This is a genomic window from Clostridium sp. LBM24168 (assembly GCF_052953915.1).
The window spans coordinates 115,343-346,028 of the sequence record NZ_CP196861.1 but is presented as its reverse complement, the minus strand read 5'-3'; the positions used below and the strand labels follow the sequence as shown (position 1 = coordinate 346,028).

The 230,686-nt window shown below is 35.7% G+C and carries 208 protein-coding genes, 1 tRNA gene, 3 rRNA genes, 4 pseudogenes, 3 riboswitches and 1 other annotated feature (2 of these 220 cut by a window edge); of the genes and pseudogenes, 58 read left to right on the top strand and 158 right to left on the bottom strand.

From position 1 onward, the window contains the following. The 6 genes from ACSVC9_RS01670 to ACSVC9_RS01645 form a co-directional block, all read right to left on the bottom strand. Positions 1-221, bottom strand: the 5' portion of a protein-coding gene (locus tag ACSVC9_RS01670) for a GntR family transcriptional regulator (protein ID WP_446898657.1). The gene continues 157 nt to the left of window position 1, outside the view; 221 of the gene's 378 nt are visible here — the first part of the coding sequence; the start codon lies at positions 219-221; the stop codon falls past the left edge of the window. Positions 222-280: 59 nt separating this feature from the next. Then, a complete protein-coding gene (locus tag ACSVC9_RS01665) occupies positions 281-715 on the bottom strand; it encodes a hypothetical protein (protein WP_446898656.1) in 435 nt (144 codons plus the stop codon). Positions 716-831: 116 nt separating this feature from the next. Beyond that, positions 832-2,103 (bottom strand): nickel-dependent lactate racemase, encoded by a 1,272-nt coding sequence (gene larA, locus ACSVC9_RS01660; protein WP_446898655.1) that lies wholly within the window; start codon positions 2,101-2,103, stop codon positions 832-834. An 11-nt stretch (positions 2,104-2,114) separates the two neighbouring features. After that, positions 2,115-2,939 carry a MetQ/NlpA family ABC transporter substrate-binding protein gene (locus tag ACSVC9_RS01655; RefSeq protein ID WP_446898654.1) on the bottom strand — a complete coding sequence of 275 codons (825 nt, stop codon included), beginning with the start codon at positions 2,937-2,939 and terminating at the stop codon, positions 2,115-2,117. 24 nt (positions 2,940-2,963) lie between these two features. Then, on the bottom strand, positions 2,964-4,136 hold the full coding sequence (locus ACSVC9_RS01650) for a pyridoxal phosphate-dependent aminotransferase (protein WP_446898653.1): 1,173 nt from the start codon (positions 4,134-4,136) through the stop codon (positions 2,964-2,966). 89 nt (positions 4,137-4,225) lie between these two features. After that, a riboswitch (SAM riboswitch) is annotated at positions 4,226-4,327 on the bottom strand. 49 nt (positions 4,328-4,376) lie between these two features. Then, positions 4,377-5,255 carry a LysR family transcriptional regulator gene (locus ACSVC9_RS01645; protein ID WP_446898652.1) on the bottom strand — a complete coding sequence of 293 codons (879 nt, stop codon included), beginning with the start codon at positions 5,253-5,255 and terminating at the stop codon, positions 4,377-4,379. A 170-nt stretch (positions 5,256-5,425) separates the two neighbouring features. Here ACSVC9_RS01645 and ACSVC9_RS01640 point away from each other — a divergent pair, with 170 nt between their 5' ends. Further along, positions 5,426-6,262 carry a sulfite exporter TauE/SafE family protein gene (locus ACSVC9_RS01640; protein WP_446898651.1) on the top strand — a complete coding sequence of 279 codons (837 nt, stop codon included), beginning with the start codon at positions 5,426-5,428 and terminating at the stop codon, positions 6,260-6,262. Then, positions 6,262-6,630 (top strand): DUF1634 domain-containing protein, encoded by a 369-nt coding sequence (locus ACSVC9_RS01635; RefSeq protein ID WP_446898650.1) that lies wholly within the window; start codon positions 6,262-6,264, stop codon positions 6,628-6,630. The genes ACSVC9_RS01640 and ACSVC9_RS01635 overlap by 1 nt, the downstream gene beginning before the upstream one ends. A gap of 42 nt (positions 6,631-6,672) precedes the next feature. Here the strand turns inward: ACSVC9_RS01635 and ACSVC9_RS01630 are convergent, their stop codons facing one another. From ACSVC9_RS01630 to ACSVC9_RS01615, 4 genes and pseudogenes are all read right to left on the bottom strand, one after another. Beyond that, a complete protein-coding gene (locus tag ACSVC9_RS01630) occupies positions 6,673-7,764 on the bottom strand; it encodes an ABC transporter substrate-binding protein (RefSeq protein WP_446898649.1) in 1,092 nt (363 codons plus the stop codon). A 33-nt stretch (positions 7,765-7,797) separates the two neighbouring features. After that, positions 7,798-8,578, bottom strand: a pseudogene (locus ACSVC9_RS01625) (ABC transporter ATP-binding protein). Further along, positions 8,575-9,639 carry a FecCD family ABC transporter permease gene (locus ACSVC9_RS01620; protein WP_446898648.1) on the bottom strand — a complete coding sequence of 355 codons (1,065 nt, stop codon included), beginning with the start codon at positions 9,637-9,639 and terminating at the stop codon, positions 8,575-8,577. The pseudogene ACSVC9_RS01625 and the gene ACSVC9_RS01620 overlap by 4 nt, the downstream one beginning before the upstream one ends. 315 nt (positions 9,640-9,954) lie before the next feature. Continuing rightward, entirely contained in the window at positions 9,955-10,227 is a 273-nt protein-coding gene (locus tag ACSVC9_RS01615; protein WP_446898647.1) for a SoxR reducing system RseC family protein, read from the bottom strand. Positions 10,228-10,353: 126 nt separating this feature from the next. On the opposite strand from ACSVC9_RS01615, the gene ACSVC9_RS01610 reads away from it, so the two are divergent. Continuing rightward, the gene (locus ACSVC9_RS01610) at positions 10,354-10,890 is read left to right on the top strand and encodes a macro domain-containing protein (protein ID WP_446898646.1); all 537 of its coding nucleotides are present in this window, start codon (positions 10,354-10,356) and stop codon (positions 10,888-10,890) included. A gap of 76 nt (positions 10,891-10,966) precedes the next feature. On the opposite strand, the gene ACSVC9_RS01605 is transcribed toward ACSVC9_RS01610, so the two are convergent. The 6 genes from ACSVC9_RS01605 to ACSVC9_RS01580 all read right to left on the bottom strand — a co-directional run bounded on the left by ACSVC9_RS01605 (position 10,967) and on the right by ACSVC9_RS01580 (position 16,171). Beyond that, a complete protein-coding gene (locus ACSVC9_RS01605; RefSeq protein ID WP_446898645.1) occupies positions 10,967-11,341 on the bottom strand; it encodes a YopX family protein in 375 nt (124 codons plus the stop codon). 90 nt (positions 11,342-11,431) lie between these two features. Beyond that, positions 11,432-12,385 (bottom strand): L-lactate dehydrogenase, encoded by a 954-nt coding sequence (locus ACSVC9_RS01600; RefSeq protein WP_446898644.1) that lies wholly within the window; start codon positions 12,383-12,385, stop codon positions 11,432-11,434. Positions 12,386-12,471: 86 nt separating this feature from the next. Beyond that, entirely contained in the window at positions 12,472-12,747 is a 276-nt protein-coding gene (locus tag ACSVC9_RS01595; protein WP_446898643.1) for a hypothetical protein, read from the bottom strand. 11 nt (positions 12,748-12,758) lie between these two features. After that, positions 12,759-13,037, bottom strand: coding sequence for a NifU family protein (locus tag ACSVC9_RS01590; protein WP_446898642.1), 279 nt, complete (start codon positions 13,035-13,037; stop codon positions 12,759-12,761). Between the two features lie 46 nt (positions 13,038-13,083). Then, positions 13,084-14,538, bottom strand: a complete 1,455-nt coding sequence (locus tag ACSVC9_RS01585) for a 4-hydroxyphenylacetate 3-hydroxylase family protein (RefSeq protein ID WP_446899783.1) — start codon at positions 14,536-14,538, stop codon at positions 13,084-13,086. Positions 14,539-14,725: 187 nt separating this feature from the next. Further along, positions 14,726-16,171 (bottom strand): sigma-54 interaction domain-containing protein, encoded by a 1,446-nt coding sequence (locus ACSVC9_RS01580; protein WP_446898641.1) that lies wholly within the window; start codon positions 16,169-16,171, stop codon positions 14,726-14,728. A gap of 267 nt (positions 16,172-16,438) precedes the next feature. Between ACSVC9_RS01580 and ACSVC9_RS01575 the strand changes: the two genes are divergently transcribed. Together ACSVC9_RS01575 and ACSVC9_RS01570 are read left to right on the top strand one after the other, a co-directional pair. Further along, positions 16,439-17,620: a M20 metallopeptidase family protein gene (locus ACSVC9_RS01575; protein ID WP_446898640.1), complete on the top strand. Its 1,182-nt coding sequence runs from the start codon at positions 16,439-16,441 to the stop codon at positions 17,618-17,620. Between the two features lie 76 nt (positions 17,621-17,696). Beyond that, entirely contained in the window at positions 17,697-17,984 is a 288-nt protein-coding gene (locus ACSVC9_RS01570; RefSeq protein WP_446898639.1) for a late competence development ComFB family protein, read from the top strand. Positions 17,985-18,006: 22 nt separating this feature from the next. Here ACSVC9_RS01570 and ACSVC9_RS01565 read toward each other — a convergent pair whose 3' ends face one another. The 4 genes from ACSVC9_RS01565 to ACSVC9_RS01550 are packed head-to-tail and all read right to left on the bottom strand — an operon-like array spanning position 18,007 to position 23,202. Beyond that, a complete protein-coding gene (locus ACSVC9_RS01565; RefSeq protein ID WP_446898638.1) occupies positions 18,007-19,266 on the bottom strand; it encodes a zinc-binding dehydrogenase in 1,260 nt (419 codons plus the stop codon). A gap of 24 nt (positions 19,267-19,290) precedes the next feature. Then, positions 19,291-19,728, bottom strand: a complete 438-nt coding sequence (locus tag ACSVC9_RS01560; RefSeq protein WP_446898637.1) for a PTS sugar transporter subunit IIA — start codon at positions 19,726-19,728, stop codon at positions 19,291-19,293. Continuing rightward, positions 19,728-21,785 (bottom strand): BglG family transcription antiterminator, encoded by a 2,058-nt coding sequence (locus ACSVC9_RS01555; protein ID WP_446898636.1) that lies wholly within the window; start codon positions 21,783-21,785, stop codon positions 19,728-19,730. The genes ACSVC9_RS01560 and ACSVC9_RS01555 overlap by 1 nt, the downstream gene beginning before the upstream one ends. A gap of 16 nt (positions 21,786-21,801) precedes the next feature. Then, entirely contained in the window at positions 21,802-23,202 is a 1,401-nt protein-coding gene (locus tag ACSVC9_RS01550) for a PTS mannitol transporter subunit IICB (protein ID WP_446898635.1), read from the bottom strand. A gap of 207 nt (positions 23,203-23,409) precedes the next feature. Here ACSVC9_RS01550 and map point away from each other — a divergent pair, with 207 nt between their 5' ends. Beyond that, positions 23,410-24,165, top strand: coding sequence for a type I methionyl aminopeptidase (gene map, locus ACSVC9_RS01545; RefSeq protein ID WP_446898634.1), 756 nt, complete (start codon positions 23,410-23,412; stop codon positions 24,163-24,165). A gap of 80 nt (positions 24,166-24,245) precedes the next feature. Here the strand turns inward: map and ACSVC9_RS01540 are convergent, their stop codons facing one another. Together ACSVC9_RS01540 and ACSVC9_RS01535 are read right to left on the bottom strand one after the other, a co-directional pair. After that, positions 24,246-25,523 (bottom strand): FAD-dependent oxidoreductase, encoded by a 1,278-nt coding sequence (locus tag ACSVC9_RS01540; RefSeq protein ID WP_446898633.1) that lies wholly within the window; start codon positions 25,521-25,523, stop codon positions 24,246-24,248. A 16-nt stretch (positions 25,524-25,539) separates the two neighbouring features. Then, positions 25,540-26,505, bottom strand: coding sequence for a sulfide/dihydroorotate dehydrogenase-like FAD/NAD-binding protein (locus ACSVC9_RS01535; protein ID WP_446898632.1), 966 nt, complete (start codon positions 26,503-26,505; stop codon positions 25,540-25,542). Positions 26,506-26,671: 166 nt separating this feature from the next. Here ACSVC9_RS01535 and dapD point away from each other — a divergent pair, with 166 nt between their 5' ends. Beyond that, positions 26,672-27,388 carry a 2,3,4,5-tetrahydropyridine-2,6-dicarboxylate N-acetyltransferase gene (gene dapD / locus ACSVC9_RS01530; RefSeq protein WP_446898631.1) on the top strand — a complete coding sequence of 239 codons (717 nt, stop codon included), beginning with the start codon at positions 26,672-26,674 and terminating at the stop codon, positions 27,386-27,388. 48 nt (positions 27,389-27,436) lie between these two features. Here dapD and ACSVC9_RS01525 read toward each other — a convergent pair whose 3' ends face one another. Continuing rightward, a complete protein-coding gene (locus ACSVC9_RS01525) occupies positions 27,437-28,270 on the bottom strand; it encodes a dimethylarginine dimethylaminohydrolase family protein (RefSeq protein WP_446899782.1) in 834 nt (277 codons plus the stop codon). A 118-nt stretch (positions 28,271-28,388) separates the two neighbouring features. Here ACSVC9_RS01525 and budA point away from each other — a divergent pair, with 118 nt between their 5' ends. Together budA and ACSVC9_RS01515 are read left to right on the top strand one after the other, a co-directional pair. Further along, positions 28,389-29,105: an acetolactate decarboxylase gene (gene budA / locus ACSVC9_RS01520; RefSeq protein ID WP_446898630.1), complete on the top strand. Its 717-nt coding sequence runs from the start codon at positions 28,389-28,391 to the stop codon at positions 29,103-29,105. 74 nt (positions 29,106-29,179) lie between these two features. After that, positions 29,180-29,569: a DUF1523 family protein gene (locus tag ACSVC9_RS01515; RefSeq protein WP_446898629.1), complete on the top strand. Its 390-nt coding sequence runs from the start codon at positions 29,180-29,182 to the stop codon at positions 29,567-29,569. Positions 29,570-29,590: 21 nt separating this feature from the next. On the opposite strand, the gene ACSVC9_RS01510 is transcribed toward ACSVC9_RS01515, so the two are convergent. The 12 genes from ACSVC9_RS01510 to ACSVC9_RS01455 all read right to left on the bottom strand — a co-directional run bounded on the left by ACSVC9_RS01510 (position 29,591) and on the right by ACSVC9_RS01455 (position 41,567). Further along, complete coding sequence (locus ACSVC9_RS01510; RefSeq protein WP_446899781.1) at positions 29,591-29,761, bottom strand: YvrJ family protein; 171 nt, start codon at positions 29,759-29,761, stop codon at positions 29,591-29,593. A gap of 69 nt (positions 29,762-29,830) precedes the next feature. Next, positions 29,831-31,831 (bottom strand): methyl-accepting chemotaxis protein, encoded by a 2,001-nt coding sequence (locus tag ACSVC9_RS01505; RefSeq protein WP_446898628.1) that lies wholly within the window; start codon positions 31,829-31,831, stop codon positions 29,831-29,833. Between the two features lie 100 nt (positions 31,832-31,931). Next, positions 31,932-32,678, bottom strand: coding sequence for a TIGR03915 family putative DNA repair protein (locus ACSVC9_RS01500; protein WP_446898627.1), 747 nt, complete (start codon positions 32,676-32,678; stop codon positions 31,932-31,934). 13 nt (positions 32,679-32,691) lie between these two features. Next, positions 32,692-33,978, bottom strand: a complete 1,287-nt coding sequence (locus tag ACSVC9_RS01495; RefSeq protein WP_446898626.1) for a putative DNA modification/repair radical SAM protein — start codon at positions 33,976-33,978, stop codon at positions 32,692-32,694. 395 nt (positions 33,979-34,373) lie between these two features. Next, a complete protein-coding gene (locus ACSVC9_RS01490) occupies positions 34,374-34,928 on the bottom strand; it encodes a hypothetical protein (protein ID WP_446898625.1) in 555 nt (184 codons plus the stop codon). Positions 34,929-34,948: 20 nt separating this feature from the next. Beyond that, entirely contained in the window at positions 34,949-35,197 is a 249-nt protein-coding gene (locus ACSVC9_RS01485) for a hypothetical protein (RefSeq protein ID WP_446898624.1), read from the bottom strand. A gap of 346 nt (positions 35,198-35,543) precedes the next feature. After that, complete coding sequence (locus ACSVC9_RS01480; RefSeq protein ID WP_446898623.1) at positions 35,544-36,230, bottom strand: DUF421 domain-containing protein; 687 nt, start codon at positions 36,228-36,230, stop codon at positions 35,544-35,546. 65 nt (positions 36,231-36,295) lie between these two features. Then, positions 36,296-38,041 carry an ABC transporter ATP-binding protein gene (locus ACSVC9_RS01475; RefSeq protein ID WP_446898622.1) on the bottom strand — a complete coding sequence of 582 codons (1,746 nt, stop codon included), beginning with the start codon at positions 38,039-38,041 and terminating at the stop codon, positions 36,296-36,298. A 155-nt stretch (positions 38,042-38,196) separates the two neighbouring features. Further along, a complete protein-coding gene (locus tag ACSVC9_RS01470) occupies positions 38,197-38,496 on the bottom strand; it encodes an MTH1187 family thiamine-binding protein (protein ID WP_446898621.1) in 300 nt (99 codons plus the stop codon). A gap of 58 nt (positions 38,497-38,554) precedes the next feature. Then, entirely contained in the window at positions 38,555-39,868 is a 1,314-nt protein-coding gene (locus ACSVC9_RS01465) for an AMP-binding protein (protein ID WP_446898620.1), read from the bottom strand. Between the two features lie 6 nt (positions 39,869-39,874). Continuing rightward, positions 39,875-41,023, bottom strand: coding sequence for a thiolase family protein (locus tag ACSVC9_RS01460; protein WP_446898619.1), 1,149 nt, complete (start codon positions 41,021-41,023; stop codon positions 39,875-39,877). Positions 41,024-41,027: 4 nt separating this feature from the next. Continuing rightward, the gene (locus ACSVC9_RS01455) at positions 41,028-41,567 is read right to left on the bottom strand and encodes a biotin transporter BioY (RefSeq protein WP_446898618.1); all 540 of its coding nucleotides are present in this window, start codon (positions 41,565-41,567) and stop codon (positions 41,028-41,030) included. Between the two features lie 222 nt (positions 41,568-41,789). Between ACSVC9_RS01455 and ACSVC9_RS01450 the strand changes: the two genes are divergently transcribed. Continuing rightward, positions 41,790-41,939: a hypothetical protein gene (locus ACSVC9_RS01450; RefSeq protein WP_446898617.1), complete on the top strand. Its 150-nt coding sequence runs from the start codon at positions 41,790-41,792 to the stop codon at positions 41,937-41,939. A gap of 95 nt (positions 41,940-42,034) precedes the next feature. Here ACSVC9_RS01450 and ACSVC9_RS01445 read toward each other — a convergent pair whose 3' ends face one another. The 8 genes from ACSVC9_RS01445 to ACSVC9_RS01410 all read right to left on the bottom strand — a co-directional run bounded on the left by ACSVC9_RS01445 (position 42,035) and on the right by ACSVC9_RS01410 (position 49,008). After that, entirely contained in the window at positions 42,035-43,108 is a 1,074-nt protein-coding gene (locus tag ACSVC9_RS01445; protein ID WP_446898616.1) for an iron-containing alcohol dehydrogenase family protein, read from the bottom strand. Positions 43,109-43,197: 89 nt separating this feature from the next. Continuing rightward, positions 43,198-44,061 carry a hypothetical protein gene (locus ACSVC9_RS01440; RefSeq protein ID WP_446898615.1) on the bottom strand — a complete coding sequence of 288 codons (864 nt, stop codon included), beginning with the start codon at positions 44,059-44,061 and terminating at the stop codon, positions 43,198-43,200. 137 nt (positions 44,062-44,198) lie between these two features. Beyond that, positions 44,199-45,482 (bottom strand): cell wall-binding repeat-containing protein, encoded by a 1,284-nt coding sequence (locus ACSVC9_RS01435; protein WP_446898614.1) that lies wholly within the window; start codon positions 45,480-45,482, stop codon positions 44,199-44,201. Positions 45,483-45,565: 83 nt separating this feature from the next. Then, the gene (locus ACSVC9_RS01430) at positions 45,566-47,365 is read right to left on the bottom strand and encodes a cell wall-binding repeat-containing protein (RefSeq protein WP_446898613.1); all 1,800 of its coding nucleotides are present in this window, start codon (positions 47,363-47,365) and stop codon (positions 45,566-45,568) included. Positions 47,366-47,507: 142 nt separating this feature from the next. Further along, on the bottom strand, positions 47,508-47,726 hold the full coding sequence (locus ACSVC9_RS01425) for a DUF2922 domain-containing protein (RefSeq protein WP_446898612.1): 219 nt from the start codon (positions 47,724-47,726) through the stop codon (positions 47,508-47,510). A gap of 17 nt (positions 47,727-47,743) precedes the next feature. Then, the gene (locus ACSVC9_RS01420; protein ID WP_446898611.1) at positions 47,744-47,965 is read right to left on the bottom strand and encodes a DUF1659 domain-containing protein; all 222 of its coding nucleotides are present in this window, start codon (positions 47,963-47,965) and stop codon (positions 47,744-47,746) included. Positions 47,966-48,073: 108 nt separating this feature from the next. Next, complete coding sequence (locus tag ACSVC9_RS01415; RefSeq protein WP_446898610.1) at positions 48,074-48,457, bottom strand: GerW family sporulation protein; 384 nt, start codon at positions 48,455-48,457, stop codon at positions 48,074-48,076. After that, on the bottom strand, positions 48,385-49,008 hold the full coding sequence (locus ACSVC9_RS01410; RefSeq protein ID WP_446898609.1) for a DUF2953 domain-containing protein: 624 nt from the start codon (positions 49,006-49,008) through the stop codon (positions 48,385-48,387). Before ACSVC9_RS01410 ends, ACSVC9_RS01415 begins: the two co-directional genes overlap by 73 nt. A gap of 114 nt (positions 49,009-49,122) precedes the next feature. Between ACSVC9_RS01410 and ACSVC9_RS01405 the strand changes: the two genes are divergently transcribed. Next, entirely contained in the window at positions 49,123-49,398 is a 276-nt protein-coding gene (locus ACSVC9_RS01405) for a DUF4491 family protein (protein WP_446898608.1), read from the top strand. Positions 49,399-49,418: 20 nt separating this feature from the next. Beyond that, positions 49,419-50,231 (top strand): lecithin retinol acyltransferase family protein, encoded by an 813-nt coding sequence (locus tag ACSVC9_RS01400; protein ID WP_446898607.1) that lies wholly within the window; start codon positions 49,419-49,421, stop codon positions 50,229-50,231. Between the two features lie 54 nt (positions 50,232-50,285). On the opposite strand, the gene ACSVC9_RS01395 is transcribed toward ACSVC9_RS01400, so the two are convergent. Then, the gene (locus tag ACSVC9_RS01395) at positions 50,286-50,771 is read right to left on the bottom strand and encodes a spore coat protein (RefSeq protein WP_446898606.1); all 486 of its coding nucleotides are present in this window, start codon (positions 50,769-50,771) and stop codon (positions 50,286-50,288) included. A 409-nt stretch (positions 50,772-51,180) separates the two neighbouring features. On the opposite strand from ACSVC9_RS01395, the gene ACSVC9_RS01390 reads away from it, so the two are divergent. The 3 genes from ACSVC9_RS01390 to ACSVC9_RS01380 are packed head-to-tail and all read left to right on the top strand — an operon-like array spanning position 51,181 to position 52,309. Beyond that, positions 51,181-51,384: a spore coat associated protein CotJA gene (locus ACSVC9_RS01390; protein WP_446898605.1), complete on the top strand. Its 204-nt coding sequence runs from the start codon at positions 51,181-51,183 to the stop codon at positions 51,382-51,384. Between the two features lie 14 nt (positions 51,385-51,398). Next, on the top strand, positions 51,399-51,695 hold the full coding sequence (locus ACSVC9_RS01385; RefSeq protein ID WP_446898604.1) for a spore coat protein CotJB: 297 nt from the start codon (positions 51,399-51,401) through the stop codon (positions 51,693-51,695). Between the two features lie 11 nt (positions 51,696-51,706). Continuing rightward, positions 51,707-52,309, top strand: a complete 603-nt coding sequence (locus tag ACSVC9_RS01380) for a manganese catalase family protein (RefSeq protein WP_446898603.1) — start codon at positions 51,707-51,709, stop codon at positions 52,307-52,309. A gap of 28 nt (positions 52,310-52,337) precedes the next feature. Here the strand turns inward: ACSVC9_RS01380 and surE are convergent, their stop codons facing one another. From surE to ACSVC9_RS01275, 21 genes and pseudogenes are all read right to left on the bottom strand, one after another. Next, on the bottom strand, positions 52,338-53,105 hold the full coding sequence (surE, locus tag ACSVC9_RS01375; RefSeq protein WP_446898602.1) for a 5'/3'-nucleotidase SurE: 768 nt from the start codon (positions 53,103-53,105) through the stop codon (positions 52,338-52,340). Positions 53,106-53,134: 29 nt separating this feature from the next. Beyond that, positions 53,135-53,797, bottom strand: a complete 663-nt coding sequence (locus tag ACSVC9_RS01370; RefSeq protein ID WP_446898601.1) for an MgtC/SapB family protein — start codon at positions 53,795-53,797, stop codon at positions 53,135-53,137. Between the two features lie 16 nt (positions 53,798-53,813). Continuing rightward, entirely contained in the window at positions 53,814-57,239 is a 3,426-nt protein-coding gene (gene addB, locus ACSVC9_RS01365) for a helicase-exonuclease AddAB subunit AddB (RefSeq protein WP_446898600.1), read from the bottom strand. A 79-nt stretch (positions 57,240-57,318) separates the two neighbouring features. Beyond that, entirely contained in the window at positions 57,319-58,272 is a 954-nt protein-coding gene (locus ACSVC9_RS01360) for a 2-hydroxyacid dehydrogenase (RefSeq protein WP_446898599.1), read from the bottom strand. Between the two features lie 109 nt (positions 58,273-58,381). Continuing rightward, complete coding sequence (locus ACSVC9_RS01355) at positions 58,382-59,227, bottom strand: polysaccharide deacetylase family protein (RefSeq protein ID WP_446898598.1); 846 nt, start codon at positions 59,225-59,227, stop codon at positions 58,382-58,384. A 128-nt stretch (positions 59,228-59,355) separates the two neighbouring features. Further along, positions 59,356-59,718: a P-II family nitrogen regulator gene (locus tag ACSVC9_RS01350; protein ID WP_446898597.1), complete on the bottom strand. Its 363-nt coding sequence runs from the start codon at positions 59,716-59,718 to the stop codon at positions 59,356-59,358. A 97-nt stretch (positions 59,719-59,815) separates the two neighbouring features. After that, positions 59,816-61,045 carry an ammonium transporter gene (locus ACSVC9_RS01345; RefSeq protein ID WP_446898596.1) on the bottom strand — a complete coding sequence of 410 codons (1,230 nt, stop codon included), beginning with the start codon at positions 61,043-61,045 and terminating at the stop codon, positions 59,816-59,818. A 138-nt stretch (positions 61,046-61,183) separates the two neighbouring features. Then, positions 61,184-62,611, bottom strand: coding sequence for a hypothetical protein (locus ACSVC9_RS01340; RefSeq protein ID WP_446898595.1), 1,428 nt, complete (start codon positions 62,609-62,611; stop codon positions 61,184-61,186). A gap of 31 nt (positions 62,612-62,642) precedes the next feature. Then, positions 62,643-64,037 (bottom strand): ATP-binding protein, encoded by a 1,395-nt coding sequence (locus tag ACSVC9_RS01335; protein WP_446898594.1) that lies wholly within the window; start codon positions 64,035-64,037, stop codon positions 62,643-62,645. Position 64,038: 1 nt separating this feature from the next. Next, positions 64,039-64,728 (bottom strand): response regulator transcription factor, encoded by a 690-nt coding sequence (locus ACSVC9_RS01330; protein ID WP_446898593.1) that lies wholly within the window; start codon positions 64,726-64,728, stop codon positions 64,039-64,041. 92 nt (positions 64,729-64,820) lie between these two features. Beyond that, positions 64,821-66,635: an ABC transporter ATP-binding protein gene (locus tag ACSVC9_RS01325; protein WP_446898592.1), complete on the bottom strand. Its 1,815-nt coding sequence runs from the start codon at positions 66,633-66,635 to the stop codon at positions 64,821-64,823. Continuing rightward, entirely contained in the window at positions 66,632-68,725 is a 2,094-nt protein-coding gene (locus ACSVC9_RS01320) for an ABC transporter ATP-binding protein (RefSeq protein ID WP_446898591.1), read from the bottom strand. The genes ACSVC9_RS01325 and ACSVC9_RS01320 overlap by 4 nt, the downstream gene beginning before the upstream one ends. 15 nt (positions 68,726-68,740) lie before the next feature. Further along, positions 68,741-69,184, bottom strand: a complete 444-nt coding sequence (locus ACSVC9_RS01315) for a MarR family winged helix-turn-helix transcriptional regulator (protein ID WP_446898590.1) — start codon at positions 69,182-69,184, stop codon at positions 68,741-68,743. Between the two features lie 161 nt (positions 69,185-69,345). Continuing rightward, positions 69,346-69,780 (bottom strand): DUF134 domain-containing protein, encoded by a 435-nt coding sequence (locus ACSVC9_RS01310; protein WP_446898589.1) that lies wholly within the window; start codon positions 69,778-69,780, stop codon positions 69,346-69,348. Next, positions 69,750-69,926: pseudogene (locus ACSVC9_RS01305) on the bottom strand (Fur family transcriptional regulator); the annotation flags it as partial. The gene ACSVC9_RS01310 and the pseudogene ACSVC9_RS01305, both read right to left, overlap by 31 nt. Before the next feature lie 37 nt (positions 69,927-69,963). Then, complete coding sequence (locus ACSVC9_RS01300) at positions 69,964-70,320, bottom strand: NifB/NifX family molybdenum-iron cluster-binding protein (protein ID WP_446898588.1); 357 nt, start codon at positions 70,318-70,320, stop codon at positions 69,964-69,966. Positions 70,321-70,367: 47 nt separating this feature from the next. Then, a complete protein-coding gene (locus ACSVC9_RS01295) occupies positions 70,368-70,727 on the bottom strand; it encodes a C-GCAxxG-C-C family (seleno)protein (protein ID WP_446898587.1) in 360 nt (119 codons plus the stop codon). Between the two features lie 3 nt (positions 70,728-70,730). After that, positions 70,731-71,564: an Mrp/NBP35 family ATP-binding protein gene (locus ACSVC9_RS01290; RefSeq protein WP_446899780.1), complete on the bottom strand. Its 834-nt coding sequence runs from the start codon at positions 71,562-71,564 to the stop codon at positions 70,731-70,733. A gap of 105 nt (positions 71,565-71,669) precedes the next feature. Continuing rightward, positions 71,670-72,518, bottom strand: a complete 849-nt coding sequence (locus tag ACSVC9_RS01285; protein WP_446898586.1) for a 4Fe-4S binding protein — start codon at positions 72,516-72,518, stop codon at positions 71,670-71,672. A 214-nt stretch (positions 72,519-72,732) separates the two neighbouring features. Beyond that, the gene (locus tag ACSVC9_RS01280) at positions 72,733-73,095 is read right to left on the bottom strand and encodes a sulfite exporter TauE/SafE family protein (RefSeq protein WP_446898585.1); all 363 of its coding nucleotides are present in this window, start codon (positions 73,093-73,095) and stop codon (positions 72,733-72,735) included. A 52-nt stretch (positions 73,096-73,147) separates the two neighbouring features. Beyond that, a complete protein-coding gene (locus tag ACSVC9_RS01275; RefSeq protein ID WP_446898584.1) occupies positions 73,148-74,284 on the bottom strand; it encodes an ROK family protein in 1,137 nt (378 codons plus the stop codon). Positions 74,285-74,449: 165 nt separating this feature from the next. Between ACSVC9_RS01275 and ACSVC9_RS01270 the strand changes: the two genes are divergently transcribed. Beyond that, entirely contained in the window at positions 74,450-74,725 is a 276-nt protein-coding gene (locus tag ACSVC9_RS01270; protein WP_446898583.1) for an ArsR/SmtB family transcription factor, read from the top strand. A 13-nt stretch (positions 74,726-74,738) separates the two neighbouring features. After that, positions 74,739-77,174: a CoA-disulfide reductase gene (locus ACSVC9_RS01265; RefSeq protein WP_446898582.1), complete on the top strand. Its 2,436-nt coding sequence runs from the start codon at positions 74,739-74,741 to the stop codon at positions 77,172-77,174. Positions 77,175-77,237: 63 nt separating this feature from the next. On the opposite strand, the gene ACSVC9_RS01260 is transcribed toward ACSVC9_RS01265, so the two are convergent. The 3 genes from ACSVC9_RS01260 to ACSVC9_RS01250 form a co-directional block, all read right to left on the bottom strand. Continuing rightward, a complete protein-coding gene (locus ACSVC9_RS01260) occupies positions 77,238-78,401 on the bottom strand; it encodes a cation:proton antiporter (RefSeq protein WP_446898581.1) in 1,164 nt (387 codons plus the stop codon). 50 nt (positions 78,402-78,451) lie between these two features. Then, positions 78,452-78,506 (bottom strand) — a sequence feature (sodium ion sensor (DUF1646 type); this cis-regulatory element may regulate processes involved in with the transportation of sodium ions). A 20-nt stretch (positions 78,507-78,526) separates the two neighbouring features. Continuing rightward, positions 78,527-79,456 (bottom strand): SPFH domain-containing protein, encoded by a 930-nt coding sequence (locus tag ACSVC9_RS01255; protein WP_446898580.1) that lies wholly within the window; start codon positions 79,454-79,456, stop codon positions 78,527-78,529. Continuing rightward, entirely contained in the window at positions 79,453-79,887 is a 435-nt protein-coding gene (locus tag ACSVC9_RS01250; RefSeq protein WP_446898579.1) for an NfeD family protein, read from the bottom strand. Before ACSVC9_RS01250 ends, ACSVC9_RS01255 begins: the two co-directional genes overlap by 4 nt. Positions 79,888-80,265: 378 nt before the next feature. On the opposite strand from ACSVC9_RS01250, the gene ACSVC9_RS01245 reads away from it, so the two are divergent. The 3 genes from ACSVC9_RS01245 to ACSVC9_RS01235 all read left to right on the top strand — a co-directional run bounded on the left by ACSVC9_RS01245 (position 80,266) and on the right by ACSVC9_RS01235 (position 82,764). Beyond that, positions 80,266-80,658 carry an energy-coupled thiamine transporter ThiT gene (locus ACSVC9_RS01245; protein ID WP_446898578.1) on the top strand — a complete coding sequence of 131 codons (393 nt, stop codon included), beginning with the start codon at positions 80,266-80,268 and terminating at the stop codon, positions 80,656-80,658. A gap of 63 nt (positions 80,659-80,721) precedes the next feature. After that, positions 80,722-81,381: a thiaminase II gene (gene tenA / locus ACSVC9_RS01240; RefSeq protein WP_446898577.1), complete on the top strand. Its 660-nt coding sequence runs from the start codon at positions 80,722-80,724 to the stop codon at positions 81,379-81,381. A 69-nt stretch (positions 81,382-81,450) separates the two neighbouring features. Then, a complete protein-coding gene (locus tag ACSVC9_RS01235; protein WP_446898576.1) occupies positions 81,451-82,764 on the top strand; it encodes a chloride channel protein in 1,314 nt (437 codons plus the stop codon). Positions 82,765-82,810: 46 nt separating this feature from the next. Here the strand turns inward: ACSVC9_RS01235 and ACSVC9_RS01230 are convergent, their stop codons facing one another. The 5 genes from ACSVC9_RS01230 to ACSVC9_RS01210 form a co-directional block, all read right to left on the bottom strand. Further along, on the bottom strand, positions 82,811-84,736 hold the full coding sequence (locus ACSVC9_RS01230) for an NAD(+) synthase (protein WP_446898575.1): 1,926 nt from the start codon (positions 84,734-84,736) through the stop codon (positions 82,811-82,813). Positions 84,737-84,824: 88 nt separating this feature from the next. Beyond that, a complete protein-coding gene (locus ACSVC9_RS01225; protein ID WP_446898574.1) occupies positions 84,825-84,992 on the bottom strand; it encodes a hypothetical protein in 168 nt (55 codons plus the stop codon). Next, complete coding sequence (locus tag ACSVC9_RS01220; RefSeq protein WP_446898573.1) at positions 84,989-86,263, bottom strand: Ger(x)C family spore germination protein; 1,275 nt, start codon at positions 86,261-86,263, stop codon at positions 84,989-84,991. Before ACSVC9_RS01220 ends, ACSVC9_RS01225 begins: the two co-directional genes overlap by 4 nt. Further along, positions 86,247-87,359: a GerAB/ArcD/ProY family transporter gene (locus tag ACSVC9_RS01215; RefSeq protein WP_446898572.1), complete on the bottom strand. Its 1,113-nt coding sequence runs from the start codon at positions 87,357-87,359 to the stop codon at positions 86,247-86,249. The genes ACSVC9_RS01220 and ACSVC9_RS01215 overlap by 17 nt, the downstream gene beginning before the upstream one ends. 17 nt (positions 87,360-87,376) lie before the next feature. Next, positions 87,377-89,125, bottom strand: a complete 1,749-nt coding sequence (locus tag ACSVC9_RS01210; protein ID WP_446898571.1) for a spore germination protein — start codon at positions 89,123-89,125, stop codon at positions 87,377-87,379. A gap of 110 nt (positions 89,126-89,235) precedes the next feature. Between ACSVC9_RS01210 and modD the strand changes: the two genes are divergently transcribed. After that, positions 89,236-90,084, top strand: coding sequence for a ModD protein (gene modD / locus ACSVC9_RS01205; protein WP_446898570.1), 849 nt, complete (start codon positions 89,236-89,238; stop codon positions 90,082-90,084). On the opposite strand, the gene ACSVC9_RS01200 is transcribed toward modD, so the two are convergent. Beyond that, entirely contained in the window at positions 90,074-91,159 is a 1,086-nt protein-coding gene (locus ACSVC9_RS01200) for an endospore germination permease (protein ID WP_446898569.1), read from the bottom strand. The two genes, modD and ACSVC9_RS01200, sit on opposite strands and share 11 nt — an antisense overlap. Positions 91,160-91,265: 106 nt before the next feature. Between ACSVC9_RS01200 and ACSVC9_RS01195 the strand changes: the two genes are divergently transcribed. The 5 genes from ACSVC9_RS01195 to ACSVC9_RS01175 all read left to right on the top strand — a co-directional run bounded on the left by ACSVC9_RS01195 (position 91,266) and on the right by ACSVC9_RS01175 (position 95,279). Next, positions 91,266-92,666 carry a spore germination protein gene (locus tag ACSVC9_RS01195; protein WP_446898568.1) on the top strand — a complete coding sequence of 467 codons (1,401 nt, stop codon included), beginning with the start codon at positions 91,266-91,268 and terminating at the stop codon, positions 92,664-92,666. Further along, on the top strand, positions 92,663-93,775 hold the full coding sequence (locus ACSVC9_RS01190) for a Ger(x)C family spore germination protein (protein ID WP_446898567.1): 1,113 nt from the start codon (positions 92,663-92,665) through the stop codon (positions 93,773-93,775). Before ACSVC9_RS01195 ends, ACSVC9_RS01190 begins: the two co-directional genes overlap by 4 nt. Positions 93,776-93,851: 76 nt before the next feature. Then, positions 93,852-94,703, top strand: a complete 852-nt coding sequence (locus ACSVC9_RS01185) for a CvfB family protein (RefSeq protein ID WP_446898566.1) — start codon at positions 93,852-93,854, stop codon at positions 94,701-94,703. Between the two features lie 66 nt (positions 94,704-94,769). Continuing rightward, on the top strand, positions 94,770-94,985 hold the full coding sequence (locus tag ACSVC9_RS01180) for a hypothetical protein (RefSeq protein WP_446898565.1): 216 nt from the start codon (positions 94,770-94,772) through the stop codon (positions 94,983-94,985). 141 nt (positions 94,986-95,126) lie between these two features. Next, positions 95,127-95,279, top strand: a complete 153-nt coding sequence (locus tag ACSVC9_RS01175; protein ID WP_446898564.1) for a hypothetical protein — start codon at positions 95,127-95,129, stop codon at positions 95,277-95,279. Between the two features lie 5 nt (positions 95,280-95,284). Here ACSVC9_RS01175 and ACSVC9_RS01170 read toward each other — a convergent pair whose 3' ends face one another. Then, on the bottom strand, positions 95,285-97,894 hold the full coding sequence (locus tag ACSVC9_RS01170; protein WP_446898563.1) for a calcium-translocating P-type ATPase, PMCA-type: 2,610 nt from the start codon (positions 97,892-97,894) through the stop codon (positions 95,285-95,287). 225 nt (positions 97,895-98,119) lie between these two features. Here ACSVC9_RS01170 and ACSVC9_RS01165 point away from each other — a divergent pair, with 225 nt between their 5' ends. Continuing rightward, complete coding sequence (locus ACSVC9_RS01165) at positions 98,120-98,542, top strand: YaaR family protein (RefSeq protein ID WP_446898562.1); 423 nt, start codon at positions 98,120-98,122, stop codon at positions 98,540-98,542. Between the two features lie 64 nt (positions 98,543-98,606). Here the strand turns inward: ACSVC9_RS01165 and ACSVC9_RS01160 are convergent, their stop codons facing one another. The 7 genes from ACSVC9_RS01160 to ACSVC9_RS01130 all read right to left on the bottom strand — a co-directional run bounded on the left by ACSVC9_RS01160 (position 98,607) and on the right by ACSVC9_RS01130 (position 106,814). Next, entirely contained in the window at positions 98,607-99,878 is a 1,272-nt protein-coding gene (locus ACSVC9_RS01160) for a M14 family zinc carboxypeptidase (RefSeq protein ID WP_446898561.1), read from the bottom strand. 70 nt (positions 99,879-99,948) lie between these two features. Next, a complete protein-coding gene (locus ACSVC9_RS01155) occupies positions 99,949-100,473 on the bottom strand; it encodes a gamma carbonic anhydrase family protein (RefSeq protein ID WP_446898560.1) in 525 nt (174 codons plus the stop codon). 102 nt (positions 100,474-100,575) lie between these two features. Then, positions 100,576-101,709 carry a 2-hydroxyacyl-CoA dehydratase subunit D gene (locus ACSVC9_RS01150; protein WP_446898559.1) on the bottom strand — a complete coding sequence of 378 codons (1,134 nt, stop codon included), beginning with the start codon at positions 101,707-101,709 and terminating at the stop codon, positions 100,576-100,578. Further along, the gene (locus ACSVC9_RS01145; RefSeq protein ID WP_446899779.1) at positions 101,702-102,925 is read right to left on the bottom strand and encodes a 2-hydroxyacyl-CoA dehydratase subunit D; all 1,224 of its coding nucleotides are present in this window, start codon (positions 102,923-102,925) and stop codon (positions 101,702-101,704) included. The genes ACSVC9_RS01150 and ACSVC9_RS01145 overlap by 8 nt, the downstream gene beginning before the upstream one ends. Before the next feature lie 22 nt (positions 102,926-102,947). Further along, positions 102,948-103,724: an acyl-CoA dehydratase activase gene (locus ACSVC9_RS01140; RefSeq protein WP_446898558.1), complete on the bottom strand. Its 777-nt coding sequence runs from the start codon at positions 103,722-103,724 to the stop codon at positions 102,948-102,950. Positions 103,725-103,756: 32 nt separating this feature from the next. After that, complete coding sequence (locus tag ACSVC9_RS01135; RefSeq protein ID WP_446898557.1) at positions 103,757-104,980, bottom strand: CaiB/BaiF CoA transferase family protein; 1,224 nt, start codon at positions 104,978-104,980, stop codon at positions 103,757-103,759. A gap of 202 nt (positions 104,981-105,182) precedes the next feature. Continuing rightward, a complete protein-coding gene (locus ACSVC9_RS01130; RefSeq protein WP_446898556.1) occupies positions 105,183-106,814 on the bottom strand; it encodes a sigma-54 interaction domain-containing protein in 1,632 nt (543 codons plus the stop codon). A 241-nt stretch (positions 106,815-107,055) separates the two neighbouring features. On the opposite strand from ACSVC9_RS01130, the gene ACSVC9_RS01125 reads away from it, so the two are divergent. Next, positions 107,056-110,073 carry a vitamin B12-dependent ribonucleotide reductase gene (locus ACSVC9_RS01125; RefSeq protein ID WP_446898555.1) on the top strand — a complete coding sequence of 1,006 codons (3,018 nt, stop codon included), beginning with the start codon at positions 107,056-107,058 and terminating at the stop codon, positions 110,071-110,073. A 240-nt stretch (positions 110,074-110,313) separates the two neighbouring features. Here ACSVC9_RS01125 and ACSVC9_RS01120 read toward each other — a convergent pair whose 3' ends face one another. Further along, positions 110,314-110,667 carry a hypothetical protein gene (locus tag ACSVC9_RS01120; protein WP_446898554.1) on the bottom strand — a complete coding sequence of 118 codons (354 nt, stop codon included), beginning with the start codon at positions 110,665-110,667 and terminating at the stop codon, positions 110,314-110,316. A gap of 185 nt (positions 110,668-110,852) precedes the next feature. On the opposite strand from ACSVC9_RS01120, the gene ACSVC9_RS01115 reads away from it, so the two are divergent. Further along, complete coding sequence (locus ACSVC9_RS01115) at positions 110,853-112,601, top strand: methyl-accepting chemotaxis protein (RefSeq protein ID WP_446898553.1); 1,749 nt, start codon at positions 110,853-110,855, stop codon at positions 112,599-112,601. Positions 112,602-112,641: 40 nt separating this feature from the next. Here ACSVC9_RS01115 and ACSVC9_RS01110 read toward each other — a convergent pair whose 3' ends face one another. Together ACSVC9_RS01110 and ACSVC9_RS01105 are read right to left on the bottom strand one after the other, a co-directional pair. Next, positions 112,642-113,550, bottom strand: a complete 909-nt coding sequence (locus tag ACSVC9_RS01110) for a DMT family transporter (RefSeq protein WP_446898552.1) — start codon at positions 113,548-113,550, stop codon at positions 112,642-112,644. A 70-nt stretch (positions 113,551-113,620) separates the two neighbouring features. Beyond that, positions 113,621-114,592, bottom strand: coding sequence for an asparagine synthetase A (locus ACSVC9_RS01105; RefSeq protein WP_446898551.1), 972 nt, complete (start codon positions 114,590-114,592; stop codon positions 113,621-113,623). A gap of 356 nt (positions 114,593-114,948) precedes the next feature. Here ACSVC9_RS01105 and ACSVC9_RS01100 point away from each other — a divergent pair, with 356 nt between their 5' ends. Then, positions 114,949-115,455, top strand: a complete 507-nt coding sequence (locus ACSVC9_RS01100) for an Lrp/AsnC ligand binding domain-containing protein (RefSeq protein WP_446898550.1) — start codon at positions 114,949-114,951, stop codon at positions 115,453-115,455. Positions 115,456-115,529: 74 nt separating this feature from the next. After that, positions 115,530-115,745, top strand: a complete 216-nt coding sequence (locus ACSVC9_RS01095; protein WP_446898549.1) for a DUF378 domain-containing protein — start codon at positions 115,530-115,532, stop codon at positions 115,743-115,745. Positions 115,746-115,788: 43 nt separating this feature from the next. Here the strand turns inward: ACSVC9_RS01095 and argH are convergent, their stop codons facing one another. The 5 genes from argH to metF form a co-directional block, all read right to left on the bottom strand. Continuing rightward, a complete protein-coding gene (argH, locus tag ACSVC9_RS01090; protein WP_446898548.1) occupies positions 115,789-117,105 on the bottom strand; it encodes an argininosuccinate lyase in 1,317 nt (438 codons plus the stop codon). Between the two features lie 14 nt (positions 117,106-117,119). Continuing rightward, the gene (locus tag ACSVC9_RS01085) at positions 117,120-118,325 is read right to left on the bottom strand and encodes an argininosuccinate synthase (RefSeq protein WP_446898547.1); all 1,206 of its coding nucleotides are present in this window, start codon (positions 118,323-118,325) and stop codon (positions 117,120-117,122) included. A gap of 198 nt (positions 118,326-118,523) precedes the next feature. Then, positions 118,524-119,207 carry a hydrolase gene (locus tag ACSVC9_RS01080; RefSeq protein ID WP_446898546.1) on the bottom strand — a complete coding sequence of 228 codons (684 nt, stop codon included), beginning with the start codon at positions 119,205-119,207 and terminating at the stop codon, positions 118,524-118,526. Positions 119,208-119,286: 79 nt separating this feature from the next. Further along, on the bottom strand, positions 119,287-121,743 hold the full coding sequence (locus ACSVC9_RS01075; protein WP_446899778.1) for a homocysteine S-methyltransferase family protein: 2,457 nt from the start codon (positions 121,741-121,743) through the stop codon (positions 119,287-119,289). Positions 121,744-121,767: 24 nt separating this feature from the next. After that, positions 121,768-122,619, bottom strand: a complete 852-nt coding sequence (gene metF / locus ACSVC9_RS01070; protein WP_446898545.1) for a methylenetetrahydrofolate reductase [NAD(P)H] — start codon at positions 122,617-122,619, stop codon at positions 121,768-121,770. Positions 122,620-122,712: 93 nt separating this feature from the next. Beyond that, a riboswitch (SAM riboswitch) is annotated at positions 122,713-122,822 on the bottom strand. Between the two features lie 135 nt (positions 122,823-122,957). After that, positions 122,958-123,067: riboswitch (SAM riboswitch) on the top strand. Between the two features lie 88 nt (positions 123,068-123,155). Between metF and metA the strand changes: the two genes are divergently transcribed. Further along, positions 123,156-124,070: a homoserine O-acetyltransferase MetA gene (metA, locus tag ACSVC9_RS01065; RefSeq protein WP_446898544.1), complete on the top strand. Its 915-nt coding sequence runs from the start codon at positions 123,156-123,158 to the stop codon at positions 124,068-124,070. Positions 124,071-124,130: 60 nt separating this feature from the next. On the opposite strand, the gene ACSVC9_RS01060 is transcribed toward metA, so the two are convergent. Both ACSVC9_RS01060 and ACSVC9_RS01055 read right to left on the bottom strand, forming a co-directional pair. Further along, on the bottom strand, positions 124,131-125,138 hold the full coding sequence (locus ACSVC9_RS01060; RefSeq protein ID WP_446898543.1) for an isocitrate dehydrogenase (NAD(+)): 1,008 nt from the start codon (positions 125,136-125,138) through the stop codon (positions 124,131-124,133). 28 nt (positions 125,139-125,166) lie between these two features. Then, a complete protein-coding gene (locus ACSVC9_RS01055; protein ID WP_446898542.1) occupies positions 125,167-126,516 on the bottom strand; it encodes a 2-isopropylmalate synthase in 1,350 nt (449 codons plus the stop codon). Positions 126,517-126,901: 385 nt separating this feature from the next. Here ACSVC9_RS01055 and ACSVC9_RS01050 point away from each other — a divergent pair, with 385 nt between their 5' ends. Both ACSVC9_RS01050 and ACSVC9_RS01045 read left to right on the top strand, forming a co-directional pair. Continuing rightward, positions 126,902-127,645 (top strand): lysophospholipid acyltransferase family protein, encoded by a 744-nt coding sequence (locus ACSVC9_RS01050; protein WP_446898541.1) that lies wholly within the window; start codon positions 126,902-126,904, stop codon positions 127,643-127,645. Between the two features lie 13 nt (positions 127,646-127,658). Further along, a complete protein-coding gene (locus ACSVC9_RS01045; RefSeq protein ID WP_446898540.1) occupies positions 127,659-128,510 on the top strand; it encodes a ComEC/Rec2 family competence protein in 852 nt (283 codons plus the stop codon). 41 nt (positions 128,511-128,551) lie between these two features. On the opposite strand, the gene ACSVC9_RS01040 is transcribed toward ACSVC9_RS01045, so the two are convergent. From ACSVC9_RS01040 to ACSVC9_RS01000, 9 genes are all read right to left on the bottom strand, one after another. Beyond that, complete coding sequence (locus ACSVC9_RS01040) at positions 128,552-128,851, bottom strand: AtuA-related protein (protein WP_446898539.1); 300 nt, start codon at positions 128,849-128,851, stop codon at positions 128,552-128,554. A gap of 2 nt (positions 128,852-128,853) precedes the next feature. Continuing rightward, entirely contained in the window at positions 128,854-130,206 is a 1,353-nt protein-coding gene (locus ACSVC9_RS01035) for an acyclic terpene utilization AtuA family protein (protein WP_446898538.1), read from the bottom strand. Between the two features lie 24 nt (positions 130,207-130,230). Next, the gene (locus ACSVC9_RS01030; RefSeq protein WP_446898537.1) at positions 130,231-131,598 is read right to left on the bottom strand and encodes a tripartite tricarboxylate transporter permease; all 1,368 of its coding nucleotides are present in this window, start codon (positions 131,596-131,598) and stop codon (positions 130,231-130,233) included. 20 nt (positions 131,599-131,618) lie between these two features. Then, complete coding sequence (locus ACSVC9_RS01025) at positions 131,619-132,032, bottom strand: hypothetical protein (RefSeq protein WP_446898536.1); 414 nt, start codon at positions 132,030-132,032, stop codon at positions 131,619-131,621. Between the two features lie 84 nt (positions 132,033-132,116). Further along, positions 132,117-133,385, bottom strand: coding sequence for a hydroxymethylglutaryl-CoA reductase, degradative (locus ACSVC9_RS01020; RefSeq protein ID WP_446898535.1), 1,269 nt, complete (start codon positions 133,383-133,385; stop codon positions 132,117-132,119). A 23-nt stretch (positions 133,386-133,408) separates the two neighbouring features. After that, complete coding sequence (locus ACSVC9_RS01015) at positions 133,409-133,726, bottom strand: AtuA-related protein (protein ID WP_446898534.1); 318 nt, start codon at positions 133,724-133,726, stop codon at positions 133,409-133,411. Position 133,727: 1 nt separating this feature from the next. Then, positions 133,728-135,086 carry an acyclic terpene utilization AtuA family protein gene (locus tag ACSVC9_RS01010; RefSeq protein ID WP_446898533.1) on the bottom strand — a complete coding sequence of 453 codons (1,359 nt, stop codon included), beginning with the start codon at positions 135,084-135,086 and terminating at the stop codon, positions 133,728-133,730. Positions 135,087-135,115: 29 nt separating this feature from the next. Continuing rightward, entirely contained in the window at positions 135,116-135,253 is a 138-nt protein-coding gene (locus tag ACSVC9_RS01005) for a hypothetical protein (RefSeq protein ID WP_446898532.1), read from the bottom strand. 1 nt (position 135,254) lies between these two features. Continuing rightward, positions 135,255-136,985, bottom strand: a complete 1,731-nt coding sequence (locus tag ACSVC9_RS01000; protein ID WP_446898531.1) for a sigma 54-interacting transcriptional regulator — start codon at positions 136,983-136,985, stop codon at positions 135,255-135,257. 208 nt (positions 136,986-137,193) lie between these two features. Between ACSVC9_RS01000 and ACSVC9_RS00995 the strand changes: the two genes are divergently transcribed. Continuing rightward, entirely contained in the window at positions 137,194-138,126 is a 933-nt protein-coding gene (locus tag ACSVC9_RS00995; RefSeq protein WP_446898530.1) for a DMT family transporter, read from the top strand. 39 nt (positions 138,127-138,165) lie between these two features. Here ACSVC9_RS00995 and ACSVC9_RS00990 read toward each other — a convergent pair. From ACSVC9_RS00990 to ACSVC9_RS00965, 6 genes are all read right to left on the bottom strand, one after another. After that, positions 138,166-138,240 (bottom strand) — tRNA-Asn (locus ACSVC9_RS00990). Between the two features lie 12 nt (positions 138,241-138,252). After that, positions 138,253-138,369: ribosomal RNA gene (gene rrf / locus ACSVC9_RS00985) — 5S ribosomal RNA — on the bottom strand. 215 nt (positions 138,370-138,584) lie between these two features. Beyond that, positions 138,585-141,473, bottom strand: a 23S ribosomal RNA gene (locus tag ACSVC9_RS00980). Positions 141,474-141,966: 493 nt separating this feature from the next. After that, a 16S ribosomal RNA gene (locus ACSVC9_RS00975) occupies positions 141,967-143,475 on the bottom strand. Together the 16S, 23S and 5S rRNA genes with 1 tRNA gene alongside form the textbook arrangement of a ribosomal RNA operon. 451 nt (positions 143,476-143,926) lie before the next feature. Then, on the bottom strand, positions 143,927-144,757 hold the full coding sequence (locus ACSVC9_RS00970; protein WP_446899777.1) for an undecaprenyl-diphosphate phosphatase: 831 nt from the start codon (positions 144,755-144,757) through the stop codon (positions 143,927-143,929). Positions 144,758-144,950: 193 nt separating this feature from the next. Then, positions 144,951-145,775 (bottom strand): DMT family transporter, encoded by an 825-nt coding sequence (locus ACSVC9_RS00965; protein ID WP_446898529.1) that lies wholly within the window; start codon positions 145,773-145,775, stop codon positions 144,951-144,953. A gap of 187 nt (positions 145,776-145,962) precedes the next feature. Between ACSVC9_RS00965 and ACSVC9_RS00960 the strand changes: the two genes are divergently transcribed. Beyond that, positions 145,963-147,312: a MurT ligase domain-containing protein gene (locus ACSVC9_RS00960; RefSeq protein ID WP_446899776.1), complete on the top strand. Its 1,350-nt coding sequence runs from the start codon at positions 145,963-145,965 to the stop codon at positions 147,310-147,312. A gap of 20 nt (positions 147,313-147,332) precedes the next feature. After that, complete coding sequence (locus tag ACSVC9_RS00955; RefSeq protein WP_446898528.1) at positions 147,333-148,064, top strand: type 1 glutamine amidotransferase; 732 nt, start codon at positions 147,333-147,335, stop codon at positions 148,062-148,064. Positions 148,065-148,119: 55 nt separating this feature from the next. Here the strand turns inward: ACSVC9_RS00955 and ACSVC9_RS00950 are convergent, their stop codons facing one another. The 5 genes from ACSVC9_RS00950 to ACSVC9_RS00930 form a co-directional block, all read right to left on the bottom strand. Further along, positions 148,120-149,421, bottom strand: coding sequence for an acetyl-CoA hydrolase/transferase family protein (locus tag ACSVC9_RS00950; protein WP_446898527.1), 1,302 nt, complete (start codon positions 149,419-149,421; stop codon positions 148,120-148,122). Between the two features lie 510 nt (positions 149,422-149,931). After that, positions 149,932-152,538, bottom strand: a complete 2,607-nt coding sequence (clpB, locus tag ACSVC9_RS00945; protein WP_446898526.1) for an ATP-dependent chaperone ClpB — start codon at positions 152,536-152,538, stop codon at positions 149,932-149,934. Between the two features lie 175 nt (positions 152,539-152,713). Next, positions 152,714-154,018: a helix-turn-helix domain-containing protein gene (locus ACSVC9_RS00940; RefSeq protein ID WP_446898525.1), complete on the bottom strand. Its 1,305-nt coding sequence runs from the start codon at positions 154,016-154,018 to the stop codon at positions 152,714-152,716. A 115-nt stretch (positions 154,019-154,133) separates the two neighbouring features. Beyond that, positions 154,134-154,283, bottom strand: a complete 150-nt coding sequence (locus ACSVC9_RS00935; RefSeq protein WP_446898524.1) for a YtxH domain-containing protein — start codon at positions 154,281-154,283, stop codon at positions 154,134-154,136. A 63-nt stretch (positions 154,284-154,346) separates the two neighbouring features. Next, the gene (locus ACSVC9_RS00930) at positions 154,347-155,303 is read right to left on the bottom strand and encodes a YkvA family protein (protein ID WP_446898523.1); all 957 of its coding nucleotides are present in this window, start codon (positions 155,301-155,303) and stop codon (positions 154,347-154,349) included. A 190-nt stretch (positions 155,304-155,493) separates the two neighbouring features. Here ACSVC9_RS00930 and ACSVC9_RS00925 point away from each other — a divergent pair, with 190 nt between their 5' ends. Next, positions 155,494-157,227: an ATP-dependent metallopeptidase FtsH/Yme1/Tma family protein gene (locus tag ACSVC9_RS00925; RefSeq protein ID WP_446898522.1), complete on the top strand. Its 1,734-nt coding sequence runs from the start codon at positions 155,494-155,496 to the stop codon at positions 157,225-157,227. A gap of 27 nt (positions 157,228-157,254) precedes the next feature. Here ACSVC9_RS00925 and ACSVC9_RS00920 read toward each other — a convergent pair whose 3' ends face one another. Both ACSVC9_RS00920 and ACSVC9_RS00915 read right to left on the bottom strand, forming a co-directional pair. Next, entirely contained in the window at positions 157,255-158,277 is a 1,023-nt protein-coding gene (locus tag ACSVC9_RS00920; protein ID WP_446898521.1) for a rhomboid family intramembrane serine protease, read from the bottom strand. A gap of 14 nt (positions 158,278-158,291) precedes the next feature. Next, a complete protein-coding gene (locus ACSVC9_RS00915) occupies positions 158,292-159,347 on the bottom strand; it encodes an HD-GYP domain-containing protein (protein ID WP_446898520.1) in 1,056 nt (351 codons plus the stop codon). Between the two features lie 167 nt (positions 159,348-159,514). On the opposite strand from ACSVC9_RS00915, the gene ACSVC9_RS00910 reads away from it, so the two are divergent. Further along, positions 159,515-159,841 carry a hypothetical protein gene (locus ACSVC9_RS00910; protein WP_446898519.1) on the top strand — a complete coding sequence of 109 codons (327 nt, stop codon included), beginning with the start codon at positions 159,515-159,517 and terminating at the stop codon, positions 159,839-159,841. 3 nt (positions 159,842-159,844) lie between these two features. Here ACSVC9_RS00910 and ACSVC9_RS00905 read toward each other — a convergent pair whose 3' ends face one another. Continuing rightward, entirely contained in the window at positions 159,845-160,279 is a 435-nt protein-coding gene (locus ACSVC9_RS00905) for a Fur family transcriptional regulator (protein WP_446898518.1), read from the bottom strand. Positions 160,280-160,333: 54 nt separating this feature from the next. After that, a complete protein-coding gene (locus tag ACSVC9_RS00900) occupies positions 160,334-160,855 on the bottom strand; it encodes a M48 family metallopeptidase (protein WP_446898517.1) in 522 nt (173 codons plus the stop codon). Between the two features lie 142 nt (positions 160,856-160,997). Here ACSVC9_RS00900 and ACSVC9_RS00895 point away from each other — a divergent pair, with 142 nt between their 5' ends. After that, on the top strand, positions 160,998-161,936 hold the full coding sequence (locus ACSVC9_RS00895) for a 3-hydroxyacyl-CoA dehydrogenase family protein (protein ID WP_446898516.1): 939 nt from the start codon (positions 160,998-161,000) through the stop codon (positions 161,934-161,936). Between the two features lie 6 nt (positions 161,937-161,942). Here ACSVC9_RS00895 and ACSVC9_RS00890 read toward each other — a convergent pair whose 3' ends face one another. From ACSVC9_RS00890 to ACSVC9_RS00880, 3 genes are read right to left on the bottom strand one after another with little or no spacing between them, the layout of a single operon-like run. Next, positions 161,943-163,838 (bottom strand): PTS fructose transporter subunit IIABC, encoded by a 1,896-nt coding sequence (locus ACSVC9_RS00890; RefSeq protein WP_446898515.1) that lies wholly within the window; start codon positions 163,836-163,838, stop codon positions 161,943-161,945. Then, a complete protein-coding gene (pfkB, locus tag ACSVC9_RS00885; protein ID WP_446898514.1) occupies positions 163,825-164,745 on the bottom strand; it encodes a 1-phosphofructokinase in 921 nt (306 codons plus the stop codon). The genes ACSVC9_RS00890 and pfkB overlap by 14 nt, the downstream gene beginning before the upstream one ends. Then, positions 164,742-165,503, bottom strand: a complete 762-nt coding sequence (locus tag ACSVC9_RS00880) for a DeoR/GlpR family DNA-binding transcription regulator (RefSeq protein WP_446898513.1) — start codon at positions 165,501-165,503, stop codon at positions 164,742-164,744. The genes pfkB and ACSVC9_RS00880 overlap by 4 nt, the downstream gene beginning before the upstream one ends. 163 nt (positions 165,504-165,666) lie before the next feature. On the opposite strand from ACSVC9_RS00880, the gene ACSVC9_RS00875 reads away from it, so the two are divergent. Further along, the gene (locus ACSVC9_RS00875; protein ID WP_446898512.1) at positions 165,667-166,041 is read left to right on the top strand and encodes a carbonic anhydrase; all 375 of its coding nucleotides are present in this window, start codon (positions 165,667-165,669) and stop codon (positions 166,039-166,041) included. Positions 166,042-166,076: 35 nt separating this feature from the next. On the opposite strand, the gene ACSVC9_RS00870 is transcribed toward ACSVC9_RS00875, so the two are convergent. Then, entirely contained in the window at positions 166,077-166,640 is a 564-nt protein-coding gene (locus tag ACSVC9_RS00870; RefSeq protein WP_446898511.1) for a DUF2140 family protein, read from the bottom strand. 159 nt (positions 166,641-166,799) lie between these two features. Continuing rightward, the gene (locus ACSVC9_RS00865; protein WP_446898510.1) at positions 166,800-167,714 is read right to left on the bottom strand and encodes a branched-chain amino acid transaminase; all 915 of its coding nucleotides are present in this window, start codon (positions 167,712-167,714) and stop codon (positions 166,800-166,802) included. Positions 167,715-167,940: 226 nt separating this feature from the next. Between ACSVC9_RS00865 and ACSVC9_RS00860 the strand changes: the two genes are divergently transcribed. Next, entirely contained in the window at positions 167,941-168,540 is a 600-nt protein-coding gene (locus tag ACSVC9_RS00860) for a hypothetical protein (protein ID WP_446898509.1), read from the top strand. A 34-nt stretch (positions 168,541-168,574) separates the two neighbouring features. On the opposite strand, the gene ACSVC9_RS00855 is transcribed toward ACSVC9_RS00860, so the two are convergent. Next, complete coding sequence (locus ACSVC9_RS00855; RefSeq protein WP_446898508.1) at positions 168,575-169,426, bottom strand: SLAP domain-containing protein; 852 nt, start codon at positions 169,424-169,426, stop codon at positions 168,575-168,577. Positions 169,427-169,613: 187 nt separating this feature from the next. Between ACSVC9_RS00855 and ACSVC9_RS00850 the strand changes: the two genes are divergently transcribed. After that, positions 169,614-171,323: a WG repeat-containing protein gene (locus tag ACSVC9_RS00850; RefSeq protein ID WP_446898507.1), complete on the top strand. Its 1,710-nt coding sequence runs from the start codon at positions 169,614-169,616 to the stop codon at positions 171,321-171,323. Positions 171,324-171,328: 5 nt separating this feature from the next. Here the strand turns inward: ACSVC9_RS00850 and ACSVC9_RS00845 are convergent, their stop codons facing one another. The 10 genes from ACSVC9_RS00845 to ACSVC9_RS00800 all read right to left on the bottom strand — a co-directional run bounded on the left by ACSVC9_RS00845 (position 171,329) and on the right by ACSVC9_RS00800 (position 183,951). Next, a complete protein-coding gene (locus ACSVC9_RS00845) occupies positions 171,329-171,727 on the bottom strand; it encodes a hypothetical protein (protein WP_446898506.1) in 399 nt (132 codons plus the stop codon). 109 nt (positions 171,728-171,836) lie between these two features. After that, a complete protein-coding gene (locus tag ACSVC9_RS00840; RefSeq protein WP_446898505.1) occupies positions 171,837-172,997 on the bottom strand; it encodes a TolC family protein in 1,161 nt (386 codons plus the stop codon). 19 nt (positions 172,998-173,016) lie between these two features. Beyond that, on the bottom strand, positions 173,017-174,150 hold the full coding sequence (locus tag ACSVC9_RS00835; protein ID WP_446898504.1) for a TolC family protein: 1,134 nt from the start codon (positions 174,148-174,150) through the stop codon (positions 173,017-173,019). A gap of 145 nt (positions 174,151-174,295) precedes the next feature. Continuing rightward, positions 174,296-177,607: a cell wall-binding repeat-containing protein gene (locus tag ACSVC9_RS00830; RefSeq protein WP_446898503.1), complete on the bottom strand. Its 3,312-nt coding sequence runs from the start codon at positions 177,605-177,607 to the stop codon at positions 174,296-174,298. Between the two features lie 53 nt (positions 177,608-177,660). After that, entirely contained in the window at positions 177,661-178,233 is a 573-nt protein-coding gene (locus tag ACSVC9_RS00825; RefSeq protein WP_446898502.1) for a sigma-70 family RNA polymerase sigma factor, read from the bottom strand. Between the two features lie 13 nt (positions 178,234-178,246). Next, positions 178,247-178,852, bottom strand: coding sequence for a sigma-70 family RNA polymerase sigma factor (locus ACSVC9_RS00820; protein ID WP_446898501.1), 606 nt, complete (start codon positions 178,850-178,852; stop codon positions 178,247-178,249). A gap of 209 nt (positions 178,853-179,061) precedes the next feature. After that, on the bottom strand, positions 179,062-179,877 hold the full coding sequence (locus tag ACSVC9_RS00815) for an SLAP domain-containing protein (RefSeq protein ID WP_446898500.1): 816 nt from the start codon (positions 179,875-179,877) through the stop codon (positions 179,062-179,064). Positions 179,878-180,087: 210 nt separating this feature from the next. Next, positions 180,088-180,519, bottom strand: a complete 432-nt coding sequence (locus tag ACSVC9_RS00810) for a hypothetical protein (protein WP_446898499.1) — start codon at positions 180,517-180,519, stop codon at positions 180,088-180,090. 31 nt (positions 180,520-180,550) lie between these two features. Then, positions 180,551-182,857 carry an Ig-like domain-containing protein gene (locus ACSVC9_RS00805; protein WP_446898498.1) on the bottom strand — a complete coding sequence of 769 codons (2,307 nt, stop codon included), beginning with the start codon at positions 182,855-182,857 and terminating at the stop codon, positions 180,551-180,553. Between the two features lie 314 nt (positions 182,858-183,171). Beyond that, positions 183,172-183,951 (bottom strand): Ig-like domain-containing protein, encoded by a 780-nt coding sequence (locus ACSVC9_RS00800; RefSeq protein ID WP_446898497.1) that lies wholly within the window; start codon positions 183,949-183,951, stop codon positions 183,172-183,174. A gap of 228 nt (positions 183,952-184,179) precedes the next feature. Here ACSVC9_RS00800 and ACSVC9_RS00795 point away from each other — a divergent pair, with 228 nt between their 5' ends. The 3 genes from ACSVC9_RS00795 to ACSVC9_RS00785 all read left to right on the top strand — a co-directional run bounded on the left by ACSVC9_RS00795 (position 184,180) and on the right by ACSVC9_RS00785 (position 188,254). After that, positions 184,180-184,470 (top strand): site-specific integrase, encoded by a 291-nt coding sequence (locus tag ACSVC9_RS00795; RefSeq protein ID WP_446898496.1) that lies wholly within the window; start codon positions 184,180-184,182, stop codon positions 184,468-184,470. 47 nt (positions 184,471-184,517) lie between these two features. Continuing rightward, positions 184,518-185,030, top strand: a complete 513-nt coding sequence (locus ACSVC9_RS00790) for a tyrosine-type recombinase/integrase (RefSeq protein ID WP_446898495.1) — start codon at positions 184,518-184,520, stop codon at positions 185,028-185,030. A gap of 299 nt (positions 185,031-185,329) precedes the next feature. Beyond that, positions 185,330-188,254, top strand: a complete 2,925-nt coding sequence (locus ACSVC9_RS00785) for a beta strand repeat-containing protein (protein WP_446898494.1) — start codon at positions 185,330-185,332, stop codon at positions 188,252-188,254. Between the two features lie 492 nt (positions 188,255-188,746). Here ACSVC9_RS00785 and ACSVC9_RS00780 read toward each other — a convergent pair. The 4 genes and pseudogenes from ACSVC9_RS00780 to tnpA form a co-directional block, all read right to left on the bottom strand. After that, positions 188,747-189,217: pseudogene (locus tag ACSVC9_RS00780) on the bottom strand (IS66 family transposase); the annotation flags it as partial. Then, complete coding sequence (locus tag ACSVC9_RS00775; RefSeq protein WP_446898493.1) at positions 189,172-189,300, bottom strand: hypothetical protein; 129 nt, start codon at positions 189,298-189,300, stop codon at positions 189,172-189,174. The gene ACSVC9_RS00775 and the pseudogene ACSVC9_RS00780, both read right to left, overlap by 46 nt. 88 nt (positions 189,301-189,388) lie before the next feature. Continuing rightward, positions 189,389-189,745 carry an IS66 family insertion sequence element accessory protein TnpB gene (gene tnpB, locus ACSVC9_RS00770; protein WP_446898492.1) on the bottom strand — a complete coding sequence of 119 codons (357 nt, stop codon included), beginning with the start codon at positions 189,743-189,745 and terminating at the stop codon, positions 189,389-189,391. Beyond that, a complete protein-coding gene (gene tnpA, locus ACSVC9_RS00765; protein WP_446898491.1) occupies positions 189,735-190,115 on the bottom strand; it encodes an IS66 family insertion sequence element accessory protein TnpA in 381 nt (126 codons plus the stop codon). Before tnpA ends, tnpB begins: the two co-directional genes overlap by 11 nt. 77 nt (positions 190,116-190,192) lie before the next feature. Here tnpA and ACSVC9_RS00760 point away from each other — a divergent pair, with 77 nt between their 5' ends. Next, complete coding sequence (locus ACSVC9_RS00760; RefSeq protein ID WP_446898490.1) at positions 190,193-191,947, top strand: hypothetical protein; 1,755 nt, start codon at positions 190,193-190,195, stop codon at positions 191,945-191,947. 309 nt (positions 191,948-192,256) lie between these two features. Further along, entirely contained in the window at positions 192,257-192,694 is a 438-nt protein-coding gene (locus ACSVC9_RS00755) for a hypothetical protein (protein ID WP_446898489.1), read from the top strand. Positions 192,695-192,801: 107 nt separating this feature from the next. On the opposite strand, the pseudogene ACSVC9_RS00750 reads toward ACSVC9_RS00755, so the two are convergent. From ACSVC9_RS00750 to ACSVC9_RS00720, 7 genes and pseudogenes are all read right to left on the bottom strand, one after another. Further along, positions 192,802-192,918: pseudogene (locus ACSVC9_RS00750) on the bottom strand (IS982 family transposase); the annotation flags it as partial. Positions 192,919-193,139: 221 nt separating this feature from the next. Further along, positions 193,140-193,736 carry an Ig-like domain-containing protein gene (locus ACSVC9_RS00745; protein WP_446898488.1) on the bottom strand — a complete coding sequence of 199 codons (597 nt, stop codon included), beginning with the start codon at positions 193,734-193,736 and terminating at the stop codon, positions 193,140-193,142. Between the two features lie 77 nt (positions 193,737-193,813). Further along, positions 193,814-194,179, bottom strand: a complete 366-nt coding sequence (locus ACSVC9_RS00740; protein WP_446898487.1) for a hypothetical protein — start codon at positions 194,177-194,179, stop codon at positions 193,814-193,816. A gap of 374 nt (positions 194,180-194,553) precedes the next feature. Next, entirely contained in the window at positions 194,554-198,777 is a 4,224-nt protein-coding gene (locus tag ACSVC9_RS00735) for a beta strand repeat-containing protein (protein WP_446898486.1), read from the bottom strand. 38 nt (positions 198,778-198,815) lie between these two features. Next, positions 198,816-199,268 (bottom strand): hypothetical protein, encoded by a 453-nt coding sequence (locus tag ACSVC9_RS00730; protein WP_446898485.1) that lies wholly within the window; start codon positions 199,266-199,268, stop codon positions 198,816-198,818. Between the two features lie 89 nt (positions 199,269-199,357). Continuing rightward, on the bottom strand, positions 199,358-203,038 hold the full coding sequence (locus ACSVC9_RS00725; RefSeq protein ID WP_446898484.1) for a cell wall-binding repeat-containing protein: 3,681 nt from the start codon (positions 203,036-203,038) through the stop codon (positions 199,358-199,360). Between the two features lie 464 nt (positions 203,039-203,502). Next, positions 203,503-204,543 (bottom strand): cell wall-binding repeat-containing protein, encoded by a 1,041-nt coding sequence (locus tag ACSVC9_RS00720; protein WP_446898483.1) that lies wholly within the window; start codon positions 204,541-204,543, stop codon positions 203,503-203,505. 207 nt (positions 204,544-204,750) lie between these two features. On the opposite strand from ACSVC9_RS00720, the gene ACSVC9_RS00715 reads away from it, so the two are divergent. Together ACSVC9_RS00715 and ACSVC9_RS00710 are read left to right on the top strand one after the other, a co-directional pair. Continuing rightward, positions 204,751-205,191, top strand: a complete 441-nt coding sequence (locus ACSVC9_RS00715; RefSeq protein ID WP_446898482.1) for a cell wall hydrolase — start codon at positions 204,751-204,753, stop codon at positions 205,189-205,191. Between the two features lie 38 nt (positions 205,192-205,229). Continuing rightward, on the top strand, positions 205,230-205,799 hold the full coding sequence (locus tag ACSVC9_RS00710; RefSeq protein WP_446898481.1) for a hypothetical protein: 570 nt from the start codon (positions 205,230-205,232) through the stop codon (positions 205,797-205,799). Positions 205,800-205,853: 54 nt separating this feature from the next. Here the strand turns inward: ACSVC9_RS00710 and ACSVC9_RS00705 are convergent, their stop codons facing one another. From ACSVC9_RS00705 to ACSVC9_RS00695, 3 genes are all read right to left on the bottom strand, one after another. Next, positions 205,854-206,120 carry a hypothetical protein gene (locus ACSVC9_RS00705; protein WP_446898480.1) on the bottom strand — a complete coding sequence of 89 codons (267 nt, stop codon included), beginning with the start codon at positions 206,118-206,120 and terminating at the stop codon, positions 205,854-205,856. A 14-nt stretch (positions 206,121-206,134) separates the two neighbouring features. Beyond that, positions 206,135-206,992, bottom strand: a complete 858-nt coding sequence (locus ACSVC9_RS00700) for a tRNA 2-thiocytidine biosynthesis TtcA family protein (RefSeq protein WP_446898479.1) — start codon at positions 206,990-206,992, stop codon at positions 206,135-206,137. 66 nt (positions 206,993-207,058) lie between these two features. Then, the gene (locus ACSVC9_RS00695) at positions 207,059-208,414 is read right to left on the bottom strand and encodes a sensor histidine kinase (protein WP_446898478.1); all 1,356 of its coding nucleotides are present in this window, start codon (positions 208,412-208,414) and stop codon (positions 207,059-207,061) included. Positions 208,415-208,632: 218 nt separating this feature from the next. Here ACSVC9_RS00695 and ACSVC9_RS00690 point away from each other — a divergent pair, with 218 nt between their 5' ends. Both ACSVC9_RS00690 and ACSVC9_RS00685 read left to right on the top strand, forming a co-directional pair. Continuing rightward, positions 208,633-210,243 (top strand): GxGYxYP domain-containing protein, encoded by a 1,611-nt coding sequence (locus ACSVC9_RS00690; protein ID WP_446898477.1) that lies wholly within the window; start codon positions 208,633-208,635, stop codon positions 210,241-210,243. A 68-nt stretch (positions 210,244-210,311) separates the two neighbouring features. Beyond that, positions 210,312-211,682, top strand: a complete 1,371-nt coding sequence (locus tag ACSVC9_RS00685) for an N-acyl-D-amino-acid deacylase family protein (protein WP_446898476.1) — start codon at positions 210,312-210,314, stop codon at positions 211,680-211,682. Between the two features lie 22 nt (positions 211,683-211,704). On the opposite strand, the gene ACSVC9_RS00680 is transcribed toward ACSVC9_RS00685, so the two are convergent. Next, positions 211,705-212,562 carry a fused DSP-PTPase phosphatase/NAD kinase-like protein gene (locus ACSVC9_RS00680; RefSeq protein WP_446898475.1) on the bottom strand — a complete coding sequence of 286 codons (858 nt, stop codon included), beginning with the start codon at positions 212,560-212,562 and terminating at the stop codon, positions 211,705-211,707. A 76-nt stretch (positions 212,563-212,638) separates the two neighbouring features. Next, positions 212,639-213,973, bottom strand: a complete 1,335-nt coding sequence (locus tag ACSVC9_RS00675) for an MATE family efflux transporter (RefSeq protein ID WP_446899775.1) — start codon at positions 213,971-213,973, stop codon at positions 212,639-212,641. Between the two features lie 236 nt (positions 213,974-214,209). On the opposite strand from ACSVC9_RS00675, the gene asnB reads away from it, so the two are divergent. After that, positions 214,210-216,051 carry an asparagine synthase (glutamine-hydrolyzing) gene (gene asnB, locus ACSVC9_RS00670; protein WP_446898474.1) on the top strand — a complete coding sequence of 614 codons (1,842 nt, stop codon included), beginning with the start codon at positions 214,210-214,212 and terminating at the stop codon, positions 216,049-216,051. A gap of 49 nt (positions 216,052-216,100) precedes the next feature. Here asnB and ACSVC9_RS00665 read toward each other — a convergent pair whose 3' ends face one another. Further along, a complete protein-coding gene (locus ACSVC9_RS00665; RefSeq protein ID WP_446898473.1) occupies positions 216,101-217,039 on the bottom strand; it encodes a carbohydrate-binding protein in 939 nt (312 codons plus the stop codon). 192 nt (positions 217,040-217,231) lie between these two features. On the opposite strand from ACSVC9_RS00665, the gene ACSVC9_RS00660 reads away from it, so the two are divergent. Then, on the top strand, positions 217,232-218,077 hold the full coding sequence (locus tag ACSVC9_RS00660) for a 4Fe-4S binding protein (RefSeq protein ID WP_446898472.1): 846 nt from the start codon (positions 217,232-217,234) through the stop codon (positions 218,075-218,077). Here ACSVC9_RS00660 and ACSVC9_RS00655 read toward each other — a convergent pair. From ACSVC9_RS00655 to ACSVC9_RS00640, 4 genes are all read right to left on the bottom strand, one after another. Further along, positions 218,069-218,983 (bottom strand): LysR family transcriptional regulator, encoded by a 915-nt coding sequence (locus ACSVC9_RS00655; RefSeq protein WP_446898471.1) that lies wholly within the window; start codon positions 218,981-218,983, stop codon positions 218,069-218,071. The genes ACSVC9_RS00660 and ACSVC9_RS00655 overlap by 9 nt on opposite strands. A gap of 33 nt (positions 218,984-219,016) precedes the next feature. Continuing rightward, on the bottom strand, positions 219,017-219,751 hold the full coding sequence (locus ACSVC9_RS00650; protein ID WP_446898470.1) for a sortase domain-containing protein: 735 nt from the start codon (positions 219,749-219,751) through the stop codon (positions 219,017-219,019). A gap of 9 nt (positions 219,752-219,760) precedes the next feature. Beyond that, complete coding sequence (locus ACSVC9_RS00645; protein ID WP_446898469.1) at positions 219,761-220,912, bottom strand: YibE/F family protein; 1,152 nt, start codon at positions 220,910-220,912, stop codon at positions 219,761-219,763. A gap of 63 nt (positions 220,913-220,975) precedes the next feature. Further along, positions 220,976-223,357, bottom strand: a complete 2,382-nt coding sequence (locus ACSVC9_RS00640; protein ID WP_446898468.1) for a metallophosphoesterase — start codon at positions 223,355-223,357, stop codon at positions 220,976-220,978. A 230-nt stretch (positions 223,358-223,587) separates the two neighbouring features. On the opposite strand from ACSVC9_RS00640, the gene ACSVC9_RS00635 reads away from it, so the two are divergent. Together ACSVC9_RS00635 and ACSVC9_RS00630 are read left to right on the top strand one after the other, a co-directional pair. Then, the gene (locus tag ACSVC9_RS00635; protein WP_446898467.1) at positions 223,588-224,577 is read left to right on the top strand and encodes a hypothetical protein; all 990 of its coding nucleotides are present in this window, start codon (positions 223,588-223,590) and stop codon (positions 224,575-224,577) included. Continuing rightward, the gene (locus ACSVC9_RS00630) at positions 224,574-225,218 is read left to right on the top strand and encodes a protein-glutamine gamma-glutamyltransferase (protein WP_446898466.1); all 645 of its coding nucleotides are present in this window, start codon (positions 224,574-224,576) and stop codon (positions 225,216-225,218) included. The genes ACSVC9_RS00635 and ACSVC9_RS00630 overlap by 4 nt, the downstream gene beginning before the upstream one ends. 15 nt (positions 225,219-225,233) lie before the next feature. Here the strand turns inward: ACSVC9_RS00630 and malQ are convergent, their stop codons facing one another. Both malQ and ACSVC9_RS00620 read right to left on the bottom strand, forming a co-directional pair. After that, positions 225,234-226,604 (bottom strand): 4-alpha-glucanotransferase, encoded by a 1,371-nt coding sequence (gene malQ / locus ACSVC9_RS00625; protein ID WP_446898465.1) that lies wholly within the window; start codon positions 226,602-226,604, stop codon positions 225,234-225,236. 26 nt (positions 226,605-226,630) lie between these two features. Further along, complete coding sequence (locus tag ACSVC9_RS00620; RefSeq protein WP_446898464.1) at positions 226,631-227,806, bottom strand: pyridoxal phosphate-dependent aminotransferase; 1,176 nt, start codon at positions 227,804-227,806, stop codon at positions 226,631-226,633. A 170-nt stretch (positions 227,807-227,976) separates the two neighbouring features. Here ACSVC9_RS00620 and ACSVC9_RS00615 point away from each other — a divergent pair, with 170 nt between their 5' ends. Both ACSVC9_RS00615 and ACSVC9_RS00610 read left to right on the top strand, forming a co-directional pair. Next, the gene (locus tag ACSVC9_RS00615) at positions 227,977-228,135 is read left to right on the top strand and encodes a hypothetical protein (protein ID WP_446898463.1); all 159 of its coding nucleotides are present in this window, start codon (positions 227,977-227,979) and stop codon (positions 228,133-228,135) included. 5 nt (positions 228,136-228,140) lie between these two features. Then, entirely contained in the window at positions 228,141-228,275 is a 135-nt protein-coding gene (locus tag ACSVC9_RS00610) for a hypothetical protein (protein WP_446898462.1), read from the top strand. A gap of 84 nt (positions 228,276-228,359) precedes the next feature. On the opposite strand, the gene ACSVC9_RS00605 is transcribed toward ACSVC9_RS00610, so the two are convergent. From ACSVC9_RS00605 to ACSVC9_RS00595, 3 genes are all read right to left on the bottom strand, one after another. Continuing rightward, entirely contained in the window at positions 228,360-229,322 is a 963-nt protein-coding gene (locus ACSVC9_RS00605) for a D-2-hydroxyacid dehydrogenase (protein WP_446898461.1), read from the bottom strand. Between the two features lie 26 nt (positions 229,323-229,348). Continuing rightward, complete coding sequence (locus ACSVC9_RS00600; RefSeq protein ID WP_446898460.1) at positions 229,349-230,488, bottom strand: glycerate kinase family protein; 1,140 nt, start codon at positions 230,486-230,488, stop codon at positions 229,349-229,351. 134 nt (positions 230,489-230,622) lie between these two features. Next, positions 230,623-230,686, bottom strand: partial view of a sugar diacid recognition domain-containing protein gene (locus ACSVC9_RS00595; RefSeq protein ID WP_446898459.1) — the 3' portion only. The gene runs 1,091 nt beyond the window's last position; only the last 64 of its 1,155 coding nucleotides appear in the window; its start codon lies beyond the right edge, outside the window — the gene reads right to left on this strand; its stop codon occupies positions 230,623-230,625.

Genomic DNA, 230,686 nt, shown 5'->3' with positions numbered 1-230,686 from the left:
GCCCCTTTTCTTCTATCTATATTTAAATATCCTTCTGATTTCAATTCATTATAGGCCTTATTTACAGTGTGAAGATTTATGCCTACATCCTCCGCCATCTGTCTTACGGAAGGAAGATTCTCCCCCTTTTTTAAACTTCCTGATGCTATTGCCTGTATTATTTGCCTCTTAATCTGTTCATAAATCGGTTTTTCCGACTCAAAATTAACTTCTATTAACATATATTCCTCCTTTATATGCTACTTGTTATATAAATAGTATAACATAGATACATATATTATCAAACAGACAAACCTGCTGACAATAAGAATATCATGATAATCGGAACACTATCACATAAAATCCACATTATTATGAGCAACACCAAACTCAAATTTTTATATGTATTGTAAATATATAAGATTACATTATATACAAAGAATAAATTCGTAACTATAAATAGCAATAGTATAGGGACAGGATTAGCCATTCCATCTACAGCTAATATATGCAATATAATAACTAAGACAAGAACCGTAATTAAAAATGAAATTATTCTTAAACCATCTCTATTCTTTATATACCTGAATATTTTGAATCCATCATATATACACATAATTGCAGGCACGATAGCAATATACTCCAGCCAGTTAATAAAAAAATAAGCTGCAATTATAAATGCCGTAAAGCACAATATTTCCAGGGCAAAGTTCAAATCCTTGTTTTTTAAATTCATTTGTATTGTCTCCTTAATAAAATATATTCATAGCTATATATTACCATATATCATTCAATTTCTCATAAAAATACTAGGATTTAGTATTGAAATATATTTCAATACTAAATCCTAGTTTATACAGGAAGTGTATTTGCACCATAGGGCATAAGTATAACATTGGGATTGTCACCACTTAACTTATATGCAGTTCTAACTGCCTCCTCAAGAGACTTTACCGGAGTAAATCCAAATTTTCGTACTTCATCATCTTCAAGAGAGGACAAAAGAAAAACCTCTCTATTCTTTGCAGCATACAAAGTCTTATATGCCGCGTAACCAGGAACTGTAAAATTTTTCTTTAATGCCATTTCCATATCCTCAAGAGTTGTATATTTAAACCATTCCATGAATTCATCTGCACCCAGCCCTTCTATACACTGTGCGGCCACAATCAGCACACTGTCCTGTGATCCTGCATACAAACTATTATCAATGGTTTTAACTGTCTGATACAAATTTATATCTTTTGGATATCCACCTGCAGACGTTATAGTAATATCTGCCTTGTTTTTAATTTTTATTCCATAAAGTTCTCTAGTAGTATTACATCCCTCAATCCATGCCCTTTCAAAATCTCCAGCTGCAAACCTTACAAAGTTGCCATCGGTATCAAGTACCGCATTTACCAAAAAATCAGGTGAAACTTTCCTGCATATTTCGGTAATATCCTCACGCATAGGATTACCCTTAATCTTGTTTGGTCCTGCATTCAGGTTCAAACCGGAATTTTCTCCATTGTTAAAAACAAGCCTATGATTGTGTTGAATTGTTTCAAAACCTGCAACACCCGGAACAACACTTTTAGCTCCTCCCCCAAAACCTGCAAATAAGTGAAATGTAATTCCGCCTGTAAGTATAAGTCTATCTGCCTCCATTACTCTCTTATTTATATATTCAGGAGTACCAAAACTTGATATGCCAATGAACTTCAGCTCTTCTCTATTTCTACCATCATGGTTATATACTTTTATTCTACCATAGAGTTCTTTTCCTACGATAGATATCTTTTCAGCTTCCGAAGCTTCTCTGTGAGTTCCTACCGCAACTACAGCCGAAATATCTTCATCCTTTATTCCAAAAGAATTCAGGTAATTAACTATATGAATAAGAAATTCACTTGTTCTTATCCACATACGTGTTATATCTGAAACTATAAATACAATTTTTTCCCCAGGCTTGACTATTTGTCCTAATGGCTTTGAATTTACAGGGTTTTCAAGTGATTTAATAATTTCTTCCTTTATATTTTCAACATGTCCCGTTTTATTTGGAAGTATACTTTCTATTTTCCCTTCCAGATTTATTTTAATGACATCATTTCCATATTTAAAATTATATATACTCAATCAAACCACCTCTAAAATGCTGCTATAACAGATCCCTTGAAATGCTCTTCTATATATTTCTTAACTTCATCTGACTGATAGACTTTAATTAGTTTCTTTACATTTTCAGCATCTTTGTTATCAGGTCTTGCAACTATGATATTAATCCATGGAGAATCCTTTGGTTCCTGGAATATAGCATCTTTATTTGGATCCAGTTTGGCCTGTATTGCATAGTTGGTATTTATTGCGGCAACTGCAACATCACTTAAAGAACGAGGAACCATTGGCGCTTCGACTTCCAAAAATTGAATGTGTTTAGGATTTTCAGCCACATCCTTTATAGTAGCCTTTAGACTAACTCCACTTTTCAATTTTATAACCTTACCTTTTTCAAGAAGCATAAGTGCTCTTGCTTCATTAGTTGGATCATTTGGCAGGGAGATTTTATCCCCATCTTTTAGGTCATTTAAAGACTTTATCTTGCTGGAATATATACCCATTGGAAAGGTTACAGCATTCCCAACTTTCACCAGATTCATTCCGTGATCTTTGTTGAACTGATTTAAGTATGGTTCATGTTGATATATATTTGCATCAAGTTGCTTTTCATTTAATTGTGTATTTGGCTGAACATAATCGTTAAAACTTGTATACTCAACATCCAATCCCTGTTTTTTCGCAACTTCTTTAACCTTTTGTATTATTTCTTCATGAGGTCCTGCTGTAACCCCAACTTTAATTGTATTTGCTTCAGAATCCGATTTTCCCTCCGAACTCTTTGATGTAGCTCCACAACCTGAAAATACAATTGTTATTAAGAATATTGATATTAAAATGCTTCCTATCTTTTTCATAATAAGCCCCTCTTCATATAAAATTTATTCACTATAAAATCTAGCTTTTTCCTTAAGTGTCTTCAATTTTTCAATGGCCTTCAAAAGAGTATCATCTTTCTTTGCATAGTGGAGTCTTATAAGGTGGTTTACATCTTCTTTAAAGAAGCTTGAACCAGGTACGGCTCCTATTTTAACTTCTTTAGCCAGCCATTCACAAAATTTCAAATCGTTTTTTACGTTGAATTCAGATACATCTATTATTACATAATAAGCTCCATTGGGTTTTACATATTTTAATCCTGCTTCATCCAACCCGTTTAAAAAAAGATCTCTTTTCTTTGTATAAATGTTTTTCAACCAGTCATAATATTCTCCAGGCATTTTTAAGCCTGCAATTGCTGCTTCCTGAAGTGGTGCGGCTGCTCCAACCGTCAAAAAATCATGAATTTTTCTAACATTCTCTATTATTCTTTCATCTCCTATAACATATCCAAGTCTCCAACCTGTTATTGAATATGTTTTTGAAAGGGAACTACAGCTCAAAGTCCTGTTAAACATCCCTGGAAGTGAAGCAAAATAAATATGTTTATAAGGATCCATAACAATATGCTCGTATACTTCATCTGTTATTACAAATGTATCATATTTTTCAGCTAAACTTGCAATATACTGGAGCTCCTCCAAGGTGAAAACCTTTCCTGTAGGATTCGATGGATTACATAAAATGAGAGCCTTTGGTTTCTGCTTAAATGCATCCTCAAGTTCTTTCTTGTTGAATGAAAATTCCGGTGGATAAAGGGATACATATATTGGATCTGCTCCACTCAATATTGCATCTGCAGCATAGTTTTCATAAAATGGAGAGAATACTATAACCCTGTCACCCGGATCACAGACTGTCATGACAGAAGCCATCATTGCCTCCGTACTACCACAGGTAACAGCAATTTGTTTCTCAGGGTCTATATCTATTCCCATAAACTTTCTTTGTTTTTCTGCGAGAGCTTCCCTAAAATTTCCTGCACCCCAGGTAATCGCATATTGATGTGGACCTTTCTCTGCTGCAGCTTTAAGTGCTTCTTTTATTTCTTGCGGAGGATCAAAATCAGGAAAACCCTGTGACAAATTAATAGCTCCATATTTATTGGATATCCTTGTCATTCTCCTTATAACAGAATCTGTAAAGTTAACCAACTTCCTACTTAGTTCAGGCAACAAAAACACGTCCTTTCAAAATTATATTAAACAATAAGATTTATTCTCTAAATTAAAAAAACCCCTTTTCGATAAAAGAGGTAGCTTCCCTCTTATCTTTCAGTTAAAACTGCAGGAATTAGCACCTGGCAATAATAATTGCTGGTTGCTGGGTTTCATAGGGCCTTTCCCTCCACCTCTCTAGATAAGAATAAATCTATTAAATTATAGATATGATTATATTATTTACATGAAATAAAGTCAAGCCTTTTCTATCTGTGAAACTACATTCAAAAAATTTTTGGAAGCAGCTGACATATACCTGTTTTTTACACATATTGCGGCTATACTAGTTTCTAAATTTGAGTCATCAATTACTCTATAGTTCAAGTCTGATGCCTTTACTATATCTAATGCAGTCCTAGGAACCAGTGCAATTCCAATACCTGATTCTGCCCACAACAGAGTAGTCCTTGCATCATCACCTTTACATATTATTTCAGGTATAAAATCCACATTATGGCATGCCTCGAATATAATTTTCTCAAATCTCCTATATATGATAAGTGGCTTGTTCATGAGATCTCTTAAAATTATCGATTTTTTATCTGGAAAATAGTTTAAATCATTCCTAAAAACTGATATCATGGGTTCTCTGGAAAGTATTCTTACATTCAATCCCTCCTGGTTAAAGGGTGTTCTAACTATTCCTATGTCTATTACTCCACTATTTAATATTTCAAGTATCCTATATGTGTTTCCTTCCCATACTTCAAAATTTACATTTGGATATATGCTATGAAAATTTTCTATTATATAAGGGAAAAGTGTAGCCCCTGAAGATGAAACGGTTCCAATAGATAACGTGCCCTTTGTTCCTTCATTGAAATCCTTCAATTCCTTTACGGTTGAATCCACCAATTTCAATATCTGTTCAGCTCTGTTCTTGAGTATTTTACCGGCATCTGTCAGATGAATCTTTCTATTTCCCCTATCCATAAGTCTAGTACCCAATTCCTCTTCTAAAAGCTTTAAATGATAACTGAGAGGTGGTTGTGCTATATTGAGTTTTTTAGCTGCCTCCGTTATCTTTCCTTCTTCTGCAATTGCAAGAAAATATCTAAGTTGCTTAATATCCATGAAGAATATCACCTCTATAACTAAATAATAATAGTAAAAATATATAATAGAGAATATTTATATAATTTTTGTATATAAACAATATATAATTAATATTTTCAATATACTTTTATCCCTGATATAATAATACTTGAAAAATAAATTTTATTCAATATTGAGGAGATGATATTTTGTCACTGACGGTGCTAGAAATCCTATTGATATCTATTGTGGCAGGCATAGCTGGATCTATTCTCGGTCTTGGCGGTGGAACGGTAATTACTCCAGCCTTAACCCTTATATTTGGAATTGACATAAGATATGCTATAGGTGCAAGTATAATTTCAGTAATAGCAACTTCAAGCGGTGCTGCCATAGCCTATGTGCGGGATGAAATGACAAACATAAGAGTTGCAATGTTTCTTGAAATAGCAACAACGGTTGGTGCAATCACAGGTGCCTTCTTAGGTGGAATTATAAATGCCAACTATCTTTATGTACTATTTGGATTACTACTTATATATTCAGCCTTTGCGATGTTCAAAAATGGTAAAAGCGAATTGCCTGATAACGTTATAGAACACCCTCTGGCAGAAAAACTTAAATTAAATGGAGAATATCATGATGAGGTCTTAAAACAATCCGTCAAATACAAAGTGGCAAATGTACCTAGTGGATTTGGTGTAATGTATGGTGCTGGAATTATATCGGGTCTCCTAGGGATAGGAAGCGGAAGTTTTAAAGTTATGGCCATGGATTTGTTTATGAAACTTCCAATGAAGATATCAAGTGCCACAAGTAATTTTATGATGGGAGTTACTGGTGCTGCCAGTGCAGGGGTATTTTTTTTGAGAGGGGACATAGACCCTAAAATTGCAGGTCCCGTGGCGCTAGGTGTACTTGCAGGGGCAACTATTGGAGCCCGTATTATGAAGCGAATGAAAAATAAAACTATAAGAAAAATATTTATACCTTTTCTTATATACATAGCACTTCAAATGATATATAAAGGAGTGATTGCACTATAATGGACAATAGTAGATTAAAAAAGAATATACGAGAAATAGAGAACGTAATAAGTAAATTTCTACTCATAGGAGTTTTAACAAGTTCCACTGTTATAATAATAGGTCTTGCAATGTTCCTAATTTCAGGAAGTAGTGGATATGTGAAAAATTTCTATCCTACCCATCCACTTGAAATATTCATGGGATGTATGGCTTTAAAACCTTATTCAATAATAATGCTTGGATTAATGTTGTTAATAGCCATTCCAATACTCAGAGTAGCTGTTTCCATATTGGTGTTTTTAAAGGAAAGGGATTTTTTATATGTAAAAATCACAACTGTTGTACTTATAATATTAATAATAAGCTTATTCATGGGTAAAAATTAAAGGCTGTGTTTTACACGGCCTTTATATATTGGATAAATCTCATTAATTTGGATCTTGGGCACTTAAAATTTTGTTAGCTTCATCAGCAGTAAGATCATAACCCAAAAACTCCTTATAAAAATCCTGCGTTTCTTTCACCATATCCAAATCCTTAAATTGCTCCGGATGAATAAGCTTTGCCAGCCATTGAAATTGCAGGGCTGATTCCATGCCATATCTATCCCACAGGAAAACTCCCATTGGATTTACATATACCTTTTTGTTTTTAATTGCATTTACCTGACTCCACTGAGGATTGCTGTACAATTGATCAAGTGTTTTTATCGGGCTGTTTTTATCATTCAGTACACTTTTTCCCATAATTATTATATCAGGATTCCACTTGAGCACCTGCTCCATGGAAGCAGGTTTCTTGTTTCCTGCTATCTCAGCAGCATCTTTACCACCACCTGCCTGTATCCAGTCATCTACTATGGTTTTTTGCCCATCAATTGTAAGAGGTTTAAAAGATTCTATATGTAATATTTTAGGTTTTTTTGAATCCGGTATTTTGGAAGTTACCTCTTTTACCGCTTTAAGCCTTTTATCAAGATATGAATTATACTTATCTGCTTTATCCTTGGCATCTCCACCTAAAACCTGGGCAGTTGTATTTACAACCTTTTTCAGATCATTATAATTCTGGAATATCAATTGTACTGTAGGGATTCCAAGTTCCTTTGTCTTTGCAAGTAATTTTGAATCTGTAGGTATGAATAATACATCCGGCTTTAATTGTGCAAGTGTCTCTGTATTAACAGTTGTATTTGTAAATATGGTCTTAGCCTTATCCATATCTGGAAATACCTTATAAAGCCACGGATATGCCTTCTTTGAATCAATAGTTGCAACTATTTTATCAGAACCACCGAGCATAGCTACTATCTCATTGTGTGCCGGCCATGCATCGGCTATCTTGTTCACATTGTCAGGAACAGTTACTTTTAAACCTGTCGAGTCTGTAATTACCCTACCCTTACTCTCCTGAGTATTGTTTTGAGAACTTGTACTGGTCTTACCACATCCGGCAAATAAAAACAATGCAGCAAAAATAATAATGATTAAACTTTTTACCTTGCTAATTCTTTTTCTCATAATTTCACATCCTTAATTTAAAATAATGATTTATTAAAGCAGTGGAACACAGGATTTAATTTTATTCCCACTGTCCAAAACTGTATTTATAATTTTTACATTCACCCCATAGGCATCTCTGAGGTTTTCTTCAGTAACAATATCATCTGCAGTTCCTACCATAAATTTATTATTTTTCTTCAAAAGAGCAACCTGGGTGGAACATAGAAAAGCATGATCGGGAAAATGAGATGTCATTATAATAGCCAGTCCTTCTTTAGAAAGTTTTAAAATCTGTCTCAGAACTCTTATTTGATTTCCAAAATCCAGATTGGACGTAGGTTCATCCATAATAAGTATATCCGGTTCCTGAGTAAGAGCCCTTGCAATAAGCACCATCTGTCTCTCTCCACCACTTATTTCCGTATATATCTTACCTTTCAAATAGCTTATTCCAATTATGTTCATATTGTTTTCTGCAATCTTCATATCTCTTCTTCCCGGTGAACTCATTGCACCAAGATGTGATGTTCTGCCCATAACAACTACATCTTCCACCGTAAACGGAAATGGAGTACTATGCGTTTGAGGTACATATCCTATAGTTTTTGCAAGTCTTTTTCTATCCCACCTGCTTATATCTTCGTTATTTATATGTATTTCCCCCTGACTTTAACTTCAGGAATCCGAGAATAGTTTTAAAAAAAGTTGTTTTCCCTGCTCCATTTGGTCCAAGAATACATAGTATTTCCCCTGATTTCACAGTTAAGGACATATTGCTTAATATAGTTTTGTCACCATATCCACAGGATATATTTTTTATATCCAGGATCACCTCCAACTCCTCCTTCCCTTTAAAAGCAAATATATAAAAAATGGAGCACCAATTAACGAAGTCAATATTCCAAGTGGTATTTCCACAGTAAATATACCTCTTGCTATATCATCTACCAGCAGCAGATATATGCTTCCAATAAGCATTGACGCCGGAAGTGCAATTTTATAATTGGGACCTACAATCATCCTCGCAAGATGAGGTATTATAAGCCCTACCCAGCCAATTATTCCTCCTATTGATACTGATGCCGCCGTAATCAAAGTTGAACAAATTATTACAATGGTCTTCATTTTGTAGGTATTCACTCCAAGAGCCCCTGCCTCCTCATCCCCAAAAGATAATACATTCAACTTCCATCTTAAGGCAAACAATGGAATTATCCCGATAAGCATTGGGACAATCATAATCATGACATCTCTCATAGTCACAGTGGAAAGTCCACCCATAAGCCAGAATGTTATTTCCGGAAGTTTATCCTCCGGATCACCTACATACTTGATTATAGATATAAAAGACTGCATAAGACTTGATATAACCATACCAGTAAGTATAAGACTCAATACAGATCCCTCGTTTCCACGATTTATGACTGAATTAATACCAAATGCCAGAAGTACCGCTGCAAGTCCAAATATAAATGACATAATTTGAACTTCCAGGGAACCAAAGGAAAGTAAAAGTCCTATAGCCGCTCCGAGACCAGCCCCACCTGATGCTCCAAGTATATCAGGTGCCACCATGGGATTCCTAAATAACCCCTGATAGGCAGAACCAGCTGCAGAAAGAGAACATCCTATAAGCAATGCTGCAAAAATTCTTGGCATTCTCACCTTAAATATTACATTTTCTACATTTGCACCATAATAGGAAGCCGTACCTGTTATCTTAGCGTGAAATACATTTATAATTTCAGAAAGTGATAAATGATAACTCCCTATAGTAAAAGAAAATAAAAAGGCGCATACAAGTATTCCTAAAAACATCCAGTTAGCGTGAACCCTTTTACTTTTATCCAATTTGTATATATGATCTGATGGAATATCATAATCTACTTTCACCCGTATTGTCACCACCTTTTTTGTATATAATAAAGTATAACGTACTATAAAGCCATATTTTACAAATTATTCTTTATAATTTGTAATGTTTTATTGCTTTTTATCATTGTATTAATAATATAATAATATTTATGAACTAAAATTACAATATCGTTAATTAATTAGTGCAATATTTAGCATAATATTAAAGATTATTCAACCTTTAGCACACTTGTTACGTTTACTTCATAAATATACATAATTTAATAAAATATTTAAAAGAAAAAAAGGTAAATTCATTTTAGAATTTACCCAACAAAATTCATATAATATTATCTACATATCATCCCAGTGAATTTTTTCCTGATTTTCATCTACTACAGCAGATTTATCAAACAGCTTTATTAATATAACTACCAGGATGAATGCAACTATTCCTCCAATAATTTGCGCAGTCTTAATATTATTAAATCCAGCAGACTTTCCTATATACCCACCTAAAAATGCTCCAATAAATACAGTTACTATAGGAAAAATAAAGAGCATAAATGCAGCTGTTATCATATTTGTGGTTTTATCATTCTTATTATGTTCTTTCATTTTAAACATCACCATCCACCTTTATTATAACGTCTTAAATATCTATTATAAAGATTTTTTATGTAAAAATTTTGATTTATTCATAAATTATCAGTTAAAATATAATTATATAAATTTAACCGTGGAGGCCATAAAATGATTAGAATAGATGAGAAAAAAATAATAATAAAAAAGGGCAATATAACGGATGAAACCAGTGATGCTATAGTCAACCCTGCAAATAGTTCAATGCAGCATGGAGGTGGAGCTGCTCTTGCCATTTTAAAGGCAGGTGGACCGCAGATACAATCAGACAGTAACAAGCTCATAGAAAAAATAGGACTATTGCCTGTTGGAAAAGCAGTAATAACTTATGGTCATAATTTACCCTCCAAATTTGTCATACATACTGTAGGCCCTATAATGGGTGAAGGCAATGAGGATAAAAAATTAAAAATGGCTGTTAAAAGTGTATTGAATCTTGCAGAATCCTATAACCTGAAATCCATATCGATACCAGCCATAAGTTCAGGTATTTTTGGATTTCCAAAAAATAAATGTGCGGAGATACTTCTTGAAACTTCTGTCAATTTCTTTAAGACAGGTAATGTAGATTTACAAACTATTGTAATGTGTAATTATGACGATGAAACTTACAAAATTTTTTTAGACGAGGAAAAAAAGTATGCTTAAATTTTTATGACAGTAATTATTTAGCGGGGAATTTTTTGATTTCCCGCTAAATTGTCATTTAATTGTCTTTTAAAAATTATCTGTCAAATATATTTCCAAGGATAATTACGTTGTTATTCAGCATCTGGACATACAAATATTCATTTTCTACATAAAATCCATATAACTCTGTTTTTTCACTAACTTCACCGCATTCACCTATGAATTTTTCAAAGGAATATCTTCCAAATTTGACAGGTAATTTTACGGAACTGACTTCATTGTTTATACCTAAAATATCTCCTTCAAAAATTTCTTTTCCATTTCTGTCCTTTAAACCCGTGAATTCAGTTACTGCATATCTTTCCTCCCCTTTTGGATAATACTTTGGATAATACACAGTATACGGACTATCACTTATATAGAAACATTTATTTTTTTTATCCCAAATTCTAAATTTAAATTCCCTCATACTATTCCTCCAGATTTGTTTTTAAAATTTTATCCTGTAAATTAAAAGGTAAACATCCAAAACAATGTTTACCCACATATCCATATAAAATTATTTTCTCAAATTGGCCAATTCAATTGTTTTCTTGATACTTTCCGCACTCTTTTTGAGTTTTTCTATTTCTTCATCCAGGAGAGGAACCTCAATCCTTCTCTCGACACCTTCTGAAGTTATTATTGAAGGAAGACTCAGAGCAACCTCTGTCAATCCATATTCTCCTTCAAGAGTAGTGGATACAGGTTGAACCGTACGCTCATTTAAGACGACAGCTCTTGCCAGCCTGCAGGCAGCCATAGCTATTCCATCATTTGTCCATCTTTTTAGATTAAGTACATCAAAGGCAACCTGTACAACTTCCTTTGCAACTTTATCCTTATCAAGAGGTTCTTTAGGAAGAAAATACTTATCAAGTTTGTCATACGAAATTCCTGCAATATTCAAACGGCTCCATGCAGGAAATGCAGAATTTCCATGTTCACCAAGCATATATCCCTGAACACTTTTTGGATCCACGTTATATTTGTTTGCAATAATTCTTCTAAATCGTGCAGAGTCAAGGCTTGTTCCTGTTCCAAATACTTTATTTTTAGGATATCCAAAGAAATTCTGTGCATAGTAAACCATGACATCAAGTGGATTAGTTATTATTATGATAACTGCATCTTTAGTATATTTCGCTATTGAACTCATTACATCTTTTATTACAGGGACATTCTTTTCCACAAGGATAAGTCTGTCAGCTTTGTCTTCAGGCATTATGCTCGGGCCTGCAGCTATTATGATTACATCAGCATCCCTGCATTCCTCATAGCCACCTGAATAGACCTTGGTATTGGCATTGTATTCAAAAGGTGTGCTGTGGCTTGCATCTAATGCTTCACCTTTAGCCTTGTTCTTATTTTTGTCTATAGCAACGATTTCAGAAAAAAGGTTGAGGGCCAATCCTGCATTTATTACTGTAGAGCCAACATGTCCAGTCCCTACTACTACAAGTTTGTTTTTCATTATATGTACCTCCTATTATTATGTATTTTAAACAGTAGATTGCTTTGAGCAATCTACTGTTTTTTGAATATTTATTAATAATTATATCACTTAATCAAAAAAGATTCATATTTTTTTAATAAATTACAAACTTCCTCAAAATTATCTTTAGAACTTACAAGTATTTTCTGAAATTTGAATTTAAGCTCACTCTGATCTGCACAACAGCTACTGCACCCGCATAAGACTATAACTATATCATAAACCTCATCCTGTCTGGCTATTTGAAAATTAAAGTTAAATTCCTCTTTTAAGCTATATAGAAACTCTTTCCTGTCATATTTTGAATTGCATCCGCCGCAGTATTTAATTCCTATATTCAAAATCAATCACCCTATGCATGTTTGCTTAATATTTTTCTTGCCATGTTCAAAGTATCCTCGCTTATAAAATCTACAAGTTCCACCCCTTTTATCTCAGGAATATCTTCTTTTATAGCAGATTCAACTATCTCCTGTACAGTGTACTTAGCAGAAATACAATTGCCGCATTGCCCTAAAAGCCTTACTTTGACCATGCCATCCTTTATCTCGATAACCTGAATATCGCCATTATGACTGTTCAAATATGGCCTCACCTTTTCATCAATAACCTTGAGTACTCTCTCATTCATAAATAAAACACCTCATTTTCAGGAAGAGGTAAAAACACCTCTCCTTTTAGTCCTCTATTCTAGCTATAGCCTTTGCAAGTTTTTTCTTCTGTGCTAAATTGCCCTGTCTTGATATCATTATTCTCTGTGCCTGCGGTGAGCCTGCACCATGCATTGATTCAGTTCTATATCCTACAGCAGCAGTACCAAGACTCAGGTTTTCTATAAGTCTAAGTACCTTCATTCTGTTTTCTACCGGAACAGATGCAACACCTACAAGATATTTCTCTACATATTTCCCTACCTCTGCATTTTTATAGTCTTTTTCTGAAGGCATTGTAACCATCAATCCACCTGCTATGTCCTCTGCAAGTCTTACAATTTCATAGGGAAATCTTGTTACATTCTGTTTACATACATTGGCAAGCATAAGATCTATCTGATAATTCCCCGCTTTTGTTGGATATCCCTCGGACGAACACGCAATTCCACATGCATAGAGTGTTTCATTCAAATGTATCATTTCTATTAATTTATCTTTTATATGCGATGCTTTTGCAGCCCCATTATATTCAGCAGCCAATGCAGCAGCTCCTATAAGTACATCTCCAACTCCTACCTTACATCCACCATAACTTTGTCTATGATAGCCTGCAAATCTCTCTACCAGCATTCCTGCATATTCAGTTTCACCATTTAAAAATATTCTGTCATTTGGAACAAAAACATCATCAAATACAGTTAGAGCTTCTACTCCACCAAAATTTTTATTACCTACATCTATATCTGCATCTTCTTCAAGTTTTCTTGTGTCACAGGACTGCCTTCCAACTATCATCGTTATTCCTTCTGTGTCTGTAGGTATTGCAAATGATATTGCATAATCCTTGTCTTCAGGTTTCATAGCAATAGTTGGCATTACCAGTACCTCATGGGAATTACATATACCTGTCTGATGGGCTTTTGCTCCTCTTACAACTACTCCATCCGGTCTTCTTTCCACAACTCTCAAGTACAGATCAGGATCAACCTGTTTGTTTGGTGGCAATCCTCTGTCTCCTTTTGGATCTGTCATTGCACCGTCAACCGTCAGATCATTTTCCTGAGCATATGCCAAAAATTTTTTAAAGTTTTCAAAATAATTTGTATTGTATTGATTGTCTACTTCAAAAGTCGTACTATATACAGCATTAAAAGCATCCATACCTACACATCTTTGAAAACAGGCAGCAGTCTTTTGTCCACACAGTCTCTGCATTTTAACCTTTTTTACCAGGTCCTCTGCACTCTGGTGCAAGTTGGTAAATCTATTTATTTTCTTGCCTGTTATATTTGATTTTACAGTCATGAGATCTTCATATTGAGGATCCTGAGCTAAGTCATAAGTCATCTTAACAGAATTAAGAGATGGACGAAGCACCGGATTATCAACAGGATTGTCTATCTTTTCCCCCAAATAATAAATATTTAATTTCAACTTGCGCAAGCTCTCTACATACTCTTCTCCAGTCATTAAAGGCATTAAAATCATTCCCTTCATATTTGTATAATTTTGATTACAAAAACTTATACAAGCAATTTAAATGCCAATACTTTGAAAATAAAATAAAAAATCGATATAAACTCTTTATTATACCGATTTCATTATTTATATCACATTAAATTATTATATTTTGAGACCTTATCTTGATGCATAATTGCAACAAATTTCACTTTTGCAACATGCACTTATTTTTATATCTCTTTCTTTTTCTAACCAAGGTAGATGCATTTATTCCGAGCTCTTCAGCAGCATCCCTTACATTTCCATGTCTTTCAAATGCATCTTCTATCATTGACTTTTCTAGATTTTCAACTTCTTCTTTTAATGTCAAATGCCTGGTTTCAATATTAATTCCCGATTTATTACCGCTCCATACCTCTCTGATAGGTAAATCACTCCTGAGTATCTTGTCTCCCGTACTCATAATCATGACTCTTTCTATTATATTTTTTAATTCTCTTACATTTCCCGGCCATTTATATTCTTTAAGTGAATCCACTGCTCCATGAGTGATTATCTTGTTAAAATCATATTTTTTATTGAATACAGCCATAAAATGTTCTATAAGAGGTTCTATATCATCCCTTCTCTCTCTTAGGGGCAGAATTGTAATTGGGACCACATTCAATCTATAATAGAGGTCCTCCCTGAAAGTCTTTTTCTTTACCATTTCTTCCAGATTTCTGTTGGTAGCGGCTATTACCCTTACATCAATTTTAATGGTATCCGTTCCACCTACCTTTTTGATTTCCCCTTCTTGAAGCACCCTAAGTAATTTTACCTGCATATCAAGAGGTAGCTCCCCAACCTCATCCAAAAAAATTGTGCCACAATCGGCGAGCTCAAAAAGTCCTATCTTTCCTTCCCTGTTCGCACCTGTAAAAGCTCCTTTTTCATATCCAAAGAGCTCTGATTCTATAAGGCTGTAGGGAACACATCCACAGTCTATCTTAATAAAACTTTTGTTATTTCTTTTACTGTTCTTGTGTATATACTTAGCTATTTTTTCTTTACCAACACCAGTTTCACCAAGCAATAACACCGTCGTATCCACTTTTGCAACTTTCCGTGCCATTTTAAGTATGTTGAGCATCTTTTCATCTTTTACTATAATATCCGAAAATTTAAGAAGCTGATTCCTCATTGCCTCCAATTGAGAATAATACTTTTCTGTAAGTTCCCTGTTCTTCTTTAACTGCTCTTTAAGCTCATAAAGTTCTGTTACATTCCTAACATTGGTGACTACCATTGTTATGTCTCCTCTTTCATTAAAAATAGGACTGCTGGAAACAAGAACTGTCTTGCCTGTTTTAAACTTCTGTTCAATTGTAACATCTTTCCTGCTGTCAAGTACCATGAGTGTACCTGATTGAGAAATGTATTTTTCCTTTTCTAAATATCTCATATTTTTTCCAACCATTTCAGATCTTTTCATTCCTGTAATTTCTTCATAGGATTTATTTAGAAATATAGTATTCGCATTTCCATCTGTTATATATATACCATCATAGGAGCTCTCAATAACCTCATATAGTTGCCTTAATCTAATTCTCAGCATATCTACATTCTCTTTTAACAACTCATCAAATTTCAACAATTCTTTAGCCTGCATGATACAGTACCCCCTTTAAGAACTACAGAATATGATAATTGAGTATTAACTAAATAAAATGTATATTATAATTATATTCTATAAAAAAATTATAACATATTATTTTATCAAATAAATTCAAGTCTGTTTTATAAAATTACACCTTTTCAATTTAAAATGTTAATATCTATATTTACCCCATACTATTAATCTGATATTATTAAATTATTTGATATATAAAGTTTAATTGGTTATATACCAATAATGAAAAAAGTATGGGGGACTATTATGGATATCAATGATATAAAAGGACTTGTAAAAAAATATTATCCTGAGGTAGTAGATTTACGGAGATATTTCCACAAACATCCGGAAATCAGCAAACGGGAATTCAATACCCAGAAAAAAATTTTTGATGTATTGAACACTCTGGATCTGGATATAAGAAAAGCTGCCGGTACCGGCATAATAGCCGATTTGAAGGGAAAAGAACCTGGAAAGACAATAGCTATACGTGCAGATATAGACGCACTGGCTATAGATGAAGAAGGCGACAAACCTTATAAATCACAAAACAAAGGTGCATGCCACGCCTGTGGTCATGATGGACATACTGCCATATTATTGGGAACTGCAAAAATTTTATCCCACTTTAAAAATAAAATCAAGGGCAATATCAGATTTATATTTCAGCCAAGTGAAGAAGAAGTAGCCGATGGATCAGGTGCTGCAGCAATTATAAAAGATGGCGGGCTTAAAAATGTTGATGCAATCATAGGGCTTCATCTATGGCAATCACTTCCAATAGGTACGGCTGGTATATCACCTGGACCAGTAATGGCCGCAAGCGACGAATTTACAATAATAATAGAGGGAAAGGCCGGCCATGCTTCTATGCCCCACCAGACAATAGATTCAATATTGACTGCATCAGAGATTGTAGTCGCACTAAACACTATTGTTGGAAGAGATGTAGATCCAATGAAACAGGCAGTTGTATCAGTAGGTGTATTTCAATCCGGTAAAATTTACAATGCCATAGCAGGAAAGGCAGTATTAAAAGGAACAATACGATCCCTTGATGAAAATGTACGAAAAGAAGTATATTCCCATATAAAAAAAATTGTTGAGGACATATGTGATATGACTGGAGCCAAATGTAGTTTGAAGAGGGATCTGTGCACTTATGTACTTGAAAATGATACTAGAGTTACAGACATAGCTCTTGAAGCCGCAAAAGAAGTTTTGGATAAAAAGGCACATAAAGTGACCCCTTTCATGAGCAGCGAAGACTTCTCATATTATCTTCAAGAGGTACCTGGATGTTTTATGTTCATAGGAATAAACAATCCTGAAAAGGGCATTATCTATCCCCAACATCATCCTAAATTCGACATAGACGAGATATCTCTCTCCTATGGACTAGAAATCCTAAGTAGATCAGCTCTCAAATTACTTGATAAATTCTAAAATAAGAAATATAAGGAATATATGGTTAATTAGTGATATAATTAACATATAAGGTATACTTGAGAAGGTGAATCAATTGATTAAAAACTATATGGAGGATATAGTAGACAGGCTGTTGCCTAAAGTTCTCGAAAATTATGATAACATTTGCAAATGTCCAAGATGTATTGATGATATAAAAGCTATAACATTAAACAACCTGTCTCCTAAATATATATCTACTGAAAAAGGTCTGCTATATACAAAATTAAATGAGCTCTCCGATAAATTCAATACAAATATAGTAAAGGAAATAGCCCTTGCCATAGATATCGTATCTAGAAATCCTTCACATGATCCAATAAAAAATGAGCAAAAACTTTGAATAAAATTTTTGCTCATTTGGTCTACTTAATTGTATTAAGTAGATATTTTTCAGCCTCTACGCTCCAAAGGCCATTGTGTTTTTTCGTTATCCTCGCAAGTTCGGCAAACATAGAATCTGTTTCACCTTTTTTTTCAAAATCATCTATGGAAGTAAGTTCCATATCCATATTTGTGTATATAAGCTTTTTACCTCCTGGAATTTTGGGAAGATTCAATGTAGTCTTCGGTACACAGTCCAGCCCTCCTATATGGGTTACCATTACTGCTGGATTCATGGAACCATCTTCTGTCATCTTAAGTGATTCTTTAAGATCATCTGTATTCCCTCCTGTGGTACCTATAACATGAGTCGAACCATAATGAACATTATAATAGTTGAGCTCTCCACTAAAATTTTTATCTGTAGGTCCTGCAAAGAAATTCAGGCATCCATCCCTTCCAAGTATCCTGTCAGCTTGTTCAACCACCTGCTTTACAGGTGTATAGGCATATACATCATCAAATCCATTACCTCCTGCCAGCTTTATCAGATAGTCAGAAGAATTTTCTATATTTTTTATATTTATAAATTCTATGTCTATGCCCTTCTCATTCTTAATTTTATTCCTATCAAATATTTTTTTTGCCCTTTCTATCCTACTCTCATCTATATCTGTTACCACAAGAAGAGATGGTCTCCTATCACAGTTTATTATATATTCCACAGATCCAAGTCCCATTGGACCTGCAGCCGCAAGAAGTGCAAGCTTTCCACCCTTTTTTATTCCCATGTCATGATGATATGATCCCATCTTTGTATGAAAGCATGCATGGTATCCTCCTATTATGCAGGACATGGGTTCTGCAAGTGATGCCTCATAATATGAATCTCCATTGTAGTTTAAAAGGCATCCGAGTTCCATGACTTCATGTGGTATTATCATATATGTTGCATCTCCACCAAAATATTTATAAGAATATCCCGGGGATGCCATGCTTCCCTTGTAGTTAAGCGCAGGTTGCTGTGCAAATTTCCCACCTTCTTTAAATTGTCCTTTCCATTTACTGCCTACTTTTATTATGTCTCCTGCAAACTCATGTCCGACTATTACAGGATTTTTATCTACATCTTTAGGAACTCTCTTGTGGTCAGGTCCCTGTACAGCTGCTTTATATGTGGACATACATATGCTGTCGGATACTACCTTTACAAGTATTTCATCGTCTTTTATCTCTGGAAGCTCAAATTCCTCCAATCTCAAGTCATTTTTTCCATAAAGTCTTACTGCCCTCGTTTTCATAATAAATTACTCCTTCCAATACTTTTATTTTTCCTCTAAAATTAACCTGATTATTTCACTCTTGTCATTTGACTTCACAAGCTTTTTTACATTTCTCTCATATTGACATGCTATTGCTATTTTAGATAGTATATTTATATGGTCATCATTTTTGCCTGCAATTCCTATTACCAGATATGCCATATTCCCATCTTCAAAATCAACTCCCTCTGGATATTGGGCAATTACAATTCCTGAGTGTTTTATATATTTCACATATTCATTCATGCCATGTGGAATTGCGACCCCGTTTCCTATATAGGTACTTATGTCCTCATTTCTTTTTATCATTCCTTCAATGTATTTCTCATCTACATATCCATTTTGAACAAGCAAATTTCCAACTTTTCTAATTGCCTCATTTTTTGTTTCACTTTTAACATTTAATAGTATATTATTTTCGCAAAGAATTTCCGGTGTCATTATATATCCTCCCTATCCAATATTTTATTCATTTCAATACGTAGATTTTTAATATCATCCTTACGCAAAATCCTGGATATATTTTTTTCTTCTATGAGCGACATACTTATCTTTCCCATTTGTTCAAGTATATAAGGATGTTCTTTCTTTTTAGCAAGTAATACTATAAAAGTATCTACATCTTCGTAATCAAAACCAATGCTTCTAAGTCTAACGTGTTTTCTCATTCTGTACACTCCCATAAATGGCCTCAAGACACAATCTGATCGTGTATGGAGAAGTGCCATATGAGAATTTGGTATAACTACATTGCCAAGTTTTTCTCTTGCTATTATAAGTTTCTCAATTTCTTTACTGTCACTTATAACATCACAACCATAAACATCCTCTGAAATTAGTCTGATAAGTTCCTTAAAGGATCCTGTCTCTATATTCTCAACACGTATACCATTTACCAGGTTATTTATAATTTTACATTTTTCATTCTGTTGAACACTTTTTTTATCCGATAAGCCCCTCTTGTCAAAAGTATTATTTTTCCTGATAAGCCTGTCAATGTAATTGTTTATATTGTCAATATCATCTTTTTTCAAGAATGGTGAAACTACTATAACATTGTCAAGTTTTAACTTTCCTTTAAAGTCAATGTTTACAGTAGAAATTACTATATCGTATCTTTCATCATCATGTATACAATCTTTAAAAGATTTAATAGTTATACTTTTTATATTGTGTATTACAGCCTTGAGTTTACCAAAAAGCATTTTTGCAGTTCCTACTCCATTGGGACATATTATAAGAATTGAAAATTTGTTGTTCAGACTGTTTGCTCTCTCCATAGCTGATCCAATATGCATTGTTATAAATCCTATTTCATCCTGTGACATAACTATATTATATTTTGAAAATATCAATTTGCAGGAATAACTTACAACTTCAAATAAATTGTTATAATATTCTTTTATCCCGTCAAGTATTGTATTTTTTACAGGCATATCCATATTGATTCTATAAAGTGCTGAATTAATATGCTGTGATAATCCTGCAATAAGCTGCTCATCACATTTTATTTTGCTATCCAATTTTCTTTCAACCTCATATACCAACTCCCTTGATATTTGTTCAAAAGAAACTCCAAACTCTTCAAATTTTCTATTTCGTTTATAGATATACTTATCTCCCAGAAGATGTATTGCAATATATGTCAGTTCACTATCTCCAAGAAGTAGATTTATAGATGTCAAATATTCTTTTATATGGTATATAAATTCAAATCTATCTGAAGACAGCACATCCTGAATTAAATAGGATGGCAATTTTATTGAATACCCTAATTCCGCTTTTTTTAAAGATATAAGAACATAAATTAAAGAGTTTAAATAAGTTATATCATCCATATTCATACCAGTTTTTTCATAAATTTTCACTATTCTTCGAGCAATTAAAAGAAGTTTTTCCCCGAAAAGTATCCTAAAAAATGCATCTGCAATGGCATCTTCCCTATTTCCATATATATATGAGCACAATTCATCTATAGATTTCAATTCATAAATCAGCTCTAAAAAAGAGTTCCTTTTAATCCACTCAGGTCCATCGGTTGTTATTCCATATCCCCTTTTTCTTATAAGCCTTATATATCTTACCCTGAGCCATCTCTTAATTTTATCCATATAGAGACTTATAGTAGACTCTGTTACATTTAATTGATAACTGAAAAAAGCCAATTTATAAAATTCATCTGTTAAAAGCAGCTGAGTTGTAATCAACACCAATCTTTGTTCCTGATTCATAAGCCATTGAGTCGGTATATCACCCAAAGAATCCTTAATATAGTAAATATCTTCCTTTTTTCCCATTATACTTAAATTTGAGTTATTATCATATATGCTTACACTACTATGCCTCAAAATTTTATTAATTGCATTGACTTCTCTAAGTATAGTACGACTGCTAACATTAAATTGTCTGGAAAGTTCATTCATACCCAATGAATTTTTCTCCAATATTGCATTCACAATAAATTTTTGTCTGGCAGTGAATTCACTTATACTATACACAGCATCACCTACCCAACTATCTTCTTAATGATTGAATATATTCATCATAAACTTTATTATCAAGAAAATTCTTTACAGTTATAATTTTCGCATCAGGAACTATCATCAATGCCCTTTTCCCAAGACTTTCCTGGGTAAATATAACCTCGGCATCCTTTGGTATTTCGTTTACTGCAAAGTGCTTCACTTCAATGTCAAGTCCGGCATCTTTTATCTTTTTCTTAAGTATGGATTCTCCCATCGCAGAAGATCCCATACCGGCATCACAGGCAAATACTATAAGATTTGGTATCTCATTTGATGTCTCAGTGACCCTTTTCCCTTTGCTCTCATCTTTCATCCTGCCTACAAGATTTTTAGCGTTATCAAATGATTCATCGTTATCTGCACTGCTTGTCTTTATTATAGGGCAACTTATTAAGAAAGATACTATAGTACCCACCAGTATACCCAATAATACAGGAATAAGTCCTCCCTTGGGGCTCATCGCAATTTCAGCAAATATACTTCCCGGTGCAGGTGAAGCAACTAGTCCTGCTCCTGTAATTACAAATATAAAATCAGCGGCCATTCCCCCTCCTATTACGGATAGAAGTAAAAGTGGTGTCATCAGCACAAATGGAAAATATATTTCATGAATACCACCCAAAAATTGAATTACTATAGCACCCGGTGCAGATTGTCTTGCATTTCCTTTTCCATATATGCAATAAGCAAGCAATACTCCGAGTCCTGGTCCAGGATTAGACTCAAGCAAGAAAAATATTGATTTTCCTACATCCTTTACCTGCGCAATTCCAAGTGGATCAAAAATTCCATGATTTATTGCATTGTTTAAAAATAATATCTTGCCAGGTTCCACTAATATTGCTATAAAAGGAAGTAACTTAACCTCCGTAATCCATTTTGCTCCATTTCCAAGTGCGACTGTAAATGCAGCCACTAAAGGTCCTATTACTGAAAATCCGATGAGTGAAAGAATCAATCCTAAAATGCCTGCTGAGAATGTATTTACAAGCATTTCAAATCCTGTAGGTATCTTATCCTTTACAAGATAATCAAATTTCTTAATGAGATATCCTCCAAGCGGCCCAATCACCATTGCCCCAAGAAATTGTGTTACAGAAGATCCAACAATAACACCCGCCGTAGCTATTGCTCCAACTACACCCCCTCTTGTACCATATACCATTTTTCCTCCAGTATAACCGATTAAAATGGGTAATAAATAAGTAATCATCGGCGATACAAGTTTATTGAAATATTCATTAGGAATCCATCCAGTTGGAATAAATAAAGCAGTTATAAGTCCCCATGCTATGAATGCTCCAATATTTGGCATTACCATTCCCGCAAGAAATCCTCCAAACTTCTGCACTTTGGCTTTGCCAGTTTCACTTTTTTTAGAAATTTCCATTTATAAGTACCTCCTTACCTTTGATACTTATAATATATTATTCAGTAAACGTTTGTACAAGTGCTATTACTTAAATCCTGACCTGCATAGTTCTTGACAATTTTAAAGTTTACTATAAAATCTAATTCGCAATAGCATTTAACTTAATCAAAATAAATGTTAAAATAGAGTTATTCCCAAATAAATTTTAAGATAGAGGCGAGAAGTTTGATAGATATAAAAACAAAAAAAGAGATAGGCTACATGGCTTCAGCAGGTAAAATACTTGCATCATGCCATAAAGAAATTCATAAGATGATAAAACCTGGTATAACTACCATGGAAATAAATAACTTTGTAGAAAAATATTTAATTAAACAGGGTGCTTCACCGGAGCAGAAGGGCTATATGGGATTTCCATATGCAATATGTGCTTCTTTGAACGATGAAATCTGCCACGGATTTCCAAACAATAAGCCTTTAAAAGAAGGTGATATCGTAACCATAGATATGGTTGTAAATTTAAATGGATGGCTTGCTGATTCAGCATGGTCCTATGCCGTCGGAAAAATATCAAAAGAAGCGGAAGATCTCATGAAGGTTACTAAGGAATGCCTTTACAGGGGAATAAAAAAGGCACTGGTCGGAAATCACATAGGTGATATAGGGCATGAAATTCAAACTTATGCAGAATCTCTCGGGTATTCCGTAGTAAGGGATTATACAGGTCATGGAATAGGAAAGGTAATGCATGACGACATAGCCGTTCCGCATTATGGCAAACCTGGAAGAGGCCTTAAACTTGTAAACGGAATGGTAATAACTATAGAACCCATGATAAATATAGGTTCCTATAATACTGTTACGGATAAAAATGGATGGACAGCCCGCACTATTGATGGAAGCCTCTCCGCACAATATGAGCACACACTTGCAATAACTGAAAATGGTCCTGTAATCTTGACAGATCAGGACAATATATGATTTCTTCCACAAATTATACGGGTACCTGAAATATTATAAGGTACCCTTTTTTATATCTGAAAAGTAAACCGTGGATCTATTTATAATAGTTTTTTATTGAACATATCCAAAAGCCCAAGTCTTTTTATTCTGTTCCTTATTACTTCATTGTCTATAGAGTACAACCCTCTTTCCTTCATTCTGTTAAAATATTCTGCACCGGCAAAAGTATATCTGTTCTTTCTGCCATCTTCAGTGCATATCCTACCGTTTGCATAATTTATAATATCACCTATAACTGTATCTGTTGGTAGAATTACAGTTGGTTTCTTCAAGACATATCTAACTGCATTGTGTCCAGCAAGTGATCCTGTGCATATGGCTTCAGTATGTCCAACAAATAATCCGCTCTTTTCTCCACCACAGAAAAGATTCTTTACCCCTTTTACCCTTAAATCATTATAAACAGGGGCAACAGACAAGTATCTTATGGAATTTCCCTTGCCGCCGGAATACGGATCTATAAACTTTACATTTTCAAGCCCATGTATTTTTCTAAGCTTTTCCAAGGGATAATATGATGTCATAAGTTTTATATGTCCAGTATCAAGAAGAACCACATTTTCCGCAAATTCCTTTAAAGCATACTGCTGACACACCTTTGCCTTCAACTTATCCATGTTTACATCTTCTTTTGGTACTTTAAGCACAACCATACCCTTTTCTTCAATCTCATCCAGAAGATCTTTATCTATTGTTTCTTTTGCAAGTTTGCATGAGCCGCTAAAAGCTCCATAATTTCCGTCAAGTCTTTCCCCGTGCATATCCTCTACTCCCGCACATTTACTTATGCTTATTCTTGGTCCAAAAGATGGACATCTCAATATGCACATGGAGCATCCATTTCCATACCTTATACAATTTCCCATAGGCCCTGTAGAACCTGTGGTCTCCACAAATGCATCTCCTTCTTCATAATTTCCATCAGAAGTATATATTCCCTTTATCCTGTTTCCATCCATTTTAACATCTACAACTCTGGAAATCATATTCAATTTTATACCTTTATCTAAAATATATCTTCTTACAACAGGTTCTATTTTATTCACATCATAGAGCCACGCATGTGCATGTCCTGGGAAATTAATATTTTTGTGTCTTGTAAGACTATCTGTAATATTTATTAAATCTGCTGCGCCTAGAGATTTAATTTCTTCTGCAGCGGTGTATCTGCCGTTGTTTCTCATTATTCCTCCTACATTCCCAAGCCCAAGTACCATATCTGTTTTTTCATATACAACAACATCTGCACCAGCTTTTTTTGCACTCAGCGCTGCTGCGCAGCCAGACCATCCTGAACCTATAACTATTATTTTCATAAAATAGAATGCCTCCTTAAAACAATCTCCTATCTTTAAATAAATCCCTTGGATCTATCTGAACTTTACACAATCTTTTAACCACATCATTTTCATAATGTTTGGTACAGCTTGCACATATCCCCTCGCCACAGCTCATTTTTGCATTATTACAACATGAAAACTTTATAGAGTTATCTACAAAGCCAAGAACATTGTAGGTCAATATGTCAGGTCCCCCACAGTGAATCAAATTTATATCATTCTGTGATGTTATTTCACCCAGTAAAGACTTAAAACCCTCTGTAAGCTCTCCATTCTGAAGCATACTACAATACATAATTTTTGAGCTATACTTCTTAAAATACTTTTCTCCAAAGTTATTCTTAAATTGGGTATCTACAATAGATATAATTTTGTTATTGTTTAAATATAATTCCTTCATTACATGAATGGAAGGTGCTATACCTATTCCTCTGGCTGCAATTATTGAGATACCATTTTTCGCCTTATATATATTGGAAAGCCCCATTATACCATTTGAAAATGGTCCCCTGACTAATACATGATCCCCTTTATCAAGCTTGAATAAACTCTTTGTCTTAGTTCCGGCAGACTTGATCATGACTTTTAATGTATTCTTACTTTTATCTGTTTCCATTATGGACAGTGGTACATCATAATAAATCGGGTCTTCTCTTTTTCTTAAGAATACAAAGCTTCCAGGATATATGAGCTCTCTTACCAGGCTTTCAGGTGCACTAAAAATAAAGGAATACAGATCTTTTTCAATAATTTCCTTTTCCTCTATAGGACAGTCATAAGTTTTTCTTAAATTATTTGATCTATTCCCATTAGATATATATTTTTCATATATACACACTCCGCACCAATTCTTACATTGGCAAAGCTTCTCCCCTGAAAGCTGGGAACACAGTATACAGTCAAGTGTTTCTGCAAGATGACATGGACAATAAATACTTCCAGCATCAATACAATACATGTAAATAACCTCCGTCTATTCTATATGAATTTTTATTGCTTTTTATAAGACTATACATTATCAAGGTATTTTTCTATAATGGGTTTTGTTACTTTAAATAGATAGATTTTAAAAGTTTTATATGTTATAATTTGTTTCAATAAGTCAAGAAAGGATGATTTTTAATATGGAAGAAAACTATGACTTAACAAATCCCTATGAAATTGCAAGATACATAAAAGAATCCAAGAAATCCACTCCTGTTAAAATATATCTTAAGGGAGACTTGTCCGAATGTGATTTAGGAAATTTGGAAGATTACAGTGGATCTGACTTTCATGTCATTTTTGGCGAGAGTGATGAAGTAGAAAATTTTCTTAAAAACAACAAGTCCAAAATCAAGCAATACAGGCTTGAATATGACAGACGTAATTCAGCTATACCACTTATAGACCTAAGGGATATAGATGCTAGAATAGAACCTGGTGCAATAGTAAGGGACAAGGTTAAGATAGGAAAAGGTGCTGTAATAATGATGGGTGCCGTAGTAAACATAGGTGCTGAAATAGGTGACGGCACTATGGTCGATATGAATGCAGTAGTAGGTGCAAGAGGAAAGCTCGGAAAAAATGTTCATCTTGGTGCCGGCTCAGTAGTAGCAGGTGTACTGGAACCCCCAAGCAAGTCACCCTGCATAGTGGAAGATGATGTATTGGTAGGTGCAAACTCAGTTATACTTGAGGGAGTTAAAATAGGCAAAGGCTCTGTAATAGCAGCAGGCTCCGTGGTAGTCAATGATATACCTGAAAATGTGGTAGCCGCAGGTTCTCCTGCAAAAGTAATAAAAGCCGTAGACAGCAAGACAAAAGATAAAACAAAACTTTTAGCTGATTTGAGAAAATAACATCAAAAGGAATTTTCCATCAAGTAGTGGAAAATTCCTTTTAAATAATTATCTTCTAAGCGGAAAGGTCATGCAGTGTATGCCACCATCATGTTTAAAAATCTCATTTATATCAATTTCTATTACATCAATTCCATCTGTCCTAAGAGCTTTATTGACTTTCTTATTATTTTTAAAAGATACCACCCTGCCATTTCCAAGAGCCTGAAGATTACAGCAGCATTTCAGTAATTCACTTTTATCCACATCAATAATTTTGAAATTCAGCTTCTCTAAAGTTTTTAAAAAATTGTCCGGCAGAACCTGTTTACATGCTACGGCAAGTTTTTCAGAAACTATATTAAAACACATATCCAGATGAAGACATTTTTCCGGACTTGGAACTGACATTACATTATAGCCATACTTTTCTATCTGTCTTCTTATTTCCTCGACACCAGCTTCATCAGTCCTCTCAAGTACTCCTATTGCTATGTTTTTTTCATCCAGCATCCAGAAATCTCCACCCTCAAAATACCCCTTGCTGCATTTTGCAACACATGGAATTCCCAATTCATCCATGGTATTTGCATAAGCCTCTGTTTCACCCTTTCTAGTATTTATTCTAAAATTTCCACATATCCATCCTTCTTTTATACAAGCACCAAAATCTCTTGAAAACACCTGGTCATGCAATTTACTATCAGGATTTGTTAAAACAACTTCAACACCATTTGACCTGTATGCATCAACCAATTCAGAATGCTCCTTCAAACATCTTTCATTATCTATTTCAACTCCATGATTCCTTCTTGTTACTTTCTTTAAATATGCATATTTTGGCGGACACATCAATACCTTTTTCAAAACTCCAGTTGCATTTTTCACAAAACATCTGCTAATTTTTCTCATCTCCAAACTATATTTTCTAATTATTATTCTATCAAATTACTAATGAAATTATTTACTGTAATCTAAAATTTTCATAAAATATGCTATAATTGTTTTGAGGTGAGAGTCAATGGATGAATTAAGAGTTCCCAATCACATATACCAGATGTCCACAATAAATGCCCTTGTTTCAGGATTATATGACGGATGTGTTTCTTTAAGCAAGCTTCTCCAAAAAGGAAATTTTGGAATAGGAACTTTTAAAGGTCTTGACGGAGAACTTACCCTTTTAAATGGCATTTTTTATAGAACAAGACCTGACGGAAGTGTATATGCCTGCCTGGAAAATGTATCCGTTCCCTTTGCCGTAATTACAGAGTTTGAAAACTATAATTTATATAATATTAAAAACTGCTCTTGTTATGAAGATGTAAAAGAAAAGCTTGACACTCTTATCGAAAGTAAAAATATATTCTATGCTTTCTATATAAAGGGAATTTTCAGGCACGTAAAAACCAGAACTGTAGTAAAACAAGAAATACCATATAAGCTGATGACAGACGCTATCAAAGATCAACCGACCTTTGACTATGAAAATATTGAAGGACATATAGTTGGATTTAGATGTCCCGCTTACGTTGAAGGTCTCAATGTACCTGGATATCATTTTCATTTTATAAGCAGAGACAAAAAATTTGGAGGTCATATAAGTGAATTGTCAGTCAAAGATGCAAATGTTTGTATACAAAAGTGTTCATGTTTTAGAATGGAACTTCCTGAAAATGAAGAATTCTACAATTTAAACGTGACAAACAGAAGCAATGATATAAAAAATGTTGAAAAATAGTTTCTTTTTATACTAATGTGACTTCAAAAAGAATAATAATAAATATAGCATGTTTATTAGTTCAAGGGGATCATATGAAAAGAAACAAATCTAATATTAAATCACTTATAATTGTGCTTATTTTTGTATTCATAACAATTGCTCTATCTCCACACTTTTTCAGACATACTTATACCATTACTGTATCAAATAAACAAATAAAAAAACAGCATGACAAAAGCATATATATGATTTACGCCCAGATGGATAATGGAAATGTGAGGACATTCAAGGACATCAACAGCTTAGTTGAATTTAAATTCAATTCCGATGATATATATGGAGGACTTCAGATTTACAGAAAATATGAAATCAGGACATATGGTTTTAGAATACCTATTATATCCTGCTATGAAAATATAGTAAAAGTAAAAAAACTAAAAGACAATTTTATATATCCTGAAAATTATTTTCAATCGAATTAAGTAGAAGGAGGAGAAACAGAACTATTTCTGTTTCCCTTTCCTGCATTTAATAACGGCTGATAAGTCAGCTTTGAGACTATAAATAGATTTTTCAAGTGATAAAATCCTATTTTCAAATCTCAAAAGCAGATATATGCTGACTGTTATAGGGAATCCCAGGCAACTGATAAAATTAACCAGATGATCATACATGAACATCACCTCTTCCCCCTGCCATTATATAATATATATGCAGCACTACTTTATATTTACAACATTTTATCAAATATTGAACTTACCTACAGATTCATTCAACTTATCAGATATATCCTTCAACTTTTTCATATTTACATTTATAGTTTCTATAGAATTGTTCTGCTCTTCAACAGAGACGGCCAGCTCCTCATTTCCTGCAGATGCCTCTTGGGAAATAGCTGATATATTCTCTATAGCTTTAACAACTGAATTTTTGTTTTCATCTACTTCATTGATTTTTACAACCAGTAAATTTATATTTGACAGCATGTCATCCATATGTTTTTCAATTGTAGAAAAAGATTCATTAGACTGTTTCATGCTCTTGTTTGCCTCATTGTTGGCACTTGTGGAATTCAGCACACTTAACCTTGCATTTTCTATTTCACCTTGTATTTCCTTTATTACAACTGAAATTCTTCCTACAGCCTCACCTGTTTGTTCTGAAAGAATCCTTACCTGATCAGCTACTACAGAAAATCCTTTTCCTGCTTCTCCCGCTCTTGCAGCTTCAATTGCCGCATTTAATGCGAGAAGATTTGTTTGTTCTGATACAGATTGTATTGTTCCAACTATTTCATCTATTGATCTTGATTTTTCCGTAAGGCTTTTCATGCTCTTTGATACATCCGCAGAAGCCCTACTGCTATCTTCAAGTTTTTCATTTAAGATCTTTATTGATTCAATTCCATTCTCACTGATGGACCTTGTGGAATTAAAATGCTCCTTAACTTTAACTGACATGTCAGATATGTCTTTGATTCTGGAGGACAAATCATTCAGTTCCTCCGTACACCGATTTGCCTCATTTGCCTGGATTACTGAGCCTTTTGCTATCTCATCTGTAGTCTTTGAAACTTCATCTATTGATTTTGAAGTTTCATCCAGTTCATTTCCAATATTGAGTGAATTTTCAAGTATATCACGTGAACTACGTTTTAAATCAGAAAACACAACAACAAGTATTTTAGAAAGTGATTTCAGGTCTCCTGCTATAGCTCCAAGTTCATCCTTATTCCTTATTACACAGTCCAATTTATTTTCATCATATTTAAGATTTAGCTTTCCCATCTGCTCTATAACATGCCTTATATTACCTATAGGCTGTGATATCATTCTTCCAAGATATTTAGAAACCACTGCTGCCGCTACTATACAGACCACCAGTATAACAAAATTTAAAAAAATCAATGAATAAAGTGATTTTGAAAATTCACTTTCAGGCACTGCAAGTCCCACAGTCCAATTGGATATTTTAACTTTTGAAGATACAAAATATCTGCCTGTTCCATCATAATCTTTCATATTGTACATGTACCTGTTGCCATTTCCAATTAATTTGTATTTTCCCTGCATAAAAGCATTTATATTTTTAAGTTTATCCTCTGATGGTTTTAAATCCTTATATGGATGAACAAGTACATTATTTTTATCATCTAATAAATATCCATAGCCATTTTTAGCTACCTCCGCCTTCTCTATTACACTTGTTATTGCATCCATTTTCATATCTTCTGATATTACACCTATAACTTTACCACTTTTAACTAGAGGCATTGATATGGAGACAACCATTTTTTTAGTTACCATATCATAGTAAGGTACATACACAAGTCCATTTGATGCAATTGCATTTTTATACCATGCCCTCATTTTAACATCATAATCTGATGGAGGTGTCCATCCAGATGCATCAATAAAATGTTTATCTTCAAAGCCAACATACAAATCAGAAATATTAGGATTTGATTTAAACTTTTCTTTCAAATATGCCAGTGCCTTATTATCATTACCAACAATATTATTGTCATCCATACTTTTAACAATATTTGTGAATTCAATAGTTTGTTTTTCCAGCCAGGCATTTATAATTTCCGAATATTTTTGAGATGATTCTTTCATCTTTTCTTCGTATTGGTTTATAAGCGCGTTTCTAGCTATAAAATAGCTTCCAGCTAATGAACATAATAGCAATACTACAGTTAATCCCAATACAGAAAAGGTTATTTTATTTCTAATACTCTTCATAAAAAAGCCCCCAACCCAATAAATTAATTTATTTATATATATCGATGCATTGCTTTGTCATCTTTAATACTTTTTTAACTATCTTCGGGTCAGGTCTTTATCATAAAAATTCAGTCATGTATTTCCAATATCGCTTTGGCATGTTGTTCATACGACACTTTGGATTTTTTCGTTCTTCTATCCCAATAGTATTATAAAAAAGCTTCCACAGTTTTCTGAAATGTATTTCCTCTTCATCAGCATCAGGCATAATGAAATTTTCAGCTGAAATAATCGAGTATTCACAGCAACTATGAATGAGCACCATATCATGGTTTTTATCATAAATTAAAAAGTACTCTTCAGGATATCTGCTGCAAAAATGTCTTCCGATAATAGGCAAAACATAATTTACAGGTTCTATTTGTGCTGCAAGTCCATTGTTGAAAATAGAAAATCTTAAAAAACCTTCTATAAGATGACTTTCATTTTTTAAATATTCAACTGCTTTAAACAGTTTATTCACTACCTCATCTGCAAGCAGGGTCATAATTTTGGGACCATAATAATATCCTTTTCTTAAAAATAGCAGTATATATAGTTCTTTTTGAGAAATGCAGCTTAAAAATGCACACTTTATAAAATTGAGAACCTGACCTCCTATTTTTTCGGGTATGGATTTAATTACTCTTCCAGATTTGATTGGATCCGTCACAATTTTTATCGATGGAAGGAAAGTTGTCTGTGCTTTAAACCGCTGGATTATATCAAGCGGAATCTCTTTTCTGTAGTAACTCTCAAATACACAACACATAAGTCCTTCAAAACTTCCATCATATTCATAAATGATATTTGATCTTTTAAGCATTCTTACATTCCCCCTATATCTGCAGCAGTTTATTGAAAAATGACAACTGTTCAAAACCATTTTCTGAATTGAAATTTCTATAATATCTATTAATTTCACTTTTGGACATTAATGATCTTACCACCGAAGCACGATCAATTTTAAGATTTTCCATTGTTTTCCCATTGCATATTATAAAATACCGTGCTCTTTTAAGCACGACTCCAAGTTTCTTAAGTATATAAAAATCAAGGCTAGTATTCCTTCGCACATATATAATTCTTTTCGCACTTCTTACCCCAATTCCTGGAACTCTTAGCAAATCTTCATAAAGCGCATTATTTACATCTATAGGAAAACTCTCCATATGATTTAATGCCCAATTGCATTTTGGATCTACATATGGATTAAAACTCTGGTGATTACTATCCAGAATCTCATTTGCCTTGAATTTATAATATCTTATAAGCCAATCCGCCTGATAAAGACGGTGTTCCCTCAATAAAAGTGTTTCTCTGTTTGTACATGTCATAATTGGATTTTTGGAAACAGGCACATATGAAGAGAAAAAAACTCTTTTTAATTTATATTTTTTGTAGAGGCTTTCAGATAAATTAAGTATCTGAAAATCCGTATCAGAAGTGGCACCTACAATCATCTGGGTGCTCTGTCCTGCAGGCACAAATTTTGGTGAGTGGCGATATTTTATTAAATCAATTGAATTTTTCAGTATTTCATTCTTAATATATCCCATTGGATTAAATATAGAATGTCTGGATTTATCTGGTGCCAGAAGCTTCAAACTATTTCGTGAAGGCAATTCTATATTTACACTCATTCTATCAGCAAACATACCAAGTTTTTTTATAAGAATATTGTCGGCCCCAGGAATTGCTTTAGCATGTATATAGCCAAAAAATCTATATTCTTCTCTAAGTATCCTCAAAACCTCAATCATTTTTTCACAAGTGTAATCAGGATTCTCAAGTACGCCTGAGCTGAGGAAAAGTCCTTCAATATAATTCCGGCGATAAAAGTTAATTGTAAGATCTGCCAATTCCCGTGGTGTAAAGGAAGCTCTTGGAATATCATTTGATCTTCTATTGATACAATATCTACAGTCATATGCATAAATATTTGTCATAAGAATTTTTAAAAGTGAAATGCATCTTCCGTCTGCAGCAAAGCTGTGACATATTCCACAAGTTTCAGAATTTCCAATTTCACCTTTTCCTGCCCTTCTATCTACTCCGCTTGAAGTACAGGCTACATCATATTTCGCTGCATCAGTGAGAATTCTTAACTTATCAAACATATCCATGTATTTCCCTCCTCATTTAGTTCATATTACCATAGAACATATGTTCTTGTAAAGTTAATATTTCAAATTAAACCTACTAAACACAAACAAATAAATGACACCCAACTTTTAGTCAGGTGCCACATACAACATATAGAAATTTATTTTATTTGCGGGTTTCCCGCATTGGAGCTCCAATCAATCCTGGAGCCACAGATCGGTTAACTACTTGTCAAACTTGAATGATATGTTGAATTTCACTTTAAATTTTCTAATATTTATCATATTAAAATAATAATATCATTTTTATCTCATACATATCAACTAAATTATTTATGTTTTATTTTTTAATTTCAGATCCATTTTAAGCTAGAAACAAACCCCCGGATTCCCCGGGGTATAATTATTTTTGTGCTTTATAATTTTTGTACAACACCTGCAGTACTCTGTATAGTAGCAACAGTTTGCTTCAATTGCGCATTTTCAGCTTGTGCTGCTGCCAGCTCATGCTGTATTTTCGCAATCTGTGCATTTCTCTCTGCCTCAGTAGGGGTTGCATGTCCAAGATCGTTTACTGCTTCCTGGATGAAATCATCTATCAATTTTTTCTGATTGTCAGTTGGAGTTACATCTATTTCCTTGAGTGCAGCATATACAGTCTCCTGTGCGGCTCTGAATTTCTCTTCGTTGCTCTGCAGGCTTCCGGCATGATAGAGCTGCTCAGCTGCCTTTACCCCCGCAGCTGCTTTCTGTTCAATCCAGTCTACAAGTGTTGCAGCAGGTTTTAAGGCTGGTATTGCTTTAGCTACCTGGATAAGTGGTTCTGTCGCCTTTAATACATCTCCAGTAGTATCAAGAACCTTTTCAGCATTAATATTTTTTCTTTTTAGATAAGGTACCAGTCCAAACATTATCCCGATTACTCCTACTAAAACTCCACCCACTGCTATAATATCATTTACATTTATCATAATTATCTACCTCCATAATCTTAATCTCCTACGAAATCATAGGTTTTTTTAAATATATCCGGTTTACACGGATAAAACTCCCCATTTACACCTTTTATAATATAATCATTTATACTTGCAATGTGATTGCCTTCTAAAGTTATAATTATTAGTTTATTATCTTTATAGTAATAAGTTCCATTACTCATAAATCCAGCTATTTCATCTATATTTTTACCTGTCCACTGTATGGCTTCAATTACAACAGGTTTCTTTCTATATCTAGACATTTATTTGACCTCCTTTTCTTATTACTATGAAATCCTTCCTTGATTCAATATATTTATTAACATAAAAATTTGTCCATAAATGGATATATCACAAAAGGACTAGGAAATACCTAGTCCTTTTTATTACTGAAAATTCAGTCTACTTATTATTTCTATACGCAATAATACACAAAGTAAGCATCCGAAGGGCTATCTCAAAATGCTTACTTTGTGTATAAGAATTATCATAATTAATTTATCGGTATTGTAACTTTTATTTTATCTTAATCTTATATTGTTAAGAAAATATTAAATATATGTTAAATAAATAACAACTCTTTGCATAATGAACAAATTTTTCTTGAAACTATTTTGTTTTTACTGAAATATATAAAATCCCCGATGAATTCAATCCAGCATAAAATACTTTTTTTATATCATAAATATTATGACATTCAAGTTGTTCTTTAACCCACTGTTCATCATGATTAACAGCTTTTAAATTATTATACATTATTTTACCATCAATAATTATATCACTTGTTAAGCCAGTATATTTTCTTTGAATATTTAAATCACCAACTGTTATTAACTGCTTATTTATTTTAGGAAGAACCGTTAATTCTCCATCACTTTCTATAATTGCAAACTCTACATCCTCTATATTAAATATATCTTTTTCTCTTAATTGCATAATTAGCTGACTTATTGTAATTTTTATTTTTTTCAGATTATAATCTAATATCTTTCCATTACTTATTACTACAACCGGTTCTCCATCTAGCAATATTCTAAATTTAAAACTCTTAGTACTTAAATAATCTGTTATAACAACTAATATGCTAATAACAACTAATGATATCACAGCTAAAAGTGGTGATTCTTGCGGACCTAGTGCTATTCTTACTGCAATAGATCCAATAGTAACCCCCACTATAAAATCATAAAATGTTATTCGTGATATTAATTTTCTTCCAATAATTCTACCTAATATTACTAAAATAATGTACATAAAGAAACTTCTAAAAACCATTGCTATAATTTTGCTTATCATAAGTACAGCCCCTTATACAATCACTACAATATTTATATATTGACCTTTAAATCAATATATATTCATTATTTTCTTATATCTAATCCCTCAAATTGCATATTGTAATAATAAGCATAAAGTCCGTCTTTTTGCAGAAGTTCCTTGTGGCTTCCCCTTTCTTTTATTCCTTCATCATCAATAACTATTATTTCATCTGCATTTCTTATAGTACTGAGTCTGTGGGCAATAACTATGGTAGTCCTATTTTTTGCAAGCTTTTCAAGAGACTTTTGTATGAAGCTCTCACTTTCATTATCCAGTGCCGATGTTGCCTCATCCAAAATCAATATAGGTGGATTCTCAAGAAATACTCTCGCAATGGAAATTCTCTGCTTCTGGCCTCCTGAAAGCTTGACCCCTCTTTCTCCTACATAAGTATCATAACCATTGTCAAGACTCATTATATAGTCGTGTATATTTGCTTCCTTGGCGGCTATTATCACATCCTCTTCAGATGCATCAGGCCTTCCATATTTTATATTGTCCCGAAGTGTCCCCGAAAACAGATATACCTCCTGCTGTACTATACCAATGGAATTTCTAAGGGATTCAAGGGTAACATCTCTCACATCAATACCATCTATCATTACAGAACCTGATGAAACATCATAAAATCTCGGGAGTAACGAACATAAGGTTGTCTTGCCTCCACCTGAAGGTCCAACAAATGCAATTTTTCTGCCAGCCTCTATTTTTATATTTACATCGTCAAGTACCTTTTTTTCATCATTATAACTAAATGAAACATTTCTATACTCTATGTCACCTTTTACATTCTTGAGCTCAACTGCATCTTTTTTATTAACTATTCCAGGTTTGGTATCCACTATATTCATAAATCTCTTAAAACCAGCAAATCCCTTCTGAAATTGCTCTGCAAAATTTATAAGTATATCTATAGGATTTATAAATATATTTATATACAGTGCATATACAGCAAGGTCCGATATCCTCAATGACCCATTTGCTATAAAAAATCCACCAGCCACAATCACTACTACATATAAAAGTCCCTCAAAAAATGTATTTCCGGCTATAAATCTTCCCATTGCTTTATAACTTTTTTCCCTTGAAACACGATATGCATTGTTGTTTTTATCAAATTTTTTCCTTTCAATATCCTCATTAGCAAAAGATTTCACAATTCTTATTCCCAAAAGGCTGTCCTGAACAGAAGAATTTATATTTCCCATTTTCTTTCTATTGTCAAAAAATATTCTCTGCATCTTTTTGTTCTGATAAAACGAAAATGCAACCATTATCACAGTTACCACAAGAAGTATAAAAGTCATTTCAGGATTTATAAACATAAGTATTAAAAAGGATCCTATTATTTTAACTGAAGATATAAATACATTTTCTGGACCATGATGGGCAAGTTCTGATATGTCAAATAAATCCGAAACAAGTATTGACATCATCTGTCCTGTATTGTTCTCATCATAATAGGAAAAGGACATTTTTTGCAGGTGATAAAACAAATCTTTTCTCATATTGTTCTCCATTCTTGCCCCCATTATATGTCCCCAGGAAGCAATAAAATATTGACAAAAATATTTTATTATATAAATGGAAAGTAAAATTATGCCGATATAAATTATAGAATGCAGTATAACTGATTTTTCCTTCAAAAATATAGTTGTTGATAGATACCCTAAAATTAAAGGAAATGCCAGATCCACCAATGATACTACAAATGCACAAAATAGATCCTCATAAAAAAGGACCTTATAAGGCTTATAATAATACAAAAACTTTTTCAATAATTTCATAAAATTCTCTATCGTCCTTTCTGGTATTTTACAGCAAATGTATTTTAAATTTACAATTCTGTAGAAAAGGTAATGATTATTATACCATTCCATATAATCAGTGTAAAGACAAAATATATGAACCGGCAGTTTATCTGAAACCACCGATTCATATATTACAGTTTTTCTTTTACCGAATTGAGCTTCTGACTCATGGATGCCTCCCTGTCTCTCCTATCATCTATGCTTATAGAAGTAATAACTCTCTCTGCACCATTCTGGAAAGGAATTTCATGCATTTTTCTTATAACTTCCAAAATAATATCCAAATCCCCCTCAAATACTGTGGCCATAGGGGTTAATTCATATTTGATACGCTTCTCATTCTGAAGTATTTTATGACAATTAGCCACATATTTGCTCACACTTGTGGATCCCGTTCCAATCGGTACAATTGTTGCCTGTGCTATAGCCAAATTCAACACCTCCACTTTAATTTTAAAACAATTCATCATAAAAATAAAGCGCCCTGCCCTAGAGCAGGAGATTTCTGTCAATTTTCCCACTGGAATTTAATTTTATGTCTTTTACTATTTTTATTTTCTTCGGCTGCATATATAATTCAAGATTGTTTTTGCAGTACCTTCTAACACCTTCAACAGTAAGTGCATTATTTTTCGGTACAACTACCGCACATATTTCTTCTCCTTTTATTGAATTCTTTATTCCATATACTACAGATTTCAGTATATCGGGACTTGCATCCAGTACCTTCTCTATGTTATAAGGCAGTATCTTTACTCCGCCTTTATTTATAGTGTTGTTTTTTCTTCCTAAAATATATAAATTGCCATCTTTATCTATTCTACCAATATCGCCAACAGAAGCTCTTGGCTTGAAATCAGGCGCTATATATGGACTTTCCACCCATACCACATCCTTCTCAATCCAAAGTTTTACCTGTGGAAATGCTTTTCCGACGCTATCTGTCATATCACTTTCTCTAAAATTTATATAGGATACATGTCCTAATTCACTTGCACCGTAATATTCACAAATACTGGAGTTTGGAAATCTATTTTTCAATAAAACCACTGTATTGGAATCAATCTTATCTCCGGCACTCAATATGGATTTCACACTTTCAAGATTTATCTTAAGTTCCTTTAGCAATATTCTGTAGCGTGCAGGCACCATAAATATACTTGTAACATTGTTCTGTCGAATCTCTTTTACCCATCTTCTGGGATAAATACTTTTGGAAAACACTATACTTCCACCTTCATTTAGAATATGTACTGCACTGTTGAGATTTCCCGTATATGAAAGAGATCCTACCAAAAAAAGTGCATCGCTTGAATTTATATTGAATGCCTCACTTTGATATTTGAAAGCACTTGTCCAGCTTTTATGATCCCTCCATATTATCTTATTGTGTCCTGTAGTTCCCGAGCTCAAGGCTCCAAGGAAAATACATGAATCATCAATATCAGGTAATATGGAATTCCTGTTTTCATCCAGCTCAAAATAAAATTGTTCGTCTATAATACAGCAGGGTCTAATTTTAAATTTTATCTTCTCTAATTTGGGTGGATTTATGTTGTCTGCAACCGGAACTGAAACAATTCCAGCCCTGGAACAGGAGAAAAAATTAGTTACTGCCTCTATTGGATCTGTATTTTTTATTATTATTTTGCTGCCTGCATCATATTTTGCAGCCAAAAACATTGCCCTTTCATTTATATTTTTTACAAACTCCTCATATGTTACGGCTCTTTTGTTAAAACTCATACATATTTTTTCCGGATTTTTCTGTGCATTCTTAAATACTCCTGAAAAAACCAACATATTAAATCAATCACACCTTTCTATAATAGCTGCCTCACCAAGCCCCCCGGCGATTCCCAATACCGCCATTCCCCTTTTCTTCTTTTTATCTTTCAAAGCTTCCAGAAGATGAAGCATTATAATACACCCAGAAGCTCCATAAGGATGTCCATAAGCTAGAGCCCCTCCAAATATATTTATTTTATTCTCTGAGTAATCAAAATACCGTAGAAATGCCAGCACCTTTACGGCAAATGCTTCATTTATTTCTACAAAGTCCATATCATGAATTTTAAATCCATATGACTTTAAAATTTCCCTTGAAGCAGCAACGGCCCCAAGTGGAAATAAATTCGGATCAATACCTGCACTATCCCCTCCAATCCATATTGCCTCAGGATGCAAGCCATATTTTTGAACTGCTTTTTCTGATGCCATAATTATAAGAGCAGCCCCATCATTAGTGCCACAAGTATTTCCTGCAGTTATAGTCCCTTTGCTACCCAGAATCGGCATAGCTCTTTTTATAAGCTTTAAGGAAGGTTTCCTTCTAATACTTTCATCTTTTTCAATGACTTTTTCACCTTTTTGTATTCTGTAAATTATACCATTAAGTTTGCCTTTACTTCTTGCCTCCAGTGCTCTGATATGACTTTTCAATGCCCATATATCCATATCTTCTCTAATAATATTGCAGTATCTCGCTATGTTTTCAGCACCTTCTACCATATCAGGATCTCCAATTGAATATGGTGAAAACTGTGCCCTTTTATAAAATACATTTTTACCTTTATATCTACTGTCCCTTGAATTATACTGCTTGTTTGGAGCCATGCTTGTACTTTCCACTCCTCCTGCCATTACAATATCTCTCTGGCCGGACCTTATTAGATTTCCTGCCAAGTTTATGGCCTTCAAGCCAGAACCACACTGAAAATCTACAGTTGTGCCAACTACATCAAAGGGCAAAGCTGCCTCCAAAAGACTTAGTCTTGCAATATTCCCTCCAGGTCCAACTACATTTCCAAGAATAACTTCTTCTATAGAATTTTTCTGGAGATCATATTTATGTATGAGTTCTTGAATTAGACAGGCTGCCAGCCTTTCAGGGAGAAAATCTCTTAAGCATCCGTTTGTCTTTCCTATAGGTGTCCTCAATCCTCCTATAATATACACCTTTTTAATTTCTTCTCAACTCCCTGTTCAACCTTGATGAAATAAATACAGACGCTATTGCCTTTAAAAAATCACCCGGTAAAAATGGAAGGGATCCAATCAAAAATGCTTTTTTTATCCCAATATTCATAATAAATCCGAGCCATGCTGCTCCCATAAAATGCACCACTCCTATTCCAGCTATAATACAGGCTACAAACATTCTTGTAATGGATCTATTCTTTCGTGTCAGAATACTTATTATAACTGCACCTACAAAATATCCAATAAGATACCCTCCGGATTTTCCAACGACAATCCCAATTCCTGCTCTTCCTCCTGAAAATACAGGAACACCAATACATCCAAGGAGTAAAAATATTATCATGCTGAAGCCTGCCTGAAAAGGTGTAAGAACACACCCGGCAATCATGACTGCAAGTGACTGTCCCGTTATTGGAACAGGACTAAAAGGTATCGGCACTGCAACATAACTCAGAACGGAAGTAATTGCCGCCAATAATGCAGAATAAATAACATCTCTTATAGTTAGTTTCTTCTTCAATTTTATCTCTCCTATCTATTGCTTGAATTTTACCTATAAAGATAATAAATTAAATAATCAATATTGTCAACTTAATATATATAATTGGTTAACAATTTATTTTTTTAACTAAAATAAAAAAAAGGTATTGATTAATTATTTTTATATGCTATAATAATAATTAATCAATAGTAATTATTAATTGAATACAAATATTATTTATATAAATGGAGGTATAGAATTATGAAAGATGAAAGAGATTTAAAAGCAAAGGAAAGAGTACATGAGGATGTTATAAATGAGAAAGAAATATTTGCAACTGAGTCAGATGAATTGGTTTTAAATTGTGATGGTGAACCTTGTAACTTCTCTTATAATAAGAATCTAGAGTAAACAATTTTTTCATTTATATTCTCCTAATAGAAAAAAGCAGCCATGCAGCTGCCTTTTTTCTATTATCTAGAAACAAATATGTATAAATTTAGATATCAGAATTTTAATTTTTCTAAATCCATTATTGCGTTGTAGACCATATCTCTTGTTATTTTATAGGGAACATGTTTTATATCCCCAGTTTCCATTGCCTTGTCCAATATGGTGTCAATATCTTTTTCCTCTATTTCAATATCAGCTAAACAGGTTGGAAGTCCGATACTTTTATTGAAATTGTAAATTCTATCACGTTCTTTATAATTTTTGTCACATGTCAGCATAACCAAAACTCCATAGGATACAAGCTCTCCATGCAGGTGATTTTTTTCTACATGTTTAAGCGTAGTGCATCCATAATACACAGAATGTGCAAGACAGCTATTATAATCATTTATTACAAAAACTGATACAAACCCTGTGGTGACTATTATATTGAGAATTACTTGTTCCAATTCGTAGGAAACTTTATTATTTTTAACATCCTCATAAGCCTTTCCACCATATTTCAATAGAGGTTCAACACAGTTGCGGCTTATGTCTACACCCAGGAGATTGGTATGATCAAGTTCATCTCCCCTTGATGAAAAAGTACACTCATATTCTTTTGAAAGTGCATCCCCTATACCGGCCCATATAAAATGATTAGGTGCTTCTGCTATTATTTTGGTATTTATAAAACAATGGATTGCAGGTTTTTTAAGAAAATACAATTCTTTAAATACACGTTTATCATCATAAATTACTGTAGTTGCAGTTATTGAAGCACAGTTTGAGGCTATTGTAGGAAATGTAAACAGCGGCTTCCCCGTTTGATCACACATTGTTTTACTTGTATCAACACTTCTTCCTCCTCCAACCGCAAATACCATGTCAGCGTTTCCAACTGACGCATTCTTTTTTAGCATTTCTACGTTTTCATAGGAAGAATCGCCGCCAAACCATACAAAATCCACTATTTCTATATTTGAATCCTTAACACCCTCTAAAAGTAATTCCTTAGCCTTTGCCATTGCTGTTTTTCCCCCAATTACAACAGCCTTTTTTCCATAGGGTTCACAGATCTTCGGGATTTCTCTATAGACATCATCTCCTACACTATAGCTTGGTAAAAATACACTGTAATTACTCATTTTTTGCCCCCTAATTATTTATAATCTCAATTAAAATGTAATTATATTATTTATTTTCTATAATGTCAATAACAGTACTCTACTCTCCATTATTTGATTTTTTCTTGAATTTGTTCCAGAGTATTCTTGTCAAGACTTGATTTTACAACTGCTTTTACACGCTTTTTACCTTCAGGAGAAAGTTTGTTATAATCAGTTTCCGCAGAAATAAGAACAGCTTTATTCTTGCTGTTTATGGCAGATAATATTTTAGATACAACCGCCTGTTCATTATCCGATACCTTACTCTCAGAATCATTATTTTTATCTGTCTGATTGTTCCCCTGTACACCACTTTCAGCAGAGTTCATAATATTTTTCTCCAGATTCATGCTGCTTTTGGTTACCTTTATGAGAAGCATTTTATTTTGTACCTCAATGCTGTTCATATTTATGGGAATCACATTGGAAGATATACTTATGATATTTCCCTCTACCTTTAATTTGTCATTTAATTTGCCCGAAAGCTTATTAAAAACATACTTTTTAGGAATACTTATCTTTCCAATTCTAAAGTATAGAGGATCATATATTATTCTATCATTCTCCAAATATATTCTGCCTTCTGAAGTCATAAGAAAATTGAACTTTTTGTAAGTTACAGGTACATAAAATTTCAATGTACTGTCTGCAATATCCAAATTTATTCCTTTGATCATAATATTTCCTGAAGTTTTGCTATTTTGATAAAATGCAGATACAATGCCATTCAATTCTTCCGAATCAAGTTTTACAGTTTCCCCATTGATTTTAGCTTCTATTATTTTTTCCAATGCTGTCTGCGAAAATTTGTACTCTTTGACTCTATAAGAAGAATCCCAGAATATTAGCGAGACAAATGTCACAACCGTTAATATAATCAAAATAATTATCAACAATACTATTTTTCCTGTTCGTGATTTAATTTTTCCCATATTTAGCTCCTAAATTACAATATTTTATTTCATTATAGCATCTTTGGTAGTATTATTAAATTTAAAACTAAATAGGTCACAAAAAATTCATACTAAAAGTACAAATTTTCTATGACCAAAATGTCTATTCATCCAAATTATAAACCGGATTTAACATAACTACTATCCAGATCTTGAAGTTGCTGCATCAATTCCTTGTCAGATGAAATTCTATTGTACAGATCCACTTGTTCACTATCACTTAAATTTTTGAGAAGTTGTTCTGCATTATCCATATCATCTGAAAAATCACTTCCAAAATCACTAGAGTCTACTGCCTTTTGTATAACCGAGGACAAGTTCAATAGTACATTCTTTTCATTCTTGTTTTCCACGGAATCAGCTATGGACTCGAGCTCACCTGGTATTAATCTAAATTCATATATTTTCGATATAAACTGTACATAACTCAAGAGATAATCTGAAACAGCTTCTTGTCCACCTACTGCAATGACATTTTTATTGTCACTTACATTTCCAATTATGAAGTCTTCTGTGCATTTTGGCAAAACATTATAAGTAAGTATAACAGGTGAAGATGTTTTTGCCGCCAGTGCCGAAGCCGAAAGGGCGTCTGCAAACTCATCCCCCTTGGATCCATTTCCCCTGACTACATAAATATCATTGAAATTGATTTTGTCCTTAAAATATTTCATGACATCTACATTCGTTTCATACCTGTCGCTTCCACCTATTCTGATCTTTGAAGGAAGAGAAGCAACAGAATCATCAATTATTACGCCACTTCCACCTATTACGTAGGTACTTGTTATATCTTTCTTATTGCTATCTATGTAGCTTTTTACATTCTTTGGAATATAATTTCTTGATGTAAGAAGTATTGGTATCCCCTGACTAGCAGCCACAGGTGCAATTGAAAGAGCATCAGCATAACCCTGTCCTGAAGCAATAACTACCCTGCTAAAATTTTCAAGTTTCTTTGCAACAGCAACGGAAGTTTCATATCTGTCAGCCCCCCATACACGGTCTACCTCAATATTCATGGATTTCAGATCATCCTGTATTGAATCTGAAACAGCACCATTTCCTCCTACTATTGTGACATAACTGACACCTAATTCCGATATTCTGGATTTCACTTTTTCATTCAAGGTTTTTCCATCCGTAAGAAGTATCGGTGCACTATATTTTTTTGCAAGCGGTGCAGCACATAAGGCATCTGCATAGCTCTCTCCACTGACAAGTACTACATGATCTGCATCCTGCCATCCACCTTTTGAAACTTCTACAGATGTTTCGTATCTGTCTTCACCTCCAAGTCTGGAAACTGCCGCAAATGCCCTTTCAGGTACCGCAGTAACTACAGAAGATACAAGAACAATACTCATCACAATATTCATGATTATCTTTTTTCTACTCATATACTACCTCCCATATATATGTATTATAAATGCCCATTTGCAAAAAGGCAAATGGGCATTTTTTTCAATTATATTGGTTTTATCTAAAGCTGTGGATTAACTTTTATATCTATATACTCCGAACCACCTAAATACAATCGATATATTCCATCAAAATAGCTGTCACCACTATCATAGGCCGGTAATATAAAGTTGTCCTCTAATTGTTTAACTGCATCTTGAGCATTTTTACTTGCATCAAAAATTACAGTATTTCCTTTAATAACTTTTGTTATATCTATACCTTCATAGGTAACCTTAATAGTTTGTGCTGCTAAGTCTTTTCCTTCAGGATTTTGTGTAAAATACTCACTTATCTGTGTATCTATATCTGCTTTAAATTCATCATAGGCACCTTCTGCATCTCCTGCATGCGATTCAATTACATTCTTAATTTTACTAGATACAATTTTTCCATCTTCATCAAAGTACTGTGAACCCAATTCTGCCAGAAAATTTAATATTGTTTTATCATTGTTTATTTTCAAACTATCAAAATGTGTACTCAGCTTGTCATTTATCTTTTCTATATCTTGATCAAACTTAGCAGTATCTGTTATAGTACCATTTTGAATATTATATCTTGTTTGTGCTTTCTTAAATACATCCTGCAAATCATTTATTCCATCTGCAGTATTTTTCAAATTCACATTTATATATGCATCATTAGTCTGTCCATCTAAATCATCTATAGTAAAGTATTTATTCTCCAATGTAGTATTGTTTATTTTATTTTTATATACTGCATATATACTGCCAAGGATACCCGTTCCACTTTTTAAACTAGATGTAATATTTTTGTCTCCACTTGATGAACCACTACCACCACCGCCTGGAACAGTTTTAGTTATTACATCCTTAAGCTGGGATATAAGTGAATCCGGCAATACGGCTGACCCTCCAAGCGATACAATCTTTGTTCCCTTATTCAATAAATCTGTAAATAGATTTTTTGTATGGGAACTTGCAGGTTGTGACGTTATTACAATTGCATTCTTCCTTTTTGCTGCAAGCACTGAACCTGTGAGTGAATCAGGAAATCTATCTCCAGATGCAACATATATGTTGCTGGAATCAATTTCGCTCACAAATTCTCTTATCACCTTTGAATTTGTGTCATATCTGTCAATTCCGCCCAGTCTCTGTCCTCCAGGAAGACTGTTCAAAACAGAATCATTTACTACCCCACTTCCACCTATTATATAGGTCTTAGTTATATCTGGATTGGATTTTATGTATCCAGACACTGCTTTTGGTAGATCTTTCTCCTGTGTAAGAATTATAGGAATACCTTTAATAGCTGCTATGGGTGCTGCGGAAATGGCATCAGGAAATCTCAAGCCATTTGCAATAAATATACTATTTGAAGTTCCAAGTGCTTCTGCAACTTTTACTGAAGTTTCGAATCTGTCTGTCCCACCATATCTTTCAACATCAGAAGATGCGATTTCTGATTTTATTCTGCTTTCAATACCTTCCGAGACCACTCCATTTCCACCTATAATTATAAAATGCTTGGCTCCAAGTCTTTTTATCTCGTCAAGAGTGGCTGAACTTAACTTACTTTCCTGAGTTAAAAGTATAGGTGCATCCTTGGCTTTTGCAAGCGGTGCCGCAGTCAAATTATCTGCATAGCTTTGTCCATTTGTAATTACAACATAATCAGAACCATTTTCCCATCCATCCCGTGAAATTAAAGAAGCCGTTTCATATCTGTCGACTCCTCCGATTCTCTGTGTGTTTGTATCCGCGGATTTTACCAATGTTGTTGAGAATACTGAACTTGAAATGACTAAAGTTGCCAGACTGCAAAATGACATAAGTTTCCTGCTCTTTTTCTGCATAACAATTCCTCCGTTTTGAGTAAATTTTTATATAAAAACATCCTGTTAATTTTTATCGTAAATTTTCATAACATCTTTACATACTTTAATTAAAAGAAATAACAAAGAAGCGGGATGTATTAAAAAATACATCCCACTTCTCTTATTTCACATTGAGGTCTATTGTTTCATTTTCCGCAACATGAGCTGAATCAATTGTTCTAAGGTCTCCACCTTTGTACTCAAATATATTGTTTGTAATTATGGCTTCCATAACCGTCTTTACTTCAGCATCAGTCAGATCTGTTTTTATATTAGAAACCTTGATTGAAGTTTTCTGTCCACTTTCATTTAAAAAATTCATGATAACTGATCTTTCCATTTAATATATTCTCCTCTCTAACCAGTTATGTTGTTCTGGTCTATTTTTGTTATTTCGTGAAGTGGTTTCCCAATGAGCTTTTCTATCTCCATTGAGGTATTGTAAATCTCGTCATCTGTTGCCGTAACTTTCACTTTTGAAAATTTTTGTGATCTCACTATGTCCTTACCTTCTTCATCTACACCATCCTTATATTTGAGTAGCAATGAAGTCTGCAGTTTTGTTGATTGAGCAGCCATACTATCATCTCCCTTCACATAATATATATACACTTTTATATATTATAGGAAAAATGTCCACAAAAAGAAAAAAAGAAACTCTCTTAAAAGTTTCTTCTTGGACTGTTTTTAATCCATATCCTGCTTTTCTTTTTTTGCTTTATGCCCTTTTATTCCCTTGTCAAGTTTTTCAATTATTCCAGGAATAAGTTCCATAAGTTTGTCAAGATTGCCCTTATTCCTTATGGGAATCATCTGAACCATTTCACCTTTTATTACAAGAACTGCATCTGGAGTTATTCTGGCCCCTGCACCAAGCCCTCCTCCTTCTCCAGATTGCTTCTTTCCCGGAACATCTCCTTCTCCTACTCCTGTGCCACATCCAAAAGTTACAGTTATAAATGGAACAAGTATTATATCATCTATCTTTATAGGTTTTCCTACGACGGTTTCTGTTTTAAAGAAATTCTCAAGCTTTGAAAAAAGCGCCTCTGCATTTTCTTTAATATCCATAATATACCTCCAAAATTCATAATGCTTATAGGTCTTATTCTACCACAAATACCCATATTTATATACAGTTCTTCTCCAAAAAAATTCGGTTTTAAATCAATACTCACAACTTTTAGGAAGGGTTTCACCGTGAAAATAAATCCTGCAAGCATACCTGTGTCATATGGATCACTGAAACCGTACTTCCCATCTATTTTAAAGCAGTTTGGCTTTAGTCTATCTAATATATTTTTCAAATATTTTTCATACTCTTTTGCATTAACAAGAAAATCATAAATATTAAAATTTTTACTGAAACCTTTAGCCTTTTTACCTTCCATGTTAAGTTTCTTTTTAAAAAAAAGTATCCTTATATCTACTTCAGTATGTTTCCCGGAACCAACAGCCTCAGCTATAATCATATTAAAGAAGAATTCCATTCTGAAACTGTAGCTTATATGTTTGTCCTTAATCAAAACCCTAACAGAATATTTTACAGGAATCATTAAAAAAATTATGGCTGATATTATTATAATTAAAGCTATGTCCACTATTACATACATTACTATCATATTTTATCCCTCCGATATCATTAATTTAATTATATCCCCATACATTTTATTAGCCAAATTATTTTAATTAAATGATATAATAATATTATAATCAATATAAGGAGCTGCAACATCATGAATAATTACGGAATCCTGATGGGTATATCAGTACTTGTACTCACCGCACTCGGACATATAGCTGTAATAAAAGGAGAATACCATTTTGGAGTAAAAATATGGGTAATATTTTTAATAGTAGGAATTACAAGTACAGTATTCTCCCTTCTGGTAAAAAATACATTTTTATCAGGATTTCTGGGCATACTTGGTTTTACATCTCTCTGGGGAATATCAGAAACTTTCAAACAGAAGAAAAGAGTTGCCAGAGGCTGGTTTCCTAAAAAAAAATGATATATTGCAAGGTGTTTTGTATGAAAAAAAATAATTTTATAAAGATATTGATATTAATTATTTTAATTATATCAGGATATTCAAGTTATAAGATATATTCAGCAAAGAATAACTTCAGCGTTGTGGACAGTTATAGCCAGATCAAAGTTCCAATACACAGGGAAATAATATGGGATAACATTTCCATAAAAAGCATATCGGTAAAAAATAGCAATAATCAACCTATTAAAGTATATGCATTTCTGGATTCTGACAAGAAGAATATATTGATAAATCCACCTGTAAATGGATTCACTCATGACAATCTATACTATATTACAATTTCACATAATATTCACTTAAAAAATGGAAGCATGGACAAGGACAAAATAATAAAATTCAAAGTTAAGGATGAAAAATCACCTCTACCAAATAAAATAAAGAGAAGCCCAAAATATGGGGACATAATAGGTATATCCGATGAATATATGGGTTACAAATACGATCACTACGGAGTATATGTAGGAAACAACAGGGTTATTCATTACTGCAGCAGCAATGGCAGAGTGTCTGACACTGAAATACAGGAAACCAATATATATCCGTATTTTAATAAGGATAAATATTTTGTGCTCGATCTTGGAGAGGGCGCAAAATTCAGCTCCTATGAAACTGTCAAGAGAGCAAAATCCAGGCTTGGTGAAAAGAATTATAATCTTCTCCAGAACAACTGTGAACATTTTGCCGTATGGGCAAAGACCGGAAGCTCAAGATCATATCAACTGGATAAGCTTTCCAGCAGTGAAATAGCTAAAATCAGGTTGTTTATGTCTATGGGAATAAATCTTCAATAATACGTAAATACGTAAAAATGGAATGTATTAATACATTCCATTTTTGCATCCATCCTATTGTACTTTATACATTCCTTTGCTGGCCATGTAATTGTATATGGACTCGCCGTGCTGCTGCTCTTCCTTTTGTATATGATTTAGAACATCTCTGGCATTTTTATCCCTGAATTCAAATATTGCAGTGTCATAAGCTCCTGACACATATTTTTCTGTCATTAACATATCCGTGCAAAAATCTGAATCGCCTGTTCCAGTCATACCCGATTTCACCTGTGATGCTGAAGCTGCCGCATTCCCCTGCTGTGATGCAGCTGTCGATGCATTGGAGCCTCCACTTGTATTTGGTATTTCACCGCTTAAAAGAGAATTTATGCTGTTTAAATGCTGTCTTTCACTGTTGGCATTGTCCGTAAACAACTTTTTTAGCTGTGGATCCTGAGCCTGATTTGAATAGTTGGTATATTTCTCTATGCATATTTGTTCATGGGTTTTTTGATCCTCCAGCAAATTTCTCTCCTTGGTACTTAAAGTAATTGACATAAAAACACCTCCGATTCTATTATTTGCGCAGATGCTGATATTTATTCAAAACACAAAATATAAAATACTCCAAATAGTAAAAACTATATGGAGCATTTTAACAAATTCAATCGTATAATAATATAGAAGAAAGATTTATGTAAACTCCCAACATGTATAAAAGCATATAACTGGAGGGTATACAAATATATATGATACACGGAGGTTTACATAAATTTAACTGCATAAATATTAAAATTCACTAAATAATACACTAACATGATTATACCATTAAATTCACCCATATTAAACCTCTATTGATAAATTTTATAGATCAATTTATATTAACAATATTTATATGTGCTGAATATATTGACATTGTAAACAACTATTAGAGGTGAAAACATTGTATCCAAATTTCATGCCTTATATGGCTCCGAACATGGGACCCAATATGCAACAAAACATGGGGCCCAATTTCATGCCCACTCCAAATATGATGCCGCACATGCAGCTTGCAAGAGTTTATATCATGCCACAGCCTTTTATTGGATTACTGCCACTCAAGGAAGCACTGATGGAGGGGACTGTATTTCCAAATCTTGTCAAGCCATACAATCCGAAAAAACGATAATTAGGAGGGGAACCATGAAGGATAATAACAATGCCAATACTGGCAATAAAGGAAATAAATTGAGCAGAAGAAGCCTCTTGAACAAAATAAGAGAACTTGAATTTGCTGCAGTAGATCTAAATCTATACCTCGACAATTTTCCAAACAACAGGAACGCATTGTCAGCATATAACAAATATACCACCCAACTCCTTTCACTAAAAAAAGAGTATGAGGATAATTATGGCATGCTGACCAATTTCGGATCAAGTACAAGCAAATATCCATGGAGCTGGATAAACGATCCATGGCCCTGGGAATCTGAAAAATAGGAGGATAGATTATGTGGAATTATGAAAAAAAATTACAGTACCCTGTAAATATAAAGAAAAAAGACGTCCGAATGGCCAAATATCTTATAACTCAGTTTGGAGGGCCTGACGGTGAGCTGAGTGCTTCCATGAGATATTTAACCCAACGTTATACAATGCCCACTGGCAAAACAAAAGGTCTACTTACAGACATAGGTACAGAAGAACTTGCACATGTTGAAATAATAGGCGCAATGTTCCATCAGCTTGTTGAAGGTGTAACACCAAAGGAACTAGAAGCTGCTGGTCTTGGAGCAAATTACGTCCAGCACGATCATTCTCCATTTTTAGTGGATGCAAACGGTGTACCATGGACAGCTGCCTATTTCGCATCTACTGGCGACCACATTGCCGACCTGCATGAGGACCTGGCCGCAGAGGAAAAGGCTAGAATGACCTATGAACATTTATCAGACTTAACGGATGACCCTGATCTAAGGGATATACTGAGATTTCTAAGGCAGAGGGAAGTAGTTCACTTCCAGCGCTTTGGAGAAGCTCTCATGGATATACAGGGCGGCGTAGGTATGAAAAAGAATTTCTATATGAAGCCCCAAAAGGGTTCCAACTGTTGATAATGAAAATGAATAGTGAATTGCTTCACTATTCATTTTCACTTTGTTCAAATATATTTTTAACATTCTTCAATATTTCGTGATTAGTCAAATCATAGTGAAGCGGCGTAAGTGTAACATAACCTCGTTTTATATAATACATATCCGTACCCTCTACATCGTATCCCGTCAGTTTTCCCTCCTGGTAAAATCCTTTTTTGTTGTCCTCATCCTCTTTTTCCACATAAAAATCATCATACATTTTGAATCCGGTCCTGCACACCTTTATACCCTTTATATCCTCTCTCTCCAGAGGTGGTATATTGAGGCTCAACACTACATCATCCTTGAGATATCTTTGTCTTGCAATATTCAGAACCCGGCTTGCATATTCAGCCGCTATCTTATAGTCATATCCTGGTCTATTGACACCCATTGACACTGCCATGGAGGGTATTTTGCAAAGTGCAGCCTCAACTGCTGCAGAAACTGTTCCTGAATAGATCACGTCAATTCCAACATTATACCCTTCATTTATACCCGATATTACCATATCTACATCTCCTGCTATTTTATCCACTGCAACTCTCACACAATCCGCTGGAGTACCGCTTATACTGTAGGCTGCAGATTTTATTCCCTGAATTTTTTTCTGTTTTACTCCTATTCCCCTTGCTACAGTTATAGAATGGCTGCTGGCACTCTTTTGCTCTGATGGTGCAGCAATTATAACTTCATTATCTACTTCAAGGTACTTTGCCAGGGTATAAAGTCCCTGGGCATTTATTCCATCATCATTGGTCAACAATAGTTTCATCTATTTACCTCCAAATCAATCATATATTATCAATTTACATCAACATTTTTTACATGTTCTACTTTAAGAAGGTTTACCATAACCTGGTTTGTATCATTTTGACTTTTACTGTACAGCCTAAATGTGATCCTTACTTCAGGCTCCTTACCATTTTTGTTCCGATGTCTGTTTACCTGTATATTTGATATCTTTATTTCCAAATTTTTAAGTACATCCAGCGAGGGATTTACCCCTTCTACCGACATATCTGCCTTTACAATTGAATACAGTGCACTTCTTTGAAGTTTGTTAAGTATTTCAAGTCCTACAAGTATAAGAATAGTCGCACTCGCACCTGGTATATACATTCCAGCTCCAATTGCAAGACCAATACCTGCAGTAGCCCATAATCCAGCTGCAGTGGTAAGGCCTTTAACATACTGGTGTTCTACTATTATAGTTCCTGCCCCGAGGAATCCAATTCCGCTTACAACCTGTGCTGCTACCCTGCTTGGATCAAGTCCAACTGAAGCAATTCCTTCCAGATCAAAAAAACCATATTTTGATACAAGCATTATAAGCGCACTTCCCATCGAAACTACAAAATGGGTTCTAAGTCCTGCATTCTTAAAATGACTTCTTCTCTCGAAACCTATAAGTGCCCCAAGCACACCTGCCAGGAGCAACCTCAATATCATCTCCCATTCATTCATTGCAACACCTCCTCTATCAATCATTTACTTGATTTTCTATATCCCTCCATATCTCATCAACACTCTTTTTCTCAAGTACATTGTATTTACTACCCTTTATTGAAGTATCAAATTGACATATGGCAGAATAAATACAAAAATCACAACCACTTTTCGATTTCTCCTTATAGGGGTAAATTTCTATGTCACCTTCAAGTATTCTTTCACAGAGGCTTGCCATCATAACTTTAACGTATTTTCGCAGCATATTGAATTGATCCAGAGTAGCAACTGAAGATCTACTATATGAAATACTGCCATCTTTTTTTATAGAAGCAGGCAATATATCTGAGACTCCATCTATGCTGCTGTCCATGTCCTTTATTATATCAGGATCATCAAGCAGAAGTCCGTTCATCTTAAGGCTTTTTACTATACTTTCCTCTATTTCTTCATGTGTCATTCCATCCTTCCCGTTGATTATGGGATCATCTAATCTAAAGTAAAGCATACCTCCCGGAAGGGCATTCTTCCCTGCTTTATTTTCAATTTCAGAGAGTACTATATCCAGATATACAAGGAGCTGTATTTGAAGCCCATAATAAAGATCTGAAATATCAAATTCTTTTACTCCGGATTTATAGTCTATTACCCTTAGATAATTTGCTCCATCCCGCCTCATTACATCTATTCTGTCTACCCTTCCTGAAAGGCTTATTTCTTCACCTGAATGAAGTTTGACTAAAATAGGTGGGAAATCCCCCGATCCTCCAAAAGACATCTCATATCCCGCTGGATCGAATTTGCTCTTTTTTATGTGTTCCATCACAAGCCATGTGGCCCTCGTAACAACTCTTTTCAATCTCGATACAATATGCCTATATCTATTTGAGCTGTTTAATATGGAATTCGGCCTTTCCCCCAGCATATTTTCTATCACCAGAGATACATTCTCCCTGCACCATTTTTTATCTATATCTCTCCATGTCATTTTCTCCTCTTTCAATTTTGTGGAAAAAACTTGAAGGACACTATGCATGAAGCTTCCAATGTCAGGTGATGTAAGATTATATACCTTCCTCTCCCCTGCTTTCAGACCATACTGAACAAAATATGCAAATGGGCACTGTACAAATTTCTCAAGTCTTGACACAGTCATATTAAGATGTTTTCCGTAAAGGTTTCTTACTTTGCGGGTATCTAATATCTCTATTTCGTTGGTATATCGGAATCCTTCAAGTATTCTGCTCAATCTGCCACTCCACTCTTCATTTCCTTTATACCACCTGTATACATCAAGCCATATAGAATCCATACTTTTTTTTGGGGAATCGTAATTTATATTCTGTATAAGCCTATTAAATGTCGCACCGGGTACGCTTATGGATTCCATTCCGCCCTCTGCCCCTACTCCTTCATGCAACAAATCACTTTCCTCTACAAGCCCTGGGAAAAGCTTTTTTATCCTGGATATTATAATAGATGGTCTTTTTGGCTTTCCCTCATCATCCCCTATTGCATAGCTGATCCTCAAATAGCTACTCATTATAGTCAAGGTTGTATAGATAAGGAACCTCTCTTCAAAAGCTCTAGTCCTGCTGTTTTCCACAAGTTCTAAGCCTATATCCTTGAGTTCATCCCTATCTCCATCTGTAAGAATTCCATCAGAGGATATACAGGCAGGAAAAATTCCGTCATTTACCCCAACTATATAAAGTGCCCTTACATCGTGGCTTCTTATCCTTGTAACACTCCCAACAAGTACCTGGTCAAGGGAAGGTGGTATAATTCCTATTTTATATTCACTGAATCCAGCCTCAAGTACCTGGCTAAATGTATCTATGCTGAATATGTCATCACCTATAGTATCCACCATCTGGTCTAGAGTATCTACAACCATATTCCATATCTGGCTGTATTCTTTAACCTTGTCAAGACGCGATTTTTCCTTGAATTCTGCTATTATACTTTCAATTTTCTCAGGTATTTTTATATCACACATAAAATTATAGAGCCCAATGCATTTATCTTTTCCACTCTTCCTACCCTTGATGGATGTGGACAATTTTAAAATAGGTTCTCTTACCCTGTCTCTTATGGAATTTATCCTTTGTAAAATTTCTTCCTGATTGTTATCCTTGTTTTCACTCATACTGTAACTCATTTTGAACTCCCAGGGTTCTTTCATTGTCCACTTCGATCCTTTTATACCATTTTCTAGGACATAGTTTTCAAGCAAATCTATATCTTCATTATCAAAATCCAAAAGCCATGTTTTCAAATATCTGAACACAGATTCATAGGACCAGTTTTTGGAGAGAATCTTCACTGCAGAAATTATCAAAACTATAATTGGATTATCATCTATGTCCCTTTTCTTATCGATAAAGCATGGTATATCATACTCTGTAAACACAGCTCTTATTATATTTTCATAGCCTTCCAGATCGCCACTTACAACTGCTATATCTCTGAATCTGAAAGCTTTGTCCCTACATAGTGAAATTATGTCCCTTGCTGTATTTTCCACTTCACTGTATTTATTCAACGACCTGAATATCCTTATATTTTTTGGTCTGTATTCATATTGTGTATATGGATATGAAAGCATATAACTTTCCAGATGCTGAAGTTCTTTACTGCATTTAAATTTATAACAGGGTTTGTTGTTTAAGGTGACAGGTCTTTCATAGGATATGCTATTTTGTGATGCTATTTTAAGAAGCTTTTTCTCTGTAGTTCTGCATGGCATAAAGAGATCATCAGTCGAATCCATACAAAGTGTAAAATTCACTTTATCTGCCCTTACCATTATTTTTTCCAATATCCTATATTCCAGTGGAGTAAAAGTTGAAAATTCATCCACCCATACCTGCGCATCATCAAACATATTTGATTCATCCAGCCTTTGTAACAGTATGTCAAGCTCATCTTCATCATCTATATAATTTTCTTTCATTCTGCTCTGGAATTGCGAAAACACAGTTGATATATCATTCAGTTTTTTCTCAAGAATAGGATTTTTCACCTTATCTACAATATTCCTTAATCCATCAGAAGTTATACTGTATCTTTTTAACTCCTTTATAGTTCTTGAAACACCAGATACAAAGCCTTTCTTTCTTATTCCTTTTTTGAATAATTTAAGTTTATCTCTATTTTCCTCAAGTATTTTGTATAAAAGTATATTCTTGCCAGAATCATTGATATGTTTATTTACTCCGCCTCCAACCTCATCGAGAACATGGTCTGCCATTCTTCTGAAACTGAGAATTTTTACTTTTAACATGCCATTATGGCCTATACTCTCTATTATATTTTTTTCGGTCTGAAATGAGAACTGTTCTGGTACAATCAATATAAGGGGACTTGATATGCCATGTTCAATTTTTCTTCTAATATCCTGAAAACAATAATAACTTTTTCCACTTCCAGATCTGCCATATATAAATTTTATGCTCATAGATATCCCCCCTAAATATTTATATGTATAATATATTAAATAAAGCCTTGAAAATATGCAAGGCTTTATTTAATATATACTAAAATTTTACTATGTTCTGAGGCTCTCCATCCAGCCATTTAGTTATATTGTCAAAGGTTATATTGGCCCTTCTTACCATAGCCTCCTTTGTCGCAAATCCTATATGTGGAGTAAGTACCGTATTTGGCGCATCCAGAAGTGGATAAGCACTGTCAAGAGGTGGTTCACTATCAAATACATCTATTCCCGCCCCTCCAAGTTTTCCATCTTTTAATGCCTGGGCAAGGGCTACATTGTCGATAATAGGTCCTCTTGCTGCATTTATGATCAGTGCACTGTTCTTCATCAAAGCAATTTTTTCCTTGCTTATGAGACCTTTTGTATCATCGTTTTGAGGAAGGTGTATTGAAACCACATCACTTTTTGAAAGCAGTTCATCCAGAGTTACATACTTCACACCTATAGTCTCAAGTTCCTGTTTCTTACTTCTATTATATGCAAGAACACCGCATCCAAATGCTTTTGCCAGTTTACATACAGTAGATCCAATAGCTCCAGTTCCAACAACACCAAATATTTTTCCACTCAGGTCGCTCTGGCTGTATCCCTCTTTTGCCTTTCCTTCCCTGGTAAACTTGTCTAATGGTACGATGTTTCTTAGCATAGATAAAGTCAGCCCTATAGCGAGTTCAGCTACAGAATTTGTACTATACCCTGCCGCATTTGAAACGATCACATTCTTGCTGCATGCTTTCAATTCAACATGGTCGACTCCTGTAAAAGCTATGGACATCATCTTAAGTTTGTCATCTGCAGCTATTACTTCACCTTTAAGTGGCATGTTTGCAAGTACAATTACATCTGAATCCTTGACCCTCCCTTTCAAAACCTCTACATTTGTAACCTTATTGTTATAAATCACAAGTTCATGTCCCCTGTCTGTAATCGGTTTCGCAATATTTCTAAGTTCCTCTTCAGAAAGTCCAAGCGGTTCAATAACTGAAATCTTCATAATCATCCCTCCATACACCATAATTTTATATAGATTTAATTTTAAAGTAAAATCCATATAAAAACAAGGACATATATGGAAATAATCCTGCATGTCCTTATTTTAAAATTTAATTGTGAAACATTTTTTTCATAAATTCATAATCACTTTTTGTTATAGGTCTAAATACATATCCATCATCTTTTAACATTTTTATAATTATTGGAAGAGCCTGCACTGTAGTCTGCTTAGTTGCAGCATCATGCATGAGTATTACCATTCTTTCATTACCGGTATAATATTTTTTAAAATTGTTCACAAGCATTTCTACTGTCGGATGATGATATCTACCATCTCCCGTTTCCTCATTCCAATCTACATATACATAACCTTCATTTTCTGCGGCCTTCTTATATAAGGTTCTTCCAAATGATCCGCCTGGAAATCTTATAAGTTCACTTTCGAAATCTCCTATTACAGAATGTATGATATTCTCATTTTTCTTTAGATCATCTAAAAAATTCTGTGGATTTGAATACAAATATTCATAATTGTGAGAATAGGTATGATTACCTATACTATGACCTTCCGCCTTTTCACGTTTGAGTAATTCAGGATTTTCTCTTGCCATGCTTCCAATCACAAAAAAGGTGGCTCTAATATCATATTTTTTCAATATGCTTAATATCTGAGGAGTAACATTTGCACTTGGTCCATCATCAAAGGTAAGATATGCAACTTTTCTGCCTTCAGGCAACTTGTCATCTGATAAGTTGTTCCCATCAGCCTGCTTTTCAACCTTTTTTGCGGCATCCTCCTTTTTTAACATGATATTACTTGCAGCTATTTTCCTATCTCGAATCCTGCTGCTTTGCTGGGCAATTTTAAATCCAGCCACAGTTGACAGAAAAAATAAAGCAGCAACAACAAATGTAAAATAAACCTTGCTAATGTCTGTCTTTCTTCTTTTCCTCATAATACCAATCTGCTCCCCCTTGTGTCATTGTACATTTGATACATTCATTTTACTATAAAAAATTACAAAAATTTGTACAAATCTACAACAAAAGGTTACAAATTGGTTACAAATTGGCTAGGATAATTTTACTTTTTGTATTGGAGAGCAGCCTTTCCCTCATCTCCAGTACTTATACGTATAACATTTTGTACATCATATACAAATATTTTACCATCGCCCATATCTCCAGTATGGAGAACTTTCTTTGCGGTTTCCACTACAGTTTCAACAGGTACTTCACAAACTACGACTTCTACTTTTATTTTCGGGAGCAGATTTATCTCCATAGTCAGTCCACGATAGTACTCCTTGTGGCCTTTTTGCATCCCGCAGCCTAAAACATTTGTAACAGTCATTCCTGCAATTCCAATTTCACCAAGGGCTTTCTTCAAATCCTCAAATTTCCCCTGTGAAGTAATAATATCTATTTTTGTAAGTTTGTCAGCCATGTTTATACCCTCCTTTAATATACATTTTTATATTATAATCCCTATAATTAATTCTATTCTAATTTACTAAATTTAGTCAATAATCCAATCAAATTTATCAGCTGTTCAATCCACCATAAGCTTCTTCACCATGTTCCGTAACATCCAATCCTGTTTCTTCAGCCCTGTCGCTTACTCTTATACCGCTTACGGCCTTAATTATTTTGATTATAATAAATGTAACTATTGCAGAATAAATCACACTTGCCAAAACACCTACAATCTGTATCAAAACTAATTTTGGATTCCCGTGAATTAATCCATTTGCACCAGCGGAGTTTATTGCCTGCCATGCAAATATTCCTGTTGCAATTCCTCCCCATATACCACCTACGCCATGGCATCCAAAGGCATCCAGTGCATCATCATACCCAAATTTGGATTTTGCAAACGTAACTGCTGTATAGCATATTGCTCCTCCTATCAATCCTATAAGGAGTGAGGCAAGAGGACTTACAAAACCTGCACCTGGTGTTATTGCTACAAGACCTGCAACTATTCCACTTGCAACTCCAAGAGAAGTAACTTTCTTTCTGTATGCAAGCTCGCACAGACTCCAACTCAAAGCTGAAGCGGCTGCCGCAGTATTGGTAGTTAGAAATGCATTTACTGCCACACTGTTTACACCCAGCGCACTTCCTGCGTTAAAGCCATACCATCCAAACCAAAGTACTGCAGCTCCCATGCAGGTCATAGGAAGGTTGCTTGGTTTTCCTACATTTTTTCTCTTTCCAAGCATAATTGCTGCCACAAGTGCAGATACTCCGGAACTTATGTGAACTACATCTCCACCTGCAAAATCCAGAGCTCCAAGATTCTTAAGCCATCCACCTGTACCCCATACCCAGTGGGCAATCGGGTCATAGACAAAAGTTGTCCAAAGTATTAGAAAAGCAATCCATGGTAAAAATTTCATTCTCTCTGCTATTGCTCCTGATATAAGTGCTGGAGTTATTATTGCGAACATCATCTGGAATAACATGAATACCTGGTGAGGTATTGTTGCTGAATAATCAGGATTTGCGGCAAAGCCGACCCCTTTTAATCCTGCGAAATTAAAGCCTCCTAAAAATCCTCCTATATCTGTACCAAAACTCAGTGTATATCCTATAAGTATCCACTGTACAGATACTATAGCCAGGGCTGAATAGCTGTGAAGGGTACTGTTCAAACTATTTTTTCCTCTAACCATTCCCGCATAAAATAAAGCCAATCCTGGAGTCATTATCATTACCAACGCCGCGCACATAATTACAAACGTAGTATCTATCCCACTTATTCCGTTCATAAAAAGACCTCCTTTAAAAAAATAAAAAATATTAATAAATTAGTTTTTAAGTAGTGCTTTTAAAAAAACTTATCTATATAATACATATTTTTAAGGAGATTATCAATAGTATTATTGAAAATTTATTAATTTATTATTTCATTTATTGTCTTTAAACAATTTATTCCAATCATCTACATAGCTTCCCATAGACCACTGAGACATAACCGCCTTTTCTCCATTTCTAAGTCTGAGTGTTGACTTCGGCTTGCCTATAAATCTATTGTCCTTTAAATCGTATACCCTGAGTTCGTCTGCTGTCATCACTACTATAAAATCCCTGTTTGGAGATGTATAAGCGTCTACAGCATCAGGAATACTTCTCTTAATTACGTCAAAAGATGGATATAAATCATCATAGGAAGTAAGCAATCTACTTGTCGCAGGATAAATTATATCAAAATCACCATAACTGATCCTTCCTCTCAATATCCATCTCCCACTTCTCCTTGCCAGTGCCCAATTGGTGCTTAGGTTGTTAAAATTCACATTATACTTTTTCCTGCTTATTTTTCCAAGATAAATTTCTGCACTTAATTTCATCCTGTCATTGGCATTTTTATCCAACACTTTAGAGAATTCAACCTTTTTCCCATTCAGGTTATCCATGGGAAGTACACTGAAATATCTATTTTCAGCTTCCTCATTATCCAGTGAAATAAATTCCGTTCCTATAAAAAGTATTTGACTATTTGTATTCTTTATATTTCTAATCACAGGAAATGACTTGTAAATTTCAGAATTATTTTTTATTATTGGCACTCCCCAGACTACATCTCTTTCACTACCATTTTCATATTTTTTATTAACTCCAACTTCCCAAAAGCCATTTTTTCTTGGAACCAATATGTTTTTTTTCTGGAGTATTTTATTAATCTCGCCATAAGAAGAGCTTATCCATAGAGTTCTGTAATCATATCCTCCTTCAGCTTCATTCCTGCTTTTAAGCCCAAGAAGGAGTCCCGATTTAGAAATACTATCCCTGTGTTTTCTAGACGATACCGTCTTGTAATCCTTTTTATCTATGTTATTTAATATGGCTTTGTTAGGTGCACTTCCATCTTTAGTAAAAAAGAGTACAAGCCCTTCACTGTATCTAATCATAAGATTGTCACTTATCTGCACAAAATCATCAAAAAAATTATTATGTGAGAATACAGTAACTACTTTTATCTGCTTCTGATTTACTCCAAGGTCTTCTGGATCGATTTTCAAATTGCTATCAAAATAGCTCCTGCTGTCTACAATTTTCACTTTAAAATTAGGCTTATTACAGATCAGATTATTGAATTTTACCTCTTCTCCATTGAAAATAGCTTTCTTATTTATCATATTTTCAGCATCGTACCTTGATATAGGAGAATCTCCCACAAAAACATATCTACTTGCAGTCCATGTACCCTCAATAGGCAGATTTATAGTTTTTCTAAGGTTTATTGGAGAATTTAATGATAAATTTACATTTTTATAGACTATTAGTATTAAAATTGAAGTCAGTATTATTAACAGAATATTTATCTTCTTCAAAAAACCACCTTTTTCTGATAATTAAATACATTTAATCATTACTACAAGGAATTGACACTACAATTTCCGTTCCATTTCCATATTTACTGTTTACATCGAGCTTTCCATTATGCAGCTCAACTATCTCCCTACATATAGAAAGTCCTATTCCATTGCTTGATTTATCACTTTTTCCCTTAAAAAACTTTTCAGTAACTCTTGGAAGATCCCACTTGGGTATTCCAATTCCATTGTCTTTTACAATTATAAAAAGACAATCTCCCTGTATTTTTACTTTCAATTCTACAGTACCACCTTCGGGTGTAAATTTAAATGCATTGTCAAGCAGATTTGTCAGCAGCTGCTTAATCCTGTTTTCATCCAGAAGGATTAGTGGAATATCTTCCTGAATATGAACCTCGAATTTCAATTTTTGTCGTTCCGCCCTGAGAGACATCTGTTTCTCCATATATTTTATAATTTTTCCTATATCTACATGTTCCATATTCAATACCATCTTTCCCGATATGAATTTGGAAAAATCCAGTAGTTCTTCAACCATTGCAGTTAATCTGTCACTCTCATTTTCTATTATCTCGAGACCGTCAATTATTTCCTCTTTATTTTCAAGATATCCCGTACGAATGGTTGCCGCCCATCCTTTTATTGAAGTAAGCGGTGTTCTCAGCTCATGAGATATAGATGCTATAAATTCATTTTTAAGTTTATCATTTTTAAGTATTTCATCTGCCATAAAATTCAAGGTTTCGGAAAGTTCACCTATTTCATCATTTCTTTTTTTTGTGATTCTCTCTTTAAATCTTCCCTGTGCCATTTTTCTTGCCATTTCCGTTACTTCACTCAACGGTTTTGTTATAGTATTCGATATGAGAATACTTATTAAGCCGGACATCAATATTACAATAAAACCTATAAGTATGAGCATAAGTGCTATTTTTTTTATTATCAAATCCACAGGTGAAAGTGAAGTCACAAATCTCAATATCCCTTCCACCTTTCCAAAAGATCCAAGAGGTCCGGATACACAGAGAAGTCTTTCTCCTGTTGTATTATCAATTTCCACAGAAACCCCTATGTCACCCTTTAATGCCATGTTTATATCCTCACCATTCATTGCCCCGGGAATATAGTTTCCTATGGAATCCATAAGCATCTTTTTTGATGTACTTATAACCTGTACTTCAGCGGAAGTGTTCTTCCAGAATATATCTGCATTGTCCTTTATATTTTTTTTCAGTGAAGATGATGAAAGATAACTGTTATAAAAATCCATAGAAACTCTTATCTGATTCGTGACCATATTTTCCATATTTTTATAATAATATCTTCTTATGGATAATATCAGAAAAATCTCAAGCACGGATACTGTTATAACAATTATTAGAAGATAACTTATTATCATCCTGCGTTTAATTCCATCTTCCATATTAATTTTCTCTCCATCTATAACCTATTCCCCATATAGTTTCTATAACCTTCGGTTTGGATGAGTTTTCCTCTATCTTCTCGCGAAGCCTTCTTATATTAACATCCACTACTTTAGTATCACCTATATAGTTATACCCCCAGACCAAATTCATGAGTTCATTGCGGCTGAATGCTTTCCCGGCATTCTCCATGAAGGTTTTCATAAGCATATATTCTTTTGGGGTAAGATCAATTTCCCTATCACCTTTGTAAGCTTTCATGGCATCATCGTCTATTTTATATTTTCCTGAAACGATTATATCATTTTTTTCTTCCTGATCCTGAATTCCTATCCTCCTAAGAAGTGAATTGACCCTGGCTATCAACTCAAGTGGGTTGAAGGGCTTTATCATATAATCATCCGCACCAAATTCAAGACCCATTATCTTGTCCATATCTTGACTTCTGGCAGTAAGCATTATTATACCCATCCTCGGGAATTCTTTCCTCAAAATTTCACAGGTCTTAAATCCATCTATCCCAGGAAGCATTATATCTAAAATTGTGACTATTGGATTCTCCACTCTTGCTTTTTCTATAGCCATCTCACCGGTTTCAGCCTCAATTACCATAAAATCATTCCGTCTGAAGTTGATTCTCAAAAATCCTCTAATAGAGCTTTCATCCTCAACTATGAGAACTTTTTTCATTTACAAAGACCTCCAAATATATAGTAGTACTCCTTCGGTAATTATAGCACAGTTTAACAAATATCATGTTAATTTTAAAATACATTTATAAATTAAGCTGCACTAAACTGGCTGTTATATAGACCGGTATACACGCCGCCTTTTTCAAGTAATTCACTGTGTCTACCCTGCTCCACAATATTTCCATGATCCATGACAAGTATTAAATCAGCATCACGAATTGTTGACAGCCGATGAGCAATTATAAAACTAGTGCGGTCTTTCATGAGATTATCCATCGCCTTCTGAATCTGTACTTCCGTACGGGTATCCACGGAACTAGTGGCTTCGTCAAAAATAAGTATTCTGGGATCTGCAAGTATGGCTCTTGCAATTGTCAGCAATTGTTTTTGCCCCTGTGATACATTTGTAGCTTCCTCATTTAAAATCATACCGTAGCCATCAGGAAGTGTATGAACAAATCCATCTACGTGTGCTGCCTTTGCAGCTTCAATAACTTCCTCATCAGAGGCATCAAGCCTTCCATATCTTATATTCTCCATTATACTTCCATTGTAAAGCCAGGTATCTTGAAGAACCATTCCAAATATGGAACGAAGATCACTTCGTGTGAAAGTCCTTATATCATTGCCGTCTATAAGTATTGAACCGTCATTTATATCATAAAAACGCATGAGCAGCTTTATTATTGTTGTCTTCCCCGCTCCAGTAGGCCCTACAATTGCAATTCTCTGGCCCGGCTTAACGGAAGCAGAAAAATCATTTATTATTATATCATCTTGATTATAGCCGAAACGAACATTTCTGAATTCGATGCTTCCCTTTATATTTTCAATTTTTACAGTTTCCGATGTTTCAGGAACTTCTTCATCCTCTTCCAGGAATTCGAATATACGTTCTGCTGAAGCCGCTGTCTGCTGAAGTATATTGGAAATATTGGCAATCTGTGAAATAGGCTGTGTAAATGAACGGACATACTGCGTAAATGCCTGTATATCACCAACCTCAATTGCCTTTTTTACTACAAGCCATCCTCCTAAAATACATATTCCCACATATCCTAAATTTCCTACAAAATTCATCACAGGCATCATTATTCCCGATAAAAACTGCGATTTCCAAGCTGCTCCAAAGAGTTTCCCGTTCATACTATCAAACTCACCGATACTTTTCCTTTCACCATTGAACGCTTTCATGACAATATGCCCGCCGTACATTTCTTCAACATGCCCGTTCAAATGCCCAAGATAATCCTGTTGTTGCTTAAAATATTTTTGAGAATGTTTTACAATGACAGCTATGAGTCCCATGGATATTGGAATTATGCAGAGTGCCAGAAGAGTCATCTGCCAACTTATAGTAAACATCATGATCATTACGCCAATAATAGTTGTAACAGATGTAATAATCTGTCCCATGCTCTGATTGAGAGTCTGGCTTAAAGTATCTACGTCATTTGTAACCCGTGACAGTACTTCTCCATGATTGGTCCTGTCAAAATATCCCAATGGCATTCGATTGATTTTTTCAGAGATGTCCTTTCTGAATTTATAACTTACCTTCATGGATATCCCCGACATAATCCATCCTTGAACATATGCAAACAACGCACTTATCACATACAAAATCGCAAGAAGAACAATTATACTGCATATATAATTAAAATCTATACTGCCAGTACCTGATATTTTTTGCATAACTCCCTCAAATAATTTGGTGGTAGCCTTTCCAAGTATTTTGGGACCTACTATAGAAAATATAGTACTTACAATTGCAAATATCAATACAACAACTAGTAGTATTTTATAATCACTTAAATACCCAACAAGTTTTTTCATGGTCGGTTTGAAATTATGGGCTTTCTCGCCGCCTTGAATCATGGCCCCGGGGCCTCTATTCTTGCTCATGCCAATTCCTCCTTAGATAATTGTGATAGTGCAATTTCCCTATATGTAGGACATTTTTCCATAAGTTCTTCATGAGTGCCTATGCCAACTATGCTGCCTTCGTCAAGAACTATTATCTGATTGGCATTTTTTATTGTGGAAATACGCTGTGCCACAGTCAAAACAGTGCTTGATTTTGTCTCAGGTTTGAGTGCCTTTCTCAACCTAGCGTCTGTTTTAAAATCCAGAGCTGAAAAGCTGTCATCAAATATATATATTTTCGGTTTTTTTACAAGAGCACGAGCAATTGAAAGTCGCTGTTTCTGTCCGCCGGAAACATTATCTCCCCCCTGGGAAATTTCACTTTTGAATCCCTCTGGTTTCTCATCAATAAATTCTTCAGCCTGAGCAATTCCCACTGCTTTTTTTATATCATCTTCTGTTGCATTTTCCCTAGCATACCTCAAATTTGATTCGATAGTACCTTTAAACAATGAACCTTTTTGTGGTACGTAGCCTATTAAATTTCTTAGTTCATTCTGGGTAACATTTCTTATATCAATTCCATCAATTGTAATACACCCTTTAGTTACATCATAAAAACGTGGAATCAGATTAATTAGAGTCGATTTTCCTGAACCTGTGGATCCGATAAAGGCAGTTGTCTGTCCAGGCAGTGCCTTGAAGCTTATATTTTTGAGTGCATATTCTTCTGCCCCTTCATATCTGAAAAAAACATCTCTGAATTCTATTACTCCCTTTACCTTGCCATTAAAGTGTACCGGCTTTTCAGGATCTACAATAGATGGACTTATTTTCAGGACTTCGTTGATTCTCCTGGCTGAAACAGACGCTCTAGGTATCAAAATAAACATAAATGACATCATGAGAAAAGCAAATATTATCTGGATAGCATACTGCATAAATGCCATCATATCTCCTACCTGCATGCTTGAATTTGCAATCTGATGTGCTCCAACCCATACTACCAATATAGTAACTCCATTCATTATGAGCATCATTGCCGGAAACATAATCGACATTATACGGTTTATAAAAAGATTTGTATCCGTCAGATCCCGATTTGTCCCGTCAAACCTTTTCTCTTCAAATCTCTGGTTGTTAAAAGCTCTTATTACCATCATTCCAGATAGATTTTCACGTGTAATTAGATTCAACCTGTCAACCAATTTTTGAACAATCTTGAATTTTGGAAATGCAATTGCAAACATGCATCCAATCAATCCAAGCAAAACTATAACTGCCAGGGCAATGATCCATGACATGGATGAGCTGTTGTTGACAGCCCTAACAATTCCTCCGATTCCTAAAATTGGAGCATATATAATCATTCTTATACCAAGAAAAATAACAAGCTGTATCTGGGTAATATCATTTGTAGTTCTTGTTATCAGAGAAGCTGTAGAAAACTTATCAAATTCACCACTGGAAAAGCTCTCAACTTTTGCAAATAAATCTTTTCGCAAATTCCGGCAAAATCCCGCTGCAGTTCTCGCAGCCAGGAATCCCACCAGCACAGTACAGACTACACTCAGGAGAGAAAAAAGCAGCATAATTATTCCTGTATGTATAATATAATTTTGCTGTATTTTATCTGTATTTATTCCAAGCATGGTGTACTCAGCTTTTACAGAACCTACCGCAGCCTGCGTAATCATATCTTGACTAAGCAAAGCAAATTTCTTGTCAGCTCCGGAAACAGCAAGAAAAGCTCTGCCCATTATGGGATTCATCTTGTCAATTTCTGATTTTGCAGTACTTTTTAAAACATATACTGGCCCATTTTTCAATCCTGGATAATCTTTGGCATATTCGTCATAATTTGGGCTTGATCTGTCAATCAAACTATAATTTTTCATAATTTCAGATCTATTGCTTTCGCTCATGAACAGTACAAGCTTATTCATGTCAGATGACCTCATCGCCTTTGGCACGGCATTTTCAATTCCATTTTGCTGTATTCCAATATTTACAATATTGGACATATAATCCGGAAGTGACAGGTCGCACATCGCCTGTACAAAAAGTAAAATTATTGCACCTGCGACCAACGCAATAAATGGCTTCAAATATTTCAACAACTTAAGCATTATTTCACCTACTCCTTATTTTATTTCCTGTCTGTCCATAACCCTCTCCAGTGTAATAAGCCCTCTGCTTATTACATTCATTTCCTCACCGGTTGCACTGTCAACCATAGATTGGAACGTACCATAAACTTCATCGTGCTTTGATCTGGCAATTTTCATAAACTCAGGAGTCACATCTACATATACAACTCTCCTGTCATCCTCGCTCCTGATTCTACTTACCCATCCCTGTTTTTCCATTCTGTCCACAATTCCTGATACAGTACTGTTTGACAGACCGATTTTCCGGCTTAAATCACTTATTTTTATTTTACCATTATGAATCAGCGTAATAGCCACAAACACCTGCGGTGCGGTCATATTAAGCTCCTTGAAATGATTTTCCACGTCTTTGTGAACATTTCTCATAACCCTTTTTATAATTTTAAGCAGGTACATGGCATCTTGAACATCATTCATGTAATATTTTTCCCCTTTTTGGATATATTTCGCATCAATATATTTCGTATGCAAAATATATTTTAATACTATAACACCCTTCAGTCAACACTTTTTTATATTAAAAAAGTGGATAAACCACTTTGGTTTTATCCACTTTGGTTTTATCCACTAAAACTAATTTAATCTTTGCACCATCTTTTACAAAAGCCGGCCTTTTTACTACAAGCTACTTTATTTGAACCACACACAGGACATGCATATTTGTCATTCTCATATTTTATCTCATACACATTTCCGCAATTAAGACATTTAAATTTACAAAATGTAGCCTTATAATTTCCTCCATTTATTCTTATTGCATTGCCTTCTGTAAGAGCAACAGCTACTTTTTTTCTTGCACTGTCGATGATATTTTGGAATGTCTGCCTGGACACCTGCATTTTTTTTGCACACTCTTCCTGATTCAGTCCCTCAATATCCTTGAGTCTCATTGCTTCAAGCTCCTCTACCTTCAAAACCATTTCCTCAATCTTGCATCTAGGTTTCCCCCATGGGACAAAGTAGGTATCCTCCGGGAAAAATTCTACTCTTCTAAATTTTGTCGGCCTTGGCATTTTAAAACCTCCCTGCATTTGCTGCATATTCCGAATAAAACAATATTCTTGCTATCATCTATATATATTATATCATTGCAATTAATACATTTAAAATGAATATGAAGAGGTTTTTTACTGTATATTTTTAATTCATAATAGCTCATTCCATATCCAAATATCCACCTCACAAATTGGATTTAACTAATTACTGCAATTTCCTTCATGTTGATGTTCTGTACATACACTTCCAGTAGACTTCAATTCTCCATTTATATATTTCTGTACCGCATCGTCGCACAAGCCTTGAACACCTGTAACAACCTCTATTTTATTATCTTTAAATAATTGAACTGCAGTTTTCCCCATTCCCCCTGATATTATCACATTTACATCCTTATCCTTCAAAAATACCGGTAAAAATCCCGGCTTATGTCCCGGATTTTGCACAAAGTCCTTCTTTAAAGACTTATCCTCTCCTATTTCATAAATCGCAAATCCTCCACAATGTCCAAAATGTCCACTTATTTGTTTTCCTTCACTTGCTACTGCAATTTTCATTTTTATTCCTCCCTGCATTCTATTTTTAATAATTTTAATATATTGACTTATTTAAGACATTCTCTCAAAGTTTCATAAGTATATTCTATTATTTCATCACAAGATATGCCTTTTTTCTTCAGCTTTGAGCACTCAAAGGTTCCATATTTTTCTTTTACTCTATTCATTACTTCTTTGGTGATTTTTCTCGTTTCATTTGATTCTTTACTTGTCTCTCTTCCTTTTATTGAACCTAAAGCCATTAATGCTCCAGTAACAGCTCCACAGGTAGTTCCAACAGTCATACCTGATCCAAAGGGACTTGCTATGGAAACCGGAATATTTAGTTTCTTTTCTTCATTTACGGCTTTTACAATAGATTCTGCACAATTATATCCTTCCTTGTGAAATTCCAATACTCTTTTCATCAATTATACCTCCTGTAAGCTTTTAATTATATTTTCAACTATTGGACTGAATATTGAATCTATACTATTATCTGTATTTTTATTCTTGGAAGGCAATGAGTTACATATACCGTCTACAACAGGCAATTCACCGAGAAGTTTTAAATTCATTTTATCTAAAAATTCATAAGTATTTTCTCCATTGAAAATCTTGATCTTTTTATCACAATTTGGACATTTTACATAGCTCATATTTTCAATAATACCTAAAATGTTAATATCCATTTTCTTTACCATATTTACAGCTTTTGAAACTATCATGGATACTAAATCTTGAGATACTGATACCATTATTATTCCATCAATAGGTATTGACTGCATTACAGTAATAGCTACATCTCCCGTTCCGGGAGGCATGTCAATTACCAAATAATCAAGTTCTCCCCACAACACATCTGTCCAAAACTGTTCAACAACGCTGCCTATTATAGGGCCTCTCCAAATTACAGGTTCTTCCTCATTTTCTATCAATAAGTTAAGCGATATAACTTTTATACCTTCTTTAGTAATTACAGGCGCAATATTCCCTTTTATGGATTCTGCTCTTCTATTTTTCAAATTCAGCAATCTTGGAATACTTGGTCCTGTAATATCAGCATCAAGTATACCTACTTTAAACCCTTTTTTATTAAGTTCTTTTGCCAATAATACCGAATTTGTAGATTTACCCACCCCTCCCTTTCCACTCATTACACCTATTACTTTTTTCACATTATTCATAGGATTGTTTTTAATCATACAGCTTTCTTTATCCTTTTCACATCCGTCGTTTGATGGACATGAATTACAATCTGGCATACAATCATCTCCATTTTTATAATTGGCATTTGCCATTTTTATATTACTCCTGTTTATAGTTATTGTCAAATGCCAATTATAATTTGAAATCTATACCTGTAGATTTCAGACAAAAATCTCGCTATTTGCCCGGCGGGCATAGACCTCTTCCAGCTCATGCTGATGGTAGAGGTAACCCTCATCGTCGTAATATTTGGCACCTACTGGACACTTTTTCACACAGGCACAGCATTTGATACACTTGCCGGGTACAGAAAACACATTGGTGGCATCAATGGCACCCATTGGACAGATACGGGCACATAAGCCGCACTTTACGCACTTATTCGGATCAGTCTTAGGTTTCACCTTCAATATGTTGATAGAGTTACCGTAGCGGTCTCGAGGGGTGTAGTATGGCCTTATTGGATCACAGCCAACTACGGCCACCGGCTCGGCGGGCAAGTGTTGTAGGTTTTTCACCTTCTCGGCAGTTTTTTCCCCCAACTGCACAGCTAGGGCCATATCCTTTTCATCAGGACGGCCTGCACCCAGAATTCGTGAAAATGAGTGCTCACCTACGAATGCACCTCCAGCCACGGGATAGAATCCATGGTCCCACATTACGTTGCGCAGCTCTATCAGCCCGTCGTCAAAGTTTCGATTACCGAACAGGCACACAGATACCCCAAGGGTCTTATTACCATTTATCTTCTCTTTGAGATATGGCAGCAGCAAATTTGGCACCCGACCGGCGTATACTGGAGTACCCAGCACTACCAGATCGTAAGGGCCAAAAGACTGTACATCCTTGCGATCCTTAGGTAGATTAAAGCAGAACTGCTTATACTCCACACCTAGAACCTGAGCTGCAGTCTTGGCCACACAGGTAACCACCTTTTCAGTGGTACCAGTACCGCTGAAATAGATAGCCCAAACTGTTTTAATCTTTATTTTGTATATTTCTTTTCTCATCTTAATACTTCCCTCCTCAACAATCTCAATTTTAAATTTATTGATAACGTATACATCGAGACGGCAAAACACAGCTTGGCATAAAATTATTCCTATTTTTAAATTGACATTTACTTTTTTTCATACTACTCCTATTTATAGTTATTGTCAAATGCCAATTATAATTAAATAGTCTGCCCCCAATTTATAAAAATTAGAAATAAAAAAGGACTACTTATTTTGAAAATATCATTTTTAATGATATCAAAATCATAAGTAGTCCAAAACTTTTCTTTAAAATTGCTAGTGGTATAATATGAGCTATTTTTGCACCAAAAATTGAACCAATAATTAAAAATATACACATCAATATTCCTGCTTGTAAATTAACATGTCCTTTTTTATAATAATCCATAAAGGCCAAAATACCCACTGGTGGAAGTAAAATAGCCAATGACGTTCCCTGTGCTTTTAACTGACCGAATCCACACAAGTATATCAGTGCTGGCACAATTATAACTCCACCTCCAATTCCAAACATTCCACTTAATATTCCAGCAATACTTCCAATTACAATGAATAGTACTACATTTACCATTTATATCCTCCCATTTTTACATTAAAAATTATATTTTCCAACACCAATGAGCCTATAATTTTATCATTTCTTGTATAACCATTACTGCCGCTCCTACAGCCATAGAATTATCTCCAAAATAGCCCCCACGTTTAAATTCAATTTTTGTATTCTTGTCAATATGGCACTTTTTTAATGCTATCCCTGTACAAATCTTATAAAATAAAGGTGAATGTTTAATAAGCGGACCACTTAAAATTATCAATTGAGGATTAAATAATTTTATATAGTTAGCTAGACCAGTTCCAAAATGAATTGCAGAGTTTACTATTACATTCATTGCAATTTCATTTTTATTTTCTGCCAAATTGCATACATCAATATAATTTATATCCTCCAAATCCTTTTTTATATCTATTCCTCTTCCCTTCTTTATTTCAGATATAAATTTTTGTGTTATTCTTTTTATCGATGCATAACTCTCCACACAACCATAGTTACCACACCAACATCGTTCTCCATCTATGTCTACAATCATATGACCTAAAGCATCTTCTGAATTATTTATTTTACGTATAAGTACTCCAGAGGATATCACTCCTGTTCTTATTCCTACACCACAGTTCACATACGAAATATTACTTTTATACCTTCCCAACCCAAAATAATATTCACCAATTACAGCTGTATTAGCACCATTATCAACAAATACAGGGACATCAATTTCTTTTTTCAGCATACTTTTATAAATCTCTTTATTTTCAACTACACCAATTCCAATTCCCAAAATCATAGATTTATCAATTTTTAATTTCAACATCAGATTTTCTATACAATTAGAACTAATTTCAATTAAATCACTTAAATTGTAAGAACCCTTAAAGGTTCTTTCGCTCACCACTCGAATTTTTAAGTTCGTTATAACAACCTGGATATATGTCCTTGATATATCTAAACCTATAACATAAAAATTGCCTGGATTTATGTCATATAAAATCGGCCTTCTTCCTCCAGTAGATTCACCAATTGCAGTTTCAACAATAATTTTTTCATTAAGTAAAAATTTAATGCTACGATTTAATGTACTTGATTTCATTTTGGTCATATCTAATAATTTATTTCTAGTAACGGGACCATTTTTTTGTATAATATCAACTAGGTGCTTATCTCTATTGCTAAGTGTACTTATTTTATCTATAGTATTTGGCATTATCTTATCTCCTATTATCATTTATCTATATAATAAACTCTTTTATTTATTTTGGCAATAAGTTGATAAAAATTATCTTGTTCTGATTTACTATTGACTATTTTATCGTTATATCGTAATATATAAATATAGCGATATACTTGTACTATGAAAGAGGTAGAAATTATGAATGAAGATTTTATGAAATATAATGAAAAAGCTGAAATTCTTAAGGTACTGGCACATCCAGTTAGGCTCTGTATTGTCAAAGGGTTGTTAGAAAAAGGGACCTGCAATGTAAGCAATATGCAGCATTGTCTTGAAATACCCCAGTCTACATTGTCCCAGCATATACAAAAATTGAGAACTGCAGGAATTATAGAAGGTACAAGAAATGGCCTTGAAATCAACTATAAAATTTGCAATCCAGTAGTTATAAAACTACTTGAAGTTTTATTTTAAAGGAGGATTTTTTATGAGTAAAAAAATATTGGTTGTCGGTGGAGTCGCAGGAGGAGCATCTGCAGCAGCAAGGCTCAGAAGATTGGATGAAAATTCGGAAATAGTTCTATTTGAAAAGGATGAATATATATCTTTTGCAAATTGCGGCTTACCTTATTATATAGGTGAAACAATCAAAGATAGACAGCGTCTGCTTGTACAAACACCTGAAAGCATGCATAGTAGATTTAACATAGATGTAAGAATTAACAGCGAAGTTATAGGTATAGACACTAATAAAAAAACAGTCAAGGTAAAAACTAAAAATAATGTAACCTATGAAGAAAGCTATAACTACTTAATATTGTCCCCTGGTGCAAAAGCTGTCAAACCAAAAATCGAAGGTATAGACAGTAATAGAATCTTGACTTTAAGGAATATTCCAGATACAGACAATATAAAATCATTAGTTGATAGAAAAGATATAAACAGTGCTGTAATTATTGGAGGCGGCTACGTAGGCGTTGAAATGGCAGAGAATTTAAAACAAAGAGGCCTCAAAGTTACTTTAGTGGAGGCTGCCCCTCATATCCTTGCTCCCTTCGACTCCGGTATGGTAACTGCAGTAGAAAAAGAGCTGGAACAAAATGGTGTTGGCTTGATTCTAGGTGATGGTGTAAAATCTTTTAGAGATACTGATAATGCCGTTGAAATCACTCTAAACAGCGACACAAAAATTATCGCGGATTTAGTTGTATTATCAATAGGTGTGACACCTAACACCAATTTTATAAAGGACAGTGGAATAAAGCTCGGAGCCAAGGGCCATATATTGGTAAATAATAAATTACAAACAAATATACCAAACATATATGCTGTAGGGGATGCCATCGAAGTAACAGATTTTGTGAACAAGAGAAATACTGCAATTGCCCTTGCCGGTCCTGCAAACAAGCAGGGAAGAATAGCTGCCGACAACGTAGCAGGACTTGATTCAGAATATAAAGGTACACAGGGTACTGCAATAATCAAAGTATTTGATCTAACTGCCGCAAGCACTGGAAATAATGAGAGGACTCTAAAAAAATATAATACACCATATAAAGTTATCTACATTCATCCTGCTTCCCATGCATCTTATTACCCGGAATCCTCACCATTGTCTTTAAAATTAATATTTAACAATAACGGCAAAATTTTAGGTGCTCAGGCTACAGGTTACAATGGTGTTGATAAAAGAATTGATGTCATAGCTTCAACTATGAGACTTGGAGGTACAGTATCAGATCTAACAGAACTTGAACTTTCCTATGCACCACCGTTTTCATCAGCAAAAGATCCTGTAAATATGGCAGGTTTTGTTGCTGAAAATGTTATTTCCGGTAAAATGGACATCATTACCCCTGAAGAATTTGTAAACTATGATAAAAAGGATTCCATAATCCTTGATGTCCGTTCAGATATGGAATATAACAATGGTCACATTGAAGGCGCCATAAATATTCCTGTAGATGATCTGCGAAAAAAGTTGAATGAACTTGATAAGGACAGAGAAATAATTGCATACTGTCAGGTAGGTCTAAGAGGATATATTGCTTCCAGAATACTTTCACAATATGGATATAAAGTAAAGAATATAACTGGTGGATACAAAAGTATATTGAATTTAAATTTTAAACCTGATAAATTTTATACAGACAGTAAAAATATTAAGTCCGAAGTGGCCCTTGGTTCAACTTCCTGCGATAAAACTTACGATAAGGCTCTGGATGCATGCGGACTTTGCTGTCCAGGACCACTTATGCAGGTTAAAAAATCCATTGATGAATTAGATGATGGTCAGATTCTTAAAGTAACAGCCTCAGATCCAGGTTTTTACGAAGACATAAAATCATGGTGCAATAAAACAAACAATGGACTTGTTGATTTAAGCAAAAATGGTACAACTATATCGGCACTCATAAAAAAAAACTCAGTGAATAAATTAAAAAATCCATATAGAGATGATAAAACCATCGTAGTGTTCAGCGGCGATCTGGACAAAGCAATAGCTTCTTTCATCATAGCAAATGGAGCTGCCTCAATGGGCAAAAAAGTTACAATGTTCTTTACATTCTGGGGTTTGAATATTCTGAGGAAGTCTGAAAAGATACCGGTAAAAAAAGGATTCATGGACTCCATGTTCGGCTTCATGATGCCAAGAGGCAGTAAAAAATTGAAGCTTTCAAATATGAACATGCTTGGAGTTGGTGCCAAAATGATACGGAAAGTCATGAAAAATAAAAATATAACTTCACTTGAAGAACTAATAAAATCAGCTGTAGACAGTGGAATACAGATAGTCGCCTGCCAGATGTCCATGGATGTCATGGGAATCAGAAAAGAAGAACTTATCGATGGTGTTAAAATAGGCGGTGTTGGCTACTATTTAGGAGAAGCTGAAGATTCAAATGTAAATTTATTTATCTAAAAAATAGGTACTGTACATTCTTGTTTTCAAAAATATACAGTGCCTAAATTGTCTATATAAAATCTATATTTTATGTGAAAATGCCATCTTAAGCAGTACAGGCGTTATAATTGTAGTAAGTATGACAACAATCAGGGTGGGAACAAATATTTCCCCGGATATTATACCCTTCTGCAGTCCTATATTGGCCGTAATTATAGCTACCTCGCCTCTTGAAATCATACCTGTACCGATTTGAAGAGATTCACCTCTGCTCATTTTCAGAAGTCTTGCAGCACCTCCACATCCAAGTACCTTTCCCACCAGTGCAACAATAAACATTACTATGGTAATCAGTACCATTTCCAAATTCAATCCCTTCAAATTTGCCTCAATACCGACACTTGCGAAAAATACAAGTGATAAAAATCCAGAAGAAATTGCCTTGACATTTCTCTCCAGATACTCCCTGTAGGCGAGTGATGAAAGTATAAGTCCGCCTATATATGCACCGGTAATGGCTGCTATCCCCAGGCTCTCAGCGACGAATGCCAACAGCAGTGCAAATGCAATTGAAAATACAAGAAGTTCCCTGCCTGGTTTAACATGACTTGTAAATTTATTTATATACTTGGGCAGATATACTATTCCAATTATGGAGCATACACAAAATAAGATCACCTTTATAAAAATAAATACAAGAGATGATACTGTATCACCTGCTTCAGAACCAGAAGTCTGAGCCATTGCAAGAATCAATGATATGAGTATAAGCCCCAGAATATCATCTATTACAGCCGCTCCAAGAATGTTTATACCCGATCTGGTATTGAGTTTTCCAAGCTCTTTGAGAGTCTCCACTGTAATGCTTACACTTGTAGCAGTTAAAATAACTCCGACAAAAATGTTTTCCCAGAAATTATTGAAAAACATATATGCACTTAGCGTTCCAAGAACAAGAGGAACTATTATGCCTGACACTGCAATAGCAAATGAAGACAGACCCGCCTTTTTCAGCTCCTCCACATTTGTTTCAAGTCCAGCAAGAAACATTAGCATAATCACTCCAAGATTTGAAAGCAGTTTTATATTATCATCATACTGGACAAGATTTAACAGCATTGGACCCAGTACCACACCAGCTATCAATGCCCCCAAAACTTCCGGCATCTTCAGCTTTCTGCTGATTATTCCACCTATTTTTGTAAATACAAGAATCAACACTATATCAAACAAAGTTTTTTCCATACCAAGCCTCCTCAATTACAAACACCAAAAAGGGTGGAAAATCCCTGTCGGACTTTCCACCCTAAAAGTCAAAATCTCGAATCAAATAAAATCATTTGTTCAACCGAAAACTACATATTTATTTTTTACTTTTCAACAACTTTACCTGGGGAATCTTTTTGGAGTATGTCTGCAATTGCAGCCATATTTCCAAGAGATGATATGGATTCATTTGGCAGTATAAGCTTGTTAGCAGGATTCTTTGCCATTTCTTTAAGTGCTTCTATCTGCTTCAATGCTATTACCTTTTCATCCGTACCCGAATCTATTATTGCCCTGTTCACAAGGTTTATAGCCTTTGCATCTGCCTTTGCCACCTCTTCTATGGCCCTTGCTTTACCTTCAGCTTCAAGAATCTGAGATTGCCTAAAACCCTCTGCTCTCCTTATATTCGCCTCTTTTTCACCTTCTGCCATGGCTATCTGGCTTTGTTTCTGCCCTTCCGCCTGAAGTATTACCGCCCTCTTGTCTCTTTCTGCCCTCATCTGTTTTTCCATAGCCTGCTGTATCTCAGTCGGTGGTATTATATTTTTTATCTCCACGGAAAGTATTTTTATCCCATAGGCATCTGTTATATCGTCCACCACTTTGAGAAGCTCCGCATTTATCTTGTCTCTTCCTGACAATACTTCATCAAGAGTCATGTCCCCCACTATATTTCTCATATTGGTTATAGTAGAAAATATTATACCTGCCCTGTAATCCTCTATATTGTATATGGCATCCTTTGGGTTCAATATTCTAAAAAAGATTACATTATCTATAGATATCTTTACATTGTCCTTTGTTATGACAGCCTGTGGTTCAATATCAAGTATCTGTTGCTTCGTAGATACCTTTCTTCTCATATAGTCTGCAAATGGAATTATGAAATGCCATCCCGGCTGCAGTGTCCTGCTGTATTGTCCGAATCTCTCTATTATACTTACATATCCGGTATTTACAACCTTCACGGAGGATACAATAGCAATCAATATGAGTATAAGCACCACCAATAAAATAATACCTTTAATCATTTGGAATCATCTCCTTTTTTTATCAATACCCTGGTTCCATTCATTCCTAATATCTCTATTATGTCACCTTTTTTCAGTTTCATGTCCTTATTTTCAATATTCCACAATACTCCATCCAATTTTACCGCATTGTTTCTTTCCATTTCATCATCTATAATTATTTTTTTCCCCTTGTAAGTCTTCTCCCTTAGTGGTGTTGGTTTTACACTTTTCTTTATATTTTTCCTGATAATAGGATAGCATACTGCTACCAATATTAAACTTATGACTATAAATACTATAAACTGAATTACCACAGAGTAACCCAATGCATTGGCTATAATTGCACAAATTGCACCTATCGTAAACCAAACAAACAAAAAGGCACTTGTCAACATATCCGCTACTAAAGCTATAACTCCTATTAAAATCCAAATTACAAGGTTAATCACAAAATCACCTCCAATATACTTTTATTCTATGAATATTATAACATATATATTAAACTTCAACTAAATATGTAAGTATGTTCGAAAATGAAAATCTAGTTATTCGTATAAGCACTGGCCTTATCACACTTTATCTAGAATAAAATTAATCAATTTACCACTATTGAAAACAACCCTATATTTTGCTATAATATTTTCTAATATAAAAAACAATATAAGCTTTTAGGGGTGCTATTCTAGCTGAGATGGATTTTCCAAACTCTTTGAACCTGTGAGGTAAACCTCGCGTAGGGAACAATGCTCAACGACTATGCAATTTCTATATTGTATGGAGCTGTTGGACGTTGTTTTTTGTTGTATTTTTCTATAGGGGGAAAAAATATGCATTCAAATAGTAAGGTTTTATTCATTGTAGAGGTAGCACTTTCTTCAGCTCTTGCTACAATTCAAGGTTTATTAGATTATCCTATAGCTTTTACATTAGTCGGATTATCAGCGATAACTTCTAAATCAGTTCATAAATTTGCAAAACAAAATAAAAAATTCAAGACACTTTCATTTATAACTTTAGGGTGTTTCATCGGAAGTTTTGCACGTCTAATTATTCATATACTCTCTGCTATGATTTATTTCGGCACTGAAGCACCAGCAAATCAAGCGATATGGGTTTATGCAGTAATTTATAATGCTTCTTATGTTTTACCGAGTTTTGTACTCAGTGTAGCTGTGATTTTTGTGCTAGTTCAGGCACGTAAAGAGATTATATCTACCTGATAATGTACATTTCAAAAATATAATTACAACTACAAATATTTTGTGTAAAGGAAAGATGTCTTTATGGAATTTGTAAATGAACTTAATGAATCAGTAATGGATATATGGAATGCTTATTTAGAACAACCTTTTGTTTTAGAAATGGCTAATGGCACATTACCAGACAACAAAATGAAATGGTATCTTATTGAAGATAGTCTATTCCTAAAAGAGTATGTTAAAGCGTGTTCTGTAGCTATATTTAAGGCAAATAACATGAGTGATATGGCACTCTTTAGCACAATCATTGAAGGAATAGTACAAGGCGAATATGCTCTTAGAGATAGCTACTTATCAAATGCCGGAATTGATAAACAGACATTAGAAAACATGGAGCAGTCTAAAGAAAGCAGAGATTACTCTAACTACATAATAAAAACAGTACTAAATGGTGAATTACCAGAAATCATTGCTTCTTTATTGCCCTGCATGTTAAGTTACTATTACATTGGACAGCAGTTAATAAAACAAGATTCAAAATGTTTAGACCGTAGGTATGGACAAGTAATTTCTGAATATGTTAGTGAAATATCGTTGAAAAATGGAAAACTTTGCTCTGATTATATGAACAAACTTTGCAAATATTTAGATGAACAACGAAAAAAGAAACTATTTGGAATCTATCGCAATGTTAGTATTTACGAATTAGATTTTTGGAATATGTTATACAAAAATAGGGATTAAATTTAGGATTATAAAGCTATATAGGTAGTATAATGAAATACGAAAGACAAATTTAAGAGGTGACTTTATATGAAATCTTCCAGAAAACTTTTCATTAATGAATCAATTTTCATTGCAAGTATATTAAAATGGACTTTTTTATCTATAATAATAGGTTTATTGGTAGGATCCTTTATAACATTATTTATAAAAATTATAATAATCGGTGTTGATTTTACCTCGAGGTTTAAATTTTACTATTTATTTCTTCCATTAGCATTATTTTTAAGTAGTTTCATAATACTTAAACTTGCACCTGATGCAAAAGGTCATGGTACAGAAAAGGTTATTGAAAGTGTAAATAAAAATAATGGAAATATGAATATAAATGTAGTCCCTGTGAAACTTTTAACTACGTTCATAACTATAATTTTCGGAGGCTCTGTTGGACTTGAAGGCCCGGCAACCCAGATAGGCGGCGCAATTTCATCCTTCATAGGTCAGATAACTAAAATGGATATAATAGACAAGCGTCGCCTTGTGGTATGCGGAATAAGTGCTGGATTTGTATCCATATTTAATGCTCCTGTAGGTGCTGCAATATTTGCCTGCGAAGTCTTATACATAGGGAAAATTTCTTACATAGCTCTTGTTCCTTCTCTTATATCTTCTTTTGTAAGTTACTATGTTGGACTATATATGGGAAACAAGCCTCTGATTTTCACTATAAAATATCTACCTAGTAATCAGATAACTGCATTTTTAGAAGTATTTGTCTTTGGTATTGCAATTGGATTTTTAGCCATACTTTTTATAAATTTAGTTAAATATATTGAAAAGTTCTTTAAACAAATCAAAATATATGTTCCGTTAAAAGGAATTATAGGTGGTATTTTAATAATAGGAATAATTTATATGTTTAATTCCTTTCAGTCCCTTGGAATAGGGGATGGAACTATAAATAGAATTGTTTCAGGTGAAAAGTTCAGTAATTCTTTATTTATAAATAAGTCACTGGTAACTGCTTTAACATTAGGATCCGGCGGAAGTGGCGGAATTCTAACTCCTATGCTTTTTATTGGATCCTCCTTTGGAAATGCCTGGGCACAGATTACAGGTTCAAATGTAGCCTTTTATTCTGCATTGGGCATGACATCATTTTTAGCTGCCTGCTCCAATATTCCTATTTCCTCCATTATAATTGCCATGGAGCTTTTCGGAAATCAAGTTGGAATATATTCAGCCATAGCAATAGGAATAAGCTATATAGTAGTTGGACATAAAAGTATTTATCCAACTCAACTTGTTATATATTCCAAGACGCCATCTGTATCAATTGATAAAAATATAGAAATAAATGATGTTAAAGAGCATATAGTAAAAAAGTTTTTCAACAGGAATTAGGAACAAAAAAGTCTATCGAAAGATTAATTCAGATAGACTTTATAATTTACTCTATATCTCTTAGCCACAATTCAACACTGGCATCGGAGGGCATTCTCCAGTCACCACGTGGTGAAAGACTTACTGTACCAACCTTGGGACCGTCAGGAATTGCAGATCGCTTGAACTGCTGTGCAAAGAACCTTTTTATAAATACCTTGAGCCACTTCTTTATGGTGTCCCCGGTATAACATCCTTTAAAAGCTTCCTTTGCAAGAAAGAATATCTTATCCGGCTCAAAATTATTTCTTACAAAATAATAGAGAAAGAAATCATGAAGCTCATAGGGACCAACTATGTCCTCAGTTTTCTGGGCTATCTTTCCACTGCTGTCCTTTGGTAAAAGTTCCGGACTTACAGGAGTCTCAAGTATATCTGTTAAAATACGGGATATTTCATCAGACACTTCTCTTTGCGCCACATACCCTACAAGATATCTCACAAGTGTCTTTGGTACTGAGCAGTTCACACCATACATGGACATATGATCTCCATTATAGGTGCACCATCCAAGTGCAAGTTCTGACAGATCTCCGGTGCCTATGGCAAGTCCGCCTTCCTTGTTTGCAATATCCATCAATATCTGCGTTCTTTCCCTTGCCTGTACATTTTCATAAGTTACATCATGTATTTTACTATCATGGCCTATATCCTTGAAGTGCTGAAGGCAGGCGTCAACTATATTTATCTCTCTAAAATCAGTATGTAGATTTTTACATAATTCAACTGCATTGTTGTAAGTTCTGTCAGTAGTTCCAAATCCGGGGAGAGTGACGGTTATTATATTTTTTCTGGATATACCAAGCATATCAAAGGTTTTCACTACAACTAGAAGTGCCAGTGTAGAGTCCAGTCCTCCGGAAATACCTATAACTGCTTTTTTGAGCCCTGTATGTTCCACCCTTTTTCCAAGCCCGGAAGTCTGTATATTGAATATCTCCCTGCATCTGTCCTCCATCTGTGTCCTGTCAGAAGGAACAAAGGGAAATTTGGAAATAATCCTGTCACATTCTCCATAAAAGGTATCTTCAAACTCAAATTTTATATCCCTTGCTTTCCATGATACCGTATTTACTGCATCCCTAAAGCTTATATTTTTTAATCTCTGCATATTCAGCCTTTCCACATCCACAATAGAGGTTATAATTTGATTTTCTCGCTGAAATCTGTTGTTGCACTTATTCATATTTCCATTTTCAGCTACAATCATCTCTCCTGCAAATACAAGATCCGTAGAGGACTCGAATACCCCCGAAGATGAGTATATGTATGAACACATGCATCTCGCACTCTGTGATTTTACGAGCTCCTTTCTGTAGTTGGATTTACTTACTATGTCATTTGAGGCCGACAGATTGCCTATTATATTTGCACCTTTAAGGCAGAGATAACTGCTTGGAGGTACTACACTCCATAGATCCTCACAGATTTCAAATCCAAACCTGAAATCCCCGCAGGAAAAAATAATGTTCACCCCAAAAGGTATTTCCTCTTGAAAATATAGATTTACCTTTTCATCCACTATATCCATTCCTGAGCTGAACCATCTTCTCTCATAAAATTCTTCATAATTTGGAATATAACTTTTTGGTACAATTCCAAGTATGGCACCATTGAATATCACATAAGCACAATTATACATGCTGTAATTATACTCAAGAGGTGCACCCACAACAATCAATATATCCTTTTTCACAGAATAAGTACAAATATCCTCTAAGGCACTTTTGGATTTATCAATAAGTATTTTCTGCAGAAAAAGATCTGCACAGGTATAGGAAGTTACACATAATTCGGGAAAGACCACAAGCTTTGCATTTTCAGATACTGCTTTATCTATACAACACTCTATATTTTTCAGATTAAAATCCACATCTCCCACATTAGTTACAGGACATGCAGCCGACACCCTTATTAACCCCATTGACGACATAAAATTTCCTCCCTAAAGTTTTTTCATTAAATTCATCCGTATATTATCATTATAGAGAATTACATGAGAATAACAACTCATAAATTTTCTACCATTTCACAAATAAGATTATAATTGAAATTATAGATACACCCATGGAAATTATATATGCACCAAAAGCCCCAAGTCTGTTGTTTTCATTTTTATACATAAATACACCATAACTGAAAGTATAGTAGTTTGCAGCTATAATCAAAAATGAAATTATATATCTCAATCTGCAGCCCTGCCCTTCGTCTTCCAAACTTCTTTGGAGCCAATCTTGGTACCCGTCCCCCTGATCTTTAGATCCAGGTTTACATTGATTTGGGCTTCCTTATAATGGTGGGACCAATTATACTCCTCCCACTCCTGTATGGTTTTAAAATTTTTTGAAACTGCATGGCCGAATCCAAAGGCATCACTATTGTATTTAATCTGGGTTTTTTTTATGGTATTTACTATGCCATCTAAAATGAATTGCTGTAAATAGTTGTTTAAACTGTCTATCCTGTTCATTTTCTCATAATTTATCCGGCTGTGTATGGATGCAATATCCGCATCAATTTTTATGTCTATGTTTATCACCGGCCGCCCATTTTCAAATACAGATTTTATTATGGGTTTCCTTCTCAACGTGAGATATGTCACAATAGGGCTGTCTTTTTTTTCCGGATCATCAATTGTGACAATACCTGATTTAAAATCTCCCGTCACCATTAAATAATATCTGGTTTCATAATTATCAAGATATCCCACCATCTTATCCCCGTAAAATAATGCCGTACCTGCAATCTGCCTTCCATTTCTGCTCTTTATCGGTACCTCTCCTGGCTTATATCCTTTACCCGGTATAAGAGGGGACTCACCTTTTTCTGAAGCCTTATCCTGAATCTGATGAAAATCATTTACTGCAGCATATATGGCTATGGGCTGCTCATAAGTGGAAAGGACATTTCTGTAAAATTCAAAAAAAGCTCCCTGTGGGAAATAGCCCGTATGCTTGGATTGAGACAGTAATAGTTCTGTCATCTTTGAAATACTAGGTCCTATACCCGGTTGATTGCTCTTTATAAAATCTTCGGCCCTTCCCCTTGTAACTATTATGTTTACAGTACTTCTCATCTCCCTGTATCTCTGGATTGAAGCCACATACTCTCCAATTCCCTGTTCAGCGATTTCTTCGGAAAAAACAAATGCCTTTACATGTTTAAGTGTCACTATCCTTGAAACCTCCATGTTGAGCAATTGGCAGGCCTCTATAATACTAGGTGCTTCTACGGAATTTATATTCCCTCCTTTACTTGCCTGGACACCTCCATTGTTTTCCTGACTGCTTGAGTATGTAGGGTATTGTATAGTTAGAAATATCTTATTATTTATGCCTTTATCCACTCCAATCAATATAGGATATATCTGGTTATCCACTTCACTTGAGTCATAGCACCCGGTTAAAACAGCACTTGCTATAAAAATGAATAGTATGAGAATGCTAATCTTTTTGTACATCGGATTTCTTTCCTCCCTTTTTTAATACAATGGATACTATAAAAACAAATATAGGTATTAAATAATTCAGTATAAAGCCATATTGTCTCATAAACAGAAGGTCTATATCCAGGAGCTCCGGAAAGCTCTCTGGTATTAAAGTTACAATAAAAATTAAAACAAGAAATGATACCACAAGAGGTCTGTGATCTTTAATATTGAAGATCTGACAGTAAATACTAACCGACATGTAAAAGCCTATGGCAATATCCAGTATGGTCGGAACTATCCATGTTATCAGAAATATTGACTCCACCCTTTCAATGAACCTGTTGAAATATATTGCCCTGCTCAATTCAAACAATCCGGATATGTTTTCACTTCCGGCACCATAGGTGAATGTCATCAAATAGCACATAATTGTAGAACTGAACATTATTCCGGCAAATATCAGGCTCACAATACCGGATTTTTTCATATTGCCCAATCCATGTATTGAATCTACAATAAAAAACAATATTATTACCTCGCTGTACGCAGAGCTTCTCATTATTGATCCACTTATTGTCCTCCATATTCCATATCCAAAATAAGGTGCCAGATCACCGGGATTATAATTTGGGGAAGCCATCAAAAATATAATTGCAATTCCAAATACTACAGGAATAAAAATCACGGCACATACCCTGGCAATAGTCTCCAATCCAAGAGACACGATAATAGCTGTCAAAATCAGAATTACAAGTATTATAAAACTTGGTGGAGTTCGCGGGAGATTATAGCTCTTTATCATATCTACAAACTCCCTTAAATTGGTACCTGTATAAAATACAAAGTATGCAGAAAACATAAATCCCAGAATCTTTCCAATAAGTTTCCCCATTACTATTTCATATATTTCTGCAATGTTGTATCCTGGAAATTTCTTCATCAGGAGATATATAATCATAAAAAACATGATACTCACGATACAGGATATTATCGTGGAATACCATGCAGCCGTACCAAATTTATATACCACTACAGAGGTACTCGTATAAAACACCTTATCCATCAGTGAAATCATGACAATACACATAGCCTCATACAGTCCTATATTACCATCCTTAATCATCATTATCTGTCTCCTGCAATTTATTTTGATCCATCATTGTCCTTGTTGTAATTTGCATCCTGTTTCATCCATTTCCTTGATATTTTAGGCTGTTTCCTCAAATTCAGCGGATTTATTGGATCAGGCCGCATCTCCTGTTTCCAGACTGGTTTGTTTAAAGCTGAATCGCTGCTTTTCCTGGCCTTCGGTGCCATAACCGATAGAAAGGGTACACCAAACGACTTTAGACTGGTGAGCATGGTAATGACCATCACTATTCCAATTGAGATTCCAAGAAATCCCATCAAGGCCCCTAAAAGTATAAAAATTATTCTGAATATCCTGACCCCATAACTCAGGCTGAAATCCGGTATGGAATAGTTCCCCAGTATGGTAAATGCCACTACTATTATGAGCACGGGGCTTATAATACTTGCCTGTACAGCTGCCTGCCCCAATATAAGTGCTCCCACTATTCCAATGGTATTTCCCAGTATACCTGGTATCCTTACTCCCGCTTCCGTTATCAGTCCGAAAGCCGCCTCCATGAAAATCACCTCAATAATAGTAGGAAAAGGCACATTTTCTCTTGCAGAGGTAATGGCAATAAGAATAGAAGTCGGTATCATTTCCTGATGGAAATTTACAATGGATATATATAATCCTGGAAGAATTACGGCTGAAAACATTCCCATAATTCTTACAAGTCTTAAAAGAAAAATGTACTGCCATTTCAGGGAATTGTCCTCTGAAGTATGGAACAACAGGAAAAATGTGCTTGGTACAATTATTGCAAAAGGAGTGGCAGAACTTATAATTGCCACCTTGCCTTCCATAATATAATAAGCCGTTCTGTCCGGCCTTTCCGTAGAAAGTACGGTGGGTATAACAGACCAGCTGTCATCTTCAATATACTGTTCCAGCATTCCACTTCCAAGTATCATATCTGTATCTATGCTGCTTATTCTCCTCTTTACTTCATCCACTATGGCCGGATTCGCTATGCCTTCCATGTACATGACTGCACAATCACTGCTATTGCTCTTTCCCAGCCTCAGCTTTTCTACTATCAGATCTTTATTCTTCAAAATTCTCCTTACAAGACTTACATTGGTATCCAAATTTTCATTAAAGCCCTCCTGAGGACCTTTTATTGAACCTTCCACATGAGGTTTATCTACAGCCCTTTTTTCAAATCCTTTTGTATAGCATATTAAATAGTTATCGGCTCCATCTATGTAAACAGCTGTATTCCCACTTAGAACTTCATCCACGATATCCCTCACATTATTACATTTTTTAGTTCTGTTAATCTGGATTACCTGATCCATTATAAAGTCTATCTCTTCTTCTTCCGTAATGTCTCCATGATTGCCATCATTTCTTATATAATCAGTTTTATGATTCAGAAGCGGTCTCATTATAAAATCATTCATTATATCGTTGTTTACCATATCCCTGAAATATACCATAATTCCATTGTACCTATCTGCAATTCTGATTCTTTTAACATTTATGTCTTTATTCTTTGGATAGTGAAATATCTTTATCATAAGTTCCAGATTTTTATTCAGGCCATAAGGTATTTTATCTTCAGAACTTACTTTTACATAATTTTCACTTTTGAATCTGTCCATATCCACATTGGAATCAGGACCGTAGCAATTGCTTTCTGCGGTCTTTTCATTCTCCTCATTTACTTGAGGTATGGAAAATTCCTTTACCTTCCTTTTTTCTTTGTAGGTAATCAATGACATAAATTTTTTAAATACATTTTTACGTTTTTTCATATTATCCGCCTCTTTAATATATTGTCTGCAAAAATATATTTTTTTATGAATATTATCATTATCAAATTTACATAAATCTAATATAATAATTTTAATGGAGGTATTGTACAATGTATATTTCAGATGAACTTATAGATAAATTTATTAAAGAGGACTCACCTTATATGGACCTGACCACCTTAATTCTTGGAATTGGAAACATGAAGGGTTCTATACAGTTCTTTTCCAGAGAAGACGCTGTATTATGCGGCACGGAAGAGGCTGCAAGAATATTTGACAAGTTAAATATAGACATAAAATTCATGAAACACTCGGGAAGCTTAATAAAAAAGGATGAAATCTTTCTTGAGGGCATTGGAAGTGCAGAAAATTTACATACAGCCTGGAAGATATGTCAAAATATTATGGATTATAGCTCCGGTATCGCTACAAAGACAAAAGGAATGCTCGACAAGGCTAGAAAAATAAATCCAGATATATCAATATTAACTACAAGGAAGAATATACCCGGAACAAGAGAGCTGTCCATAAAAGCCGTCATATCAGGCGGAGGTTTTTCACACAGACTAGGGCTGTCAGAAACCATACTTATCTTCAAGCAACATTTAAACTTTCTAGGTGGTATAGACGGGTTGGTTGCATTACTCCCGAGCATCAAGCATAAGGCATGTGAAAAAAAAGTACTTGCAGAGGTGGAAGTATTAAATGATGCAATTGTACTCTGTAAAAACGGTATTGATGGAATTCAGTTTGACAAAGTTCCTTCAGGAACCCTGAAAACATATGTAAGCACACTTAAAAACATAAATCCATCCATAATCATACTGGCGGCCGGTGGAATCAATGAAAACAATATCGAAGATTATGCGGCGTCAGGAGCTGATGCCATTGTAACTACTTCAGTTTACTATTCCAGGCCCATCGACATGGGCTGTAAAATAAAACCTTCTAATTACTAGCCTTATTTCTCAAATTGAAGAGAGTAAATGCTACAATAGGAAGAATAAAAAATATGGCAACGCATACATAAACATATATGTTTAAAAGTTTGAATAAAACCATTAGCTTTCTTGCTGAAAAATATGAAACTATATATACTATAGCGGTCAATACAATCTGACCTTTGAGTGAAGGGAGTTTACTTTCAGGCTTTAGTTCCTTAAATATGACTATAATTGAAAAAAATGAGGCTATATATTTTGCAAACCAGGAAGCTATGGTCTGAAATATTACATAAAATTCTCCGCTGGCGATAAATCCAAAATAGGATACAAGCTGCGTCTGAGTCAATTTTGGATATATAAGGGTACTTGCCCTTTCAGAATTGAAAGTTGTAAGAACCCCTATGGTAGAAACTACAACCATCTGGGCTATAAATAAATTTGAAAGAAATGCATACTTCCTTAAATTTTTATTCGTTCTTAACTGGGATAAAATTGGGATTACTATGGAAATAGATGAATACATTCCTACAGTCTTTATTACGGATATAAAAAGATTAATATTCAACCCGTCCTGAAAGACTGGAAACAGTCTCCTGTAATCTTTATAATGCTGGGTCAGCATGGATAAATTAATTCCATTAAATATTGATATTCCCATGGAAATTATTATTACAATCATTATGGACTGTCTTCCATTCTTCACAATGTACAACCCAGGCAATACTACAAACAGGATTATATACCATACAGGGGTTTCTATAAACATATTCGTATGCATAACGCTGGATTCTACAGATGCCGATTCCACCAATGATAAAATCATTCCCAGTGTAAACAGTAGCAAGAAGCACCTACCTAGGAATTTTCCAAAGGCCCTGTCAAATACATCAACTATACTTTTGCAGTTGTTTTTAACCCATATGTTTATTATATAGTCAAAATATACAAGCATTATTGCGCAGGCTATTATATCAGCTATCCAGCTGTTCCTTCCTGAGATATTTATGAATATTTCAGGGTAAGTTTTTTGGGAAGATATAGCCACTGCACATATCAAAAAGAATATATGTTTGAAGCTTAACTTATCCATAAAATTTCTCCATTCCAAATCATAACTAATATTTACAATAATATTATTGACTAAAAGACGAATGTTATCCAAATCAAATAGAAACACTAATTATGGGTGATTAACTATGGATAATTATTTAAGCTATATTTGCAATAAATTAAAAAATAGTTCCGATTTTAAGAAACGCACCATAAATACCATATGCGGAAATATATATTTGTTGTTCATTGACAACCTGTGTAACTCAAAATTTATAAGTGAGTATCTAATTGCTCCCCTTATGAGAATGAATAGAAAAACCATAAACTCAACTATAATAAAGGAAAAGGTTCTGTATGGCAACTCTATAGGAGATGTAAAATCAAAAGATGATGCCATTACACATATCTTGTCCGGCGATGTTGTAATAATATTTGAAAATATGGATAATATACTTTTTTGTGAAGCAAAAGGTTTCCCAAAAAGGGGTATAGAAATACCTATAACAGAGGCTGTATTAAAGGGTCCCAAGGAAGGCTTCAACGAATCCATAATGGATAACATTTCACTTATAAGACGCAGAATAAAGAATTCGGAACTCAAGGTGGAATTTTTCAACATAGGAAAAGACAGCAACACAATCACAGCCCTCATTTACATGGAAAACAAGGCACCTAAAAGCCTTATATCAAAATTGAAGGATACAATTAAAAATCTCAATGTAAGCTTTGTACTGGATTCAAATTATATAGAAGAACAGTTAAAAAGCAAAAAAACTCCCTTCGATACCATTGACTACACCGAGAAAGCAGATGTTGCATCATCAAAAATACTTCAGGGAAGAGCTGCCATACTGGTAGATGGCACTCCTTTTTGCATAACTGCACCCTATTTTTTCATAGAAAATTTTCAGGTACCAGATGATTATTATCTAAATAAAATATATGCCAATATAATAAGAATGATAAGGTTTATTGCATTTGGAATTAGCGTCCTTCTTCCGGGATTGTATGTTGCACTTACAACCTATCATTTCTCTCTTATACCTATAGAATTTATATTCAGGCTTGCTATTTCAAGAGCCTATGTACCATTTCCCACAATACTAGAAGTACTTGTAATGCTGTTTTTCTTCCAGCTTCTGAGAGAAGCCGGAATACGCCTTCCGCAACCCATAGGTCAATCCATGAGTATAGTTGGTGCATTGATACTGGGACAATCAGCCGTAAACGCAGGCCTTACATCCCAGGCTACCGTAATAATAATAGCCCTTGCATCAATATGTTCATTTCTGGTTCCCAAATTATACGGAGGTTTGCTTGTATGGTCCGTAATAATATTATTTTTATCCGCATTTATGGGAATAATGGGATTTTTCATGGGAATGTTCATGATGATATCACATGTGGCATCTCTGGACAGCTGCGGATATCCATTTCTGCTGCCTCTTGGAACAGGAAAGCAGCTAAAATACAAGGACATTTTGTACAGAAGTGATTTGAATACTGTTTCAAAGAATAACTTACGTGGAGATGATAAAACATGAAAAAAATACTCTGTCTATTCTTCATACTGTGCAATATATTCCTGAGCGGATGCTTTAATTACAGGGATATGGATAAGATACTATTTGCAACTGCAGTGATAATTGATACAGACGAAAAGGGGAATCCAGTAATATATGTAGAAAGTTTCAAGCCGGAAAAAACACCCTCCGGAGCTGCAGGCAGCGGTCAGAGGGTATTGTTCAGAGGATCAAGAAAGACAATATTTGAAACTTTCAGGGACATAGACCTGTCCTCAAGCTATAAATTGAATTATACCCAGACAAGGGCCCTGATATTTACTGAAAAAGCAGCTGAAAAGGACATGTGCAAATTCATAGATATATTTGCCAGGGATCAGGAATTCGTACTCAGAAGCTATATAGCTGTATTAAGGGGAGACCCGCAGAAACTTATAAACACGGACTTGAAGGAACAGGAATATATAGGTGTATTTGTAAATGACGTAATACGGAATGTACCCACATCCTCAAGAGCTGTAACAACTACCCTAAATGATTTTTTGAACAGCATATATACTACCCAGAGTACCTCCGTATTGACTATGATAGAATTAAAATCTGACCAGCCTGAACCCAAAGTTGAAATAAACAATGGCGCAATAATAAAAAACTGTAAGCTGGTAGACATTCTAAAAACACATGACAGCCTTGGATACAATTTTCTTATAGACAACATAAAAGCAGGATCACTGGAGGTAACAAATCCAAGTTCACCTGACAACTATATAAGCCTTGAAATACTGTCCAGTAAGACATATACCAAAATTCACTACGATAATAAAAATGTGGTAGTAAAGAAGATAATAACTGTTAGAGCAGCAATAGCAGAAACAGAGGATCATTTTCACATGGACGATATAACTATGACAAAATTGAAGCAGGAAGCTGAAAAGAACATCAAGGACAGCTGTAATAGCGTATTTGAAAAATATAAAATGAAAAAGCTTGACATATTCAATATACAACAGTATTTTGAAAGAAAATACCCTAAAGTTAAACTTCAGAATCCACTTGAACAAAGTTCTCTTCAGCTAGATATTAATGTAAATATAGAAGGACCTCCTACCAAGAATAATTTTAAATACTAGATATATCAATTGTATAATTATTGTTATATAATTGTTTTAGAACAACTGCAAAATATAATTTAAAGGGGAAATAGATTTGATAAAAACAGGACAGTTTAATGATTTAAAGGTAATTAGAAAAGCATCTTTTGGTTATTATCTTGATGCCCGTACGGGAAATACAGATGATGACATACTTCTTCCAAATGGAAGTGTTTTAAATGAGGATATTAAAATCGGCGACGAAATTCATTCATTTATATATAGGGACTCAAAAGATAGATTAATAGCTACAATGAAAACTCCTCTTGCAACCGCAGGTGACATTGCCTATTTAAGGGTGGCCTCCAATGCAAGTTTTGGAAGTTTTATAGATATAGGTCTGGAAAGGGACGTATTTGTACCTATGTCGGAACAGAAATACAAATTGATTCAGGAGTCCCATTACCTTTTCTACATATATGTGGATAAAACTGACAGGCTGGCGGCTACTACTGATATTGACAAACATCTGATTAACATGGACACAGAAAATAATTATAAAATCGGGAATGAAGTCTGCGGCATAATATATGGATTCCAGAAAAACGGGAATATCATGGTTGCCATAGACAATAAATACAGGGGAATTATTTCAAAAAATGATTATTTTACAGAACTAGTTCCCGGACAAAAAATCAAACTCAGAATCAAGAAATTTTATGATGACGGGAAACTAGCACTCTCTCCAAGGCAAAGACCTTCAAGAGAAAGACTTTCACTTGAAGACACAATACTCAAATATCTAGCAGAACATGATGGATTCATGAAATACAATGACAAAAGCTCACCTGATGAAATAAGGAAAACATTCCATGAAAGCAAGAATTACTTTAAAAATGCTCTTGGAGGGCTTATGAAGAAAAAACTTATAGTTCAGGATGAATCAGGTACACGATTAATAAAATAACAAGAATATTAAATCCCGTAATACAGAAAATATAGATAGATTTTTTATTGCGGGAGACAGTTTACAATGAAAAGAAAAACAATATTTATATTTACTCTTATATTGATAATGTGTACCAGAGGTATAACCTATGCAAATCATGGAAATCCCGAGGTACATTTTCTGTATGCAGGTCAAAGTGACTGCATACTCATAAAGACATTCAGTAAAAACTACTTGATAGATACAGTCCAGATTTATTATACAAAAAAATTTTACGGTATCTCTATCTCAACGATATAGAAAAATTGAATGGAATCATAATACTCATTACCATGACGATCATTATAACGGGTTGATTAAAATTGTCCAATCAATAAAGGTATCAACACAAGTACAAACATTGAACTTTTAGGCAGTATAAAACCAAAAGCAGCCATTATAATGAGCAATGTAAATACACCAAATGCATTCGTTATAAAAAGGCTGCTGAAAAATAAAATAGTAGTTTTAAAGACAGATTGCCATGGTAATATAATAGTAAGAAATGGCAGTATTTTTTGTAATAAAAGCAGTATAAATATCAAGCTTGGATAAAGTATCTATTCTTTTCTAAATACCTTGAAAATTTCATTCAAAATCAATGGTATAAGTGAAAGGAGAATTACAAAAAACCAGTCATTCACAGTAAGTCTGTATACTTTAAACAGGGAGGCCAAAATCGGTACAGAAATTACTATATTCTGAAGAAGTATTCCGATTAGTATGGACCATATCAAATATTTGTTTGTAAAAATTCCAATTTTAAATATGGATTTCTTACGATGCCTTATACTCAGAGTATAAAATAGCTGTGATACACTTAGGACTACAAAAGCCATAGTCTGTGCATGCATGATGGAATCAGGATATATAAGTGTTCCCACATGAAATGCTGCAAGAGTTGTAATTCCTATGACAAGCCCATCTATTATAAGAAGCACTCCATTTTTCCCTGAAAATAGTCCTTCCCGAGAATCTCTTGGTTTTTCTTTCATTATATCAGGATCTCCCGAATCAACTCCAAGTGACAGGGCCGGAAGGCTATCAGTTATAAGATTGATCCATAAAAGATGTATAGGCCTTAAAATTGCGGGCCATCCAAGGAGTATTCCTATAAAAAGTGCCACTATTTCTCCTATATTGCAGGAAAGGAGAAAAGTTATTGATTTTTTTATATTGTTGTATATATTTCTTCCCTCTTTTACTGCAGACACAATAGTAGAAAAATTGTCATCTGTAAGTATCATATCTGATGCACCCTTTGCCACATCCGTTCCAGTGATTCCCATGGCAACTCCTATATCTGCAGTCTTTAATGAAGGTGCATCATTTACTCCATCACCTGTCATTGAAACTATATTTCCCTTTTTCTGAAGTGATTTTACTATTTTCACCTTATGCTCAGGAGATACCCTTGCAAAAACTCTTAAATTATCTATACTTCCAGATACATCCTCCTCACTCATACCTTCAAACTCTGAGCCCAGTATCGCCTGTGATTCATCATCTGCTATACCAAGATCTTTAGCTATTGCAAAAGCTGTATTCTTGTGGTCGCCTGTTATCATCACAGTCCTTATACCGGAAGATTTACACTCCTCTATGGATTTTTTAACATTTTCCCTAGGAGGATCTATCATTCCATAAAATCCTACAAAGATCAAATCATCTTCCAGAGAATCCATATTCACATGTTCTGATTGAATATCTTTAAAAGCTGTTGCAAGAACTCTAAGTGCTTCATCAGACATGGCATTTGAAGCTGAAAGTATATCGGATTTTATCCCGTCGGTAATCGGAACCACTTTTCCATCTACAATAGCCCTGCTGCATATATTCACCAGATTGTCCACCGCTCCTTTAGTGATTACTCTGTGTATATCTTCATATTTATTTACAGTAGTCATCAATTTTCTTTCAGAATCAAAGGGTATCTCATATGTTCTTTTATGCAGATTATCTTCATCTTCTTTGAACACATTGAATTTTGTTCCAACTTCCAGGAGGGCTATTTCAGTTGGATCCCCTGTTTTAGCATCTTCAGAATAAGTGGCATCATTACACAGCATCATATTTTCCAGAAGTATTCTCTCTGACATATTTTTTATATTCAGGCCTGATATATTTTCAAGCCTGTTGATCACATAAAATTTTGTCACCGTCATTTTGTTTTGCGTCAGGGTGCCTGTTTTATCAGAGCATATAATATTTACAGCTCCTAAAGTCTCAACTGCAGGGAGCTTCCTTATAATAGCATTTTCTTTTATCATCCTCTGTACACCCATTGCCAGTACTATGGTAACTATGGCAGGAAGTCCCTCCGGTATGGCAGCAACAGCCAGACTTATGGCGGTCAGAAGCATTTCGAACAAATCCCTTCCCTGTATCATTCCTATTACAAATATGAGTGCACATATGGCAACAGATACTATTCCAAGCAAAACCCCAAGTCTTGCAAGTTTTTTCTGAAGAGGTGTAAGATTTTTTTCATTACTTTCAAGCATACTTGCTATTTTTCCTATCTCAGTTTTCATACCTGTGGCTACTACAACACCTGTTCCCCTGCCATAGGTTACAAGTGTAGACATAAACGCCATATTTTTTTGATCTCCAAGTGCTACATTTCCGTTGTCGGAGATAGTCTCCGGTGATTTAGCAGATGGCACTGATTCTCCTGTAAGGGCAGACTCATCTATTTTCAACCTGGCAGCTTCTATAAGCCTGATATCACAGGGCACATATCTTCCTGCATCCAATATTACTATGTCACCTTCCACAAGATTTTCAGAAGGAATTTCTACAAGCTGTCCATCCCTTTTTACAATAGCCTTTGGTGTAGTAAGCTTTTTCAATGATTCAAGTGCCTTCTCAGCTTTTGATTCCTGAAACATTCCTATTGCAGCATTGAGTATGATTATAATTCCTATGATCACAGCATCGCTTATTTCCCTGAGAAAAGCTGAAACCAGTGCAGCTGCAAGTAAAACATATATAAGGGGATCATTTACCTGTTCAAAAAATAAACTGAATACTGATTTTTTCTTCTTATCCTTAAGTTTGTTCTCCCCCAATTTCACAAGCCTTTCAGATGCTTCTTCAGAAGTCAGTCCATTTTGAAGATGTGAACACTTTTCCTTCAGCACCTCATCACCGCTTTTATCAAACCACATAATATCACCTCTTTCTTCTTATTAGATCTATTTTTTGAATATAATTTATTCTTATACATTTTAATTATTGTATGTGTGTATAAAATTATACTATATGGAATAATAAAACTCAATATATAGTATATAAAAGCTCATTCATAATTATTACATATTAAATATAAAAATATCTATATTTTTATATTAATATCCTATATAATATATTTAACGAGTAAATGGAGGTGTCTTATGGAAATTTCTAGAATAGGAAGATCTTCTAATACTTCTTCTAAAAGTATAAATATAAAAGTAAAAAAAGATTTTTCACAGAGTTTTAACTCTCAGATGGAAAAAAAATCTGAAGAACAATTGAAAAATATGTTTGACAATATCAAGAAGAAAGGAAACAGGTTATCTGTTACCAAGTGCTATTCCGACGTCAGAGCCTACAAAAAAATGATAAAAGAATACTTGAAATCCGTATTGAACTACATGTACAGTGTAAAAAAGGATATAAGTTTCTGGCAGACCCAGTATTTTATTACCGTTGAGACTATAGACAAGAAACTTGAGGAACTTACAAATATGCTTATGAATGAACAAAAGGAAAATTTGAATATAGCTTCCACTATAGATGATATAAGTGGGCTTCTAGTCGACATATACAAGTAAAAAACACTACCAATGTTTCCTATACATTGTAATAGTGTTTTTCCTATAAAAGTACATAAGCTTGTTATATAACTGATGCCAAAATGAGAAGTTCCTCATTATCATCATATATTTCTTGAAATTGGCTTATGGGAAGTGGATTTACACCTTTTCCCACTTCAATAGTAAATCCCGGTCTTCTAAAATCCTGTATAAACCAGTCCTTATATCCTGAATAGGAAGTTATTCCTGTAGTCTCCTCCAAAGTATAGCCACTTACCTCTGCAAGTTGTTCACCTATCTCCCTTGATTCCGAAGGTGTAAGATCATCATATTGCCAGTATATAACCTGTCCCTGGCTGTGGTAGGCCAGCACCAGCCTAAAATCGTGATCCCGGGTAAAATCTACCATGGATTTTGTTTCAGGCTCTGAAACAGGTGAAGGCCCTGAATACCTTGTAGGTCCCGGTCCATAAACTCCATAGGAAGCTTCTGCAGCTTTTGAAAGTTCCCACCCTGCATCATAATTGTGGTTTAAATCCACCCCTCTATTATTGGCTTCCCAATCTCTTGAAAAATTTTCACTTCCATTGTTCCATACTATTAGATCATCATAATATGGATTACTTCTCATAAGTCCATTGAGTACAAGATCAACTCCATCCGGATTTACCATTGGAACAATGTATATACTGCTGTTCCTCCATATATTTTCTATATCATATTCTCTAATATCTCTGCCTTCCGTATAGGCTTTCAGAAAATTTTCTGCAAATTTCATGAGAAGAGGTGTTGTTATCCATTCCAGAGCATGATGGGAACCATTATAAAAAACCTCATTCGGTCCCGTGCCAAGTTTTATATAATAGAGTTCCCTGCCAAGTACGCTCTTACCTGCAGTTCCAATATTCAGGAACGGATATCTCGCCTTTAACGAAAAAATATCACTTTCCATTATTTCATAGGTATAATTTATATCCGTGTCAACTATGTCAATATTGTATGGAATCTTGATTGTAGTTCCAGGAATCAGGCCAAAGGGTTGTATCTGCGGATTTGCTATTATTATTCTATTCACCTGTGTGCCATACATTCTAGCTATTTTGTAGAGAGTATCTCCCGGTTTTATGGTATAATTGTCAAATCCATCTATAAATCTTTCAAAGATCCTATAAGTATTTTGACCTATTATCCCGTCTGAGACAAGCCTGTTTCTTTCCTGAAATTTCTTTACGGCATTTTCCGTCTGTGTACCAAATATTCCATCTACAGCTCCCGAATAATACCCCAGTTTTTTTAAAACTGACTGTATCCTCATAACCTGATTCCCTCTATCACCTAACTTCAAAACCGGCATACCATATCTCCTAATATTAATGTTATATTATTTTTATGCATAATCTACAAGTTATGTGATAAAAAACTGATCAAAACTTTCTATTTATATTATAATCAGCATAATTTGAGGAATTTTTAAAATAATGTTCTGCAGTACCCTTTAGATCCAATCTTTCCTGATCTGTAAGCCTTCTCATAACTCTTGCAGGTGATCCCACGCATAGCACCCCTGAGGGTATAGTTTTATTTTCAGTTACAATACTTCCAGCACCTATTATAGTTTCACTTCCTATAACTGACCCGTTCATAACAATCGATCCCATTCCTATCAAAGTACAATTTCCTATCTCATGTCCGTGAATTACCACATTATGTCCTATGGTTACATAATCTCCTATATGCACAGAGCTGTACAATCCAGCGTGGATTGTACAGTTATCCTGTACATTGCTCTTTCTTCCTATATATATATCATTTGAATCTCCCCTGACAACTGCTCCAAACCATACACTTGCACCCTCACACAGTTTGACTTTCCCAATAACATCTGCACTGTCAGCTATAAAACAGCTCTTGTCAACTTCAGGACTGTAACTTTGAAATTTTCTTATCATAAGTCATAGGCACCTCTTTAAATTTAAAAAATCATTTTAGGTTGTATAAAAAGTATATCATAGAACAGTCCAAAAAAGAAACAGGGGAGGAATTGATGACAATTAACTTTCCAGCATCTCTTTAAATGCCTGAATTCTTGTACGTGCCTGTTCACTGTTCATATCCTGCTGGTCTATTTCAATGTACAGAACAGGTATTTCTTTTTCATCTAACTGTTCCTTGTATACAGGATAGTCAAATTCTTCGGGATCACAGAACTTAATCATGGAGACTATTACACCATCTGCTCCATTTTTCTTTACTAAATCTGTTAAAATATCTCCTCTCTTCTTTCCCGGATCATATGCAAGTGAAAAACCTTCTATGTTTGACCATGCCTTTGCAAGTCTGTTTATAGGCTCCAATCCCTCCGGTACATCCGTATCAAATTGTATTGACTCCTGTGCCAGATTATCACCAACTACATATATCTGATTTTCCTCCATTATCTTCAGAAGTTCATCCGGTTCAGACATTATACCAGTTAAAACAACTTTACTTCCTTTGCATTTGAAATCATCCAGTTTTTCAAGTTCTATTATCAAGCTCTCAATCAATTTGGTATGTTCAGCCTTATCCATGAAATAACCACTTTTTACAACTTCATGTCTCTTAAGTGGAGTAATTTTATCAAGATGTCTATCTGCAACTTGAACAAAATTCCTCATAACCTTCCTGTGCTTATTGTAGACATCTATACTATTTGAAATGTCTTTATCGCTTATTTTTCTGCCACCTATTTTCTCAAGCTCTCTTCTCACTTTTACATATTCACTTTCAAGTAATTTTACACCTGGTAAAATCTTTCTGTTGTGTGGATATACAATCTGTATAAATGGAATATGCGGTACTGAAACCTTCCAGTCCTGGCCTATGCATTTCAAAGTATCACAAAGTGATGGAACTATTACTCCTGAGAGAACATCGTATTCTCCCCTTATTCCAAATTCAAGACAGGCCTGTATCAGTGAACACGCAAATGCGGGGAGATAGGATTTTGCCCTGTCTATTTCAACTTGTCCACCCCAGAGCCCCACAGGGAGCATGTTTGCAGCATATACAATCTCCTCCGGACAATATTCCGGAAAGCAACCTATTGCTTTATTGCCGGTCTTATCTATATAATCTTTTACAGCTTTTTTAGGGTTGTCAGCTATCTGTCCCAATTGTGATAAAATATTCTCTACACTATTCATTTTGATTGCCCTCCTGTTTTTTATTACTCTCCATTATTTCCGCAAGCCCCTGTATTCTTGTCTCAAATTGTGCTTTTGTGAAGTTTCTAGGATCGGATTGATCTCCATCAAATCTTGTATATGGTACCCCCGTATTTTTCTCCACTCTCCTTGATAGCTCGTATTGCAGAAAGTCCATTATTTTACAGCTTCTGTTCATGTGATATACCGCACCATCACATTTGAATTTATTTATTACATCAGTTCTGCTGTCTACAAGCCTATCTATATTTATATTGTTAAGAAGTGCACTATAGGCCTTTGCCATTCCATCAAGGTCCCCAGATTCATACTGGATAGACCATGTATCCAGGTAGGCACTTCCAACCATGTTTATTCCATATTTGGTGAAGAGTTTCAATTTATAACTGAGGTAATTCCAGCATGGTATTCCATCGTACATTATTCTGTACTTTTCTTCCCCTCTAAATGTAGTTTCACCGTTTTCAATGTTTTCCTTGAGTTCTTTTACAAGCTGTGCAAATGTATCTACGGTTTCCTGCTTTCCACGTGCACAAACTATAATAGCCATATAGTTGAAAAGGTCAAATCCACCCATAGGTGAAGGCACCTGCTTTGCAAGGCTCATGGCCTCCTTCCACAAACTTCCCGACCTTGATGAAATGTCCATTACATTTTTGAATTTTCTCTTGTCAAATTTTTTACCTGTTATTTTTTCAAGCTGTTTTATAGCTTCTTCAAACTGGCCTTTTATATAATCTGTCTTTTCCTGAGTTACTTCATAGTCTACATTATATGGAGTATCAATCATAATAAGAGGTATATCGTAATGTTTTGCAAGATTTTCATACCATTTCTCAACAGTATTGCATAAATTTGTACAGCATAATATAAAATCAGGTGTTGGTATATTCAAAGCTTCACATTGGTTTTCATACATATAGCCAAGATTTACTCTTGCATAGGAACATATGTCATTTGAATACCCTTTGCTCTCTGCAGTCTCACACAGATCAAGAGATCCATGCTTTGCCGATACTGCGGCAGCATGATTTTCAGGATATACAACATTCAGACCGAAGGCCTCGGGAATCTCCTGAGGAAATATGGATGTGGCCCACCCTACAAGTTCACCATTCTTTTTAGCATCTGCAGCCTTTTCATAACTGTCACTTACTATTTGTCTACACATTTGCATTGCTTTAGATTTTGCCATTTTCAACATTCCCTTCCTATTTTTATTCACTGGTTTCTTCCCAGGCATATATTGCAGCCCCAAGAGCTCCAATTATTTGCGCATACCTGGATACTTTTATAGGAAATCCTATTCCCTTTTCCATAAATCCAACTACACTTCTGTTCTGGGCAACTCCGCCAGTCATTATTACTTCTTTTTCTATACCGATTCTTTTTGCAAGACCCAACACCCTTCTGGCAATGGATCTATGAATTCCTGCAGCAACATCTTCAGGTTTTTTACCCTCCGACAGGCGAGAGATAACTTCCGACTCTGCAAAAACAGTACAGGTGCTGCTTATTTCAACTTCATCCTTTGACTTATCTGCAAGATCCGCCAGTTCATCCGTTTTAACCTCCAGTACATTGGCCATTACATCAAGAAAACGTCCTGTTCCTGCAGCGCATTTGTCATTCATTACAAAATTCATAAGTCTGCCCTTTGAGTTCAATTTCAAAACCTTTGCATCCTGGCCACCTATATCTATTATTGTTCTGGCATCCGGAAATAAACTGTATGCACCTTTGGCATGGCAGCTCAACTCACTTATCTGCTTGTCAGCATAATCAAAGTTCATTCTTCCATATCCTGTTACAACCACTCTCTTCATATCACTTTTTGATAATCTCGACTTTTCAAACAGCTTATTAACTACACGGGTAGGTCCACTTGTACCTGTACCTACTGAAATGATACTGCTGGCTATAATATCCTTCCCATCTTTTAGAATTATTCCTTTAGATGCGGTAGATCCTATATCTACACCCATAGTATACATATAATACCACCTTACTCCTGTTATTTTTATATCTATCCGACTGCCTTGCTGGATTTTAAATTTTCAATTTCCTCTTGTGAATACCCAAGCCTGGACATTATCTCATAAGTATTCTCTCCAAGCCTTGGAGCCCTGTGTGCTTCCGGGACACCGAGTGTTTTGAATTTAACCGGTGAATTTACGATAATTCCTGTATTTCCATTTTCATAAGTAATTTTACGTAGATAATCATTATCCCAGGCCTGTGGGTCTTCCACAATATCCTCCCAGGACTGGATCTTTTCAAATGCAAGATCCGCTTTTCTAAATATCTCACACCATTCATCCAGATTTCTCTTCAAAATTTCTTCCTGTATTATACTGGCCATTTTCCGTGAGTTTATCACCGCATTTTCAACTGTATTGAACTTTTCATTTTTTGCAAGATCCTCACGCCCGATTGCCTTACAAAATGCATCCAGATATCTGCCATACTCCTGTACGCATATTTCAAGCCACTTTCCATCCTTGCATCTATATGAATTTATAAGCGGACTAGGTGGCTCCTTTCTAGTTATAGGCCATCTCTCCTTCTCGTTCGTCCTATATTTTGTGGCTGCAATCATTATATCCATATCATAGATAGCAGTATTATAGAGTCCTACTGTAACCTTTTCACCCTGACCCGTTCTAGCTTTCTTGTAAAGTGACGCACATATTCCGGCTGCCAGAAACATTCCCGCCTGGTTGTCACCAAATCCAACAACAGGATTTATAGGCGAAGTCCCTTTTTCCATCATTGGCCCCATCACACCACCTCTTGCAAAATAGGCAGTATAGTCAAATCCTGCTTTTCCACTGTCAGGCCCCTTTTCTCCGTATCCCAATATTTGCGCAAAAATAATTCCGGGAAATTTTTTGTGAAGTGTTTCATAGTCGAATCCCCTTTTTTTCAACGATACGCTTCTTACATTTGTTATAAATACATCTGATTTCTTCAGAATTTTGTAGAGTATGTCCCTCCCATCTTCATTTTTTATATTTATACATATTCCTCTTTTATTGGAGTTCATAGTTTCAAACAGAGGATTTTCCTCTTCATCTATAGGCATTTTATAGTTTCCACCGATAATTCGTCCTGCATCTCCTGAAAGTGACTCAATCTTAGTTACATCTGCACCCCAATCAGCCAGAACCCTTGCACAACCAGGAGCTGCCACAAAGGTAGACATTTCTGCAATTTTTACTCCTTCTAAAGGTTTCCTGCAATTACCCATTAATCCATTTACTCTCCTTTACAATTGTATTTTATTAATATATTCAGCAACTCTCATGCCAATGTTACAAAAAATTATCTCATCACGCAGCATCACCATACATGGGCATTTCAATAGCTAATCAAAAATAAATTTAAAACAGTTCCATTGCAGAATGCAAAAATCCATTGCACAGTGCAATGGATTTTTCTCAAAACCTATATTATAATTGTCCTTTTTTTAACTTTCTATATATGGTAGAAGGATCTATACCAATAGCCTTGGCTGCATCCGTTACCTTGCCGTATTTATGCAGCGCCTTTTTTATGAGAGTTTCATCTATCATATCATGGGCTTCATTCAAGTTCATCAGTCCGCTCACCACTATCTTTCTATCCTGCAATTTATGTTTTTGCAGATTGTCCTTATTTCCAAGTTGAAGTATATAATAGAACTGTTCTTCCGTAGGCAAATCATCCTCACTCAATATCACAAGCCTCTCTACCACATTTTTCAACTCTCTTATATTTCCAGGCCAATCATAATCATGAAATACCTGCATCATTTTTCTATTCAATCTAATTTTTCTTCCGTACTTTTTATTGTAACTTTTAAGAAACACATGGACTAGCGAAAATATTCCAGCTCTCCTTTCTCTAAGAGGTGGAATATTTATTGGAATTACACTCAATCTGTAGTATAAGTCCTGTCTAAATTTCATATTGTCTGAAAGATCCTTCTTCGACAGGTTTGTGGCACAAATATACCTTACATCAATTTTTATGGACCTGTTGCCGCCTATGCGTTTTATCTCATTTTCCTGGAGTACTCTCAAAAGCTTAGTCTGCATTGAAATATTCATTTCACCAATTTCATCCAAAAATAGCGTTCCGCCATTTGATCCCTCAAAAAGCCCTTCTTTACCTCCTTTTTTTGCTCCTGTAAAGGCACCTTCGTCATACCCAAACAACTCTGATTCAAAAAGTTCCGGTGGAATTGCCGCACAGTTCACTGTTACAAAATTTCCATTCCTTCTACTGCTATTCTCATGGATAAATTTTGCAATTTCTTCTTTTCCCACACCAGACTCCCCTGTTATAAATATAGGCGAATCAGTTTTCGCAGCCCGAATCGCCATTTTCATTACCTGTTTCATTTTATCACTAGAATATATAAGATTTCCCCCAAGATGTTTTTCCAGATTCCTAAGTCTGTCAATATATTTCTTTTTTTGTTTTTCCGATTCTTCAAGTCTGTTTTGAAGTTCAACAAGTTCAGTTATATTCCTTCCCGTAGCAATCACTTGTTTTATGTCCCCATTTTTATCAATAATAGGAACTGCAGTATATGTAACAATTCTGCCGCTTTTATATTTTACATTCATCTCTACAGTCTTCTTATCTTCAAAAACCTTCTGTATTATGGACTCCTCCATAAATTCATTCTTTTTAAGGTCATCTATATTCTTGCCTTCAAAGAGCTTTGTATCAATTCCCGTAAGCTTGTAAAATGAAGTATTGACCCTTTCTATTATCTTGTTCCTGTTTACTACAAGAACTATTCCATCTATGCAATTAAACACAGTATTTATCTCATCAATTTTTAACTTTAAATTATTTATAATATATATATAGCAGTGAGTTGAATTGTACTGGGCTTTGTAGCTTACAATATTAACTTTACATCCATTTATATTGTAGATCTTCTCTATATGTTCTGCAGTACACACTTTCCCCTTTAGTCTTTTTAAAGTATCTTCCGCCATACCATTTGACTTCAATACTTTACCATTTAAATTCGTAACTATGCATTCTACAGGCATATTTTCTACAAAACAATCATCAATAATTACCATTTGTTTTACCTCACATTCCTTCGACTACAATAAAAAGTATAACACAAAACAATGGAAAATCGGTACGATAAAACTACATTTATACTGTTTATATAATAATTTTTGAATTCTACTCTTGTTTTTACATGCTATCATATTTGAATATTCCTCTTTTATAATTTATAATTAAGAAGTCATGTAAGTTCTATATATAGTACATCATTATATTTTATATACAATATGTAGATAAGGAGAGATATAATTGGACTCTATAAATGATATATTTAAAAGATACTATACAAACGTACTTGAAGAAGACAAATCGAAAACCGTATATGATCTATTCAAATGGAAAAAAGTTGATGTCTTTTTAAAGGACTATAAAACAAACAAAGTGCTTGTAGACATGAAGGATCTTGAATTTCCGGAGCATTACTCTCAAAATGCCTGCGATATAATAGCCTCAAAGTATTTCAGAAAAGCCGGAGTCCCAGGAAAGCTGGGTTATGAAAACAGTATGAGGACAGTTGCAAACAGGCTTGTAAACTTCTGGTGCCAGGCCCTAAAAGATGAAAATTTAATAACCACGGAAGAGGAAGCACAGATATTTTATGATGAATGCGTCTATGCCCTCCTGAACCAGATGTATGCTCCAAATTCCCCGCAGTGGTTTAATACCGGACTTAAATTATCCTACGGGATAGAAGGTGCGAAACAGGGAAACTACTATTTTGACGAAAAGGAAAACAAAGTAGTGGAATGTTGTGACAATTACACAAGAACCCAGGCTTCGGCTTGTTTTATACTCTCCATAGAAGATAAACTTCTTGGTCCGCATTCCATTTCAGATCAATTCGTCACAGAGACAAAACTTTTCAAAGGTGGCTCCGGTACTGGAAGCAACTTCTCCAGTATAAGGGCAAAAGGGGAGAAGCTCTCTGGCGGTGGTGCATCATCAGGTCTTATGAGCTTTTTGAAGGCACTGGATAGAAATGCAGGTGCAATTAAATCTGGAGGAACAACAAGAAGAGCTGCCAAAATGGTATGCCTTGATGTTGACCATCCTGAGATCATGGATTTTATAACATGGAAATCAAAAGAGGAAGACAAAGTGAGAGCTCTTGGCAAAATGGGTTATGACATGGATATTGATGGAGAAGCGTATGAAACGGTATCCGGTCAAAACAGCAACAACTCCATTAGATTTTCAAATGATTTTATGCATAAGGTGGAAAACCTTAACGAAAGCCCTGATGAAACTATAGAACTGACAGGAAGAGTTGATTCCAAAATCACAAGGGAGGAAAAAGTAAAGAACTTATGGGAAGCTTTTAACACATCTGCATGGAAATGCGCGGATCCGGCTCCTCAGTTCAGCGATACCTTTAACGCATGGCACACATGCCCTGCCGGAGAAGATGGAAATCTAAATGCCAAATACAATAAAATTAACTCTACCAATCCATGTGGTGAATATGCCTTCCTGGATGACACCTCCTGTAACCTTGCATCCATAAACATATACAAATTTTATGACATAAATACAGGACATTTTGATATTCAGGGCTATCTCCACATAATACACCTTGTGCAGTTAATTTTGGAAGCATCCATACACTGGGGACAATTTCCTACAGAGAATATAGCAAGAAAGACCTACCTTTTCAGGACAACAGGATTGGGCATATCAAATATAGCCTCCCTTCTCATGGTTATGGGATATCCCTATGATTCCAATGAGGCAAGGACTCTTACATCATCACTTATAGGAATATTGACAGGTGAGTCCTATTATACATCATCACTTATGGCAAAAAAGATAGGTTCCTTCAAAAAATTCAATACAAATAAGCCTTATATGATGAGGGTAATCAGGAATCATTCCAGAGCCGCCGGTGTGGACCTGGAAAAACTTACTGAAAATGACAAGGTCAAGTATGAAAACAACTTTGAAAATCTAGATTATACCCCTTTAACGGTGGATCACAATCTGCTGGAGAAGGAGGGATTATACTATATAAGCAGACAGCTCAAGGAAAGTTTTATAAATGCTTTTAAAAGTGGGCAGATTTCGGGTTATAGAAACGCACAGGTTTCAGTTATTGCCCCTACTGGTACCATCTCTTTTGCAATGGACTGTGGAGCTACTTCCATTGAACCATTTTTCAGTCATATAGTATATAAAAAATTGTCTGGTGGAGGTTTTATGACAATAATAAATCCTGTAATAACTGAAGCTTTTAAAAAGCTTGGCTACAGCAAGGAAGAAATAGAAGACATTATGGACTACGTACTGGAAAAAGAAAATGTAACAAAAGATGGTTTTACCTATGAAAAGATACTCGATGGTAAGATAGAAGGTGCTCCACACCTGAAAGATGAGCATATAGCAGTATTTGATACCTCAAACAAATGTGGAAGCGGAGAAAGGTACATTTCACCAATGGGACACGTAAAAATGGTAGCAGCTATAACTCCTCTCATATCCGGCGCAGTATCAAAGACAGTCAACCTTCCAAAGGATGCCTCAGTTCAGGATTTCAAGGATGTAGTCCTGTCTTCCTGGAAACTTGGAGTGAAAGGCATAACATTGTACAGGGATTCATCAAAGGCTGCCCAGCCCCTCAATACCACGCTTTCTGATACGGATGATATAAAACTGGAAGATCTCACTTATGGTCAGCTTCTGGATAAGGTAAAAAAACTTCAAAAAGGCGTGAGATATACAAAACGTGAAAAGCCTGTAGGAATAAGAAGAGGAACCACACATCCTGCACAAATAGATGATGTCAAAATATATACTACGGTAAACAGACGTTCCAACGGTGAAATATCGGAGATATATATAACTACAGATAGAGAAGGTACTATAATAACCGGTCTTTTGAATTCACTGTCGAAATCTATTTCGGTAATGCTGCAATATCATGTACCTCCTCAGGATATTGCAAGAATGCTGAGAGGCCAAAAATATGAACCATATGGATTTGTACAAAAACACCCTTATATAAAATATGTATCCTCAATTTCAGACCTCATAAGCAAAGTAATTGATATAGAACTTGGTGACTTTTCAAGATGCCAGGTTAAACCTGAAAATTATGATGGTAAAGATGAATTGGATGATTCAAATATAAATTATTCACGTATTAAGGTAAATAAGGTACAGGGGGAAAGGGTATATGGTTCTGTTTGTCCAACATGTTCCAGTACAAGAATGGTTAGAAACGGCACCTGTATGGTTTGTCTGGACTGCGGCTCTACAACGGGATGCAGTTAATCAGAAAGGTGAAATAATTTAAAATGTTAAAGGCTGTTTTTCTTAAAAGAAAAACAGCCTTTGTCTTTTTACACTTTTGTGTAAAAAAAAGCCTACATGGGGGAGCATGTGGCTAAATAGGGGATATTATTTAATGAAACTCTGTCTCATTACTAAAATAGCATACCATCAATTCTCCTATATGTCAATATATTTTCTTAAAAATGTTATATTTCGACAAATAAATTCCAACAAAGCACATTATTTATTATCTTTGCGGGCTCTATTTGGTTTAGCCTTAGGTCTTATTTTTATATCTTTTGCTTTATTCTTTCTTCCTGCATACATTACACCGTTATGTAAGTCAAGAAACCAGAGAAAAAATATGACAAAAAGTCCACTGGATATATACTGCAATATTGAATTATTATTCGTACTCTTTTTAAGAACTATGGCTACAGCACCCGGAAGTAAAAAAGAAATTACCGCTAATAAAAGAATAATTATTTTATTAGGGTGAAATTTCACAAGCACATATTTTTTTAGTAATCTATATACTACTATAAATATTACTGCTATAAATATTATTTGAGCTATTAACGTTTTCCATAACATGTATTTCACTCCTCCATAACTATTAGATATATCATCTATATAATAACATATTATTATATCCTTTTTCTAAAAATGTTATCGGTTTATTATATATATTAAATCATCATTGACTTTAATAATTACATAATGATAATATTTACTATATAATAATATTTACTATATTAGGGGAGAGGCGCATTTTTATCATGAAAAACATTTTCAAACTTAATTCTGTAAAAAAGAAAATGGTAATTAGCTTTCTATCTGTAATTTTCATAAATCTCATCATATTTTTGACACTTGAAATATCAAATACCTATGGAAAACTAAAAGAATCTGCACTTGACAAGGCTTCTGCCTATGCCGAACATGTAGAAAAGATCATATCTCCAATAGGCATAGAAAATAGTGAAAAAATACAGCAGCAGATCTCATCTCTATTAGAAAAACAATATAGTTCTGTAGAATACATAGGTGTACTGGATGACAGTTTAAAATATGTATCAAATACAGACAAAAGCAAAATAGGTACATATTTTAAGAATAATGGAGTGGATACTCTAATAGAAAAAAATAAATCCAATAGTTTCTCACTAAAAACAAATGGTAAAAGTGGGTATTTTTCTGCGGTACCTCTTTATAACACTAATTCCAGTGACTCTACAGATACAGTAAGTTCTGCTACAGAAAAAAGCACTAAAAATAAGGAAGTTGACAATGTATCCTCTGCCAGTGCAAAAGTCAATATTCCAGGACTAATTGTCGTAAAAATGGACAACAATACACTACTTCAGGATTTCAGAAAACAAATCACAAAATTAATTTTTATATCCTCTGCGATTCTGATCTTATCCATATTTATTGCACTTATTATAGCTTCAAGCATAACAAAACCTTTAAAGGAAATACAACTTCATCTGAAACTTATATCAAAAGGTGACCTTATAAATGAAATAAAAATAAATTCAAAAGATGAAATGGGTGATCTTACTAAAAGCATAAATGCTACAAGCTCAACCTTGAAAAATATTATATCCAAAATCGGATCTGCTTCAAAAAAAGTAGACGACTATTCTGACAAACTAAATGTTTCAATCAGGGAAGTAAATATGGTCAGTGATGAAATCACGAATTCACTTCAGGGTGTAAATGAAACAAGCCTAGTGCAGAATAAGACTCTAGATGAGGAATATGAAAAGCTCAACAATTTTTCAGAAGATTTGAATACAATAAATGATAGAATATCATCTATAGAAGAAAATACAGTTGAAATAAAGGAAACTATAGACAGTGGTAAAAAATCAGTAAATGGAGTAGGTAATTCTCTAAATGAAATAGGTGATTCCTTTAAAAATTTAAAAGATAACATATCCATTCTATCAGATAAAATTGCAAATATAAATTCTATAAGTAATACTATATCAGAAATTGCAAAGCAGACTAACCTTCTATCATTAAACGCTTCCATTGAGGCTTCAAGATCACAGGGCTCTGGAGACGGCTTTAAGGTCGTGGCCTCCGAAATTAAAAAACTTTCCACTGAAACAATAGATTCTTCAGACAGCATAAGAAATTTAATCCAGGATATCCACAGTAATACAGAGCTTGTTACACATACTGCCTTAACTTCCATAGATAAATTCAACCGTCAAAATGAATCAATTTCAAATACTATATCAGTATTTGAAAAAATAGTGGATCAGATAAATTCAATAGTACCACAAATTCAGGAAATTTCACAAATAACAAAGAATTTTATTTCAATGAAAAATAGCATAATTGAAAATGTCAAATATACTGTCTCTGCCCAAAATGAATTATCCTGTTCCATTGAAGACGTTTCACGATCAATGGAAGAACAATCTGCAACAATATCTGATCTATCCAATCTATCTGAAAATCTTCATAAGGTTTCCAATGACATGACTGCACTTATAAAGATTTTCAAAATATAGGGTTACTTACTAAGACAGGTATCAATAAAATGTACCTGTCCTATTTTTGTCCACGTAAGGAATTTAAAGCTGTGTTTTTATTTTTAAAAATTTTCCTCTGGGACAAAACCACTCCAAGGAACATCATGAAACATCCGAGCAGTTGCCTTATTCCCATATACTCTCTCAATATAAGAAAGCCTCCTATAGCTGCAAATACTGTTTCCATGCTCATTATGATAGATGCATAGGATGGATCTGCATTCTTCTGTCCAAGTATCTGAAGGGTATATGCCACACCTACGGACATTATTCCTCCGTAAAGTATAGGTACGGAACATTGAAGTATACTGTGAAAATTTATATTCTCCCTAAACAACGCTATTATAAAACTTAGGATAGTACAAGTTAAAAATTGATAGAATGCCAGTTTTATGGAATCGACCCTATCTGCAAAATAATCTATGAGCAGTATTTGAATTGCAAATAAAAATGCCGAAACCAGCTCCATAAAATCGCTGTATGAAATACTCATTCCCGATTCAACGCAAAGAAGATATAATCCTATAACAGCCAGAAATGCCCCAATCCAGGAATTTATATCAATACGTCTTCTTAAAAATACACTTAATATAGGAACAATTACTATATACAATCCAGTTATAAAAGCTGCTTTCCCTGCCGTGGTACCCTGAAGCCCTACCTGTTGAAAGGAAGATGCCAGAAATAAAAAAATTCCCGACAGCGTACCTGCCCAAATAACCCTTAATTCACTGTCGACTCTATTATTCTTTATTTTAAAAAAAATCATAATTGGAAGGAGCGAAACACTGCCTAGTGCAAATCTTACCCCGTTAAAAGTAAACGGTCCGACAAATTGCATTCCAACTCTCTGGGCTACAAATGCAAATCCCCATATAATTGCCGTAATAAAAAGAAAAATATTGGATCTAATTGCCTGTGACTTCAATTACCTTCCTCCTCAAATAAATAACAGGCCGAAGATCAAAATTCAGCCTGTTATCTATAGAATCTGTATCTTAGAATAAATAATGTTCTCCTGGCTTTCTTGTAAATACTGTGACATCATCAATTTCTTTCTGCTGACATACAAATCTGGTCATTCTCTCTACTCCAAAACCAGCCCCTGCAGACTTCGGAATCTTCCCCTGTTTTGCAAGTTCAATATAATTCTTAAAAACATCCTCATTTACTTTTGATTCTCTCATTCTCTCAAGAATTCTGCCATATTTATATTCTCTTTCTCCACCGCTCAAACCTTCTATATAGCCCATTGGCCATATCAAATCATAGTTTTTGTATGTTCCCCTCTGTTCAAGATCTTCTGCATCATAAAATTCTCTCTTGTGATTTATAAGCCAGAAAGGCTGGGTAGCTTCTTTTGAAGCCTTCAATTCAAAATCATCGCCATATTTTGCCTCAAGCTCCTGGGTAGTATATCTTTTAAACGGAATATCTATATCCAGATGCGAAGTTCCAATTCCCAAAGCCTTGAATTCCTCTTTACAATCCTTTTTTATAAAATCAAATATATATTTCATCAGTCCTTCTTCGAACTCGAATATAGTATCCATAGTAGCATCTTTAAACTCAAGATCAACTTGTGTAAATTCAAACAGATGTCTTGTATCTCCTTCCTCCTCCATCTCAAGTCTTACATTAGGTGATACTATATATATTTTATCAAGATATGGGCTTGTCAACATTATCTGCTTGTGAAATATCATAGATTTCATTATATCAAATCTTTGACCTTCGTATGTCAATTCACTTTCCTCTACATTATGATTCAATGTATCTGTAATAGGTGATATCATAAGTGGCAATACTCTGGTTACACCTTTCTTATACATATATTCATCTACTGCTTTTAATATTGCCTGTTGAACACGAAGTATATGTGGTAATTCTTTTCTTGCGATTTTTTTTACTGTCCTGCCTAAAATCTCCAGCTCTCTTTCCCCTTGTCTATCTTTAACTGCAGTATTCATAAAATATTCCTCCTCATATCAAATGCAAAAATCCATTAACAATATAATAATACTTTTCGGATATGAGCACAATATTAATAATTAACATTTATTATATTTATAAATTTAGCGTGTTATTCTGCTGTATTTTGCCAGTTTGGAAAATATTTTTTCATGATAACGTTTTCTATTGTCAATTTAATAAAACTTTCTTCTATATTGTATTAAGTGCTTTATGTATATCGAAAAATAAGTTAAAATATAAGTATCTTTACTGTAACTAAAGAAATTTTATTTTACTCCTTTCCCGAGGAAATTATTATTAAAATTAGCATAAACAGTAACTATATATATTACATATAAGGAGTGTTTTAATTATGAATACAAATTTTAAAATCAAAGGACTTGATGATCTTGATATTCAGATTCTGGATATAATGATTAAGGACTCAAGAACTCCTTTCCTTGAAATAGCAAGACGATGCCATGTAAGCGGAGGAACCATACATGTCAGAATGAAGAAAATGGAAGACATGAATATAATAAAGGGCACAAAACTTATAATAGATAATTCAAAAATAGGCTATGATGTATGCTGCTTTATAGGAATTTATCTCGACAGAGCAAGAAATTTCAATGACGTTTTGGAAGAAATGAAAGCTATAAATGAAATTGTAGAGCTCCATTACACTACAGGAGAGTATTCCATATTTGTAAAAGTAATATGTAAAAACATAGCAGACCTCCAGAATCTTCTTATGAATAAAATACAGGCTATAGAAGGAATACAGAGGACAAATACCTTTATATCGCTTTATCAACCAATAGACAGAAACATCCAGATAAGTCTGCAAGATGGCAGCAACCAAAAACCAAAAGCCTAAATCCCAATTTTACTTATAATTTATACTCAGACTGCACATAATATGTACGATAAATTTAAAAGGAGATGTAGCTTATGAAAACACTTGATACAATAGCTCTCGTATTAGTTGTCATAGGTGCCGTAAATTGGGGTTTGATTGGATTTTTTCAGTATGATCTTATAGCTTCATGGTTTGGAACAATGTCTGCCCTTACAAGAACCATATACGCAATTGTAGGGATCTGCGGTCTATACTCAATATCTTTCTTCGGAAGAGGAAGAAACACAACTACTAATGAAACACAGTAGATAAAAAATACAGGAAGGCCCTATTTGAACCTTCCTGCATTTTTTATCTAAGATTTTTCTTTATTCCCCTGTCAAGTGAATTCTCATAATCTATAAAACCATATAGATCATCTTTGAACAGACTGCTGAATTTCTCAAGTTCCTCTATAGAAAGTTCTTCTATAGATTTGCTTTTTTGTTCACAATAAAGGACTATTTCTCCTATTACTTTGTGTGCATCCCTGAAAGCCATACCTTTGTTTACAAGATAATCTGCCGCTTCAGTTGCATTTAAAAATCCCCTTTTTACTGCATTGAACATCTTATCCTTGTTGACCTTGAGCGTAGATAGCATTCCCTCCATTACCTTCATACAGCTCAACACGGTTTTTACCCCATCAAAGAACTGCTCCTTGTCTTCCTGCATATCCTTGTTGTAGGCAAGAGGAATTCCTTTCATAATGGTCAGAAGAGCCATAAGATCTCCATATACCCTACCAGTTTTTCCCCTTATAAGCTCTGCAGCATCAGGGTTCTTTTTCTGTGGCATTATACTGCTTCCCGTTGAAAATTCATCATCTATGGTTACAAAACCAAATTCCTTGCTGCTCCATAGTATAAGTTCTTCACTCAATCTACTCAGATGCATCATCATTATGGAAAAGCAGGACAAAAGCTCTAAAGCATAATCCCTGTCACTCACTCCATCAAGAAAGTTGTTTACAGGTCCTTTAAATCCAAGCTCCTTTGCAGTAAATTTCCTGTCTATGTCATATGTAGTACCGGCCAGTGCACAGCACCCAAGCGGGCTTTCATCCATTATACCTACAGCATTTTCTATCCTCTTTTTATCTCTTGCAAGCATACTGTAATAGGCCATTATATAATGCTTGAAGGTAACTACCTGTGCTCTTTGAAGATGAGTATATCCAGGCATTATATAACTATTTTTTTCTCCCAATTCCTTCATGGTATTCTGCAGTTTCTCAATTGTATCTATCACTTCTCCCGCTTTGTTTTTGGCATATAGCCTGAAATCCAAAGCTACCTGGTCATTCCTGCTCCTGGCAGTATGGAGCTTTTTACCTACCTGACCTATTCTGTCTATAAGATTGCTCTCCACAAAACTATGTATATCTTCATAGTCACCTTCAATTTTAAGCTTGTTATTCTCAATATCTGAAAGTATGGATTTCAATCCTTCCAATATCAAATCCCTGTCCTCTTCAGACAATACACCACATTTTGCAAGCATCTTCACATGAGCCATGCTTCCGGTTATATCCTCTTTATAGAGTGTCCTGTCAAAGCTTAGAGAACTATTGAAATCCTCCATGAGCTTGCTTTCAGATTTTTTGAATCTTCCTCCCCATAACTTCATACAAATTTCCTTTCCTATTTCTGATTATTCTTATACGACATAGCCTTTATCTTGCTCGGAAGACTAAATATCTTGATAAATCCTTCCGCATCCTTATGACTGTATAATTCACTGGCACCAAAAGAGGATATGTCTTCATCATAAAGTGCATTTTCAGCATCAATACCTGCGTTCATTATATTTCCCTTGTATATCTTGAGTTTAACCGTACCTGTAACATTTTCCTGTGTAACTTCTACAAAAGCATCCAGTGCTTCTCTAAGTGGTGTAAACCACAATCCATCATACACCAATTCAGCGTATTTCTGTGACACAAGCTGTTTGTAATGATAGGTATTCTTATCTATTGTAAGTCTTTCAAGGCATCTATGTGCCGCATAGAGTACAGTTCCTCCTGGAGTTTCATAAACTCCTCTGGACTTCATCCCAACCAGTCTGTTTTCGACTATGTCAATTACACCAACTCCATTTTCTCCGCCTATTTTATTTAATTCACTCAGGAGTTCCACCGGATTAAGTTCTTTTCCATTAACTTTTTTTGGCACTCCCTGTTCAAAATATATTTCAACATATTCAGGCTTGTCCTTTGCCTTTTCTGCTGGAACAGTCATCGAGTACATGTCCCTTTTATGTTCATTTTCCGGATTTTCAAGGTCTCCGCCCTCATGACTGATATGCCATATATTCTTATCCTCCGAATATATCTTCTTCTTGGTTGCGGCAACCTCCACACCTTTTGAGTGCGCATAGTCTATGGCATCTTCCCTTGATTTTATATCCCATATTCTCCACGGTGCAATTATCTTTATAGAGGGATCAAAACAAGCTATTCCCACTTCAAAACGCACCTGGTCATTTCCTTTTCCCGTACACCCATGAGCTATGTACTTTGCTCCTTCCTTATGGGCAATCTCTACCAGTCTTTTAGCCATAAGAGGTCTTGCAAGAGAAGTTCCAAGCATATACTCATCTTCATACAACAAGTGTGCCTTCACAGCCTTGAAAAGATAATTTTTTACAAATTCCTCCGTAACATTTTCTACATAGATTTTTGAGGCCCCTGTCTTCAATGCTTTCTTCTTTACTTTTTCATAATCATCTTCCTGTCCTACATCTATACAAACTGCTATTACATCAAGATCATAATTCTCCTTGAGCCATGGAATTATAATCGAGGTATCCAATCCACCCGAATATGCTAATACTACTTTGTCTTTCATAAAATGACCCCCATCGTATTTAAATATTATCTTCGTTTTTATATTATAATTATACATATAATATTATAATTATGCAATACATTTTTTCAATTATATATAACTGTTCAACCCATATTTCACTTTAGTCTTCAATTTGAATTTTAATGATTTTTATGCATAATTATAAATCGCTGGACAACTTATCCACCGATTTATAATCTACATATTTCGATATCTGTTCATACTTTCTTTAAACAATTCAGCCGTAGATGGAGGAGTATATGAAACAGCATTTGCACCTGCCCTGATAGTTTCCTTTATGGATTCCTCATCCCTGCCGCCTGTCGCCATTATAGGGAATTCAGGAAATCTTCTCCTTATGCTTTTAACAAGTGCAGGAGTATTGCTTCCAGCAGATACATTCAGAATCGAAACACCTGCGTCTATTCTCTTCTGAATATCATCCCTTTCTGAAACAACTGTTACAACAATTGGTATATCAATGGAATCACTCATGGCTTCTATTACTTCATTGGATGTAGGGCTGTTCACAACAACTCCCATGGCACCCGTAAATTCTGCATTCAATGCTAGATTTACAACTCGTTTTCCTGTGGTAACCCCTCCTCCTACGCCGCAAAAAACAGGCACATCAGAGGCTGCTACAAGAACTTCAGTTATCACAGATTGAGGTGTAAAGGGATATACGGCAAAAACTGCATCTGCATTTATATTTTTTATAATTGCTACATCTGTTGTAAAAGCAAAAGATTTCAACCTCTTTCCAAAAACCTTGATTCCAGATGCCTCTCTGATTATATCAGGAAGATTTATCATATGACCTCTAAGAGTTCCACTTATCTGCGGGACATATTTACCCACTTTTCCATTAACATTTTCCATAATATTTTCTCCTAAAATCAATTAGACTATTTATAAATATATTTTATATGAATTCTTTAAAATATTCCATATAAATTTTTTATTTGGCAAATTCTAATTTATTTTCTAGAAAAATCTTTTCGGCTATTTTAACTGTATCTCTGGCATCTTTTGCATAAAAATCCGCCCCTATCATATCCGCATATTCCTGATTCAATACAGCTCCGCCAACTATAACCTTGCAGTACAGATTATTTTTTCTAAGAGCCTCTATTGTCTTTTTCATATTTATAACAGTGGTGGTCATAAGTGCGCTTAATCCTACAACTTTTATGTTGTTTTGTTCCACGCAATCAACCACCCTTTCGATATCAACATCTTTTCCTAGATCTATTACATCAAATCCATAATTCTCCAGAAGAACCTTCACTATATTTTTTCCTATGTCATGTATATCACCCTTGACTGTGGCCAGCACTACTTTTCCCTTTGCCTCATTGCTCTGCCCACTTTCAGCTATGTTCTTCTTTATCACTTCAAATGACTTTTTTACAGTTTCTGCAGATTGCATAAGCTGCGGCAGGAAGATTTCCTTTGTCTCATATTTTGCTCCCACTTCATCCAGTGCCGGAATTACATATGAATTTACTATATCCAGAGGTTTCTTTAATTTCAAGAGCTGGCTGGTAGCCAGAACTGCCTCATCCTCCATACCATCTATAATTATCTGTTTTAAATCTTTTCCAGCTATTTTATCTTTTTTATTTTCTCCCGACTTTTTCTTGTTTCCTGTTCCACTTCTTTTATTTTCATCTGTCTGTTCCTTAATTCCCCTGTACTTTTCTATAAAGTCTTTACTGTCCACGTCCCTATACGAAAGCACCTCAAATGCAGCTATGGCATCTTTCATTCCTTCGTCCCCGGGATTCATTATTGGCAAATCCAATCCAGCTTCCAGCGCCATAAGTAAAAATGTTCTATTCAAAAGCTTTCTATTTGGAAGTCCATAGGATACATTACTCACACCAAGTGTTGTCTTAACCCCAAGCTTTTCCTTGACCATTCTTATTGCCTTTATCGTCTCCATAACTTCCTTCTGCTGGGCGGAGGCCGTAAGAGAAAGACAGTCGACTATTATATTGTTTCTTGAAATTCCAAACATTTCAGCCTTTTTTACAATTTTCTCTGCAATTGCAAATCTTTTTTCCGCCGTCTTTGCTATTCCTGACTCATCCAGGGTAAGAGCTATAACACAGCCTCCATACTTTTTAACTATAGGGAAAACCGCTTCCATAGTTTTTTCTTTACCATTTACAGAATTTATAAGAGGCTTTCCTCTATACAATCTTGCTCCAACCTCAAGCGCATCCGGATTTGGGCTGTCTATACTTATTGGAAGGTATGAAACCTGCTGTATTGCTCTTACAGCTTTTTTCATCATTTCAACTTCATCTATTTCCGGTAGTCCTACATTAAGCTCGAGTATGTCAGCACCCTCTTCTTTTTGGCAAATGGCTTCTTTCTGGATGTACCCTATTTTTTTCTTCCTCAGCTCCTGCTTGTATGCCGCCTTTCCCGTAGGATTTATTCTTTCCCCTATAATCTTTGTTCTATCACCTATTATCACAGTTTCATTTCCCGAAGTCACTGCAGTATATTTCCTTTTCTCCAAATTCAAAGGTTTAAGATCACTTACCGATTTTATAGTAGCTTTGATAAATTCAGAATTCGTGCCGCAGCATCCTCCAAGTATTCTTACTCCTTTTTCTGCCATAATTCTCATTTGCTCTGAAAATTCAGATGCCTCTACATCATAATAGGTTTCATTTCCGTCATATTTTGGAAGTCCTGCATTTGGTTGGACCATAACCGGAATAGAGGAATACAGTAAAATTTCATCAACTATTTTCTGAAGATCCCTGGGTCCGAGTGAACAATTAACTCCAAGTACATCAACCCCCAGACCTTCAAGAACGAAGACCATGGTCTTGGGATCCGTACCCATAAGAGTTCTCCCATTTTCCTGAAAAGTCATGGTGCAAAAAACCGGAAGAGAGCTGTTTTCCTTGGCTGCAAGTATGGCAGCCTTGGTCTCATATATATCCATCATAGTCTCAATCAGTATCAGGTCGGCTCCTTCTCTTTCACCTATAACTATCTGTTTCTTGAAAAGCTTATATGCAGTTTCAAAGCTGAGACTTCCCGTAGGTTCCATAACCTGACCTATAGGCCCTAGGTCCAGTGCCACAAATTTATCCTTTCTTCCCCTGACTGCAGCTTTTGCAATTCTAACTCCAGCCTCGATTACTTCATCCGAAGAATATTCAGAACTGCTGTATTTTAGTTCATTTGCCCCAAAAGTATTTGTTATTATAATATCTGCACCGGAATCCAAATAAGTCTCATGTATTTTCTTGATCGTATTTCCATTTGTTATGTTCAATATTTCAGGAAGTTCTCCTGCTTTAAGTCCGCTTTTCTGGAGCATGGTACCCATAGCTCCGTCAAAAAATATGAATCTATCTTTGAATCTTTCAATTAGATCCTCAAAAGTCATATAGCTCACCCCTTTTCATCCACCCTATAAATTTTCTACTATGTAATTTACAGCAGTTAAATCATTCATAGTATACAGATGGATGCCTTTTATTCCGTTTTTTATTAAATCCAATGTCTGATTTAAACTATATTCAACTCCTGCCTTAAAAAAATCTTCATCACTTTCACCATATTTATCTATTATATTTAAAAGTTTTTCAGATAAATTTGCACCTCCAAGTGAGCTCATATTTTTAATCTGCCTTGCCTTTACAACCGGCATTATACCGGCCACTACAGGTATATTCAGTCCTATTTTATCCATTTTTTCCCTGAATCTATAAAAATAATTGTTGTCGAAAAAAAACTGGGTAATAAGAAAATCAACTCCACAATCCACCTTTTCCTTAAGATGCAGAATATCTTCATCCAAATTCTTTGACTCGGCATGTCCCTCAGGATATGCTGCCGCTGCAATACATAGGTTGCCTTTTTTGGAGATATATTTCACCAGTTCCTTGGCATATCTATACTTGGTATTTATAAATGCATCAGCATTTCTCACAATGTCTCCCCTAAGTGCAAGTATATTACTTACTCCCCCTCTTGTAAGTTCAGATATATATTTCTCTATTTCCTCCTCTGTAGAATTTATACAGGTGAGATGGGACAGTACCTCTATATCGTATTTATCTTTTATATACAAAGCAGCCTCCATGGATCCATCTTTGCTTCTCCCTGCTGCTCCATAAGTCACGCTTATAAAATCCGGGTTCATTTTACTTAAATTATTGATTTTATTTTCAAAACTGCTAAAATTATTTTTATTTTTTGGCGGTATTGCCTCAAAAGAAAGTATAAATTCCTTATTGTTAAATATATTTATTATACTCATAAGCTCTCTCCTCATAAAAATTTAGTTAATAAAAAGCTGCCTCCTATTTAAGAAAAGCAGCCTAAATTCATATCATCTCATTACAGCGTTCTTTTCTTATCTCTCAGAATTTTCACTATTCTGTAGGAATTAACACCTTGCATGAGCTACATGCTGGTTGTCGGGTTTCTCAGGGCCAGTCCCTCCACCTCTCTTGATAAGAACAATATTAAGTTGTTAAATTACAGTTTATTTAATGCTAATACTTTTTAGTGTACTTGTCAACACAAAAATTTTAAATTCAATTATCTTGACAGACACATAATTTTGGTATATCATATTCATTAAAATCAAATAAAATCTTATCAAGAGTGGCAGAGGGATAGGCCCAATGATGCCCGACAACCAGCATTTTTCATTTGAATGTATGGTGTTAATTCCTACAGAATTTTTTTCTGAAAGATAAGAAAAATAGTTCGATATCGCAAGCCATTTTTCTTATATAGAAAAATGGCTTTTTATTATTCATAATCAATTATTTGTAAAGGATGAGTCATATGCCAATAAATATACCTAATGGTCTTCCAGCTTCCAAAATATTAAAAGCCGAAAATATATTCGTGATGAACGAAAAACGTGCAACCAGACAGGATATACGACCTCTTAATATAGTCATATTGAATCTGATGCCAGTTAAAACCGTCACTGAAACACAGCTGCTCAGACTTCTTAGTAATTCTCCGCTTCAAGTGAATATAACCTTGATATACCCACAATCCCACATGACAAAAAATACTTCTGAAGAATACCTTTTTAAGTATTACGAAACCTTTGATGAAATACGGGATAAAAAATTTGACGGTATGATAATAACAGGAGCACCTGTTGAAAAACTAAAATTTGAAGATGTGGATTATTGGGATGAGCTTACTGAAATAATGGACTGGTCTTTAAAAAATGTATATTCCACATTCCACATATGCTGGGGAGCACAGGCCGGCCTTTACCATCATTTTGGCATTCCAAAATATCTATTGGACAAGAAGATGTTCGGTGTATTTCCACATACACTGAATAAAAGAAATGTAAAATTATTAAGGGGTTTTGATGATTTATTTTATGCACCACACTCAAGACATACCACCATAAAAAGAGAGGACATTGAAAAGGTTCCTGAACTTGAACTACTATCAGAATCAGAAGAAGCAGGAGTCTATATAGTGGCTACAAAAGGAGGCCGCGATATATTCGTTACCGGTCATTCTGAATATGATACCCTTACATTAAAAGCCGAATATGAAAGGGACAAGGCAAGTAATCTTCCTATAGAAATACCTAAAAATTATTTCCCTGATGATGACATAAAAAAAGCCCCTCTTTCCAGATGGAAGGGACATGCTAATTTATTATTTTTGAACTGGCTTAACTACTACGTATATCAGGAAACACCTTATGACTTAACCAGACTCTAATTTAATTGTAGAAAACTGCAGAATTACTGGCAACAGAAATCTGCAGTTTTTTATTTGTATTCAATTGAGGTCTAATTTTGAAACTATTGCATCTGTAAATTCATCAGTAGTAGAATTCCCACCCAGATCACAGGTCAAGTACTTTCCTTCTTTTAACACGCTTTCAACTGCATTCTCTATCCTATCTGCAGGAGCATCTTCTCCCAGATATCTAAGCATCATGATTGATGAAAGTATTATAGCAGTAGGATTAGCTTTATTTTTTCCTGCAATATCAGGTGCAGATCCATGTGCAGCTTCAAATACTGCCGCATCCTCACCTATATTCGCTCCGGGAACCAGCCCAAGTCCCCCTATAAGCCCCGATGCCATATCAGATAAGATATCTCCGTATAAATTAGGCATAACCAGAACATCATAATTTTCAGGATTTAACACAAGCTTCATGCTCATAGCATCTACTATCACACTTTCAAATTCAATATTATCATATTCTTCTGCTACTTCCTGTGCAGTTTTCAAGAAAAGTCCATCTGAAAGTTTCATTATATTTGCTTTATGAACTGCCGTAACCTTTTTCCTTCCATTCTTAACTGCATAATCAAAAGCAGCTTTCACTATCTTTCTACTGGCACCTTTTGATATTATCTTGATGCTCTCAGCTATTTCACTGTTTATCATATGCTCTATGCCTGCATATAAATCCTCGGTATTTTCTCTAAAAATAACCATATCTACATTTTCATATCTGGATTTTACTCCAGCATAGGTTTTTATAGGTCTTATATTCGCATATAAATTTAACTCTTTCCTCAAAGTAACATTTACACTTTTAAACCCTTTTCCAACAGGCGTGGTGACCGGACCTTTAAGGGCTACTCCATTCTTTCTTATACTTTCTATTATATGTGCCGGTATAGGTGTACCATACTCTTCAAGTAGAGCAGCCCCTGCTTCAAAGATCTCCCAATCAATATCTGCTCCACTTTTATCTACAACCTTCCTGGCTGCCATACAAACTTCCGGTCCTATTCCATCCCCTTTGATAAGGGTAACCTTATGCCTCATTTCAATGCCTCCAAATAATTTATTTTAGTCAACATGCTCTTTCTTCCCCTTTTTCAAGTATTTCAGGCATTAATTTTTTTACAAGAAGCTCCATTTCACTATTTCTTATTATATTTGTTCTTCCCATCTTGTACTGATCATCTACCCATTTCTTTATTTCTACAACTCTATTGTCCCTTTTGTCTACTTTATCTTCATCCTTTAATCTATAATAGGTATTGATCCATGCTGCAATACCAGCAAGTCCTGAATACTGGTTTATCTCGATTACAACTGGTCTTGCAAGTATCTTGTTCGTATCAAATGAATTATAAATCTCTTTATCCTTGAGCATTCCATCTGCATGTATGCCGGCTTTTGTAACATTGAACTGACTTCCAACAAAAGGTGTCTTAGGTGGAATATCATATCCAAGTTGATTTTTAAAATAATTTGCTATTTCAGTTATAACCTCAAGCTTCATATTCTTGGTATTGCCCTTAATTTGTGCATATTGAAACACCATTGCTTCAAGAGGACAATTTCCTGTCCTTTCGCCAATTCCAAAAAGGGTGCTATTTACAGATGAAGCTCCATAAAGCCATGCAGTAGTTGAATTGTCCACTGCAGAATAAAAATCATTGTGTCCATGCCATTCCATACACTCCTCTGGAACATTGCATATAGTTCTAAGTCCATGCACAAGTCCCTGTACACTTCTTGGCACATCCGTCTGCCCATATGAAACCCCAACCCCAAGGGTATCACATAATCTTATTTTTATAGGAATTCCCGACTCACATGACATATCCATCAATTTATTTACCAGAGGGACTACAAATCCATAAAAATCCGCTCTTGTTATATCTTCCAGATGGCATCTTGGTCTTATTCCATTATTCAATGCTTCTTCCACAACGGAAAGATACATATTTACAGTTTCTTCTCTTGTCTTTCTCAACTTTTTAAATATATGATAATCGGAGCAGGACATAAGCATTCCCGTTTCCTTTATACCCATATCCTTTACAAGTTTGAAGTCCTCCTTGTTGGCCCTTATCCATGAAGTTATTTCAGGGAACTCATATCCTCTTTCCATACAGACCTCTACAGCTTTTCTGTCCTTTTCACTGTATAAGAAAAATTCACTTTGCCTTATTATTCCGGAGTTATTATCCAATTCATGAAGGTAATCATATATATTAACTATTTCCTCTAAAGTAAATGGCTCCATAGATTGCTGTCCATCCCTGAATGTTGTATCGGTAATGCAGATATTATCCGGTATATTCATAGGAAGTTGTACACCATTAAAAACTATTTTAGGAATTTCATCATATGGAAATATATTTTTATATAAGTTAGGTTCTTCTACATTCTCCAACTTATAATTATACATTAAAAACCATCTCCCTTTCATATTGGCACTATAGAAAATAAGATATTTTTGAATTAAATCATGCCTAACATTTCAATTTATTAATTTATCTTTTTCCCAGCTATGTATAAATATATTATATCCATTTCGTCTAACCATTGTATAATTCAGTATATACTAAGGTTCATTTAGAATAATATGTTTATATTGTACCATCTTTAATAATTATAAGCAAATAAAAATTTTCTTATTTATGACTTTTTTTTATTCAAACTTTCATTTACATCATCTAAAGGATTACATTAAGCTATATTGGACTTTTCTGCATAATTATTTTATATAATTAACATGCATATGTGATATAATAGGATGGTCAATAAAAATGATCACAGGAGGCACAATTATTATGTTAAAAAGCATTTTACTCTATTTTCTTCTTGTACTATATATGCTGTATTCTCTACTTAAAAAAACAAAATTAGAAAGGCTTAAAAAAATTGGTACCGAAGAAGAAGTTCAGTCATATACATATAGTTCTGTAAAACGCTGGGCCGATTTTATTCTAAAAATCATGGGCATAAAAGTTAATGTAAATGGGATTGAAAAAATCCCCAAAGAAGCCTGTCTTTTTGTATCAAATCATCAGGGATTTTTAGATATCCCCATAATGATTTCATCCATAGACAGGTCAGTTGGCTTCATTGCAAAAAAGGAAATAAAAAAGGTTGGAATAATAAGCTATTGGATGGAACAAATTAAATGTGTTTTTATGGATAGAAGCAATATAAGAGAATCAATAAAATCCATAAATGAAGGAATTAATATTTTAAAAGGAGGCCACAGCATGGTAATATTTCCAGAGGGTACCAGAAGCCGTGGTCCAAAAATGGGCGAATTTAAAAAAGGAAGTCTTAAACTTGCATTAAAATCCATGGTTCCAATTGTTCCCATAGCTATAGATGGCAGTTATAAATTAAGAGAAGGCAATCCTCATGGAAATTTAAAAGCCGGTGATGTAAATTTTTTCATATGTGATCCAATTTATACAAAGGATTTATCAAAAGAACAAAAAGACAAGCTTACTGAAACCATAAAGGGAAAAATATCAGAGGCTCTCCTAAATTCACAATATATAAATCAACATAAATAGGTGGTGATAACAGTTGAAATCCATACAAAAATATAGCATTTTGCTTTCACTAATATTAATATTTTCACTCTCGCTGCTCGGGTGTACAAATACAACTGTTGAAAATTCATCCTATGATGGTCTTAAAGTGAGCTACATAGATGTGGGACAGGGTGACAGTGAATTGATACAAGTAAATGGTAAAAATCTTTTAATAGACGCTGGCCCAAACAGCAGCAGGGATAAATTTATGTCATATTTAGACAAACAAAATATAAAAAAGTTTGATTATGTAATAGCAACCCACCCTGATGAAGATCATATAGGTGGGATGAGTGACCTAATAAAAAAATATGACATTGATACATTTATTGCCCCTAAAAAAGTTGCAAACACAAGAACCTTTGAACATATGATACAGGCATTAAAAGACAAAAATATGAAAATAGACTTACCGGCACCCGGTTCAAAATTGGAAATGGGTGATAATGTTTCAGCTGAAATACTGGCTCCAAACAGCAGTAGTTACCTCGACACCAATAACTATTCGGTGGTATTAAAAATAACCTATGGCAACACAAGATTTCTGTTTACAGGGGATGCCGAAAAAGAAAGCGAGCAGGAAATGATAGATAAAAATTATGACCTCTCAGCTGATGTGTTAAAAGTGGGACATCATGGCAGTTCAAGCTCTACCTCGCAGAAATTTCTCGACAGGGTAAATCCAACAACAGCTGTGATAAGCTGCGGCAAGAACAATAAATACGGTCATCCCACCAAGAAAATAGTAAACAGGCTCAAAAAGAAGAAAATACAAATATATAGAACAGATGTGGATGGAGATATTGTCCTAAAAAGCGATGGAAATAAAATAAGTAAGGAGTAACTAGGGAATGAGTATAGGAGAACAAACCCATACCCATTTCTTTATATATCCATGTCCAGTAAAACCGAGCTTAGACTTTTCCCATGCCTATCCAGTGACAAGGATCTTGTCACTCCTCCACCCAATGCATCATGCATGACAAAATTTAAGGCACCTATTTTAGGGAGTTCATATCTTTCTACTTCCCCATTCACTATGTCTTTAAACCATACTTTGACTTTTTCTGCAGTTACCTTCTCTTCAATTAATTTGTAATCCTCATATTTATACACTATAAGTGATATATTTGATATATTCCCTTTATCTCCCGTTCTTGAGTGTGCAATACTCCTCAATTTCATTTCTACACCTTCTCATAAACAACTTTTATTTTTATATCTTTATGTGATACAAAGATTGATGCAATTGATACTACTTCATCAACATATTTTCTCACCCCTCCCCCGCCTGCTGGACCATTGGTATAAAGCGCTTCAACTTCATTCCCTATTGTTTTCGCATCTTTTTTATTTAAAACCCTTGCAGCAACTCTAAGTCTTACCTCCTTAAAGTCATCTCCTGTATTTATTTTTTGGCCTAAGTAATTTCCATACAGGGAATTGACTCCTATAATATCCACTTTCAGTTCCTCTATAGGCAAATTTATATATTCCAATCTTTTTCTAATTATTTTTCCCGCCAGATCTGCCCTTTTATATGCACCTGACCCACCATAACTTATTTCCCCCTCACCTATATAACAATCCTTATAACCTATACTCACTTTAAATAAACCATTTTTTTCTTTTCCAAATGCCCCCTTTATCAACACTTTATTCATGCCAATTTTGTCAATAGTTATTTGTGAAAAATCTGCTGTAACATCAGGTGTAAAATAATTTGCCGGATCATGGATCTCATATATCGCCTGTTCTTTGCAAGTACGTTCATCAACTATTCCGCCTGCATCCTCAAGCTTCGTTACAGTTATATCTCCATTTTCAGTTATTTCTGCTACAGGAAACCCTAAATTCCAAAGATCGGTTACATCTTTATATCCAGGATCTGCAAAATACCCTCCAGTTACCTGTCCCGCACATTCCAGCAGATGTCCAGCCAAAGTACCCTTCCCCAATAGTTCATAATCGTTTTCATCCCATCCGAATTCAAATATCAAAGGTGCCAGGGTCAAAGATGGATCGGCGACTCTTCCAGTTACTATAATATCAGCACCATTTTCCAGAGCTTCTATTATGCCCTGTACTCCTATATAGGCATTTGCAGATATTATATTTGATTTTATGGAGTTCAGCTTTTTACCTGTTTCAAGTATCTCAAAATTCATATATTCATCTATATGTTCTAAAATATCATCTCCCAATACGGCCGCTATCTTCAGATCCTTTATTCCCATTTCCAGAGCAGTTCTTTTAACTGCCTTAATTGCAGCTACAGGATTTGCAGCCCCCATATTGGTTACTACCTTTATTCTATTTTTCTTGCACAAAGGCAATATCTTTTTCATACGATATTCAAGTAATTCGTTATAACCTTTATTTCTATTTATTAGTTTTTGATGCTGTCCAATGGCTATAGTTCTTTCTGCCAAACACTCAAATATAATATAATCCAAATTCCCTTTTTTCATAATCTCCACGGCAGGTTCTATTCTATCTCCTGAAAAACCCGCCCCCGACCCTATTCGTATCTTTCTCATCTATAAAAACCTCCCCAAATAAAATTAAATTCCAAAGAGTTTGAGTACTATCCAGCTGGATGCATAAAAAGTCATATACTGTACTCCAGTATGGACACCAAAAAATCTATTTAATATACCACCAAAAATACCAATTGTCAATGAAATCCCAATTCCAATAAAACCAGCTTCATAGAAAGATAAAACTGTTATCAATCCAACGAACATACAGATTATAGCTTCCTGGCTAACATATTTTAAAACCCATGCACTGGCTTTTCTGGCATAATTCATAGATAATGGATAGGCTATGATATAAGCTATTATAATGCCCATTAATCCATATAATGCAAACTGTCCCGATGTCATCATATTATGCAGATTGTGAACAGGCTGACTGGAAAATACAGGAGGAGCATTGAACAAAGGTCCTGCCGGTCCAAGCCCTACAGGACTGAGTGGTATTCCAAAGGCAACCAAAGGTATTAATGTCTCAGCTATATAAGTTGCTTCAGTTACGGCATTCATCACACTCAGACAAGTTGTAAGCCGCTGATATAAACTTTTTACTTTGGATGCAACTATTTCTCCGATCATTACCGTCATTCCTACAGGACTGAATGTAAAAGTAAGCGCGGATATACCTGCACCTATCAAAGTATATTTAGTTTGTCCACGTGTAAGCATTTTTAATGGATTGGGAAAATAACCCTTCCATGTCTTTAATTCTGGAGCCAGCCAAAATTCTTTTGGTGAACTCCTAAGAATGGAATCATGAGTCACCGGGGATAAAAGAGTAATTATGTCAGCAAACATCGGACCAATAGCAATACCAAGAAATATCCCTATGGAAATGCTCTGATGTCCAGCACTGGCTAATTTGATTACACCTTGAAGAAATACAGCAAAGGGTATCAATACAAATACACTGGCCCACTTGCCTTTAGATGTATATGCAATTATAATTGCTGCAACTGTAAAAATAATAGGTGCCCATACTTCCACTATGTGCGAAAATGGAGCAAGCAAAGTGGCAAACCCAATTGAAATAGGAAGAGCAATGATTGCTCCGATAATTGCTCCGGAAATCATTTTTCGCAGAGCAATATGAGGAACACCCAATCGCCTTAGAACATTTGCATATTCCAAAAGTGGAACAGCCATGGTATCTCCCGGGACACCCATTAGAGCTGTCGGAATTGCATGGGTCATATGTTTGGAAACAGCTCCGCCGATAAAAAATGAGAATATGGCTACAGGAGGAAAACCAAGTAAAATAATCAGCAAAGTTATTGGTGCTACTGTGGCGGTTTCATCAGTTCCAGATATAAGCCCTATAAATGAAAAAATCACACCGCCGAGAATGGCACTTCCAATACCCCATAATATATTATGCAAAAGTAATGCATCCATAATCTACCATCTCCCTTCCTTTATTTATCATTGTTTTCTCCAGCAAAGAGTTCATACAATTTAAGACTTTTCATCTCTTCTACAATTCCTTTTTCTACTGTCTTTAATTCTTCTCTCTCTTTATCCAAGTCCACATCAATTTCTTCCAACACCAGATTTCTGTCTTCTTCAGAAAAATTTTTTTCCTGCAGAATACGTTTTGGTTTAAATAATCTAGCTGATATAAATGCACTAAACAGGGAAGATAGCATGCCAATCAACAGGGCATAGGCTTTGCATAGTTTCAAAGCTATCTCCGGAAAATTAGCATGTATGATCCTCAAGCTAAGAATAAAACATGGCAAGCTAATAGCTATTCCAATAATAATTGCAAAGAAAAGATGTCTGACATTTACCGTATCACCCCATATATCCGCATAAATTTTGCTTTCCATAATTAACCTCCATAAAATTGTTTTTGATAATATTATCTTGTATAAGTAAAAATATTTTTACTTATACAAGATAGCTATCATATATTATTTTGAGCCAGAATATTTCTTCACAAGTTCCTGCGCATACTCCAACCTTACTTTTTTTTCACTTACCATCTTTTTTACAATCTTCTCTAGCAATTCACCTTTTGCCCCTGCAACAGAAGCAATATTTCTGGCATGAAGCGACATATGTCCCCTCTGAATACCTTCTGTAGCCAAAGCCTTGATTGCTGCAAGATTTTGTGCCAATCCTACGGAAGCAATAATTTCTCCAAGTTCCACAGCACTTTTGATTCCAAGCATCTTAACTGAGATCTGTGCTGCTGGATGAATCTTTGTAGCTCCACCTACAAGGCCAACTGCCATGGGAATTTCAATTGTACCTACCAGGTCACCCTCCTCATTCTTTTCCCATGTTGTGAGTGATGTGTATTGTCCGGAACGTGAAGCATAGGCATGAGCTCCAGATTCTATAGCTCTCGTATCATTTCCTGTAGCCATAACCACTGCACTTATTCCATTCATAATTCCCTTGTTATGCGTGGCTGCCCTATATGGATCCGCATCAGCAAAAGCATATGCTGTAATTATTTTATCCACTATTTCTTCTCCACCCAAGGTTTCTTTCTTAATAGTTACTCTTGAACGGGCAAGTCTGTGTATTGCCAAATTAGATAGAATTCTTAAATATACCTTGCCCCCTGTAATTTTCTCAATAAAAGGGGCTACAGCCTCGGCCATGGTATTGACAGCATTGGCACCCATTGCATCTAATGTATTAACTTCAAGATGAACTATAACCATTTGTCCCACATTAGACTGAATCACTCTCACTTTAACATCCTGAACACCACCACCGAACTTAACTAGAACCGGATCTTTATCATTGCAGATCTTGATAATCTTATTTTTGTTTTCATGGATCTTCATCTTTACATAATTAGGATCCTTAATATCAATAATCTGAATTTGTGCAATCATTATGGAACCTGTATTACTGGCAAAAAAGCCTCCTGTTTCTCTGGCCATTTTGGCAGCATTACTTGCAGCTGCAACTACAGATGGTTCCTCAGTTACCATGGGTATAACATAATCTTTACCATTTATAATGAAATTAAGGGCAATCCCCATTGGAAGCTGAAAAGTACCCACTACATTTTCAATCATGTGATCTGCCTTGTCTATATCAAGGGCACCTGGTTCTTTTATTACCTCCTGCTCTTCTTCTGACAAGCCTGTAAGTTCGCTAACCTCCTTCAACCTATTCTCAGGTGAAAGCTTGTAAAAACCTGAATAACTACTTGTTTTCATATTTTCCATCCCCTTTATTAATCTTATTTATCCAAATCAATTTCAAATCTTAAAAGTGCCGCTTCCATGCACTTTCCAAGTGTGTCCAGCCTAAGTGAACGTGTTGCTCCTCCGTCCAAGGCATGGTGGAGTACAAAATTAAACCCATAAAGCTGCGGAATATCATATCTTATTACATCACCTTTTACAATACCCTTATAGTGCTCTTTTACAGCTTCAGGTGTAAGCTGCCTTTTCATTGCATCATAATATTTAGGATCACGTGCAAAAATACATACATTTTCCGTATCACTTTTATCTCCTGATCTTCCATGAGCTATATCCTTTAATTTAATTATCATACTATTTTACCTCCTCTACATAAGCCTCAAGTTTAACTGCATCCCTAGGAATAAGCGTCGGCCATAATGCAAATACTTCTGCAGCTCTGGTCCTACCCCCAAAGAAACAGGATGCCGGTGGTCCATTTAGAATAAATGGTGCAATCTCAGGAGTCAACTTATTGGCCTCCTGCCGTGTTTTAGTTTTTATTGCTATTCGAAGTACAACCTCATTGAGTTCCTGTTTTATTTCCTCTGCAAGTGGTCCATGAAGTGAATTAAGTCCAACAAAATCAATTCTCTTTTCTATATAATCCAGTTTTTTATTTGTAAGCCTGTCATCAAGTATCTGCGCAGCCCTCTTCGCCTTATCAAGTGCATCAGGCCAACTAAAAGGCAAATATGCTACATTCCTGTATCCTTCAGTATATCCAACACAAAGTTTCAATGTATCAGGCCTTTTATGCCCCTTCACGCCTTCAACCAAAACCCTGTCCTTTCCTATCTGCTTTAAATTTATCTCGCTAAAATCCGCAACAACATCCGGTGTCAAATACTTTCTGGGATCATGTATCTCATAAAACAACTGTTCTTCTATTGACTCAACAGTTACAAGGCCTCCTGTATCCTTCGTTTTTGTCATCACTATTCTTCCAGGTTCACTTATTTCAGCTATAGGGTACCCCAGATCTTCTGGATGAGGAACGTTCCTCCAATCATAGTCATAATTTCCTCCAGTTGCCTGTGCCCCACATTCTGAAAGATGACCTGTCAAAATACCAGTAGCAAGTGAATCCCAATCTCCATTTTTCCATCCAAATTCATATTCAAGTGGTGCTAAAAACAGAGCTGTATCTGTAGAACGGCCTACTATTACTATATCTGCTCCACCTTGAAGACATTCCAATACAGGCTCTGAACCATAATATACATTTGCATTTACCATATGGGGTAAAATTGTATCTATAGATTCCCCTGTATCCATATTATTCATTGATATACCCTGCTTTCTTAAATCAGGTATTATATCCATTACATCATCGCCAAGTACATATCCTATTTTCAAATTATAACCTGACTCCTTAACCACCTGTTTTGCTGCCTCAACTGCAGATTTTACATTCATTCCACCTGCATTTGTCAGAACCTTTATCCCCTTTTCTTTAACCATTGGAAGCATTTCCTTCAATGCTTTTATAAAATCCCTGGCATATCCTGCTTCCGGATGGCGTTCCTTCTGTCTCTGCATTATCGACAAAGTAAGTTCTGCCAAATAATCACAGGATATATAATCTACATTATCCTTTTGGGCCATTTCAATAGGAGCATCATTCAAATCACCCCAGAAGCCTTGAGCTCCCCCAATTCTTATCGTTTTCATAAATCCACCTTCTTCACAAAATATATTATTTATCTGACAATTATATTGAAAAGCATATTCCATGCCAAAAAAATAATGCCCTTTTCAAGGCAATATAAAATCAATGTTCCGGATTTTTTATCAATTCCATCATATACTTTGTATACGATTATATACAAAGTATACATATCATCTAGTATACATATTGGGGTCGATATCATATCTCTTTAGCTTACGATAAAAGGTTCTCCTGCACATTCCAAGCTTTTTCATGGCATAGGTTCTATTTCCATTTGATTTCTTCAGTTCATTTATTATTTCTTCCTTCTCCACACTGGATATAATGTGTTTCAAATTATCATTTTTATATGTAGTACTATCTTTAACTGAAGAAGAATATTTTATTTCATCCGGTAAATTCTCAACCCCTATAGTATCTCCCTGGCATATTATAACTGAATATTCAATACAACTCTGAAGCTGCCTAACATTTCCACTCCATTTGTCATTTAGCAGCACTTTTATAACATCTTCAGAAAATGTCAGTTTTTTATTATATTTACTACAGTATAATTTGAGAAAATAATTTGCCAAAATAATTATATCCCTTCCTCTTTCCCTGAGAGGAGGTATTTTTATCTTAAATGTATTCAATCTAAAATAAAGGTCTTCCCTAAACTTTCCTTCCTGTACCATTAATTTTAGATCTTTATTTGTAGCAGCTATAATCCTTATATCTACTGTATTAATGCTATTAGAACCAATTTTCTGAATTTCACCGGATTGTAATACTCTAAGAAGCTTTGCCTGCATAAAAATAGGCATTTCTCCTATTTCATCTAAAAATATGCTTCCTTTATCAGCTATTTCAAATTTACCCAACTTTCCACCTTTTTGTGCACCAGTAAATGATCCTTGTGAATATCCAAATAATTCACTTTCAAACAAACTTTCAGGAATAGCAGAACAATTTATATTTACAAAAGGGGATTTCCTCTTATCACTAGAATTCACTATTGCATTTACTACTACCTCTTTTCCAACTCCACTTTCACCTTCAATCAGTACCGTAGCATCTGTAGGTGCCACTATGGAAGCCAGCTTTAAACATTCTACAAATTTTTTGTCACTTCCTATTATATTGGAAAAACTCTTAGGAAGACTATTGTGGGATTTGACACTGTCATTATATATAATCCCTGTCAACTTTCTTACCTTTTTTAATTCTCTGTTCAATATGGATATCTCCGTAATATCTTTAAAAACAGATATTGCACCAAGAAGCTCATTGTCCATAATTATGGGACTTATATTAACTATGATTTCTTTACCTATACTTTTAACTTTGACCAAAGTATTTATCCTAGGCTTCCCCTCTTTTAAACTTTTCAAAATAACAGCTCCTGGCTCTATTTCACTTATAAATTTATTCAGGACCTTATGTTTATACACATTCAAAATTCTTGAATAAGCCTCATTAACATATATTATTTTAGAATTTCTGTCCACTATTACAATCCCGTCATGAATCTGGTCTATGGCAGCTAAAAACATACCTAATGCATTTTCATTTCTCACAAGCCTGATAAGTTCACAGGAAATAAACCCAACAAGCTCTCCTGGCCTATTAACAACATAAACAAAACGATACTTGTTCAAATAATCATCATCAAGACAAATTTTATCCTTGAATAAAGTATCCTCATAATTTAAAACATTAACTCTGGTAATATTAAAATCCCTATTCTCTTTTAAAGTATCATTTAAATTACATACATCAGCAATTCCAAGAAATTTACCTTCGCTGTCAACCACAGGGAAACATTTTTCATGCTCACTCAGCAAGAAATTTTTAATGTCGTCAATTAAACTATTTCTATTATAAACAAACGGTTTCAGCATACCCAAATTTTTATTCATAATATCTTTTATTTTCAAAGAATCACCCCAATAATTATTAATTAAAAATTGAAATACAATTATTCTAAATACATAATAGCATTTTTATGATAATTTTTTAAGTAAATGATTTTTATATATACAAATTGGAATTGATTTAGTGCTGTTAACTGGTATAATATTATCTGTTTATAAAATTATTAATCTAACAGAATTGAGAGGATACAATATGAACAACGAACTTATATTAAAATCTTATTCCAGATCAAAAGGAATATATCTTGTAGCAGCATCCTCAGTATTGTGGGGTGTATCCGGTGCAGTAGCACAATATCTTTTCAATGACAAAAATATAAATCCAGAATGGATGGCAGACACAAGACTCCTATTATCTGGCATAATATTTTTGATATTGTTGTATATTAAAAACGGCAAAAAAATATTTGATATATGGAAATCTAAATACGGGCGTAGAAATCTTATTTTATTTGGTATATTTGGACTTATAGGTACACAATATGGATATTTTGCTACCATTAAATATTGCAATGCTGCTACGGCAACCATACTTCAATACTTAAGTCCGGTAATAATTGTACTCTATTTGATGATATGCACTAAAAAATTTCCAAATTCAAAAGAATTGATATCAATTGTACTTGCTCTGTTAGGTACATTTTTTATAGTCAGCAAGGGAAATATCAGCTCCTTGTCCATTTCAAGTTTAGCTCTATTCTGGGGAGTACTATCAGCTTTTGCTTCAGCCTTTTATATACTGCAGCCCCGTTATATTATAAGCAAATGGGGATGCGATACCGTACTTGGATGGGGAATGCTTATAGGTGGACTAGCTTTTAGCTTTGTACACCCTATCTGGAAAGTTCAGGGTCATTATACCCTAAGTACAATGCTGGGAATTGTCTATATAGTAGTATTCGGAACATTAATCGCCTTTTACTGGTTTCTGGCAAGCACAAATTATATAACTCCATCAGAGACAAGCTTATTGTCCTGTGTCGAACCCCTGTCTTCCACCATTGTTTCTGTAGTATGGCTCAATATACCCTTCGGTATATTCGATATTGTAGGAGGAGTATGCATAATAACTACTGTATTAATTTTATCTTCCAATCAGAACAAAAATAAAGCAAATCAGGTTTAATCTGATTTGCTTCTTTTATACTTTATTCAAAAAATAAAATGGCTCCGTGGAGAGGGCTCGAACCTCCAACCCTTCGGTTAACAGCCGAATGCTCAACCATTGAGCTACCACGGAACAATTTATAAAACCCGGCAGCTACCTACCCTGCCACAGGGCTACCCCTGCAGTACTCTCGGCACGATGAAGCTTAACCATCCTGTTCGGAATGGGAAGGGGTGTTACCTTCACGTCATAACCACCAGATCAATCATAAATTGCTATTAACTTCGCATATTTTCGTCAAAATCATTCACTCCGGTGCTCATTTACATAAGTAAACTCTGCTCCCCGTTCATATTTTTCCTCAATCTGCTCGTTACTATCAATTTACTTACTGCAGTCTCCCGCAGTATTTCAACAACATATGTATCCCATATGGAATACTATTGTTCTCTGAAAATTGCACAGTAAGATATATTTTGATCAAGCCCTCGACCTATTAGTATCAGTCAGCTCAACATGTTGCCATGCTTACACCCCTGACCTATCAACCTCGTGTTCTCCGAGGGGTCTTACCAGCTTACGCTGTGGGAAATCTAATCTTGAGGTGGGCTTCACGCTTAGATGCTTTCAGCGTTTATCCCTTCCCGACATAGCTACCCAGCAATGCTCCTGGCGGAACAACTGGTGCACCAGAGGTCAGTCCATCCCGGTCCTCTCGTACTAAGGACAGCTCCTCTCAAATTTCCTGCGCCCGCGACGGATAGGGACCGAACTGTCTCACGACGTTCTGAACCCAGCTCGCGTGCCGCTTTAATGGGCGAACAGCCCAACCCTTGGGACCTACTTCAGCCCCAGGATGCGACGAGCCGACATCGAGGTGCCAAACCTCCCCGTCGATGTGAACTCTTGGGGGAGATCAGCCTGTTATCCCCGAGGTAGCTTTTATCCGTTGAGCGATGGCCCTCCCACGAGGTACCACCGGATCACTAAGCCCGACTTTCGTCCCTGCTCCACCTGTATGTGTCGCAGTCAGGCTCCCTTATGCCTTTGCACTCTAAGAAGGATTTCCGACCCTTCTGAGGGAACCTTTGGGCGCCTCCGTTACTTTTTAGGAGGCGACCGCCCCAGTCAAACTGCCTGCCTAACAATGTCCCGTGACCAGTTTCATGGCCGCCGGTTAGAATTCCAGTACTGTCAGGGTGGTATCCCAAGGGTGGCTCCGCCAGGGCTGGCGCCCCGGTTTCCATGCCTCCCACCTATCCTGTACAGACAATACCGAAACTCAATGCTAAACTGCAGTAAAGCTCTACGGGGTCTTTCCGTCCAATCGCGGGTAGCAAGCATCTTCACTTGCACTACAATTTCGCCGGATTTGTTGTCGAGACAGTGCTCAAATCATTACGCCATTCGTGCGGGTCGGAACTTACCCGACAAGGAATTTCGCTACCTTAGGACCGTTATAGTTACGGCCGCCGTTTACTGGGGCTTAAGTTCATACCTTCGCCTTACGGCTTAGTATTCCCCTTAACCTTCCAGCACCGGGCAGGCGTCAGCCCCTATACTTCAGCTTTCGCTTTAGCAGAGACCTGTGTTTTTGATAAACAGTTGCTTGAGCCTATTCTCTGCGGCCCCTTTCGGGGCACTCCTTATCCCTAAGTTACGGAGTTAATTTGCCTAGTTCCTTAACAACAATTCTTCCGATGGTCTTAGGATTCTCTCCTCACCTACCTGTGTCGGTTTGCGGTACGGGCACTAACCTGCTCCATAGAGACTTTTCTCGGCAGTGTGAAATCGGATACTTCTCCATAATTGGATCCCCATAACACCCCGGCATTGACCGGATGGATTTTCCTTTCCGGCCTGCTTCAGTGCTTAGACACACATCCAATAGTGTGCACATCCTATCCTTCTGCGTCATCCCTTCTGTCAAACGCAAGTTTGCGGTATCGGAATATCAACCGATTGTCCATCACCTACGCCTTTCGGCCTCGGCTTAGGTCCCGACTAACCCTGGGCGGACGAACCTTCCCCAGGAAACCTTAGGTCTTCGACCAATAAGATTCTCACTTATTTCTCGCTACTTATGCCAGCATACTCTCTCCTGTACAGTCCACAGCTCCTTCCGGTACTGCTTCTATCCGTACAGGATGCTCCTCTACCACTCTTTCGAGTCCATAGCTTCGGTGGTAAGTTTTAGCCCCGGACATCTTCGGCGCAGGATCTCTCGACTAGTGAGCTGTTACGCACTCTTTGAATGAGTGGCTGCTTCTGAGCCAACATCCTAGTTGTCTTCGAAATCCCACATCCTTTTCCACTTAACTTACACTTTGGGACCTTAGCTGATGATCTGGGCTGTTTCCCTTTTGACCGCGGATCTTATCATTCGCAGTCTGACTGCCGTCATTCAAGTATATGGCATTCGGAGTTTGATAGGGTTCAGTAACTGTTGTCAGCCCCTAGCCCATTCAGTGCTCTACCTCCATTACTCATTGGCGACGCTAGCCCTAAAGCTATTTCGAGGAGAACCAGCTATCTCCGAGTTCGATTGGAATTTCTCCGCTATCCACAGCTCATCCCATGGTTTTTCAACACCAACGTGGTTCGGTCCTCCACGGAATTTTACTTCCGCTTCAACCTGGCCATGGATAGGTCACCCGGTTTCGGGTCTACAGCATGCAACTAGCCGCCCTTTTAAGACTCGGTTTCCCTTCGGCTCCGCACCTTAAGTGCTTAACCTTGCTGCATACCGTAACTCGCTGGCTCGTTCTACAAAAAGCACATCGTCGCACGTAAAAGTGCTTCGATCGGTTGTGGACACACGGTTTCAGGTTCTATTTCACTCCCCTTCCGGGGTTCTTTTCACCTTTCCCTCACGGTACTTCTTCTCTATCGGTCACCAGGTAGTATTTAGCCTTAGGAGGTGGTCCTCCCTCTTTCCCACAAGGTTTCTCGTGTCTCGTGGTACTCTGGTACAGACTAGAACTTTTTCAGCTTTCACTTACAGGGCTTTTACCTTCTGTGGCGGAGCCTTCCAGCTCTCTTCAGTTAACCTATTGTTCACATTGTCTGTCCGAACCCCAGGAACAAGTTCCTGGTTTGGGCTCTTTCCCTTTCGCTCGCCGCTACTTAGAAAATCGATTTTTCTTTCTCTTCCTCCGGGTACTTAGATGTTTCAGTTCCCCGGGTTTACCTCCCCAACCCTATTTATTCAGCTTGGAGTACAGTGCTTCCACTGTGGGTTTCCCCATTCGGAAATCTTCGGTTCACAGACTATTTGCGTCTACCCGAAGCTTATCGCAGCTTATCACGTCCTTCTTCGGCTCCTGGTGCCAAGGCATTCACCATGCGCCCTTTGTAGCTTGACCTTTTAAAAAATTGCTACTGACTTCCTATGACTACGTCAAATACCTCTCTGCGGTGCTCATTTACATAAGTAAACTCCGCTCCTCATTTGGTCTTTTCCTTGTCATACTCGTCATTACCAATTTTTAATCACTTATGCTTGCCGGTAAATATAAAATGTATTATACAGACAAGTATAATCTACAAAGGTTATTTCTAACCTTAGCTTTACTTTAAATATGAAGTCTTTCGACTTCTATTTTTCTTACTGTGCAATTTTCAAAGAACAACAATTTTGAAGGATATAATCCTTCAAAATTAAACAGAATAAAAATTTCTATTAACTTCGCATCTTTTCGTCAAAACCACTCACTGCGGTGCTCATTTACACAGGTAAACTCTGCTCCTCATTCGCGTTTTTCCTCAATCTGCTTGTTACTATCAATTTTTACAAGTTACTAATTCAAACAAACTACCAACATTTTGAAACAGTATTACTGTTTCATTTCTCCTTAGAAAGGAGGTGATCCAGCCGCAGGTTCTCCTACGGCTACCTTGTTACGACTTCACCCCAATCACTAACCCCACCTTCGGCCGCGCCCTCCTAAGTTAGGCTACGGACTTCGGGTGTTGCCAGCTCTCATGGTGTGACGGGCGGTGTGTACAAGGCCCGGGAACGTATTCACCGCGACATGCTGATTCGCGATTACTAGCAACTCCAGCTTCATGCAGGCGGGTTTCAGCCTGCAATCCGAACTGGGAACAGTTTTTGAGTTTCGCTCCACCTCGCGGTATTGCTTCTCTTTGTTCTGCCCATTGTAGCACGTGTGTCGCCCTGGACATAAGGGGCATGATGATTTGACGTCATCCCCACCTTCCTCCGCGTTAACCGCGGCAGTCTCGTTAGAGTGCTCATCTTAATGTTAGCAACTAACAACAAGGGTTGCGCTCGTTGCAGGACTTAACCTAACATCTCACGACACGAGCTGACGACAACCATGCACCACCTGTCTCCCTGCCCCGAAAGGCTTCGCCTGTCTCCAGGCTATGCAGGGGATGTCAAGTCCAGGTAAGGTTCTTCGCGTTGCTTCGAATTAAACCACATGCTCCGCTGCTTGTGCGGGCCCCCGTCAATTCCTTTGAGTTTTAATCTTGCGATCGTACTTCCCAGGCGGAGTACTTATTGTGTTTACTGCGGCACAGAAGGGGTCGATACCTCCTACACCTAGTACTCATCGTTTACGGCGTGGACTACCAGGGTATCTAATCCTGTTTGCTACCCACGCTTTCGTGCCTCAGCGTCAGTTACAGTCCAGAGAACCGCCTTCGCCACTGGTGTTCTTCCTAATCTCTACGCATTTCACCGCTACACTAGGAATTCCGTTCTCCTCTCCTGCACTCCAGATATCCAGTTTGAAATGCAGCACCCAGGTTAAGCCCGGGTATTTCACATCTCACTTAAACATCCGCCTACGCACCCTTTACGCCCAGTAAATCCGGACAACGCTCGCCACCTACGTATTACCGCGGCTGCTGGCACGTAGTTAGCCGTGGCTTCCTCCTCTGGTACCGTCATTATCGTCCCAGAAGACAGGGCTTTACAATCCGAAGACCTTCATCACCCACGCGGCGTTGCTGCATCAGGCTTTCGCCCATTGTGCAATATTCCCCACTGCTGCCTCCCGTAGGAGTCTGGACCGTATCTCAGTTCCAATGTGGCCGATCACCCTCTCAGGTCGGCTACGCATCGTTGCCTTGGTAGGCTTCTACCCCACCAACTAGCTAATGCGCCGCGGGTCCATCTCAAAGCGGATTTCTCCTTTCATCCAGAATTCATGCGATTTCTGGTGTTATGCGGTATTAATCTCCCTTTCGGGAGGCTATCCCCCTCTTTGAGGCAGGTTACCCACGTGTTACTCACCCGTCCGCCGCTAAGTCGCCCCCGAAGGGGTTCCTTCGCTCGACTTGCATGTGTTAGGCACGCCGCCAGCGTTCGTCCTGAGCCAGGATCAAACTCTCAATTTAAAAGTTTGTCTCTACTCATTTGAAAATTGTCATTAACTTCGCAATACTTCGTCAAAACTTTCACTTCGGTGCTCATTTACGCAAGTAAACTCTGCTCCTCATTCAAGTTTTTTCTCGTCTTGCTTGCCTCTGCCAATTTTGGCATGTTACATACTTGTAACACACTGGCTTGATTTCTTACTTTGCTGCATCTCTGCAGCTCAAAAGAATTGCTGGTTTATTTCTTCAAGTTTTCACTTGTTTCTTATTCTGTTTAATTTTCAAGGATCATTTTTCTTCTTCCGCCGTCCTTTTAGACAGCTTTTATATTGTATCATGTTAATTCAAGTTTGTCAACACTTTATCAATATTTTTTAATGACTGATATGTTCCTTAAATCAACTCTTCTTAACACGACAACGTTACTTATTATAATAGATTATTATTTATATGTCAACAAGAATTTTAAAAATTATAAATTAGTCGTTATTACATGGTTAAAAGCCAGGACAAGTACCACTATACCAATAAATATTCTGTATATGGCAAAGACCCTCATAGGTTTTTTCTTCAGGAAACCTATAAACTTATCCACAACTACCAATGCAACTACGAATGAAACTACAAAACCTATTACAAGGGCTATTATTTCCGGAACTGTCATAGCTATCTTGACCTTCAAGAGAGAATATCCACTTGCAGCTATCATAGTAGGTATAGCCAATATAAATGAAAATTCTGCAGCTGCAATATTTGTAAGTCCACTTACCCAGGCTCCCATTATGGTAGATGCAGACCTCGACATCCCGGGCCATAGCGATATACATTGAAAACACCCTATCTTAAAAGCCTGTCTTATATTTACATCCTCAATTTTATTTGTCTTGTTGCCCCTCCTATATTTGTTTTCCATGAATATCATGAGGAACCCACCAAATATAAGTGCACAGGCAACAGTTATGGGATTGAACAATTTTTCCTGTATCATATCATTGAATATAACTCCAATTACAGCTGCCGGTATAAAAGCTACGAAAATATTGAACCAAAGTTTGAACCCCCATTTCCCGGGAGCAAGATTTTTAAGTGATCCTGATATTTTATTCCAGTAGAGTACCAGTATTGCAAGTATTGCTCCAAGCTGAATTACAATCTCAAACATGTCCACATAGGCCTTTCTATAAAGTGGATATTGAAAATTGATTAAATTGCCTACTATTATCATATGTCCTGTAGAAGATATAGGCAGGAATTCCGTTATACCCTCTACAATTCCAATTATAACTGCTTTGATCATAAGCATTAGTTCCACTATACTCACTTGTTTCAACTCTCTCTCTTTATAATTTTTTAATCTTATACACTGCCATAATATGTATGAAATTTCTAAAATATAAAATACTTTACATAGTATAATTTTAACAACAATTTTTATTATACTATCATACTCACGGATTGCACAATAAGCATATTGTTAACAAATTGTTATATAAATCCTATTTTCTCCCGGTAATAATGTAGATTGCAAATACAATCATCAAGGCTCCTATAATCTGAAGCATATATACTTTTTCCCCCAGAATGGCAGCTGACATAATAATGGAGGCCGGTATTTCCAGGTTACATATTATAGAAGTTCTAACCGCCCCTATGTACTTTATTGAAGCATATAGAAGAGTCAGCGGTATTACATCAGTCACAACTGCAAGCAAAATTATATAAAATATTCCCTCCAATTTGAGATCATTGTTGAACAAAAAATATGGAGGACTGTATATGACCAAGGTTATTAAAGAAAATAATGTTGAATAGGCATTTATAGTCATGGAGTCAATATTCTGAAGATTTTTTTCACTGTACAAATTCATAAATGCATAGAATACAGCACTTAGAAGCCCGAAGATTATACCCTTGAATGTATAATCCATACTGCCATTGAATATGTTCAACCCAAGAATACAGCCTGTAAAAGACAATATTACAGCCATTATCTTCTGAAACGTAACCTTTTGATTTCTAAAAATAATGGAATATATAAAAATCATTATGGGATATGTAAACAAAAGTATGGTTACCATGGCAACACTTAAATATTTAAGAGACTCATAATAGAACAGCGTCATAAATGTAGTCCCGAATATACCTAGAACAGCCAGATGAAATACTTGTATCTTTTTTACATGCAGCAGCTCTCTGTTTTTTGCAAATATAAATAAAAACATCAGGACAACAGCGGCAATATATTGGGCTATTAATATATTAATTGAATCAAGTCCTACTTTATATGCAAGTTTGACAAATATTCCTGCCGATCCAAACATGACAGCAGCCAGTATAGAATAAATATATCCTCTTTTCAGTTAAATCACATCCTTACCTCAAGTTAATTCTTCCATAATTTTATTCTTCATACGCCAACTTTTTGATGTAAAATTCATCATATTGTATTATAATATTTAAGAGTTAAAAATAGCTAGTTCTATTTTTAAATAAAAGGTGGTGTGAAAAATTAGCATAAAATCTTTTTTCAGCATTATAGTTTCAAAATTAATAATAAAACTGTCAAGAACCCTGTTTAAAGGTGGCAGCAATTTTCCAGGGAGGATTGCGCTAAAATTAGACAAAAATATTTTGAAAACTCTTTGCAAGAACTATAAAGTTATAATTGTCACAGGCACAAACGGTAAGACCACCACTACAAGTATGATATACCATATGTTAAAAGACAGTGGAAAATGTGTAATAACCAATAATACCGGTGCAAACATGCTGCCTGGAATAGTTTCCTGCTTTTCAGAAAACTATTCTTTTAAAAAATGCAGTAAAACAAATTATGCAGTCATAGAATGTGATGAAGCCAACCTCACGCTTTTAACTGACTATGTAACTCCTGAAGTAATAGCCATCACAAATTTATTCAGAGATCAGCTGGACAGATATGGCGAGGTGTATACTACTTTAAATAAAATTTTAGACGGCATAAAAAAAGTACCCATTTCAAATCTAGTATTAAATGGTGATGAGCCTCTCCTTGGCGACATAAATCTTCAGAATAGGACAATATACTACGGTTTTAAGTGCAGTTTAAATCACAGTAAAGAAGTTGATATAAATGCTGATTCAAAGTTCTGTAAAAATTGCAAGCATCCTTATAAATACAATTTCATAACCTACAGTCATCTGGGTGATTTCTATTGTGACAACTGCGGTTACAAAAGACCACCTCTGGATTATGCACTTGAAGAAATCAAGAGTAAAACTCAGGATGGCTCCCTGGTTGCAATAGACGGAAAGGAATACTACATAAATCAGCCCGGGGTTTACAACATGTACAATGCACTATGTGCCTATGCCGTTGCAAGGGTATGTAACATACCTAGCTCTGTAATCCATTCTTCACTGGAAAATCAGGAAAGCAGTTTTGGCAGGCAGGAAATCATAGATGTAGAACACAAGGAAGTCAAAATAATACTGGTAAAAAATCCTGCAGGCTATGATGAAGCAATAAACAGTATAGCGCTGGACAGCAAAGTTTTCAGTCTTGCTGTACTTCTTAATGACAACTATGCAGACGGAAGAGATGTATCATGGATATGGGATGTAAATTTTGAAAATCTGTCTTCACTTAATATAAACAATATATTCATCTCGGGAATAAGGCTTTACGATATGGCAATAAGGCTTAAAATTGCCGGGCTTGACGAAAACAAGTTCATATTGTGCAGGGATTTTAAAAAACTTACTGATGAAATAAAAAGCTGCAGAGAAAACAAAATATATGTACTTGCAACCTATACTTCAATGATTGGCTTTAGGAAATATCTTAATTCAAAAGGATACATAAAGAAGTTATGGTAAATTAAAAGAGGTGTTTTATTATGGAACTTAACATATGTCATCTATATCCGGATCTATTGAATGTATATGGAGATCTCGGGAATATAAGGATATTAAAATACAGAGCTGAAAAAAGGGGTATAACTGTAAACATTAAAAACATATCACTCGGAGATCCTTTTGAATGGGAAAAATATGATATAGTCTTCTTTGGCGGAGGTCAGGACTATGAACAGTCAATAGTATCTGAAGATCTTATAAAAAACAAGAAGTCAGGGATAAAAAAATATATCGAAAACGGGAAGGTATTTTTATCAATATGCGGCGGCTATCAGCTTCTTGGCAAATATTATACTACTCCGGATGGTAAAAAATTATCAGGACTGGGAGTAATAGATATATACACAGAAGGCGGCAAGAAGAGGTTCATAGGAAATACCGTAATCCACAATGATCAGTTCAACGAAACCTATGTCGGCTTTGAAAACCACTCTGGAAGGACATATATAGGAAATCTGAAACCGCTTGGAAAGGTAATCAAGGGATACGGAAACAATGGAGAAGACGGCTATGAAGGATGTGTATACAAGAACTGTTTTGGTACTTATTTTCACGGCTCCCTGCTTTCAAAAAATCCTGAGTTGTCAGACAGATTTATAAAATTGGCCCTATCTAAAAAATATAATGATCAAATAAATTTAGAGCCCCTGGACGACAGCCTTGAAATAAATGCAAAAAAGTTCATAGTGCGAAGAGAAACAAGTTCAAAATAAATAAAAATGCCTGTCCCAAAATAGGTTTCGGGACAGGCATTTTTATAAGATATTCTTAATATTTACATTTAAATCTATTTTCAAATTCAGCTATCAATCCATCTCTAAAGTCCGGATGGGCAATTTTTATAAGTTCCCTTGCCCTCTGCTGAAGTGTCTTACCCCTAAGCTGTGCTATACCATATTCAGTTATTACATACTGTACATCATTTCTGGAAGTAGTTATAGCTGCTCCCTTATTTAAAAATGGGACTATTCTTGAAACTTTTCCATGAGCTGCCGTAGACGGTATTGCAATAATTGACTTTCCATCCTCCGCCATGCTTGCACCTCTTGCAAAGTCCATCTGTCCTCCTACTCCGCTTATCTGTCTCAGGCCTACACTTTCAGAACATATCTGACCCATAAGATCTATTTCCACACAGGAGTTTATACATATCATCTTGTAATTTTTCTTAACAACCTCAGGATTATTTACATAATCTACAGGCCAGGATTCAATCATAGGATTATTGTCTATAAAATCATATAATTTCTTTGTTCCCATAAGAAATGTTATAACTATTTTCCCTGGATGAAGTGTCTTTTTCTTATTTGTAACCACTCCTGCTTCAACTAATTCCAGAACACCATCAGATATCATTTCAGAATGTATGCCCAGATCCTTTTTATCCTTCAAAAATAAAAGTACTGCATCCGGTATTGCACCAATTCCAAGCTGAAGCGTTGATCCATCCTCTATAAGAGATGCACAGTAACTTCCAATCTTCTTTTCAACCTCTCCTATTTTGGAAGGCTGCAATTCTACTACAGGACGTGAACTCTCAACTATGTAATCAATATCGGAAATGTGTATGAAATTATTTCCCATAACCCTAGGCATGTTTTCATTTACTTCGGCAATAACAAGTTTTGCACATTCTGCTCCTGAATGTATGTAGTCATTTGATACTCCATAGCTGCAAAATCCATGGTTGTCAGGTTTGCTCACTTCAATAAGTGCAACATCTACTGGAATATAGCCTTCTTTGAACAGCCTTGGGATCTCACTGAAAAATACTGGAATATATCCGCATCTTCCTTCTGAAATGGCTTCACTGGTCCCTTTTCCGGTAAAAAAGGAATTGTCATGGATATAATTTTCCACTCCCTTTTCAACATACCTTGTTTCACCTTTAGGTATCATGTGATATAATTCCACATTTTTATATTTCTCCTTATTGTCTACCAAAGCATTTAAAAGTACCTGAGGTTCTGCACATGCATGTCCAAATACCACTTTGTCTCCGGACTTTATATGTGACACTGCCTCATCTGCGCTGACAACTTTGCTCTTATATAGTTCTTCTAAATTCATAAAAACCATCCTTTCAAATTAAGTTTGTTAAAAAAACTACAATTGCATATAAAAATAACTTCCTAAATAATTCCATTATTTATGTTATTATTTATATTCACATCATTCTGGGTATAAGAAAATATAAATTCAGTAAATATTACACCTACAGATTCGTTATAGAAATCCTTTTCATTAATAGTGACAGATAATAAAAGCAATATTCATTTGTTTACTTTTTAACAATGTTTTATTTCCATAGTGAAACTTTTTTCTAAGATTTTTTTGAGATATAGCTTAAAGGCAAGCGACAATAATAATTTGATTTATTATTTCAAGCATAAATTGATCTCTCTTACATGAGGTCAATTTATGCTTTTATTTTTACCTTTAATTAGTAACATGCTTCCTGAATTTTTAGTATGCAGATTCAGTATATAATAATAATCAAATTTGTTCAAAATTAATAATATTTTCTTTCAGGCAAAATAATGCCCCTATCTAATAATAACTTGTGGATACTGTTATTTCCTAATTTTTTTTATCCACTATTATTTTAAATTCTCCATTTTCAAAATCAACTCTTACACTGGAACCTTCCTGTATATCATCTTTTATTATCTTTTTGGCAATAGATGTCTCAAGGGTATTTTCTATATACCTCTTAAGCGGCCTTGCACCATATACTGGATCATATCCTTCCTTTGCCATAGTTTCCTTTGCAGCATCACTTATGTCAATTGATATGTTTCTATCCCTGAGTCTATTTTTTATATCTTCAAGGAATATATCAATTATGGATTTTATTTCTTCTGTGTTAAGAGGTTTGAACATTATTATGTCATCCAGTCTATTTAAAAATTCCGGTTTAAACCTGGACTTCATCTCATTCATCACTCTTGCTCTTACATTGGCATCTATACTGTCCCCCCCGCTGTTTTCGAGAAGATAGCTGCTTCCTATATTGGAAGTCATTATTATAATACAGTTCTTAAAATCCACAACCTTTCCCTGGTTGTCGGTAAGCCTGCCATCGTCAAGTATCTGCAGGAAAATATTGAACACATCATCATGTGCCTTCTCAATTTCATCAAACAATATTACACTATAGGGTTTTCTTCTTACAGCTTCAGTAAGCTGTCCTCCTTCTTCATAGCCTACATATCCTGGAGGGGCTCCTATCAGCCTTGACACTGAATACTTCTCCATGTATTCAGACATATCTATTCTTATTATGTTGTCCTCACTGTCAAACAATGTTCTTGCAAGAGTTTTGGCAAGCTCAGTTTTTCCTACACCTGTAGGCCCTAGAAATATAAATGAACCTATTGGCCTTTTTGGATCCTTCATACCTGCCCTTGCCCTTATTACGGCATTTGAAACTGCAGTTACCGCTTCCTTCTGTCCTATTACCCTCTTTGAAAGCTCATCTTCCAGCTTTACAAGTTTCTGCCTTTCACCTTCCACCAATCTGGAAACAGGTATTCCAGTCCATTTTGAAACTATTTCTGAAATTTCCTGTTCTGTCACTTCCTCTTTCAGCATGGAATTGACATCATCCTTCTTTATAAGCTCTTCTTTTTCTTCTATCTCCTTTTGAATGCCTGGAATAACTCCATATTTTAATTCTGCAACCTTATTCAGATCATATTCCCTTTCGGCCTTCTCAATCTGTCCCTTTGTATCATCAAGTTTCTTCTTTAGATCCCTTACTCCGGTTATGACACTTTTTTCCTTTTCATATTTTGCAGTAAGCTGCTTATCCTTGTCCTGTAGATTGCTCAGTTCACCTTCAATAGATTTAAGCCTGTCTTGGGAGGATTTATCATGCTCCCTGGAAAGCGCTTCCTTTTCAATTTTGAGCTGAAATATCTTTCTCTTTACAGCATCCATTTCGGTAGGCATACTGTCAATTTCAGTTCTTATCATTGCACAGGCTTCATCTATAAGATCTATAGCTTTATCAGGAAGATACCTGTCAGTTATATACCTGTCTGAAAGTCTGGCGGCTGCAACTATTGCAGAATCATGTATTCTTATACCATGATATATCTCAAACTTCTCCTTTAATCCCCTGAGAATTGAAATCGAGTCATCTACAGAAGGTTCATCTATAATTACAGGTTGAAATCTTCTCTCAAGGGCTTTATCCTTTTCTATATATTTTCTGTACTCATCAAAAGTAGTGGCACCTATACAATGAAGTTCCCCTCTTGCAAGCATAGGTTTTATCAAGTTGCCTGCATCCATGGAGCCTTCTGTTTTTCCAGCCCCCACTATATTGTGGATTTCATCTATAAAAAGCACTATCTTGCCCTGGCTTTTTTCAACCTCCTTCAATACAGCTTTAAGCCTCTCTTCAAATTCGCCTCTGAATTTGGCACCTGCAATAAGTGCACCAAGATCAAGTGAAAATATTATTTTTTCCTTTAATCCTTCCGGTACATCTCCTTTTACTATTCTCTCTGCCAGTCCTTCAATTATGGCTGTTTTTCCAACGCCGGGATCTCCTATTAGAACAGGATTGTTTTTAGTCCTCCTGGAAAGTATCCTTACTACCCTTCTGATTTCTTCATCTCTTCCTATTACAGGATCAAGCTTGTGCTTCTTGGCTTCCTCCACTAAATTTCTACCATATTTTGCAAGTGCATCATAGGTGCCTTCCGGGTCCTGCGTATCTACAGTCTGATTCCCCCTTATCTGGGAAAGTACTGCCAGAAAATTGTCCTTATTTACATTAAATTTTCTCAATATACCGTCAACATCACTGGAATGTACCTTCATAATCCCCAGCATGACATGTTCCACACTTATATAAGAATCCTTGAACTTTTTAGCTGTTTTTTCAGCTTCAACCAGTACCTCCTCAAATCTTCTTGTGGCATATACGGAAGAACTCTGTGCTCCTTCACCCGTCACTTTAGGCATCTTATTCAATACGGATTCCGTTTCACTTCTCATTGATTCAATATTTATTCCCATTTTCTGAAATATATTTGGTATAAGACCATCTTCCTCTGAAATTATTGCAGAAAACAGATGAATGGCATCAACCTGCTGGTGATTATGTCTTACAGCCGTAAGCTGTGCCTCATTCAAAGATTGCTGAACTTTTACAGTAAGTTTATCTATATTCATATTCATGGCCTCCTTTTTTGACCTTCTTTGACCTTAACTAGATAATATTATTATACTTTTATTTATTCAACCTTTATATTTACCCGAATTTCAGGCTTTAAGATTAAAATAATCCATTATGCCAATATATATCAGCATATCTTCTTATTAAAAAAATTAGGGATATTAATTAAACTTAATATCCCTCCATTATATCCAGCTCTTTAAACAGATCTACCCCCTGCCGCAAATATTTAGCAGCTTCTGTATCATTGCCCTCGCTCATATAAAATTTTCCAAGCAGAATTGATATCTGCCCTATTTCATCCGTAAATCCCATATTTTTTACAAAGTTCAGTGCCATAATCAATATATTTTCGGCTTCTTTTTTATTGTTTTCAAGCATTGCCACCTTGTATCCAAGTATATAATATCCTACCAGCGCAGCATTATCTCCGTCTTCAACCGCAGACAATATTTCCTCAAGTACCTTTTTTGCACTTTTGACATCCTTCAATTTTATATAATTTATACAAATATTTTTAAGGGTTTCTCCTATATCAGGATCTTTTATTCTGATCCTAAGTTCCCTGGATTTATTTAAATGAACAAATGACTCCTCTATATTGTCAAATTCATAAAACAACTTTCCTAAATTATTTTCAATCCGTGCAATATTTCCAAAATCATTTATCTTATTGTATATTTCAAGTGCTTTTCTTGAATATTTTACTGCATTGTCCAGATCATTTTTTTTGCTATACTCATCCGCAATAAGGAGCATTGTCCTGGCATATTCATTACTGTTTTCCATTTTTCTGAACTTTTCTTTGGCAAGATATGAATAATTTATGGCTTTTTTTATATTATCCAATCTAAAATATACACAGGCTATATAATAATAAATTTTGCCAAGAAGATAATCATCAGCAAAATCATTATCTCTATATACTTTTTCAGCATGTCCAAAATAACTTATAGAAGCATGAAATGACTGAAGTTTCATAGTTGTCTTTCCCAAATATACAAAGGTCTTTATTATCTCTTCATAATTGTTATTTTTTATAAAAACAACATTTGCAGACAAAAAAAGCTGCTGTGCAACAGGATATTCACGACTTATAAAAGAGATTTTGCCCTTCAAATACAGACTTCTGGCAATTTTATATTCCAAATTATATTTTTCAGCATAATAAAGTGCATTTTCAATATATTTCTCTCCCTGAACCAGATCATTGTTTATTATGTATGACTCAGCTATATTTTCAAAATATGTGCAATTTTTTTCCGCCTGAACCTCTTCTGATTCCATAAGGTACTCAATAGAGGTTTTTAGTTCCTTTGCAATGTACTCAAGCAAATCCATACTTGGATTTGATTTTCCCGATTCAACAAGACTTATCTGCCCTGGTGTTATTCTGTCTCCTGCCAGGCTTTTCAACGTCATATTAAGTTCTTTTCTTCTTCTCTTGATTTTTTCTCCTAGGGAAAGTATCTCCATATATTCTGCTCTTCCTCCATTACACATTATTTATATTATTATATCATAAATTTAATGTCATATAAATGTATCCAGCAGGCATTTCTGGTACCAGATACATTTATATGAGTACCTGTTACTTAATCCATTCCATAACACCACCTGCAATATTTTTAATGCATCTGGAAGTTTTTTTCATCTTTTTTTTGGCAAATCCATCAACACCCGCCATCATTCCAACTGCCGTGCCAATTAAAACTCCTGCTACAAATTTATTGTGCATCATAATAAATCACCTCTACAATTATAATGTGCAAATTTATATCTTTTTATCCGAAGGTTACAATTGCTAATTCTCCCCTGAATTAACATTTCTGGAACGCTTATTCAAAAAACTTTTTAAAGCCTCCGATATACTTGTAAAATTTCTTACTCCCACTATATCGGACATATATTTTATAACCTCCCGGGTAATCAGAATTATATCCTTTTTTCCATGCCAGTTCTCAAGTAACACGTCCTCAGGCACTTCATCAATCACCATGTTAAGTGCAAAAAATGCTACAGCAATATCATCCATCTGTCCCAAAACAGGTATGAACCCAGGTATGAAATCTATAGGGCTTATTATGTATATCAGCGCATTGATTACTACAATTTTAACTTTTGATTTTACCCTTTTGTCTTTAAAAAGTCTCCAGAACAAAAGAACAATATCCGGCATCAGCATAATATAGTCTGATATTTTGGAATATTTATCCGGTATCTTGTCAGTCAACTTTTCTCTTAACCTGTCATATTTTTTGGAGACAAAGTCCGAATGTTTATGAGAATTTTTTTCTATATGTGGAAATTTTTTATTTTTTTCATATACTATATTTTCTACAGATATTTCTACAATACCCGACAAAACTGATATTTTCTTTAAATTCAGGTTAAAATGGGGTATGAGCTTTCTTGCAGTATTCAAGTCTATAATTATCGTGTCCTTGTCCGTTCTTATACCGTAACCGGAAAAGTCCCTCAATATTTTTTTTGCTAATTTATCTTTGATGACATTCAATACTCCTACTTTATATATCTCCACTTTATATATTTTAAGATTCAAATTATTGTCTTTTACATTTCCTATTCCTATTTTCACTTTAAAAGGAGCTGTAAAGTTTTTTCCGTATTTCCCCCTGATGGTTATTACCTCATCTATGGATATATCCTCTATATGCAGCCCCTCTATATGCACATAATCTTCTATCAGTTCCAATATATCCTGTTCTGTCAATCTAATATCGGCAGCAGATATTTTCATTTTTTATTCTCCTCTCATCAATAATACATAAAGTATACAATAAATTTGCCCTGCTGTGAATTGTATCCTGAATTACTACCAATTACATTAGCAAATTTTATGATTTTGATTAGACTAATATTAAACCATATTATATTATAGTAACATAACTATTCATAGGGAAATATATTAAAAAGAAGTAGGTGATTCGATGAAGAAAATTAAAAATAAAATGTTGGCACTGCCAATTTTAATAATTTTAATATGTGCATCAGTATTAATTTTTTCAAAATATACTGGTGGATCCATTATTTCAAAACCCTATAGCTCTTTTCAAAATGATCTTGAGAAAAATAGAATAAGCACCGTTTATATCATAAATTCGGAAAAAATAAAATTCAAATTAAAAAACGGCAAGGTGTATGAAACAGATAATCCTGAAAACAGCAGCTTCAAAGAGGAACTGCTTAGCAAAAACATAAGTGTACTTAAAAACTATCCTTTAAACAACATACAAAGATACTTTTCAATAACTTTAGTTTTATCCATAATATGGCTTATTGCCCTCTGCCTTAAATCAAACAAAATTAAAGCAAAAGGTTCCCTGTCCGTTGATTCACTGGATACAACCGCAGTGGAAAATCCGGATTTTACTTTTAAAAACATGGCTGGAAATGAAGAGGCAAAGGAAAGCGTTCAGGACGTAGTTGATTTTTTGATTGATCCTGAAAAATACAGATCATACGGTGCAAGAATCCCAAGGGGAATAATACTTTACGGAGAACCTGGAACCGGCAAGACTCTTCTTGCAAAAGCGGTGGCAGGTGAAGCCGGAGTACCTTTCTATGCAGTATCAGGATCGGATTTTGTACAGATATACGTAGGGGTAGGTGCCAGCCGTATAAGACAACTGTTTAAAAAAGCAAGAACCAACAAAACTGGAAAATCAATTATATTTATAGACGAGATCGATGCCATAGGCAAAAAAAGGGAAGGTGCTGCAGTTTCCGGCTCCGACGAAAGGGATCAGACTTTAAATGCACTTCTGACGGAAATGTCGGGTTTCAACGAAAATTCAGGAATTGTGGTCATGGCTGCTACAAACAGACTTGATACACTGGACCCTGCCCTTTTAAGGCCTGGAAGATTTGACAGACATATTGAAATAACACTTCCAGATATATCTGCAAGAGAAAAGATAATCAGACTTCATCTTGAAAATAAACCTGCTGGAGATATAAACATAAAAGAATGGTCGCAAAAAACAGCTTATTTTTCAGGTGCAAAAATAGAAAATCTCATAAATGAAGCTGCCATTATCGCCTGTAAGGAAAACAGTCCAACTATCGAAAACCAGCATATTGACAAGGCATTTTCCATAGTCCTGGCCGGATATGAGAAAAAAAACAGGGACTATATAAAGGACATAGACAGGAAAATAACCTCCTATCATGAAGTTGGACATGCCATTGTATCACTAAAGATGCTTCCCAATGAGAAAGTATCAAAAATTACAATCATACCAAGCACAAAAGGTGCAGGAGGATATACACTGAGCATACCTGAAGACAGATTATATCAGAATAAAATATATCTCATAAACAAGATGATGGTATTGTTGGGAGGCCGGGCAGCTGAAGATATCGTATTTGGTTCTGACTATATTACTACAGGGGCACACAATGACCTGCAGAGATGTACAAATATAGCCTACAATATGATAACAAGATATGGAATGGGTAAAACTTTAGGTCTTCTAAACATGGAGGAATTGTTTGATCTCAATATAAATCAGGACAATATAATTCTGGAATGTAAAAATTTAGTTGACAGTATCTACGATAGAACTAAAAAACTTCTGAGGGACAATAGAGAATTTCTAGAAAATAAATCAAAATTGCTTCTTGAAAAAGAAACTTTATTTGAAAATGATTTGTTAAATTGAAGCAATAAGGAAAATATCCAATAGCAGCTATTTGCTGTTATTGGATATTTTTCTTATAACAATTCTTGAAGATATTATACCACCCAATAGACCTCCTATATGCCCAAAATTATCTATATTGGAGGCGGAAAATCCAAATATAAGATTGAGTGCTATTACAGACAGTATATTGTATATATATTCCTTGCTTATTTTTTTCTTCATCTCAAGTGCAAACATCAGTGTGGCTCCAAGTAAGCCAAATATTGCACCTGATGCACCTATGGAAACATGCGGCGAAAAAACATAGCTTAAAAAAGATGCGGCTATCCCTGAAAAAAAGTATATGAATATATATCTCAATTTTCCATATACACTTTCCACCAGCGGTCCAACAACAACAAGTGCATACATATTGAATGCAAGGTGAACAATTCCTCCATGTAAAAACATACAGGACAGCAGCCTATAATATTGCCCCGATGAAATAAGTGAGTTTACTTTTGCTCCCATAAAAACAAGTACATTTATATTGCTTGTAAAAAGATTTCCTGACAATACCGCTGTTATAATGTAAAAAATTATGTTCAAGGCTACCAGCAAATAGGTTATTTCAGCACCTCTAAAGTTGAATTGATTATCTTTATTCTTCAATTCAATACTTTTATCCATACAGCTGGCTATTCTATATAGGATATCTGCTGATACCCGATTGGAGTACAATATTTTATTCGAGCTGCTGCTTATTAAAATTAATCCACACTGTGGATAACTTTCTCCGCTGTAAATATAATTTTCCGGAATATTTCTGGAGTCATCAATCAATAAAATTGTAAATTTTATTTTGCTGTATCCATATATTCTATTCAAGTCTGAATACATCCTGGCTGTATCTATCTTATAATAGGAATTTAAATTTGAAAAAACCATCACCTCGAAATTCCCGGTGTTTCCATCCAGAACATATAATCCCCATTTGCTTATGACTCCTGGTACATCCTTAATCTCTATAATATTAAATCCATAGGTTCTGTAAAGACCATTTACCAATTCATTTATATATTCATTCATAGAACTCTCCCAAATCATGCTATACCTAAAATAGTAATTTTAATATTGCTCAATAGATCTATTTCATGATAATCACCGTCTTTTGCACTGCTCTCATTAAAAACCCTAATTATAGGTCTGTCTGGAAATCCCTCATTTTGCTTTATAACATAGCCATCTTCATTATTGGACAATTTCACATGACATCCAAGGGGATAGATTGCAAAAGTGCTTTTGAAATCCATCACCAGATTCCTGTCAAAAATACTTCCACTTCCTGAAAGTATCAATTCATATGCCTCGTTAGGGCTGAATTTTTTCCTGTAACATCTGTCATTGCTTACGGCATCATATACATCACATATACATACGAGCCTTGCAAATTTAGTTATCTGTTTTTCAGTCAATCTATTCGGATACCCTCTTCCATCCACTCTCTCATGGTGCTGTCCTACTACTTTTATAGCGGAATCCGGAATTGAATAGTTATTTTTAAGCATATCTACACCATAAATTGGATGATTTTTTATTTCTGAAAACTCCTCCTCCGTTAATTTGCCTTTTTTGTTCAGTATATTAATAGGCACCTTGGTCTTTCCGATGTCATGCAGTATAGCTCCAACACCAAGCTCCTCCAAATGGCCTTTATCAATTCCGGCAGTTATTCCCAAAAATGATGACATAATGCAGGTATCAAGAGAATGTACAAAAGTATAATTGTCGTAGGTCTGTATATCATAAAGGCTCTTGTTTACATCTCCAATATCTATTATGTAATCTACCAGGTTTTCAACAGTTTTAATGGAGTCTTTAAGCGACTTTGTTTCACCATTATACAGGTTGGTACATACACTCGCCATACTCTTCATCGACGTCTGTTTAAGTTGCATCAGATCTTCATCTTCTACTTCCACATCACTTAGTCTTTCATCCTCCACATATATATACAATGCCCCAAATTTTTTCAATTTATTTATGTAGTCATTAGTCAATTTTACTCCAGCCCTCAACAAAATTCGTCCATCTCTTGTAAATATGCTTTTCCCAAGTATTTCATTTTCTGTAACTCTATCTATAAATTCTAGCCTCATTGCTCCACCTCAATAAGTTTCAACTTAAACGTATATTATTCGACCATTTTATATAATATAGTATATTACATATTAATTCCAATATAAATACTTTTACATATTTACTTGGAATGAAATTAACGTTATTATTATATTAGAATTATATTTGGAAATATATGGAGGTAATTATGAAGAAATTTTTATGCATTCTAACATCAGTTTCATTGATGGGGGGCATTCTATGGTACAATTACAATTTAAACAGATGCAAAGACTTCAACTATGCACTGAACAGGTATTTAACCACAGGAATTTTTAACAAATATAAATTGTACAGCATTGACGATGCAAAACTGTATTTTTCAAATGGACAGGTATCATTTTTTAAAGTTGATGGAATCTCTGCCAAATATCCCCACGAAAAAATAAACTATAGGGTATCCATGCAAAAGAACAGCCATGGAATATGGAAAATAGGAAAGATATATTTTGATGAAAAAGACCAGAATCAATAGGCTCTATTTCTTTTTTACCAGTTTGCTCCTGCACTGCTTGCATATTCCGTCCAGCTTTAAATCCAGATTTTCATTTGTAAGTAAAAATCCTGTTTTATTTTTTACTATTTCCTCTATTTCCTGCATCGGACAATCTATCTCTATCTGCCTGTGGCACAACTTGCACTGAAGTATATGTTTATGATTTTTTCTTATCAAGGCATAGCTCGACTTGTTCGTACCCAGGTCAAATCTTTTTATTATATTTTTTTTGTAAAAGAGCTCCAAGGTCCTATAGATAGTTGATATGTCATTGTTTAGATTTTGGGCTTTACATTCATTGAATATATCCTCCGCACTTATGGCACTATCACTTCTAAAAAATATTTTAAGAATACCAATTCTTGATTTTGTGACTTTTATATCATGTTTTCTCAAATACTCTTCAATATTATCCACGAAATCACCCCGAATTTAATAAAAACATACTTATATATCTATTATATACTTATTTCAAACATCGGGATAATAAAAATTGAGAGTGCTCCCATTGTCATCAAGCCATTTTTTAATGTCCCTGTAATCCGGAATGATTGATTCCACCAATCTCCAATATATGCTGGAATGGTTCATATGCACCATATGGCAGAGCTCATGAACCACCACATAATCTATGGCCTTCAGTGGGGCCATCATAAGTCTGTAATTAAAACTCAGGCTGCCCTTTGAAGAACAGCTGCCCCATATGGTCTTTTGTGACCTTACAGATATTTTTCTGGGCCTTACACCTATTATTCCTCTGTAAATATCGATTCTTTCCTTTAATACTACATACAGACACTTTTTATAGGATATGTATATTTCATATCTGACATTGTCCTCATTGGAGAACAATGTCTCATTTCCACAAATGACAACCCTGTCATCTGTAAATCTTACAGATAATTTGTTTGTGTTAATGCTGTATTTTTCTACCGGCAGTACTTTTCCCAGAAACAACAGTCCGGTTATTTTAGAATTGTCTATTATTTTCATCCTGTACCCTCCATCTGCCTGCCCTTTGAAGGGATAAAAATCCCCTCTTAATATTGTGCAATTTCGCTATTGAATTGTCAATTCCCGAATGATAAACTTAAACTTGAAAACGATAAATCCAAATTCAGGGGAGGGATTATAAATGAATATAAAAAAAGTGGCAGTACTGGGAACCGGTACAATGGGACATGGAATTGTCCAAACTTGTGCAAGGGCAGGACTGGAGGTAAACATGTATGGAAGGTCTGACGCCAGCCTTGGAAGGGGTTTCTCCAAAATGAAAGGCAGCTTGAAGGACCTAATGGAAGATGGCAAACTGACAGATTCTGAAGCCAAGGAGATTCTCTCCAGGGTAAATGGCGTAAAAACTCTTGAAGATGCCTCGGTAGGCGCTGAAATCATAATAGAATCTCTTGCAGAGGATATGCAGCTGAAGCAGGAGATATTTGAGAAACTGGATAAGATCTGCAATAAAGAGGTAATACTTGCTACAAACACCTCAGGACTGAGTCCCACCGGCATATCGAAAAACGTAAAATATTCCGAAAGAGTTGTAGTTGCACACTTCTGGAATCCACCTCAATTCATACCTTTGGTGGAAGTAGTACCCGGGAAATACACCTCGGAGGAAACTATGGATAAAACTATGGAATTCATAGAATTTATAGGTAAAAAAGGTGTACGTCTTGAAAAAGAATGTGCTGGATTTATAGGGAACAGACTCCAGCTCGCACTTTTAAGGGAAGCTCTCTATATAGTCCAGCAGGGTTTCGCAAAACCTGAAGAAGTGGACAAGGCAGTGGAATACAGTTTTGGAAGAAGGCTTCCGGCAACAGGCCCTCTTTGCAGTGCAGATATGGGAGGCCTTGACATATTCTACAATATATCAACCTATTTATTCAAAGAACTGTGCGATTCAAAGGATTCCTCAAAGATGCTGGAACAGATGGTCAAATCGGGAAACCTGGGCTGCAAATCCGGCAGAGGATTTTATAACTGGTCAGAAGACTTTCTGGATAAAAAACAGAAGGAAAGAAAAAATGTACTGGAATATTTTCTTCAGCAGGATGAGGATAAATAAAATTACCTATTCACTTTCAGCAACAGGTTTTTTTACAATTCCAAGAAGCACTGCCGTTATAAGTGAACCTGCCAGTATGGAAAATATATAGGCAAATGCACTTCCATATACAATTGGTATTACAAATATTCCACCATGGGGCGCTGGAAGTCCTATATTGAACAGCATGGAAAGCGCTCCGGCAACCGCCGCTCCCACTGCAGAGGCAGGAATAACCCTGGCAGGATCGGAGGCTGCAAATGGTATTGCCCCTTCTGTTATAAAAGTCGCACCCATTATATAACAAGTTTTCCCTGCATCTCTCTCATCTTTTGTAAATCTATTTTTAAACAATGTAGTTGCTATTGCAATTCCAAGGGGCGGCACCATACCACCTGCCATTATTGCTGCATGAGGTGTAAATTTTCCTGCAGTTATCATGGCTATACCAAAGGCATAGGCCGCCTTGTTTACAGGTCCCCCCATATCCACGGCCATCATTCCCCCAAGTATGAGTCCAAGTATTATCTTGTTGGCGGTTCCCATGGACCCCAGCCACTGTATGAGGAAATTGTTTATTTCCTTAACAGGATTTACAACAAATATTAGCATGAGGGCTCCAGTTATAAATATACCGAAAAGCGGATAAAGGAGTACGGGCTTTATTCCTTCAAGGGATTCTGGAAGCCTTGAAAACAATTTTTTCAGAATAACTACTACATATCCTGCAAGAAATCCGGCAACAAGTCCTCCCAGGAATCCTGCATCATTTTTTGCCGCTATGAAACCTCCCACCATTGCAGGTGCAAATCCAGGCCTGTCTGCTATACTCATTCCTATAAATCCCGCTAGCACAGGTACAATGAGTGAAAAGGCATAAGTTCCACCTATATCATGTATGAGCTTTGCCACTACGTTAAAAGAAGGGTCTTTTATATCGTAACTATTGATTCCAAACATGAAGGAAATTGCTATGAGTATACCACCGCCTACTACAAAAGGCAGCATATTGGATACTCCACTCATGAGATGCTTATAGAAGCCCGAGCTGCTTCCCATGTCAGATTCGCTGCTCTTTCTCCCGGTCTCTGAACGATATAAAGGTGCTTTCCCGGTTGATGCTCTATTTATAAGTCCTTCCGGATCCTTAATTGCTTCAGATACAGACACCTGTACCAGCTTCTTTCCGTTAAACCTGTCCATTTCAACCTGTTTATCGGCAGCTACAATTACCCCGTCAGCCTTTTCTAGGTCTTCCTTTGTAAGCTTGTCTTTTACACCTGTGGAACCATTTGTCTCAACCTTTATGTCTATTCCCATTTCTTTTGCCTTGTTGTTAAGGGCATCTGCAGCCATATAGGTATGTGCTATACCTGTAGGACAAGCCGTAACTGCAATTACAAATCTTTTAAAGCCGGGAGCTTTACCCTCCCCCCTGCCGCCTTTTTCACTTCTGGAGCTAATGTATTGCCTTTCCTGTTCATCTATAATGCCAATGACTTCGTATTCAGAGTAGGCATTTAGGAGCCTATCCTTAAAGTCCTTGTCCATGAGCATACTGGACAATCTAGCAAGGGTATCCAGATACTCCTCGTCTGCATCTGCACTTGCTGCTATCATGAAAAACAGTTGTGCATCGGTTCCATCCAGGGATTCATAATCCATGCCTTCCTTTTTTATTCCAAATGCAAGAGCGGGCATTTTTACAGCTTCAGTCTTTGCATGGGGTATTGCTATACCCTCTCCTATTCCAGTTGAGAATTCAGATTCCCTCTTTAGTATGGCTTTCCTGTATTCTTCTCTGTCATTCAGTTTTCCGGCAGAATACAGTATATCTATGAGTTCATTTATTACCTCTGCTTTATTTTCAGCATCAAGTTCAATCTTGATGGTGTTTCTCTCCAAAAGTTCAGTAATTTTCATAGTGAATCCTCCTTATTTCTACTTTCGGAAGCAATTTCTCCACATCTTCCTTCCTGCAAAGATCCATAGAAAAGGCCGTGGCACTTCCGGAGGCCGCACCATATCTGAAAGCATCCACTATACTGGAACCCCCGGCATACTGTGAAAGAAACCCTGCCACAAGTGAATCTCCGGAGCCAACAGAATTTTTAACTTCTCCCTTTGGTGCAGATGCGCTGTAGACACCTTCACTGCATATCAGGAGTGCACCTTCCTTTCCCATTGAAACTACAACATTCTCCGCCCCCAGGTGACGCAGCCTGTCAGCATAACAAATTACCTCTTCAGTTTCTTTGATTTCTTCATTAAACAATTCCCCAAGTTCATGTATATTGGGTTTTATCAGAAATGGCCTATACTTCAACGTATTGGTGAGGGCATTTCCTGTAGTATCTACAATTACCCTTCCCTTTCCACACCTTGTCTGAATCATTGAGTAAATATCTCCGGACACGGATTTCTGGACATTACCGGCAAGTACTATGAAATCATCTTCCTGCAGGTTCTCTATCTTCTCAAACAGTTCATTCAGTTTATCCCTGCTTATATCAGGTCCCGCCCCATTTATCTCTGTTTCTTCCTGTGATTTCAATTTTACATTTATCCTGGTATCCTGCTCAGTCCATATAAAATCAGTGGAGATTCCCGCATTCTTAAGAAAATCCTCTATAAATTTTCCTGTAAATCCTCCGAGGAAGCCAAGCGCCCTGCTCTCAATACCGAGATTGTTCAATACCCTTGACACATTTATCCCCTTGCCCCCTGCGTACTTTTCATCATTTTTTACCCTGTTGACAGTTCCGACAGTGAAATCATCCACCTGTACTACATAATCTATTGAAGGGTTAAATGTTACTGTATATATCATTTATCCATCACAACCTTTACACTGGTTTTTTCCAGATACTTTTTATAGTTTTCCATCCTGCAGTCGGTGATTATATCCGCATCACCCAGATCGGCCACCTTTACAAAGCTGACCTCGCCGAATTTACTTTCATCTGCAAGTACATAACTTCGTCTTGAATGTTTCATTGCACTCATTTTAAGTACGGCTTCCTCGGAATCAGGAGTTGTAAATCCATATTCCAGGTGTATACCATTTATGCCTATAAAACACCTGTCAAACCTGAATTTTTGAATATTGTTCAGTGCGTCTGATCCTACCACCGCCATTGTTCTGCTTTTAATGCTGCCACCGAGTATATATCCATTCATATCATTCTCTATAATGGAATTTATATGCTTCAAGCCGTTTGTAACTATTATTATTTCCTTGCCGCGCAGATACTGGATCATTTCAAAAGTAGAAGTACCTGCATCCAGATATATACAGTCACCATTGTTTACGCAGGAAGCGGCAAACTCCGCTATTTTTCTCTTCTGCACTGTATTTTGTACTTCCTTTTCACCATAGCTTGGCTCTATAAGCCTCCCTCTCGGCACTGCAGCCCCACCCCGTATTCTTCTAACTGCATTTATCTTCTCCAGATAGGTGAGATCACGCCTTATAGTGGATTCTGAAGTATTTAAGATATTCACCAAATCATTTACCTTTACAATTCCACTCTTTTTCAATTCATTCAATATTATTCTATGACGCTGTTCCGTCAGCAAAATATTCACCTTCTTTGAAGATTATTAAAAGCTTATTCATATTATAATATAATATTTGCTCAAATTCAATCATTATCATTCATTAATATTTCAAAATAAATCATTATCGTTCATACAAATATGCTATAATCATATTCATTAATAATATTTTTTCGATAAAGGAAGTATGAATATGAATGGAAATTTTGCTACACTATTGAACTGTATGGATGGAAGGGCCCAGCTCCCTGCAATAAACTGGATAAGGAACAATTTCAATGTTGAATATGTAGACATAATATCGGAACCGGGTATAGACAGGGTTATTTATCTAAAGGACAGGGCATTTATGAATTCACTGGGTAAAAAAATGGACATATCTTTAAATTCACATGGATCAAACATAATATTTGTGGCGGGCCACTATGACTGTGCTGGAAACAATACGGATAAAAATGGACATATAAAGCACATCAAGGCTTCAGTGGAAACGCTTGAGAATCTGTATAAGGATATTCAGGTAATAGGCTTGTGGATTAACGAGAATTTTGAGGTGGAAAGAATTTAGAATCCATCTTGTTTTGCAGACAGATTCCAATTCTACTAATAAAATACTATGGTTACACTGCCCTCTGACAGTTTAAGCTCCCTCATTTTGAGTGAAAACAGACTTGTGTCTATAATTATTTTATTATCCTTGAGAGACACTCTCTTTACATCGTATTTTTTTACAATATTGGTGACGATACTCTTCGGGAGCTTCAGCTTCCCCACCTTGAAATCATTTATTTCATATACTATCCTTCCATTTTCCAGATATGGTTTCCCTGAAATGGACAATAGAACATTTATTCCCTTGTAATTTGAAGGCAGATATATAATAAATCTGTCCTTAAATATTTCAGTATATATTGCCTTTACCTTCAAATCCCCGAACTTATTTTCGTCTATGGGATACAGCCCTATAAGTTCATTTAGCTCCTCATTACTCAAGGTTATGGATCCATTGTTTGCCGGCATATTGATTATTTTAGCTGCAAGTTGTTCCGAAGGCTGTGAAAAATCGGGTATGTTTGAAGAATTCCACGTAATCAGGCTTATAAGTATGGATAGAATAATTATCAAAGGTACAATAACAAGCAAGGATATTTTGAATTTTCTCGTCATAAATTCACCTCCTGGAGACAAATTACAATTTTCTTGTACTTATTTATAATATGCAGTTACAATAAAAACTTTCCTATAAATTTTGAAGGTAAAAAAGTAGAGCCGTGGATAAACAATCCGGCCCTACAAAATATACTCAAACCCTTTATTAAATATATTTTAATAAATAGGAGTACAGTAATCCTCATATTTAGGATTTTTACCTACAGTCAATGTAAAGAACAGCTCCTTAAGCTTTCTACAAATTTCTCCTTCTTTTCCATCTCCAACAATCCTGTGGTCAACTTCAACTATTGGAGTAACCTCCATGGCAGTTCCACTGAAGAATATTTCATCTGATGCATAGAGCTCTGTTCTCGTAACACTTCTTTCAACAACTTCAAGTCCAAGGTCTTCCTTTGCCAGCCTTATAACAAGATCCCTTGTTATTCCTTCAAGTATATTATCAGAAGCTGAAGGAGTTATAAGCTTTCCCTTCTTGAATATGAACAGATTTTCTCCAGGTCCTTCGCAAACATGTCCTGATCTTGTAAGGAATATAGCTTCATCAAACCCTGCCCTGTGTGCTTCAAGAGATGCCAGAGCCGAATTCAAGTAGGAAGCTGTAGCTTTTACCCTTGGAGGTATCATATTGTCCTCAATTCTTCCCCATGATGTTATACCAACACTCAACTCTGGTTTTCCTGCATATTTGTCCAAAGGCTGACAGTATATAACAACTTTTACATCAGGATCTGTAAGGCTTGGCCCTATATCCTGGGAATCGTTATAAATTATAGGTCTTATGTATGTAGTACGTTTGAATTCATTTTTCTTTAAAAGTTCAACTGTCCATTTTATAAGATCATCTACTGTATACGGAATATTAAGATTAAGCGTCTTGGCGGATTGAAGCATTCTGGTATAATGGTCTTTCAACCTGAATCCAAAAAGCTGTTTCTGATCCTCGTCCCAATAAGCCCTTATCCCCTCAAAACATCCAAGTCCGTAGTTGAAAGCCTTGCTTCTTACACCAATTTTTACTTCACTTTCATCTACAATTTCTCCCTGGTAAAATACGTACGATTTCGACATTAAAAAGCCCCCTTAATAATATTATGATATTTATAAATATACTGCTATAAAAAAACTAAGTCAATAATTTTTAGAATCTTTCAATTTATAGTATACAACATGCAAGATAATAATTTCAATAAGGTCCAGGCGTCAAAAAATGGAAATGAGTCCCCTTCACCCCTATAAATAATTATCTTCTAAATTGGCAAACTATAAGTAAATCAAATTTAGGAGGAAAATAAAAATGCTAAAGAAAAGTATTAAAACATTATGCGTTTTGACCATTCTGGCTTCATTGAATGTAAATGCTGCAGAAGTTCATGCCATGTCATACAGGAACATATCCACAATCAGCCAGACTTCACTAAAGGGCAACCATAAATCTCACTGGAAGCTCCGTCTTGAAAAGCTTGTTGAAGCAGGTACCATAAACGAGAAGCAGAAAGATGCAGTACTGAATTCTATAAACTCCGGTGATTTCCGCAAATCAATGAAAAAGAACCCCGAATGCTTCAGAAACAAATTAGACTCACTTGTTCAGAATAAAACCATAACTGAAAAGCAAAAAACCGCCATTGAGCAGTTGTTAGATTCTTCAAAAAAACAAGGTAAAAATTTTAAGGCTTCCTTCAATAATGGCCTGGATGAACTTGTAGGCAAAAAAATCATAACGAAAGCACAAAAATCCGCCATTGAGAATATATCTGCCTCCTGCAGAAAGGAACACAGGAAACAACTTGCCACATTCTTAAACAATAAGCTGGATGCTCTCGTAAAAAACAACACAATAACTCAAGTACAGAAAAAAGCCATAGTAAAAAGCCTTGTTGATTTCAAGCACTAAAAAATTACAGCCGGGTATTTATCCCCGGCTTGTGTCACTTCTTTCGCTTGTATAATTTATAAGCTATGGACCAGCCTTTCAGTTCCTGTGGCTTGTCCGGCTTCACATTTGTCGGGAATGCAAAGTTGCAAAGCCTTGCCCTGTAAGGGCTGACTTCAAAATTATCAAGTTGAAACTCATCTGAATAAACTATAACATTATCTTCATTCAATAAAGTTATAGGGATTTTACTCAGGGAAATAGGTTTTAGTGATGCATTTCTCATAACGCAGGTGACAAGTATACTTCCTTCTGCATCAATTCCTATACTGAAAGTGGATATGCTGAACTCGCCCTCTTCCAGTTCAGGCAAACCTTCAAGAAACTGCTCAAGAACCTGCCTGTCCTTATCACTCATTTTTTCAGGCAGACCTTCATATCTCGGGTGTACCTTTCTACTTATTTTAAACGTTCCGTTTAGGGCCAGTTCCCAGTCCTCCGGTATACTGTCGAATTTTACATTTTCTTTGGCAAAATATATCTTTATCGGTCTTACAGAATGGGGTGGTAATTGTCCGAGCCTTCTCAGATCAAAAATCTGGGATGCCAGAATATCCCCCTTGGAATTTCTTATTACAAAAGGTATATCTTCAAGATTCAAATTCTCGGAAAGTCCGTTTCTTACATATACCTTCATTTCATATTTGTCTCCCTGGTCATATATATATACACCGGATACATTGAGTTCATTCTGTCTTATTGGAGGAAGCTGTTTTATTTCATCCTCTAAAATTTCCTTATGTACATCTGAAATCACAACATCATCTTTATCAAGAAGTGACAACCTTGTGGGAACATATCTTTCTTCATCTTTATTCTGTGAATTATTATCCATTTTATTAACCATATATATTGTCCTCCGTTTATCAATTTCACATTTCAATAAAATTCAAATTTATCACTTATTTCATTATACTATAATAAACTGCTTTATTCTACAGGATTGTTGAAATGCCAAAATAATCATATTTTGTATCATAGAAATTATTGCTGATAAATGATATAATGGTTTAAAAAACAAGGGGTGGTGAAACATGGAAAAGCCTATAAAAAAATATGCCGCGTTGCTCTTCTGTATTTTCGTATTTATAATCTTTGGGATATCTCCCATATACAGCCAGGCAGAAGCCAGGGGAAACAACATCTATTCAACTACGGACACCAATATACAGGTTGACAATGTATATCCTCTCCAGAATGGAATTGCCCAAATACAGAAAAACAGCTTATATGGTTTGATAAATTCACAGGGTAAAATAATAGCGAGACCTGAATTCACTTCCATCTCAAGCTTTGAAAATGGATATGCAAAAATCGGCAAAGGATCCAAATACGGTATTATAGATAAAACCGGGAATATAATTATACAACCTAAATTTGAGGATATATCATACTTTCCTGAAGAAGGCCTGGCTGCAGTAAAATTAGACTCCAGGTGGGGCATTATAGACAGGCAAGGTGAAACCATCATAGCTGCCAGTTTTGATGCTGTATACGGTTTTAAGAATGGTTACATGAGAGTAAGGGAAAACAACAGATACGGTTTTCTGGACAAAAACGGCAACGTACTTTTAAAATGCAGCCTGGCAGATGCCAGTGATTTTCAAGATGGTCATGCTGCCGTTAAAATAAACTCCGTCTGGAAACTCATGGATGAAAAAGGTGATTTTTCTGACTTCAGCTTTGATGAAATAAAACAACCGGACAATGGAATCATGGCTGTAAAAAAAGATTCCAAATGGGGACTTGCAGATATAAACGGGAATACAATTCTAAACCCTCAGTACCAGGATATATCCATTTTGAGCAAAGACTTGATAAAGATAAAAGCTTCAGAAAAATGGGGAATCATAGACAGATCCGGCAAGTTAATACTCAGCCCTGATTTTGACAGTATAATATCCACAGATGATGGAATGTGTCTCATAAATAAAAATGGAAATTACGGCATAGTCAACCCTTCGGGCAAAGTGATTGTACAACCCAAATATGACTGGATAGACAACTTCAGTGAAGGCAAGGCAATTGTGTCAATAAATGGTAACTACGGATTTGTAGATACTGCAGGTAAAGATACGATAGAATCCAGGTTTGACAGGATATATGCTTTCCGTGAAGGACTTGCAAGAGTGAAATTAAACGACAAATATGGATTTATAAATGAAAATGGAGATGTTGTGATAGAACCTACCTTTAACAATGCCTATGACTTCAAGGATGGATATGCTGCCGTGGAGAAAGACGTCTCCCCCGGGGACAGCAGTGGGAAATGGGGCTATATAAACAGATCTGGTTCAATTTTTATAGCCTACGACTTTACCAATACTTATAATTTCGACAATGGTACGGCAACTGCACTAAAGAATGGAAATTGTATTATTATCAAGAATAAGGATATAAAATTTATTGAAGACAAGGTTACGGAGGATCCCTACAAAACCTGGAAAATATATTTCAATAATTCCCTAGATGATAAAACAATAAAAAAAGACGATGATACAATAACTCGCAGTATTGCCATGACAATGACAAACAACATCAAAGTTACGGACAGCCGCGGAAAATATGCCAGTGTTTCATTCCAGTTCACGAGCCCCGGAACCATATTGATAAATCCACCTTATAATGGATACGAAAAAAACATTCAATACACTATAACTGTATTGAATGATATAAAAAACAAATCCGGTGAAAAGGCAGAGCCTTCAATTACAAGGATGAATTTCACAGTATCCGGTAATTGACCTTGTTATTTTATAGTTACATTGACTACATTCTTATTGTTTCTTACCGCCATAACCGTAACAGGCATATTTTTATACTGACTTTTCAACTCATTGGCATATTTATTTGCAAGCTCTTTTACAGCACTGTCACTGACACCATTTTTTACAACCATGGTTGCTATGGCCTTGTTCTTCTGTATATATACTTTTCCATTGGATATTATCTTTTCCTTTTTTAGCTGTTCGGTTTTATCCTTATTGACAGTTACATTAGGTTCACTATTCTTTTTGGCGGACTGGGCTGTTTTCTTAGAGTTGTCCCCATTTTGGGATGACTCTTTTCCAAAAGAGCATGCTGCCAAAGAGATGGTTAAAGTCAAAATTACAACTATTGCTCCTAATTTTCCAAAACTATGTTTCATTATTAACACTCTCCCCTGTAACAAGTAGATAACTACAATTTATTCTATCACATATAGAACTGCATCACAGGGTTTTGCAGCGTTGTTAATAAACTTTTCAAATATTTGACTACTTGGTCAAATCATATTCAAACTGCTCTGCTGCCACCATGTAATTATCCTGTGCATTTTTTAAATTAATCTTTTCACTGTCCAGTGACAGTTTAGCGGATTCTACATCAAGCTGGACTGCCGTACCCTGTTTGAATTTTGCAAGTACCGTGTTGTAATTTTCCTGTGCACTTGCAACTTTTGCATTTTCCACAGATATATTATCCTCAAGATTTTTCAAATTATAGTAGCTGTTCCACAGTCCTATTTTACTGTTCAATACAGTATCAGAAATAGAATTTTCAAGATCCTGGATACTCAATCCCGTGCTCACTTCTCCTGTAGCATCATTGTAGGAATATTTCTTATATATGTCCTCCTTGATCTGGAGTATTGCAAGATTATTTTTCATTTTTCCCATGACATAACTGTTGCTTACAGAGCTGTCTATTTTTCCCTGAATACTGCTGTCATCAAATCTGGCATATTCCTTGTTTGTTGGTACCAAAACCAGATCACTGTCAAGATCCATATCTATTGCCTGCTTTATACCAAGTAGATCCTCCTGGTACTGTGCCTCCGGAGTATTCAAAGACGCCTGAAGCTGGCTCTTTTGAACATTCAATGACTGAAGTGCATCATTTGTGGCAACACCCTGCTCTATTTTTATTTTTATCTGTTCAATTTGCTTGTCTACATTTTCTATCTGTGCATTGATTGTATTTATCTGATCCTGGCAATTAAGTGCATTCATGTATTTCTGTTCCACCTGAAACTTGGTGGTCTGAAGCAAGTCATTCCTGTCATATTTGGCATCCTTTATACTCTGTTCATCACTCTTTGGAATTACATCCGTCTGCAGCTTTATATTTACATACTGACCTTTGGGATAGTTAACCTCACTTGTATCACTGTCCTTTATGAGGGCCGCATTCATACTGTCCCTGTCGTATTGCCTTTGATAGAGCAGTATCTTCTGATCCGCAGATTTAATCTTGATATTGTTTTTATCTATATAGCCCAGAACATCATTTAATCTCAGAGTTTGTTTCCCGGTTATGGAAGAAACGGAAGAACTGCCTGAAACCTGGACCGAATTTGCACTTTCGGCAGCAAAACAAGTAACATTCATACTTAAAGCCAGTGCCAATCCAATAATTATATTCAACCTCTTTTTCATGTTTTACCCTCCATGAATCCTAATTTATTTTGGAAGTATCATTTCCTATACTGCAGGCCTGGCTCAACTTGAGCTGTGCCATCCATATATCCCTCTGTGCAGCTTTCACCGTATTCTGGGCATTTTTCAAATCCAGCGCCGCAGCATCAAAATCTATTTTGCTAATCACACCTAAACTGTATTTTAAACGCTCGGTATTGTAACGGGTTTGAGAAAGGTTAAGTGCATCCTTCTTTGATTTGAGCATCCTGTTTTTAATCTGAAGGTCATTGTAAAGTCCATTGATCTCAGGTATTATATCCAATTTCTGAATTTCAAGACTGTCATAAGCATTATCCAGCTTGGTCTGCGCCAATCTGTTGGGTATGGATTGTTTATCCGGAAACACACCGTTTGTCACATTATATTCAAATTTTTGCAAATTTATATTCTCCTGGCCTACAAGTATCTCCGCTCTCTTCTCAAGTGCATCATTCAAATATTCATCGTAGCTTCTTATATAAGGTGTTTCAGTAAACTTGTCCCTTAAAAGCAGGTCATATTTTTTATAAATGTCGGCTCCAACCGTCTTGTTGACATTTATAATATCCATGTCATATTTTCTCTGTGCCTTATCCCTCTGGGCTTTTTGCGCATTGTAATCTGCCTCCGCCTTTTTTTCATCTGAAGGGGATATCAATCCAAGACTCAGTTTGGTCCTAGCACTCGTATACTTGTCCTCTTCATTATCCATTTTCTGCTTTTCAAGATCAAGTGAATCCCTGTCATTCATAAGAGTAGTATACTGAGTATAGGCAGACAGCTTTATTTCATTTTCAGCAACAGATTTCATCTGAGTATATTTATACTCGGAAAACTTGTCTTCTTTACGGGGATTAGCTATACCCTGCATAAGTGAAAGCCTTGTATAGGCATCCATATCCGGTGCCCCCTGATCAAGCTGATCTGCATAATTGCTGGCATTTTTAACGTCGGCATCATACGAATTCTGTGCCTGTTTTATGGATATATCTATGCTCTTTACTTTATAGGAATTTTCTATGGCTGCCTCTATAGATGAATCTATATCCAGAGTATTTCCACTTGCAAAAGCCGGAGTGCCTGAAAACACAATAACCAGTATGCATAATACTGCTGTTTTTAACTTGTTCATGTTTACCTCCCTTCATACATGCTAAAAATGTTTTTATACTAACATTAACAAAATAATTTTATCATAAATATAGAAATATTGCCATATATTAAACAGAAGGGAATTGCCGTTTTCAAAAACAATTCCCTTTTCATTCAATTCCTGTTTATTTTGCAGTAATAATATAACCACTCAAATCATCACTTGAAGGTGAATAAATGGTATAGGCAGCATCGTCATGCTTTTCACTTCTTATACTTATACCGGAAGTACTGTTGTTTGCAGTTATCTTGATAACATCACCTTTATCAAAAGAATAGGCTTTAAATCTGTAGATTACAGTTTTTCCATCAACACTTATAGCATTTGGAGCAAGTGTCTTCCCTGTAGTCACATCTGTAAATATGAAATCATCTGAATATTGACTTTGTATGGCAGTATCTATATCCTGATTAAAAGCCACATTTACAGTATCCGTATTTGATGCGCTAGTAGCTGTAAATTGACTGGATCTTGTTACAGGAGGTATATAAACTTTGGTAGAGCCTGTTCTTATGTTCCTTCCTGCAGAATCCACTGAATTATTATTTACTACACTTAAAGTAGTACTTTGCCCGCAATCCTTTATTCCCTTTACTTTTTCACCATCTTTAACTCCAGCTTTGTATATCAGTATAACATCATTTCCTGCGTTGTATGCGCTGTCAGGCTTGTATCCATCCACCTTGAAATCATTTAAATCAAGTGAATCAAGTGCTCCTGAAAGGGAAACCTTAACCCTTATATCATCTCCGCTGAATGTCATCTCTGCAGTGCCAGATATAATTTTAGGTCCATTACTGCTGGTTGTGCTTATGTCCCCTATATATGATCCTAAATCAATGGAATTTCCATATTTATCAACAACATTTTGGGTTCCAACTTGAATTACACTTCTGGCTGAAGTACCTTCTCCTATGGTATAACTTGAAGGGAATTCAATAGTAACACTTTTGGCATCATAAGAAGATGTTACAGTTGCCCCGCCAGGAAGATTTTTAACCTCTCCTGTTCCATCCCTGAACACATAGTTCGACTTGTTTGATATGGAATCGTCATCCATGGTATGGCTGAAAAATATTGTAACAGCCTTATCATTATCAAATCTTTTAACTATTTCAGTAACTCTGACACCCTTGTTGTCCATACCCGATAAAGTGGTCGTATAAGTATTCAGAACATTCGGTTTTGCCTCGGTGTCTATTATGTTTTTTACAGTCAAAGTATACTTTGATCCGCTTAATGTATCATCATCAAATTTGAGATCAAAGGTTCTGTTGTTGTTTCCATCTACGGTTACGGTATTGACATTGTTTAATTTGTAGCTTATGTCATTTCCATCAGAATCCATAAGTTTATAGTTTCCGGTATTTGTGGCATAACTTCTCACAACATCCTTGTTGAATTTAACCCTTATGGTTTCTTCATTCAGAATATTTGCAGATGCAACTTCAGGTTTTTCACTGCTGCTTCCATAATAGAGGGTAGTGCTTGTCTGGTTGATTGTATTATAGAAGGTATCTTCCACTTCATTTTCTACAAGGATTGTATTTGTTCCCTGCTCAAGCATATCTCCTATATTTTTTATTCTGACTATGCTGTCCCCTGAACCCGGTTCAAAGGTTACATAGGATTCGTCTACATCCACAGTATCCCCATTTATCTTATAGTTTGAAGGTTCAAGTGCCGTTTCCTGATCCATTGCCCTGTTGTATTTTACATATATGGTACCTGCATTGTCACTTGTAACACTTTCTACCTGTGGTTTTCCGGATACAGATTCGACTGTAAAATCCTTTGACTGGCTTTGAATCGGAATATTGGCTGCATTGTCAAATTTGCTTCCCGACGTGCCATCTGAGATAGTAAAAGTATTGTTGCCTATAGGGAGTACTGAGTTAAAATAGAGGTCAACTCCGTCTGCCCAGTCTCCGGATTGATTCTTGAATTCCGTATCGGAAGTATCCAGTCCATAGTTTTTAACGCTTCTCTTGTTTATCTTCATGGAGGCCAGGTCATTTTCATCCATTCTCACAGCCTCTGAAAATTCAACCCTGATTTTGTTGCCGCCAACTGGAGTAACCGATTCAATTGACGGAGATCCATTTTCCTGGAAGGTAACTTCCTTTTCATATTTTGTGATATCGGAGGATGAATCATCAGTAAGCACGTTGTTCTTTACAGTAAAATTGACCTTTTTACCCTGTTTGAAGGGATTCTTGAAGGTAATTACAACAGTCCTGCCATCATCCTGCAGATATGCGGAGGATTGGGTCTGTGCTTCCGATCCGAGTGAATTCCCGTCCATTTCATAATTTGCAATTCTCTCTGCAGAGCTCTCATCTACAGCAGTATTGAATACAACCTTTATCTGGTTCAGCCCAACAGCTGTTACAGAATTTACAGTGGCGCTGTCGTCCACAACACCATTTACAGCATTTTTTATATCTGAAACCGTTGAAGCTGAAATCACACCTTTTTCCGAAATTATATTTACTCCTGTAGATGCAGCTGCCTTTGATCTTATGTAGTCAAGTGCATTTTGAGTCTGTGCATCACCTTCACCATTTACAATGACAAGAGGTGAAGAATTTATCCCTGCAAGAGATGCAGCTATAAGCGAATCAGCATATCTGTTTCCAGAGGCATTGGCCACATATATTTTGTCGGAGCTCAGACTGCTTCCGAAAGCCTTCAATACATTGAGGTTGGTTGCAAACCTGTCGGCACCTCCATTTATCCTGCCAACGGCACCCAGAGACTTGTAGGTATCATCATTTATAGTATTGTTCGTTCCCACTACTGTGACCTTGGAATTATGCTGCTTTACAAAATCCATGATAGAAACCATGCCTATCCTGTCATTCCCCCCGAGGAGAAGTATTTCACCCTTTGCAGCTGCCGCCGGAGCTGCAGAAAGAGAGTCTGAAAAATTATTTCCACCTGCCATTATGACATTTGAAGGGTCTACACCAAGCTTTACAAGCTGATTTGCTACAGCTGCATTGGTTTCATACCTGTTTTTGCCATAAAGCTCAATAAGGTTGTAATTTTCATCTTTCAGCTGATCCCTTATTCCCTGGGATATTACCCCTGTTCCGCCTATAATATATACATTCTTAGGTTTCAATTTATCCAGTGCAGCTTTCGTACTGCTGTTTAAATATGAACTAGCCGTAAAGAGTATTGGTGCAGCAAGCTGCTTTGAAAGTGCAACGGAGCTCAATGCATCTGCATAGCCTTCACCTGAAACAAGCAGTACATTATCACTGGTTGTCCAGTTGGAAGTTGCCGCAAGAGCTGCAGTTTCATAGCTGTCTGCACCCTCAACACTTGTAACATTGCCTGCAGCCTCTGCAGCTGCAGCAGGAACTGCCGCAGATAATACAAGCGAAAGAATAGTAGTACTCCCTATGGTTTTAATTGCCCTTTTATTCATAAAATCCCTACCTCCAGTGTTTTTTGTAATATATGAATATTGTACCATAGATACTAATTTTTTAGGAAAATCTTTTTTAACTTATCGACAGCAGTTTTCTTCCTGTATACGGCTGTCCTGTAGTTTATGCCCCTGGACTCTGCATATTCCCCCAATGACTTTTTATCCATATAGTACCAATAAATAATATCCTTTTCATTGGAAGATAGCTTGTCTATATCGTTTACAAGCTCTAGTTTATTTTCCAGTTCTATAAAATCCTCTTCAATATTTTCACTGGAAACCAGGGTATCCACAAGTTCACAGCCTTCCTCATTCAAACTGTTCAAACTGCAGCTGCAGGGCTTGCTTAAATTCCTTCTCATGAGATTGTAAAAATTCTTTGTTATGGCATTGGTAACATAGGCAGTGAAGGAGTTCCTCTCCAGATCATACTTGTTTACAGCCGTAACTACAGATTTATATCCCTCCTGAACAAGGTCTTCCATTTCGTATCCCCTTATATATATTGCACTGGACTTGTTTATTATAAATCCTTTAAAACTTGTACAAAGCTCTTCCAGTGCCCTTTTATCACCATTCTTTGCACTTATTACAAGTTTCTCTATTTTACTTTTATCATTCATAACAATGCACCCTTCAGACTTGTTTCAAGGATTTGAGTCCAAATTCCAGCAGCTTTTTCTTCAATTTGTTTCTCAGCCTGTAGCCTGCCTGGTTGAGTGCATTTGCATTACCCTCGTTTTCCCTGAGGTATTCTTCCACACTGCCATATCCTTCAATTATGATATTATATTCCCTCTCCCCACTTGAAAGGTTTGCATTTTCAATAATATAGTCATACATCATCCTGTTTATTACCCTGTCCTCAAGGGATTCGCATCTATTGTACTGACGGTAAAAACAACCTGCCGCCAATTCACTATCGGAGGGCACTAAATTCCCCTTTCTCCTCCTCAAATACCTGCTGTAATTCAATACCGTGTTCTTCACAACCCTATAACCATAGCCCCTGAACTCTTGCCAGCTGTTTCCCCTGAAGGCAGCCATGGAACCCACAAGATTCTTCAGTGAAATACTTATGATATCATCCTCATCCGAATTTCCGAATTCAACCCCAATATAATCATTGTACATACTTCTCATGGCACCTATAAAATAGACTTGAAGCCTGCAGATATGTTCATCTTTCCCACTCAAAATACCCTCTACAAATTCCTTCAGATCAGCATTACGATTTTCCATTTAAATTCTCCCCTCTCATTAATAAGTTTGTGTTCATTCAAAATGTGGTGAGCATAAAGTTATTAAATCCAAAGTTCGAGTTATATACATATTTAAACTGCATCTATATTATAAGACACCAACTTTTTTAAACAAATAACGGATTTTCTGTAATTTTTTTCATAAAACTAAAAAAATGCATAAAAAAAACAGTCAAAAAGACTGTTTTTTTACTGTTCATTCATATCTTCAAAAACCACATTCCAGTTATCCATTACTATGGAACTTTCTACGTCCATATTGATATCAAAGGCAAAATTACATACCCTTGCCTTCATTGATTCTATTTTAAGTCCATTTGTACTAAAAACTGCAGAAGCAATCACCGTACCCTTTTCATCCTTTACAGTAATAGGAAGCTTGTCTATCTTGACGGATTTACTGCAGCCGTTTCGTATCAAAAGTGTCACTATAATTTTCCCCTGCTTTTGAATTGCAACCTTGAATTTTGATATGCTGACACTGTCACGATGTACCTTTGGAAGACTGTCCATAAACTCCCTGAACATAGGTACATATTTTTCATCCTCCAATGAAGATTCATCAAGTGCAACAGGAGCATACTTTACAGCCTTCATACTCCCATTAAAAATCACATGACAGCCCTCGGCAGAAAACTTATCCATATCAACCACGGACTTTTCAAAAAAAAGCTTCCAGGGCCTTGCAGCTCCATATTCCAGATCCCCCATTTCAGTGAGATCAAATACCTTATTTCCGACTATCTCTCCCTTTGAATTCAGAAGTGTCAAAGGCACATACTCAAAATTCACCTTCCTGTGAAGGCCATTCCTGAAATAAACTTTTACCTCTATACTTTCACTATCCTCAAAAGCATAAATGGTGGATATGTTTATATCATCTTCCTTTATGGGGGGAAGATCAGCTATCTCCTCGTTTAAAATCTCTTTCTGGACATCAGATGCTATAATGTCCTGTTTTTCAAGCAGTGACAGCTTCGTCTTTACACTGTTTTTGTCTTTCAATATTGTATACCTCCATTATTCAATTCACAGTAAGCAATTGCTGTTGATTTTCAATTTTATACGAAAATACTCATTAAATATAGTATAGCATATAACGGATGTACATATCTATAGAAGTACTGACTTAAATAGTTTCGCTAGAAAACTTGATACACTAAGAAGTTATATGTAGCTTGGGGACTGACTCCCCTTACATTTTTTGTAAGGGGGTCAGTCCCCTTTTAATATTATAACTTTATTTGAATAATCAATAATTACTGTGGAGTCTTCAGGAAAATAAGCATCATCAGGAATGATTATTGTCTTGCATTTTACATTTAAATTCAACTTCGGTATAAATATATCCTTGCAATCGGAATATGTTATTATGAACTTAAATTTTTTCCTCTGGATTTCTTTCATCTTATTGTCATCAAAAAGTAAGTCATAATAATCACGAGAATTTTTAACTCTATTCTCCATGAAAAGCAGCTTCTCCTTGTAATTTTGCTCCTGTGGTCCTATAATATCCAGATTCCCTTTATTATAAATTCCAATGGCGTCTTCGGGAATATTTTTATTATTAGTATTTACTTTTGTATATAAAACTACGAGAACTCCTATTATGACACATATCACAGCCAACTTCAACATGAATCTCATTTGGTCACCCCACAGAATCAATAAATTATCGTTACATTACCTGAATATTGTCTATCAAGCTTGCTGTATCAAAATAACTGTCTCCAGCATCCGAAACATGTAATTTAAGTGTTATAGTCTGTCCTCTATACCTGGAAATATCATAGTCCACGTGCTTCCACTTAGTTTGAAATGCCGTGTGGTCACCACCATCAAAATCAACTCCATAAACTGGAAACCACTGTGAGACATTTATAGATTCACTGGCAATATCAGTAGCTATATTATTAGTATCTATAATAGATGCTGAAAATTTGTCATCATAAGGAGAATCTACATATTCCATAGGCTCCTCGGAAACTACATTGTAATCAAAAGATAAATTTAAAGCATCATCCGGTACGTAGAATGACTGCTGCAAATAGCTGTTGGAATCCGATACTGAGCCCAATCCCGTACTTATAAGAGCCATATATTTTCCCTCAACAGGATTTAGCTCCGACAGCTTATTGATAATTCTAACGTCTCCAGCGGCAATCCATCCGTTAATATTGCCAGTTTCAAAACTTCCATTGGTAAAATCACTTGAACCCAATTTAGCATTGTCATTTTTTGTGTACAACTTGAAAGATGCTAAATCACCGTCATTGCTTCCACACTCTTCAATTGTCTTTTCATAAGCATCTTTTATGCTTAGGTTGTCATCTATCAAATAGTTGAACAATGTCTTTCCAACGTTATTATTGTACTGGGAATTAACAGTATTGGAAAAGCCCAAATAAGCAACGGCTCCTTTGTCCAGATATACATCTTTCATAGTATTGTCATATGCACTGTCACAGAACCCGCCGTATACTACCGTACTATTTATATTACTGTTATAACTATCTATGAAAAACGGCGTGACCGCATAATATCTGTAATTGCTTCCCGGTACTGATACTATTGCCAGCCGCCCGGTTTTCAGATCTTTTTCATGTTCTTTTAAAGTATCTGCAGTGACTATTTCCCCGGTCATATTAGTTACAAGAGGTGAATCTACCACCTTCTGGTAGAACTTTTGAAATATATTCCCTGCAAATGTGGTACCTCCGTGGGTATGTACAATTATAGCACTATAATTGCCCAAATCTTTAAATGCATTAACATCAGCTTCCGAATTATATTTTTTTACAAATGCATACTTCTGTGCCGAAGGCATTTCACTCAATTCATCCTCGAAAATAGTTTTCGGATTCCTTTCAGAAAAAAGATCAAAGCTTGGTGAAAGAAGTAATATCTGTTTTGAATTACTAGCGCTATCTACAGAGCTGATTTTTAAGCTGTAATTATCCGGATTATTTAAAACAGCTTCCTGAGAACGCACAGGGTCACTATTTCTGGATATTGCATCCTTTGAAGCATCATCGTTTATAGATATTCCGCTGAGTATATTGTTATCGGAAACATACCAGATTCCACCATCAGATATGCCTGCATCTTTTACACCGGCTTGTTGTTTTAGCCAGGAAACTGTCCCATTGGCAGCCTCTTCAGCACTTTCCGTATTTTTTAAGCTTTCAAATTTACTGCTTGAGCTGCTGCCTAAATCAATATTATTCTGAGCCTGGCTGTCAGTAATGTGATCTATTACGCCTATATTTATAACATTACTGCTTTTTTGCCCTGAATCCGAAGCTGTCACAACTTTATAATTAAAAAACTTTTCTGAATCAGTATTGATCTGAATCCTGGCACTAAATACAGCGTCATTAGCAATATCATCCCCATTATCCACAGCACCGTCATCTTTCAAGGAAGCGACTTCATTCAAAGAATTGCCATCCGAATCAGTTTCATATAATTTAACATCATCTGCTGTTAAATCGCCGCTATTTTTTATTGAAATTTTAAAGGTAACATAGGGATCTTCATCATTAACATATAAATCATTTCTACTGGCCGAAAGTGCTGACAAGAATTCAACCGGCTGTGACGAACTCTCTGTCGTAAATTTTGTCTTCCACATATGCTTCAGCGGTTTATTGTCTTTATTCTTTACATTTTGAGTTATAAAAAGCGTATATTTTTGAGATTTTTCATAAGGCTGGCTGGGTGTTACAGTTACAATTTTTTTATCATAACTCAAATATACAAAAGCCGGAACCTTTTCCTGTGTAGAATCTTTAAGAACATAGACGGTGTCTGAATTTACTGTGGATTCCAATGCCTCATCAGTCAGCTTTATATTCCATACTTTATTTATGGAAACCGAAGTATCTATTGTTTTCTCCATTACACTGCCATCCGCAAAAACTACGGATGGAACAAATAAAAGTATCAATGCAATAAAAAAAATAAAAATCTTTCTGTTTTTCATTTTCCACCCCCAATTATACAATTATTAACTTTTTATTAACATTATATGAATTGATTTTACCATAAATTATCTTGCAATTCTACTATATTACAATAAAAGAGTCTTGGATTTCTCCAAAACTCTCTCCTTTTCTCTTGAATTATTTTTTAATTAATGAAGAATTAAAAAATAAAAGCACAATCCGGTAATGAGTCTTGCAATGATTGCTTTTCATCATCACTTATGTTAACCTCGCATAAATAAACGGTTTTCAGATTAGTTAAATCTTTCAGCACTTCCACATCTTTATCTTTAATGCCCTGGATCGTCATTAATCAAAGATACTCTAACTTAGGTAGGTATTTTAAAGGGGTTAAATCACTTATTCCATTGTACTCTAAACCTAAATGTTTTAATTTAGTAAGATTCTTAAAAATATTTAAATCTTTAGTTTGATTAATTCCATTCATACGTGTATTATTCAAGCTTAGATATTCCAGTTTAGTTAAATTTTTAAGAGGAGTCATATCACTAATGTTATTATTATCCAAATCAAGGTATTCCAAATTAATTAAATTTTCCATCCCTGAAATGTTAAATACCTGATTAGGTGCATAATCAATATTAGGAATACTTAATTTGGTTATTTTTTCAACATCGCTTTTATAAAGGGTACCTGTAGGTTTATTTATTTGATTTCTTATAGTATATTCTAAAAAACTATCTTTAAAAGTTACTACATTATTATCATTTTCAATATTAAAATGCAATTTATATTCATTTTTTAATGCCTTTCCTTTACTGGAATGCACATCGTTTTTAACATTTAGTATATAACTTTCCCCTGCTGTATATCCTCCCTGTGGTGCCGTTACTGTAACTGTACTATTATCTTGTCCCAATTGTATTCCTATATTTGCCTTATTACCATTATTATCCGTAACAGTAATACCCTGTTTGGTCAAATCATCAAATTTGACTTCATCCGTAAATCGAATTGTCCACATTTTATTGGCATCTACTGTTTGGTTGTCGGTAAAATTCGCTGCTTTTACACCAGGTGACAACAATAATAAAATACTAAAAATAATTCCTATTATAAACTTATTTTTCAATTTTTACCCTCCTGCATTTATATTTTCATCTGTTAACGTAGAAACATCAATAACACTTTACGAAATATTAATTTTCTGTTAACATTATATCACAAATTATTTTACAATTCTACTATATTAGTACAAATATTGACAATTACATGTACGTAACTTAAGAAAGGGGACCAGCCTCCTTTCTTAAGATTTTTGTCTGTCCGACGATCACTAAGAAAAAAAGAGGTGTTGTTTATGCTTTTTTCAGAAGCAGCAGAAAAATTTTTAGAAAGCCTGGATATATATAACAAATCCCAGGAAACAATTATAGGTTATGAAAAAGAATTAAGGTACTTTGTAACATTCTGGAAGGGAAAACATAACCATTCTCCAGAATTAGATGACGTTACAGACTTGGATATTGAAGAATATCTAAAATACAAAAAAGATAAAAATCTGGCAACATCCAGCATTTCAAGAGCTCTTAATATTTTAAGAAGCTTTTATAAATTTCTTTGTAAAAAAAACTATATGATATCAACGTAACCTATTATGTAGATTCGGTAAAAGTAATTAAAAAACCAAGACAGTTCTTGACAGAAGATGAATTTAAAAAGGTATTGGAGCATACAGACAGCAGATTAATGAACTGCATATTCGATGTTATTTTTCATTCCGGACTCAGAATAGGTGAATTAACAAATCTAAAAATAGAAGACGTTGACCTAAATTATAAGATAATTCATGTTTTGGGTAAGGGCAAAAAGTATAGAGACATACCTATTAGCGAAAAAATTTACGGTACATTAGTTGAATACTTAAATACTAGAAAAGCTGACGGCGATTATTTTTTTGCCACCAAAAGGACTGGAAAGGTTTCACAACAGTATATAAACAGATGCCTGAAAGATGCTATAAAAAAGGCAGAAATAAGCAAAAAAATAAGCTGTCATTCCCTAAGACATAGTTTTGCCACAAATCTTTTAATAAAAGGTGCCAATATTCAAGATATACGTGAACTTCTGGGACACTCAAACATAAAAGTAACCTCCATTTATCTGCACTCGATTCCGCAAAATTTAAGAAAATCAATTAACTTGTTATGATAATAAAAATCTAGGGAAAGGCAGTCCCCTAAAGTTCAGTAAGTGCTGTTACTAATACAGATGTCACTGTAGTTTTAGCAGATGGATTTGATGCAACTGCAGCAGCAGATGTAAATAATTATGCTATAGCAATAAATGGAGCAGCAGCAGTTAAGCCAACAGCCGTAGTTGTAGATGCTACAGCTAAAACAGCAAAACTTTCAATTAACCTAAATGGACAAGAAGGTTCATTAACTGTTAATGAAAGTGAAGCTGCGGATTTTGACTACAAAAAACCAACAATAGCAAGTGTTAAAGCATTGGATTCTAAAACAATAGAAATAAAGTATTCGGAAGAAGTCGACCAAACAACAGCTACTGATATAGCAGCAAATTACAAAATATACTCAGCTGGGGCTTCAAAACTATATAATTTTAGTACAGCCAGTAGTGGAGCAGATGTCCAAGCATCAGCACAGCTTCAGGCAGATAATAAGACAGTATTAATAAAAATTGTAGATGCAAGTGATGAAGGAACACCAGACACAGACTTGCCGGGATTTGTATTAGATGGATTGAATAATTCAGACTATATACTTTATGCATCAAATGTAAAAGATAAAGCTGCAGCACCTAATACAATAGTAGAAAACTCAAATGTTCAATTTACAGGAACTACAGGAGTAGATACAACAGCGCCAACATTATTAACTTCTAAATATGATAATGGACTTAAAAAATTAACATTATCATTTGATGAACCAACTACAGTTGTTGATCCATCCTTGATTCAAATAGTTAACGGTTCAAAAACTGTTACATTGAATGGAGCAGCTCCGGCATCAAGTCAATTAGATGCTTCAATAACATTAACAGCTGATCAGGCTACTGAGCTTGGACAACTACAGCCAGATGCAAAAGTTGTAGTTAAAGCAGGAGCAGTAAAAGATGCTAGTAATAACTTAACGACTGCCGATGCTGAGAAAACTTTATCTCAAATAGTAAGACCAGAACTTGCATCAGCTTCATATGACGAGGCTACTAATAAATTAGCTTTAAGTTTCAATACACCAATAAAAACATCAAATGTTTATACAAGTAAATTTGATGTTCAATGGAGCACAGATGGATTTACTACAGTAGGAGGAACTTTAGCTACTTTAAACGATGCTGATTATACATTTGAACAAGCAGGAGCAAGTGCTCAAACAATATCATTTAAACTAGATCAAGCAGCTATTGATTTATTGGGAGCAAAGAGAGATACTGACAATGTAACTTATAGAGTAGTTGTGACAGATGGAGCAGTAACTGATGCTACTGGAACTTATGCAAATGATACAGGGGCTGCTGGTGGAACAGATACAGCTAATGCAGCTTTATCTTATACTAAAGAAACGGTTGCGCCACAAGTTACAGGAGCTAAATTCTACACAACAGCAGATACGGATAATAATATTGCCTCAAAGGCATTATATATAACATTTGATCAAGCAGTAAGACCTGAATCTATAACGAATGATGGAAAATTAGTTGTTGATGTAGCAGGAACTGAAACATCTTTAACGACAGTAGCAGGAAATGTATCAGCAGCAGCTGCAGTTGATACTGATATAGATCCTACAGGGAAAACTGTAAAAGTTGTTTTCACAGATGGAGATGAAATTAATGCAATAAAGGCTGGAACAGCAAAAGTTGAGATAAAAGATGGTTCAACTATATCAGATGTTAATGGAAACAAAGTAGCTGTTCAAGAAACAACTCCAACATATAATGATAATGCAGCAGCAGGAGCAATAACTGCTACGCAGGCATCATCGAGACAAATAAAATTAGCTATAGCTACAGGTGGATTTGATGAAGCTACAGCTACAAACGCATCAAATTACAAAGTTTACAGAACAACTAATGTTAATGATGTTATATCAATAAAATCCGTTGATTATGTTGATACTGACGGAGATGGAGATAAGGATACTGTATTCTTAACAGCAGACAGTACAACTCCAATCCTAGTAAATGATACAACAGGCTACACAGTAGAATATACTGGATTAAAGGACAAAAATGGAGTAGCTATTAAAGATAACAAAACTACATTTGTTTCTTTAGCATCAGATGATTCTGCAGCACCAACAATAGTGCCAGCTAAAACTAAGCTTATCACTGATAATGGAGATTCAAAAGTATCTCAAGGTGATGTAGTACAATTATTCTATAATGAACCAGTTCAATTACCAGCAGCTTCAGATTTGCAAGAAGAATTTGGAACAGGAGCTTCAGTTGCATATGGAGCAGATACTAACATTCTTAATGTGACATTAGGGGCTGCACCAACATTAACATTGGGAACAGGAGGAACTGTTATTGGTGTTAATGGTGTTAAAGATATAAAAGGAAATGATTATACATCAGAAAGTAAGGTAGTAGCTCTTCCAGATGCAGCAATAGCACCAAAATTGACATCAGTTGGGTTTGCAGATGCTAACAATAATGGAATAGTAGATACTGATGATACACTTACATTAAAATTTGATAAAGCTATAGATACTACACAAACACCAAATGTAGGGTCAATAACTTTAGAAACAGCTGATGGTGTTTCAGTAAATGATCCAAAACTTGAAGTAGCCAATAAATCAGGAGATACTATAACTCTTAAATTTAATGGTACACCACAAAATTCAGGTAGCGATGTTCTTACGTTGACAGAGGGACAGGCTCAAATAGACATTGAAGCTTCAAGTAATATTAAGAATCTATGGGGACAAGAAGTTGAGGCATTAGCTGATGATGATACTGAAGTTATAACATTTACAACTGGGACTCCAACTCTTCAAGGTATAACTTATGACAGTGCAGCACATACATTAACATATGCATTTGATAAGGCTGTAGGATTAGATTCAACATTAACAACTACAGGAACAGGTGCAACTGCATTTATAGACGCAACTAAGGATAGCGACGGACTTGTATATGATGGAACAGCAAGTGAGCTTAATTTAGTAGCTGCAAGTGACAATGGAGAAACAACTGTCGATGAATCAGCAGTTCATTATGCAACAGATGGAACAACTACTGATTATACAAAAGTAGTAGTTACCCTTGATGGAACAGAGAATATAGACAGCTTAGTTAAATTTAATGCACCAGCTGGAGATTTATTTGATGGACTTATCAAATCAGTGAACGGAAAAACTCCAGTAAGAAATGCATCAACTTACAATATAACAATAAAATAGTATCAGACTTAGGTGTACTTTATTCGCAAAGGTATAAGGTATCACTCGGAGTTTGTCGAAAGAAATAAAACTATAAAGAAAGAGGGAAGGGAAACCTTCCTTCTCTAATTTAAACAAATGAGCGGAAACAAATTCACTTCAAAAATTAATCATATCAAATCTTCACAAAATAGTCAGGCCATATTCTGGCTGAAAAATTAAATAAACTATGTCAGAAAGACTGTTGGATAGAATACTGTTTTATCTGATAGTCTTTTATTCTCATTATATTTTTTTATTATAAGGTAAAGTTTATGTTAAGTCATTATGGAATTGATGGCAATTCAGGTAGCATGAGGATGTTCGCCATTTTGAAGAATTTATGTGATAATGATAAAATCAAGGTAAGCGGTAAATTATCCGGTGTGTGTTTACAAAAACAAAGACCATTCATTTAGAGTGGTCTTATTTTTGCTATTTGTTCTTTTTGCAGGAAGACTGAACCCATTGGTCCTAGGGCAGGTATTCTTCCAAGAATTCAGGATGTGTTTCAAATTGGACACCAGGCAGATTTTTAAGCAGGAATTCAAGATAGCCGTATGGCTCCAATCCATTGGCTTTAGCCGTTTCAATCATGCTGTAGACTGCTGCACTTGCTTCAGCACCTCTGGGACTTCCATTAAAGAGCCAATTTTTTCTTCCTAAAGTGAAAGGCCTTATACTGTTTTCAGAAAGGTTGTTTGAAATAGCACAGTTGCCGTCCAGAAGATAATTCATAAATCCTTCTTTATTATTTACTGCATAATCTACAGCTTTTCCAAGTTTCGATTTGGGAAGACAGCTGTTTTTTACGGAATCAAGCCACCTCCAAAAGGCCTCAAGAATCGGTTTTTCCGTTTCAAGACGCTTTTTCTTTCGCTCATCCGGCATAAGATCTTTCATTGATTTTTCCTCTGCAAAGAGTTTGTTGCAGAAATCAATTCCTGTGTCTCATGGAGGTTTTTATTCTCCTTCTCCAGCTGTGCTATGCGATTTTTAAGCTCTATAACTTCATTTTTGGTATACATAATTGAGGCAGTTCCTTTACTTATTTTTTATACCTGTTATTATACCATAAATTTCTATAAAACCGCATGATTTCAGATTTCTCTGACACTAGAGGGCAATTTGTATATCTACTTTCTTTACAGCCTTTGGCTGATTCAGAGATAGCCCTTCCATAAGCCACCTAAATTCCCGGGGTGTTATACATTTTACTGCTTCTGCATCTTTAGGCCACTTAAAACATCCATTTTCCAACCTCTTGTATAGAAGTACAAATCCATCGCCTTCCCAATACAATGCCTTCAGTCTGTCTCTCTTCCGTCCGCAAAAGAGAAACAGACTGTTCTGAAACGGATTCAATTCAAAATTCTTCTGTACGATGGCGGCCAGCCCGTCAATTGACTTTCTCATATCAGTATTTCCAGTTGCAATATATATTTTCTCTGCCTTTGAAATATCACCCAGCATTTTGTAGCACCTTCACAACATTTTCAATTAAACTGGCTGAGGCACTGTTGCGAATTTCAAGAACTGCACAGCCAAAACGAATAATAATATCAGCCTGATCTGTTTCTGGAGAAACATAGGCTGCATCTGTGGAAATGATGCCTGATAATTTGGAAGTATCTACAGGAACTATTTGTTCCCCTGGATTTTTGGAAGGGAGGGCTTCACAGGCAGCAGCACGTACTTTTCTCAACCAATAATAATACCTGTTGGTCCTGATGCCATTTTCCGTACACCATGATTTCACAGTCTTACCACTGCTGCGGCATTCACGTATAATTTTAATCCACTCACTCATTCTATATTCTTGAGTTGCTTTTTGTACATCCATATAAAATCTCCTTTTAAAGTTTTTAAAGTTAACTTGAAAAACTTTAAAACTTATTTTAGAAGATTATCTCACATTTGTTGAACATTTTCTATCCACTTTCTTACTTGACCCTTACTGTTAATCAAGATTTAATATTTGTATTTAATGATACAGATTTAGCGTTATCATCAGATACAACTTATGCTACCCCAACAGTACAAATTATTGATTTAGCTACTGGATTACCGGTTACGTTAACAGGGGTAACAGCATTAGCACCTACAGTAAATCATGATGCTGCAAATGGAGATAATATTACATTAAATGAAGCTGCTGCAAGTAAATTAACTGCAGGACATAAATATAGAATTTCAATATCAGGTGCTAAAGATAAGCAAGGTAACGTAATGGCACCATTTAGTATAAATGTTACTACAGGTACAGGTGCTACTTTATCAGTAGATGTTGATGGTCCAAGCGATAATTCAGCAGCAGGATATGCAGATGGATCAGATGGCGCAAATACAGTATTAACAACAGCTAAGGTAAGAGTGACTCCTAGTGCTGAAATAGATACAACAACTGTAACTGCTGATACAGCATATATCAAAGATGCTTCAGGAAATAAGGTTGCAGCTGATATAACGTTTGATGGAGCTAATAATACGGTTGTAAATAATGGAGTTGTACAGGATGGAGATACAGGCGTATTAAAACTTGACTTTGACAAGAATTTAGACTCAACAACAGTAACTCCTGACAATGTTAAGTTGCATGATGATACAGCAAATTCATATGTAACATTATTACAGGGTAATCTAGCTGTAACTGATGGTGATGGCATAGGTGCTTTAACTACTAATAGAGTAGAAATAAGACCACTTGCTAAGTTAACTGCAGGACATGTTTATACAATAACAGCAACTGGATTAACTGGAACAGGAACTCCAGCTGAAACTATGGCATCAAATGTAACAAGGACATTTGCAGTTCAACAGGATGCACTTACAATTAGCGGATCAGATACGGATAGTATATTGAAAAATGCTGCTACTTCACAGTTAACTGTAAAGAGTGGTTCAACAGATGTAACATCATCTGCAACTTTTTCAGCAAGTAATGCAAAAGCAAGTGTAAATGCTAGCGGATTAGTTACAGCTTCAACAGGGGATGGAACGGTTGATATAACTGCAAGCTATAATGGGAACAGTGTAACTAAGACATTTACAATAGATAATACAGCACCAACTGCAACAATAACAGCTGATAAGTCAGTTGCTAAGATTGGAACTACAGTTACATTCACTTCAGTATTTAATGAGGCTCTAGTTGGAACTCCAGGATTTACTTTAAGTAGTGGTACAGCAGCTTCAATAACTAACACTACTGGCAACACTTATACATTTACAGCAAATAATCTTGCTGGTAATTCTCCAATAACAGCTGCATTGACAACAGCAACTGATGCTGCAGGAAATACTGTTTCAGCTAGTGGTATTTCTACAGGAGTTACAGCTGATAATACAGAACCAACAACTATAAATGCAAGTACTAATAGTAGTATAAGTGCATCAGGAACTCTTACCCTAACAGCTGATGAGTCATTGAGTGCTGCTTCCTGGACAGCAATATTGAATCAAATAAAAACTAATACTGGTGGAAGTAACTGGATAACTGGGGTGAGTGCAGCTGATTTAGCTGCTACACCTGCTGATGGTACTACATTAGTAATTACTAATAATTTTTCTAATGAGGCCACTTTAGCTTCAGATTTTGTTATTACAGCTGCAAATGTGACAGATATTGCTGGAAACTCAGCTTCAGGTGATATTACAATTGATGTAACTCCATAGCATCAAAGTAACAAGTTTAGGATGCAAACTGCCCTCCCTAGGGTAACTGTGATCTCTGGAAGTTTGTCCGATAATGAGAAATAAATAAATCAATACAAAATGGAGGAGGAGGGGAAACCTTCCTTCTCAGACTTAAATAAATAAATGAAAAATTATAGATATAGTTAGGCTATATTGCTAACTGAAAAATAAATAAAACATACCATAAAAAAAACTATTAGATAAAATATCCTTTATATACTCTATCTAATGGTCTTTTTATGGTTATAATATAGCGGGTATAAATAACATAGAAAAGAGGTAAAAGATATGAGGAAAAAAGGAATTATAATAGGAATTATAGTAATAATTATAGCTTTAATTGGGAGTATTTCTTATAAAACCTATACTAATAAAATTCAGGGCATAGGAACACCGTTAGAGCCAATACATAAATTAGTTAGGATTCAATACTTTGATCAAGGAACTTACACAGAATATAAGGCGTTATTTACTGATCCTAAAAGCGTGTTAATTGAAAGTCAATTTGAGAGCTATAGAAAAAATCATAAAACCAACGACTTTTTTAAATATGGCTCAGATAGTATTAATGGAGTAATAAAACACATGAAGGTTGAAAAGGAAAATGACAATCTTTATAAGGTATATTACTTAAAAAATATAAATGATGAAGAAGAGAAGAAAACTGCAAACTATTGGATAGTAGCTAAGAAAAATGGCAAGTGGCTATTGAAGAATGGAATATAAGGGAAATGTCCAGGAAGTTGAGATAAAATCAGTCAAATATACATCAAGTGCTGTAATTGCATGCTATATTTCTTGACGGATTTGCTCCATGACGAAGTTCCCCAACCAGAGAGAGTAATTATTTCACTGTCACTAATAATTGCTTTATCAATATTTCTGCGATTTTTAATATGTGCTGGAGTAACTTTGTGGTAAAAGTCATCAATTATTCCAAATATACCAATTAACTATGCAAAAATAATGGGTATAGATTTGGTTTTTACACAAATCTATACCCATTCCCTCAATTTCTATAGTATAATCTTTCTTGAACTCTGGCACGTATGTTTTTCTCCCTATCGTTAGGATTTTGGTGATTTTTTAATGATAAGGCAACATATTTGCCAGAGTTTTTCTATTTGTAAATTATGTTAATGAATTTAACTAGCACAACAGGTTAATATATTTATTTCTTACTTACTGAAATCTTTGATCGTGCAGCGGAAGTACTTACATTACCATCAACAGCTAGTCTGAATGACTTCTTTTCAGGATATAATTTAACTTGAGTTCCATTATATTTGACAATATATTTGTTTAAATCATCCGCCTTTACACCATTTAGCGTAACAACAATTCTGGTTGCAAATAAATCAGGATCATATACTGTATCAACATTAAAGCTCAGTTCTGAAGAAGTATTTTTTACATGTACCTTGTAAGATTCCTTTTTACCATTGGGTGCAATCGCTGTTATTACAGCTGTACCGTTTTTTACCGCCTTTACAGTTCCATCTTTATCCACGACTGCAACAGCTGTATTACTGGAACTCCATTTGAATTTTTTATTAGAACTATCTGTAGATGACAAATTCAATGTCTGTGAATCTCCAACTCCAAGAGATGGCGATTTATCAACTGTTTTTTGCTGAGTTTTAAGCTCCTGTTTCTTTTCTTCAGATATTTTTTTAGTATAGGTATAATTTTTATATTTATAAACTAATCCTATGGCTATAATGACTACAAAAATACAAATAATAACCCATTTCATATTTTTTTTCATATTGATTCATACCTCCAATATAATATCTATTAGATTATAATACTAATAATGAATTAATAAAAGGTTATTTTAATGGTCTAATTGTCCGGAATCATTGCTGCATTTATATTCCTGCCTTTATATTTCCCTCTAAGCTTATCCATATACTTGCTCACCCTAGCATATTTGTCCTTATCCTGTATACTTTTTTTAAATTTCAAATTTAACATTACAGTTTCACCATTATGGCTTATGTAAGCATACTCCAGATCAGAATCATTTTTCAATATATCCTTAACTATAGAGTTATCTGTATTATTCTGCTCTATACCCTTATCCTTCATCATTTTATCAGATGTCTGTACTCTTTTATCAAGGCTATATTTCTGATAGAAGTAATATCCAGCAATAGCCACTACTATTGCTAAAATTGCTGCAGCTATTATTTTTGTCCGTTTCTTCATCTGCTTTACCTCCTATGTTTTTCGCATAATCAAATTATATTATTATTTTCCATACTATTCAATTTATAATTTCTATATTAGCTTACAAGATAAAACCATATCTCTTAGGAATGGAGAAATATTGATAAATATCCCTATAATTCTTAAATGGTCATTCTTATCATAATAATACATGTTGACCCTTTACTACCACTAATTCCATAATGACTTAACATAAATTTAACCTTATAATTAAAAAAGATAATAAATAAAAGACTATCAGATAAAACAGTATTCTATCCAATAGTCTTTTTGATATGATTTATTTTCGCTTATTTGTTTAAAATGGAGATGAGTAACCTCTTTAGTTATCCCTCTCTGTCTACATGTTCATACTAAATTTGTTTAGCTATTGTAACAGCTTCCGTTGAATCTGCTCCTGCTGGAACTGTTATCACATAAACCTGTGTTGCTGTTTTTCCATTTTTAGTAGCAGTTACTGTGATAGTAGGGTTTCCAGCCGTAGCATTTCTTGTTACTGTAGCTGTTGTTGCTGGATTGTTAATTGTTACAGTTGCATTATCATCAGTTTTAGCTGTAAAAGTATAAGCTATACTACCATCAGCTTCAGCTGGTGTATTTAATGTAACTGTTGGCTGAGCAGCTGCATCAGTAATAGTAACTGATCCATCTGCTAAAGTTGTTACTGCAGTATCTACAGCTGTTTGGTCAGCTATTGCTGTTTCTGCTTCTGCTATTTTAGCATAACCTGTAAATGCCTCAACTTCAGTTTGTGTCCAGCCTGCTGCCTTCGCATCATTTACTGCTGTATTTGCCTCATTTACAGCCGTTTGAGCTGCTGACAGCCCAGCATGATCAATTGAATCAGCATTAGGTATTGCGTCTATTTTTGCTTCTGCATTAGTCTTAGCTTCTGCCTTCGTTGCTGCTGATGCTGCCTTTGCTGCATCTACAGCATCTTGATTAGCAGTTATTGTTAATGTAGCTTCTTGATTTCCATTAGCAAATACCCTTAATGTTGATGTACCTACTGCTTTAGCTGTCAACTTAACAGACTCATCGATTCCATTATCAGTTCCACCTATTGATTTATCGAAATATGATGAGCTATCGGAACCAATTACAATTGCAGATGCATTTTCATCAGCATTTACAAGTTTACCATACTGATCTACTGCTATGAGATAAATCTCTCTTGATCCATCCGTAGTTAAGTCTGGTGTATCATCTTCTGTTAAGTCTACTGACGTAAGTGCTGGCAACACTTTTGTTGGATCTGATGCATCCTTACCATCTTTTATATTTGAAAAATAGTAAGTTCCCGTTTGAGCTTCTCCTGCTTTTGAATCTACATTTAAAGTTATTGTAGCTGTCTTTCCATTCAATGTAGATGCTTTTATTGTAACTGATCCTGTTAATTGATCTCCAATATTTGTTCCGTCTGTATTTATTGTCAATACATTTTTATCAAAGTTTTCAGTTGTAACTGTTACTTTAGCATCTGGATCAGTTTGGTTTATTATATCACTGCTTACTACACTATATATTACGGATTCTTGATCCAATCCAACATTATTTCCATCTGCATCGAGTGCTTTTACATTAAAGGTATACTTATTTGAATCTTGTCCACTCTCAACATAAAGTTTGTTCTTAGATACATCATATTTTCCATTATAATCTTCTGTATTTACATCAGCAACAACAGTTGGGTCTATGCTAATTGAATTAATAGCATCTCCTACTTCCTGGATTGTTAATGGAATACTTACTGTTTTATCAGAAGCATCTTTGTTGTTATCATTGGAATCATAGTAAACTACTGCTGTATAAGTTCCTGGAGTAACTGCCTTAATTCTAACTATTCCATTATCATCACTATCTGTGCCAGTTGTTGCATCAGAACCCACAGCATCTATAAGTTTGTATTCTCCGTTTTCTGGGGCTGCCAGCTTTAATTTAGCACCATCAAGATTTATTGTTTCGCCGTATTGATCTACACCCTTGACTGTAAATTCTTGAGCTGCTCCAGCTACTAACTTGGAATCTGCTGGTTCAACACTTAGTGAATTCAGTGCTCTTTCAGCTTGTACATTAACAGTTAATGTGGCAGGTGCTCCAACATTCGCTCCTCCATCTCGTACCTTAGCTTGAAGAGTTAATACTTGAGTAGTATCACCAGTTCCAGCTTTTACTGCAATGTATTTAATATCCTTATCATCTGATGCTGTTAAATCTGCTGTATCATCTGCAGTTCCATCCCAAAGTTCTACATCTGGTTTAGTGTTAGAGTCTGTACCTGTTACAGTTAGATCAAATTGATTAGCTTTTACGCTTGTTGCATTTCCATATTGATCCTTAAATGTTACTGGTATTAATTTGTATGCCACACCACCCTTAATAGCTACCAAATCTTTATCTGAAGGAGTTGCTGCATCTTTGCTATCTGCTGTTATTACAGACACACTTGATTGTGCAAGTTCAATACTAGAAATTTGAGCTGTATCTGATGCTACTATATCCAATCTTGCATTTGCTGCTCCACTCACAAGGTTAACAGTATAACTTCCTGCAGCACTAGCTGTAAATCCTAATTTAGCTACTGGTGCCGTATCTGTTCCAATAGTTAAAGCATTTCCATCCTTATCATATGCATTAACAGTTATACCAGTAGTACCCGTTACTACTAAGTCTTTTGCGTTTACAGAAATTGTTTCACCATTCTTATTCTTAAATGTTACATCTTTCTTAACTTCAGAATTTGCTGGTAATTCATTTGCTGCAAATGCTGGAACTTCAATTGATACAGGTGCTGGATTCTTTGTTGTCGCTATTGTCGATTCTGCACCAACAACAGTTGCCTTATCAAAACTTTCCCCAACATATGCTTTAAATTTATAAGTTCCCTCTTTTTGAGTAGTTGCAGTTATATATATGTTATTCTTAGTAGCTTCTGTTGTTCCGTAAGCAGCTGAGAATGTTATATCTGATTCAGCTGCACCAGCTGGTAAAGATGTCACTTTAAACTTTAATATATCAGGAGTTAAAGCAGCACCTTCTGTATATGTTACTACAGCTGACTTATTAGCTTCTTTATTATATGGAGTTGTAAATGTTACTGCATCTATGTTAGTTAACTTCTTGGCTCCAATTTGAACTGTCCATGATTTGCTTGCTGCATTGTCAAGGCTGTATGCTGTAATTGTTACTGTTCCCGCAGCATTTGCTTTAAATGATATAGCATTGTGGTTTGCATCAGTACCATTATCTACAGTACTATCTACTGTATAATCTTTTGTTGCATTTACTAAATCAGCTGATTGTGTATTATCTGTATCTGGATCAGCTGCAATTAGTTTTTGACCTTCAGTTACTACCCATCTTACTTTAGGAGTAGAAAACGGATTTCCAAATTGATCTTTTACATCTGCCGTTAAAGTTATTTCATCATCAGGCATAACTTCAGTTACATCATCAGTTGTCTGATGGTTATTTACAGGTTTATTATATGAAGCCTTGATAGCTTCTATAGAAGTTGCTTTAACAGCTTCAGCCTTTGTTACTGTATAGTTAACTGTTGAAGTTCCTAATACATTACCATCTGCATCTTTATTTGTAAATGTAAATGCAATTTTATCTCCCTCAACTACAGTATTTGGTATAGTAAAGTTGTCTTCGCCTGGAATATATCCTATTTCTGATGTTAAATATGGAATTCCATTCTTAGTTCCTGTTATTTTTAAGTTTGCTGTATTTGTGGCATTTAATTCAACATCTTCACCATATTGATCCTTAGCCTCAAATGATATTGTTCTTGTTCCAGTACTTTCAGTAGTATCTTTAGCTGCTATACCGGTTGTTACAGCTTCAACTGACTTAATATACTGTGGTGACACCTTAGCTACAAATTTACTTGTAGTAAAGCTTGCCCAATCTGATGTTACTGTATATTCAGCAGCATCTGTAAGTTTCTTTCCCTCATCTATTAAGAAGTTAGCTTTTCCTTCTGCTGTCAATGAACCTTCTACATATGTTGCTGTTAAACTAACATCGCCTGTCTTCAATGTTACTTTTTTATCTTTTAGGTCTGCTTCTTCAACTGTTGTAGGAACTCCTCCTGCTTCAACAGTAGTAGCATTAACAGCACTTACTGAACTTACTTCAACATCCGCCGTACCTTGTTTTGGTTGCTCACTTACTGTTCCATCTGGGTTTTCAACTTTTTCATATATAGTACCGTCCACAGCTGTTGTAGGCAATGTCTCCGTAGCTGTTTTAGCATTAAAAGTCCCAGTAGTATCATTCAAATATGCATCAATTAAAGTAGATCTTGATACAAATTCATTCTGTACATCATCATAATATGATAATACTTGAGCACCAGAATCTTTAAGAGCTTTAAAATCATCATATAACTTTGTGCCATTAACAAATGAATCTGTTAATGCCTGATAATTATATTCATAAAGCTTTCCTGAAGCATCTTTTAAAACAACGGAAGCCATTTTAGCTGATGCAGGCGTTGATATTACAGAAGCAATAATAGCTGATACTGCTGCCGTTGAAAGAACTGATAATAACTTTTTCGAGTTATTCATAATTTAAAAAACCTCCTTAAATGTTTAAATCCTTAATTTTAGTAGATACTTATTACATCAAAATCATCTTCATTAATTGGAATTTCACTAATAGTACCATCCGAATTTTCTACTTGATCATACACTATAGACGGCATATCTGCTGTTTTCAGAGTTTCAGTAGCAAGCTGTGCATTAAATTTGTCTTCTGTAGAATTTAAAAATGCATTTATTAAGTTCGTTCTTAATATATACTTTTCTTGTACATCATCATGATATGAGTAAACTGAAGCACTTTCTTCTTTTAATGCCCTAAATTTTTGATATAATGCTCCCTCATTTAATAATGATGTTTTAAGCTTTTCATAATTAAAATTATACAGCTTTCCAGAAGAATCTTTCAGCACTACTCCATCCATCTTAGCAGAAACATTTATAGATACGGCAGCTATCACTATTAACATAATCACTGCTACTGCAGCTATTTTATGTATGGAATTTTTATATGCCACAACTAATCCTCCTAATTTTTAGCAAACTTCAACATTAGAAAATTTTCTAATGTTGAAGTTTAAAATTCAATATATCAATATGGAACTAATTATTGTGCTTTCTCAACTGTAACAGCATTTGATGCAGTAGCTTGATCTATATTTCCATCAATGAATATAGCAAAACCGCTTTGAGCAACATTATAAGGTACTACTGTGCCATTATATTTTACAACATATTTTGCTGCACTTGTTGCATCGCTTACTCCGTCAAGTTTAACTACAACTTTTGTACCAAACAAATCACTATTATATTCTGCAGTAACTGTTTTTGCTGGAATTTCATCTCCAGGATCTGGATTTGGATTTGTACCATCCAGTGTCAAAGTAACATAATTTGTCTTTGTATCATCTGATGAAGGTACATAGTATGCATAATCTCCGGAAAGATCTTTCTTACTAGATATCTTTGTAGAAGTAACTGGTTTAACTGCAACTTTTATAGATGAATCTGATCCAGCAGCTTCCTTAAGATCAGCAAAATCACTGCCTGTGAATTTGAATGTTACTGTACTGCCCTCTGCTGATGCAGAAGAAGCATCTACAGTTGTTCCACCTACATTGAATGTAAAGTCTGAAGGTTTAACACTGCTTGTTTCAATTGGAGTATCAAATTCAACCTTTATATCTGCTTCATCGGAAGTAGAAGTTGCTGTCCAGTTCTGAACATCATTACCGTCTTTGTCTATAATCAGCTTAGGTGCTGCATCATAGCTGTATACCTGAACTCCAGAAGCTGTTACTGGAGTACCCAGTATATCTTTTACTCCTGTAACCTCAAGTTTTGCTTCAGTACCTTCAGCTTTTACCTTGTTTATCAAAGTATCAGTGCTGCTGTCATCATCATCATCACTGTCGAAAGTAAGAGTTACCTTGCTTCCATCTACGCCAACAGTACTTGGAGTCTGTCCATTCAATTTGAAATTTTCCTCATTTGCACTATCTTCATCAATTGGTTGTGTGAAGCTTACATCTGCCTTCAGATCATCACCATCATAATAAACTCTCAATGAAGTTGCCTTAGCAGTAGTACCACCCTTATATGTTGTAAGAGTTCCACCATTGTTCCCAGTGCTCAGGGAATTTCCGTCCTCATCTTTGACGCCAGTTGCATATATTGAGTCTATAGTATTTTCCTCTGATTTACTACCATCAGCAGTAGCAAGTGATGTATCACTCAAATCTATTGTTACACTCTTGTTGTCATCATTTACTGTAATATCCGCACTGCTTGGGAGTGTCTTTGTATCTCCCTTTGCATTTACATATTCATAGCTGTCTGTATCATCCAGTGTACTTGAATCCATTGACTTGTTGAATACAATGACAATTGTGTCGGCATCAACTTTATATGCATCTGCCTTTGCCTTTACATCCTCTGCGCCATCAAATGTATCAGTATAATCATCCATTACATTTGGAGTCTTAGCTGTATCCTGAATATTCTTTACTGTCAACGTGTATTGTGAATCTGTGAGATCTTCACCTACATTTATATCAACTATATCTGTAGTATCTCCATCTTCAATGTTGTCATCACCAGGAACTGTAATATTATCTATCTCACCTGTTATATCAGTACCGTCATTGTCCTTCAATTTGTAATTTGATTTATTTGTAGCATAAAGTGCATCTACATCCTTGCTGAATTTAACTCTTATAGTATCATCATCAAGAGCATAAATTGAAGTTACTGTAGGTTTTGTAGTATCTTCCTCCAATGTAAATGATTCATTGGTATCATCCTCTACATGATTTCCATAAGCATCTTTTACATCATCACTGATGGATATTGTATTTGAATTTTTATTTAATAGACCGCTTACCTTTGTTATTTTAACTTGAGTATCGCCCTCTTTGAGTGCTACGGCATCAGATGGAATATCATCACCATTTATTTTATAATAACTGCTCTTTACAGCTGTCTTCGCATCCATTGGTCTGTCAAAGTTTACCTTAACTGTACCATCATCTTTAGCTGTTATACTTTTGATTTCCGGTGCACTGCTTAATTCATCAACTGAAAAATCTTCGGTAGTTTCTGCAACTGGGAATCCTGCTGCATCTTCAAGAGCATTTTCATCTCCATCGGAAACCTTTAATGTATTGTCTCCTGTTGGAAGTTTTGAATCAAAATACAATTCTACCTCGTCTGTATAGTAATATCCACCTTCTTTTGCTTCAATTCCGTCATCCAGTTCTGAATAATCATAATTGATTCCAAAAGAAGACAAATTCTTTCCATTTATCTTAAGCTTGGATACTACTGATTTAAGTGCTGCATTTTCGTCTGATCCATCTGCCTTTACAGCTTCTGAGAATACAATATCAAGTTTATTGTTTCCTCTTACACTGACTGAATCAACTGTAGGAGCTGTAGTATCGGAGAATGTTACAGTCTGTGTGAATTCTGGAACTGTCTCTGACTTGTCGGCAGTAAGTATTGCCTTTTTAACTGTTACATCCACGTCATCATTCTGCTTCTGTGCATCAGCGAGAGTGATCAAAACAGTCTTGTCGTCATCCTGAAGAGTTGCAACGGCATCATCAGCAGTAAGTGCATCTCCGTCAACCTTGTAATTTGCTACTTCTTCAGCTGTATCTGAATCAACTTCCTGGTTGAACACAACCTTGATCTGATTTAATCCTACTGTATCGATTGATGAAACTTCCGCATCATTAGGATTAGGAGTTGGATTTACTTTTTGGTTGATTGCGTCAACTGTAGCTTCTGAAACTGCTCCAGTTCCACCAATTACCTGAAGGTCAGTAGTCTTTGTAGCTTTGGTTCCAATGTAACCTAATGCATTTGTAGTTGCTTCTCCTGATGCACTAGTTCCATCAAGAAGTACAAGTGGTGCTGAATTCTTTCCAGCTACTGCTGAAGCTACAAGTGCGTCAGCAAATGCAGTATCATTTACACCGCTTCCATTTGCTTTTGCAGTTGCTGCATAGAGATAGTCATTCTTCAAGTCACTGTCAAATGCATTCAATATGTTTATATTTGTTTCAAATCTATCTTTTCCACCGTTTACTCTCTTGTCTGCTGCAAGATTGCCATAAGTAGCATCATCTACACTGTAGGTAGTTCCAATTACTGTAACATTTGCATCCTTTGCAAAATCATAAGTAGGCTGCATTACAGTCTTGTCGTTAGTTGAAAGCAGGAGAATTTCTCCCTTTGCTGCTGCAACTGGTGCTGCAGAAAGTGCATCGGAATATGCCTGTCCTGTTACAACCAACAGATTGTCCTTGCTTACTCCAAGTTCAACCAGTTTGTTTGCTACTGCAAGGTTTGTAGAATATCTGTTAGCTCCGGAAAGCCTTGTTACAGTGTAGCTTGATAATTCATCTTCAACTGCCTGTGAAACTACACCAGTTCCACCAACAATATATACATTCTTTGGTTTTAATGTATCCAATGCATTCTTTGCATTTGCATTAAGTGAATCAGCTCCTGTAAGAAGTATTGGTGCATTTAATTTTTTAGCCAAGGCTGAAGCACTTACTGAATCTGCATAGCTTAATCCATTGACCAAAATAACACTGTCAGTGTTATCACTTGTCCAGTTTGCTGTAGCAACTTTTGCTGCAGTCTCATATCTGTCTACGCCACCTGTTCTTGTAACCTGTCCTGCTGCTGCTTTAGCTGGTCCAGCTGTAAGAGCCGTAGTCAAAACCAATGACATAAGCGTAGCACTTGCAAGCACTTTTGTAGTTTTTTTACTCATAATGTATTTACCCTCCTCGAAATTTAAGTGAACTTTAATTAAAATTCTTTTTAAAATATATATATATTTTTAAATATATACTTGTTTGATAGTTGAATACATGTCCTCTTTTCGGACACAATTCTTAAAACAGACATTATTATACCACACATAAACCACACATTCTACTAATTCAGTATAATTTTAAGTGATATTGATAAAAATTTATTATTTGCATAATTAATGCAATTCCTACTGATTATTATAGCATAGTTAAATTTCAAATTCTACAGACTGCATATGTCTGCAGTTGTATTTATTTCATTGATATACTATTCTACACAAGTTGAAAAAAACCTTCTTTTTCTGCAAAAATTATGCTCAAATACTACATATAATATAATAATGTTATTTTTTTGTTTACACTTATTAGACGTGCCACATTTAGCACATGTTTCAAAAAAGTTTAAAATTTATTTATTTTTTTATTCTATATCAATTATCCCAAAGGGATCCTTATTTTTAAAATAGTCTTCAACCTGAGAAGTTATTGCTGCTTCTCCCCCCACTATTATTATGCTTATACTATCATTTTTAGTAATCATGTAATTTCTTGCCTTTATAGTGGGATCAGTTATCGTCGGACCTGTAAGTATCAAGGGACAACCTTCCTTTGCCGCTGCCGCCGATGCTACAAGTGCATCTGCAAATTCAAGCTGTGTAGCTCCTCCAACTGCTACATAAGCCTTGCTGAAATCAACTCCCCCGTTATCATTGAAATAGTCAAGCACTGCAAGATTTGTTTCATAACGGTCTTTTGTATTTCCCGTTATTTTAGTTCCATTTACAGAACTTACAACTGAATTTGGAAGAACTGCATCTCCCCCTACTGCCTTTACCTTGAGTTTACTGGCCACCTCTTTCACTATGGTGCTGACACCTTTGCTGTCCGCAAACAGTACAGGGTATCCCTTTTGGGCAGAAATTGCCGCTACAGACAGGGCATCTGGATAGTTATAACCATATACAAGCATTCCAGTGGTCTGTTTGCTCATTGACAGTACCTTTTCCGCTACTGCCGCATTTGTACCCATTCTTGTTTTATCTTCGGCTCCTTCAATACGTTCTACCTTGTATTGTGCTTTTAAGCTTGTCTCAATAGATGAGGACACTACTCCGGTACCTCCTACTATGTAGATATTCTTTGCCTTGAGGTTTTTTATGGTACTTTCAACCTCGCTTTCAAGCTGGTCGCCTCCAGCCGTCAAAAGTATTGGTGCCTTCAGCTGTTTTGCAAGAGGCGTGGCACTTACCGCATCGGCATAACCGTAACCATATACGAGAACTACATTTTCAGCAGTGGAAAACTGCTGCTTTGCAAGTTCATCTGCAGTACCTATTCTCCCTCCCGAACCTCCGTCTATTCTCGTGACGCTTGGTGCTGCAGACGCCTTTATACCTCCAAATACAAGAGCAAGTGCAAGTGAAAGTGCTGCAGGCGCTAGAATTTTTTTCACGTTAATCATAAATTTATATATCCCTCCCTCAAATTTTATGTATATGCAGTTTAAAGGCAAATTACCATATTTATTGACAATAGTCAATAACATTATATAACATTGACTTACATTTTTGTACATAAAAATAAAAAGAATATATAAAATTTAATTGTAACTTTTTACTCCCGTTTAAATAAACTGATAATGTAATAATGTTTGACGGGGTGAAAACATGTGGCTTTTTCAGATAGAGAGCTGCTTGCCAGAATTATAAAATGCGAAGCCGGCGGTGAAGGCGATAATGGCATGAGGGCCGTTGCCACTGTTGTAATGAACAGGGTCAGGGTTCCTTATGGGGAATACCAGAGAATAGGCCAGGGTGATGTAAGGAAGGTACTCTTTCAAGAAGGCCAGTTTGACTGTATGCGCTCCCTTATAGGTGGTATATCCAATCCACAGACCATATGGTCGAATCCACCGGACCAGATACACTACGATATAGCGGACTGGGCACTTTCCGGGAACAGATTGTTCAATGTAGGTTATTCCCTGTGGTATTTCAATCCATATGCACCATGTCCCTACACTTTTCCATACAATGGGACCGGAAGCTTCCAGGTCAAGGTGAACAATCACTGTTTTTATAATCCCACGGAACTATATGCAAACACTTAAAGATATAATTCTATTAATTCAATGGAGGTAATTGATTTATGATTTCAAGCTATCCAGACTATTTTGCTGCAATTCCAATGATGCCCCGCGGTATCCCTATGATGCCCGGATATCCAGGCATGGGTGAAACTTCATATCCAATAGCAGATACTTATAATCCTGAAGGAGATGATCCGGAAGGAGACATTCCTGAATTTGAAGATGAAGAAAATTCAGATGAAAATCCTGATGAAACCAGAGATGATGAAGAGGAAGAAAATGAAGATATATGTGTAGACCCTGACTCCACAAGACATGTTCAACAGGGGACTACAACAGGCACCACAGGTGCTGCAGGTACTACCGGCACTACCGGAGGCTGCGGTTTTGAAATGGCTCCAGGCTCACCTGTAATTCAGGATACCAATTATATCCAGGGATATTTAAGGACACAGATAGGAAAAAGAGTCAGAGTTACATTTCTTCTTGGTACCGGAACAATGCAGGACCGTACCGGGGTACTGGAAACCGTTGGAATAAGCTATATAATACTCAGGGAGGAAGCCTCAAATTCGAGAGAAATGGCAGACCTGTATTCAATAAAATTTGTAACCATATTCGACAGTTAAAGACAAAATAAAGAAGCTCAAGGTTCAAATAGCAGATGCTTGAACCCTGAGTCTCTAATTTTTTATATCAATTTCCTCTATAAGGAACTTGTCAAAACATATGCTGTCCATAAAATTATCCTTTGTGAAGGCAGTCTTTCGCCTTCTGTTGTATTCATCCACATTGGAGGGAAGCCAGTAAGGCCTCTCTATGTCAAACTCCCTGCATATTTCCACTATGCACTTTTTCAGATCCTCCTGATAATTTTCACCATCTTCCAGGTAAACTACCCTGTCCTTTATTATTTTGTTTTTTCTTAAAAGTTTTCCCCATATCTTCAAGCTTTCATCTCTCCTCAGTATTTTTCCAGGAATGAATGTTTTTCGCCATTTTCGGTCCACCCCAATATGGAGTCCATATTTACATTCTCTGCAGCATGGAAAATGGATTTATCCACACCCTTAAAGGATTTTTTCATATTTTCTATAAGCTCCTTTATCTCATATCTCTTGTTGCCTACCTTCTTTGCAGCCACCATACAGGCACAATTCAGCGGCCATATTCCACTGCTCTGCGTGAAATTTCTGATGTGGGCTTCTTCTATGAAATAAAGGGGCCTTATGAGTTCCATGTTTTCAAAATTCGTGGACTTCAGCTTTGGAAGCATCGTCTTGAAGTTCCCTGAATAGAGTAAATTCAAAAGAGTGGTTTCTATAACATCATTGAAATGATGTCCCAGCGCAAGTTTATTGCAGCCAAGTTCCTTTGCCCTGGTATACAGAAAACCTCTTCTCATTTTGGCACACATATAACAGGGATAATCCTTTGCTATTTTATTTACAACATCAAAAATACCGGAGTCATATATGTATATAGGTATATTCAGATATCTGCAGTTGTCAACAAGCAATTTCCTTATACTTTCATGGTAGCCGGGATCCATTGCTATGAATTCCATTTCGAACTTGACCTTCCAGTGCCGCCTGAGTTCCTGAAACAGTTTTGCCATAAGCATGCTGTCCTTCCCTCCGGACACCGCCACCGCTATTTTATCCCCTTCTTCTATCATTTTAAAATCACTTACAGCTTTTACAAATTTCGACCATATATTTTTTTTATATGTCTTGGTAATACTGTGTTCTATATCCGAAAGTGGTTTCCTCTCACTGAAAGGCACCAGTATGTCGCATCCTGTTCCCGCAATATCATCCATAATATGACCCCTCCACCTGCCATTTGTTCTTTGAACTTTTCTCTAAAATATTATATCACAATATACTTATAGTGTTATATCGGAAAATTCTACATTTATTTTGTCTTTGTCTGTTCCATAATTCATATTATTGTCAGGATGATCTTCCTTTATAGTATTAACCGGCAATTTTACAGTAAATTTGCTGCCCCTGCCGTAACTGCTTTCAACACTGATCTCTCCACCATGAAGTTCTACAAAGGACTTCACAAGATAGAGGCCTATGCCGCTCCCTTCACAGCCTCCCCTATAGAGATTTTCCACCTGGGAAAATTGTTGGAATATCATATCCAGCTTGCCTTCCGGTATTCCTATTCCATTATCCTCTACAGAAATCAGTACATAACTGCCTTTATTTTTAAAATCTACAACTATCTTTCCTCTATCTTTTGTGAATTTCATCGAATTTGAGATAAGATTCAGCATTATTCTCTCTATTTTGTCAATATCCACAGCCATGATTTTCTCTTCCACATCAGTGTCAAATATCATATTTATATTCTTTCCCTCTGCATACGGAATTACAGAATCCACTATACTTTCAATTGAACTCACAATATCTATGTTGTGAGCATTGAGCCTCAAGGTGCCTGAATTGATTTTAGTCACATCAAGCAATGTATTTATCATCTTCATCAACCTGTAACAGTTCTGTTTCATTACATCCACATATTTCTCGTGCTTGTCGATGATCTTTTTATTTACACAGTTTTTACATGTATACAACATCTGAAGTGCAGCAAATATAACATTCAATGGTGTCTTCAGATCATGCGATATACCCGATAATAATTCAATATTTTTTTTCATATCGATTTCAAATTGAACATCCTTTGTTTCTATATATTTATCTTCCATCTTTACATAATAGCCTATAACCCACGCAGTAGCCATATATATAACACATGTAACAATATCATTCGCAAAATTGATCTGGAAGTCATATTTAAGCATATATACATAATCTGTCAAAAACAGCATTAAAGATGATATTGAAGCTATGCATATGCCATAATTAACTCCAGATTGAAGTGTAGAAATTATCACAATAAAAAGAAGAAGCAATTTATATTCACTGAGCTCCATGTTGGACAGCCATATCAATATTGTTAAAAATCCTACAAAAATAAAGCTGTCGATAGCCTGAATCATTTTTTTATGCACCAATATGAATCCTGAGCCTTTATTTCTAATAAAAAAAATTATCCATATTGCACAGCATATTAAAAAAATGCACACCAATATCATAGTTCCAATCCAATTTTCTACATTATAATTCATAAAATACAGAAGTACACAAAAACCGAAAAACAGTAATTTAACAATAGATAAGAAATCGCCTATACCTTCTTCTCCCCTAAATGCATTTCTTACATTATTCATGATATTACCCCCCGAATCTACAGCTATAATCAAAAATCACAGCTGGTGTTATACAATGAATTAAATGAATTTTATTGGATCTTTTAGTATATTATAACATTTACACACCTAAATATAAACATTTTTGCAGATAAAACTCTACATAAATTTCATTTTATTTGTTAATATTTCTGCTGCAATTCACACATACTATTTACAAGGAAGGAGGCATGCTGAACATGGACTCGAAAAGGGCACATACCGGGATACTTTCCATATTGATATGTCTAATTTTATTTGTAAATTTTGCCCCGCCTGCAAGTGCAGCTGGAGATAAAAAATGTCTGTATATAAAAAATTCCACAAGGCCGGAGCATCTCTACGTAATAGAACAGAATAACATGACAGATGCAGAAAATACAATGATAGCCACACTTCAGGGCATAGCATCAAAATCAAAGCTTCAGATATATACCTTGAACAGGAACCAGCCCTCCTATAGAGTATGGCTGGAGGATTTGAAGAAAAACCATGGAGTGGAATATGAATTTGTAAAAGATCCCTGGTGCCTTGTTGACAAATTCAAACATCTTGTAAGCGGATATGTACTGTATGACAGTAAAAAGCCAGGTGATCCTTCCATAAACAATGCCTGCTCCCTGGCAGCCTTAAAAAACTCCATAGCAGTGGACAAATCCCTGGAGGAAACTGTAAAAAAACATGGGGTTTCCAAGCTTCAAGGCGACTGCAGAAATACCGACAAATACTGGGGCTACAGAAAGCTATGGAATTCAGGTATCAACCATTCCACAGTGATCCAGCTGAATCCCAAAAGATCCTCCGCCCTTAGGGATTATGCCATAATGACAAAATCCCTTATATTTTATGAGGATGAGAAGGACAGCAGCAGATTAAGAGACAGTATATTCGGTTCCATGCCTGAAAATTCTATATGCCTTGGCTGGGGTCCGGATGAATTCAAAAATATATCCCTTGCATCAAAGCATGATATTATTACAATACCTGCAGACTGGTCCTGCAACCTGACCGTACTGAGTGCATTTCCCTCCTGCCCACTGCGCCAGAAATCCGCAAAAGATGCTGAAGAGAACCTGCCAAAGAAAAATGCCCACTATGTGACCTTCATAATGTCTGACGGTGACAACCAGCAGTGGAATCTGGGAAGCAACTTCTCCTCCCCGAAATGGTATGGCTCAAAATACAGGGGCAAGCTCAGCATGGGATGGTCCATAAGCCCTTCCCTTTACTACATGGCACCTACAGTACTCGGCATGTATTACAAAAATGCCTCAAGTAAAACTTTTCGGGACAATTTTATAGTATCACCCTCTGGAATGGGGTATATTTATCCTTCCAGATTCCATAGGAAAGCTCTTGATTCCTACATAAACATACTCGACAAATATATGGAAAAGGCAGATCAAAAATATGTCTGCATACTTGATGACAAATCCTTCTACAACCGGAACATATGGGACAGATACACGAGAAAATCCAATATAAAGGGACTTTTCTATCTTGACTACAGCAGGCAGGACAGCTACAAGGGGAAGATAATCTGGAGCAACGGAAAGCCTGTTGCATCCTGCAGAAATCTACTGTGGTCGGGAATAGAGGATGAAGGCTCACTTGTTAAAAACATAACCGATTATGTTGAGAAAGGATTTACAGATCCAAAAAAAGAAAATGCCTATACCGTGGTTTATGTGCACGCCTGGAGCAAAAATCTTGAAAATGTATACAGGGTTCAAAAGGAGCTTGAAAAAAATCCAAAAATAAAGATTGTAGCCCCTGATATTTTCATGGAAACCCTGCAAAGAAATTTATAGTTACACAATATCCGCAGTGTGTTATATTAAAGGTAACAAAGTAGCGATGTTACAGGGAGGAAATAAATATGGGTATCTACGATATGGCAATAAAAAATGGATACATTGCAGATCCTGAAAAAAGAATCATAGAAAAAGGGAATATAGGCATATGCAATGACAAAATATGTACTGTTACAAATGCTCCAATATCCGGCAGACATACAGTTGATGCCTCTGGCAGTATAGTAAGTCCTGGATTTATAGATATTCATGCACACGTAAACGGAGATGCAGCATGCGGGAAGCTGTCCCTGGCCCAGGGAGTAACTACCACCATAGGTGGAAACTGCGGCGGTGGGATACTGGATCTCAAAGACTTCTTTTCAAGACAGGATAAAACAGGTTTTCCCATAAATCAGGCACAATTTGTAGGCCACTCATTCCTTTTAAGAAATGCAGTAGAGGCAAAAGATCCATATTCACCTTCTACCGGCAGTCAGATCGAAGCCATGAAAAGACTTCTGAAAACGGCTTTTCAAGAAGGTGCCATCGGAGTTTCTTTCGGCCTCGAGTACGCACCCGGTTCCTCCTTTGAAGAGGTAATTGCACTGAGCAAAGTAGCATCTGAATACAAAAGACTTGTTTCCATACATACAAGACTTTCGGGACCAAAGGAGCTGGAATCCTTAAAAGAAGCAATAGATATTTCAGAAATAACAGGAGTGAGGGTTCAGATATCACATCTCGTCTATCAATATGGCACCGGTATAATGGCACCTGCCCTCAGCATGATAGAAGATGCAAGAAAAAAGGGAATTGACGTTTGGGCTGACAGCGGAATGTACACCAATTTTGCAACAGGAATGAATACAAGCGTTTATGATCCCGACCATATAAAAAAGTTCGGATGGAAATACAGCAATATGCTTGTAGCTTCAGGAAAGCACAAGGGACAGTACCTTACAGAATCCCTCTATAGAGAGATGAGAAAAAATCTTGAGGATGTAATTGTAATATGCTTTACTGGAGTTGAAAGCGAAATATACGATGCCCTAAGTGCAGATTTCGTGGTTCCATCTTCCGATACCGGGCCAAGTCCTTCTGGAAATATGGAAGAAGGTCATCCTCAGAATTCAGGTACCTTTCCAAGATTTTTCAGGAAGATGGTAAAGATTGAGAAACGTCTGTCTCTCATAGATGCAGTGGAAAAAGCCTCACTGCTTCCTGCAAGAATACTTGGATTTAAAAAGAAGGGAAGAATAAGAGAGGGTGCGGATGCAGACCTTGTAGTATTCAATCCGGATACAATATGCGACAGGTCGGATTTTGAAATGCCAGACAGGCTGCCCTCCGGAATTGATTATGTAATTCTAAACGGCAGAGTGGCCGTAAAAAATGGATGTGTTCTTGACAGTGTACTTTCCGGCAGAAGTATAAAATACCCCGAGGATATATAACTCCGGGGTATTTTTTCTAGAATTAGCTGTTCTCTTCCAGCCACTGGGACCAGGAGGTTTCAAAGTTGTCATTGTTTGATTTTGCATATTTATAAAAATTCCTTATGAGATCCGATCTTTTATGTGATTCGCTCTCCTTGCCATCTTCAGGCCTAAGCAAATCCTTACCTCCCAGAAGCACCTGCCTTTCCATTATATCTTCAAGGCTGTCCTTTTTTGCATTCTTCATTATGTCATACATCGTCATAAAGGTTGTCGTTCTTCCTATTCCAGCCTTGCAGTGGAAATGCAGCCACGTATCTTCAGGTAATTTCCTTACAGTTTCCACAAAATAGTCCACCATTTCATCCTCTGGCTTTTCCGTATCCGTAACAGGTATTCTTATATAGTCCATACCATGCTCTTTTACAAGCTCCTTTTCACTCTGCACTTTTGTTGGTATTATTTTTTTGTCCTCCACCTTGATCGGTTTTCCTGGTTCTATTGATTTCAGCTTTTTCTTTTCATCCTTTATTACCTGCCGCTTTGTAAGCCCCTTGTTCGCCTTGTTGCTGCCTTTTGGCTTCCAGCTCACCGCCATGTCATTTATAAAACCGTGTGATTCCTGTCTTAGATCTACTACAGTTATGTTTTCGCTGTCTATTGCCTTTTTCATAAGGTCAATATTTCCACCAGTAAATTGTGCACTTCCAGAAGATTTAAGTTCTGTATCTTTTCTGAATCTTTTGGGCATTTCTCCCTTTTTGCTGGAATCTATGGAGATATTTATAGAATTGCTGCCATTACCTGGTTTGTACAATTCTCTGGAATAAACATTTGGAACTCCTATGAGAGATACGAATAACAGGATAAATGCCAGTATTCCCAGTCTTTTTTTCATATAATAAATCACCTCGCAAAATTTTTTGTATCCATTATATTTTGTTTAGTAATCCATTAATTATGCATTTAAAATTTTAATGCCTTTTTATCAATACAATATTTTTCCATTTTCCTTTTTTGAATCTTGCATAATATAGAATTCCACGTACAAGCCAGTCTATGTACATGCCCATCCATATCCCTACAAGTCCAAATCCGAGGCTTATACCCAGTATGTATCCTGCTGCAATTCTGAAGGCCCACATTCCTATAATAGTTGTAACCATTGTATATTTCGCATCTCCGGCACCCTTGAGTCCTGAAGGAAGTACAAAGGCAATTGACCATATAGGTATGCAGAGTGCATTCGTCCTGATGAGCAGTGCCGTGAGATTTACAGTTTCCACATTTTTTGTATACAGAGATGCCCACAAGCCTGCAATGGGAACAGAAATAATGCACAGTATTATCAAAAGCACCGTGGACATCTTACAAAGGTAGGAAAGACACCTTTCCGCCTCGTCACTGTCTCCTCTTCCCATATACTGGCCTACAAGGGCAGTGGCCACAATTTCAATCGAAAGTCCCGGTATATCAAGTATGGTAGCTATGGAGTTGCCTATTGTATTTGCAGCTATGGCTGTTGTACCCATTCCCACGATGAATACCTGCGTAATAAGCTTCCCACCATTGAACATGAGTGATTCCACACTGGCTGGAATCCCTACACCAAATATCGGCTTTATAATGTTCATGTCGAATTTGAACTTAAAAACTCCCGTCAATTTAAGTAAATTTGTTCCCCTTAAGAGTACAAGAAATGCGGTTATTCCCCCTACTGTCCTCGCTATTGCAATTCCAAGTGCAGCCCCTTTTACACCCATACTTGCCATATGGATGTTGAATCCAAGAAATCTGAAATTTATCCCGTATATGAAAATATATCCTAGTATTACATTGAGTACATTCATGAACATGGTTATTTTCATAGGGGTTTTTGAATCTCCGCTTCCCCTTAAAACCCCATTTGCTATTAGATCCAGTGCTATCATTGGATATGTAACAAGGGTTATTCTAAAGTAAACCCTGGCATAATCTATAACTATCTTGTCCGCAGCACCGTATAGAACATTTATCAGCTGTCTCTCGAACAAAAATATAGTTAAAGTTATAAAAACAGATATAAACATTCCTGAATAAAGTGACTGCTTCATGGCGTTATTTACCATCTTTTTATTCTTCTGTCCTATATACTGTGCAACTACTACAGTACCTCCTACTGCAAGTGCAGAAAAAAATGCAATCAGTATATAATTGAAGGAATCTATCATCCCTATGGCAGATACGGCCTCCCTGCTTATATGCCCCGCCATCATCGTATTGACCATACCAAGAGTTGCCACAAAAAGCTGTTCAGCAAAAATAGGCATGGCCAGTTTATATACATCCTGTCTTATAAATTTTTTTTGCCTTAAACCCAATTTATCAATCCATCCCTTTTATCTATTTATTTTCAGAGTCATATACCTATGATATCACTTCAAATTGAAACTGTTAACCTCAAATTTATCAAATCCTTAATAATATTCTGCTTTTATGCACATATATATTTTAGAATCATAAATTATAATTAGCTTAGATATTAATATTTTCGGAGGTAACTTGTATGTGTGGAATTGCTGGCTGGATTGATTTGAAAAAAAATATCTCCCATAACAGGGATGTAATTATAAATATGACAAATACATTAAAGGAAAGAGGCCCGGATGATGAAGGATACTATCTTTCTAAAAATGCGCTTCTAGGCCATAGAAGGCTCATAGTTGTGGATCCTTCCGGAGGCGCCCAGCCCATGTCAAAGAGTAGAGGCAACAGAAAGTTTATAATTGTATACAATGGAGAACTCTACAACACTGATGATTTAAGAAAAACACTCAGGGGTGAAGGATACGATTTTGATTCCTATTCAGATACGGAGGTGCTTCTCACAAGTTACATTCACTGGGGACCGGACTGTCTTAAACATATAAACGGCATATATGCCTTTGCCATATGGGATGAAGACAGGAACAGCCTGTTTATGGCAAGAGATCCTCTTGGAGTAAAGCCTCTTTTTTACACCGTAAAAAATGGCTCCCTCATATTCGGCTCAGAAATCAAGACAATTCTTGCCCATCCTTTTGTGGAACCCGTAATAGACAGACAGGGCCTGACAGAGGTATTTGCACTTGGTCCTGCAAGAGCCCTTGGAAGCGGTGTGTTCAAGGACATAAAGGAAGTGGCTCCTGCCAATTATCTTATGTATACACCGGATGGAATAAAGCTGAAAGAATACTGGAAACCTCAGTGCAGGCTTCACACAGAAGATGTGGAAACCACAGCAGAGCACGTAAAAGCTCTACTTCTGGATGCCATAAAAAGGCAGCTTGTAGCAGATGTTCCAGTGTGCTGTCTTCTATCAGGAGGACTTGATTCAAGCACCATATCTGCAGTTGCAGCTTCAGAATTCAAAAAACAGGGAAGAACCCTGGACACCTATTCTATTGACTATAAGGACAATGACAAGTACTTCAAGGCAAATTCCTTCGAGCCTACACCGGACAGGATATGGGCCCTTAAGATGTCAAATTATATAGGCAGCAGGCATCATGGAATTATAAATGACAACAAGGATCTTGCAGATGCACTTTATGATGCAGTAATAGCCGGTGACCTTCCGGGAATGGCCGACATAGATTCCTCCTTCTATCTTTTCTTCAAGGAGATCAGGAAAGAAAACACCGTCGTGCTTTCCGGTGAATGTGCCGACGAGATTTTTGGAGGATATCCGTGGTACAGAAGACCAGAGGATATAAATGCCCACACTTTTCCCTGGTCGAAATCCATAAATTCAAGAAAGGAAATACTATCGGATGAATTAAAAAAACTCGACCTTGAAGGATACCTGAATGAACAGTACGAAGGCACTTTAAAGCAGGTACCCCATCTTGACGGGGAATCAAGGGCGGAAGCAAGAATGAGGGAGCTGTTCTACCTCAATATAAAGTGGTTCATGATAACACTGCTTACAAGGAAGGACCGCATGAGCATGGCAAACAGCCTTGAAGCAAGAGTTCCCTTTGCAGACTACAGGCTTGTAGAGTATGCCTTCAACATACCCTCAGAAATAAAGTTCTACAAGGGAAGGGAAAAAGGGCTTCTCAGGAAGGCCCTTAAAGGAATTTTGCCGGAGGAAATAGTTGAACGCAAAAAAAGCCCTTATCCAAAAACCCACAATCCCGAATATACAAAATACGTCCAGAAATGGATGCGCCGTATAATGGCCGACAAGACTTCACCTATACTGGATCTAATTGACAAGAAGGCTGTCAAGACACTTATAGATACAGGCGGCTCATCCTTCAAGGCTCCCTGGTTCGGACAACTGATGAGAGGTCCGCAGCTTCTTGCCTATTTAATTGAAGTAAATATATGGCTCAAGGAGTACAATGTAAAAATAGAATTCTGATAAAAACAGCAGTATCCACTTCAAAATGGATACTGCTGTTTTTTTATTTCTAGTTTCTGTAAATATGGCCCAGCGAATTACCGCTTCTTCTTGCAAATACGTCTGTTCTGTTTGGTCCCCAGGATACTGCAGCAGGTTCTGATGTTATGTTTCCACCTATACTCCACCAGTTGCTCCACCTGCTTCCATCCCAGGACATGGTAATCAGCTGATTGTTCAAGCCTCTTGCAAATACTTCAAGTCTATTTGACCTTCTAGAGGAAACTGCAGGTCCTGAAGTCAGCCTTCCGCCAAGATCCTCCCAGCTGCTCCATCTTGACCCGTTCCACCACAGATGATACAGTCGATTGCCCTGTCCCCGTGCAAATACGTCAATTCTGTTGTTCCCCCAGGAAACGGCTGCCGGTGCCGAGGTAAGATTTCCACCCAGGCTCTCCCAGTCACTCCACCTTGATCCATTCCACCATTTGTGCCATAGTGCGTTGTCAGTACCACGCACAAATACATCCAGTCTGTTTGGTCCCCAGGAGGATACTGCCGGTGCTGAAGTAAGCATTCCACCCAGGCTTTCCCAGCTGCTCCACCTTGATCCATCCCACCAGATATGCCAGAGTGCGTTGTCAGTACCACGTGCAAATACATCGATTCTGTTGTTTCCCCAGGAAACGGCTGCCGGTGCTGAAGTAAGTGTTCCACCCAGGCTTTCCCAGTCGCTCCACCTTGATCCATTCCACCATTTGTGCCATAGTGCGTTGTCAGTACCACGTACGAATACATCCAGCCTGTTTGCTGCCCAGGAGGATACTGCCGGTGCTGAAGTCAAATTTCCCCCAAGATTTTCCCATCTGCTCCATCTTCCTGCCGGAACTGGCAGAACAACCACACTTCTCGGAGCAAAATTCATATAGCTTCTCATATTTCCATTTAAAAATGGACAAAAAGCTTGATTAATACAGTACGAACAATTCAAAAATGTATTATTGTGCATTAGGAACCTCCTTATTTTCTTGTTCCTGCTTAAATACCACCAATTATATTCTATGAATGCAATTGAAAAAATGTTACAAAGGATGCAATATATAAATTTTGGTTATACCAGTATAAAATATTATAATTTCTATTTTTGATCCCCTTTTGGTACCATTACAGTAGAAGACAAATAAGATTGGGGGAATAAATCATGAATAAAAACAAGCTGGCACAATTGAAACTGGAAGGCTTTATAAATCAGAAAGAGGACAAGTTCTTTTCTCTAAGAATCATCGCCGCAGCCGGGAAAATATCATCTGACAAAATGAAATGTATTATGGAAATTGCAGATAAATACGGTAGAGGATATATAGGTTTTACAACACGTCTATCGGTAGAAATCCCATGGATCAGTGAAGAATATATAGATGAAGTGAAAGACTATATGGTAAAACACGGCCTTGAATCAGGAGGAACCGGTAAAAAAGTACGTCCTATCCTAGCCTGTAAGGGCACTGTATGTCCACATGGACTAATAGATACACAGGGCATAGCAGAAAAACTGCATGACAAATATTTTGCAAGAGAACTTCCTTCAAAAGTTAAGATTGGAATTGTCGGATGTCCAAACAACTGCGCCAAAGCTTCCCTAAATGACATAGGATTTATGGGACAAAGCATACCGAAATTCAATGAGGAAATGTGCAGGAAATGCGGTATGTGCATATCAGTTTGTAGATCACATGCTATAGAAAAATCAAATGGAGAAATTATAAGAGATGAAAATAAATGCTCCCGATGCGGCGAATGTATAAAGGCATGCAAATTCAACGCCATGACCCTTGAAAAAGGCGGAATTTCAGTATTTGTAGGAGGAAAATTTGGTAGGAAATACCGGATAGGAAACAGGCTCAAAGGTCTTTTCTCACCTGATGAAATTGAAGATATAACGGGGAAAATACTTGACTACTATGAAAAGAACGGAAACAAAGGTGAAAGAATCGGCAATATGATAGAGAGAATCGGCTGGCAAAACGTGGAGCGGGATTTAATATAAATCCCCGCCCTCACTGTCCTGGCTGCAATTCATGTTATGAAGGCAAAATTTTATGAAGGAATTTACGAATTCGTCCATCCTGAAATATACAAAATTAAACTCCCTGAATATGCGTATATCCTTTATGGCAACCTCTTTTATAGTTTCCTGTGCAAGTTCTCTCTTGATCGTTTCTCTTGAGATAATGGAATATCCCAAATTTGCCTCTATCAGCAGTTTAATTGCGCTTATACTTCCTATCTCCATATATCCATTCATATCCTCAAGTCTATATCCAAGCTCAATTATCTTGTCTTCGAATATCTCTCTTGTCCCCGAACCCTTTTCTCTCAATATAAGATTCCCCGATAGAATATCCTCTATGTCTACAAAGTTCACCTTTGAAAAATCATGTTCAGGAGATACTGCCAGAACCAGTTCGTCATTTTTTAACTTCTTGAATTTGAATTTTTTTCTGTCAAAAGAGCCTTCCACAAGTGCAAAATCGATTTTGCCGCTTATAAGCTTTTCCAGAATCTCCTCCGTATTGTTTACCTGGAGTAGAATATTGATATTGGGATGTATCTTCTTGTAATCTGCCAGTACTGTAGGAAGTATATATCCTCCAATGGTCATGCTTGCGCCAAGGTTATATGTTTTAACAATTCCGGATTTGTTTTTCAATTTCATATCAAGTGCCCTATACAAGGCCTCTATCCGCTGGGCATATTTAAAGAGCACTACCCCCTCCTCCGTCAGCTCAAATATCCTTCCATACTTCCTGACAAGGCGGACTCCATATTCCTCTTCAAGGAATTTAATGTGCTGTGATACACCGGGCTGGGTTATATTCAATATTTGTGCCGATTTAGTATAGCTTTTTGTATTTGCAACAGTTATGAATGTAAGCAATCTGATATCCAGCAATATTATCACCTCTATAATATTCTACTACAATTTTTATTTAAGTACCGCACATACTATAGTCCTTGCTCCATCAAATTCATAACTGCAGGTATAAAGTGTCAATATCTTTTTAAAGTCGTTATTTTTAATATCTTTATGGTACATGGATCTCTGCTTTAAGAAATTTATATATTTCATGTACTCTTCATCTGAAGCAAAATTGGTTCTGAGTTCATTCTTCTTTTCATCCACCACAAATACAGAAAAGACTTCATATGTATATTCCCTGTTGTCCTTTATGATTTTTATAGTTCCATCTTTAAAATTTTCTTCTTTTTTGAAATTATTTATTTTACTAAACATGGTAGCACTTTTCATATTGTGCCCGTAAATTATCATATCTGCATCATGTTTATCATTATTTTCAACGAATATACTTCCCGATACACTTTTCTCCCTGTAAAAATTATTGCTCAGATAAAATTTATTGTCCTTTCTCTGGACAACAGGATAACTTATATCAGTGTCAGGAATATTGATACCAAAATATCCTATATCAGTATCGGGAATACTTATCCAGAATTTATAATCCGGATTAATCTTTTTCAATTTTTCTTCTGCCGGATTTATTCTAGTGTTGGATTCAAGCTTTGGCTTCAACGCCTGAATTTCAAAATAGCTTTTTATATCCCTGTAGTAGCCCATACACCTGTAGCCTATCTTAACTACACAAAATACAATTACTACAGCTAAAATTATATTTACCGCAATTTTTATATTTTTTTTCATAATTCACCTTTATATAAACTTTTTTACCCCTCTGCCGGTAAGCAGTCTGCAGGTTATAAAAGACACTATCGGTACTGTCAAAATAACTCCGATGCTTCCTGATACCCCCTGCATAATCTCTATTCCCACAGAATACATGTTGATAACCTGATTGTACTTCATATTGTAGGCATATATCAAGAGCAGAGTATTTATGGAACCGCCTGTAAATGCCAGTATAAGTGTATTCGACATGGTACCCATCATATCCTTCCCAACATTTATTCCAGAGATGAACAGTTCCTTGAAGTCAAGCTCCGGATTTTTTTCATGTATTTCATTTATTGTAGATGCTACGGACATACTGACGTCTATTACTGCACCCAGGGATGCTATGAGTATTCCTGCAAATAAAATTCCGCCTATATTCAGATTGGTTTTGCTGGATATGACCACCAGATCCTCTATTTCCGACACATTGTATCCGGATATTTTCGCAAAATATCCAAATGCCGAAGCAGCACCCCCTGCAATAACCACTCCTGCAACAGTACCCAACACTGCTGATATTGATTTTATGGTCAAGCCATCTATCAAATACATTGTAACTATTGTAACCAGTATCCCCACAACAACTGCAGACAGAAATGGAGAATAGCCCCTATAGATCATGGGTATGAATAAAAATACAATGCAAATAAATGTAAATGCAAGCCCTACCACAGACTTGAAACCTTTTTTACCGCCAATCGCCCAGAGTATCAAAACGAAAATCCCCACAAAAGCATATACAACGGGTCCCCTGTTGTAGCTGTACACAGTAGCCACATAATTATCTCCGGATACGCTCAGTGAAACAATGACCTTCATTCCTTTTTCACAATCGGCACCGTAAAGATATCCTGAAGTACTGGTGGCATTTAACACTCTTCCCTTATAACTGCCGCTCAGCATTTTTATTTTTACTGTCTGCCTTCCCACACGGGAGCCATCCTCCTGTATATTGTCCTTTATGATATCCTCAACTACAGCCTTGTCAAAGGACACACCTTCCTTGTTGGAAAACTGTACTTTGTCTATCTGATTAAAGGAATACAAAAATGCAAAAAAACCCAATGCCAGTACTGCTATAACTGCTCTCCTGATATTGGCGGTTCTATCACCAAATAATCTTGAAATCATAGTCTGTTCCTCCAGTTCATATTAAAATCACAGGAGCACATACATGCTCCTGTAATTTCTACTTTACTTTACAAATAATTTTCTCTTTCTGTTTATGAAAAGCAGTGCTGCTGCGGAAAGTCCTGCAAGAACAGCAAGAGGATAGAATTTAAAATCATCTCCTGCCTTGAAGTTTTCCACTGCCTTGTCCAGCTCCTTACGTGCGTTTTTAATATCATCCGGCGAACTGTCCTTTGAAAGAGCCTTGGCCTTTGCAATTGCAGCTTCAAGTGCCTGTGCTTTATCCTGTTTATACTGATTTTTTCCAGTACCTATCTTGTTATTTTCCTCGGCATCTTTCAACAGGGCATCTGCATCATCTGCTGCAGATTGAAGTCCTTCTATGTCGGAGCTGCCGTCGGAACCGTCTTTTATGACACTGTCTTTGAAGTTTTCTATTTCAGTATTTAAAGCTTCAGTAGCTTTGTCTAGTGCTGCCTGGGAATCATCATCAGATGCAATAGCTGCTTCAGCTGTTTTAACTGCAGCATTGAGCTTGTCTTTTGCTGCTTGAGGATACTGGCCTTCTTTAGTACCTACAACTGCTTTTTCCAATTCAGCTTTTGCACTATCTATTGCAGTTTGAAGTTCTTTCCTGTCACCTTTGGTCTGAATACCATCAATGGCATCTTTCAAGTCTGCATAAGCCCCGGCAATTTCTTCTTCACCAGCTTCCTCTGAAACAGCTTTTGCAGCATTCAGAGCTTCTGCCAATTTTTCAAGGCTTGCTTTGGTATATTTATCTGCATCAGCAGCTTTTTCATTTCCTTCGGAAATCAAATCCTTCAATTCATCAAAAGTTGCTTTGCTGCCCTCAGATTTCACGATGGTAAAGGAATTGTCAATTTTTGCTCCAGTATCTGTCCTGAAAGTATTTATTGTGAAACTGGCATCATCAATAGAAACAGTAGAATAAGTAGGAACATCTTCCTGCCATCTTGCAGCTACATAAGCCTGCTGATTTTTTACCAGGTCGTAGTATTTACTTCCTGATGCGGAGTCTGCAGTCATGTACAATATACCGGTTGGATTTACTATTGTTTTTGAATCTTCAGTATTATCAGGGTCTTCAGAATTTTTCTGATCAACTGCTGTATCCTGTCCTTCAAAAGTAACCTTCTGAACTGCTTTCTGATCCTCGATACTCTTCAGGTAATCCTTGTATTCCTGGCTTGTTTCCTCTGGTGGTTCTGCCAATTCCTTATCAAACTCGTCTCCAAATGTATCATCATCAATCATCTTGGATTCATCTTTAACCCCGCCCTTTAACATGTATGACCTTGAATAAGTGTGGTCATGTCCTGTAAGAACAACATCTATTTTATTATCTTCAAAGATAGGAACCAGATTATATCTTTTATTTACTATTTCAGGTTCATTGGAATGTTCACCAGGTCCGTATATGTCATGATGGAGCGTTACCACACGCCATTTTGCATCTGGGTTTTTAGAAATGGCCTCTTTGATTATCTGCTCATGTTCCGCATAATTTTCACTGTTGGTGTTCAAATCAATGAACAACGTATTGCCGTATGAATAGTAATAATCTCCACCGGCTGCTGTTGTTCCCTTATCTGATGCATTAGGGTTATTAAAGTGCTGCTTGTAATTTTCACTGTCTGAATCATGGTTACCTATAGTAGTGGCAACAGGCAGTGATTTTAGTGCTTCCGGGCTTAAATATCCAGAATACTCCACAATATCCTGCTTCATATCATCTGTCTCTTTTTCCTTTGTAGTTTGAATCTGGTCTCCTACTGAAACCATAAAACTTACATTTTGATTTTGTGACAATGCGGTATTTATAGTATTATTCCAGTTGAAGCTGTCATTTCTTACTGCAGCATCCTGACCCTGTTCTTCAGTTGAACCTGTTGCAGTATTGCCGCTTGAGGAACCTATCTGTGGATCTCCTACCACAAGGAAAGAAAATTTGTCTGTACTCTGAGTTTTGTATACAATTGGATCTGTCCATTCTCCACTTACCGTATAGCTGTAATAATAAGTTGTATTTTCCTTTAAGCCTGTAGCTGTAGCCCTACTATATCTATATGCACTAGATGCACCTTCTGTAATATCGGTTGTGGTTACAGCAATTTCTTTCGCATCACTCATATCCTGTTTTTCACCGATCTTCAATTTTGGATCGGCTTCACCATCTTTGGAATACCAGGCAAAATTCAGTTCAGTTGCATTCTTGCCTGGTGTAAGTGACATCTGCGTAGGGTTGTTCTTTATTGCCTCCCATTTTTGTACCCAGGCATCCCAGGCACCATTTTTTGCCGCATCTGTCTGAGTCGCTTCAGTCCATCCATCATTGCCTGCAGCCATAGTAGTAATTCCTGTAGATGTCAACATTGTAGCAGTTAATAGCAAAACCGCCATTCTTTTTGTTCTCCTTAGCATCTTTGTATTCCCCCATATTATTATAATTTTTTTACTGTATGTATTACATCAGTTATTTTAGATTATATATTACAAATGAATATTTATGAATAATTGTTAAGGTATATTTACATTGGAATACATACTTTTTACACTATTAACATTGTAAAACGTTGACATTTAAGTCATATAAAAAATTTATGGAAATAAATATATATGGATAGAGATGTTAAAGGAGATATTAAATATCCATGTATAATTCAGATCCCAGCAGTTTAAGTTTTTTAGACAACGTAAGAAACAGTAAAGGTCCGGATGACCTGAGGGACTTTTTCACCCAGCTTTCCAGACAGAATCCTGATAAAGCCGACACCTTCATCAATGACAAAAAGCTTCAGTTTTCTACATTGTTCATACTCAAGGATGAAATCGAAAAGGTAGATTTGCTCAGAAATCTCAACCAGAGAAACAAGGCCGCCCTGTTGATTGTGAAAAAAATACTATTGGACAAGGGAAAGAACACCCTGAAGGAAAGCCTGTCCTTTAGCCATATACATGTAATTCATTCCGCTTTAAAGTGGATATTGAAATCCGGATTTTCCAGTGACGGCATGAACGATGAATATGACAGGGTTCTAGATATCACATGTGCAATTCTGACAAAAATCTATAAAGACAACACATTGCTTCCAATTATGGCGGACATGATTTTTGAAAGGTATAGAAAGGGCTTTTTAATTCACGATCTCACCTGGGCATTTTTCCAGTCTGCAAGTCCTGAAAGCTTGATTATCATAGGAGAGAGACTGCTTTCTCAAGAAAAGAAGGATGTGGAAATAGCCTGCAAACTTCTGAATTTCATACCCGGAATGAATGATGATACGAGCAGTGCAAAAAAATACACTAATTTTTTGAACTGGATGAAAGAAAACAGTGCATTTTTAAAGTATACCGGTGAAAGCTTTCAGCAGACCCCAAATCCAACTCCCTACAGGGTAGTCCTTGAAGGCAAGTATCTCTGCAAGAATATATGCTGTGATACCGGCAAGGCCTTCTGCTCCCCTTCAAATGAGGAACACAAGCTTTTGGAGGAGTTTAAAAAACTTGATGGAAGTACAAAAGTTCTTCTTTCAAACTTTTCATTGAAAATACACAATAGAAATATATATCTATGGGATTTATGGAGGCACTCTTCCCTGGAGGATCAGATAAAAATTGCCAGAATGGGGGGAGTACAATGAGTTTCGAATCGAATTTAAGAAAGAATATTGTAAATGCAGCCATAGGGCTTGATAGAAGTGGTTTATCTTTTCGTACTTTCCGTAAATCAGAATGTAACGAGGATTACTGGAAAAGGACAAGACAGGGCGGTTTCCTGTTAAAAAGCGGTGTAAAACCTTCCTCTGCCATCAATGATATTTATGAAAACGGCGGTGAATATGGTACCGAATGTGCAACTGCCATGGTCATAGTATATTATAAGGCATGCCTTGATTCATTCGGCGGCAGACTGTTTGATGCCGTATTCCCGGAAATATATTTAATGAACTGGCAGAATATAGACAGAAACCTTGGACTTACTACCGTGGATAATGTAGAAAATCCTCTGCCCGGTGACTGCAGATACTTCAGGAATCCCCAGGTAAGTCCGCTGACTCCTGAATGGCAGGGGGAAAATGTAATTGACCTTGGACAGGGAATGTACTATGGTCATGGTATAGGCATAACAACCGGCAGGGAAATAATCGATGCACTAAATTCAAACAGGGTTCTTGGGGCAACACAATCCGCTTATCTTCTTGATTCTGTTACAAGACCCGATTTTGAGCATCTGTCACATATAAAGGAAGAAGACACCACTGGAAGGCACCACCACAGATAATGGTACCAACATCTCCTACCTTCCATAAAGCTCTGTAATATTTTTAATTTTATATGCCAGTTCATCCGTAAGCTGTTCGCCTCTTACCCTCCATTTCCAGTTTTCTCCGACAGTTGAAGGTATATTCATTCTGGCTTCATTTCCAAGTCCAATATAATCCTGGAGCTGTATAACTGCGAGCTTTGCCACGGAGCTAAGAGTCCCTCTTATGAAGCCCCAGTTGTACCCTTCTTTTTCACTCAGTCTCAAATACCTTTTTGCAAAGTCCACATCCTCTTTTGGAGCATTTTGAATCCATCCCATGACAGGTTCATTATCGTGGGTGCCTGTATAGACTACACAATTTTTATCATAGTTGTGGGGGAGATAAATACTTTTTTTCGTTGAATCAAAAGCAAATTCCAGGACTTTCATTCCGGGATAGCCGGACTCCCTCCTTAAATTCAACACCTCCGGTGTCAGATATCCAAGATCCTCCGCTATTATATCTATATTTATATTGTCTTTGACCTGTTTGAAAAATTCCATTCCCGGACCTTTCACCCATTTTCCATTTACAGCAGTTTTCTCTCCACGTGGTATCTGCCAGAAGGATTCAAACCCCCTGAAATGATCCATCCTGACCACGTCATACATTTCCGCATTTTTCTTAAGTCTCTCCATCCACCATTCATATCCAGTATTTTTGAGATAATCCCAGTCATATACAGGATTTCCCCATAGCTGTCCCGTATCTGAAAATGCATCTGGAGGGCATCCCGATACGGCCTGCATTGAGAATATTTCCTTTCTGAAACAAGTATCCGCACTATCATCTGCAGCATAAATGGGAATATCCCCTATAATCTTTATTCCATTTTCACCAGCATAATTTTTCAAGTTCTTCCACTGTTTAAAAAACATATACTGCAAAAACATCCATAACTCTTCATCAGTTTTTGTCTTGAGAGACATATAGAGTGCATAATCTTTCAGCCAGTACTCATTATCTTTTTTAAATTTCTCCATGGGTACCACATACTTTTTTCCACTGTTTTCATAGGCAATTTCTAAAACTCCCATTTTGTTTTCAAATATCTTTCCATAGTCTACTCTTTCCGGATCACTTCCAAAATCCAGATTTTCATACACCTGCTTATCCAGCATACCTTCTTCATTTAAGATATCCAGATCTATAAAATAGGGGTTTCCTGCAAAGGATGAGAAGGGCTGGTATGGAGAATCCCACATTCCCGTAGGCCCAAGAGGCAGCACCTGCCAGTATTTTTGACCGGCTTTGACCATAAAATCCACAAATTCATAGGCACTTTTCCCAAAAGTTCCTATTCCATATTGTCCAGGCAGAGATGTGATGTGCATCAATATACCGCTGCTTCTTCCATCCATTTCAATATCTCCCTTGCAAATCAATTTTAAATACGCTGAAGGGCTTTCTGTATGCGTTCCAGACCTTCCTCTATTTTATCTATTGAATTGGCATAGGACAATCTCAAATATCCTTCTCCACAGCTTCCAAAGCTTGTTCCGGAGAGAGCTGCCACTCCCGCTTCATTAAGCAGATAATCCGCCAGTTCACTGCTCTTCATTCCCGTACTTTTTATATTTGGAAATACATAAAAAGCTCCCTCTGGCTTCTTGCAGCTCATACCTTTTATACTATTCAGTCCATCTACAATTACTTTTCTCCTTTCCTTTAATTCTTCAACCATCCTGTCTGCCTCATCCTGTGGCCCGGTAAGTGCTTCTATACCTGCAATCTGTGTAAATCCAGCCACACAGGAATTGGAATTTATCATGAGATCAGTAACTTTCTGGGCCAGTTCACTGTTCATTATCCCATAACCAAGCCTCCATCCTGTCATTGCATAAGTCTTTGAAAAACCGTCCAAAATGATTGTCCAATCCTTCATGTATGGTATGGATGCTATTGATTTTGATGGAATATTACCATAGTTAATTCTCGTATATATTTCATCTGACAGTACATATATATTCCTGCCCTTCAACGTCTGTGCAATGGAATTTATATCCTCTTTTGTAAGCACCCCGCCCGTTGGGTTGGCAGGTGAATTTATAATTAAAAGTTTAGTTCTGGATGTTATCTTCGATTTCAGTTCATCTACATCCAGCCTGAAATTGTTTTCCTCCCTGATGTTCAGTGGTACAGCTATTCCGCCTACAAAGTTAATCATGGATTCATAAATTGGGAATCCCGGATTTGGGCATATTACTTCATCTCCTGGATTTACAAGCGACAATATAGTATAAAAAATAATAGGCTTGCCACCGGGTACGACCACAACTTCTTCCTGATTCGTATCAACATTTTTGTATTTTTTAGTATAATCCACTATTGTCTCCCGCAGCGGCAGATATCCCTGAGCTGGCGAGTAGTGGGTATATCCACTGTCTAACGCTCTTTTGGCAGCCTCTATTATATTCCCGGGTGTATCAAAGTCCGGTTCGCCTATTTCAAAATGCACTACATCAATTCCCCGGCCTTCAAGCTGCTTAGCCCTTGAAAGTACCTCAAAAGCGGATTCGGTTCCAAGCCTGTCCATTCTATTTGAAAATTTATTTGCAAACATATTTTTTACTGATTTTTAAAATCAGTATTTTCACATCCTTTCTACGATTTTCTATGAAAACATTTTACTTTCCTGGAAATATTATATCATAATTTATATATTTTCAGGTATAAATGTGGATTAACTTGAACAACATAATAGTAAAAATGAACTAGGAGGAAAATTTATTTATGGCTAAGTCAGGTATGAGAAGACCAAGTCCAAGTGATCCCCACGGTACTGAAAGCAACAAGAAAATGAAATTCCCCAAAAATAATGGTTCTCCCGTTGGAGAAATCCAGGGCAAGGCCAAGACAGGCAATAAAAAAGCCAATCCGATAGAGGAGTGATTGATATGACCAAAGACAGTCAGATAGACAAAAAAGAGGTAAGAGAGCGCAAATGCAATTGTCAGACACCTATAAGCCGTGAGGCACAAAATGGCAATCGCAATGCAAAGAAACATTCTATAAAAAACAATCACAATTAGAAAGAGACAATGCAGCTTTTGAAATGTTCCCCATATACCATAGGGGAACATTTCACGGCTGCATTATCATTTCATTCCGTCAAGTCAGTATCCTGCGGAAAGATCTACAATATTTGAGATATCTTTTCCAGAAACAAACGCTTCCAGATTATCTATACTCAGCCTTACAATCCTTTCATAAGTTTCATTCAGACTGTACCCTCCAGAAACATGAGGTGTAATGACTACATTCTTTATTCCCCAGAGCCTGTGTCCCTCCGGAAGAGGTTCAGGATCTGTCACATCCAATGCAGCCCCCAGAAGATATCCCTTTTCAAGGGCATCACAGAGTGCATCAGTATCAACGGCATTTCCACGCCCAACATTGACAAGCACTGCATCTTTCTTCATCAGCTTCAATGTTCTATCATTTATGATCTTGTTTGTAAGCTTTGTAGCCGGCAGACTCAAAGTCACGATATCCGCCCGGGGTAACAAGGTTTCCAGATCATCCATGAAATGAAGTTCATCCAGATAATCCGGTTTATTCGGATTTTTACGTCTTACTCCTATGGTATAGGCTCCAAGTGCCTTCACCCTTTTGGCAAATTCGCCTCCTATATCACCTAACCCTACGATTAAAGCCGTAGATCCACAAATTGATTTTACTTTCCCTTCATATTTCCAAGCCTGTTTTGCCTGGTTGTCCCTGTATAAATGAAGCTTTTTATACAGCTCAAGTAAAGCCCCTAGCATATATTCTGATATGGCAAGTCCGTATGCTCCAGATGCATTGGTAAGCACAACACCGTCAGGAAGTACATCTTTATCTGCATATCTCCCTACTCCGGCACTTTCAAGCTGAAGCCATTCAAGATTTTCAGATCCCCTTATCATATCCACAGGCGGATTCCCGATAATGATATTGGCATTCTGAACCTGTTCTCTTCCAACTGTTTCAAGAGTTTCATATACATAATCAGCAGATGGATCTTTTTGCTCCAGGAATTTTTTGCTTCTTTCATCAAGTGTAATCAGGACAAGAATATTCCGCTTCAATACTAACACCTCATTTCATTAAAATAATACAGTTTCTACAACTTCATCAGCCTCATAATATTTTCCATAGTCTTTTCTACATTTTTACTTCCATCTTCAAGGGCATTTCCCAAAGTTGTAACACCTTGAACAATACTGAAAATTGAATCCACACCCTTTTCATAAAGTACTTCTATACCTTTTCCTATATTTCCTGCCAGTACTATCACCGGTTTGTCGTATTTCTTGGCCATTCTGGCCACACCCATTGGAGTTTTACCATATTGTGTCTGGAAATCAATACTTCCCTCCCCTGTAAAAACCAAATCTGCAGCCTTTACATTCTCCTCAAGGTTGGAGTATCTTATTACTATATCGATGCCAGCTTGAAGTTTTCCATTCAAAAATGCCATGAGTCCGGCTCCCAATCCTCCTGCTGCGCCAGCCCCGGGTATGTTTAATACATCTATATCAAGCTTATTTTTAATTATACAGGCATAATGTCTTAAATTATCATCCAGTATTTTTATCATTTCACTACTTGCACCTTTTTGTGGTCCGAATACATTTGATGACCCATTGCTTCCACAAAGAGGATTTGTAACATCGCAGGCAACTTCTACTTCCACTTCCTTAAGCCGTATATCAAATTCGGACAAATCTATAGAAGACAGTTTTCCCAACTCCCCTCCGCCAAATCCAATATCTCTTCCGGAGTTATCCTTCAATCTTCCACCCAATGCCTGAACAACTCCTGCACCTCCATCATTGGTTGCACTTCCACCGATACCTATGAGCAATTTTTTTACTCCACGATCCAGGCTTGCCCTTATAAGCTGTCCTGTCCCATAGGTTGTTGTTACAAGTGGATTTCTATCTTCAGGATGAATCAATGCAATTCCACTTGCACTAGCCATTTCTATAATTCCTGTCTTGCCATCTCCAAGTATACCGTATTCAGCTTCTACCTCATTCCCAAGCGGTCCAACTACCTTTAATTTATATATACTACCCTGCGTAGCATCAACCAGAGACTGCATTGTACCTTCTCCGCCATCTGCCATTGGTATCTTCATGCAATTAATATTTTTGTCTACTTTTTTGATACCCTTTTCCATGGCGTCACACACTTCTCTTGCTGTCATACTTTCTTTAAATGAATCCGGTGCCAGTAAAATATTAGACTCTTTTTTCATATTTAATCCCCCCAAATCAAGCCATTATTATATATAAAATAATACTTTTCAATAGGGGAAACAATATTCAGTTGCACAAAACTTTGTTCGAATATATGATTAATTCTATTTATATGCATAAATTAAAAGTTGAATTAACTTTCATTTGTTTTAAAATCAATAATGGAGCAATAAAGCCAGAATAAATCGATATATTTT

Coding starts and splice junctions, on each gene's coding strand:
- ACSVC9_RS01665 (WP_446898656.1), bottom strand. CDS start 715: ATGAATTTAAAAAACAAGGATTTGAACTTTGCCCTGGAAATATTGTGC.
- ACSVC9_RS01655 (WP_446898654.1), bottom strand. CDS start 2,939: ATGAAAAAGATAGGAAGCATTTTAATATCAATATTCTTAATAACAATT.
- ACSVC9_RS01645 (WP_446898652.1), bottom strand. CDS start 5,255: ATGGATATTAAGCAACTTAGATATTTTCTTGCAATTGCAGAAGAAGGA.
- ACSVC9_RS01635 (WP_446898650.1), top strand. CDS start 6,262: ATGGACAATAGTAGATTAAAAAAGAATATACGAGAAATAGAGAACGTA.
- ACSVC9_RS01630 (WP_446898649.1), bottom strand. CDS start 7,764: ATGAGAAAAAGAATTAGCAAGGTAAAAAGTTTAATCATTATTATTTTT.
- ACSVC9_RS01615 (WP_446898647.1), bottom strand. CDS start 10,227: ATGTTTAAAATGAAAGAACATAATAAGAATGATAAAACCACAAATATG.
- ACSVC9_RS01610 (WP_446898646.1), top strand. CDS start 10,354: ATGATTAGAATAGATGAGAAAAAAATAATAATAAAAAAGGGCAATATA.
- ACSVC9_RS01605 (WP_446898645.1), bottom strand. CDS start 11,341: ATGAGGGAATTTAAATTTAGAATTTGGGATAAAAAAAATAAATGTTTC.
- ACSVC9_RS01600 (WP_446898644.1), bottom strand. CDS start 12,385: ATGAAAAACAAACTTGTAGTAGTAGGGACTGGACATGTTGGCTCTACA.
- ACSVC9_RS01590 (WP_446898642.1), bottom strand. CDS start 13,037: ATGAATGAGAGAGTACTCAAGGTTATTGATGAAAAGGTGAGGCCATAT.
- ACSVC9_RS01585 (WP_446899783.1), bottom strand. CDS start 14,538: ATGCCTTTAATGACTGGAGAAGAGTATGTAGAGAGCTTGCGCAAGTTG.
- ACSVC9_RS01580 (WP_446898641.1), bottom strand. CDS start 16,171: ATGCAGGCTAAAGAATTGTTGAAATTTGATGAGTTGTTAAAAGAGAAT.
- ACSVC9_RS01575 (WP_446898640.1), top strand. CDS start 16,439: ATGGATATCAATGATATAAAAGGACTTGTAAAAAAATATTATCCTGAG.
- ACSVC9_RS01565 (WP_446898638.1), bottom strand. CDS start 19,266: ATGAAAACGAGGGCAGTAAGACTTTATGGAAAAAATGACTTGAGATTG.
- ACSVC9_RS01560 (WP_446898637.1), bottom strand. CDS start 19,728: ATGACACCGGAAATTCTTTGCGAAAATAATATACTATTAAATGTTAAA.
- ACSVC9_RS01550 (WP_446898635.1), bottom strand. CDS start 23,202: ATGGAAATTTCTAAAAAAAGTGAAACTGGCAAAGCCAAAGTGCAGAAG.
- ACSVC9_RS01540 (WP_446898633.1), bottom strand. CDS start 25,523: ATGAAAATAATAGTTATAGGTTCAGGATGGTCTGGCTGCGCAGCAGCG.
- ACSVC9_RS01535 (WP_446898632.1), bottom strand. CDS start 26,505: ATGTATTGTATTGATGCTGGAAGTATTTATTGTCCATGTCATCTTGCA.
- dapD (WP_446898631.1), top strand. CDS start 26,672: ATGGAAGAAAACTATGACTTAACAAATCCCTATGAAATTGCAAGATAC.
- budA (WP_446898630.1), top strand. CDS start 28,389: ATGGATGAATTAAGAGTTCCCAATCACATATACCAGATGTCCACAATA.
- ACSVC9_RS01515 (WP_446898629.1), top strand. CDS start 29,180: ATGAAAAGAAACAAATCTAATATTAAATCACTTATAATTGTGCTTATT.
- ACSVC9_RS01510 (WP_446899781.1), bottom strand. CDS start 29,761: ATGTATGATCATCTGGTTAATTTTATCAGTTGCCTGGGATTCCCTATA.
- ACSVC9_RS01505 (WP_446898628.1), bottom strand. CDS start 31,831: ATGAAGAGTATTAGAAATAAAATAACCTTTTCTGTATTGGGATTAACT.
- ACSVC9_RS01500 (WP_446898627.1), bottom strand. CDS start 32,678: ATGCTTAAAAGATCAAATATCATTTATGAATATGATGGAAGTTTTGAA.
- ACSVC9_RS01495 (WP_446898626.1), bottom strand. CDS start 33,978: ATGGATATGTTTGATAAGTTAAGAATTCTCACTGATGCAGCGAAATAT.
- ACSVC9_RS01490 (WP_446898625.1), bottom strand. CDS start 34,928: ATGATAAATGTAAATGATATTATAGCAGTGGGTGGAGTTTTAGTAGGA.
- ACSVC9_RS01485 (WP_446898624.1), bottom strand. CDS start 35,197: ATGTCTAGATATAGAAAGAAACCTGTTGTAATTGAAGCCATACAGTGG.
- ACSVC9_RS01480 (WP_446898623.1), bottom strand. CDS start 36,230: ATGATAAGCAAAATTATAGCAATGGTTTTTAGAAGTTTCTTTATGTAC.
- ACSVC9_RS01475 (WP_446898622.1), bottom strand. CDS start 38,041: ATGAAATTATTGAAAAAGTTTTTGTATTATTATAAGCCTTATAAGGTC.
- ACSVC9_RS01465 (WP_446898620.1), bottom strand. CDS start 39,868: ATGTTGGTTTTTTCAGGAGTATTTAAGAATGCACAGAAAAATCCGGAA.
- ACSVC9_RS01450 (WP_446898617.1), top strand. CDS start 41,790: ATGAAAGATGAAAGAGATTTAAAAGCAAAGGAAAGAGTACATGAGGAT.
- ACSVC9_RS01445 (WP_446898616.1), bottom strand. CDS start 43,108: ATGAGTAATTACAGTGTATTTTTACCAAGCTATAGTGTAGGAGATGAT.
- ACSVC9_RS01440 (WP_446898615.1), bottom strand. CDS start 44,061: ATGGGAAAAATTAAATCACGAACAGGAAAAATAGTATTGTTGATAATT.
- ACSVC9_RS01435 (WP_446898614.1), bottom strand. CDS start 45,482: ATGAGTAGAAAAAAGATAATCATGAATATTGTGATGAGTATTGTTCTT.
- ACSVC9_RS01430 (WP_446898613.1), bottom strand. CDS start 47,365: ATGCAGAAAAAGAGCAGGAAACTTATGTCATTTTGCAGTCTGGCAACT.
- ACSVC9_RS01425 (WP_446898612.1), bottom strand. CDS start 47,726: ATGGAAAGATCAGTTATCATGAATTTTTTAAATGAAAGTGGACAGAAA.
- ACSVC9_RS01420 (WP_446898611.1), bottom strand. CDS start 47,965: ATGGCTGCTCAATCAACAAAACTGCAGACTTCATTGCTACTCAAATAT.
- ACSVC9_RS01415 (WP_446898610.1), bottom strand. CDS start 48,457: ATGGATATTAAAGAAAATGCAGAGGCGCTTTTTTCAAAGCTTGAGAAT.
- ACSVC9_RS01410 (WP_446898609.1), bottom strand. CDS start 49,008: ATGATAGTAATGTATGTAATAGTGGACATAGCTTTAATTATAATAATA.
- ACSVC9_RS01405 (WP_446898608.1), top strand. CDS start 49,123: ATGAATAATTACGGAATCCTGATGGGTATATCAGTACTTGTACTCACC.
- ACSVC9_RS01400 (WP_446898607.1), top strand. CDS start 49,419: ATGAAAAAAAATAATTTTATAAAGATATTGATATTAATTATTTTAATT.
- ACSVC9_RS01395 (WP_446898606.1), bottom strand. CDS start 50,771: ATGTCAATTACTTTAAGTACCAAGGAGAGAAATTTGCTGGAGGATCAA.
- ACSVC9_RS01390 (WP_446898605.1), top strand. CDS start 51,181: ATGGCTCCGAACATGGGACCCAATATGCAACAAAACATGGGGCCCAAT.
- ACSVC9_RS01385 (WP_446898604.1), top strand. CDS start 51,399: ATGAAGGATAATAACAATGCCAATACTGGCAATAAAGGAAATAAATTG.
- ACSVC9_RS01380 (WP_446898603.1), top strand. CDS start 51,707: ATGTGGAATTATGAAAAAAAATTACAGTACCCTGTAAATATAAAGAAA.
- surE (WP_446898602.1), bottom strand. CDS start 53,105: ATGAAACTATTGTTGACCAATGATGATGGAATAAATGCCCAGGGACTT.
- ACSVC9_RS01370 (WP_446898601.1), bottom strand. CDS start 53,797: ATGAATGAATGGGAGATGATATTGAGGTTGCTCCTGGCAGGTGTGCTT.
- addB (WP_446898600.1), bottom strand. CDS start 57,239: ATGAGCATAAAATTTATATATGGCAGATCTGGAAGTGGAAAAAGTTAT.
- ACSVC9_RS01360 (WP_446898599.1), bottom strand. CDS start 58,272: ATGAAGATTTCAGTTATTGAACCGCTTGGACTTTCTGAAGAGGAACTT.
- ACSVC9_RS01355 (WP_446898598.1), bottom strand. CDS start 59,227: ATGAGGAAAAGAAGAAAGACAGACATTAGCAAGGTTTATTTTACATTT.
- ACSVC9_RS01350 (WP_446898597.1), bottom strand. CDS start 59,718: ATGGCTGACAAACTTACAAAAATAGATATTATTACTTCACAGGGGAAA.
- ACSVC9_RS01345 (WP_446898596.1), bottom strand. CDS start 61,045: ATGAACGGAATAAGTGGGATAGATACTACGTTTGTAATTATGTGCGCG.
- ACSVC9_RS01335 (WP_446898594.1), bottom strand. CDS start 64,037: ATGGAAGATGGAATTAAACGCAGGATGATAATAAGTTATCTTCTAATA.
- ACSVC9_RS01330 (WP_446898593.1), bottom strand. CDS start 64,728: ATGAAAAAAGTTCTCATAGTTGAGGATGAAAGCTCTATTAGAGGATTT.
- ACSVC9_RS01325 (WP_446898592.1), bottom strand. CDS start 66,635: ATGAGCAAGAATAGAGGCCCCGGGGCCATGATTCAAGGCGGCGAGAAA.
- ACSVC9_RS01320 (WP_446898591.1), bottom strand. CDS start 68,725: ATGCTTAAGTTGTTGAAATATTTGAAGCCATTTATTGCGTTGGTCGCA.
- ACSVC9_RS01315 (WP_446898590.1), bottom strand. CDS start 69,184: ATGAATGATGTTCAAGATGCCATGTACCTGCTTAAAATTATAAAAAGG.
- ACSVC9_RS01310 (WP_446898589.1), bottom strand. CDS start 69,780: ATGCCAAGGCCGACAAAATTTAGAAGAGTAGAATTTTTCCCGGAGGAT.
- ACSVC9_RS01300 (WP_446898588.1), bottom strand. CDS start 70,320: ATGAAAATTGCAGTAGCAAGTGAAGGAAAACAAATAAGTGGACATTTT.
- ACSVC9_RS01295 (WP_446898587.1), bottom strand. CDS start 70,727: ATGAAAAGAGTATTGGAATTTCACAAGGAAGGATATAATTGTGCAGAA.
- ACSVC9_RS01290 (WP_446899780.1), bottom strand. CDS start 71,564: ATGCCAGATTGTAATTCATGTCCATCAAACGACGGATGTGAAAAGGAT.
- ACSVC9_RS01285 (WP_446898586.1), bottom strand. CDS start 72,518: ATGAGAAAAGAAATATACAAAATAAAGATTAAAACAGTTTGGGCTATC.
- ACSVC9_RS01280 (WP_446898585.1), bottom strand. CDS start 73,095: ATGGTAAATGTAGTACTATTCATTGTAATTGGAAGTATTGCTGGAATA.
- ACSVC9_RS01275 (WP_446898584.1), bottom strand. CDS start 74,284: ATGCCAAATACTATAGATAAAATAAGTACACTTAGCAATAGAGATAAG.
- ACSVC9_RS01270 (WP_446898583.1), top strand. CDS start 74,450: ATGAATGAAGATTTTATGAAATATAATGAAAAAGCTGAAATTCTTAAG.
- ACSVC9_RS01265 (WP_446898582.1), top strand. CDS start 74,739: ATGAGTAAAAAAATATTGGTTGTCGGTGGAGTCGCAGGAGGAGCATCT.
- ACSVC9_RS01260 (WP_446898581.1), bottom strand. CDS start 78,401: ATGGAAAAAACTTTGTTTGATATAGTGTTGATTCTTGTATTTACAAAA.
- ACSVC9_RS01255 (WP_446898580.1), bottom strand. CDS start 79,456: ATGATTAAAGGTATTATTTTATTGGTGGTGCTTATACTCATATTGATT.
- ACSVC9_RS01245 (WP_446898578.1), top strand. CDS start 80,266: ATGCATTCAAATAGTAAGGTTTTATTCATTGTAGAGGTAGCACTTTCT.
- tenA (WP_446898577.1), top strand. CDS start 80,722: ATGGAATTTGTAAATGAACTTAATGAATCAGTAATGGATATATGGAAT.
- ACSVC9_RS01235 (WP_446898576.1), top strand. CDS start 81,451: ATGAAATCTTCCAGAAAACTTTTCATTAATGAATCAATTTTCATTGCA.
- ACSVC9_RS01230 (WP_446898575.1), bottom strand. CDS start 84,736: ATGTCGTCAATGGGGTTAATAAGGGTGTCGGCTGCATGTCCTGTAACT.
- ACSVC9_RS01220 (WP_446898573.1), bottom strand. CDS start 86,263: ATGTACAAAAAGATTAGCATTCTCATACTATTCATTTTTATAGCAAGT.
- ACSVC9_RS01215 (WP_446898572.1), bottom strand. CDS start 87,359: ATGATGATTAAGGATGGTAATATAGGACTGTATGAGGCTATGTGTATT.
- ACSVC9_RS01210 (WP_446898571.1), bottom strand. CDS start 89,125: ATGAAAAAACGTAAAAATGTATTTAAAAAATTTATGTCATTGATTACC.
- modD (WP_446898570.1), top strand. CDS start 89,236: ATGTATATTTCAGATGAACTTATAGATAAATTTATTAAAGAGGACTCA.
- ACSVC9_RS01200 (WP_446898569.1), bottom strand. CDS start 91,159: ATGGATAAGTTAAGCTTCAAACATATATTCTTTTTGATATGTGCAGTG.
- ACSVC9_RS01195 (WP_446898568.1), top strand. CDS start 91,266: ATGGATAATTATTTAAGCTATATTTGCAATAAATTAAAAAATAGTTCC.
- ACSVC9_RS01190 (WP_446898567.1), top strand. CDS start 92,663: ATGAAAAAAATACTCTGTCTATTCTTCATACTGTGCAATATATTCCTG.
- ACSVC9_RS01180 (WP_446898565.1), top strand. CDS start 94,770: ATGAAAAGAAAAACAATATTTATATTTACTCTTATATTGATAATGTGT.
- ACSVC9_RS01175 (WP_446898564.1), top strand. CDS start 95,127: ATGAGCAATGTAAATACACCAAATGCATTCGTTATAAAAAGGCTGCTG.
- ACSVC9_RS01170 (WP_446898563.1), bottom strand. CDS start 97,894: ATGTGGTTTGATAAAAGCGGTGATGAGGTGCTGAAGGAAAAGTGTTCA.
- ACSVC9_RS01165 (WP_446898562.1), top strand. CDS start 98,120: ATGGAAATTTCTAGAATAGGAAGATCTTCTAATACTTCTTCTAAAAGT.
- ACSVC9_RS01160 (WP_446898561.1), bottom strand. CDS start 99,878: ATGCCGGTTTTGAAGTTAGGTGATAGAGGGAATCAGGTTATGAGGATA.
- ACSVC9_RS01155 (WP_446898560.1), bottom strand. CDS start 100,473: ATGATAAGAAAATTTCAAAGTTACAGTCCTGAAGTTGACAAGAGCTGT.
- ACSVC9_RS01150 (WP_446898559.1), bottom strand. CDS start 101,709: ATGAATAGTGTAGAGAATATTTTATCACAATTGGGACAGATAGCTGAC.
- ACSVC9_RS01145 (WP_446899779.1), bottom strand. CDS start 102,925: ATGGCAAAATCTAAAGCAATGCAAATGTGTAGACAAATAGTAAGTGAC.
- ACSVC9_RS01140 (WP_446898558.1), bottom strand. CDS start 103,724: ATGTATACTATGGGTGTAGATATAGGATCTACCGCATCTAAAGGAATA.
- ACSVC9_RS01135 (WP_446898557.1), bottom strand. CDS start 104,980: ATGGGTAATTGCAGGAAACCTTTAGAAGGAGTAAAAATTGCAGAAATG.
- ACSVC9_RS01130 (WP_446898556.1), bottom strand. CDS start 106,814: ATGGTAATTATTGATGATTGTTTTGTAGAAAATATGCCTGTAGAATGC.
- ACSVC9_RS01120 (WP_446898554.1), bottom strand. CDS start 110,667: ATGTTATGGAAAACGTTAATAGCTCAAATAATATTTATAGCAGTAATA.
- ACSVC9_RS01115 (WP_446898553.1), top strand. CDS start 110,853: ATGAAAAACATTTTCAAACTTAATTCTGTAAAAAAGAAAATGGTAATT.
- ACSVC9_RS01105 (WP_446898551.1), bottom strand. CDS start 114,592: ATGAATACTGCAGTTAAAGATAGACAAGGGGAAAGAGAGCTGGAGATT.
- ACSVC9_RS01100 (WP_446898550.1), top strand. CDS start 114,949: ATGAATACAAATTTTAAAATCAAAGGACTTGATGATCTTGATATTCAG.
- ACSVC9_RS01095 (WP_446898549.1), top strand. CDS start 115,530: ATGAAAACACTTGATACAATAGCTCTCGTATTAGTTGTCATAGGTGCC.
- argH (WP_446898548.1), bottom strand. CDS start 117,105: ATGAAGTTATGGGGAGGAAGATTCAAAAAATCTGAAAGCAAGCTCATG.
- ACSVC9_RS01085 (WP_446898547.1), bottom strand. CDS start 118,325: ATGAAAGACAAAGTAGTATTAGCATATTCGGGTGGATTGGATACCTCG.
- ACSVC9_RS01080 (WP_446898546.1), bottom strand. CDS start 119,207: ATGGAAAATGTTAATGGAAAAGTGGGTAAATATGTCCCGCAGATAAGT.
- ACSVC9_RS01075 (WP_446899778.1), bottom strand. CDS start 121,743: ATGACTTTTGAGGATCTAATTGAAAGATTCAAAGATAGATTCATATTT.
- metF (WP_446898545.1), bottom strand. CDS start 122,619: ATGAGTATAATAAATATATTTAACAATAAGGAATTTATACTTTCTTTT.
- metA (WP_446898544.1), top strand. CDS start 123,156: ATGCCAATAAATATACCTAATGGTCTTCCAGCTTCCAAAATATTAAAA.
- ACSVC9_RS01060 (WP_446898543.1), bottom strand. CDS start 125,138: ATGAGGCATAAGGTTACCCTTATCAAAGGGGATGGAATAGGACCGGAA.
- ACSVC9_RS01055 (WP_446898542.1), bottom strand. CDS start 126,516: ATGTATAATTATAAGTTGGAGAATGTAGAAGAACCTAACTTATATAAA.
- ACSVC9_RS01050 (WP_446898541.1), top strand. CDS start 126,902: ATGTTAAAAAGCATTTTACTCTATTTTCTTCTTGTACTATATATGCTG.
- ACSVC9_RS01040 (WP_446898539.1), bottom strand. CDS start 128,851: ATGAAATTGAGGAGTATTGCACACTCAAGAACGGGAGATAAAGGGAAT.
- ACSVC9_RS01035 (WP_446898538.1), bottom strand. CDS start 130,206: ATGAGAAAGATACGAATAGGGTCGGGGGCGGGTTTTTCAGGAGATAGA.
- ACSVC9_RS01030 (WP_446898537.1), bottom strand. CDS start 131,598: ATGGATGCATTACTTTTGCATAATATATTATGGGGTATTGGAAGTGCC.
- ACSVC9_RS01025 (WP_446898536.1), bottom strand. CDS start 132,032: ATGGAAAGCAAAATTTATGCGGATATATGGGGTGATACGGTAAATGTC.
- ACSVC9_RS01020 (WP_446898535.1), bottom strand. CDS start 133,385: ATGAAAACAAGTAGTTATTCAGGTTTTTACAAGCTTTCACCTGAGAAT.
- ACSVC9_RS01015 (WP_446898534.1), bottom strand. CDS start 133,726: ATGATAATTAAATTAAAGGATATAGCTCATGGAAGATCAGGAGATAAA.
- ACSVC9_RS01010 (WP_446898533.1), bottom strand. CDS start 135,086: ATGAAAACGATAAGAATTGGGGGAGCTCAAGGCTTCTGGGGTGATTTG.
- ACSVC9_RS01005 (WP_446898532.1), bottom strand. CDS start 135,253: ATGTATACTTTGTATATAATCGTATACAAAGTATATGATGGAATTGAT.
- ACSVC9_RS01000 (WP_446898531.1), bottom strand. CDS start 136,985: ATGAATAAAAATTTGGGTATGCTGAAACCGTTTGTTTATAATAGAAAT.
- ACSVC9_RS00995 (WP_446898530.1), top strand. CDS start 137,194: ATGAACAACGAACTTATATTAAAATCTTATTCCAGATCAAAAGGAATA.
- ACSVC9_RS00970 (WP_446899777.1), bottom strand. CDS start 144,757: ATGCTTATGATCAAAGCAGTTATAATTGGAATTGTAGAGGGTATAACG.
- ACSVC9_RS00965 (WP_446898529.1), bottom strand. CDS start 145,775: ATGTTTGGATCGGCAGGAATATTTGTCAAACTTGCATATAAAGTAGGA.
- ACSVC9_RS00955 (WP_446898528.1), top strand. CDS start 147,333: ATGGAACTTAACATATGTCATCTATATCCGGATCTATTGAATGTATAT.
- ACSVC9_RS00950 (WP_446898527.1), bottom strand. CDS start 149,421: ATGAATTTAGAAGAACTATATAAGAGCAAAGTTGTCAGCGCAGATGAG.
- clpB (WP_446898526.1), bottom strand. CDS start 152,538: ATGAATATAGATAAACTTACTGTAAAAGTTCAGCAATCTTTGAATGAG.
- ACSVC9_RS00940 (WP_446898525.1), bottom strand. CDS start 154,018: ATGGAGATACTTTCCCTAGGAGAAAAAATCAAGAGAAGAAGAAAAGAA.
- ACSVC9_RS00935 (WP_446898524.1), bottom strand. CDS start 154,283: ATGATGCACAATAAATTTGTAGCAGGAGTTTTAATTGGCACGGCAGTT.
- ACSVC9_RS00930 (WP_446898523.1), bottom strand. CDS start 155,303: ATGAAAATATCTGCTGCCGATATTAGATTGACAGAACAGGATATATTG.
- ACSVC9_RS00925 (WP_446898522.1), top strand. CDS start 155,494: ATGAAGAAAATTAAAAATAAAATGTTGGCACTGCCAATTTTAATAATT.
- ACSVC9_RS00920 (WP_446898521.1), bottom strand. CDS start 158,277: ATGAATGAATATATAAATGAATTGGTAAATGGTCTTTACAGAACCTAT.
- ACSVC9_RS00915 (WP_446898520.1), bottom strand. CDS start 159,347: ATGAGGCTAGAATTTATAGATAGAGTTACAGAAAATGAAATACTTGGG.
- ACSVC9_RS00910 (WP_446898519.1), top strand. CDS start 159,515: ATGAAGAAATTTTTATGCATTCTAACATCAGTTTCATTGATGGGGGGC.
- ACSVC9_RS00900 (WP_446898517.1), bottom strand. CDS start 160,855: ATGAAAATAATAGACAATTCTAAAATAACCGGACTGTTGTTTCTGGGA.
- ACSVC9_RS00895 (WP_446898516.1), top strand. CDS start 160,998: ATGAATATAAAAAAAGTGGCAGTACTGGGAACCGGTACAATGGGACAT.
- ACSVC9_RS00890 (WP_446898515.1), bottom strand. CDS start 163,838: ATGAAAATTACTGAACTTTTGGAGAGAAACACCATCAAGATTGAACTT.
- pfkB (WP_446898514.1), bottom strand. CDS start 164,745: ATGATATATACAGTAACATTTAACCCTTCAATAGATTATGTAGTACAG.
- ACSVC9_RS00875 (WP_446898512.1), top strand. CDS start 165,667: ATGAATGGAAATTTTGCTACACTATTGAACTGTATGGATGGAAGGGCC.
- ACSVC9_RS00870 (WP_446898511.1), bottom strand. CDS start 166,640: ATGACGAGAAAATTCAAAATATCCTTGCTTGTTATTGTACCTTTGATA.
- ACSVC9_RS00865 (WP_446898510.1), bottom strand. CDS start 167,714: ATGTCGAAATCGTACGTATTTTACCAGGGAGAAATTGTAGATGAAAGT.
- ACSVC9_RS00860 (WP_446898509.1), top strand. CDS start 167,941: ATGCTAAAGAAAAGTATTAAAACATTATGCGTTTTGACCATTCTGGCT.
- ACSVC9_RS00855 (WP_446898508.1), bottom strand. CDS start 169,426: ATGGTTAATAAAATGGATAATAATTCACAGAATAAAGATGAAGAAAGA.
- ACSVC9_RS00850 (WP_446898507.1), top strand. CDS start 169,614: ATGGAAAAGCCTATAAAAAAATATGCCGCGTTGCTCTTCTGTATTTTC.
- ACSVC9_RS00845 (WP_446898506.1), bottom strand. CDS start 171,727: ATGAAACATAGTTTTGGAAAATTAGGAGCAATAGTTGTAATTTTGACT.
- ACSVC9_RS00840 (WP_446898505.1), bottom strand. CDS start 172,997: ATGAAAAAGAGGTTGAATATAATTATTGGATTGGCACTGGCTTTAAGT.
- ACSVC9_RS00835 (WP_446898504.1), bottom strand. CDS start 174,150: ATGAACAAGTTAAAAACAGCAGTATTATGCATACTGGTTATTGTGTTT.
- ACSVC9_RS00830 (WP_446898503.1), bottom strand. CDS start 177,607: ATGAATAAAAGGGCAATTAAAACCATAGGGAGTACTACTATTCTTTCG.
- ACSVC9_RS00825 (WP_446898502.1), bottom strand. CDS start 178,233: ATGAATGATAAAAGTAAAATAGAGAAACTTGTAATAAGTGCAAAGAAT.
- ACSVC9_RS00820 (WP_446898501.1), bottom strand. CDS start 178,852: ATGGAAAATCGTAATGCTGATCTGAAGGAATTTGTAGAGGGTATTTTG.
- ACSVC9_RS00810 (WP_446898499.1), bottom strand. CDS start 180,519: ATGAGATTCATGTTGAAGTTGGCTGTGATATGTGTCATAATAGGAGTT.
- ACSVC9_RS00805 (WP_446898498.1), bottom strand. CDS start 182,857: ATGAAAAACAGAAAGATTTTTATTTTTTTTATTGCATTGATACTTTTA.
- ACSVC9_RS00795 (WP_446898496.1), top strand. CDS start 184,180: ATGCTTTTTTCAGAAGCAGCAGAAAAATTTTTAGAAAGCCTGGATATA.
- ACSVC9_RS00775 (WP_446898493.1), bottom strand. CDS start 189,300: ATGTATACCAAAAATGAAGTTATAGAGCTTAAAAATCGCATAGCACAG.
- tnpB (WP_446898492.1), bottom strand. CDS start 189,745: ATGCTGGGTGATATTTCAAAGGCAGAGAAAATATATATTGCAACTGGA.
- tnpA (WP_446898491.1), bottom strand. CDS start 190,115: ATGGATGTACAAAAAGCAACTCAAGAATATAGAATGAGTGAGTGGATT.
- ACSVC9_RS00755 (WP_446898489.1), top strand. CDS start 192,257: ATGAGGAAAAAAGGAATTATAATAGGAATTATAGTAATAATTATAGCT.
- ACSVC9_RS00745 (WP_446898488.1), bottom strand. CDS start 193,736: ATGAAAAAAAATATGAAATGGGTTATTATTTGTATTTTTGTAGTCATT.
- ACSVC9_RS00740 (WP_446898487.1), bottom strand. CDS start 194,179: ATGAAGAAACGGACAAAAATAATAGCTGCAGCAATTTTAGCAATAGTA.
- ACSVC9_RS00735 (WP_446898486.1), bottom strand. CDS start 198,777: ATGAATAACTCGAAAAAGTTATTATCAGTTCTTTCAACGGCAGCAGTA.
- ACSVC9_RS00725 (WP_446898484.1), bottom strand. CDS start 203,038: ATGAGTAAAAAAACTACAAAAGTGCTTGCAAGTGCTACGCTTATGTCA.
- ACSVC9_RS00720 (WP_446898483.1), bottom strand. CDS start 204,543: ATGATTAACGTGAAAAAAATTCTAGCGCCTGCAGCACTTTCACTTGCA.
- ACSVC9_RS00710 (WP_446898481.1), top strand. CDS start 205,230: ATGATTTCAAGCTATCCAGACTATTTTGCTGCAATTCCAATGATGCCC.
- ACSVC9_RS00700 (WP_446898479.1), bottom strand. CDS start 206,992: ATGGATGATATTGCGGGAACAGGATGCGACATACTGGTGCCTTTCAGT.
- ACSVC9_RS00695 (WP_446898478.1), bottom strand. CDS start 208,414: ATGAATAATGTAAGAAATGCATTTAGGGGAGAAGAAGGTATAGGCGAT.
- ACSVC9_RS00690 (WP_446898477.1), top strand. CDS start 208,633: ATGGACTCGAAAAGGGCACATACCGGGATACTTTCCATATTGATATGT.
- ACSVC9_RS00685 (WP_446898476.1), top strand. CDS start 210,312: ATGGGTATCTACGATATGGCAATAAAAAATGGATACATTGCAGATCCT.
- ACSVC9_RS00680 (WP_446898475.1), bottom strand. CDS start 212,562: ATGAAAAAAAGACTGGGAATACTGGCATTTATCCTGTTATTCGTATCT.
- ACSVC9_RS00675 (WP_446899775.1), bottom strand. CDS start 213,973: ATGCCTATTTTTGCTGAACAGCTTTTTGTGGCAACTCTTGGTATGGTC.
- asnB (WP_446898474.1), top strand. CDS start 214,210: ATGTGTGGAATTGCTGGCTGGATTGATTTGAAAAAAAATATCTCCCAT.
- ACSVC9_RS00665 (WP_446898473.1), bottom strand. CDS start 217,039: ATGCACAATAATACATTTTTGAATTGTTCGTACTGTATTAATCAAGCT.
- ACSVC9_RS00660 (WP_446898472.1), top strand. CDS start 217,232: ATGAATAAAAACAAGCTGGCACAATTGAAACTGGAAGGCTTTATAAAT.
- ACSVC9_RS00650 (WP_446898470.1), bottom strand. CDS start 219,751: ATGAAAAAAAATATAAAAATTGCGGTAAATATAATTTTAGCTGTAGTA.
- ACSVC9_RS00645 (WP_446898469.1), bottom strand. CDS start 220,912: ATGATTTCAAGATTATTTGGTGATAGAACCGCCAATATCAGGAGAGCA.
- ACSVC9_RS00640 (WP_446898468.1), bottom strand. CDS start 223,357: ATGCTAAGGAGAACAAAAAGAATGGCGGTTTTGCTATTAACTGCTACA.
- ACSVC9_RS00635 (WP_446898467.1), top strand. CDS start 223,588: ATGTATAATTCAGATCCCAGCAGTTTAAGTTTTTTAGACAACGTAAGA.
- ACSVC9_RS00630 (WP_446898466.1), top strand. CDS start 224,574: ATGAGTTTCGAATCGAATTTAAGAAAGAATATTGTAAATGCAGCCATA.
- malQ (WP_446898465.1), bottom strand. CDS start 226,604: ATGGATGGAAGAAGCAGCGGTATATTGATGCACATCACATCTCTGCCT.
- ACSVC9_RS00620 (WP_446898464.1), bottom strand. CDS start 227,806: ATGTTTGCAAATAAATTTTCAAATAGAATGGACAGGCTTGGAACCGAA.
- ACSVC9_RS00615 (WP_446898463.1), top strand. CDS start 227,977: ATGGCTAAGTCAGGTATGAGAAGACCAAGTCCAAGTGATCCCCACGGT.
- ACSVC9_RS00610 (WP_446898462.1), top strand. CDS start 228,141: ATGACCAAAGACAGTCAGATAGACAAAAAAGAGGTAAGAGAGCGCAAA.
- ACSVC9_RS00600 (WP_446898460.1), bottom strand. CDS start 230,488: ATGAAAAAAGAGTCTAATATTTTACTGGCACCGGATTCATTTAAAGAA.